Origin of the sequence: Caballeronia sp. LZ034LL, assembly GCF_031451215.1 — a bacterium.
Classification (GTDB): domain Bacteria; phylum Pseudomonadota; class Gammaproteobacteria; order Burkholderiales; family Burkholderiaceae; genus Caballeronia.
The window spans coordinates 675929-906614 of record NZ_JARUXR010000004.1; the positions used below are offsets into that span (position 1 = coordinate 675929).

At 64.6% G+C, this 230686-nt stretch carries 216 protein-coding genes and 1 tRNA gene (1 of these 217 only partly in view); 132 read left to right on the forward strand and 85 right to left on the reverse strand.

From position 1 onward, the window contains the following. The first annotated feature begins 16 nt into the window (after positions 1–16). Positions 17–1078, forward strand: coding sequence for a HoxN/HupN/NixA family nickel/cobalt transporter (locus QCE83_RS30460; protein WP_309819905.1), 1062 nt, complete (start codon positions 17–19; stop codon positions 1076–1078). 82 nt (positions 1079–1160) lie between these two features. Then, positions 1161–2024, forward strand: a complete 864-nt coding sequence (locus QCE83_RS30465) for a formate/nitrite transporter family protein (RefSeq protein WP_309819908.1) — start codon at positions 1161–1163, stop codon at positions 2022–2024. A gap of 5 nt (positions 2025–2029) precedes the next feature. On the opposite strand, the gene QCE83_RS30470 is transcribed toward QCE83_RS30465, so the two are convergent. From QCE83_RS30470 to QCE83_RS30495, 6 genes are all read right to left on the reverse strand, one after another. Beyond that, complete coding sequence (locus tag QCE83_RS30470; protein ID WP_309819910.1) at positions 2030–2338, reverse strand: beta-xylosidase; 309 nt, start codon at positions 2336–2338, stop codon at positions 2030–2032. Between the two features lie 175 nt (positions 2339–2513). Further along, positions 2514–2822 (reverse strand): hypothetical protein, encoded by a 309-nt coding sequence (locus tag QCE83_RS30475; RefSeq protein WP_309819913.1) that lies wholly within the window; start codon positions 2820–2822, stop codon positions 2514–2516. A 268-nt stretch (positions 2823–3090) separates the two neighbouring features. Continuing rightward, entirely contained in the window at positions 3091–3378 is a 288-nt protein-coding gene (locus QCE83_RS30480; protein WP_309819915.1) for a hypothetical protein, read from the reverse strand. A gap of 10 nt (positions 3379–3388) precedes the next feature. Next, a complete protein-coding gene (locus QCE83_RS30485) occupies positions 3389–3754 on the reverse strand; it encodes a hypothetical protein (RefSeq protein ID WP_309819917.1) in 366 nt (121 codons plus the stop codon). A 151-nt stretch (positions 3755–3905) separates the two neighbouring features. Beyond that, entirely contained in the window at positions 3906–5609 is a 1704-nt protein-coding gene (locus QCE83_RS30490) for a penicillin-binding protein 2 (RefSeq protein ID WP_309819920.1), read from the reverse strand. A 62-nt stretch (positions 5610–5671) separates the two neighbouring features. Continuing rightward, positions 5672–6547: an arylamine N-acetyltransferase gene (locus QCE83_RS30495; protein ID WP_309819922.1), complete on the reverse strand. Its 876-nt coding sequence runs from the start codon at positions 6545–6547 to the stop codon at positions 5672–5674. 220 nt (positions 6548–6767) lie between these two features. Between QCE83_RS30495 and zwf the strand changes: the two genes are divergently transcribed. The 3 genes from zwf (at position 6768) to QCE83_RS30510 (ending at position 10076) form a co-directional block, all read left to right on the forward strand. Next, positions 6768–8342, forward strand: a complete 1575-nt coding sequence (gene zwf, locus QCE83_RS30500) for a glucose-6-phosphate dehydrogenase (RefSeq protein ID WP_309819924.1) — start codon at positions 6768–6770, stop codon at positions 8340–8342. 70 nt (positions 8343–8412) lie between these two features. Next, positions 8413–9198 (forward strand): ROK family protein, encoded by a 786-nt coding sequence (locus QCE83_RS30505; protein WP_309819926.1) that lies wholly within the window; start codon positions 8413–8415, stop codon positions 9196–9198. Further along, complete coding sequence (locus tag QCE83_RS30510; protein WP_309819929.1) at positions 9198–10076, forward strand: HAD family hydrolase; 879 nt, start codon at positions 9198–9200, stop codon at positions 10074–10076. The genes QCE83_RS30505 and QCE83_RS30510 overlap by 1 nt, the downstream gene beginning before the upstream one ends. A gap of 179 nt (positions 10077–10255) precedes the next feature. Here the strand turns inward: QCE83_RS30510 and infA are convergent, their stop codons facing one another. Beyond that, on the reverse strand, positions 10256–10522 hold the full coding sequence (infA, locus tag QCE83_RS30515; RefSeq protein WP_006999277.1) for a translation initiation factor IF-1: 267 nt from the start codon (positions 10520–10522) through the stop codon (positions 10256–10258). A 51-nt stretch (positions 10523–10573) separates the two neighbouring features. On the opposite strand from infA, the gene QCE83_RS30520 reads away from it, so the two are divergent. Continuing rightward, positions 10574–10930 (forward strand): hypothetical protein, encoded by a 357-nt coding sequence (locus QCE83_RS30520; protein ID WP_309819931.1) that lies wholly within the window; start codon positions 10574–10576, stop codon positions 10928–10930. 105 nt (positions 10931–11035) lie between these two features. On the opposite strand, the gene corA is transcribed toward QCE83_RS30520, so the two are convergent. Further along, positions 11036–12013: a magnesium/cobalt transporter CorA gene (gene corA, locus QCE83_RS30525; RefSeq protein ID WP_309819933.1), complete on the reverse strand. Its 978-nt coding sequence runs from the start codon at positions 12011–12013 to the stop codon at positions 11036–11038. Between the two features lie 180 nt (positions 12014–12193). Next, positions 12194–13153, reverse strand: coding sequence for a LysR family transcriptional regulator (locus tag QCE83_RS30530; RefSeq protein ID WP_404985914.1), 960 nt, complete (start codon positions 13151–13153; stop codon positions 12194–12196). A 223-nt stretch (positions 13154–13376) separates the two neighbouring features. Here QCE83_RS30530 and QCE83_RS30535 point away from each other — a divergent pair, with 223 nt between their 5' ends. The 3 genes from QCE83_RS30535 to QCE83_RS30545 all read left to right on the forward strand — a co-directional run bounded on the left by QCE83_RS30535 (position 13377) and on the right by QCE83_RS30545 (position 16456). Further along, complete coding sequence (locus tag QCE83_RS30535) at positions 13377–14909, forward strand: CoA-acylating methylmalonate-semialdehyde dehydrogenase (RefSeq protein ID WP_309819937.1); 1533 nt, start codon at positions 13377–13379, stop codon at positions 14907–14909. A 16-nt stretch (positions 14910–14925) separates the two neighbouring features. Continuing rightward, a complete protein-coding gene (gene mmsB, locus QCE83_RS30540) occupies positions 14926–15810 on the forward strand; it encodes a 3-hydroxyisobutyrate dehydrogenase (protein ID WP_309819939.1) in 885 nt (294 codons plus the stop codon). Between the two features lie 289 nt (positions 15811–16099). Beyond that, entirely contained in the window at positions 16100–16456 is a 357-nt protein-coding gene (locus tag QCE83_RS30545; RefSeq protein WP_309819941.1) for a hypothetical protein, read from the forward strand. 83 nt (positions 16457–16539) lie between these two features. Here the strand turns inward: QCE83_RS30545 and QCE83_RS30550 are convergent, their stop codons facing one another. The 4 genes from QCE83_RS30550 to glgC are packed head-to-tail and all read right to left on the reverse strand — an operon-like array spanning position 16540 to position 21635. Beyond that, positions 16540–17976: a dihydrolipoyl dehydrogenase gene (locus QCE83_RS30550; protein ID WP_309819942.1), complete on the reverse strand. Its 1437-nt coding sequence runs from the start codon at positions 17974–17976 to the stop codon at positions 16540–16542. Between the two features lie 26 nt (positions 17977–18002). After that, the gene (locus QCE83_RS30555; RefSeq protein ID WP_309819944.1) at positions 18003–18803 is read right to left on the reverse strand and encodes an SDR family oxidoreductase; all 801 of its coding nucleotides are present in this window, start codon (positions 18801–18803) and stop codon (positions 18003–18005) included. Positions 18804–18858: 55 nt separating this feature from the next. After that, positions 18859–20322 (reverse strand): glycogen synthase GlgA, encoded by a 1464-nt coding sequence (glgA, locus tag QCE83_RS30560; protein WP_309819947.1) that lies wholly within the window; start codon positions 20320–20322, stop codon positions 18859–18861. Between the two features lie 38 nt (positions 20323–20360). Continuing rightward, positions 20361–21635 (reverse strand): glucose-1-phosphate adenylyltransferase, encoded by a 1275-nt coding sequence (gene glgC / locus QCE83_RS30565; protein WP_309819949.1) that lies wholly within the window; start codon positions 21633–21635, stop codon positions 20361–20363. 522 nt (positions 21636–22157) lie between these two features. On the opposite strand from glgC, the gene pdxY reads away from it, so the two are divergent. Further along, positions 22158–23039, forward strand: a complete 882-nt coding sequence (pdxY, locus tag QCE83_RS30570; RefSeq protein WP_309819951.1) for a pyridoxal kinase PdxY — start codon at positions 22158–22160, stop codon at positions 23037–23039. Here pdxY and QCE83_RS30575 read toward each other — a convergent pair whose 3' ends face one another. Both QCE83_RS30575 and QCE83_RS30580 read right to left on the reverse strand, forming a co-directional pair. Continuing rightward, on the reverse strand, positions 23040–23852 hold the full coding sequence (locus QCE83_RS30575) for an IclR family transcriptional regulator C-terminal domain-containing protein (protein WP_309819953.1): 813 nt from the start codon (positions 23850–23852) through the stop codon (positions 23040–23042). It abuts the gene before it with no gap. Next, on the reverse strand, positions 23849–24628 hold the full coding sequence (locus QCE83_RS30580) for a helix-turn-helix domain-containing protein (RefSeq protein WP_309819955.1): 780 nt from the start codon (positions 24626–24628) through the stop codon (positions 23849–23851). The genes QCE83_RS30575 and QCE83_RS30580 overlap by 4 nt, the downstream gene beginning before the upstream one ends. 162 nt (positions 24629–24790) lie before the next feature. On the opposite strand from QCE83_RS30580, the gene QCE83_RS30585 reads away from it, so the two are divergent. Beyond that, a complete protein-coding gene (locus QCE83_RS30585) occupies positions 24791–25750 on the forward strand; it encodes an MBL fold metallo-hydrolase (protein WP_309819956.1) in 960 nt (319 codons plus the stop codon). A gap of 8 nt (positions 25751–25758) precedes the next feature. Here the strand turns inward: QCE83_RS30585 and QCE83_RS30590 are convergent, their stop codons facing one another. The 3 genes from QCE83_RS30590 to QCE83_RS30600 form a co-directional block, all read right to left on the reverse strand. Next, positions 25759–26244, reverse strand: a complete 486-nt coding sequence (locus tag QCE83_RS30590) for a hypothetical protein (protein ID WP_309819958.1) — start codon at positions 26242–26244, stop codon at positions 25759–25761. A gap of 131 nt (positions 26245–26375) precedes the next feature. Continuing rightward, complete coding sequence (locus tag QCE83_RS30595) at positions 26376–27200, reverse strand: shikimate dehydrogenase (protein WP_309819959.1); 825 nt, start codon at positions 27198–27200, stop codon at positions 26376–26378. A 179-nt stretch (positions 27201–27379) separates the two neighbouring features. Further along, positions 27380–29098 carry a SulP family inorganic anion transporter gene (locus QCE83_RS30600; RefSeq protein WP_309819961.1) on the reverse strand — a complete coding sequence of 573 codons (1719 nt, stop codon included), beginning with the start codon at positions 29096–29098 and terminating at the stop codon, positions 27380–27382. A gap of 167 nt (positions 29099–29265) precedes the next feature. Here QCE83_RS30600 and QCE83_RS30605 point away from each other — a divergent pair, with 167 nt between their 5' ends. The 8 genes from QCE83_RS30605 to QCE83_RS30640 all read left to right on the forward strand — a co-directional run bounded on the left by QCE83_RS30605 (position 29266) and on the right by QCE83_RS30640 (position 37373). Then, positions 29266–31065, forward strand: coding sequence for an FAD-dependent oxidoreductase (locus tag QCE83_RS30605; protein WP_309819963.1), 1800 nt, complete (start codon positions 29266–29268; stop codon positions 31063–31065). Then, the gene (locus QCE83_RS30610) at positions 31062–32810 is read left to right on the forward strand and encodes an FAD-dependent oxidoreductase (protein ID WP_309819966.1); all 1749 of its coding nucleotides are present in this window, start codon (positions 31062–31064) and stop codon (positions 32808–32810) included. Before QCE83_RS30605 ends, QCE83_RS30610 begins: the two co-directional genes overlap by 4 nt. Next, positions 32807–33418: an NIPSNAP family protein gene (locus QCE83_RS30615; protein WP_309819968.1), complete on the forward strand. Its 612-nt coding sequence runs from the start codon at positions 32807–32809 to the stop codon at positions 33416–33418. The genes QCE83_RS30610 and QCE83_RS30615 overlap by 4 nt, the downstream gene beginning before the upstream one ends. Positions 33419–33432: 14 nt before the next feature. Beyond that, positions 33433–34257, forward strand: coding sequence for a sugar phosphate isomerase/epimerase (locus QCE83_RS30620; RefSeq protein WP_309819970.1), 825 nt, complete (start codon positions 33433–33435; stop codon positions 34255–34257). A gap of 68 nt (positions 34258–34325) precedes the next feature. After that, entirely contained in the window at positions 34326–35180 is an 855-nt protein-coding gene (locus QCE83_RS30625; RefSeq protein WP_309819973.1) for an IclR family transcriptional regulator, read from the forward strand. Between the two features lie 87 nt (positions 35181–35267). Beyond that, on the forward strand, positions 35268–35465 hold the full coding sequence (locus QCE83_RS30630; protein ID WP_309819975.1) for a stability determinant: 198 nt from the start codon (positions 35268–35270) through the stop codon (positions 35463–35465). Continuing rightward, on the forward strand, positions 35465–35746 hold the full coding sequence (locus QCE83_RS30635) for a type II toxin-antitoxin system RelE/ParE family toxin (protein WP_309819977.1): 282 nt from the start codon (positions 35465–35467) through the stop codon (positions 35744–35746). Before QCE83_RS30630 ends, QCE83_RS30635 begins: the two co-directional genes overlap by 1 nt. A 133-nt stretch (positions 35747–35879) precedes the next feature. After that, positions 35880–37373, forward strand: a complete 1494-nt coding sequence (locus tag QCE83_RS30640; RefSeq protein ID WP_309819979.1) for a cytochrome P450 — start codon at positions 35880–35882, stop codon at positions 37371–37373. On the opposite strand, the gene QCE83_RS30645 is transcribed toward QCE83_RS30640, so the two are convergent. Then, a complete protein-coding gene (locus QCE83_RS30645) occupies positions 37370–37999 on the reverse strand; it encodes an XRE family transcriptional regulator (protein WP_309821184.1) in 630 nt (209 codons plus the stop codon). The genes QCE83_RS30640 and QCE83_RS30645 overlap by 4 nt on opposite strands. 263 nt (positions 38000–38262) lie before the next feature. Here QCE83_RS30645 and QCE83_RS30650 point away from each other — a divergent pair, with 263 nt between their 5' ends. The 8 genes from QCE83_RS30650 (at position 38263) to QCE83_RS30685 (ending at position 46764) form a co-directional block, all read left to right on the forward strand. Then, positions 38263–39762 (forward strand): aldehyde dehydrogenase family protein, encoded by a 1500-nt coding sequence (locus QCE83_RS30650; protein ID WP_309819981.1) that lies wholly within the window; start codon positions 38263–38265, stop codon positions 39760–39762. A 59-nt stretch (positions 39763–39821) separates the two neighbouring features. Beyond that, complete coding sequence (locus QCE83_RS30655; RefSeq protein WP_309819982.1) at positions 39822–40994, forward strand: FAD-binding oxidoreductase; 1173 nt, start codon at positions 39822–39824, stop codon at positions 40992–40994. Positions 40995–41275: 281 nt separating this feature from the next. Next, entirely contained in the window at positions 41276–41473 is a 198-nt protein-coding gene (locus tag QCE83_RS30660) for a hypothetical protein (RefSeq protein ID WP_309819984.1), read from the forward strand. A gap of 316 nt (positions 41474–41789) precedes the next feature. After that, positions 41790–42176 (forward strand): PaaI family thioesterase, encoded by a 387-nt coding sequence (locus QCE83_RS30665; RefSeq protein ID WP_309821185.1) that lies wholly within the window; start codon positions 41790–41792, stop codon positions 42174–42176. 16 nt (positions 42177–42192) lie between these two features. Continuing rightward, a complete protein-coding gene (locus QCE83_RS30670; RefSeq protein ID WP_309819986.1) occupies positions 42193–43122 on the forward strand; it encodes a LysR family transcriptional regulator in 930 nt (309 codons plus the stop codon). 122 nt (positions 43123–43244) lie between these two features. Next, complete coding sequence (locus QCE83_RS30675; RefSeq protein ID WP_309819987.1) at positions 43245–44438, forward strand: CaiB/BaiF CoA-transferase family protein; 1194 nt, start codon at positions 43245–43247, stop codon at positions 44436–44438. After that, a complete protein-coding gene (locus QCE83_RS30680) occupies positions 44435–45382 on the forward strand; it encodes a hydroxymethylglutaryl-CoA lyase (RefSeq protein ID WP_309819989.1) in 948 nt (315 codons plus the stop codon). The genes QCE83_RS30675 and QCE83_RS30680 overlap by 4 nt, the downstream gene beginning before the upstream one ends. 32 nt (positions 45383–45414) lie before the next feature. Continuing rightward, positions 45415–46764: an MFS transporter gene (locus tag QCE83_RS30685; RefSeq protein WP_309819992.1), complete on the forward strand. Its 1350-nt coding sequence runs from the start codon at positions 45415–45417 to the stop codon at positions 46762–46764. 378 nt (positions 46765–47142) lie between these two features. Here QCE83_RS30685 and QCE83_RS30690 read toward each other — a convergent pair whose 3' ends face one another. Then, positions 47143–48252, reverse strand: a complete 1110-nt coding sequence (locus QCE83_RS30690) for an acetate/propionate family kinase (protein WP_309819994.1) — start codon at positions 48250–48252, stop codon at positions 47143–47145. Positions 48253–48256: 4 nt separating this feature from the next. Further along, positions 48257–50653 carry a phosphoketolase family protein gene (locus QCE83_RS30695; RefSeq protein ID WP_309819996.1) on the reverse strand — a complete coding sequence of 799 codons (2397 nt, stop codon included), beginning with the start codon at positions 50651–50653 and terminating at the stop codon, positions 48257–48259. 256 nt (positions 50654–50909) lie between these two features. On the opposite strand from QCE83_RS30695, the gene QCE83_RS30700 reads away from it, so the two are divergent. Continuing rightward, on the forward strand, positions 50910–55295 hold the full coding sequence (locus QCE83_RS30700; protein ID WP_309819998.1) for a DEAD/DEAH box helicase: 4386 nt from the start codon (positions 50910–50912) through the stop codon (positions 55293–55295). Between the two features lie 22 nt (positions 55296–55317). Here the strand turns inward: QCE83_RS30700 and QCE83_RS30705 are convergent, their stop codons facing one another. Beyond that, entirely contained in the window at positions 55318–55548 is a 231-nt protein-coding gene (locus QCE83_RS30705) for a hypothetical protein (protein WP_309820000.1), read from the reverse strand. Positions 55549–56027: 479 nt separating this feature from the next. Here QCE83_RS30705 and QCE83_RS30710 point away from each other — a divergent pair, with 479 nt between their 5' ends. Next, entirely contained in the window at positions 56028–58247 is a 2220-nt protein-coding gene (locus tag QCE83_RS30710; protein WP_309820002.1) for a protein kinase domain-containing protein, read from the forward strand. A 69-nt stretch (positions 58248–58316) separates the two neighbouring features. Here the strand turns inward: QCE83_RS30710 and QCE83_RS30715 are convergent, their stop codons facing one another. After that, on the reverse strand, positions 58317–58742 hold the full coding sequence (locus QCE83_RS30715) for a phasin family protein (RefSeq protein WP_309820004.1): 426 nt from the start codon (positions 58740–58742) through the stop codon (positions 58317–58319). A 321-nt stretch (positions 58743–59063) separates the two neighbouring features. On the opposite strand from QCE83_RS30715, the gene QCE83_RS30720 reads away from it, so the two are divergent. Further along, positions 59064–59255, forward strand: coding sequence for a DUF2964 family protein (locus QCE83_RS30720; protein ID WP_309820007.1), 192 nt, complete (start codon positions 59064–59066; stop codon positions 59253–59255). Between the two features lie 16 nt (positions 59256–59271). On the opposite strand, the gene QCE83_RS30725 is transcribed toward QCE83_RS30720, so the two are convergent. After that, complete coding sequence (locus QCE83_RS30725; protein WP_309820009.1) at positions 59272–59655, reverse strand: DUF3564 family protein; 384 nt, start codon at positions 59653–59655, stop codon at positions 59272–59274. 70 nt (positions 59656–59725) lie between these two features. On the opposite strand from QCE83_RS30725, the gene QCE83_RS30730 reads away from it, so the two are divergent. Next, on the forward strand, positions 59726–59974 hold the full coding sequence (locus QCE83_RS30730) for a hypothetical protein (protein ID WP_309820012.1): 249 nt from the start codon (positions 59726–59728) through the stop codon (positions 59972–59974). Positions 59975–60259: 285 nt separating this feature from the next. On the opposite strand, the gene QCE83_RS30735 is transcribed toward QCE83_RS30730, so the two are convergent. From QCE83_RS30735 to QCE83_RS30750, 4 genes are all read right to left on the reverse strand, one after another. After that, entirely contained in the window at positions 60260–60937 is a 678-nt protein-coding gene (locus tag QCE83_RS30735; protein ID WP_309820015.1) for a helix-turn-helix domain-containing protein, read from the reverse strand. Positions 60938–61012: 75 nt separating this feature from the next. Next, positions 61013–62341, reverse strand: coding sequence for an ATP-binding protein (locus QCE83_RS30740; RefSeq protein WP_309820017.1), 1329 nt, complete (start codon positions 62339–62341; stop codon positions 61013–61015). Further along, positions 62338–63060 (reverse strand): response regulator, encoded by a 723-nt coding sequence (locus tag QCE83_RS30745; protein ID WP_309820018.1) that lies wholly within the window; start codon positions 63058–63060, stop codon positions 62338–62340. Before QCE83_RS30745 ends, QCE83_RS30740 begins: the two co-directional genes overlap by 4 nt. 32 nt (positions 63061–63092) lie before the next feature. After that, entirely contained in the window at positions 63093–63395 is a 303-nt protein-coding gene (locus tag QCE83_RS30750; protein WP_309820019.1) for an EF-hand domain-containing protein, read from the reverse strand. A 256-nt stretch (positions 63396–63651) separates the two neighbouring features. Between QCE83_RS30750 and QCE83_RS30755 the strand changes: the two genes are divergently transcribed. From QCE83_RS30755 to QCE83_RS30795, 9 genes are all read left to right on the forward strand, one after another. Continuing rightward, positions 63652–64008, forward strand: coding sequence for a hypothetical protein (locus tag QCE83_RS30755; protein WP_309820021.1), 357 nt, complete (start codon positions 63652–63654; stop codon positions 64006–64008). A gap of 207 nt (positions 64009–64215) precedes the next feature. Continuing rightward, positions 64216–64497: a DUF3303 family protein gene (locus QCE83_RS30760; protein ID WP_309820023.1), complete on the forward strand. Its 282-nt coding sequence runs from the start codon at positions 64216–64218 to the stop codon at positions 64495–64497. 215 nt (positions 64498–64712) lie between these two features. After that, complete coding sequence (locus QCE83_RS30765; protein ID WP_309820025.1) at positions 64713–65549, forward strand: 3-keto-5-aminohexanoate cleavage protein; 837 nt, start codon at positions 64713–64715, stop codon at positions 65547–65549. Between the two features lie 224 nt (positions 65550–65773). Next, on the forward strand, positions 65774–66466 hold the full coding sequence (locus QCE83_RS30770; RefSeq protein ID WP_309820028.1) for a GntR family transcriptional regulator: 693 nt from the start codon (positions 65774–65776) through the stop codon (positions 66464–66466). Between the two features lie 612 nt (positions 66467–67078). Further along, entirely contained in the window at positions 67079–68182 is a 1104-nt protein-coding gene (locus QCE83_RS30775; RefSeq protein WP_404986155.1) for an ABC transporter substrate-binding protein, read from the forward strand. Positions 68183–68272: 90 nt separating this feature from the next. After that, positions 68273–69349 carry an ABC transporter ATP-binding protein gene (locus QCE83_RS30780; protein ID WP_309820032.1) on the forward strand — a complete coding sequence of 359 codons (1077 nt, stop codon included), beginning with the start codon at positions 68273–68275 and terminating at the stop codon, positions 69347–69349. Further along, positions 69346–70212 (forward strand): sugar ABC transporter permease, encoded by an 867-nt coding sequence (locus tag QCE83_RS30785; protein WP_309820034.1) that lies wholly within the window; start codon positions 69346–69348, stop codon positions 70210–70212. Before QCE83_RS30780 ends, QCE83_RS30785 begins: the two co-directional genes overlap by 4 nt. Positions 70213–70280: 68 nt before the next feature. Further along, the gene (locus tag QCE83_RS30790) at positions 70281–71120 is read left to right on the forward strand and encodes an ABC transporter permease (protein ID WP_309821186.1); all 840 of its coding nucleotides are present in this window, start codon (positions 70281–70283) and stop codon (positions 71118–71120) included. A 58-nt stretch (positions 71121–71178) separates the two neighbouring features. Beyond that, the gene (locus QCE83_RS30795) at positions 71179–72105 is read left to right on the forward strand and encodes an aldose epimerase (RefSeq protein WP_309821187.1); all 927 of its coding nucleotides are present in this window, start codon (positions 71179–71181) and stop codon (positions 72103–72105) included. A 109-nt stretch (positions 72106–72214) separates the two neighbouring features. Here the strand turns inward: QCE83_RS30795 and QCE83_RS30800 are convergent, their stop codons facing one another. After that, a complete protein-coding gene (locus QCE83_RS30800; protein ID WP_309820036.1) occupies positions 72215–72667 on the reverse strand; it encodes a histidine kinase in 453 nt (150 codons plus the stop codon). A gap of 192 nt (positions 72668–72859) precedes the next feature. Here QCE83_RS30800 and QCE83_RS30805 point away from each other — a divergent pair, with 192 nt between their 5' ends. Together QCE83_RS30805 and QCE83_RS30810 are read left to right on the forward strand one after the other, a co-directional pair. After that, positions 72860–73555 carry a response regulator transcription factor gene (locus tag QCE83_RS30805; RefSeq protein WP_309820040.1) on the forward strand — a complete coding sequence of 232 codons (696 nt, stop codon included), beginning with the start codon at positions 72860–72862 and terminating at the stop codon, positions 73553–73555. Positions 73556–73704: 149 nt separating this feature from the next. Continuing rightward, a complete protein-coding gene (locus QCE83_RS30810) occupies positions 73705–74211 on the forward strand; it encodes a hypothetical protein (protein WP_309820041.1) in 507 nt (168 codons plus the stop codon). A 29-nt stretch (positions 74212–74240) separates the two neighbouring features. Here the strand turns inward: QCE83_RS30810 and QCE83_RS30815 are convergent, their stop codons facing one another. Continuing rightward, positions 74241–74597: a hypothetical protein gene (locus QCE83_RS30815; RefSeq protein WP_309820042.1), complete on the reverse strand. Its 357-nt coding sequence runs from the start codon at positions 74595–74597 to the stop codon at positions 74241–74243. A 366-nt stretch (positions 74598–74963) separates the two neighbouring features. Here QCE83_RS30815 and mprF point away from each other — a divergent pair, with 366 nt between their 5' ends. Further along, positions 74964–77558, forward strand: a complete 2595-nt coding sequence (gene mprF / locus QCE83_RS30820; protein WP_309820044.1) for a bifunctional lysylphosphatidylglycerol flippase/synthetase MprF — start codon at positions 74964–74966, stop codon at positions 77556–77558. Next, positions 77555–78850 carry an AcvB/VirJ family lysyl-phosphatidylglycerol hydrolase gene (locus QCE83_RS30825; protein WP_309820046.1) on the forward strand — a complete coding sequence of 432 codons (1296 nt, stop codon included), beginning with the start codon at positions 77555–77557 and terminating at the stop codon, positions 78848–78850. The genes mprF and QCE83_RS30825 overlap by 4 nt, the downstream gene beginning before the upstream one ends. A gap of 33 nt (positions 78851–78883) precedes the next feature. On the opposite strand, the gene QCE83_RS30830 is transcribed toward QCE83_RS30825, so the two are convergent. Both QCE83_RS30830 and QCE83_RS30835 read right to left on the reverse strand, forming a co-directional pair. Further along, on the reverse strand, positions 78884–79393 hold the full coding sequence (locus tag QCE83_RS30830; protein WP_309820048.1) for a DUF1993 domain-containing protein: 510 nt from the start codon (positions 79391–79393) through the stop codon (positions 78884–78886). Positions 79394–79533: 140 nt separating this feature from the next. Further along, on the reverse strand, positions 79534–79713 hold the full coding sequence (locus QCE83_RS30835) for an oxidoreductase-like domain-containing protein (RefSeq protein WP_309820049.1): 180 nt from the start codon (positions 79711–79713) through the stop codon (positions 79534–79536). A gap of 166 nt (positions 79714–79879) precedes the next feature. Between QCE83_RS30835 and QCE83_RS30840 the strand changes: the two genes are divergently transcribed. The 3 genes from QCE83_RS30840 to QCE83_RS30850 all read left to right on the forward strand — a co-directional run bounded on the left by QCE83_RS30840 (position 79880) and on the right by QCE83_RS30850 (position 85236). Next, positions 79880–82333, forward strand: coding sequence for a penicillin acylase family protein (locus QCE83_RS30840; RefSeq protein WP_309820050.1), 2454 nt, complete (start codon positions 79880–79882; stop codon positions 82331–82333). A gap of 130 nt (positions 82334–82463) precedes the next feature. Then, entirely contained in the window at positions 82464–83933 is a 1470-nt protein-coding gene (locus QCE83_RS30845; RefSeq protein WP_309820052.1) for a M20 family metallopeptidase, read from the forward strand. Positions 83934–84126: 193 nt separating this feature from the next. Then, positions 84127–85236 carry a malate/lactate/ureidoglycolate dehydrogenase gene (locus QCE83_RS30850; RefSeq protein ID WP_309820054.1) on the forward strand — a complete coding sequence of 370 codons (1110 nt, stop codon included), beginning with the start codon at positions 84127–84129 and terminating at the stop codon, positions 85234–85236. Between the two features lie 75 nt (positions 85237–85311). On the opposite strand, the gene QCE83_RS30855 is transcribed toward QCE83_RS30850, so the two are convergent. Next, on the reverse strand, positions 85312–86217 hold the full coding sequence (locus tag QCE83_RS30855) for an NAD-dependent epimerase/dehydratase family protein (protein ID WP_309820056.1): 906 nt from the start codon (positions 86215–86217) through the stop codon (positions 85312–85314). Between the two features lie 200 nt (positions 86218–86417). Between QCE83_RS30855 and QCE83_RS30860 the strand changes: the two genes are divergently transcribed. Continuing rightward, the gene (locus QCE83_RS30860; protein WP_309820059.1) at positions 86418–86810 is read left to right on the forward strand and encodes a RidA family protein; all 393 of its coding nucleotides are present in this window, start codon (positions 86418–86420) and stop codon (positions 86808–86810) included. 16 nt (positions 86811–86826) lie between these two features. On the opposite strand, the gene QCE83_RS30865 is transcribed toward QCE83_RS30860, so the two are convergent. Together QCE83_RS30865 and QCE83_RS30870 are read right to left on the reverse strand one after the other, a co-directional pair. Beyond that, on the reverse strand, positions 86827–88548 hold the full coding sequence (locus tag QCE83_RS30865; protein WP_309820061.1) for an acid phosphatase: 1722 nt from the start codon (positions 88546–88548) through the stop codon (positions 86827–86829). A gap of 226 nt (positions 88549–88774) precedes the next feature. Further along, on the reverse strand, positions 88775–89569 hold the full coding sequence (locus tag QCE83_RS30870; protein WP_309820063.1) for a sulfite exporter TauE/SafE family protein: 795 nt from the start codon (positions 89567–89569) through the stop codon (positions 88775–88777). A 179-nt stretch (positions 89570–89748) separates the two neighbouring features. On the opposite strand from QCE83_RS30870, the gene QCE83_RS30875 reads away from it, so the two are divergent. After that, the gene (locus QCE83_RS30875; RefSeq protein ID WP_309820065.1) at positions 89749–92025 is read left to right on the forward strand and encodes a glycogen debranching N-terminal domain-containing protein; all 2277 of its coding nucleotides are present in this window, start codon (positions 89749–89751) and stop codon (positions 92023–92025) included. Between the two features lie 55 nt (positions 92026–92080). Here QCE83_RS30875 and QCE83_RS30880 read toward each other — a convergent pair whose 3' ends face one another. Further along, positions 92081–93262 carry a 4-hydroxybenzoate 3-monooxygenase gene (locus tag QCE83_RS30880; RefSeq protein WP_309820069.1) on the reverse strand — a complete coding sequence of 394 codons (1182 nt, stop codon included), beginning with the start codon at positions 93260–93262 and terminating at the stop codon, positions 92081–92083. 203 nt (positions 93263–93465) lie between these two features. Continuing rightward, complete coding sequence (locus QCE83_RS30885; RefSeq protein ID WP_309820071.1) at positions 93466–94506, reverse strand: aldo/keto reductase; 1041 nt, start codon at positions 94504–94506, stop codon at positions 93466–93468. A gap of 216 nt (positions 94507–94722) precedes the next feature. Between QCE83_RS30885 and QCE83_RS30890 the strand changes: the two genes are divergently transcribed. The 5 genes from QCE83_RS30890 (at position 94723) to QCE83_RS30910 (ending at position 97888) form a co-directional block, all read left to right on the forward strand. Then, positions 94723–95733: an AraC family transcriptional regulator gene (locus QCE83_RS30890; RefSeq protein WP_309820073.1), complete on the forward strand. Its 1011-nt coding sequence runs from the start codon at positions 94723–94725 to the stop codon at positions 95731–95733. A gap of 167 nt (positions 95734–95900) precedes the next feature. Next, positions 95901–96284: a hypothetical protein gene (locus QCE83_RS30895; RefSeq protein WP_309820075.1), complete on the forward strand. Its 384-nt coding sequence runs from the start codon at positions 95901–95903 to the stop codon at positions 96282–96284. Between the two features lie 95 nt (positions 96285–96379). Beyond that, positions 96380–96517 (forward strand): hypothetical protein, encoded by a 138-nt coding sequence (locus tag QCE83_RS30900; protein WP_309820078.1) that lies wholly within the window; start codon positions 96380–96382, stop codon positions 96515–96517. A 55-nt stretch (positions 96518–96572) separates the two neighbouring features. After that, positions 96573–97097: an RNA polymerase sigma factor gene (locus QCE83_RS30905; protein ID WP_309820080.1), complete on the forward strand. Its 525-nt coding sequence runs from the start codon at positions 96573–96575 to the stop codon at positions 97095–97097. Continuing rightward, positions 97094–97888: an anti-sigma factor gene (locus tag QCE83_RS30910; RefSeq protein ID WP_309820082.1), complete on the forward strand. Its 795-nt coding sequence runs from the start codon at positions 97094–97096 to the stop codon at positions 97886–97888. Before QCE83_RS30905 ends, QCE83_RS30910 begins: the two co-directional genes overlap by 4 nt. Before the next feature lie 87 nt (positions 97889–97975). Here the strand turns inward: QCE83_RS30910 and QCE83_RS30915 are convergent, their stop codons facing one another. After that, positions 97976–98197: a hypothetical protein gene (locus QCE83_RS30915; RefSeq protein WP_309820084.1), complete on the reverse strand. Its 222-nt coding sequence runs from the start codon at positions 98195–98197 to the stop codon at positions 97976–97978. Between the two features lie 422 nt (positions 98198–98619). Between QCE83_RS30915 and QCE83_RS30920 the strand changes: the two genes are divergently transcribed. Continuing rightward, positions 98620–99144, forward strand: a complete 525-nt coding sequence (locus tag QCE83_RS30920) for an Rrf2 family transcriptional regulator (RefSeq protein ID WP_309820086.1) — start codon at positions 98620–98622, stop codon at positions 99142–99144. A gap of 15 nt (positions 99145–99159) precedes the next feature. Here QCE83_RS30920 and QCE83_RS30925 read toward each other — a convergent pair whose 3' ends face one another. Continuing rightward, complete coding sequence (locus QCE83_RS30925; protein ID WP_309820088.1) at positions 99160–99582, reverse strand: BspC domain-containing protein; 423 nt, start codon at positions 99580–99582, stop codon at positions 99160–99162. A 232-nt stretch (positions 99583–99814) separates the two neighbouring features. On the opposite strand from QCE83_RS30925, the gene QCE83_RS30930 reads away from it, so the two are divergent. From QCE83_RS30930 to QCE83_RS30940, 3 genes are all read left to right on the forward strand, one after another. After that, positions 99815–100360, forward strand: a complete 546-nt coding sequence (locus tag QCE83_RS30930; RefSeq protein WP_309820091.1) for a putative glycolipid-binding domain-containing protein — start codon at positions 99815–99817, stop codon at positions 100358–100360. Positions 100361–100430: 70 nt separating this feature from the next. Further along, entirely contained in the window at positions 100431–101477 is a 1047-nt protein-coding gene (gene selD / locus QCE83_RS30935) for a selenide, water dikinase SelD (RefSeq protein ID WP_309820093.1), read from the forward strand. Positions 101478–101500: 23 nt separating this feature from the next. Next, positions 101501–102430, forward strand: a complete 930-nt coding sequence (locus tag QCE83_RS30940) for a cation diffusion facilitator family transporter (RefSeq protein ID WP_309820095.1) — start codon at positions 101501–101503, stop codon at positions 102428–102430. A gap of 31 nt (positions 102431–102461) precedes the next feature. Here QCE83_RS30940 and QCE83_RS30945 read toward each other — a convergent pair whose 3' ends face one another. Continuing rightward, positions 102462–102743 (reverse strand): hypothetical protein, encoded by a 282-nt coding sequence (locus QCE83_RS30945; protein WP_309820098.1) that lies wholly within the window; start codon positions 102741–102743, stop codon positions 102462–102464. A 167-nt stretch (positions 102744–102910) separates the two neighbouring features. Between QCE83_RS30945 and QCE83_RS30950 the strand changes: the two genes are divergently transcribed. The 5 genes from QCE83_RS30950 (at position 102911) to QCE83_RS30970 (ending at position 110852) form a co-directional block, all read left to right on the forward strand. Then, positions 102911–105496, forward strand: coding sequence for a mechanosensitive ion channel domain-containing protein (locus QCE83_RS30950; RefSeq protein WP_309820100.1), 2586 nt, complete (start codon positions 102911–102913; stop codon positions 105494–105496). A gap of 77 nt (positions 105497–105573) precedes the next feature. Further along, positions 105574–106779, forward strand: coding sequence for a purine nucleoside permease (locus QCE83_RS30955; protein ID WP_309820103.1), 1206 nt, complete (start codon positions 105574–105576; stop codon positions 106777–106779). 526 nt (positions 106780–107305) lie between these two features. Next, a complete protein-coding gene (gene flhD, locus QCE83_RS30960) occupies positions 107306–107623 on the forward strand; it encodes a flagellar transcriptional regulator FlhD (RefSeq protein WP_014250878.1) in 318 nt (105 codons plus the stop codon). An 18-nt stretch (positions 107624–107641) separates the two neighbouring features. Further along, positions 107642–108301: a flagellar transcriptional regulator FlhC gene (gene flhC, locus QCE83_RS30965; RefSeq protein ID WP_309820112.1), complete on the forward strand. Its 660-nt coding sequence runs from the start codon at positions 107642–107644 to the stop codon at positions 108299–108301. A gap of 163 nt (positions 108302–108464) precedes the next feature. Then, positions 108465–110852 (forward strand): DNA polymerase II, encoded by a 2388-nt coding sequence (locus QCE83_RS30970; protein ID WP_309820114.1) that lies wholly within the window; start codon positions 108465–108467, stop codon positions 110850–110852. Here QCE83_RS30970 and QCE83_RS30975 read toward each other — a convergent pair. The 4 genes from QCE83_RS30975 to QCE83_RS30990 all read right to left on the reverse strand — a co-directional run bounded on the left by QCE83_RS30975 (position 110849) and on the right by QCE83_RS30990 (position 115934). Beyond that, positions 110849–111853, reverse strand: a complete 1005-nt coding sequence (locus tag QCE83_RS30975) for a hypothetical protein (RefSeq protein WP_309820117.1) — start codon at positions 111851–111853, stop codon at positions 110849–110851. The genes QCE83_RS30970 and QCE83_RS30975 overlap by 4 nt on opposite strands. Positions 111854–112002: 149 nt before the next feature. Continuing rightward, a complete protein-coding gene (locus QCE83_RS30980; protein WP_309820119.1) occupies positions 112003–113757 on the reverse strand; it encodes a pyridoxal-dependent decarboxylase in 1755 nt (584 codons plus the stop codon). Further along, positions 113754–114860 carry a cupin domain-containing protein gene (locus QCE83_RS30985; RefSeq protein WP_309820121.1) on the reverse strand — a complete coding sequence of 369 codons (1107 nt, stop codon included), beginning with the start codon at positions 114858–114860 and terminating at the stop codon, positions 113754–113756. Before QCE83_RS30985 ends, QCE83_RS30980 begins: the two co-directional genes overlap by 4 nt. A gap of 9 nt (positions 114861–114869) precedes the next feature. Continuing rightward, entirely contained in the window at positions 114870–115934 is a 1065-nt protein-coding gene (locus QCE83_RS30990) for an aminotransferase class I/II-fold pyridoxal phosphate-dependent enzyme (RefSeq protein WP_309820122.1), read from the reverse strand. Positions 115935–116307: 373 nt separating this feature from the next. Here QCE83_RS30990 and QCE83_RS30995 point away from each other — a divergent pair, with 373 nt between their 5' ends. Then, positions 116308–116550, forward strand: coding sequence for a hypothetical protein (locus QCE83_RS30995; protein ID WP_309820123.1), 243 nt, complete (start codon positions 116308–116310; stop codon positions 116548–116550). 58 nt (positions 116551–116608) lie between these two features. On the opposite strand, the gene QCE83_RS31000 is transcribed toward QCE83_RS30995, so the two are convergent. Further along, positions 116609–117034 (reverse strand): HPF/RaiA family ribosome-associated protein, encoded by a 426-nt coding sequence (locus tag QCE83_RS31000; RefSeq protein WP_309820124.1) that lies wholly within the window; start codon positions 117032–117034, stop codon positions 116609–116611. 95 nt (positions 117035–117129) lie between these two features. After that, positions 117130–118011 carry a LysR family transcriptional regulator gene (locus QCE83_RS31005; RefSeq protein ID WP_309820128.1) on the reverse strand — a complete coding sequence of 294 codons (882 nt, stop codon included), beginning with the start codon at positions 118009–118011 and terminating at the stop codon, positions 117130–117132. Between the two features lie 141 nt (positions 118012–118152). Between QCE83_RS31005 and QCE83_RS31010 the strand changes: the two genes are divergently transcribed. Together QCE83_RS31010 and QCE83_RS31015 are read left to right on the forward strand one after the other, a co-directional pair. Next, positions 118153–118944: a TerC family protein gene (locus QCE83_RS31010; RefSeq protein ID WP_309820130.1), complete on the forward strand. Its 792-nt coding sequence runs from the start codon at positions 118153–118155 to the stop codon at positions 118942–118944. Between the two features lie 390 nt (positions 118945–119334). Further along, a complete protein-coding gene (locus tag QCE83_RS31015) occupies positions 119335–120603 on the forward strand; it encodes a hypothetical protein (RefSeq protein ID WP_309820133.1) in 1269 nt (422 codons plus the stop codon). Here QCE83_RS31015 and QCE83_RS31020 read toward each other — a convergent pair whose 3' ends face one another. Beyond that, positions 120604–122223 carry a Na+/H+ antiporter gene (locus tag QCE83_RS31020; protein ID WP_309820135.1) on the reverse strand — a complete coding sequence of 540 codons (1620 nt, stop codon included), beginning with the start codon at positions 122221–122223 and terminating at the stop codon, positions 120604–120606. A gap of 141 nt (positions 122224–122364) precedes the next feature. Here QCE83_RS31020 and QCE83_RS31025 point away from each other — a divergent pair, with 141 nt between their 5' ends. The 19 genes from QCE83_RS31025 to QCE83_RS31115 all read left to right on the forward strand — a co-directional run bounded on the left by QCE83_RS31025 (position 122365) and on the right by QCE83_RS31115 (position 143331). Next, positions 122365–122589: a hypothetical protein gene (locus tag QCE83_RS31025; RefSeq protein WP_309820137.1), complete on the forward strand. Its 225-nt coding sequence runs from the start codon at positions 122365–122367 to the stop codon at positions 122587–122589. Between the two features lie 106 nt (positions 122590–122695). Then, entirely contained in the window at positions 122696–124534 is a 1839-nt protein-coding gene (locus QCE83_RS31030) for a glycoside hydrolase family 15 protein (RefSeq protein ID WP_309820139.1), read from the forward strand. 82 nt (positions 124535–124616) lie between these two features. After that, a complete protein-coding gene (gene dhaL, locus QCE83_RS31035; protein WP_309820140.1) occupies positions 124617–125252 on the forward strand; it encodes a dihydroxyacetone kinase subunit DhaL in 636 nt (211 codons plus the stop codon). Between the two features lie 21 nt (positions 125253–125273). Continuing rightward, the gene (gene dhaK / locus QCE83_RS31040) at positions 125274–126263 is read left to right on the forward strand and encodes a dihydroxyacetone kinase subunit DhaK (protein WP_309820141.1); all 990 of its coding nucleotides are present in this window, start codon (positions 125274–125276) and stop codon (positions 126261–126263) included. A gap of 356 nt (positions 126264–126619) precedes the next feature. Next, entirely contained in the window at positions 126620–127828 is a 1209-nt protein-coding gene (locus QCE83_RS31045) for an ABC transporter substrate-binding protein (protein WP_404986158.1), read from the forward strand. Positions 127829–127914: 86 nt separating this feature from the next. After that, complete coding sequence (locus QCE83_RS31050) at positions 127915–128787, forward strand: branched-chain amino acid ABC transporter permease (protein WP_309820144.1); 873 nt, start codon at positions 127915–127917, stop codon at positions 128785–128787. 10 nt (positions 128788–128797) lie between these two features. Beyond that, positions 128798–130741 (forward strand): branched-chain amino acid ABC transporter ATP-binding protein/permease, encoded by a 1944-nt coding sequence (locus QCE83_RS31055; protein WP_309820146.1) that lies wholly within the window; start codon positions 128798–128800, stop codon positions 130739–130741. A gap of 136 nt (positions 130742–130877) precedes the next feature. After that, positions 130878–131348 carry a type VI secretion system tube protein Hcp gene (locus QCE83_RS31060; protein ID WP_309820148.1) on the forward strand — a complete coding sequence of 157 codons (471 nt, stop codon included), beginning with the start codon at positions 130878–130880 and terminating at the stop codon, positions 131346–131348. Between the two features lie 12 nt (positions 131349–131360). Then, positions 131361–131843: an STM2901 family protein gene (locus QCE83_RS31065; protein WP_309820150.1), complete on the forward strand. Its 483-nt coding sequence runs from the start codon at positions 131361–131363 to the stop codon at positions 131841–131843. Beyond that, entirely contained in the window at positions 131815–132195 is a 381-nt protein-coding gene (locus QCE83_RS31070; RefSeq protein ID WP_309820152.1) for a DUF1493 family protein, read from the forward strand. The genes QCE83_RS31065 and QCE83_RS31070 overlap by 29 nt, the downstream gene beginning before the upstream one ends. Positions 132196–132224: 29 nt before the next feature. Then, positions 132225–132599, forward strand: a complete 375-nt coding sequence (locus tag QCE83_RS31075) for a DUF1493 family protein (RefSeq protein WP_309820154.1) — start codon at positions 132225–132227, stop codon at positions 132597–132599. A 176-nt stretch (positions 132600–132775) separates the two neighbouring features. Further along, positions 132776–133510 (forward strand): ABC transporter ATP-binding protein, encoded by a 735-nt coding sequence (locus tag QCE83_RS31080; RefSeq protein WP_309820156.1) that lies wholly within the window; start codon positions 132776–132778, stop codon positions 133508–133510. Between the two features lie 72 nt (positions 133511–133582). Beyond that, positions 133583–134419, forward strand: a complete 837-nt coding sequence (locus QCE83_RS31085; protein ID WP_309820158.1) for a ThiF family adenylyltransferase — start codon at positions 133583–133585, stop codon at positions 134417–134419. Between the two features lie 155 nt (positions 134420–134574). Beyond that, positions 134575–136500 (forward strand): potassium transporter Kup, encoded by a 1926-nt coding sequence (locus tag QCE83_RS31090; protein ID WP_404985945.1) that lies wholly within the window; start codon positions 134575–134577, stop codon positions 136498–136500. A 95-nt stretch (positions 136501–136595) separates the two neighbouring features. Further along, the gene (locus QCE83_RS31095; protein ID WP_309820160.1) at positions 136596–138596 is read left to right on the forward strand and encodes an acyl CoA:acetate/3-ketoacid CoA transferase; all 2001 of its coding nucleotides are present in this window, start codon (positions 136596–136598) and stop codon (positions 138594–138596) included. Between the two features lie 439 nt (positions 138597–139035). Beyond that, positions 139036–140154, forward strand: a complete 1119-nt coding sequence (locus tag QCE83_RS31100; protein ID WP_309820162.1) for a hypothetical protein — start codon at positions 139036–139038, stop codon at positions 140152–140154. 33 nt (positions 140155–140187) lie between these two features. Next, on the forward strand, positions 140188–141186 hold the full coding sequence (locus QCE83_RS31105) for an SGNH/GDSL hydrolase family protein (RefSeq protein ID WP_309820164.1): 999 nt from the start codon (positions 140188–140190) through the stop codon (positions 141184–141186). A 17-nt stretch (positions 141187–141203) separates the two neighbouring features. Next, positions 141204–143036, forward strand: a complete 1833-nt coding sequence (locus QCE83_RS31110; protein WP_309820166.1) for a carbamoyltransferase — start codon at positions 141204–141206, stop codon at positions 143034–143036. Next, the gene (locus QCE83_RS31115; protein ID WP_309820167.1) at positions 143023–143331 is read left to right on the forward strand and encodes a hypothetical protein; all 309 of its coding nucleotides are present in this window, start codon (positions 143023–143025) and stop codon (positions 143329–143331) included. Before QCE83_RS31110 ends, QCE83_RS31115 begins: the two co-directional genes overlap by 14 nt. A 55-nt stretch (positions 143332–143386) precedes the next feature. Here the strand turns inward: QCE83_RS31115 and QCE83_RS31120 are convergent, their stop codons facing one another. Beyond that, positions 143387–144886, reverse strand: a complete 1500-nt coding sequence (locus QCE83_RS31120) for an amino acid permease (RefSeq protein WP_309821189.1) — start codon at positions 144884–144886, stop codon at positions 143387–143389. A 421-nt stretch (positions 144887–145307) separates the two neighbouring features. Between QCE83_RS31120 and QCE83_RS31125 the strand changes: the two genes are divergently transcribed. Beyond that, the gene (locus QCE83_RS31125) at positions 145308–145964 is read left to right on the forward strand and encodes a peroxiredoxin (protein WP_309820169.1); all 657 of its coding nucleotides are present in this window, start codon (positions 145308–145310) and stop codon (positions 145962–145964) included. Positions 145965–146055: 91 nt separating this feature from the next. On the opposite strand, the gene QCE83_RS31130 is transcribed toward QCE83_RS31125, so the two are convergent. Together QCE83_RS31130 and QCE83_RS31135 are read right to left on the reverse strand one after the other, a co-directional pair. Continuing rightward, positions 146056–146529, reverse strand: coding sequence for a ferritin-like domain-containing protein (locus QCE83_RS31130; protein ID WP_309820171.1), 474 nt, complete (start codon positions 146527–146529; stop codon positions 146056–146058). 229 nt (positions 146530–146758) lie between these two features. Then, positions 146759–147469, reverse strand: a complete 711-nt coding sequence (locus QCE83_RS31135) for an FCD domain-containing protein (protein ID WP_309820173.1) — start codon at positions 147467–147469, stop codon at positions 146759–146761. Here QCE83_RS31135 and QCE83_RS31140 point away from each other — a divergent pair. The 4 genes from QCE83_RS31140 (at position 147468) to QCE83_RS31155 (ending at position 149808) form a co-directional block, all read left to right on the forward strand. Continuing rightward, positions 147468–147746 (forward strand): hypothetical protein, encoded by a 279-nt coding sequence (locus QCE83_RS31140; protein WP_309820175.1) that lies wholly within the window; start codon positions 147468–147470, stop codon positions 147744–147746. The genes QCE83_RS31135 and QCE83_RS31140 overlap by 2 nt on opposite strands. Positions 147747–147945: 199 nt before the next feature. After that, positions 147946–148839, forward strand: coding sequence for a ketopantoate reductase family protein (locus tag QCE83_RS31145; protein ID WP_309820177.1), 894 nt, complete (start codon positions 147946–147948; stop codon positions 148837–148839). 103 nt (positions 148840–148942) lie between these two features. Further along, positions 148943–149278, forward strand: coding sequence for a DUF4148 domain-containing protein (locus QCE83_RS31150; RefSeq protein WP_309820179.1), 336 nt, complete (start codon positions 148943–148945; stop codon positions 149276–149278). Positions 149279–149430: 152 nt separating this feature from the next. Continuing rightward, a complete protein-coding gene (locus QCE83_RS31155) occupies positions 149431–149808 on the forward strand; it encodes a DUF427 domain-containing protein (RefSeq protein ID WP_309820182.1) in 378 nt (125 codons plus the stop codon). 17 nt (positions 149809–149825) lie between these two features. Here QCE83_RS31155 and QCE83_RS31160 read toward each other — a convergent pair whose 3' ends face one another. Then, positions 149826–150719 (reverse strand): LysR family transcriptional regulator ArgP, encoded by an 894-nt coding sequence (locus QCE83_RS31160; protein WP_309820185.1) that lies wholly within the window; start codon positions 150717–150719, stop codon positions 149826–149828. A gap of 96 nt (positions 150720–150815) precedes the next feature. On the opposite strand from QCE83_RS31160, the gene QCE83_RS31165 reads away from it, so the two are divergent. After that, the gene (locus tag QCE83_RS31165; RefSeq protein WP_309820187.1) at positions 150816–151943 is read left to right on the forward strand and encodes an aminotransferase class I/II-fold pyridoxal phosphate-dependent enzyme; all 1128 of its coding nucleotides are present in this window, start codon (positions 150816–150818) and stop codon (positions 151941–151943) included. On the opposite strand, the gene msrA is transcribed toward QCE83_RS31165, so the two are convergent. Genes msrA through msrB form a run of 3 tightly spaced genes read right to left on the reverse strand, consistent with a single transcriptional unit; the run spans position 151907 to position 155057 of the window. Then, positions 151907–152617 carry a peptide-methionine (S)-S-oxide reductase MsrA gene (msrA, locus tag QCE83_RS31170; protein ID WP_309820189.1) on the reverse strand — a complete coding sequence of 237 codons (711 nt, stop codon included), beginning with the start codon at positions 152615–152617 and terminating at the stop codon, positions 151907–151909. The two genes, QCE83_RS31165 and msrA, sit on opposite strands and share 37 nt — an antisense overlap. A gap of 43 nt (positions 152618–152660) precedes the next feature. Next, the gene (locus QCE83_RS31175; RefSeq protein ID WP_309820191.1) at positions 152661–154496 is read right to left on the reverse strand and encodes a cytochrome c biogenesis protein DipZ; all 1836 of its coding nucleotides are present in this window, start codon (positions 154494–154496) and stop codon (positions 152661–152663) included. 36 nt (positions 154497–154532) lie between these two features. Then, complete coding sequence (msrB, locus tag QCE83_RS31180) at positions 154533–155057, reverse strand: peptide-methionine (R)-S-oxide reductase MsrB (RefSeq protein ID WP_309820192.1); 525 nt, start codon at positions 155055–155057, stop codon at positions 154533–154535. Positions 155058–155217: 160 nt separating this feature from the next. On the opposite strand from msrB, the gene QCE83_RS31185 reads away from it, so the two are divergent. From QCE83_RS31185 to QCE83_RS31210, 6 genes are all read left to right on the forward strand, one after another. Further along, a complete protein-coding gene (locus QCE83_RS31185) occupies positions 155218–155949 on the forward strand; it encodes a response regulator transcription factor (protein WP_309820194.1) in 732 nt (243 codons plus the stop codon). Next, the gene (locus QCE83_RS31190) at positions 155946–157463 is read left to right on the forward strand and encodes a HAMP domain-containing sensor histidine kinase (RefSeq protein WP_309820196.1); all 1518 of its coding nucleotides are present in this window, start codon (positions 155946–155948) and stop codon (positions 157461–157463) included. The genes QCE83_RS31185 and QCE83_RS31190 overlap by 4 nt, the downstream gene beginning before the upstream one ends. A gap of 864 nt (positions 157464–158327) precedes the next feature. Further along, complete coding sequence (locus tag QCE83_RS31195) at positions 158328–158723, forward strand: hypothetical protein (protein WP_309820197.1); 396 nt, start codon at positions 158328–158330, stop codon at positions 158721–158723. Between the two features lie 640 nt (positions 158724–159363). Next, positions 159364–161175 (forward strand): alpha/beta fold hydrolase, encoded by a 1812-nt coding sequence (locus tag QCE83_RS31200; RefSeq protein WP_309820199.1) that lies wholly within the window; start codon positions 159364–159366, stop codon positions 161173–161175. 196 nt (positions 161176–161371) lie between these two features. After that, positions 161372–161797, forward strand: a complete 426-nt coding sequence (locus QCE83_RS31205) for an organic hydroperoxide resistance protein (protein ID WP_309821190.1) — start codon at positions 161372–161374, stop codon at positions 161795–161797. An 86-nt stretch (positions 161798–161883) separates the two neighbouring features. Next, positions 161884–162288 carry a VOC family protein gene (locus QCE83_RS31210; protein WP_309820200.1) on the forward strand — a complete coding sequence of 135 codons (405 nt, stop codon included), beginning with the start codon at positions 161884–161886 and terminating at the stop codon, positions 162286–162288. A gap of 143 nt (positions 162289–162431) precedes the next feature. Here the strand turns inward: QCE83_RS31210 and QCE83_RS31215 are convergent, their stop codons facing one another. After that, entirely contained in the window at positions 162432–162938 is a 507-nt protein-coding gene (locus tag QCE83_RS31215) for an H-NS family nucleoid-associated regulatory protein (RefSeq protein WP_309820203.1), read from the reverse strand. 613 nt (positions 162939–163551) lie between these two features. Beyond that, positions 163552–164091 carry a 4-hydroxyphenylacetate 3-monooxygenase, reductase component gene (gene hpaC, locus QCE83_RS31220; protein WP_309820204.1) on the reverse strand — a complete coding sequence of 180 codons (540 nt, stop codon included), beginning with the start codon at positions 164089–164091 and terminating at the stop codon, positions 163552–163554. Positions 164092–164204: 113 nt separating this feature from the next. Between hpaC and QCE83_RS31225 the strand changes: the two genes are divergently transcribed. Beyond that, a complete protein-coding gene (locus QCE83_RS31225) occupies positions 164205–164927 on the forward strand; it encodes a DUF429 domain-containing protein (RefSeq protein WP_309820206.1) in 723 nt (240 codons plus the stop codon). On the opposite strand, the gene QCE83_RS31230 is transcribed toward QCE83_RS31225, so the two are convergent. Both QCE83_RS31230 and QCE83_RS31235 read right to left on the reverse strand, forming a co-directional pair. Further along, positions 164918–165409, reverse strand: a complete 492-nt coding sequence (locus QCE83_RS31230; protein WP_309820208.1) for a nucleoside deaminase — start codon at positions 165407–165409, stop codon at positions 164918–164920. The two genes, QCE83_RS31225 and QCE83_RS31230, sit on opposite strands and share 10 nt — an antisense overlap. Before the next feature lie 33 nt (positions 165410–165442). Next, complete coding sequence (locus QCE83_RS31235) at positions 165443–166351, reverse strand: LysR family transcriptional regulator (protein WP_309820210.1); 909 nt, start codon at positions 166349–166351, stop codon at positions 165443–165445. A 75-nt stretch (positions 166352–166426) separates the two neighbouring features. On the opposite strand from QCE83_RS31235, the gene QCE83_RS31240 reads away from it, so the two are divergent. From QCE83_RS31240 to QCE83_RS31255, 4 genes are all read left to right on the forward strand, one after another. Beyond that, complete coding sequence (locus QCE83_RS31240) at positions 166427–167404, forward strand: NAD(P)-dependent oxidoreductase (protein WP_309820212.1); 978 nt, start codon at positions 166427–166429, stop codon at positions 167402–167404. Between the two features lie 15 nt (positions 167405–167419). After that, positions 167420–168931, forward strand: a complete 1512-nt coding sequence (locus QCE83_RS31245) for an aldehyde dehydrogenase family protein (RefSeq protein ID WP_309820214.1) — start codon at positions 167420–167422, stop codon at positions 168929–168931. A gap of 68 nt (positions 168932–168999) precedes the next feature. After that, on the forward strand, positions 169000–170340 hold the full coding sequence (locus QCE83_RS31250) for a DUF3100 domain-containing protein (RefSeq protein WP_309820218.1): 1341 nt from the start codon (positions 169000–169002) through the stop codon (positions 170338–170340). An 89-nt stretch (positions 170341–170429) separates the two neighbouring features. Further along, positions 170430–170645 carry a hypothetical protein gene (locus QCE83_RS31255; protein ID WP_309820220.1) on the forward strand — a complete coding sequence of 72 codons (216 nt, stop codon included), beginning with the start codon at positions 170430–170432 and terminating at the stop codon, positions 170643–170645. Positions 170646–170750: 105 nt separating this feature from the next. Here the strand turns inward: QCE83_RS31255 and QCE83_RS31260 are convergent. Next, positions 170751–170827, reverse strand: a tRNA-Val gene (locus QCE83_RS31260). Positions 170828–171062: 235 nt separating this feature from the next. Between QCE83_RS31260 and QCE83_RS31265 the strand changes: the two genes are divergently transcribed. From QCE83_RS31265 to QCE83_RS31315, 11 genes are all read left to right on the forward strand, one after another. Beyond that, entirely contained in the window at positions 171063–172013 is a 951-nt protein-coding gene (locus tag QCE83_RS31265) for a 2-dehydropantoate 2-reductase (protein ID WP_309820222.1), read from the forward strand. After that, positions 172010–172402, forward strand: a complete 393-nt coding sequence (locus QCE83_RS31270) for a VOC family protein (RefSeq protein ID WP_309820224.1) — start codon at positions 172010–172012, stop codon at positions 172400–172402. Before QCE83_RS31265 ends, QCE83_RS31270 begins: the two co-directional genes overlap by 4 nt. Before the next feature lie 2 nt (positions 172403–172404). Then, the gene (locus QCE83_RS31275; RefSeq protein WP_309820226.1) at positions 172405–172869 is read left to right on the forward strand and encodes a MaoC family dehydratase; all 465 of its coding nucleotides are present in this window, start codon (positions 172405–172407) and stop codon (positions 172867–172869) included. After that, the gene (locus QCE83_RS31280) at positions 172869–174089 is read left to right on the forward strand and encodes a CoA transferase (protein ID WP_309820228.1); all 1221 of its coding nucleotides are present in this window, start codon (positions 172869–172871) and stop codon (positions 174087–174089) included. The genes QCE83_RS31275 and QCE83_RS31280 overlap by 1 nt, the downstream gene beginning before the upstream one ends. Further along, positions 174089–174922, forward strand: a complete 834-nt coding sequence (gene aroE, locus QCE83_RS31285; protein ID WP_309820230.1) for a shikimate dehydrogenase — start codon at positions 174089–174091, stop codon at positions 174920–174922. Before QCE83_RS31280 ends, aroE begins: the two co-directional genes overlap by 1 nt. Before the next feature lie 20 nt (positions 174923–174942). Next, positions 174943–175731, forward strand: coding sequence for an enoyl-CoA hydratase-related protein (locus tag QCE83_RS31290; RefSeq protein WP_309820232.1), 789 nt, complete (start codon positions 174943–174945; stop codon positions 175729–175731). A gap of 56 nt (positions 175732–175787) precedes the next feature. Next, positions 175788–177113: an MFS transporter gene (locus QCE83_RS31295; protein ID WP_309820234.1), complete on the forward strand. Its 1326-nt coding sequence runs from the start codon at positions 175788–175790 to the stop codon at positions 177111–177113. Between the two features lie 49 nt (positions 177114–177162). After that, positions 177163–178239 carry a Gfo/Idh/MocA family oxidoreductase gene (locus QCE83_RS31300; RefSeq protein WP_309820237.1) on the forward strand — a complete coding sequence of 359 codons (1077 nt, stop codon included), beginning with the start codon at positions 177163–177165 and terminating at the stop codon, positions 178237–178239. A 4-nt stretch (positions 178240–178243) separates the two neighbouring features. After that, the gene (gene aroQ / locus QCE83_RS31305; RefSeq protein WP_309820238.1) at positions 178244–178681 is read left to right on the forward strand and encodes a type II 3-dehydroquinate dehydratase; all 438 of its coding nucleotides are present in this window, start codon (positions 178244–178246) and stop codon (positions 178679–178681) included. Between the two features lie 136 nt (positions 178682–178817). After that, on the forward strand, positions 178818–179723 hold the full coding sequence (locus QCE83_RS31310) for a LysR family transcriptional regulator (RefSeq protein ID WP_309821191.1): 906 nt from the start codon (positions 178818–178820) through the stop codon (positions 179721–179723). Positions 179724–179765: 42 nt separating this feature from the next. Beyond that, positions 179766–180590 carry an amidohydrolase family protein gene (locus tag QCE83_RS31315; protein ID WP_309820239.1) on the forward strand — a complete coding sequence of 275 codons (825 nt, stop codon included), beginning with the start codon at positions 179766–179768 and terminating at the stop codon, positions 180588–180590. Positions 180591–180933: 343 nt separating this feature from the next. Here QCE83_RS31315 and QCE83_RS31320 read toward each other — a convergent pair whose 3' ends face one another. Together QCE83_RS31320 and QCE83_RS31325 are read right to left on the reverse strand one after the other, a co-directional pair. Next, a complete protein-coding gene (locus QCE83_RS31320; RefSeq protein ID WP_309820241.1) occupies positions 180934–181677 on the reverse strand; it encodes an anti-sigma factor in 744 nt (247 codons plus the stop codon). After that, complete coding sequence (locus QCE83_RS31325; protein WP_309820243.1) at positions 181667–182347, reverse strand: RNA polymerase sigma factor; 681 nt, start codon at positions 182345–182347, stop codon at positions 181667–181669. Before QCE83_RS31325 ends, QCE83_RS31320 begins: the two co-directional genes overlap by 11 nt. Before the next feature lie 319 nt (positions 182348–182666). Here QCE83_RS31325 and QCE83_RS31330 point away from each other — a divergent pair, with 319 nt between their 5' ends. Beyond that, positions 182667–183650 carry a metallophosphoesterase gene (locus tag QCE83_RS31330; RefSeq protein ID WP_309820244.1) on the forward strand — a complete coding sequence of 328 codons (984 nt, stop codon included), beginning with the start codon at positions 182667–182669 and terminating at the stop codon, positions 183648–183650. After that, positions 183647–184093, forward strand: coding sequence for a cupredoxin family copper-binding protein (locus tag QCE83_RS31335; RefSeq protein WP_309820249.1), 447 nt, complete (start codon positions 183647–183649; stop codon positions 184091–184093). Before QCE83_RS31330 ends, QCE83_RS31335 begins: the two co-directional genes overlap by 4 nt. 24 nt (positions 184094–184117) lie before the next feature. Here QCE83_RS31335 and QCE83_RS31340 read toward each other — a convergent pair whose 3' ends face one another. The 3 genes from QCE83_RS31340 to QCE83_RS31350 all read right to left on the reverse strand — a co-directional run bounded on the left by QCE83_RS31340 (position 184118) and on the right by QCE83_RS31350 (position 186206). After that, entirely contained in the window at positions 184118–185212 is a 1095-nt protein-coding gene (locus QCE83_RS31340; RefSeq protein ID WP_309820251.1) for a VOC family protein, read from the reverse strand. Between the two features lie 204 nt (positions 185213–185416). Then, positions 185417–185665, reverse strand: a complete 249-nt coding sequence (locus QCE83_RS31345) for a hypothetical protein (RefSeq protein ID WP_309820253.1) — start codon at positions 185663–185665, stop codon at positions 185417–185419. Between the two features lie 49 nt (positions 185666–185714). Continuing rightward, positions 185715–186206 carry a lecithin retinol acyltransferase family protein gene (locus QCE83_RS31350; RefSeq protein WP_309820255.1) on the reverse strand — a complete coding sequence of 164 codons (492 nt, stop codon included), beginning with the start codon at positions 186204–186206 and terminating at the stop codon, positions 185715–185717. A 461-nt stretch (positions 186207–186667) separates the two neighbouring features. On the opposite strand from QCE83_RS31350, the gene QCE83_RS31355 reads away from it, so the two are divergent. After that, positions 186668–187006, forward strand: coding sequence for a hypothetical protein (locus QCE83_RS31355; RefSeq protein ID WP_309820257.1), 339 nt, complete (start codon positions 186668–186670; stop codon positions 187004–187006). A 105-nt stretch (positions 187007–187111) separates the two neighbouring features. Then, positions 187112–187882 carry a protein phosphatase 2C domain-containing protein gene (locus tag QCE83_RS31360; RefSeq protein WP_309820260.1) on the forward strand — a complete coding sequence of 257 codons (771 nt, stop codon included), beginning with the start codon at positions 187112–187114 and terminating at the stop codon, positions 187880–187882. A gap of 6 nt (positions 187883–187888) precedes the next feature. On the opposite strand, the gene QCE83_RS31365 is transcribed toward QCE83_RS31360, so the two are convergent. The 11 genes from QCE83_RS31365 to QCE83_RS31415 form a co-directional block, all read right to left on the reverse strand. Next, positions 187889–188146: a BrnA antitoxin family protein gene (locus tag QCE83_RS31365; RefSeq protein WP_309820262.1), complete on the reverse strand. Its 258-nt coding sequence runs from the start codon at positions 188144–188146 to the stop codon at positions 187889–187891. Further along, positions 188124–188402 (reverse strand): BrnT family toxin, encoded by a 279-nt coding sequence (locus QCE83_RS31370; RefSeq protein WP_309820265.1) that lies wholly within the window; start codon positions 188400–188402, stop codon positions 188124–188126. Before QCE83_RS31370 ends, QCE83_RS31365 begins: the two co-directional genes overlap by 23 nt. 90 nt (positions 188403–188492) lie before the next feature. Beyond that, the gene (locus QCE83_RS31375) at positions 188493–189803 is read right to left on the reverse strand and encodes a sigma-54 dependent transcriptional regulator (protein WP_309820267.1); all 1311 of its coding nucleotides are present in this window, start codon (positions 189801–189803) and stop codon (positions 188493–188495) included. Further along, positions 189800–192859 carry a peptidase domain-containing ABC transporter gene (locus tag QCE83_RS31380; RefSeq protein ID WP_309820268.1) on the reverse strand — a complete coding sequence of 1020 codons (3060 nt, stop codon included), beginning with the start codon at positions 192857–192859 and terminating at the stop codon, positions 189800–189802. The genes QCE83_RS31375 and QCE83_RS31380 overlap by 4 nt, the downstream gene beginning before the upstream one ends. Before the next feature lie 34 nt (positions 192860–192893). Beyond that, positions 192894–193646 carry a peptidylprolyl isomerase gene (locus QCE83_RS31385; protein ID WP_309820271.1) on the reverse strand — a complete coding sequence of 251 codons (753 nt, stop codon included), beginning with the start codon at positions 193644–193646 and terminating at the stop codon, positions 192894–192896. 52 nt (positions 193647–193698) lie between these two features. Next, entirely contained in the window at positions 193699–195072 is a 1374-nt protein-coding gene (locus QCE83_RS31390; RefSeq protein ID WP_309820273.1) for an HlyD family efflux transporter periplasmic adaptor subunit, read from the reverse strand. After that, complete coding sequence (locus tag QCE83_RS31395) at positions 195050–197611, reverse strand: FHA domain-containing protein (protein WP_309821192.1); 2562 nt, start codon at positions 197609–197611, stop codon at positions 195050–195052. The genes QCE83_RS31390 and QCE83_RS31395 overlap by 23 nt, the downstream gene beginning before the upstream one ends. 229 nt (positions 197612–197840) lie before the next feature. Next, a complete protein-coding gene (locus QCE83_RS31400; protein ID WP_309820276.1) occupies positions 197841–199289 on the reverse strand; it encodes an efflux transporter outer membrane subunit in 1449 nt (482 codons plus the stop codon). A gap of 288 nt (positions 199290–199577) precedes the next feature. Next, a complete protein-coding gene (locus QCE83_RS31405) occupies positions 199578–199880 on the reverse strand; it encodes a hypothetical protein (protein ID WP_309820278.1) in 303 nt (100 codons plus the stop codon). Between the two features lie 311 nt (positions 199881–200191). Next, positions 200192–200647: a DUF4399 domain-containing protein gene (locus tag QCE83_RS31410; protein WP_309820279.1), complete on the reverse strand. Its 456-nt coding sequence runs from the start codon at positions 200645–200647 to the stop codon at positions 200192–200194. Between the two features lie 21 nt (positions 200648–200668). Beyond that, positions 200669–201109: a DUF4399 domain-containing protein gene (locus tag QCE83_RS31415; protein ID WP_309820281.1), complete on the reverse strand. Its 441-nt coding sequence runs from the start codon at positions 201107–201109 to the stop codon at positions 200669–200671. Between the two features lie 372 nt (positions 201110–201481). On the opposite strand from QCE83_RS31415, the gene QCE83_RS31420 reads away from it, so the two are divergent. Continuing rightward, entirely contained in the window at positions 201482–203410 is a 1929-nt protein-coding gene (locus tag QCE83_RS31420) for an SUMF1/EgtB/PvdO family nonheme iron enzyme (protein WP_309820283.1), read from the forward strand. A gap of 9 nt (positions 203411–203419) precedes the next feature. Here QCE83_RS31420 and QCE83_RS31425 read toward each other — a convergent pair whose 3' ends face one another. Beyond that, positions 203420–203656, reverse strand: coding sequence for a hypothetical protein (locus tag QCE83_RS31425; RefSeq protein WP_309820284.1), 237 nt, complete (start codon positions 203654–203656; stop codon positions 203420–203422). Positions 203657–203871: 215 nt separating this feature from the next. On the opposite strand from QCE83_RS31425, the gene QCE83_RS31430 reads away from it, so the two are divergent. The 8 genes from QCE83_RS31430 to QCE83_RS31465 all read left to right on the forward strand — a co-directional run bounded on the left by QCE83_RS31430 (position 203872) and on the right by QCE83_RS31465 (position 210699). Beyond that, entirely contained in the window at positions 203872–205026 is a 1155-nt protein-coding gene (locus QCE83_RS31430) for an HPP family protein (RefSeq protein WP_309820287.1), read from the forward strand. Positions 205027–205053: 27 nt separating this feature from the next. After that, a complete protein-coding gene (locus QCE83_RS31435) occupies positions 205054–205464 on the forward strand; it encodes a MarR family transcriptional regulator (protein WP_309820289.1) in 411 nt (136 codons plus the stop codon). A 27-nt stretch (positions 205465–205491) separates the two neighbouring features. Further along, complete coding sequence (locus tag QCE83_RS31440; protein WP_309820290.1) at positions 205492–207279, forward strand: chloride channel protein; 1788 nt, start codon at positions 205492–205494, stop codon at positions 207277–207279. Positions 207280–207407: 128 nt separating this feature from the next. Then, positions 207408–208319, forward strand: coding sequence for an aldo/keto reductase (locus QCE83_RS31445; RefSeq protein ID WP_309820292.1), 912 nt, complete (start codon positions 207408–207410; stop codon positions 208317–208319). Between the two features lie 10 nt (positions 208320–208329). Next, on the forward strand, positions 208330–208749 hold the full coding sequence (locus QCE83_RS31450) for a DUF1810 domain-containing protein (RefSeq protein WP_309820294.1): 420 nt from the start codon (positions 208330–208332) through the stop codon (positions 208747–208749). A gap of 67 nt (positions 208750–208816) precedes the next feature. Next, positions 208817–209032, forward strand: a complete 216-nt coding sequence (locus tag QCE83_RS31455; protein WP_309820296.1) for a DUF2945 domain-containing protein — start codon at positions 208817–208819, stop codon at positions 209030–209032. A gap of 168 nt (positions 209033–209200) precedes the next feature. After that, a complete protein-coding gene (locus QCE83_RS31460; RefSeq protein WP_309820298.1) occupies positions 209201–209638 on the forward strand; it encodes a PRC-barrel domain-containing protein in 438 nt (145 codons plus the stop codon). A 68-nt stretch (positions 209639–209706) separates the two neighbouring features. Next, positions 209707–210699, forward strand: coding sequence for an MDR family oxidoreductase (locus QCE83_RS31465; protein ID WP_309820300.1), 993 nt, complete (start codon positions 209707–209709; stop codon positions 210697–210699). A gap of 18 nt (positions 210700–210717) precedes the next feature. Here the strand turns inward: QCE83_RS31465 and QCE83_RS31470 are convergent, their stop codons facing one another. Continuing rightward, complete coding sequence (locus QCE83_RS31470; protein WP_309820302.1) at positions 210718–212400, reverse strand: methyl-accepting chemotaxis protein; 1683 nt, start codon at positions 212398–212400, stop codon at positions 210718–210720. 231 nt (positions 212401–212631) lie between these two features. On the opposite strand from QCE83_RS31470, the gene QCE83_RS31475 reads away from it, so the two are divergent. Next, complete coding sequence (locus tag QCE83_RS31475; RefSeq protein ID WP_309820305.1) at positions 212632–213885, forward strand: aminotransferase class V-fold PLP-dependent enzyme; 1254 nt, start codon at positions 212632–212634, stop codon at positions 213883–213885. 11 nt (positions 213886–213896) lie between these two features. On the opposite strand, the gene QCE83_RS31480 is transcribed toward QCE83_RS31475, so the two are convergent. Beyond that, the gene (locus QCE83_RS31480; RefSeq protein WP_404986161.1) at positions 213897–214784 is read right to left on the reverse strand and encodes an NAD-dependent protein deacetylase; all 888 of its coding nucleotides are present in this window, start codon (positions 214782–214784) and stop codon (positions 213897–213899) included. 125 nt (positions 214785–214909) lie between these two features. On the opposite strand from QCE83_RS31480, the gene QCE83_RS31485 reads away from it, so the two are divergent. Next, a complete protein-coding gene (locus QCE83_RS31485; protein ID WP_309820307.1) occupies positions 214910–215920 on the forward strand; it encodes a zinc-binding alcohol dehydrogenase family protein in 1011 nt (336 codons plus the stop codon). A gap of 4 nt (positions 215921–215924) precedes the next feature. Here QCE83_RS31485 and QCE83_RS31490 read toward each other — a convergent pair whose 3' ends face one another. Beyond that, positions 215925–216326 (reverse strand): GFA family protein, encoded by a 402-nt coding sequence (locus tag QCE83_RS31490; protein WP_309820310.1) that lies wholly within the window; start codon positions 216324–216326, stop codon positions 215925–215927. A 330-nt stretch (positions 216327–216656) separates the two neighbouring features. Between QCE83_RS31490 and QCE83_RS31495 the strand changes: the two genes are divergently transcribed. After that, on the forward strand, positions 216657–218438 hold the full coding sequence (locus tag QCE83_RS31495) for a PQQ-binding-like beta-propeller repeat protein (protein ID WP_309821194.1): 1782 nt from the start codon (positions 216657–216659) through the stop codon (positions 218436–218438). A 48-nt stretch (positions 218439–218486) separates the two neighbouring features. On the opposite strand, the gene QCE83_RS31500 is transcribed toward QCE83_RS31495, so the two are convergent. Both QCE83_RS31500 and QCE83_RS31505 read right to left on the reverse strand, forming a co-directional pair. Further along, positions 218487–219029 (reverse strand): hypothetical protein, encoded by a 543-nt coding sequence (locus QCE83_RS31500; RefSeq protein WP_309820313.1) that lies wholly within the window; start codon positions 219027–219029, stop codon positions 218487–218489. 216 nt (positions 219030–219245) lie between these two features. Further along, entirely contained in the window at positions 219246–219839 is a 594-nt protein-coding gene (locus QCE83_RS31505) for an OmpW family outer membrane protein (RefSeq protein WP_309821195.1), read from the reverse strand. Positions 219840–220114: 275 nt separating this feature from the next. Between QCE83_RS31505 and QCE83_RS31510 the strand changes: the two genes are divergently transcribed. Then, positions 220115–220396: a hypothetical protein gene (locus QCE83_RS31510; RefSeq protein WP_309820315.1), complete on the forward strand. Its 282-nt coding sequence runs from the start codon at positions 220115–220117 to the stop codon at positions 220394–220396. A 21-nt stretch (positions 220397–220417) separates the two neighbouring features. On the opposite strand, the gene QCE83_RS31515 is transcribed toward QCE83_RS31510, so the two are convergent. Both QCE83_RS31515 and QCE83_RS31520 read right to left on the reverse strand, forming a co-directional pair. Further along, positions 220418–220894, reverse strand: a complete 477-nt coding sequence (locus tag QCE83_RS31515) for a hypothetical protein (RefSeq protein WP_309820317.1) — start codon at positions 220892–220894, stop codon at positions 220418–220420. A gap of 129 nt (positions 220895–221023) precedes the next feature. Beyond that, positions 221024–221992, reverse strand: a complete 969-nt coding sequence (locus QCE83_RS31520; RefSeq protein WP_309820319.1) for a DJ-1/PfpI family protein — start codon at positions 221990–221992, stop codon at positions 221024–221026. 241 nt (positions 221993–222233) lie between these two features. Here QCE83_RS31520 and QCE83_RS31525 point away from each other — a divergent pair, with 241 nt between their 5' ends. After that, a complete protein-coding gene (locus QCE83_RS31525; RefSeq protein ID WP_309820322.1) occupies positions 222234–222923 on the forward strand; it encodes an HD domain-containing protein in 690 nt (229 codons plus the stop codon). 9 nt (positions 222924–222932) lie between these two features. On the opposite strand, the gene QCE83_RS31530 is transcribed toward QCE83_RS31525, so the two are convergent. After that, positions 222933–223643, reverse strand: a complete 711-nt coding sequence (locus QCE83_RS31530) for an extensin family protein (RefSeq protein ID WP_309820324.1) — start codon at positions 223641–223643, stop codon at positions 222933–222935. Positions 223644–223650: 7 nt separating this feature from the next. After that, positions 223651–224706: an NAD(P)/FAD-dependent oxidoreductase gene (locus tag QCE83_RS31535; protein ID WP_309820326.1), complete on the reverse strand. Its 1056-nt coding sequence runs from the start codon at positions 224704–224706 to the stop codon at positions 223651–223653. Positions 224707–224968: 262 nt separating this feature from the next. Between QCE83_RS31535 and QCE83_RS31540 the strand changes: the two genes are divergently transcribed. Beyond that, positions 224969–230686 carry the 5' portion of a hemagglutinin repeat-containing protein gene (locus QCE83_RS31540; RefSeq protein WP_309820328.1) on the forward strand. Its footprint extends 2190 nt past the window's final position, so only the first 5718 of its 7908 coding nucleotides appear in the window; the start codon lies at positions 224969–224971; the stop codon falls past the right edge of the window.

Below are 230686 nucleotides of genomic sequence, written 5' to 3' on the forward strand. Positions count from 1 at the left end.
GGCCCTTGAATCGTCCATGACCAAACCCACCGCGTCCCGCTCGCTGCAAACCTCGGCTCGCTTGCCGCGCAGGTCCGCCCGCCTCGTCGCCGGGTTGATCGCCTTCAATCTGCTCACCTGGATCTGGGCGCTGGTCGCGTTCCGGCACTATCCGCTGCTGCTCGGCACGTCCTTGCTGGCGTATTCGCTCGGGCTGCGTCACGCCGTCGACGCCGACCACATCGCCGCCATCGACAACGTCACCCGCAAGCTGATGCAGGAAGGCAAGCGGCCGCTGTACGCCGGTTTCTTCTTTTCGCTCGGCCATTCGACCATCGTCGTCCTGGCCACCGCGCTGATCGCTGCGACCGCGCTCGCCGTGCAGGGACGCTTTGCGGACTTCCGGGAGATTGGCGGGCTCATCGGCACGTCGGTGTCGGCGCTGTTCCTGTTTCTGATCGCCGCGATGAACCTGTTGGTGCTGCGCGGCGTGTGGCGCGCGTTCCGGCGCGTGCGGCGCGGCGAGCCGGTGCGCGAACAGGACGCCGATCTGCTCGCCGCCGCCGGCGGGCCGCTCGCGCGTGTCGCGCGGCCGCTGTTCAAGCTGATCGGCAAGAGCTGGCACATGTATCCGCTCGGCTTCCTGTTCGGTCTGGGCTTCGACACAGCCACCGAGATCGGCCTGATGGGCATCGCCGCGGCGGAAGCGGCGCGCGGCCTGCCGGTCTGGTCGATTCTCGTGTTCCCGATGCTGTTCACGGCCGGCATGTCGCTCGTCGATACCGCCGACAGCCTGCTCATGACCGGCGCCTACGGCTGGGCCTTCAGGAAACCGCTTCGCAAGCTCTACTACAACCTCACCGTGACCTGCGTCTCCGTCCTGATCGCCGTGCTGGTCGGCGGCATCGAACTGCTCGGGCTGATTGCCGACCGGCTGCAACTGAGCGGCGGACTGTGGGACGTGGCCGGCGCGCTGTCGGAACATTTCGGGGCGCTCGGCTATGGGATCGTCGCGCTCTTCGTGGCGTGCTGGCTGCTGTCGGCGCTGATCTGGAAGTGGCGCGGCTACGACGACCTCGACCGGAGCGTCACCGGCTGAGTTCACGGGCATTCTTCCTGCTGTAAGGATGGGCCAGCCGCCCATCCAATCCCGCATCGGGCGGCGACCAGGGAGAACCCACATGAACGACCCCCAAGCCGGCGCGGACTCGCCGCACCTCGACAGCGCCGAGCAGGAGCAGGCCGCCGAACATTCGGCGCCGCATCCGCTCGTGATCCACGAGATCGTGCGGGAGGAGGGCGAAGTGGCGATGGAGCGCACCTTCGTCGCGCTGATGTTCTCCGCGCTCGCCGCCGGTCTCTCGATGGGCTTTTCCTTTCTCGTTCAGGGCGTTCTCGACAGCGCACTGCCCAAGCGTCCCTGGAGCGATCTGATATCGAGCTTCGGCTATACGATCGGTTTCGTGTTCGTGATTCTCGGCCGCCAGCAGCTGTTCACTGAAAGCACGCTGACGGCAGTGCTGCCGGTGCTCACGCGCCGCGATCTTGCGACGCTGTTCAAGGCGCTGCGCCTGTGGGCCATCGTGCTGTTCTTCAACATCGTGGGCACAAGCATCTTCGCGGCGATCCTGCAGATCCGCGGCGTGTTCGCGCCCGACGTGAGCGAAGCGCTCGCCGAACTTGCAATGACGCCGCTCTCCGCCGAATTCGGCGTGACCGTCGTACGCGGCGTGTTCTCGGGCTGGCTGATCGCGCTGATGGTCTGGCTGCTGCCGAGCGCGCAATCGGCGCGGCTGCTGACGATCCTGCTCGTCACTTATACCGTCGCAGTCAGCAAGCTGACGCACGTGATCGCCGGGTCGGTCGAAGCGGCGTATGCCGTAATGAGCGGCGCGGCGGGCATCGCCGACTACGTCTTCGTGTTTTTCGTGCCGACCCTGATCGGCAACATCATCGGCGGCGTGTCGATGGTGGCCATCGTCAATCACGCGGCGATCGCGCCGGAGATCGGCGGCGCGTCGCAGCGGAAAGCGGACCCCGACTAACCCGACTATTTGTTGTTGCCTGCGCCGGTGCCGTACAGGCCGTTCTCGAAACCGGTATTGCCCTCGGGTTTCTGATGCTTGCCCGAGGCGGCGCGGCGCCCCTGCGCCGCATCCTTCGACTGCGGCTTGTTCGATTCGATGACAGGCGTTCCCGCAGATTCGGACGCGCCATGCGCGTTCGAATCGGACTGGCGATTCTCCTGGCGACCGGCGCCCGCGCCCTGAGTGATCTGCGCGACGCCATAGGTGCTGAACGCGGCGATCAGGCTCGCCACGACGATACGAGCGAACCGTTCGTGAGAAAGGCTGGACATGGCGGCTCCCGGCATGATCGAAATACGGTCTCTCGAGCAGGTTCGATGCCTGACGCCGCGAATCGTGAGATGCAGAACTGGTTGGGTACGCCCGGCCCTCAACGAAACCAAACCAAACGAGGGGAGGGCGACCACCGGGGGTCGCGCCTGTCGCGCGAATGGCGAAAGCGGCGGTTCAGGCCGCTTTCGCCCAAAGCCTGTTGGTCGGGCTCCTGCCACGCGAACCCGAATGGCGCGGACCGGCATCGATCGTATCGAAGGCGACGCGCAGGGCCTCGACGCGCTGCTTCTGCGCCGGCACCAGCGCATAGCCCTGGACGACCGCCGTCAGCCGCTCGCGCCAGTACTCGACGTTGAGCGTTCCGGATGCATGGTTTTTCATGGTGCGGAGCTGCGCGAGCGCGCGCTCGATATGCTGAAGTTCGACATCGGCCAATGCCGAGGGCAAAAGGCTGCCCTTGGTCTCGCTTTTCTTCTTTTTCATCTGGTCTTCCTCTCGGCCGTGCAGCACCCCATCCGGCTTGCGGATCGCGTGCTGCCCCAGGCACCCCGTTCACCCGCGCATGTTTTTTAAATCTGTCGCGGGCGGCCCTTGCTCTTTTCTTCGGATGACCGATCGATGCCGGTTAACAACTGACTCGATCGTTAGCAAAAATGTACGCAATGACTGGCGGGTGGCTCCGTCTGTCATCGCACACTCGGGCGGGAGGAAGGTGCGGCATGAAACGTTGCCGCGTGAGACGTGAAAAACCTTATTCGCTGCTGTCGGGCGGTTCCGCAGCCTGATTGCCGCTACGGCGGATCTGCTCTTCCATCGCGAGATCGAGTTTGCTGACCTTGCGCGGCCTGGCCGGATCGCGGGCGTTGACGAACGCGACGAAGGCGTCCATGGGCATCGTGTCCGAGAGCCTGGCCGAGCCGGCGGGCGAGCGTTCCACGAGATAGAAGAGGCCGCCGGGCATCGACACCGCCGCGTAGTTCGGATTGCCGCTGCGTGTCTTGAGCCGTTCGACGGCGTTGATGGCTTGGGTGGAGCGCATGATCGCCGGATTATTTCTCGGTGCTGTCGTTGCTGGGCGTGTCGGACGGCGCGCACTTCTTGCCCGCGCCCTCGATCCACAGATTCGACGCGTGGCGTTTGCCCGGATAGAAGCGGTACGTGGTTTCGCCGTTGTCGTAGCGCACCTTGATGACGTTCGAATCGCCGAATTCGAGCATCACGCCTTGCGGGATGGACGTCTGCTGGTACTTGGCGTCGTGCTTCTTCGCTTCCGCGTCAATGCACTGGACGATGCCGTTCACCTTGTCGTTGGTCGACGATTTCTCGATCTCGGGTTGTCCGGCATCTTCGTTATGAAATTGCGCACAGGCGGCGATCAGCAAAGGCAGCGCGAGCGCGGCGGCAAGTTTTTTCATGGTCTTTTCCGTCTGGATCTCCCGGGGATCGCTCCCGGTCGAGGTATCGGGCTGAACCCGGCATTAGAGCACATGCCCTTTACAGTTCGGACAGGTTCGCGAACAGGCATCCCGGACGATGCAGCAAGGGCCGCGCCCGATTCGGGACGGATCAGGCGTCGGGCGGCACGCCGAGCAGCGGCAGCGTCCCGCCGACGATGCCCGAAAACACCGGCCCGGCCACCGTGCCGCCGTAGTAACTGCTGCCGCCGGGTTCGTCGATCATCACGGCGACGATCAGGCGCGGATCGCTCATCGGCGCGATGCCGACGAAGGACGCGCGATACTTGTTCGCCGCATAGGCGCGCCCGATCTGCTTGCGCGCCGTGCCTGTCTTGCCGCCGACGCGATAGCCGTCCACCGCCGCCGCGCGTCCCGTGCCGTGTTCGCCGATGGCCCGCTCCAGCATGTCGCGCACCGCCCGCGCGGTGGCGGGCTGCGTGACCGGCAGCGCGTCGCGGCGCTTGTCGCCGGCGATCAGCGTGGCGGCGTGGAAGCGGCCGTCGCCGGCATAGGCCGTGTAGATCTGCGCAATCTGCACCAGCGAAAGCGACAGACCGTAGCCATAGGCCATGGTGGCCTGCTCGATGGGCTTCCAGCGTTCGGGCGAGCGCAGCCGGCCGGTGGCCGCGCCCGGAAAGGTCAGCTCGGGCGCCCGGCCGATGCCGTATTCGCGATACTTGTCCCAGATCGTTTTCGCGGGCAGTTGCAGCGCGAGCTTCGTCAGCGCGACGTTGCTGGACATCTGCACCGCCTCCGCCACGGTGATGACGCCGTGATTCGACGTGTCGTGAATGACATTCGGCCCGATCTTGATCGTGCCCGGGCCGGTGTCGATGCGCGTGTCGGGCCGCACCTTGCCGAGATCGATGGACAGCGCGGCCACCAGCGGCTTGATGGTCGAGCCGGGCTCGAATGTGTCGGTGAGCGCGCGGTTGCGCAACTGTTCGCCGGTGAGGCGCGTGCGGTCGTTCGGATCGAAGCTCGGGTAGTTGGCGAGCGCGAGCACTTCGCCGTTCTTCGCGTCCAGCACGACGACGCTGCCCGCCCGCGCCTTGTGCTTCAGGATCGCCGCCTTCAGTTGCGTGTGCGCGAGCTGCTGGATGCGCCGATCGATGGTCAGCTGAATGGTTTCGCCGTTCTGCGGCAGGTCGATCTCGCCGATCTGCGAGATCACCCGGCCGAGCCGGTCGCGGATCACTTCGCGCTGACCTGCTTCGCCGGTGAGGCGGGCGTCGGCGGCCAGCTCGACGCCTTCCTGGCCATGGTCCTCGTTGTTCGTGAAGCCGACCACGTGCGCCGCCGATTCCCCTTCGGGATAGAAGCGCTTGGTGTCCGGCACGAGCGTGATGCCCGCGCGTCCGATGGTCGCGATGCGCTCGGCGGCCTCCGCTTCCACCTGCCGCTTGAGCAGGACGAAGGCGCGGTTGCCGTCAATGCGCCGCTGCAATTCCTGCGGCGGCATGTCGAGCAGGCGCGCGATCTCGTTGCCGTGATCGCCGTCGAACAATTTGGGCGAGGCCCAGACTTCGTAAGTCGCCAGACTGACGGCGAGCATCGAACCATTCCGGTCGACGATGCGCCCGCGCGTCGCCGACAGCGACAACGTCCGCTGATAGCGCTTCTGCCCTTCGCCGATATAGAACTTGTGGTCGATCACCTGCACCCACAGCGCGCGCGCACCGAGTGCGAGAAACGCCGCCGTGACGCCGATGACGACCAGCCGCGAACGCCAGGCGGGCAAGGCGGTGGTCAAAACCGAACTGCGGTGATGCGTCTGGAAATCGCTGCCGCCGCGCGTCTTCTTCTTGAACATCGTTGTCTCACAAGTAAGCTAGGGAGTGCCGGCGGCGGGTTCCCAATGATTCAGTGCAGGTTTCAGGGCAGGCAGGACAAGGCCGCATCGAGTGCGGCGGCATCGTCGCCATCCGGCAGACGAATGCCGATCTCACTCGCGAGGATCTGCCGCAGCTCGGACACGCTCTCGGCGACGCGGGATTCGCTCGGCGCGCCGTCGTCGTGCGTGTGATGGATGTGCAGGCGCCCGTTGAACAGGCCGTAGCGCACGCCGGGCGCGAGACGCGCGGCGAGCAGGTTGTGCACGAAGACCGATTGCGGGTAAGTGGACACGAAATGGTTGGCCATCTCGTAGTCCGCGTCATACTGCGGATCGAGGTCGAAGTGATAGACGCTCGCCCAGTTGCCGTCCACCAGCGCCTTCAGGATGAACGCGGGCGGCTGGCCACTCGCGCCGCCGGCGTTCTCCAGCCGGAACGCGCCGTGCGGCGTGATCTGTTCGAGACCGGTTTCGAAGACGAGCGGCGCTGAAAGCACCATGCCGCCGAAACCGACATCGGCGAGATAGGTGCCTTCGTCGAGATCGACCAGCAGCAGCATGTGCGTGCGCGTGGGCAGGTCCGATGCAGCATGATTCGCGTCGCGCCCCCACAGCACGCGGCCCGCGAAGCTGCGTACGCGGAAGCCCAGTGCCCGCAGAACGCTGCGTAGAAGCAGGTTGTGTTCGTAGCAGTAGCCGCCGCGTTCCTGCGTGACGAGCTTGTGCTGGATCGAGGCGAGATCCAGCCGGACCGGGCGGCCGAGCAGGACGTCAAGATTTTCGAAGGGAATGGCTTGGGGATGCAGCAGGTGCAGCGCGCGCAGAGTGTCGAGCGTCGCCGCGGGACGCGCGGCAGCAGAAAAGCCGATGCGCGTGAAGTAGGCGGCGAGGTCGGGTGAAGTGTCGTGTGCGTTCATGTGGAGTCCGGGCAAGGGTCGGCTTCAATGTCTGTCGCCATGTCCGCGAGCGCTGTCGCAAGCGTGCATATCTTACTTCACGAAAGCATCTAAATTACAAAAAGCATACGCTGCTATGCGGCTGTGCTTTCAACTGAGGTTCAGTTGAACTGTGACGCAACGCCGATGGTCTTTCCAAGGTTCAATACGCAACCGTGCAATTGATAAGGGGCGCCACACCATGTCGAAAGATGCAAACGAAGGGACTCAGCCGAATCAGTCGAACCCGCCCGAGAACGGCAAACCGGCGAGCGATACCTGCGCGGGCAAGCATCCCGCGCCGCCGTGCACGCTTGTCATCTTCGGCGCGGGAGGCGATCTCACCAAGCGCCTGCTGATGCCTTCGCTGTACAACCTCGCCTCGGACAAGCTGCTCGACGACGCGCTCGAGATCATCGGCGTGAATCGCGGCGAACGTGAAACCTCCGACTGGCGCGACGAGCTCACGCAATCGCTGCGCAAGTTCGCCTCCGACAAGGCCGCGACCTTCCACACGTCGAAGCTCGACGAGGAAGCCTGGAGCTGGGTCGAGCAGCGGCTCGAATACTTCCCCGGCGAGTTCACCGACGAGGACACCTTCAAGCGCCTCAAGGAACGTCTCTCGAAGGCCAAGTCGGGCAGCGTGATGTTCTACCTCGCGGTGGGCGCGCGCTTCTTCGAGCCGATCGTCGAGCATCTCGGCGCGGCCGGGCTGCTGGAGGAGAAGGACGGCAACTTCAGGCGCATCGTGATCGAGAAGCCGTTCGGCACGGACCTGGCAACGGCGCGCGAGCTGAACGCCTGCATCCTCAAGTATGCGCAGGAAACGCAGGTGTACCGGATCGATCATTTCCTCGGCAAGGACACGGTGCAGAGCATCCTGGCCGTGCGCTTCGCCAATGCGATGTTCGAGCCGGTGTGGCGGCGCGAATACATCGACAACGTGCAGATCACGGCGGCCGAGACCATCGGCGTGGAAGGGCGCGGCGCGTTCTACGAACAGACCGGCGCGTTCCGCGACATGCTGCCGAACCATCTGTTCCAGCTGCTCGGCATGGTGGCGATGGAGCCGCCCAATTCGTTCGACGCCGAATCCGTGCGCGACAAGAAAGCCGAAGTGTTCGACGCGATCCGTCCGCTGACGGCGCAGGATGTCGTGCTCGGCCAGTACGAAGCGGGTCCGGCGGGGCCGGGGTATCGCGAGGAAGAGGGCGTGGCGCCCGACAGCCGCACCGAAACCTACGCCGCGGCGCGCGTGTACGTGGAGAACTGGCGCTGGGCCGGCGTGCCGTTCTATCTGCGCACCGGCAAGCGGCTGACCGAGCGCCGCACGGAGATTTCGATCACGCTCAAGGCGGTGCCATTCCTGCTGTTCCGCGATACGCCCGTCGACGCGCTCACGCCGAATGTCTTCACGCTGCGCATCGATCCCGCGCACGGCACCACCTTCGACTTCAACGTGAAAGTGCCGGGTCCGCTGATGCAGATCGGCAAGGCGCGCTCGGCGTTCAACTACTCGGACTATTTCGCGGAGCGCGCGAACGTCGGCTACGAGACGCTGCTATACGACTGCATGCTCGGCGACGAGACGCTGTTTCAGCGCGCCGACAGCATCGAGACGGCATGGGCCGCCGTCGATCACGTGCTGCATCCGGACAGCCCGTTGCCCGTGCACGGTTATGCGGCGGGCAGCGCGGGACCGGCACAGGCGGACCAGCTGCTGGCCGACGACGGCCGCACGTGGCGCGCGCTGACCGATCCAGTCAGGAAGAACTGAACACCACTCGAACTTCACTACAAGGACAACACACGTGAGCACAGAATCCAGAACCAGACAGAAAACCCACGTGACGACGGACAAACTCGCGATCAAGGCGGAACGCATTCTCGCGATCGACATCGGCGGCACGGGGCTCAAGGCGGCGATCATCTCCGAGGATGGCCAGATGAAGAGCGACCGCCTGCGCGTCGCGACGCCGCAGCCGGCCAAGCCCGACGTGGTCGTTGAGACGCTGATGCAGCTGATCGCGCCGATCGTCGCCACGCCGCCGACGCATATCTCCATCGGCTTTCCGGGCGTGGTGCGCGACAACATCGTGCTGACCGCGCCGAATCTCGGCACGCCGGCCTGGCGCGGCGTGCCGCTCGCGCAGTTGCTGTCGGAGCGGCTCGGCGACATCCCCGCGCGCATGATCAACGACGCCGAGATGCAGGGGCTCGCGGCCATTGAAGGACGCGGCATCGAGATGGTGCTGACGCTCGGCACCGGCGCGGGCACCGCGCTGTTCCGTGACGGCGAGCTGATGCCGCATCTGGAACTCGCCCATCATCCGATCGCGAAGGACAAGACCTACGACGAGTACATCGGTAACGCGGCGCGCGAGAAGGCCGGCAAGAAGCGCTGGAGCCGGCGGGTGGAGAAGACGATCGAGATCCTGGCGACGCTCGTGAACTACGACAAGCTGTGGATCGGCGGCGGCAATGCCGCGCACATCAAGTTCAAGCTGCCGGAAAACGTGGCGACGGTGTCGAATGCGGCGGGCATCGAGGGCGGCGCGCGGCTGTGGCATCCGCGCTCGGTGCGTGAGACGCGGCAGCTGCCGCATTTCAACCAGCGTGAAGGGGCGCACTGATGGCCGGCGACAACAAGTACGGACTGACGAGCACGGGCGGAGCGGACGTGTTCGAGGCACTGGCGAACATCGAACTGGTCGTCACCGATTGCGACGGCACGCTGCTCTATACCGACAAGGCGCTTGGCCAGCCCGCGATCGACGCCGTGCGCCGCCTGCAAGCCGCGGGCGTGCGCTTCACGGCGGCGAGCAGCCGGCCGGGCAAGGGCATGCGGCATATCGTCGAGGCGCTGGGCATCGACATGCCGTATGCGTCGTACAACGGCGGCAGTCTGGTCGAGCCGGGCACGTGGAAGGTGCTGTCGTCGCACAAGCTGCCGCGCGACGTCGTGCAGACCTCGCTCGAGACGCTCGCGGCGGCGGGCGTCGATGCGTGGGTGTTCATCGACGATGCGTGGTACCTGACCAACCCCGACGCGACCTATGTGCCGCTCGAAACCCGCACGGTGGGTTACGAGGGCGTGCGGGTCGCGCGTTTCGACGATCTGGATCTGGCTGCGGTCGACAAGATCGTCGGCTCCACGGCCGACACGGCGCTGCTCGCGCGCGTCGAGACCGGCTTGCAGCAGCAATTGCACGAACGCGGCCACGCCGCCCGCTCGCAGACCTACTATCTCGACGTGACCAGTATCGACGCCAACAAGGGCACCGCCGTGCGCGAGCTGGCGCGGCTGGCCAATGTGCCGATCGAACGGGTGGCCGTGCTCGGCGACATGGGCAACGACGTGCCGATGTTCGAGATCGCGGGCGTGTCGATCGTGATGGGACAGGCGTCGGACGCCGTGCGGCGTCAGGCGAGCCTTGTCTCGAAAAGCAATGACGAAGATGGCTTTGCGACGGGCATCGAGGCGATCGTGGCGGCGCGCGCAGGCGGCTGAGCCAGGAAGCGACGAAGGGCGTTGACATCGACGCGAGGCGCTGCCGCTGCGAATGTGGCTGGCGCGAGGCAGGCGGCTGCGTCGAAGGTCAGGAAATCCGCGGTAGGGCGTCTCAGGCGTTCGCCGCGGATCAGGCGGACGCTCGGTGTGGCTGAAGCTGTGGCAGGAAGCCGGTGCGCTTAACGACGGCGCATCGGTGCGCGCGGGGCACCGCCGCCGGCACGCTCGTCCTTGTGACGGAAATTGATACGGCCTTTGGTCAGGTCGTAGACCGACAGTTCCAGCGTCACGCGGTCGCCGGCGAGAATCCGGATGTGGTTCTTGCGCATGCGGCCCGAGGCGTACGCGCCGACCACGACGCCGTTGTCCAGCGTCACGCGATAGCGGCTGTCGGGAAGGACTTCGTCAACGATACCGTCGAGTTCGATGAGTTCTTCTTTCGCCATATGAGGCTCCTGTGTAATGAATGATGGGGTGCTGCCGCGCGTCCTGCGCCCGTGTTCGACCCTGCTTCCGGCGCCGCGCCCGTTCCCGATAAGCAGCCGTGCGGCATTTCACTGGACGGCGTCGCAGCGGACTCGAAGGGCAATGCGATACGTGGCGCAACGGAAGCGCACCGCGTCTCTCTTCAGGCTCGTCGTGAGCTTGACGGCATAGGCCGGATGGACGAGCGGGCCGCGCAGGCGGCGCGCCGCGACCGGCATGACCGGGACGGCGACATCGGCGGACTGCAGTGCCGACGTGCGGTTAAAAAGCGGGTTGATGCGAAAAGCGACGTGTCGCGCAATGAAGCTTGCAAAAAACTTTCAAATTTTGTCTTCAGGCCGCGGGGCATATATCGAACGCCTGACTGATATGCGGCCAAAGGGTCAAACTTGCAAGCCCTGGCGTTATTTTCGCCTAAAACGCTTGATTAGACAATGAAATTCGCCGGAAGGTTTCCGCAAGGGCGCTTTTTGCTACAACCACCCGGCCTTCTTGAAACGCCAGTACAGCACGACATCCACTACCAGCATGACCGCGAGGCAGGCCGGATAGCCATACACCCAGTCGAGTTCGGGGATCGACTTGAAGTTCATGCCGTAGATGCCGGCGATCATCGTCGGCACGGCGAACAGCGCGGCGAAGGAACCCAGCCGTTTGGTCACCTCGCTTTCGGCCAGCGCAATCAGGCCCAGATTCACCTGGATCGCCGTGACGATCATTTCGCGCCGTCCCTCGATGGTCTTCACGATGCGCAGCAAGTGGTCGTACACGTCGCGGAAGTATTCCTGCATGCCCGAGCACACGCCGGGCGACCTGCCGCCATACAGCTTGCTGACGGCTTCGAGCAAAGGCGCCGTGTGATGCTGGAGAATCGTCATGCGGCGCTTGAGCGAGTACAGGTCCTCGATGATCTCGCGCGACTCCACCGAACCCTTCTGCTCGAAGATGCGCTCTTCGACTTCGTCGAGCTCGGCGCCGAGCGTTTCCAGCACGGGGAAGTAACGGTCCACGACGGCATCGAGCAGCGCATACATCACGAAGGCGGGACCGTGCTTGAGCAGATGCGGTTCGCGCTCGCAGCGCTTGCGCACTTCCTGGAAGCCCTGCGTGGTCCGGTTGCGCACGGAGAGCACATAGTTCTTGCCGACGAATACGTTCATCTCGCCGACCAGCACGTCGCCTTCTTCGTCGAATTCGACGGTATGAAAGACCGCGAACAGCGAGTCGCCGTACTCTTCGATCTTCGGCCGCTGATGACCGTGCTGCGCGTCCTCGACTGCCAATTCATGCAGCCCGAACTGCTGCGTCATGTAGGCGAGTTCGCCGGGACCGGGTTCCTTTAATGCAACCCAAATGAAAGAGTCGGGACGATCGCGATAAGCATTGATGTCGTCGATGGGCACATCGGCGAGCTTTCGGCCGTTCTCATAAACCGCGCAGTTGACCAGCATGGGGCGCCCTTCTTTATATCGGTTTCTTGTTATCGATGTGACGCTATCGATATGACCCGGCCACGCGTCGATGGGCGCTCGGGGGGCGCGAGCGCGTGGCCTCCATCCGTTGAATCTTAGCCCAAACGGCTGATTCCGACCGGCGCCGCAGCGCACGTTCTGGCCAGGAAACAGAAGCAATCAGGATGCCTTGACATCCACCCACGCCATCGTGGCCTCGTCGCCCATGAGGAATGCGCGGTTCGCTTCGGCTGCCGCGCGCAGATGATCCCAGACCGTCGTGATGCGCTTCAGCTTGCGCAGATCCTCGCGGCAGGAGAGATAGAACGCGCGCGTCACGATGATCTCGTCGGGCAGCACCGGCACGAAGCGCGGGTCCGACGACGCCATGAAGCACGGCAGGATGGCCAGCGCGCGTCCCTGCAGCGCCGCGAAGTATTGCGCGATCACGCTCGTGCTGCGCCAGCGCGAGATCGCGCCCGGCACCGCGCGTTCGAGATACAGCAGTTCATAGCTGAAGGCGAGGTCGTCGATATAGCTGGCGAAGCGATGCTGGCGCAGGTCGTCGGTAGTGTGGATCGGCGCATGAGCCGCGAGATAGTCGGCGGTGGCGTACAGCCTCAGGCGGTACTCACAGAGCTTCGTATAAACATACTGGCCTTGTTCGGGACGTTCGAGCGTCACCGCGATATCGGCCTCGCGTTTTGACAAGCTCACGAAATGCGGCACCGGCAACAGGTCGATGGTGATGTTCGGGTGCGCGTCCTGAAACCGCGCGAGTTGCGGGGCGAGAAAGAAGCAGCCGAAACCTTCGGTCGAGCCGACCCGCACGTGGCCCGAGAGCGCATGCCCCGTGTTCGCGATCTGCTCGGTGGCGGACTGCACGGTGGTCTCGATGGAATCGACATAGGCCAGCAGGCGTTGTCCTTCCGCGGTCAGGATGAAGCCGCTGCTGCGCGATTTGTCGAACAGCAGGGTGCCGAGCGCGTCTTCCAGCGCCCGCACGCGCCGCGCGACGGTCGTGTAGTCCACGCCGAGCCGCTTCGCCGCGCCGCTGGCACGCTGCGTCCGGGCAACTTCCAGGAAGTAGCGCAGGTCGTCCCAGTTGAGCCGGGCGAGATCGAGCGGGGCGGATGGCATGGGGTTTTTTTGCATATCGATCGGGTGTTTTTATCGCGCCATGATGGACTTTTGCATAACTATACTCAGGAAACGAGCCTGCCTTATTGCGGGCCGCATACCAACAAGACGGAGACACGATGCTTTTTCTTCCAGCGCCCGCGCGGCGCGTCTCTTCGCCTGTCCTCGCTGTTTCCTTCCGCCTTTTCCGCACGTCGGCAATTTCCCACGCAAGGAGTGACTCGTGAATATCGCTGCTGAACATCCGGCGCAGAATGCGTCTGTCCGCACGGCCAAGCTGCTGATCGACGGCCAGTTCGTCGAATCGAAGAGCGCGGAATGGCGCGACATCGTCAATCCGGCCACGCAGGAAGTGGTCGGCCGCGTGCCGTTCGCGACGATGGACGAAGTGGATGCCGCCGTCGCCGCGGCGCACAAGGCGTTTCAGGCCTGGCGCACGACGCCGCTCGGCGCCCGCATGCGGCTGATGCTGCGCTTCCAGGACCTGGTGCGGCAGAACCAGAAGCGCATCGCGCAGACGCTCACCGCGGAGCAGGGCAAGACGCTCGCCGACGCCGAAGGCGACATCTTCCGCGGCCTCGAAGTCGTCGAGCATGCGTGTTCGATCAGCACGTTGCAGCAGGGCGAATTCGCCGAGAACGTCGCGGGTGGCGTGGATACGTACACGTTGCGCCAGCCTATCGGCGTCTGTGCGGGCATCACGCCGTTCAACTTCCCCGCGATGATCCCGCTGTGGATGTTCCCGATGGCCATCGTGTGCGGCAACACCTTCGTGCTGAAGCCCTCGGAGCAGGATCCGCTCTCGACCATGGAGCTGGTCGAACTGGCGCTCGAAGCCGGCGTGCCGCCCGGCGTGCTGAACGTCGTGCATGGCGGCAAGGACGTGGTCGATGCGATCTGTACGCATCCCGAGATCGAGGCGATTTCCTTCGTCGGCTCGACGGCCGTCGGCACGCATGTCTACAACCTCGCGAGCCAGCACGGCAAGCGCGTGCAGTCGATGATGGGCGCGAAGAACCACGCCGTCGTCCTGCCCGACGCCAACAAGGAGCAGACCCTCAACGCGCTCGTCGGCGCCGGCTTCGGCGCGGCGGGACAGCGCTGCATGGCGACTTCGGTGGCGGTGTTCGTCGGGGCGTCGAAGGAATGGGTGCCGGAACTGGTCGCGAAGGCGAAGACGCTCAAGGTCAACGGCGGCGCGGAGCCGGGCACGGATGTCGGCCCGGTGGTCTCGAAGGCGGCGAAGGAACGCATTCTCGGGCTGATCGGCCAGGGCGTGGAAGAAGGCGCGACGCTCGCGCTCGACGGCCGGAACATCGGCGTGAAGGGCTACGAGCAGGGCAACTTCATTGGGCCGACCATCTTTACGGGCGTCGACACCGAGATGACGATCTATACGAAGGAGATCTTCGGTCCGGTGCTGTGCGTGCTCGAAGCCGAGACGCTGGATGATGCCATCGCGCTCGTCAACCGCAATCCGATGGGCAACGGCGTCGGCCTGTTCACGCAAAGCGGTGCAGCGGCGCGCAAGTTCCAGAGCGAGATCGACATCGGCCAGGTGGGCATCAACATTCCGATTCCGGTGCCGGTACCGTCGTTCAGTTTCACGGGTTCGCGCGGCTCCAAGCTCGGCGATCTGGGACCGTACGGCAAGCAGGTCGTGCAGTTCTACACGCAGACGAAAACGGTTACGGCACGCTGGTTCGACGACGCCACCGTGAACGACGGCGTGAACACCACCATCGCACTGAAATAACAACGAGGAGGCAGCGATGAAGATTGGTTTCATTGGTCTCGGACACATGGGCGGCCCGATGGCCGCAAACCTGCTGAAGGCGGGGCACGCGCTCACGGCATTCGATCTCGTGCCGGCCGCGCTGGACGCGGCGCGCTCGGCGGGCGCGACGCTCGCGGACTCGCCGCGCGCGGCGGCGGAGGGCGCGGAAGTCGTCATCACGATGCTGCCCGCGGCGCAGCATGTGAAGGCCGTCTATCTGAACGACGACGGCGTGCTCGCGGGCGTCGCGAAGGGCGTGCCGCTGGTGGACAGCAGCACGATCGACCCGGCTACGGCGAAGCTGATCGGCGAGGCATCGGCACAGCACGGCAATCCGTTTGCGGATGCGCCGGTGTCGGGCGGTGTGGTCGGGGCGCAAGCGGGCACGCTGACCTTCATGGTCGGCGCGGACGAAGCGTTGTTCGACACGCTGCGTCCGGTGCTGAGCGGCATGGGCAAGAACATGGTGCGCTGCGGCGAAACTGGCACCGGTCAGATTGCGAAGATCTGCAACAACCTGCTGCTGGCCATCTCGATGATTGGCGTGGCGGAAGCCATGAAGCTGGGGGAAACGCTAGGTATCGATCCGTCGAAACTGGCGAGCATCGTGAATACCTCGACGGGACGCTGCTGGAGTTCGGATACGTGTAATCCCTATCCGGGGATCGTCGAGACGGCGCCGGCTTCACGCGGCTATGCGGGTGGCTTCGGCGCCGATCTGATGCTGAAGGATCTGGGCCTTGCCGTCGATGCGGCGCGCGGTGCAAAACAGCCTGTTTTCATGGGTGCGATGGCGCAGCAGCTTTATCAATCGATGAGCCAGCAAGGCCTTGGCGGACTCGATTTCTCGGGCATCATCAAGTTGTACGGGAAGAACTGATAGCGGCTTAAGGTATCAAAAGAAGGTATCAAACGAAGGAGGGTGGCGGTACGACCGTGCGTGCCGATCCCGCCCTCTGGTTATAACTGGTTTGTTCAGTTGCACTGCACAACGCGTCGCGCAATCCGTTACTGGGAAAGACCATCGGGAATACGATGATTCGCTTTCCAGAAAATTGTCCTATTCTGAAAGCACGACGCCCGTCTGCCGTTCAGTACGAACGCTCCGGTAGCGCCACGGTGCTGGTAGAACGCCCGTCGTTTTCGGGCAATCAGATGAGGAGTACGCGATGCAAGTTACACGTCACTTGAACATGGAATTGCGGCACGCCACGGTGCCGACTTATGTCGCCAGCTATTTCTTTCCGTTGCTGCTTTTGGCATACGAAGTATGGCGAGTGGGATCCTGGGTTGCAGTGAACGGCTTCAACTTCATGAACTTCAACGCGATGGGTTATGAATTCGCGCTGATGGTCGCCGTGTTCTGCATGCAAGTCATCGTGGAAATCGCGTTCCTCGCAGGCGCTGTGCTGACCCGACACAAGGATGTCGGTCATCGACTGGCCAATCTCTCCCTGGGTCTGTTCTGCTCGATGGTCGTCCTCGGATTCGATCTTGCACTGCAATATGGTTTGAGCGGCAATTAAGTCTCACGCCGTATTTCGAAGGCCAAAACCAAACGCCGGTTGCGCATGCGCAACCGGCGTTTTTTTGTGCACTGCTGCAAGCATCATCCGCCGGCTGCGCTGGCCAATGCTGGCGGCGTCTGCGAGCGTTGTTCATAGCACTTCGTGTCCGCATCCTTGAGCGCGCTGCGCAAGCCTTCTTCGACGACTGGATGATAGAACGGCAACTTGAGCGTCTCATCGAGCGTCAGGTCGAGTTGCAGCGCCCACGCAAGCAGATGCCCGAGATGTTCCATCGCCGGACCGCAGCCTTGAGCACCGCGCAGCTTGCCGGTCTTCGCGTCGGCGTAGACGTGCAGCAGTCCGCGGTTCTGCCGCATCACGCGACTGCGGCCCTGATCCTCGAACGACGCTTCCCCCGTTACCGTCATCTGTTTCTCGAGATCGTCATAGGATGCGCCGACGATCACCACCTGCGGCTCGCAGAAGACCAGTGAGAACGGCACTTTGCGCTTGATCGCCTGCACGTCGGGGAAGCGCGCGGCGTTGTCGCCAGCGAGCTTGCCTTCTTCTGCGGCGTCGTGAAGCCAGGGTCGCGTGCCGTCGCAATCGCATGCGATGAAGATCGTGCTGTCGCCGCATTGCATCGTGGTTTCATCGAATAGCGGCACGCCCTTGTCGTTCAGCGCGATGCCCGTCTTGTCCAGCGCCAGCGCTTTCAGGTTGGGCGCGCGGCCCGTGGCGGCCAGAACGAGATCGAAACGTTCGGTTCGCGGCTCGCCTCCCGGTGACGTGAAGCGCAAGGTCGGTTGGTCGTCTTCCAACCACATTCCGTCAAACTTCGCGTCCGGATCGAAGTAGAACTCGTCGGCGAGCGTTTCTCTCAGCGCGTCGCGTACCGGCGCATCCGTGAGCGCGGCCACGCTGCCGCCCTTGCCGAACACGTAGACGTCGACATCGAGTCGGGCCAGCGCCTGGCCCAGTTCCAGCGCGATCGGTCCCGCGCCGAACACCGCGATCTTCGCAGGCAGCGCGTGCAGTTCGAACAGGTCGTCGCTGGTGATGAGCTTGTCGCCGAAGACCTTGAGTTCGTCCGGCACGCTCGGCGCCGCGCCCGTCGCGATGACCACGCGCGCCGCCTCAATACGCGTGTCGTCGCGGACCATCAACCGCGTCGGCGACTCGAAGCGCGCCTGGCCGCGCACGATGCAGTCATCGGGAAACGACTCCACTTCGTCCAGCACGCTTTTGACGAAGTGATCGCGCTCGCGCCGCACATAATCGAGCGCGTGTTCGCGGTTCACTTGCAGCGCATGCGTGCCCTCGACGCCGCGCGCCGCCAGCGACCGCGCATCGTGCAAACCGTTGGCCGCCGCGAGCAGCAGCTTGGACGGCATGCAGCCGACCCGCGCGCACGTCGTGCCGAACTCGCCGCTCTCGATCAGCACCACGCGCGCGCCCGCGAGCCGCGCCGCGCGAAACGCCGCCATGCCGGCCGTCCCCGCGCCGATCACCGCCACATCCACCTTCATGTCCTTCATAGGCTTCCCCGAGTTGCTGTCATCGTTCAGCCATTGTCCGCGAAGCCCGGATAGAGCGTCATGCCGCCATCGACGAACAGCGTTGTGCCGACGACATAATCACTGTCGTCGGAGGCGAGCCAGACGACCGCCCGGCCTATGTCGTCGACTTCGCCGATGCGTCCGTACGGAATCAGTGTCAGCAGCTTGTCGAGCTGCTCCGGCTGGTCCCAGGCGTCGCGGTTGATCGGCGTGCGAATGGCGCCGGGCGCGATGCCGTTCACGCGGATCCGCTGCGGCGCGACTTCCTGGGCGAGCGATTTCATCATCATCTGGATGCCGCCCTTCGACGCCGCATAGTTCACGTGCCCCGCCCACGGAATGACTTCGTGCACGGAGCTCATGCAGATGATCTTGCCCAGCGCCTTCGACACGTCGCGCATGCCGCGCCGCTCGAATTCGCGCACGGCGCGCTGGGCGGTCAGGAATTGGCCGGTGAGATTGGTGTCGATGACCTTCCGCCAGTCGGCGAGCGTCAGTTCGGTGAATTTCGCGTCCTGCTGCAAGCCCGAATTCGCGATCACGATATCGAGCGTGCCCCAACGCTGCACGACGGCGTCGAACATGGCGTCCACTTGCGCTTCATCGGCGACGTCCGCGCCGACCGCGAACGCTTCGCCGCCTTTCGCGCTGATCGCGGCGGCGAGCTTTTCGGCTGGTTCGGCATGCGAGTGATAGTTGATGGCGACGTGCGCGCCCGCGTCGGCGAGCGCGTGCGCCACGCCTTCTCCGATGCCCGAGCTTGCGCCCGTCACCAGCGCGATCTGACCTGCGAGGGGTTTGTGCATATGCTCCGTCCGTGTCTGAGGGTGACAGATCGGGAGCAAGGCATGCGCCCGCGCTTCAGCCGCCGGTCAGCCCCTGATACACCTCCGCATATTTGAGCGCGGCCGCTTCCCAGCTGAAGCGCTGGTCCATGCCGCGCCTGACCACCGTCTTCCAGTCGGCGCGCCGCTGTTTCAGCGCGAAGGCACGGCGGATCGAGGCGACCATGGTGGCGCGATCGAACGTGTCGAAGACGAAGCCGGTGGCGAGATCGTCGGCGAGATTTTCGAGCGAGCAATCCGTCACGGTGTCCGCCAGCCCGCCCACGCGATGCACGAGCGGCAGCGAGCCATAGGCCAGCGCATACAGCTGCGTGAGCCCGCACGGCTCGAAGCGCGACGGCACCATCACCACGTCGCTGCCGGCGATGATCGAATGCGACAGCGTCTCGTCGAAGCCGAGTTCCACCGCCACCGCGCCCGGATGCGCCGCCGCCGCGTTCTTCATGCCGGTTTCGAGCGCCGGATCGCCGGTGCCGAGCACGACCAGTTGACCGCCGCGCTGCACGATGTCCGGCACCACCGACAGCAGCAGATCCAGTCCCTTCTGTTCCGTCAGCCGGCTGACGACGCCGAACAAAAGCGCGTTGTCGTCGCGTTCCAGGCCCATGCGTTCCTGCAATGCCGACTTGCACTTCGACTTCCCGGAGACGCGCGTGGGCGTGTATTTCGTTGCGATGGATTCGTCCACGGCGGGGCTCCAGATGGCGTAATCGACGCCGTTCAGGATGCCGGTGATGTCGTGCGTGCGCGTCTGCAGCAGGCCGTGCAAACCCGCGCCGTGAGCCTGCGTCTGGATCTCGCGCGCGTAGGTGGGGCTGACCGTGGTGATGCGATCGGCGTAATACAGCCCGGCCTTCAGGAACGACACGAGGCCGTAGAACTCGACGCCATCCACCGCAAAAAAATCGCCGGGCAGTTGCAGCGCGCCGAATTCCGACGCCGGAAACGTGCCCTGGTAGGCGAGGTTGTGGACCGTCATCACGCTGGCGGTCTTCGCGGCGCCCGCGCGTTCGAACGCGCGCAGATAGGCGGGCGCCAGTCCCGCATGCCAGTCGTGCGCATGGACGATGTGCGGCTTCCAGGCGGGATCGGCGCCCGTCGCGATGCGTGCGGCCGCCCAGCCAAGCAGCGCGAAGCGGCGGTCGTTGTCGGCGTAGGGACGATGCGCGGCGTCGAGATAGGGATTGCCCGGGCGGTCGTAGAACGGGTCCGCCCGCACCACGTACACGACCACCCCGTGCGGCGGCAACACGCCGCGTTCGAGCCGGATCTGGCCGACACCGAACGCCGCGCCCAGCTCGGCGACCGGCTCCAGGTCCTCGAGCCCCGCGAGCACGGCCGGAAAGCCCGGCAGCACGACGCGCGCGTGCGTGCCCAGTTGCGACTGCGCGGGCGGCAGGGCGCCGACCACGTCGGCGAGGCCGCCGGTTTTCAGCAGCGGAAACATTTCTGCTGCGGCATGCAGCACGCGTACGGTCATCGGCGCTCCCGTCGATTGATGGTCATGTGAGCCCGCGTCTACCCCTGCGGCAGCCGCGCGAGCGCATCCCGCGTGATGAGCGTGACGCCCGACTCCGTGCGGAAGAAGCGCGCGGCGTCGTCTTCCGGATCCTCGCCCACCACGAGTCCCTCGGGCACCGTGCAGCCGCGGTCGATCACGACGCGTTGCAGCCGGCAACTCGGCCCGACGGTTACCTGCGGCAACAAGACTGCCTCATTGATGTTACAGAACGAGTGCACCCGCACCGCCGACGAAAACACCGACTTCGACACCTGCGAGCCCGAGATCACGCAGCCACCGCAGACCAGCAGGTTGGTGATGGCGCCTTGCTGGCCGTTCAGGTCGCGCACGAACTTGCCGGGCGGAAGCTGTTCCTGATTGGTCCAGATGGGCCACTTGCGGTCGTAGAGATCGAGTTCGGGAATGGTGGAGGCGAGGTCGAGGTTCGCCGCCCAGTAGGCATCGACGGTACCGACATCGCGCCAGTACGCCGGCGCTTCCGGGTCGCTCGACGACGTCACGCACGACATGCTGAACGGATGCGCGATGGCCTTGCCGGTCGTCACGACGCGCGGAATGATGTCCTTGCCGAAGTCGTGATCGGTGTTTGAGGTCTCGATATTGTCCTGGAGCATCTCGTACAGGTACTTCGCGCTGAACACATAGATGCCCATGCTCGCGAGCGCGACGTCGGGCTTGCCGGGCATCGCGGGGGGATCGGCGGGCTTCTCCAGGAAATCGGTCACGCGACGGTTCTCGTCGACGTGCATCACGCCGAACGCCACCGCGTCCATGCGCGGCACCTCGATGCAGCCCACCGTGCAGTCCGCGCCGCTCTCGACGTGGTCCAGCACCATGCGCGTGTAGTCCATCTTGTAGATGTGATCGCCCGCCAGCACGATGACGAATTCCGGGCCGATCGAACGGATGATGTCCATGTTCTGGTACACGGCGTCGGCGGTGCCGCGATACCAGCTCGAATCGACGCGCTGCTGCGCCGGCCAGATATCGATGAACTCGTTGAACTCGCCGCGCAGGAAACCCCAGCCGCGCTGCATGTGGCGGATCAGCGAGTGAGCCTTGTATTGGGTGACGACGGCGATGCGGCGAATGCCGGAGTTGAGACAGTTGGACAGCGCGAAATCGACGATGCGGTATTTGCCGCCGAAGTGGACGGCGGGCTTCACGCGCTTGTCGGTGAGTGGTCCGAGGCGGGTGCCGCGCCCGCCGGCGAGGACGATTGCGAGGGTCGACTTCTGCAAATCGGTGCGATTCTTGATCAGCGTCTCCATTCCTGCCTCCTGATTTGACCTGCGACTATGGATGTCCTGCCGTGAGTTCGTCCTCGTGTTCGTGTGTCAGATTGCCAAGCCGGGGAGTGCGTGCGTTGCGCGGCGTGTCGCGCTGTCGTTCACGCATTATCAGGCGGCGTGGCGCTTCCTGTGCGGAAGTCGGCTGTTTTTTGCCGGACGTTCGTCCTTGCCGTGGACCTGTGCCGTCCGTCGAATGATCTATACCATGCCGCCGACGTTCCGGCCGAGCAAGGCGCATGCCGAATTGCGTAAAGCAGTCTTGCCATGCCCGATATGAGCGGCGTCGATGTTCGCGACGCTCGACAAGCAAGGTTCGCCGATTTATAACGACGAGGCCGTGCCGCAGTGCGTCGAGGCACGGCACAATACAAGACACGCGATGCCGGCGGGCGTCCTGAAGGGGCCGTCCAGGGCAGTCCTTCCGCGCGCACCCGCGATCGCTGCACTGCAAGGCGACGTTTCGTCGGACCGAACAACTGGAACCAAGCGGGAAATCAGAATATGAACAACGTCCTGAGCGTTCAATCGCATGTGGTGTTCGGCCATGCGGGCAACAGCGCGGCGGTCTTTCCCATGCGGCGGCTGGGCGTCAACGTCTGGCCGCTCAACACCGTGCAGTTCTCCAATCACACGCAGTACGGCCGCTGGACCGGCAGCGCCTTCGACGCCGACGAGTTGCAGAGCGTGATCGAAGGCATTGGCGCGATCGGCGTGCTGGGGCGCTGCAATGCGGTGCTCTCGGGTTATCTCGGCGCGCCCGAGCAGGGCCGCGCGGTGGTCGAGATCGTGAAGATGGTCAAGGCGGTGAATCCGCACGCGCTCTTCTTCTGCGATCCGGTCATGGGCCAGACGGGCGGCTGCACGGTCGCGCCCGGCATCGAGGACTTCCTCGTCACCACGATGCCCGGCATCGCCGATGCGCTGATGCCCAATCACGTCGAACTGGAAAAGCTCGTCGGACGCAGTATCGAAACCGTGGAAGAAGCGGTGGACGCCTGTCGCGAGGTCATCGCGCGCGGGCCGCGCATCGTACTCGTCAAGCATCTGCTCGACCGCAACAGCCGCGCCGATACCTTCAACATGCTTGCAGTCGGCCCGACCGAGGCGTGGTTCGCGCAACGTCCGCTGTATCCGTTCGCGCGCCAGCCGGTCGGCGTCGGCGATCTGACGAGCGGCGTGTTCGTCGCGCGCACGCTGCTCGGCGATTCACTCCGCAACGCGCTGGAACACACGCTCGCGGCCGTCAACGCAGTGGTCAAGGCCACCTACGAGGCGGGGCGGTATGAGCTGGAGATCGTCGCGTCGCAGGACGAGATCGCCAAGCCTACCGACCGCTTTCCCGCCATCCGCGTGATGGGCTCCGAAACCGTCAAGCGGGCCTGACTAGCTCGCCTCGCTCGCTTCAAGCAAGCCGAAACGCCAGGACAGCCTGCGCGTCGCGGCCAGCAACGTGCGTGCGAGCGGACCGTCGGCGGCGCTGTCGAAACCGCCCGCCGAACCAATCAGCGCCAGCACCAGGCACACGCTGCCGGTGTGATCGAAGACCGGCGCGGCCAGCGAGTGAATGCCGGGGACCGGTGCATCGAGCGCCGTATCGAAACCCTGCTCGCGGATGCGTGACAACGTTGCGCGATAGTTCTCGCCATCACTCGTGGCGAACGATGCCGGCGCCACGCCCGCGAGGCGGATGCCGTCCTGCTGCAGCAGGCTCGTCCGTACTTCATCCCCGACATGCGCCGCGAAGACCCGGCCAATGGCCGTGTTCACGAGCGACATCGCCGTGCCGATGCGCAGGCTCACGTGCTGCGGCCGCGCCGATTCCTCCAGCCGGATGACCGTCGGTCCGAGCGGGCCGAGCGTGGCGGCGGCGACGGTCAGCGACGTAGCCGCCGCGAGCGCGACGATCTCCGCTTCGGCATCGCGGACCGGCGAGAGCCGTTGCAGCGCGATCAAGCCCAGCTCGCGGCTCAACGGCCCCGCGTGGAAGCGCCCGGCGTCGTCGCGCGACAGCAGGCCGACCTTCACGAGGCTCACCAGATGCGCGAACGCCTTGGCCGGCGGCATGCCGGCCGCCGCCGCGAGGTCGCGCAGCAGCAGCGGACCATCTGCCGCCACCAGCGCGTGCAGCAGGTCACCGGTCGCATCGAGGGCGTTGATGCCGCGCTGCGGACGGACGTCGGGAGCGGGCATCGTCATGACAGGACGCCGGTGAGGTCGCGTGCCGCTTGCTGCAGCGCCTGCGCCAGCGCACCGTTCCAGGCGACGTCGCACAGGCCGCTCGGGCCGATCGCGGTCAGCGCCAGCTGCATCCGTTGCGCGGCGTCGAACACCGGCACGCTCATGCTGCTGACGCCCGGACTCGGCGCATCGATGCCGCGTTCGATGCCACGCGCCCGGATTTCGTCGAGCCGCGCGCCGATGCCGGGCACGTCGGCTTCCGCCTGATGCGCCTGCATGGCCGCGACGCTGGCGGGGGTGTCGAAGGCGAGGAAGATCCGGCCGGTCGCCGTAGCCGACAGCGACATCACCGTGCCGACATGCAAATTGACATGCAAGGGTTGTCCGCCGCGTTCGTAGCGCACGATCGTCGGCCCCTGCGGCCCGGCTACGCTGACGGCCACGCTCATGCCGGTTTCCAGCGCCAATGCCGCGACGCGCGGCGCCGCTGCCCGGTAAGCCGGCTGCTGCTCCAGGTTCATGACGCCCAGGCGCAACGCGAGCGGGCCGGGTTCGTAATTGCCGGTCAATGCATCGCGCTTCACGAGTCCGAGCCGCGTCAGGCTGACGAGATAGGTATGCGCCTGCGCCGTGGACATCGCGGCGGCGTCGGCGAGCGCACTTAGCGCGAGCGGTTCGCGCCGCTTCGCGAGGACGTCGAGCAAACGCGCGCCGACTTCGACGCTCTGGATGCCGCGCTGCTGTTTCGTTTCGACAGGTGCTGCGTGCTGCGCGGCGGAGAGGAGACGGGCCAAAGTGCGTTCCGTGATGGGAAGTGACTGGGCGGTTCGACCGAACGGCCAATGTCCTTCAGTATTTACCCGAAATTTGTCTATGGCAAGTGTATTTGCTGTTGACAAAGTTTTGGCTCGCATCGATCATCGGTTCATCCTCACGAGACTGGACGAGACACGATCATGGCAAAGGCTTTCGCATCGCAGGCGGATCTGCAGGAGAAGAAGATCACCTTCACGCAGCTCTCCGAGAACGCGTACGCCTATACGGCGGAAGGCGATCCGAACTCAGGCGTGATCGTTGGCGACGACGGCGTGCTGATCGTCGATACCACCGCGACGCCCGCCATGGCCCAGGACCTGATCGAAAAGATTCGCGGCGTCACCGACAAACCCATCAAGTACGTCGTGCTGTCGCATTACCACGCGGTGCGCGTGCTGGGGGCATCGGCGTATTTCAAGGAAGGCGCGCAGGAAGTGATCGCGAGCCGCGGCACTTACGAAATGATCGTCGAGCGCGGCGAGCAGGACATGAAGTCGGAGATCGAGCGCTTCCCGCGTCTGTTCGCGGGCGTCGAGACGGTGCCGGGTCTCACCTGGCCGACGCTGGTCTTCGAGCGGGAGATCACGCTCTTCCTCGGCAAGCTCGAGGTGCGGATCGCGCATCTCGGCTCGGGCCACACGAAGGGCGACACCGTGGTGTGGCTGCCGTCGCAGAAGGTGCTGTTTTCAGGCGATCTGGTGGAGTACGACGCAGCCTGCTATTGCGGCGACGCGCAGCTCGAGGACTGGCCCGCGACGCTCGAAGCGTTGCGCACGCTCAATGCGGACAAGCTCGTGCCGGGACGCGGCCCGGCGTTGCTGTCGCCGGCGGATGTGCACAAGGGACTCGACTATACGAAGGACTTCGTCACGACGCTGCTTCAGGCGGGCCGCGAGGCCGTTGCGCAGAAGCTCGACCTGAAGGGCGCGATGGCGCACGCGCGCAAGTCGATGGACGCGAAGTTCGGCCACGTCTTCATCTATGAGCACTGTCTGCCGTTCGACGTGTCGCGCGCTTATGACGAAGCCAGCGGCATCCGCCATCCGCGCATCTGGACCGCCCAGCGCGACCAGGAGATGTGGGCCGCGCTGCAGGACTGACGAGGCGCTTACGCCTGATAAGGGTTGGCCGCCGCCATCGCCTTGAAGTTCTCGGGCGTCGAGAAAGCCAGATATTCAGCCTGCATGTCGGGCGCGAGGAATTCGAGCATCGTCGAGTTCTCGATCCACAGTTCGATCACGTGGAAGAAGTTGTTGCCGCGCGTGCAATGCACCGCGCGCCAGCCTTCGCGCTCGCCAATCGCGATGATTTCCGCGCTCGTGCGGGGCGTCGCAATCGCCATATGGAAGGCGCTGTAGCGCGGCCGCGCTGCGGTGTCCGCGCCGTAGCCCACGCTTTCTTCCTCGCCGCCGCCCGGCGTAATCACGCGATCGCCTGGATACACCTCGATGATGCTGCCGCGCTCGTCGCCTGCCACGGCCATCCAGGCGTCGGGGAACGGCGAGAACGGCGCGGCGAAGCCATCCCAGAGTTCGGCCAGCACATGCGCGACGTGTTTCGGATCGTTGGCGGGAATGGAGGCATGGAAGATCATCGCGAGAACTCCTCTCGGTGACGAAGGAACGGCGGTGTGGATTGTTCCAGAGTCCTTTGTTATGAGTGTTTTCGCATGCGTCGTGCGTGAGCGCTTTTCCGACCGATGGATCGCTCCTTCAGGCAACCCTTTCAGGCAACCAGAAACGCGACGATCGCATCGCATACGCGGCCGAACATCTGCGTGCCGGTCACGGTCACGCAGCCGCGCGCACGGGCCGCTTCGATGAACGGCGTCAGCGGCGGCTTGGTCACGACATCGCCGACGAACGTCGTGGGCGCAAGGCGCGAGACGTCGATCGGCAGCGGATCGCCCGCGCGCATGCCCGCCGGCGACGCATTCACGATCAGATCATAGGTTTCCGCACCGGCGTCGTCCGCGACCTGCACCGCGCCGCGTTTCAATGCGGCGAGTCGCGTGGCGAGGGCATCGGTGCGCGCGGCGTCGGAATCGCGGATCGCGAGCGTCGCCACGCCGGCATCCACCAGTGCATGCCCGATTGCCGAACCCGCGCCGCCCGCGCCGATCAGCAACGCGCGTTTGCCCGCGGGTTCGCAACCGGCGTCGCGCAGCGCCGCGACCATGCCGATGCCGTCCGACGCGCCACCGTGCCAGCTGCCGTCCGCATTGCGCCTCAGCATGTTGACCGCGCCGAGGAAACGGCCTTCGTCAGTCAGGGTGCTGCAGAAGGATGTCGCGCTGAACTTGTGCGGAACGGTGACGATCACGCCGTCGCAGTTCTGCAAGGGCGCGAGACCGGCGAAGAACGTGTCGAGATCGGCGGGCGCGACGTGCGCGGGAATCACGATCGCATCCTGGCCTTGTGCGCGTAGTGCCGCGGTCACGCCGGCCGGGGAGCGCACCTGCGCGATCGGATCGCCGACGATGAAATACACGCGTGTCGCGCCGCTGAGGCCTTCGTCGAGCGAAGCCGAGAAAGAGGGGTCCTGCGCCATGGTTGTCTCCGGGTTGGAATTCGAGGCGAGCGGAATCGGTTCGCCCGTTCACAGCGAACTCTAATCTAAAGTGGAATTCTGTTCAACATTTAAGACATCAGGCCGCAACTAATCGTCTTCGTTTGAACCGACCGTGAAGTCAGGTGCGTGATCGCGTGGTAAATGCCGTCAAAGGCTGCTTACAGCGAATCGGGTCCGTGCATCGGCGTGGGAACGCCTACCGCCGCCAGCGCTTCATGCAAGGTCCCGAACACGTTCGACGCCCCCAGCACGCGCGTCAGCCCATGCCGGTCCATGTCGCCGCGCAGGAAGCGATTCACCCGCCCGAAACTCACCGCGATGCCGCGCGCCTGCAGGGTTTCGATGAGATCGCCGATGGTCCGCGCCGCCGAATAATCGAGGTCGGTGATCGCTCCGGCATCGACGACGAGATGGCGCAGACCGCCCGGCGCCGCATCGACGAGCTCTGTCACTTCCACCGTGAAGAAGTGATCGTTCGCATAGAACAGATCCGCGCCGAAGCGATACACGATGAGTTCCGATGTGGTCATCGCGCCCGGCGCCGTGGGCACGAACTGCCAGCGCCCGTCGGGCGGAACGGGCGTCAGCACCATCGTGTGCGGACGGTAGCTGTGGCGCACGTGCCGCATCAGCGACAACGCCACGGCGAGCAGGATGCCGTGCTCGACGCCGATCATCACCACAGCCGCCGCCGTCACCAGCGCGAGCGTGAACTCGCCCGGACTTTCGGCGCGGATGTCCCGCAGGCTCCGCACGTTGACCAGTCCGATGGCGATGGTGAACACGATCGCCGCCAGCACGCAATGCGGCAGGTAGCGCAGATAGCCGCTCAGGAACAGCAGCACGACGGCGACCACCGCCGCGAATGCGACCTGTCCGAACTGGCTGCGGGTGCCGGCGCGCTCGGCCATCGCGGTCTGCGTAGGGCTGCCGTTGACGACGAAGGTGCCGCTGAACGCCGCCGCCGTGTTGGCTGCGGCGAGACCGAGGATGTCGGCGTTGGTGTCGACGTCCTCGCGATACTGCTGCGCATAGACGCGCGCCGCCGCCGCGCTCTGCGCGATGATCATCACGAAGCACGAGGCCGCGACGGGCATCAGGTCGAGGAACTGCTGCCAGGTGACGGCGGGAAAGCGCAGCGCGGGCAGGCCGCCGTCGATGGCTCCGAGCACCGCGATGCCATGCGCCGAAAATTCGAACATCTTGCTGGCAACGATGCTGCCGATCACCCCGATGAGCGGCATCGGCACGCGCGGCGCGGCGCGCTTGCAGAGCAGGATCGGGACGATCACGAGCAGCGCCAGCCCGAAGGTCGGCGCATGGAATTGCAGCGCATGACCGGCGACATAGGCCAGTTGCGCCAGACTGCGCGATGAAGGCTCCGGCACCGTCATGCCGAGCAGATCGCCGAGCATCGCGATGGAAACCTGCACGCCGACACCCGCCAGAAAGCCGACCAGCACCGTGCGCGACAGGAAATCGGCGAGAAAGCCCAGCTTGAAGAGCCGCGCGAGCAACAGCAGCGCGGCGGTCTGCAATGCAACCATGCCGGCGAGCGCGATGTATTCGGCGCTGCCCATGGCGGCCATCGTCGAGACGCGGCTGGAGAGGATGGTCGCCGTCGCCGAGTCCGCCGCGACCACCAGATGCCGCGACGCGCCGAACAAAGCGAACGCGAACAGCGGCAGGAAAGCCGTGTACAGGCCGGTGATCGGCGGCATCCCCGCGATGCGCGCGTAGCCGAGCACCTGCGGAATATCCATCGAGGCAAGCGAGACGCCCGCCAGCGCATCGCGCAGCGCGGCGGCGCGGTTCAGCGGGAGCATGCCTTTCAACAGCCAGGCATGGAGGGCGGGCCGGCGAGGGGATGGCTGCATGGGCGGACGCGTGTCATCGAAGAAGCGAATCGTGCCCCAATAACGAATGGCTGCCAAGCCGTGCGAGGGTCCGTCGACTGAAAATGGCTTTGCGTGATTCGCTAAAGTGGAATAGGATTCTGAAATAGAAGAAAGTTCAGCGAACGAGCGGGGATCGGAGCATATCGATGGCGGAGACACTGGAGCAGTTGGGATCGGACGAGCAATTCGATGTGGTTGTGGTGGGCGCGGGCGGCGCGGGCATGTCGGCGGCGCTGGTGGCGGCCATCGACGGCGCGCGCGTGCTGCTCGTGGAGAGCACGGAATACGTCGGCGGCACGACGGCTTACTCGGCGGGCACCACCTGGATACCCGGTTCGATGCACGGGCCGGGCGTCAATCCCGAAGACACCGTGGCGAATGCCGAAGCATTTCTGGATCGTGCGGTCGGCGCACACAGCCAGGCGGCGATGCGCCGGGCGTTTCTGGACGCAGGTCCGAAGGCGGTAGCGCAACTGGAGGCCCATAGCGAAGTGAAGTACCGCGCGCGCCCGTTCCATCCGGATTACCTGTCGGAAGTCGAAGGCTCGACGCTGCGCGGCCGCGCGCTGGAGCCGCTGCCCTTTGACGGCCGCACGCTCGGCCCCGACTTCGCGCTGATTCGTCCGCCACTTCCCGAGTTCACCGTGCTGGGCGGCATGATGGTCGATCGCGACGACGTCGCGCATTTGCTCGGCATGACGAAATCACTGAAGTCGTTGCGGCACGCCGCGGCGCTGCTCACGCGGCACGCGCGCGACCGCCTGAGTTCGCCGCGCGGCACGCGGCTCGTGATGGGCAATGCGCTGATCGGACGGCTGCTTCTGTCGCTGCGCCAGCGCGGCGTGACGATCCTGACCAAGACCCGGATTGACGCGCTGCACAGCGGCGCACATGGCATCGAAGCGGTGTCGCTGAGCCAGGTCAATAAACGTCGGCGTATCCGCGTGACAGGCGGCGTGATCCTGGCGAGCGGCGGCTTCAACCGGCACGCGAAGCGCCGCGCCGAACTGCTGCCGGGCGCCGATCCCTCGTGGTGCGCGGGCGCGCCCGGACATACCGGCGGCGCGCAGGATCTGGCGCTCGCAGCCGGCGCGCGGTTTGGCGAGGGCGCGCGGTCGAACGCGTTCTGGGCGCCGGTGTCGACCCGCAAACGCGCGGACGGCAGCACCGCCGTGTTCCCGCACTTCCTGATGGATCGCGGCAAGCCGGGAATGATCGTCGTCGATCGCAACGGCCGGCGCTTCCTCAACGAAAACACGTCGTATCACCTGTTCGGCATCGCGATGCAGGAAGCGCACCGTGCGCAGCCGTCGATCCCCGCGTGCCTCGTCACGGATGCGGATGGCTTGCGCAAGTACGGGCTCGGCATGGTGCGTCCGGGCGGCAAGGGACTCGCGCCGTTTCTCGCCGATGGCTATCTCGTCGAAGGCAGCACGCTCGACCAACTGGCGGACCGGCTCGGCATCGACCGGACGGGGCTCGCGGACAGCGTCGCGCGCAATAACCGTTATGCGCAGACGGGCGTCGATGCCGATTTCCAGCGCGGCACGACCGCGTATCAAAACGCCAACGGCGATGCGAACCGGAGCGGACCGAACAAGTGCCTCGGGCCGATTGCGAGGGCGCCGTTCTATGCGGTGCGGCTCTATCCGGGCGATATCGGCGCGGCGACCGGCCTCGTCACCGATACCGACGCGCGCGTGCTCGATCGTGACGATCAGCCGATCGCCGGACTCTATGCCTGCGGCAACGACATGCAGTCGGTGATGGGCGGCGTTTATCCCGGCCCGGGCATCACGCTTGGCCCGGGGCTCGCATTCGGCTATCTGGCGGCACGGCATGCGGCGGCGCGGGCGCAAAACGCGCTGACAGATGCACGCGGTGAAGCGCTCGTGCTGCCTATGGAAATCGGGTCGAGCCTGCACGCGCATGCGGTGTCCAAATGAGCCAGATCCCGGTGATCCATTGCGATGTCCTGGTCCTCGGCTCCGGCGCCGGCGGTCTGTCCACGGCGGTCACGGCGGCGCAGCAGGGCTTGTCCGTGCTGGTCTGCGAGAAGGAAGACGTATTTGGCGGCACGACCGCGTGGTCGGGCGGCTGGATGTGGATTCCGTGCAATCCGCTCGCGCAGCGCGCGGGGATCGTCGAACCGGCGGATGCGCCGCGCACCTACCTCGCGGGCGAACTCGGCGCACACGTCGACGCCGCCAAGATCGATGCGCTGATCGAACACGGTCCGCGCATGATCGAGTTCTTCGAGCGGAATACGGCGGTGCGCTTCATCGACGGCAACCGCATTCCCGATTTCCACACGACGCAAGGCTCAGGGACCGGCGGCCGCTCGGTAGGCGCGATGCCGTTCGACGGCCGCGCGCTCGGCCCGCTGCTCGACCGTCTGCGGCCGCCGCTCGCCGAAACCACGGTGGCCGGCATGGCGATCGCATCGGGCGCGGACCTGACGCATTTTCTGAACGCGACGCGCAGTGCCACGTCGGCCTGGCATGTGGCGCGGCGCTTCGCAGTGTTCGCGTGGCAGAAGCTGCGCTACGGCCGCTCGATGCATCTTGTGAACGGCAATGCGCTGGTCGCGCGGCTGTTGAAATCGGCGGCGGATAGAGGTGTCGATCTGCGCACGCGCGCAAAGGCCGTGACGCTTCTGCATGGCGGGGCGCGTGTGACGGGCGCGCGCGTGGAGATCGACGGCGTGCCGCATGACGTGCTGGCAAGACGCGGCGTGGTGCTCGCCTGCGGCGGCTATCCGCACGATGCGGCGCGTCAGGCGCGCACGTTTCCGTGCATGCCGCACTGGTCCGCCGCGCCCACGAGCAATACCGGCGATGGCATTCGCGCGGGCATCGACGCCGGCGCGCATTTCGACGACGCGCTGGACGCGCCCGCCGCGTGGGCGCCGGTTTCGCTGGTGCCGCGCGCGCATGGCGCGGTGGCGGCGTTTCCGCACCTGATCGAGCGCGCGAAGCCGGGCGTGATCGCCGTGACGCGCGCGGGGCGGCGCTTCACGAACGAGGCGTCGTCGTATCACGATTTCGTCTCGGCGCTCATCGGCACGGTGCCGCCCGGCGAGGAAGTCTGCGCGTGGCTCGTGTGCGATCACCGGTTCCAGCGCCGCTATGGCCTGGGTGCGGCGAAGCCGTTTCCGTTTCCGCTCGGGCCGCTGCAGCGCGCCGGCTATCTCAAGTCCGCGCCGACGCTCGAGGCGCTCGCGCAGCAATGCGGCATCGACGCGCGCGGTCTCGCCGATACCGTCGCCACCTATAACGCGTACGCCAAGGACGGCTTCGATCCTCAGTTCCACAAGGGCTCGACGCCGTACAACCGCTTCCAGGGCGACGCGCTGCATCAGCCGAACCCCTGCGTCGCGCCGCTCGCGGACGCCCCGTTCCATGCGGTGAAGATCGTGCCCGGCAGTCTCGGCACCTTTGCAGGACTTTCCACCGATGCCCGCGCGCGCGTGCTCGATGCCTCCGCCGTGCCCGTCGCCGGGCTGTATGCGGTCGGCAACGACGCCGCGAGCATGATGGGCGGCCACTATCCGGCCGGCGGCATCACGCTCGGTCCGGCGATGACCTTCGGCTATCTGGCCGGCCTCGAACTGGCGCAGGCGCTGCCGCATGACGACAGCGGCGCCTGCGCGCAAGACTCTCATTCCACACAGGCAAGGACTTTTCAATGACTCTCTACGACACAGTCACGTTGACGGTGAAGCTCGGCGCGAACGCGCGGGTCTTCGAGCATATCGAGGCGAGCGGCGCCGCGCCGGGCGTGCAGCTGCTCGGCTGCTGGTATTCCGACATCGGCGCACTGGGCCGCGTGATGGTGCTGCGCGGCTTCGATTCCGAAGCGGCGCTCGTGCGCGAACGGCAGCGGCTGTTGCTCGAAGGCAATCCGTTCGGCTGCGGCGAGTTCGTCACCGACGTCGACGTGAGCAGCTACGCGCTGTTTGCGTTCCTTCCGCCGATCGAGCCCGCCGTGCACGGCGGCATCTACGAGATGCGCGTGTACGGCACGAAGCTCGCGAGCCTGCAACACACGATCGACGCGTGGCAGGGCGCGTTGCCGGAGCGCACAAAGCGTTCGCCCCTGATCGGCGCGATGTATGCGCTCGACGGCACGGTGCCGCGCTTTCTCAACATCTGGCCGTATGCGAGCGTGGACGAGCGTTCGCGCATCCGCGCCGAAGCGGTGGCGGACGGCATCTGGCCGCCGAAGGGCGGACCGGCCCATCTGACGACGATGGAATCGACCATCTACATGCCGGCGCCGTTCTCGCCGCTGCGCTGAAGGGAGACGCCGTTATGTCACGACGCAAGTTGTCCCTGTCGGCCCTGACGGTGCTGGAGCTGACGCCGCCGCAGATGGTCGAGTGCGCGGCGCGCGCCGGTTACGATTTTGTCGGCCTGCGGCTCTTGCCGGCGACGGACACGGAGGTGCGCCACAAAATCGTCGGTGCGACGCAGCTCAAGCGCGAGACGCTGGCGGCGTTGCGCGATACGGGCATCGGCGTGCTCGATGCCGAGATCCTGCGTTTGAAACCGGAGACGGACGTCGCCGCGTACGAGCCGATGCTCGCGACCGCGGCCGAGCTCGGCGCGCGCTACGTGCTCGTCGCGGGCAACGATCCCGACGAGGCGCGCACCGCCGCGCGTCTCGCGGCGCTGTGCGATCTTGCGCAGCCGTATGGCCTGTCGCCCTCGCTTGAACCGATGCCGTGGACGGATGCGAAAGACATCGTGCAGGGCGCGCGGATCGTACGGGCGGCGGGGCGCGCGAATACGGGCCTGATCGTCGATCCGATTCATTTCGACCGTGCCGGTTCGTCGACCGCCGTGCTCGCCGACCTGCCGCGCGAATGGTTCGGCTATCTGCAATTCTGCGATGCGCCCGCCGAGCGTCCGACGGACCTCGACACGCTGCTGTGTCAGGCGCGCGCCGAACGCATGATTCCGGGCGAGGGCGGCCTCGATCTGACGGGCATCCTGCGGGCGCTGCCGGAGGATCTGCCGCTGTCGATCGAAACGCCGATGAACCAGTGGGCCCGCAGCGCCGATGCGTTCACACGCGCCACCCGTCTGCGTGAGGCGACGCTGTCCGTGCTCGAGGAGGCGTACGCCAAAGAATGACATCCGGCGGTTGAATTCCGAGGTGGAATCGTGTTCTCATTTCGAACCGGAACTTCGAGAGGCTGAAGATGGCAGGAAACCTGGAGCGGGCGTTGTCGATCATCGAGTTGCTGGCGAAAAACGGCGGGCGCATGCCGCTCGCCACCATCGCCGACACGCTCAACATTCCCCGCAGCGGCACGCACCGGCTGCTCGCGATGCTGATCGACGAAGGCTACGTCCGTCAGGACGAGGATCACGGCGAGTACATGCTGGCGTTGAAGCTCGTGTCGCTGGCGCTCATCTATCTGTCGACCGGCGGCGTCCTCGACGTTTCCCAGCCGGTACTGGACCGGCTCGCGGCGCAGTCGGGCGAACTGGCGCGGCTGGGCGTCGTGGAGGACGACCACATTACGTTCGTCGGCAAGGCGCAGGGCGCGAAATCCGGCCTGCGCTACGACCCCGACATGGGCAGCCAGCCGCCGCTGCATTGCACGGCGAGCGGACAGGCGTGGCTGTCGTCGCTGACCGACGAAGCCGCGCTGGAACTCGTCGCGCGCCAGGGCGGGCTCGGCAAGCCGGGCTCGGGCGGGCCCAGGGCGCCGAAGGGCATTCAGGAATTCCTCGCCGGCTTGCAGGCGGCGCGCGAACGCGGCTATGGCATCGCGAGCGAGACCTACGAGGCCGGCATGACGTCGATGGCTGCGCCGATCCACCATCCGGTGACGGGCGTGGTGGTGGGCGTCGTGAGTCTGGCCGGGCCGACCAGCCGACTGCCCGATGCCCGCCTGGAGGCGCTCGCGCCCGCGTTGCTTGAGGCAGCATCGGACATGGGCGCGGCGACTCTGAGTTCGCCTTATTTCAAGCGGTCGGCGGGCAAGGTGGACGGGGATGTGGTTTTGCCGTCGGGCGGCAAGGGCAGCCCTAAGTCGAAGGCCGGGTAAGCGGCGGGGCGCGCTGGCCGAATGGCCAAGGTGACGCCCCGCGCAGCCCTGCGATATCATGAATTCATCATGAAACGAGAACCGCAAATGACTACTCCGCTCGATCCCATCGTGTCCGAGTTCGCTACCGTCGAAGAAGCCGAAGCCTATGACAAGTGGTTTCGGGAGAAGGTGAGACGGTCCATGGCGGATACTCGGCCGCGTATTCCGCATGACGAAGCCATGGCGCGCATTCGTGCGAAGCTGGACGCGAAAATCAGAGAGAAGGAAAGGTCTGGATCCTGATGCTGCCAATTCGCTGGACGCTTCAAGCATTGGATGACCTCGATCAAATCACGGACTACATTGCTGAATACAACCCCGGGGCAGCGAAGACGATATTCGAGGTCATCGAAAGCGCTGTGATTCCTGCTTCAGTAACTCCTTATCTGTTTCGAACCGGCCGCGAGCCGGGTACGCGCGAGATCGTTGCGCATCCGAATTATCTTGTTGTTTATCGTGTCATGGACGGGTTGATCGAAGTCGTCAACGTGATCCACGCGCGACAACGCTATCCGCGTGAGTGAAGCGAATCGCGGGTCGGCTTGTGAGCGTTTTCAGACCCAGGCGAAGCGCCACATGAGCTGGCGCCTCGCATGATGGTGTTCTGAGATTGCTCCCGCACCCTCCTGCCCGGATCAAGCCTTCGCGAGGCCGATCATGCATGCAGCGCCCGTTACGCCGTCCTTGCGTGAAGTCGATGATCTGCCGTCGCCGCGCGGCCTTCCACTGCTGGGCAATCTGCATCAGCTGCCGCCCGCCACGCATCACCTGACGCTCGAACGCTGGGCCACGGAACTGGGCACGCCCTACGTGTTCCGCTTCGGCACCACGCGCGTCACGGTCTGGGACGACATCGAGCTGTCTCATGCGGTGCTGCGTGAACGTCCGTATCGCTACCGCCGCTATGCGCCCATCGAGAGAATCCTGAAGGAGTTCGGCTGCAACGGGCTGTTTTCGATCGAAGGCGATGCATGGGAACCGCAACGCCGCCTCGTCATGCAGGCGCTGTCCATTCCGCACATCAAGGCGTTCTATCCGACGCTCGCCGCGATCACCGAGCGTTTGCGGCGCCGCTGGGAAGCCGCCGCGCGCGCGGGCGTGGTGGTCGACATGCTCGACGACCTGAAGCGTTTCACCGTCGATGTCACGAGCGCGCTCGCCCTCGGCGACGACCCGAACACGCTGGAGAACGAGCGCGAGTTGATCCAGCAACAACTGGCCATGCTGCTGCCGACGCTGATGGCCCGCGTCAATTCGCCGTTCGCGTGGTGGCATTACGTGAAGCTCCCGCGCGACCGCCAGTTCGACGCCGCGATGATCGACGTGCATCGCCATATCCGCTCGCTGATGGCGCGCACGCGTGCCCGCATGCGCGAGGAAGCGCGGGCGGAAGCCTGCGAGACGCCGTTCATGGATCTCGACGTCGAACCGCGCAATCTGCTCGAAGCGATGCTCGCGCTGCGCGACGTGCCCGGCTCCGGCATCACCGACGACGAAGTCGCCGCCAACGTGCTCACCATGCTCGTGGCCGGCGAGGAGACGACCGCGACGAGCATCGCGTGGGCGTTGCTGTTCCTGGGCGCGGACGAAGCCTTGCAGGAACGCGTCGCGGCGCACGCCCGCTCGGTCCTCGGTGATGCCGCCGTGTGCCCGAGCTACGCCGCGATGCGCACGCTCGACCTGTGCGAGGCGCTCTGTACGGAAGCGAGCCGTCTGCATCCGGTCGCGCCATATCTTTCGCTCGAACCGGTCGAGGACGTGCGGCTGCGCGGCGTGCGTCTGCCGGCCGGCACCAAGATCTTCCTGCTGCATCGTCCCGCCATGCTCGATCCGCGCAACTTCGCCGCGCCCGAACGCTACGATCCGGACCGCTGGCTGCATGAGCACCGGGCGCAGCAGGGCGCGCCGGCCGGCTGTCCGGCACAGCGCGGCGCGCATGAGCCGCATGCCTATCTGCAATTCGGCGCGGGGCCGCGGGTGTGTCCGGGACGCCATCTGGCGGCGGTCGAGATGCGGCTCGTGATCTCGATGCTGACGGCAAACTTCACCGCGCGCCTGGCCATCGATCCGTCGCGGATCCACGAGACCTGCGCGTTCACCGTGGGGCCGAGCGCCATGCCGATGCGGCTCGCGTTGCGCGCGGGCGGCTAGGCGGTGTTCGCGGACGGATCGGCGGAAGGCACGCTGCCGCCCGTCGCCATCCACAGCACTTCGGCGTCTTCCTCGCTCGTCGAGATGGCCGCGTGGCCGGTGCGCGAATCGAAGTACATGCTGTCGCCGGCGTTCAGCTGCGTGGGCGCATACAGCTCGGAATACAGGCACACGCTGCCGCTGATCACGTACAGGAATTCTTCGCCTTCGTGGCGGCCCCAGTCGTCGAAGGCGTCGAGGGTATGCGCCGAGATCCGGATGCGGAACGGCAGCATCGCCTTGTGCGCGAGTTCGGTGGCGAGCAGTTCCATCTGATAGCCGCGATACGCGTGACGCTGCCCGGCGTCGCGGCGGGTGAGCGCCCGGCGCCCGCTTGCGCTGGGCGCCGGCGCAGTGCCGAACAGTTCGCCGAGGTCGATGCGCAGGCCGCGGACGATTTTCTGCAACACGTCGAAGGTCGGCGACATCAGCCCGTTCTCGATCTTCGACAGCGCCGAACGCGACACGCCGCACACGCGGCTCGCGGTGTCGAGCGTCAGGTCCAGCGCGAGCCGCGCCTGCCTGACCCGCCGTCCGAGATCGGCCGGGGAAGTGTCCGGCGGGTTTTTCGTGCTGAGGCTGGCCATGGGAAGATGGGTGTCGTGGGTCACAAAGGACATCGTTTTGTTTCCGATCATAACATCGCGATTACACCTGACGGGGCCGCGAGCAAATGCCGGGAAGGTCCGGCAAGCCTACGTGACAACCCTTATATTGAGCGCGGTTGTGGCACGGAGCCGCAGCGCGTATAGTTTCCGAAATTCACTCAAGTTTCTGATAAGAAACAGCGCCCGTCCGTCATGTCGCGCGGCAGGTGCGAGCCGGACTTACTTTCGAAAGGACTCTCATCGTGAACGCACAATCGATCCTCGCCGACCTCGGCATCGCGCATCTCGTTGCCGACGGCGACCTCGCCGTCACTTCGCCGATCACGGGTGAAGTCATCGGCCGCGTGAAGCAGCACACCGCCGCCGACGTCGACACCGCGCTGGCCGCCGCCCGCGACGCCTTCGCCACCTGGCGCAACGTGCCCGCGCCGCGCCGCGGCGAACTGGTGCGACTGCTCGGCAACCGCTTGCGCGAGAAGAAGGAAGCGCTTGGCAAGCTGGTGTCGCTCGAAGCGGGCAAGATTCTTCAGGAAGGGCTGGGCGAGGTGCAGGAGATGATCGACATCTGCGACTTCGCGGTCGGCCTGTCGCGTCAGCTCTACGGCCTGACGATCGCCTCGGAGCGTCCGGGTCACCGGATGGCCGAAACCTGGCATCCGATGGGCGTTTGTTCGATCATCTCCGCCTTCAATTTCCCGGTGGCCGTGTGGTCGTGGAACGCGGCGCTCGCGCTCGTGTGCGGCAACGCCGTCGTGTGGAAGCCGTCGGAAAAGACGCCGCTCACGGCGCTCGCCGTCGATCGCATCCTGCGCGACGCCCTCGACGAATTCGGCTCGGCGCCGGAAGGACTGGCGGCGCTGCTCATCGGCGGACGCGAGGTTGGCACGGCGCTCGTCGCGGACAAGCGTTCCGATATCGTCAGCGCAACCGGCAGCACGGAAATGGGCCGCAAGGTCGGCGTCGCGGTTGCGCAGCGTTTCGGCCGTTCGATCCTCGAACTCGGCGGCAACAACGCGGGCATCGTCTCGCACACGGCGAATCGCGTTCTGGCGTTGCGCGGCATCCTGTTCTCGGCAGTCGGCACGGCGGGACAGCGCTGCACGTCGCTGCGCCGGCTGTTCGTGCACGACAGCATCTATGACGAAACCGTCACGCGTCTGAAAGAGCTGTACGGCAAGGTGCCGGTCGGCAATCCGCTGGAGACGGGCGTGCTGATGGGACCGCTGATCGACGTGCAGGCGTTCGCGCGCATGCAGGACGCGCTCGAACAGGCCAAGGGCGAGGGCGGCACCGTGCATGGCGGCGAGCGCGTCGCCGTGAAGGGGCACGAGAACGGTTACTACGTGCGTCCGGCGCTGGTCGAAATGCCGTCGCAGACCGACGTCGTGCTGAAGGAAACCTTCGCGCCGATCCTCTATGTGATGCGCTACAGCGATTTCGACGACGCCATCGCCGCCAACAACGCGGCCGTGCACGGCCTGTCGTCGTGCACGTTCACGACCGACCTGCGCGAAGCCGAACGCTTCCTGTCGGCCTCGGGCAGCGATTGCGGCATCGCCAACGTGAACATCGGGCCGAGCGGCGCGGAAATCGGCGGCGCATTCGGCGGCGAAAAGGAAACCGGCGGCGGACGCGAATCCGGCTCCGATGCCTGGAAGGGCTACATGCGCCGCGCGACCAACACGATCAACTACTCGTCGGAATTGCCGCTGGCGCAGGGCATCGACTTCAACCTGGGCTGAGCGCGCGGCGGCATCGGCATCGGCATCGACATCGTCAGCGGCATTCGCACGGAGGCGGCGTGGCTTCTCAAGTGGTGATCGTGGGTGGCGGCGTGATCGGCAGTTCGGTCGCGTATTTTCTGCGGGCTGCGGATCCGACCGTGCAGGTCACGGTGATCGAGCGCGATCCGACTTACGCGCGCTCGTCGTCGGCGCTGTCGGCGGCGTCGATCCGTCAGCAGTTCTCGACGCCGCTCTCGGTGCGCATGTCGCTCTACGGCATCGAGTTCCTGCGCTCGATCGGCGAGCGGCTGGAGGTGAATGGCGAACGCCCGTCGATCGATCTGTATGAAGGCGGCTATTTGTTTCTGGCGACCGCTCCCGGGGCCGCGACGCTGCGCGAGAACCACGCGCTGCAACGCGAGCTCGGCGCGGACATCAGTCTGCTCGATGCCGCGCAGCTCGCCGCGCGCTTTCCCTGGCTGCATACCGACGATCTGGCGGCGGGCGCCTACGGCGAAAGCGGCGAAGGCTGGTTCGATGGCTACGGCCTCGTGCAGGCCCTGCGGCGCAAGGCTCAGGCGCTTGGCGCGCGTTACGTGGCGAGCGAGGTGACGGGCATCCGGCGCGACGGCCGGCGCGCGACGGCGGTGCAAGCGGCGAACGGCGAAACCTATGCCTGCGACGTGCTGGTGAACGCCGCGGGCGCATGGGCGCGGCCGGTGGCGAAGCTGCTGGGCATCGACCTGCCGGTGCATGCGCGCCGCCGCAGCATCTTCAATGTGTCGTCGCCGGCGAAGCTCGAAGGCGCGCCGTTGCTGATCGATCCGAGCGGGGTCTACTTCCGGCCTGAAGGGCAGACCTATATTTGCGGGACCTCACCTTCCGCTGAGCACGATCCCGACGACCTGCCGCTCGACGAAGTCGATCACGCGCTGTTCGACGACGTGATCTGGCCGACGCTCGCCCATCGCGTGCCGGGCTTCGAGGCGCTGCGGGTCGAGCGTTGCTGGTCCGGTTACTACGAGTACAACGTGCTCGACCAGAACGCGATCATCGGCGCGCATCCGGAGGTCGAAAACTGCTTTTTCGCCAACGGCTTCAGCGGCCATGGATTGCAGCAAGGTCCGGCGACGGGCCGCGGCGTCAGCGAAATGATCCTGCACGGGCGCTATGAAACGCTGGATCTCTCGCCGCTCGACTGGACGCGCGTGCTGGAAGGCAGGCCGATCGTGGAAAAGAATGTGGTGTAACTAATAGAAGAGTGCAGTGCGGAATGGGGAGTGCGTTAAAGCACGGCTTCGCATTGATTTGATTCAAGAATGCCCGGCTTCGACCGGGCATTTTTTTCGCTAGTTAAAACGGTACGCGGATTGAAACGATTCCGCATGCGCTACATGCAGACATTCTCTTGAGTCTTGCTTCGTTTTTCGGCGGCGTCCATTAATGAAATCCACTAGGGCCAGCCGCTTCAAGGAGGCGCATTCTGGAACCATCAATCTTGTCGAGTGCATCGAACGAAAGGAGACTAAAGATGGATGCCAATACAAACGCGCACTACTACGCCTGGATCGAAGACGGCGAACTGCCCCCGGATACGAGCGTGTCCGTGTCGCATCGCTCCAGCCAGGTAGCGGCGGAACCGGATTATGTCGCAGAAATCTGCGGACGTTTCGCCAGTGAGAAATCGGAAGAGGAACAAAAGTCCTGTGTCATTCGCGGATATAACTGATCGCCACATCGCAATGTGTTGCGCGCGTGGCACGCTTTGTCACGAGGCATTTTAAGTGTAACAAATTTTGTCATTTCGATTGATGATCTGATTGCATCAGTCATGTGAAATCGGCAAATGATGGGCGGAGACAGATAAGTCTCCGCTTCCGAATTGCTGGCTTTTGAGCATGTAGATCTTGCTAATGGGCAGTGTTTTACACGTTGAACAATCGGCGACTGCATCCAACCCGCTCCTGGCGGGTTTTTTTGTGCTGTGCGGCAGTGCGAGGCTACCGATGGCACAATCGCACGCAACCAAGCGAGAAGGAGCAATGGTGGCGCACTTGGACTTGGACAATCCGTTTCTCGAAGCGCTGGGCGCGACGTTCAGCGAATGGCGCGCGGGTTACGCCGAGTTCCTGATGCCGATACACGCCGGACATCTGAACCGGCAACGCATTCTGCAGGGCGGCGCGATCGCTACGCTGCTCGATGCCGCATGCGGATATGCCGGCCTCTTCACGACCGGCGCCGAACCCGTGCATGGCTTCACGCTTTCGCTGACGGTGAACTATCTGGACCGGGGCGTCGGCGACAAGGTGGTGGCCAAGGGTTTTCTGGAACGTCAGGGACGCTCGGTGTATTTCGCCCGCGGCGAGGCGTGGGTCGACGGTCGCGTGATGATCGCGAGCGCGCAAGGCACCTTCAAATACGCCCGCTAGGCGCACCCATCCGGCGATGGCCCTCAAGAATCTCCTCCGACGCCTCGATCTCACGACCTTGCAACTCTTCCTCGCGGTCCATGAGGAAGGCACCCTCACGCGCGCGGCCGAACGCGAGGCGATTGCGGTGTCGGCGGCCAGCAAGCGGCTGCTCGAACTGGAACAAGCCGTCGGCGCCGTGCTGTTCGAGCGCAAGGCGCGCGGCATGGCGCTCACGCCCGCCGGCGAGACGCTGCTGCATCACGCGCGCCGCGTGTTGCGCGATGTCGAGAACATCGGCATCGAACTGGCGGAACATGCGAGCGGCGTGCGCGGCTACGTGCGCATGATGGCCAATCTCTCGGCGATCGTGGAGTTCCTGCCGGAAGACCTGCGCGCGTTTCTCTCGATGCACGACCAGATCAAGATCGATCTGGAAGAGCGGCCGAGCGGCGGCATCATCGAGGGCGTGGCGGACAGTCTCGTCGATCTCGGTATCTGTTCCGGCGACGCCGATACCCGCGGCCTCGACACCGTGCATTACCGGCACGACCGGCTCGTCATCGTGACGCCGCTGACGCATCCGTTGACGAAAAGCGAACGCGTGAGCTTCGCCGATACCCTCGACTTCGATCACATCGGCCTCCATTCAGCGAGTTCGATCAACATGCGCACGCATCTGGCCGCGCGCCAGGCGGGCCGCGCGTTGCGGCTGCGCATCCACGTGCCGGGCTTCGACGCTGTGTGCCGCATGGTGCAGGCCGGCATGGGCGTGGGCGTGCTGCCCTTGCACGTGTTCGAGGCGATCGGGCGGCAACTCGGCCTTGCCGCCGTCGCGCTCGATGAGGAATGGGCCGCGCGCAGTCTCGTGATCGTCGTGCGCGATGCAGACGCGCTGTCGCCCGTCAGCCGTCTTCTGTTCGATCACTTGCGTACGGTCGAAGCGTCTTCCGGCTCGCCCGTCTAGCTTTCAAGAAGCCCCCGAGCGTTCGCGTTTCGCGAACGATCCTTGCCGAAATGCGGTTGGACGCCCCTGAGCGTTCGCCAATAAGCTTGTCTCTATCAAATGAAAATCAGGAGACGAGCAGCATGAGCGGACCTCTTCAAGGCATCCGGGTCATCGAAATCGGCACGTTGATCGCCGCGCCCTTCGCGGCGCGCATGCTGGCCGAATTCGGTGCGGAAGTCATCAAGATCGAGACGCCCAATGGCGGCGACCCGCTGCGCAAATGGCGCAAGCTTCACGAGGGCACGTCGCTCTGGTGGTATCTGCAATCGCGCAACAAGAAGTCGGTCTGCGTGAACCTCAAGTCGCCGGACGGCGCGGAAGTCATCAAGCGTCTCGCGAAGGACGCGGACATCGTCATCGAAAACATGCGCCCCGGCGCGCTCGAAAAGCTCGGCCTCGGCTGGGACGTGCTGCACGCAATCAATCCGAAGCTGACGATGGTGCGCATCTCCGGCTATGGCCAGACGGGTCCATATCGGGACCGCCCGGGGTTCGGGGCGATTGGCGAGGCGATGGGCGGCATCCGCTACACGACCGGCGATGCGGAAGGACTGCCGGCGCGTGTCGGCGTGAGCCTCGGCGATTCGCTGGCTTCGCTGCATGGCGTGATCGGCGCCCTGATGTCGGTGTTGCGCGTCAAGACCGGACAGGGCGACGGACAGGTGGTCGATGTATCGCTCGTCGAAAGCGTCTTCAACCTGATGGAAAGCCTGGTGCCGGAATACGACCTGCTCGGCCATGTGCGCGAACGCAGCGGCGGCGCACTGCCGGGCATCGCGCCGTCGAATACGTATCGGACGGAAGAGGGCGGCTTCGTCGTGATCGCGGGCAATAGCGATCCGATCTACAAGCGCCTGATGCATGTGATCGGCCGGCCTGATCTCGCCGACGACCCCGCGCTCGCCCGCAACGACGGCCGCGTTCGTCACAGCGCGATGCTCGACGAAGCCATCACGGCGTGGACCACGCATCACTCGATGGACGACGTGCTCGCCACGCTCGAGCGGGAAGAAGTGCCCGCAGGCCGCATCTATTCGGTCGCGGACATCGTCAACGATGCGCACTACCAAGCCCGCGACATGCTGCTGAACGCGAACCTGCCGGGCGGGGCGTCGGTGAAGATGCCCGGAATCGTGCCGAAGCTCTCCGAAACCCCGGGCGAAATACGCTGGCAAGGTCCGGCGCTGGGTGAACACACGCAAGCGGTGCTGGAGTCGCTCGGCTTCGATGCCGGCGAGGTCGAACATCTGCGCGCGGAAGGAGCGGTTCAATGAATTTTGCATACAAGGAACCACTGATCGTCCAGGAAGTGGCGCCGCGCGACGGCTTGCAGATCGAGAAACAATGGGTCGACACGGCGGACAAGATCGCGCTGATCGATGCGCTTGCCGCGTGCGGCTTCACGCGGATCGAGGCGGGCTCGTTCGTGTCGCCGAAGGCGATTCCGGCGTTGCGCGACGGCGAAGCGGTGTTCAACGGCATCGCCCGCAAGGAGGGGGTGATCTACGTCGCGCTGGTGCCCAACGTGAAGGGCGCGGAGCGCGCGCTCGCGGCCCGGGCGAACGAACTCAATCTCGTGATGTCGGCGAGCCAGACGCACAACCGCGCCAACATGCGCATGAGCTGCGAAGACTCGCTCGCGGGCTTCGGCGATATCGTGCGGCTCGTGCAGGGCGCGTCGGCGCCGGTCTCGCTGAACGCGACGGTTGCGACGGCGTTCGGCTGTCCGTTCGAAGGCCGGGTGGATGAAGACCGCGTGGTGTCGATTGCGCGGACCTATCGTGAGATGGGCATCGCCGGCATCACGCTCGCCGACACCACCGGCATGGCGAATCCGCGTCAGGTTGCGAGGCTCGTCGAACGCGTGCTTGCCGACGTGCCCGCCGCCGACCTCACGCTGCATTTCCACAATACGCGCGGACTCGGGCTCGCCAATGTGCTTGCTGCTTACCACGCTGGCGCCCGCCGTTTCGATGCGGCGCTGGGCGGTCTTGGCGGCTGTCCGTTCGCGCCTGGTGCGTCCGGAAACATCTGCACAGAAGACCTCGTGAACCTGTGCGATGAGACGGGCATTCCCGCGGGGATCGATCTTGCGCAACTGATTCGCTTGTCGCGCACGCTGCCTGGGCTGGTCGGTCACGAGGTGCCGGGGCAGGTCGCGAAGGCGGGACGCAACTGCGATCTGCATCCGGTACCCGAATACGTGCGGGCCATCTGAAACACCCCATCACAACAAGACTGGAGACAATCATGAGCGACCTGAGCGTCAACGCGGCCGACGAGCCGCATTCCCTCGCCAATACATCGGACATCATTCGCAAGGTGGCATGGCGGCTGATGCCGCTCATCATGCTGTGCTATTTCTTCGCGTTCTTCGATCGCATCAATATCAGCTTCGCGAAGTTCCAGATGCAGAGTTCGCTGGGCCTGTCCGATACCGCTTATGGTCTCGGCGCCAGCCTTTTCGTGATTGGCTACGTGCTGTTCGAAGTGCCCAGCAACATGCTGCTCTACAAGGTGGGCGCGCGCCGCTGGATCGCGCGCATCATGATTTCGTGGGGTATCGCGACGGCGCTCATGGTCTTCGTGCAGACGGAATGGCAGTTCTACGGACTGCGCTTCATCATCGGCGCGATGGAAGCGGGCTTCGCGCCCGGCGTGCTGTACTACCTGACGCTATGGTTCCCGGCGAGCTATCGCGGCCGCATTACTTCGATGCTGTTTCTCGCGTCGGCATTTTCGGGCTTGTTCGGCGCGCCGCTCTCGGGACTCGTGCTTGGGCATTTGAACGGGGTGGCTGGCATTGCGGGCTGGCACTGGCTGTTTTTGCTTGGCGGCATGCCGTGCGTCCTGCTGGGCATTCTCGTGCTGAAGGTGCTGAAGGATCGTGTCGATGATGCAGCATGGCTCAGCAGCGCCGAGAAGACCTGTCTGAAGAGCCAGATCTCGACACAGAGCCAGCACACGGATACGGGTCATTCGCTGTTCGGCGCGATCAGGACGCCCGGTTTTCTGATGCTCGGCCTGATCTACTTCCTGATTCAGATCGCTTCATACGGGCTCAACTTCTGGGCGCCGCACCTGATTCGCGCGGCGGGCACGCAGAACCCGACGATCATCGGTTTGCTCACGGCAGTGCCGTACATCTGCGGCGCGATCTGCATGGTGGTGGTCGGCCGCATGTCGGATCGCTCGGGCGAACGCCGCAAGTTCGTCGCGATCCTGCTGGTCATGGCGGCCGTGGGGTTCTTCGCTGCGGGCATCTTTGACAAGCAGACGGGTTTGCTGATCGCCGCGCTGGGCGTGATGGGCGCAGGCGTGATCGCGTCGATCCCGGCGTTCTGGGCGCTGCCGCCGAAGCTTCTGACCGGCGCAGGCGCGGCCGGCGGTATCGCGTTGATCAATACGCTGGGGCAAGTTGGCGGTATCGTGAGCCCGGTGATGGTCGGCCGCATTCGCGACACGATGGGCAGCACGACGCCCGCGCTATATGCGATCGGTGCGATGAGTGTGCTGTGCGCGCTGTTGTTGCTGTTCGGATTGCCGCAGTCGCTGCGGCAGCGGGATCATGCGGAAGAGGGTGGAGGTGTTCGGGGGTAAGGTCTAGCCGTTGCTGCGTGAGGCGGGCAGCGGAGATTCGATGCGGCGGGTGATATGCCTGCCGCTTTGGGCTTTTGATAGTGCATTTGGCGTTTTGAATGCGTTCGACCAGATGGCATTTCGCATGCCGCATGCAGAATGTCGCGAGATGAGCCAAGAGCGGCGCGCGGCGAATAGGTGATCCGTCTTGCCGGAATACCGAGAATGAAGGGCACATTGCGCGTTGCTCGGCAAACCGGTTGAAGGTTCATACATTTTGCGTTTTGCATGCATTAGGCCAAATGGCATTACACATGCCGCATGCAAAATGCCACAGAACACGGCGAACCGAACGCGATAGGCGGATCCAAACCTGCAAGACGCAACACAAGCGCCACCTCATTCTTCCCCCACCAACCTCCTGCAATGCCGCGCGATCTGCCGTTCCTCCTGAGTCGCGACCACGCGATGCGCCGCCCCCAGAAACCCGAGCCCTTCAAGCACCTGCGAACGCACCGCGTCGCTGTGCTCCCCGATCCCCCCGCTGAACACAATCAGATCGACGCCGCCCAGCAACGCCGCATACGCGCCGATGGTCTTGCGCACTGCCGTGCAAAACACATCGACGGCCAGCGACGCATCCGCATCACCCTGCGCGCGGCGTGCCAGCAACCCTTGCATGTCGTCGTCCGATTCCGACAACGCCTTCATTCCGCCGCGCCGGTTCACCAGCGTTTCGATGCCGTCGGCATCGAGGGAGGCATGGCGCAGCAGATGAATCAGCACGCCGGGATCAAGATCGCCGCTGCGCGTGGCCATCGGAATCCCGCCGGCCGGCGTCATGCCCATCGACGTATCGACGGAGCGCCCGTCCTTCAGCGCACACAGACTCGCGCCGCTGCCGAGATGGGCGATGACCGTGCGCGCCGGCAGGTCCGCGCCCAGCTCGCCGACGATGGACTCGTAAGACAGCCCATGAAACCCATACCGCACGACACCCCGCTCCGCATACTCGCGCGGCAGCGCAAAGCGCGTCGCCCGCTCGGGCAGCGTGCGGTGAAACGCGGTATCGAAGCAGGCGAAGTGAGGCACATCGGCGAAGATGCGCTGCGCCTCGTCGATCAGCGCCAGCGCCGGCGGCAGGTGCAGCGGCGCGAACGGCACCGCGTCTTGCAGCGTGTGCTTCACGTCATCGGTGATGCGGCAATGATCGCGCAGCCGCGGTCCGCCATGCACGACACGATGTCCGACGCCCACGAGCGGCGCATCCAGATGCTCGGCGAGTGCGTCGGCAACGCGTTTCAGCGCATCGTGCTGCGACTCCATCACATGATCCTGCGCGACATCGATTTGGCCGTCCGACGACTTGATCGACCATGAACCGTTGTCCCGCCCGATGCCTTTCGCGCTGCCCGAGAGCCATGCGTGCTCGTCGCCGTCGCGTGGGGTGAACACGCCGAACTTGAGCGACGACGAGCCGCTGTTGAGCACCAGAATGCCTTCGTTCATGGCATCAGCCCTTCCAGGTCCAGTCGCGGATCTCGTCGCGATCGATGCCTTCCTCATGCGCATACCGCACGCTCTCGATGATCTCGTTCCTCAGCCACTCCTTCGTATGCGCGCTGCTTTCGGCGATGCGCGGCACGCGGTCGATCACATCGATGGCAAGCGTGAAGCGGTCCACGCCGTTGATGATCGCCAGCTCGAACGGCGTGTTGATGTTGCCGCGCTCGCGATAGCCATGCACATGCATGTTCTCGTGATTGGTGCGGTTGTAGGTGAGCTTGTGCACCAGCGTCGGATAGGAATGGAAGTTGAAGATGACCGGCTTGTCGCGCGTGAAGAGGGAGTCGAAATCACGATCGGAGAGACCATGCGGATGATCGGTATCCGGCATGAGCCTGAACAGATCGACCACGTTGACGAAACGAATCTTCAGATCGGGGCAGTTGGCTTTCAGGATCTCCACCGCGGCGAGCGCTTCCATGGTCGCGATATCGCCCGCGCACGCAACCACCACATCGGGCTCCGCACCCTGATCGGTCGAGGCCCAGTCCCAGATGCCGATGCCCTTCGCGCAGTGCACGATCGCATCCTGCATGTTCAAGTATTGCAGATGCGGCTGCTTGTCCGCGACGATCACGTTCACATAATCATGCGTACGCAGGCAATGATCCGCGACGCTCAAAAGACAATTGGCGTCAGGCGGCAGATAGATGCGGACCACGCCCGGGCTCTTGTTGGTGACGACATCGAGAAAGCCCGGGTCCTGATGCGTGAAGCCGTTGTGATCCTGTCGCCATACGAGCGACGTGATGAGCAGGTTGATCGACGGTATGGGCTTGCGCCAGTCGAGCTCGTTCTTGGCCTTCTCCAGCCACTTCGCGTGCTGGTTGAACATCGAATCGATCACGTGCACGAACGCTTCATACGTCGCGAACAGGCCGTGTCTCCCGGTCAGCACATAGCCTTCGAACCAGCCTTCCAGCGTGTGTTCCGAGAGCATCTCCATCACGCGTCCGTCGATGGACAGCGCGCCGCCATCGGCATCCTCCGGCAGCGTTTCGGCGAGCCAGCGCTTGCCCGAGACTTCATACACGCCGTCGAGCTTGTTGCTCGCCGTTTCATCCGGACCGAACAGACGGAAGCTCGTCATGTTGCGGCGAATCACGTCGCGCAGGAAGGTGGCGAGCACCATCGTCGGCGATTGATACGTGTTTGCTGCCCGCTTGAATTGGAACGCGTACTCGCGAATGTCGGGCAGATCCAGCGACTGGCGCTGCAAGCCGCCGTTCGCGTGCGGATTCGCGCTGATGCGCCGCATGCCTTCGGGCGCCAGCGCGCGCAGTGATTCGATCAGCCGGCCATCTTCATCGAAGAGTTCTTCCGGCTTGTAACTGCGCAGCCATTCTTCCAGCAATGCAAGGTTACGGTGATTGCTTGCCGGATCGGCGATCGGCACCTGATGCGAGCGCCAGAAGTCCTCGACCTTGTGCCCGTTGACCTCCTTCGGCCCGGTCCAGCCTTTTGGCGTGCGCAGGACGATCATCGGCCAGCGCGGCCGCGTCACATTGCCGGGATTCGCGCGCGCGTTCGCCTGGATGGCGCGGATATCGGCGATGCAGCGTTCCAGCGTCGCCGCCATGCGCTGATGCATCTGCTCAGGCTCGTGTCCTTCGACGAAATGCGGCTCGTAACCATAGCCCTTGAACAGCGCGGCGAGTTCGTCGTGCGGAATGCGCGCGAGGATGGTCGGATTGGCAATCTTGTAGCCGTTGAGATGCAGGATCGGCAGCACGGCGCCGTCCGTGGCCGGATTGAGGAACTTGTTCGAATGCCAGGACGTGGCGAGCGGGCCGGTCTCCGCCTCGCCGTCACCGACCACGGTGGCGACGATCAGATCCGGATTGTCGAACGCCGCGCCGAACGAATGCGACAGGCTGTAGCCCAGCTCGCCGCCTTCGTGAATCGATCCAGGCGTCTCCGGCGTGCAATGGGAGCCAATGCCGCCCGGCGAAGAAAACGCGCGAAACAATTTCAGCATGCCGCGTTCGTCGGTGCTGCGATCGGGATAGATTTCCGAGTAATGGCCTTCGAGGTAGGAATTGGACAGCGTCGCGGGCGCGCCATGGCCTGGGCCCGACACGAACAGGATGTTGAGGTCGTCGCGTTTGATCAGGCGATTCAGATGCACCCACACGAACGATTGTCCCGGATCGGAGCCCCAGTGCCCGAGCAGACGCCGCTTGATGTGCTCCGGTTGCAGGCGTTCGCGCAGCAGCGGATTGGCGCGCAGATAGATCATGCCGACCGAAAGATAGTTGCACGCCCGCCAGTACGCATCGATGCGTGCGAGGAGATCAGGGGCAAGAGGCGTCTCGAGGGCGGTCGGGGTGACGTCGTCGTTCAATGGCTTCTCCTTGCAGGTGGGATGAGGGGTCGAACGTCGTGCGTTCGGTTTGGCGCAAGATCGGGTCCCGCGCGTGTCTCCATGCTCAGGCGCGTTCGTGGCGCTGGTTTGACGATCAGGTATCGGAAGACATCATAGAGCGGTCGGCGCGATCGGGCAGCGGAGGCGACAATCCACCGCGGGGCTTGTCTTCCGCCTGCGCGCACGCATATTCAGGGCTCCCGCGCCGTTTCGAAAGCGCCCCTAGAATAGCCGGATGCCCCGACAATCCCCTCCCGCGAGCGACGCCCTGCAAGGCTTTCATCCGGCCGTCGCCGGCTGGTTCCGCGCACGCTTCGCCTCGCCGACGCCCGCCCAGGCGCGCGCCTGGCCGCTGGTGCAGGCGCGCCGCTCGACACTCGTTGCCGCGCCCACGGGCTCGGGCAAGACGCTCACCGCGTTCCTGGCCGCACTCGATGAACTCGTCCGCGACGGCATCGCCGCCGGTGGCGTGTTGCCGGACGAGACGCGGGTCGTCTATGTGTCGCCGCTGAAGGCGCTGTCCAATGACATTCGCGTGAATCTGGAAGAGCCGCTCGCGGGCATCGCGCAGGCCTTGCGTGAATCGGGCACGGCGGCGCCGGAGATTCGCGCCGCCGTGCGCACCGGCGACACCACCCAGCAGGAGCGCAATGCGGTCAGGAAGCGTCCGCCGCACATCCTCGTCACCACGCCGGAATCGCTTTACGTACTGCTTTCGTCGGATTCGGGACGCGCGATGCTGTCCACCACGCGCACCGTGATCGTCGATGAAATTCACGCTGTGGCGGGCAGCAAGCGCGGCTCGCACCTGAGCCTGTCGCTTGCGCGGCTCGACGCGCTGTGCGAGGAAGCAGGCCATCAGCGTCCGGTGCGCATCGGTCTCTCAGCCACGCAGAAGCCCATCGAGCGCGTGGCGCGGTTTCTCGTCGGTGGAAACGAGCCGTGCGAGATCGTCGATGTCGGGCATGTCCGCGCGCGCGACCTTGCGCTCGATTTGCCGCCGATCCCGCTTGAAGCCGTCATGTCCAACGATACGTGGGAGCGCGTCTACGACCGTCTCGCGGATCTCTCGGCGCAACAACGCACGACGCTCGTCTTCGTCAACACGCGCCGCATGGCCGAGCGCGCGGCGCGCCATCTCACCGACCGTCTCGGCAAGGACGCTGTCGCGGCGCATCACGGCAGCCTCGCGCGCGAGCAGCGGCTGGTCGCCGAACAACGCCTCAAGCGCGGCGAGTTGCGTGTGCTGATCGCAACGGCGTCGCTGGAACTGGGCATCGATATCGGCGATGTCGATCTCGTCTGCCAGCTCGGCTCACCGGGTTCGATCGGTGCGTTCCTGCAGCGCGTCGGGCGCTCGGGGCATCACGTGGGCGGCATGCCGAAAGGGCGGCTGTTCCCGACTTCGCGCGACGACCTGATCGAATGCGCGGCCTTGCTCGATTGCGTGCGACGCGGCGAACTCGATGCGCTGAAGATCCCGCGCGCGCCCCTCGACGTGCTCGCGCAGCAGATCACCGCCGAAGTCTCGTGCCGCGAATGGAGCGAGGACGCGCTGTACGAGCGCATCACGCAGGCGTTTCCGTACGCGGACCTGGCGCGCAGCCGCTACGACGCCGTGCTGCGCACGCTCGCGGAAGGCTATACGGGACGACAGGGCGTGCGTGCGGCCTATGTGCATCGCGACTCGGTAAGCCGGACGCTGCGCGGACGGCGCGGCGGCAAGCTGACTGCCGTGACCTCGGGCGGCGCGATCCCCGATAACGCCGATTTCGCGGTGCTGCTGGAGCCGCAAGGCTTGCAGATCGGCACCGTGAATGAAGACTTCGCCGTTGAAAGTCTCGCGGGCGATGTCTTCCAGCTCGGCAACACGTCGTACCGGATCGTGCGCGTGGAGGGCGGGCGTGTGCGCGTGGAGAACGCCAACGGGCAGCCTCCGAACATTCCGTTCTGGCTCGGCGAAGCGCCTGGGCGCAGCGACGAGCTGTCGCATGCGATCGCGCGCATGCGTGCGGGCATCGATACGCAACTGGCGCAGGACGGCGGCATCGAAGCGGTCATCGCGTGGCTGGCGGAGGAGAGCGGTATCGGCGGCGAGGCGGCGCGGCAGATCGTCGACTACCTGGCGCGTGCCCGCGCCGCGCTCACCGTGTTGCCGACGCAGGAGACGCTCGTCATGGAGCGCTTCTTCGACGAATCCGGCGGCACGCAGCTCGTGATCCACGCGCCGTTCGGCAGCCGCGTAAATCGCGCGTGGGGCCTCGCGCTGCGCAAGCGCTTCTGCCGCACCTTCAACTTCGAATTGCAGGCTGCGGCGACCGAGGACGCCATCGTGCTCTCGCTGACGGGCAGCCATAGCTTCACGCTCGACGAAGTGTGGCGCTATCTGAAGTCCAGCACAGCCGAGCACGTGCTGATCCAGGCGCTCCTCGATGCGCCGCTGTTCGGCGTGCGCTGGCGCTGGAACGCGACCAATGCGCTCGCGCTGCCGCGCTATGCGGGCGGCCGCAAGGTGGCGCCGCAATTGCAGCGGATGAAGAGCGAGGACCTGCTCGCGGCGGTGTTCCCGGATCAGGTGGCGTGCGCAGAGAACCTGGCGGGCGAACGCGAGGTGCCCGCGCATCCGCTGGTCGAGCAGACGCTCGACGACTGCCTGCACGACGCCATGGACAGCGACGCGTGGCTCGCGTTGCTCGGGCGCATCGAAAGCGGCGCGGTGCGGCTGGTGACGCGCGAATTGCCGGCGCCGTCGCCGCTCGCGGCCGAGATCCTGTCGGCCAAGCCCTATGCATTTCTCGACGACGCCCCGCTCGAAGAGCGCCGCACGCAGGCGGTGCTGGCGCGCCGCTGGACCGATCCGCAATCGGTGGACGATCTGGGTGCGCTCGATCCCGAGGCCATCGAGAGCGTCCGTGCAGAAGCATGGCCCGATGTCACCAGCGCCGACGAAATGCACGAGGCGCTGACGACGCTTGCCTGCATCGCCGAGCGCGAAGCGCAGCGCCATCCGCAATGGCTCGCGTGGCTGGAGACGCTCGCGCGCGGCGGCCGGGCGACGCGGCTGCAGGTCGCGGAACACGACGCGCTGTGGACGCCGGTCGAGCGGCTGGCGTGCCTGCGCGCGGTCTATGAGCACGCGCCGATGCAGCCGTCGTTGCAGCCGCCCGCCGGCTTCGACGAGCCTTGGACCCCCGATGACGCACTCGTCGAGATCGTGCGGGCGCGCCTGTCCGGTTGCGGGCCGCTGACGGTGCCCGACATTGCCCGGCCGCTTGCATTGCCGGCCTCGGCTATCGCGCTGGCACTGACACGGCTGGAGGCTCAGGGCTATGTGATGCGCGGACGCTTCACACCGGGCGCGCAGACCGAGGAATGGTGCGAGCGGCATCTGCTCGCGCGGATTCATCGCTATACGGTGCGGCGGCTGCGGCGCGAGATCGAGCCGGTCGAGCGGCAGGACTTCATGCGCTTCCTGTTCGAATGGCAGCGCGTCGGGGCGGATGCGCGCGGTGCGGGCCGCGACGCGCTCGGCGCCGTGCTGGAGCAACTGGAAGGATTCGAGGCGCCGGCCGTCGCGTGGGAAGACGAGATCCTGCCGGCCCGCATCGGCGATTATTCGGGGCTCTGGCTCGACGAACTCTGCCGCGCCGGCAAGCTCGTCTGGACGCGGCCGGCGGGACGGACGCGCGCGACGGGCGGCCCGGTGCGCGGCACGCCCATCGTGCTGTTGCCGCGGCGCCATCTCGACGCATGGAACGCGCTCCTGTCCGCCGATGAAGCGCCGCAGATGTCGTCGCGCGCGCAGCGCGTGTTCGATGCGTTGAGCACTCACGGCGCCATGTTCTTCGACGAACTCCTCGCCGACGCGCGTCTCCTTCGCACCGAACTCGAGGATGCGCTCGGTGAACTCGTGTCGCTCGGGCTCATAAACGCGGACAGCTTTGCCGGTCTGCGCGCGCTGCTCGCGCCTGCGGCGAAGCGCAACGCCTTCGCACGGCGTCCGCGGCGCGGCGGACTGTTCATCGGCGGAATGGACGACGCCGGGCGCTGGGCGCTGCTGCGTCGCGCCCGCGAAGAAGGCGAGCGCGACGACGCTGCACTCGAACACGTCGCGCTGACTTTGTTGCGTCGCTATGGCGTCGTGTTCTGGCGCCTGCTCGAACGCGAAGCCGGATGGCTGCCGCCCTGGCGCGATCTGCTGCGCGTCTATCACCGGCTGGAAGCGCGCGGCGAGATTCGCGGCGGACGCTTCGTCGCCGGTCTGGCGGGCGAGCAGTTCGCGCTGCCGGAGGCGGTGCCCTTGCTGCGCGACATGCGCCGCCGCGCGCGGGAGGGGGCGTTGGTCGCCCTGTCGGGGGTGGATCCGCTCAATCTGGTCGGTACGCTGCTGCCGGGCGACAAGGTGCCGGCGCTCGCGGGCAATCGGGTGCTGTACCTCGATGGCGTGCCGGCGGGCGCGGTGATCGCGGGCAAGACCCGCTATTTCGGCGAGTTCGACGCCGCGACGCGCGAGCAGGTGCGTCTCGCGCTGGTGAAGCGCACGGCGCGTTCGCTCGCACTGTCGGCGAGCGCGCCGGGCGGCGGTCTGGCGGGCGGGGCCGTGCCGGCGCGTCAGGGATGACGCGCTCGCGCCCGCTGCGGCGTCACTCTTCTTCTTTCTTCCTGACGATCTTCGTCTTGAACGGGCCGGGCGGCTGCATCGGCACGTCTCTCACTGGCACGCCCGGATAGTCGACGACGCGATTCGGGTTCGCCGCGGTCCGGATACGGAACGATGGCTTGAGCCCTTCTCGCGCACCGCCGACGATGGTATGCATCGCCTGCCGGTCGAGTTCGACGCTGTCGGCGAGATCCTTGATTTTGATGACGGCCATGATGCGTTCCTCCGTGGGTTCGTGAGCCGGTGTGCCGCGCTTCAGGCGGGTCGGCTTCAAGGCATGGCACTGCCTGGCTCTTTGCATGCAAAAGACAAAAAACCGCGCCAACGCCTGCGGGGCAGAAGGTCTGAACCTTCCGCCCTGACTGACGGCGCCTGATCGCTCGCGCCGAGTGATGCGAAAGGCGTGCCAGAAACTGAGTGATCGGTGCATCGGAGGGTCCGAGGTCCGTGCAGCGGGCGTTGCACGCAATATTGAAGGCGCCAAAATCCTACCGCGCCACAGCGCTCGTCGTGCGTCAGCCAACACTTGAGCGAAATGTGTCGGTATCCGAACGACATGTGCGCGATGCCGCGCAGAATCGAAAACGTCATTTGCTTAAGGCGCATGCGAAGTCTAGTATCGAACCAGCATGAAGTATTTGTTACGACAAGTGGACTTGGTCGATCGAACAGGAGCCGCGTCGCGTCGCACAGATGACAAGTTTTGCGCAAGCGATACGTACTTTTCAGAGCAACAGCGCGTCGCGCGACGAGTTCTTTGCCCGGGTTGACGGCGCCCTTGCGACCGAGCAATCCGCGCCAAAGCAACTCATGGAGATCCTCGACGAGGAGCACGCGGTCAAGCCTCTGCCCCCGGATGTCTACGCGGCCATCCGGCGCCGTGTCGACCATGCGGCGCGCATTCGTCCCGAGCTCGACTCGGACACCGGCCCCGTCGGCAGCGACGAGACGCGTCTGCAGACCACCACGAGCTTCGCTCCACCACCCATGCCGCCGTCGCTGCCCGAGCGTGATCCGAGCAGCAGCTCAGGCGGAACGGGCGCGACGAGTGGAACGAGCGGGACCAGCGGCACTGGGGGTACCTTCGGCCAGGCGACGCAGATAAGAACCGACCACGACCAGCGCATGAAAGGCGTCGGCGACACGCTCAACAGCCGCTTCGTGCTGGAGGAGTGCCTCGGCATCGGCGGCATGGGCACCGTCTACAAGGCGCTGGATCTGCGCAAGCTCGAAGCATCGGATCGTCGCCCGTACGTCGCGATCAAGGTGCTCAACCTGCAGTTCCGCGGCAATCCGAAGTCGCTGATTGCCCTGCAGCGCGAAGCCCGCAAGGCGCAACAACTGGCGCATCGCAACATCGTCACCGTGTATGACTTCGACCGCGACGGCCCGGTCGTCTATCTGACGATGGAATATCTCTCCGGACAGCCCCTCTCGCGCCTGCTGCGGAATCCGAACTTCAAGGGCATGCCGTTCGCCGAGGTGTTTCCCATCTTCAAGGGCATGGCCAACGCGCTCGCTTATGCGCATGAGCGCGGCTTCGTTCATTGCGATTTCAAGCCGGCCAACGTGTTCCTGCTGGATACCTCGGAAGTGAAGGTCATCGACTTCGGCATTTCGCGCGTGATCCAGCGGCCCGAGGAAGAGAGCGAGGCAACCGTCTTCGATCCGGGCAGCCTCGGCGCGCTGACGCCGGCATACGCGAGTCCGGAAATGCTGGAACATCGCGAGCCGGACCCGCGCGACGATGTCTATGCGCTCGGCTGCATCACCTATGAGCTGCTGACAGGAAAGCATCCGTTCGACCGCGTGCCCGCGCAACAGGCCAAAGCCGCCGGCATGAAGCCGCAGCGTCCGGAGCATCTCGGCAACAAGCAATGGAAAGCGTTGAAGGCGGCGCTGGCTTTTGAACGCGAAGCGCGCACGCCGAGCGTCGCGCAGTTGCTGGAGGACATCAGCGATCCGCAGCCTGCCACTGCGGCAGCGCGCAAGAACAAGCAGGGCGGTGCGCCGAAACTGGCGATCGGCGCGGCGGCAGTGGCCGCGCTGTTGATTGCCGGCGGCGGGTCTTACTACTACGAGCGCAGCAAGGGCGTGACGGAAGCGCCTCAGGAAGCGCCTCACGAAGCAGCTCGCGATGCACCGCCGCCGCCCGTCGCGCGCACTGCACCCGCTGCGCCGCCGTCAGGCGGTTCGCAGGTGGCGATCACGCCCGTCCTGCCGGCGCCGCCAGCGCCGGTGCTCACGATGGCAGCGGTCACTCCCGTGCTGGCAAGCGTGCCGTGCTCGGCGCTGGTGGCCTCGGTGCATGACCAGACCGTCGACGTGCAGGGCTTCGTTTCGCAGCGTTACGGCCTCGCGCGGCTCAAGGACACGCTCGGACGCGTGCCCGGTGTGAAGACCACCAATTTCGGCGTGCAGCAGGTTGCGGATGACAAGTGCGATCTGCTCAAGGTATTCGCGCCGTACTGGTCGGCGAATCGTCAGTCGGGACGGCCGGCCTCGGTGCATACGCGTTCGCAGGCGACCCGGCTCACCGAAGGGCAGCCGCTGATCGTCGATCTGATGACGCCCGGCTTCGATTCGAGCGTCAACGTCGATTACTTCACGCTCGACGGCAGCGTCGTGCATCTGCTGCCGAACAAGCGCTCGCCCGACAAACAGGCGCCGACGAACTACACGGCGACGATCGGCTCGATGGGCGACTGGATCGTCGGCAAGCCGTTCGGTTCAGAGATGATCGTGTTGATGCTCGCGCCCGCGCCGCTCTTCGATGCACCGCGTCCCGACAGCGAAGCGAAGACCGACTATCTGCGTGCAGTCGAGAAACGCCTGGCGGCGCTGGCGAGCAAGTATGGACGCGACAAGGTGGCCGTCGACATGTTCCAGATCACGACGCAGGCGAAGCAGTAACGGGATGTCGAAGCGGGTTCCGTCCGCGTGGACTCGAAGACAAGATGAACGGAACCGCGGGGGAGCGCCTTAGCTTTGAGGCTTCTCCATCGATGACTTCAATTCCTTCAGCGCATCTTCCATCCGCTTGCTGACGAGCGCGTAGGCTTCGGCCTGGGTCTGCTGAGTCGTGCGCGCGATGTCCTGCATGTCGGCGAGTGCGTTGTGCAAGGCGCGCTGGACGACCTCGTTGGCGTTGAAGGGCGGTTGCGCCGAGGTATGAGCGAACTGCTTGGCGATGCCTTCCAGATCGCTCAAGGTGCGGCGCAGGATTTCAAGCTGCTTGTCGCGCAACGCTTCGATGCCGCCGAATGCAACGCGGTTCGTTGCCGCGAGTGCCTCGACGTCCTTGCGGCGCGATTCCATGATCGCGGCGACATCGAATCCCGGCAACTGGTATTGCTGGAACATGGCGGCAAACTGGCTGAACGGATCGCTGAAATTTTGATTCATCATGTCTCCCAGATTCGTTCGGTCGAGCGCGGATTCCGCTGTCCGACTGCATGAAGAGCGCGGATGACCGGGCTGTCTCACCTTGCGTGCGTCCCCAGGCCGAGGCGCCGCCGGCACCTGATACTACCAATTTAAAGGCCGATCTTGGGGCAAGGGAAAACGCCATGTGGGCGACGAGGACGGCCGCATTCGCTTCGATGTCCGCTTGATGCAGGTCAACCTGCGCCGCTCGGCCTCAACGACCATGAAAACAGGGTGGCCGGCGGTCGCGAGCGCTTCACAGGCAGATGACGCTCCCACCGCGCGGGCATGCGGGAGCGCATCATGATCAAGGGCGAAGGACGAATCGTTGCAGCGCTGGGGGCGGTGTTCGTGACCTTGGGCGGGATCCATGCAGCGTTGCGCGGGCTGCTGTTCGACGAGACCGCCGTGACCTGGTACGGCGTGCTCGCGATTCTGCTCGGGGCGGCGTCGTTTGTCGTGATGCTGACGCCTTTGCCGGGCGACGATCCCTGACCCTTCCGCGCGGGGACTAGCGGTCTTCGCCTCCCGCGAACACGCCATGCTCGGCCTGGATCTGTTCGCGGTCGATGCACTGCACATGCCAGCGCCCGGTGCTTTGAGGGTTGGAGCCATCGGCGCCATCGGCATACCACAGCACGCGTCCGGCGAGGCCTTCACACGGGCCGCCGGGCGCATCGAAATCAAGACGTTCCAGCACGCAGATCGGCTGCTCGATGTGCTGGCCGCAGATCATCGTTCCGTTCGTCCCCGCGCGCAGTCCGCCCCAGTCAGGGACCTCGACCGACTGATGACCCTCGCGTGACCAGCGGCGTGTCTCCTTGTCGAGCCACAGAATGGCGTACGCCGCGGATTGAGCGCCTTCGAAACCATCCAGCTTCACGGTGATACGCATGTCATCCTCCATGATACGAATCGATGGACCGGACGCTCGGCGCACCTACGCCGGACATGAGCGTCGTCGAATGAAAGGCGGCGTTTCGAAGCAGCTTGCTTCAGGCGTTGCGCCGCGCGTATTGGTTCGGGCCTTGCGAGCCGAGTGCAGCAATGTCGGTTTCGAACGGCATAAGGCCAATAAGTTTAATGGCGCCGCATGGACAAGTTTCATCGGCGCGACGTTCGGAAAGGGAGCCTCTATCGACAGCGTTTGCGCATTGCAGCAGAGCAAAGCGATGATGGCTCAAGCAAGTCCGATGCCGATTTGCTTCGGATAACGTCACGAGAGTATCGGCCCATCAATTTCAGTCTAGCTCGCCAATATGACGGCATTCGGTAGGCATTTCGCCGCAGGCACCCGAGGCGCAACCCCGTCATGCACGCAGCAAGGGCGCCAGCGGTTGTGCGCGAATCCGCCCGCCGGGTGTGCGTGTTGCACCAGTCCGGACGATGAACGCCCCAGCGGGTTGCGACACACGACCCAGGATGCGCATGGCAGCGCCCGTGTCGTGTGCGGTGCAACAATGAATTCAAAATGCATCATGCAAAGAACCGAGCGTCGGTCAAAGACGTTCCAGCCTCATGCGATCGACAATATGCAACTGCCTGCCGTTGAGCCCGATCACGCCTTCACGCTGCAGCTTCGACAGCGTTCGGCTCACCGTTTCCAGTTCAAGACCGAGATAGCTGCCGATATCGCCGCGTGTCATCGGCAGCAGCAGATCGGCCGGCGGAGCGGGGGCGTCGAGCCGCTCCGACAGGTCCAGCAGGAACGCCGCCACGCGCTCGCGCGCGGGCATCGTGCCCAGCATCAGCGCGAGGCGCGAGGCGCGCACGATCTCGGCGCTCATGATCGCGAGCAGCTCGTGCTGCATGGCCGCATATTCCCGGCACAGCGGTTCGAGGATGCCCACCGGCATGATGCGCACCACGCTGTTCTCGAGTGCGATGGCGTCGCTTTCATGTCGTCCCGTGCAGATGCCGTCGAGGCCGAGCGTTTCGTCCGGCAGATGGAAGCCGGTGACCTGGGTATGAGGCGCGCTGGCCAGATCGTTCGCCGGAAAGGTTGCGACGCTCTTGAAGCAGCCGCGCTGCACGGTATAGAGCGAGCGCAGCTGCTCGCCCGTGGTGTAGAGCGCGGCGCCTCGTTCGAGGCTGCGGGTGGGAAATGGAATGGCATCCGCGTCGGCGAAGCGGACGTGAAGCGTCACTGCTGCGTTGCGGTGAAGCGAGGGTTCCATGGCGCGATCCTCCTGCTGATTGCAGTATGGTTCACGGATCGCGGAAAGGACAACCCGCCGCTGATGACGTACGCGTCAAAGCGGCAGCACGATGCGTACTTCGGCGCCGCCACCCTCGCGCGGGCGTAGTTCGAGCGTGCCGCCATGCAGCCTGGCAATGCGCTCGACGATCGCGAGGCCGAGCCCCGTGCCTTTCGGCTGGCCTTCGCCGCCGCCGCGCCTGAACGGCTGCTTGAGCGCGTCGGGATCCTGCCCGGCCAGTCCCTTGCCGCGATCGGCAATCACGACGCACACGCTCCGTGTCCGCGTGTCGGTCCAGGTGCGAGCCTCCAGTCCCACTACGCCGTAAAGGACCGCATTCTGCATGACGTTCATCAACATGCGCATCATGCTGATGGGACGGAACGCGAAGGGCTGCACGTCGCCTAGCTCCAGCGTGAACTCGTGACCAAGGCCTGCAAAATCGGCGGCGAGATTCGCGATCAGCGCATTGAGATCGCCAACGACCGGCGCTTCCTTCGCGCCGCTTCCGGCATAGTCCATGAACTGCTGCAGGATCGTGTCGATGGTCTCGAGATAGCCTTCCGCCGATGCCGCGAACGACGCGTCCGTCGAAGGCACCGACGACATGGCCATCGCGAGACGCAGCTTCGTCATCGGCGTGCGGATGTCATGTGAAATGCCGGCGAGCATCAGCGCGCGCGTCGCATCGGCATCCCGTAACGCAGCCGTCATGCGATTGAAGGCGTCGCTGACTTCCGCGATTTCGGTCGGGCCATCGTTCGGCAGGACGCCCGGATCGCCGCCCGCGGAGACGCGGCGCGCTGCATCGGCGAGATGCGCGAGCGGGCGATTCAGGTGCCGCTGGATCACATACGCCGTGCCGGTGGCGAGCGCGCCCAGTCCGAGCGAGAGCAGCAGGGCCGTGGCGATGCCGTCGCCATGGGCTGCTTCGGGAACCGGCAACGCAATCCAGCGCGGCTCGTTCGACAGATGCGCGCGGATCCACAGGCGCTGCTGACCGTCATCGCTCGTATCGCCGCTTTGCCAGCGCACCAGCAGATCGGCGGGCAGATGATGCCGCAGGCTCTCGACAAAGGTCCGTCGCTGATAGGTTTCATAGAAATGCAGGCGCGACTCAGGCGTGAAGGGCGCAGCGCCCGCGGGCAATTCGGCGCGCATGTCGAGATGCGACGTGACGGTTCGCGCGGCATCGGGTGGGGTGCTCTTGAGCAGCGTATCGAGGGTGACGATGTAACTCGCGAATGCAGAGGCCGCCCGCTCGATGCGCGGCGTCTGGATGAAGTGCAGCAGCACGGCGATGGCGCAGACCTGGCTCACCGCGACCAGCGCGACGAGCAACAGCACGTTGCGCGCGAAGAGCGAGCGCGGCGCGAGCTTCACGGCGCATCCGCCTCGACTTCGGCGAGCAGCATGTAGCCGACGCCCCACACGGTCTTGATGAAGCGCGGCTTGCCCGGATCTTCCTCGACGAGTTGCCGCAGCCGCAACACCTGCACGTCGATGCTGCGATCGAGCGCATCGTGATCGCGGCCTCGCGTGCGCGCGATGAGATTGTCGCGGCTCACCCCGCGATTCGGCGACGAACCGAGCGCGTTCAGCAACTGCATCTGTGCGGAATGGATCTCGAACGGCTCGCCATTCCTGAAGAGCATCTGGCGCGCGAGATCGAGGCGAAATTCACCGAAGCGGATGACTTGCCGCGTGTGCGTCGGATCGCCGGCGGCGATCTTCTGGCGGCGCAGCAGCGCGCGCACTCGTGCGACGAGTTCCTGCGGCAGGAACGGCTTGGCGAGATAGTCGTCCGCACCGGTCTCGAGGCCGACGACCTTGTCGACGGGATCGCCCTTGGCCGTGAGCATGAGGATCGGCAGCGTCTGGCCTTCGGCACGCAGACGCTTGCACACGGAGAGTCCGTCTTCCGGCTCCATCATCCAGTCGAGCACGAGCAGGTCGTAGGGCTCGCGCTGGAGATAGCGGTCGAGCCGCTTGCCGTTCTCGACGACCCGCACTTCGAATCCCTGCGAGCTCAAAAAGCGCTGCAGCATGTTGCGTAACTCGGCTTCGTCGTCGAGCACGATGATCTTCGGCAGGGCGTCCATGGGCGGGCTCCGGGGCGTTCAGTCTTCAGCGGTCAGCGTTGCGCGGCATGGGCGCGCATGAACGCCTCGATCTGCGGCAGGGTGACGAAACCGTTCTTCTGCGTATCGATCTCGTCGAAATGCTTCGCCACCATCGGCATGCCGCTGGCGGCCTGTTCGCGGGTGAGTTTGCCATCGCGCGTGGTGTTGGCGTTCGAGAAGCGGGTCTGCAACTGGCCAAGCGCACGTTCGACGTGCGGGCTTGCGCCCATCGGCTGCGTGGCGGTCTGCGCGAAGGCCGGGGCCGAAGCGACGCACACGAGGCAGGCAGCAACGGCGGCAAGGATCTTTCGCATGTGTCTCTCCTTGATTCGGATGCGAATGAGCAAGACAGGTGAGGCTCATTCTATTGAGCCGCGTTGCAAGCGCAATCCCGAGCGCGCCTTGAATCATGTCGCCGAATGTCATGTGCGCGGCATGGCAGACGATGACACGCGCTGACACAAGTCATCGCTCACGCTTCACGCGACGCTTCGCTATCGTTCTCATCGCCGGCCGACGCTTCCCTTGCTCGGCTGTTCCCAACGTCTGACGTGCATGAGGACCATCATCATGAACTTTCGCTTGCTGAGTGTTTCCGCCGTGGCTGCCATCACCCTGACTTGCGCCAGGACCGCAATGGCCGGTACGAGCGTACAGGTTTCCTATGTGGCGCCCGCGGTCGTCATCGCAGCGCCGCGACCGGTGTACTACTACGCACCGCCGCCGCGGCCCCCGTACTACTACGTGCCCGCGCGCACCGTGATGGTTGCGCCGGTAACTGTTCCGGTCGCGGTCGTTGCGCCGCCGCCCCCGCGACCGCCGGTCGTCGTCGCTCCGCTCCCGGTGCCGGTCTACGCGGTGACGCCCGCGGTCCGGGTGACTTACGCTCAGCCCGTGGTAAGGGTGCCCGTTGTCGTGCTGCCCTGAGCGCTTCTTCTCTTCGACGCAACAGGTGGCAAGAGCATAGTGCATCCGAGGCGTGCTGAATGCGTAATGCAATACGCAAAATGCGTTTCACGCTTTTCTTGTCGGCCGCCTCCTATACTGGATTGAGCGCATCGTGCGCGCGCCGATGCAGCCGCGTGGACGGCGCCCTGCATTCGCGTTGCGGTGTTCCACCAGGAGGATCGAGCCATGCTATTCATCGTCAACTGGACGGCGCAGCCCGAAGTGGAAAGACAGGCGGCCGAGCGATTCCTGCAGACGCGCGGGGCGCCGCCGGACGGCATCCATCTGATTGGACGATGGCATGCAATCGGTTCGATCTGGGGTATCGCCGTATGCGAATGCGACGACGTCGAACCGCTGGCCCGCTGGGCGCTCGAATGGGCCGACATCTTCATGTTCGACATTAAGCCGGCAATCACCGACGAGCAGGTCGGCAGGATGCTCGCCGAACACGCCCAGAAACAATAACGAGGCCGCGCGTGTGGGCGTACGTGCGGGCGTGATTCGGACCGGACAACGAACGGTCGTTTGCAAGCGGCGGCAGTGGGCGATCTAAGGGTTTTTGTGGCTTGCAGCGCGGCAAGCCATGCCTCAGCATTCACAAACGTACTAGATAGTTAATTTGGGATGGCGCTGCGCCACTGCATGCTCCGTCTGACGATACTGCCGCATAGGAGCGAAGCGTGACTGAAGCAAAGACCCAGGAACCTTGCGTGATTTCCGTCGCGATTACCGGATCGGTGCCGCGCAAGAAAGACAATCCCGCCGTGCCCATCACGATTGCCGAGCAGATCGAAAGCACGCACGAAGCCTACGATGCGGGTGCGACGCTCGTGCATCTGCATGTGCGCGACGAGGACGAACGCTCCAGTTCGGACCGGCACCGCTTTGCGGAATTGCAGGAGGGCATCCGCAAGCACTGTCCGGACATCATCATCCAGTTCTCGACGGGCGGACGCGGCCGTTCGTTCGAGCAGCGGGGCGCGATGCTGGATCTGAAGCCCGACATGGCGTCGCTCGCCACGGGTTCAGTGAATTTTCCGACTATCGTCTACGAGAATCCGCCGGACTTCGTGCGCTCGCTTGCGCAAACCATGCTCGACCATCACGTGAAGCCCGAGATCGAGATCTTCGATCTGGCGATGCTGTATAGCACCGTCGACCTGGTGAACCAGGGCCTGCTGAAGTCGCCGGTGCATGTGCAGTTCGTACTTGGCGTAAAGAATGCATTGCCCGCGCGGCGCGAGATCCTGGAGTTCGAAGTCGAGCAGTTGCGCAAAAATCTCCCCGATGCCACCTGGACTGCGGCAGGTATCGGGCGTCATCAACTCGAAGTGAACCACTGGACGCTCGAAATGGGCGGCCACTGCCGTACGGGCCTCGAAGACAACGTGCGCTGGGACAAGGACACGCTCGCCAAGAGCAATGCGCAACTGGTCAGCCGGGTGGCTTCGCTATGCGCGGAGTATGGCCGGCCGGTAGCGACCGCGAAGGAAGCGCGCAGACTGCTGTCGCTCTAGACAAGGAAAACCGCAAGTCACGAAGGGCGCGCCGCCGGGCAATCGGGGCGCGCCCTTTCTGTTTTGACGTAACGCCGACGCCCGTTTGCATCAGGCATTTTGCATTCTTGATTCAAAACCCAACCGCCGCTCAGCCGCCGCTCAGCCGCCACTCAGCCGCCGATTCGGAAAAAATCTGCCTTACAATCGGTGCTCCTCCCTGACAAGCGGGCCCTCGCGAGAACATGAACGAGCGCAAGGCAGCCGGTCTCGCCGACCGGATCTACAGCGACATTCTCAACCGCATCGTCGAAGGCGAATTCAAGGAAGGCGACCGGCTGCTGACCGAGCACGCGCTCGCGGAACGTTTCGCCACCTCGCGCCCCACGGTGCGCGAGGCGCTTGCCCGCCTGCGCGCCGACGGCATCATCGTGACGCGGCGCGGTTCGGGCACCGTGGTCGGGCGTCGGCCTGATCCGGACGCACGGCGCTTTGCACCGGTAGAAACGTTGTCCGACATCCGACGCTGCTACGAATTTCGTCTCGTGATGGAGACCGGCGCAGCCGAACTGGCCGCGGACAAGGCCGAGGACTCGGATTTGCTCGCGCTCAGGCTCGCCTGGGACCGCATGGCTACTACCGTCGAGGCGCAAGAGGGCATCGATGCCCAAGATGATTTTGCATTCCGTCTCGCCGTGGCGCGGACATCGAGAAACCCGTTCTTCGTCACGATGCTGTCCTTGATCGAAGAGCAGATTGTCTTTACTTCGAACCTGTCGCAGACGCTGTCGCCGCTCCATGCGCTGGTACGTCAGCGGCTAGCGCAGCAGGAACTCCTGGAGGTGCTCGAGGCGATCGAAGGCCATGAAGGCGCTAAAGCGGCAGCTGCCATGGACGCTCATCTCCGGAAGTCGATGGAGCGCATGTTCGGCGCTTGACGAACGTTGTCATACAACCTTATAGACTCGCCTAAGCCGCTAAAGTTGCCTGACAACTTATCGCTAAAAACGAAAGGTATCCGCTTCCTGGCTAAAGCAGCCGCCAGCCCGCATTGAGGAGTCCCGCTCCCGGCACCGGAGGCGCAACAGACGGCTTGCAGCGCTGAAGGAAACTCGCGGAAACGCTCAAGGAAACATCCTTGGCAAGCGGTTAAACCGTCGAGAAAACGCCGGCTTCGGGTATCTCCCAAGATACGGCCGCAAGCCGCTATCAGCTTAAGAAAACGATACCTCTCAAGGTTTAGGTAACACGCCAGCGCAAGCCAATTTGCTTGACATCCTATAACCCCGTTAGCTATTTTTCAGCTTCCAGAGGCAATCAGGATGCGCGCAGAAACAAACAACCAGACAAGCCCGACTTAAAAAACACGCAGCACAGAGAAAGAGTCACAAACGGGGCGGCGCTCGCGCGGCAAGCGATGTCGATGACGCGACCGACCCCTTCCCGACCCGTGGTTGCGAGCGAAGTGAGGAGACGACAACATGGTTTTCAAGGCAGGACTGTCAGTGAAGCTGGCGGCGGTGTGCATCGCCGTCGGCGCGGCCTTCGGCATGAGTGCGGCGCAGGCGGCCGATCCCGTGTCGATCAACATCGTGGACGTCGCAGGCAATCTGCAACTGACGCAAAAGGGCTTCGAGGCTTTCAAGGCCAAGTATCCCGACCTGGTTTCCAGCATCACCTTCACCAATGCCCCGGCGCCGCAGCTGCCCGGCAAGATCAAGGCGATGCAGGCGGCAGGGCGCTCGGACATCGACCTCGTCGTGACCGGCACTGACGCGCTCGCGGCCGGCATCCAGCAGGGCCTGTGGGAGAAGCTCCTGCCGGATCAATCGAAGGCATTCCCCGGCGTGCTCGACAAGTACGCGCCCGGTCCGCGCAAGATGCAGGACATCGCGCAAGGCTACGGCCTCGAAGTGACCTACATGCCCGCGGGTCCGCTGCTCGAATATAACCCGGCCAAGGTTACCGACGTCCCCAAGACCCCGGATCAGTTGCTCGCGTGGTGCAAGGCGCATCCGAACAAGCTCATCTATGCGCGTCCGGCCAACTCTGGCCCGGGCCGCACCTTCCTGATGGGCCTGCCGTACGTGCTCGGGGACAAGGACCCGATGGACCCGATCAACGGCTGGGACAAGACCTGGGCGTTCCTCAAGCAGCTCAACGACTGCGTGCCTTACTATCCGGGCGGCACGTCGGCCGTGATGAAGGAACTCGGCGAAGGCACGCGCGACATGACGGTGACCGTGACGGGCTGGGACATCAACCCGCGCGCGCTCGGCATCGTGCCCGCGGAATTCAAGGTCGGCGCATTCGACAACATGACCTGGGTCAACGACGCCCACTACATGGTCATTCCGAAGGGCGTGCCGAAGGAAAAGCTCGACGTGCTCTACAAGCTGATGAACTTCATGCTGGAGCCCGCGCAGCAGGCCCTGACCTACGACGATGGCTACTTCTATCCGGGCCCGGCGGTGAAGGACGTGCCGCTCTCGATGGCCCCGGCGAAGAGCCAGGAAGTGATCCAGAAGTTCGGCCGTCCCGAGTACGCGAAGCTGCTTGCGGACCGTCCGCACGTCGTGCCGCTGAATGCCCAGGCGATGGTCGCCGCCTTCCAGAAATGGGATCGCGAGATCGGCGCGGCGAAGACGAAGTAAGCCCACGGCGGCCCCGATGCGGCGACGTTCCTCGCAAGGAGCGTCGCCGCCTGCACAAGACACGCGCTCATCCGCGCGCAGGAATTCGTCATGAAGCACACCTTTGAGCAACTGCGCCTCGACTCGGTCTCGCGCAGCTTCACCAACGCGGAAGGGCAACAGCTCGCCGCACTGAAAGGCCTCGATCTGAACATTCAGCGCGGAGAGTTCATCGCGCTGCTGGGGCCATCGGGTTGCGGCAAGTCGACCGCGCTCAACTGCATCGCCGGCCTGCAGCCGCTGACGGGCGGCGGCATCTGGCTCGATGACAAACGTATCGACGTGCTGCCGCCCGAGAAGCGCGGCTTCGGCATGGTCTTCCAGAACTACGCGCTGTTCCCGCATATGTCGGTGCTCGACAACGTCGGCTTCGGCCTCAAGATGCGCGGCGTGCCGAAAGCGGAAGCAACCAAGCGCGCAAAAGCCGCGCTGCAACTCGTGCAGCTGACCGGCCACGACGCCAAGCTGCCCGGCCAGCTCTCCGGCGGCCAGCAGCAGCGCGTGGCCATTGCCCGCGCGATCGTCATCGAGCCGCCGCTCGTGCTGATGGACGAGCCGCTCTCGAACCTCGACACCAAGCTGCGCATCGAGATGCGTGCGGAAATCCGCCGCATTCACGGCAAGCTGGAGCGCGCCACGCTCTACGTGACGCACGATCAGGACGAGGCGCTGTCGATGGCGGATCGCATCGTCGTGATGAGGGAGGGCGTAGTGCAGCAGGTGGCGTCGCCGAAGGAAGTCTATTCGCGACCGAAGAACCTGCATGTCGCCCGCTTCATGGGCTTCCGCAATGTCGTCGCGGCCACGCTCGAAGGCACGCAGGGCGAAGCGGTCGCCGTGAACGCAAACGGCGTGAAGCTGCTCGGCACGCCGATGGAAGGCTTCGACAGCAAGCAGGTGTCGGTGGCGCTGCGTCCCGAAGACATGGAGCGTGCGGCGCCCGGCACTGAAAACGCGTTCGAAGCGCACGTGGAAGTGGTCGAGTATGGCGGCCGCGATTCGCTCATCATCGTGAAGACGGCGTTCGGCAAGCTGTGGGCGCGCATCGCGGGCGAATGCTCGGAAGGCGAGCGCATCGCGCTGCGCGTGGCGCCATCGAAGATCCTCGTGTACGGAGCAGAGCAATGATCGCGCTGCCCGCCCAGCCGCGCGATCCGAAGGGCTGGCTGGTTGCGCCGGCGCTGCTCTTCATCGTCGCGCTGTTCATCTATCCGTTCGCCTACGGCCTGATGCTGTCGTTCCAGCCGATGAACGGCGGCAGCATCTGGGCCAACTACATCACGTTCTTCACCGACACGTCGATGTGGCCGACCATCATCGTCACGCTGAAGCTCGCCGTGCCCGCGACCCTCATCAACGTCGGCGTCTCGGTGCCGGTGGCGTTCGCGTTGCGCCGCACGTCGCCGTGGCAGAAGTTCGTGACCACGCTGCTGGTCGTGCCGGTGACGCTCGGCACGGTGCTGATCGCCGACGGCATGCTCACCTATTTCAGCCCCAATGGCTGGTTTCCGCAGGCCTTGCAGGCGCTGCACCTGTACGGCGATGAAGTGCGCCTCACGCATAACTACTGGGGCGTGCTGATCTCGCTGATCGTGTCGGGCTTTCCGTTCGCGTTCCTGCTGACCTTGTCCTACGTGACCGGCATCGACCCGACGCTCGCGCGCGCCGCCGCCACACTCGGCGCGAGTCCCTGGCAGCAGTTTCGCCAGGTCTACCTGCCGTTGCTGCTGCCCGGCCTGACGATGACCGCGTGCCTCTCCTTCGTGCAGGCGTTCTCGGTGTTTCCGTCGGCGGTGTTGCTCGGCGCGCCGGCCGGGCCGACGCGCGTCATTTCCATCGCCGCGTCGGAAGCCGCGTTCGAAAGCTATGACTATGCGCTGGCATCGACCATCGCGATCGTCATGGGTTTCGTGCAGTTGCTCGTGGTGGGCGGCATGCTCGGCGCGCGCCGTTTCTTCTATACGGGTCCGGTGACCGGAGGCAAGGGCTGATGACAACCGATAACCACGCGGCGTCCGGCTGGCAAGCCGGCGCCCCGACCCAGGGCACCACCCGTGCGATGAAACAGCAAACGAGCCTCCGCGACCGACTGTGGAAGGGCATCGTCTGGGCGACGATGGCCTTCTTCCTCCTCAATGTGCTGTTGCTGATCGCGACCGTCGCCGTGAACTCGGTGGCGACACGCTGGTTCGGCACGCTGCTGCCGCAGGGCTTCACGTTGCACTGGTATGCGCAGGCATGGAGCGATTTCCAGCTCTCGAGCGTGCTGCTCGTGACGCTCGAAGTGGTGGGCGCGGTGGTGCTGCTGTCCATCGTGCTCGGCGTGCCGGCGGCGTACGCGCTGGCGCGCGTGCAGTTCCCAGGCAAGCGCTTCGCAATGCTCGTGTTCCTGCTGCCGCTGATGGTGCCGCCCGTGACCTATGGCATTCCGATGGCCACGGTCATGTACAAGTTCCATCTCGCGGGCACGTTGACCGGCGTGATTCTCGCGAACCTGGTGCCCGCGCTTCCGTTCGTGATTCTGGTGATGACGCCGTTTATCGAGCAGATCGATCCGAATCTGGAATCGGCCGCACGCATTTTTGGTGCGAACACGTTCCGTTATTTTCGTTACGTGCTGCTGCCGCTGCTCGTGCCGGGCATGCTTGCGGCGGGGCTGCTGGTGCTGGTGCGCACCATCGGCATGTTCGAGCTCACCTTCTTCACCGCCGGACCGACCACGCAGACGCTGGTGGTCGCGCTGTACTACGCGGTGTTCTCGACGGGCGTGCGCGCGCCGCAATCCATCGACGCCATGGCGATGATCTACATGGCGATCACGATGGTCTGGGTGCTGATCGCGCTGCAGTTCGTGAGCCCGACGCAGCTCGTGTCGCGCGTGAAGGAACAGAAACAGTGACCGCGACCGATACCCACGCGCGCCGTTCTCTTCCTGACGAAGCAGCAACGTGACGACCATGCGTGAAGTCGTGACACTCGAGGCCGAGCCGAAGCTCGTCATCTCCAGCGGGCCGCATACGCTGGAGATCGCGCCGCAGGCCGGCGGGCGCATCACGCGCTTCGCCACCGTCGATGCAGACGGCGTTCAGGAATGGCTCGCGCCGGTGACGGCGGCGAGCTGGCCCTGCGACGCGTGGCCGAAAGGCGGCAGCTATCCGCTCGTGCCGTTCTCCAACCGGGTGCGCGATGCGCGCTTCGCGGGGCCGGACGGTTCGCTCGTCGAACTGGCGACGTTCCCCGGCATGCCGCACGCGCTGCATGGCTTCGGCCAGTTCGCGGCGTGGCAGGTGGAACTGCACGAGCCGGATTGCGCCGTGCTGCGCTTCGTGCATCGCGCGGGCGAGCATGGCTGGCCGTGGGCGTTCGAAGCGGTGCAGCTGATCGAGGCGACGTCCGAAGGCGCGCGTCTGTCGATGCGCGTATTGAACCGCTCGTCGCAGCCGATGCCGGTCGGTCTGGGTTTCCATCCTTATTTCGCCGCGACGGAGGCGGAAGTCGACGCGGCCACGTTGTGGCGCCATGAGGAAGAGATCGCGGTCGGAGTAGCCGACGAGGCGCCGCCCCGCCAGCACGCGCGCGAGAAGCAGGGCTACACGCGCTATCTCAGCGGCTGGGACGGCCGCGCGACGCTGCATTACGCGCATGGCCGCACGCTTGCCCTCATGGCCGGCGATGCATTGAGCCACGTCGTCGTGCATTGTCCGGCGGGGGCGGGCTATCTGTGCGTCGAGCCGGTTTCGCACGTCAGCGACGGCTTCAATCTCGCGGCGCGCGGCGTGGACGGAACGGGTGTGGCGGTCATCGAGCCAGGTAGTGAAATACGGGCGTCGCTCGCGATGGCAACCGGCGCGACCCCGGCCCCATGCGACGGCGACGGCGCCTGACGCGCGCTTCCACCGAGGTCCGCACGCGCGAGGCATTCGCGGGCAACAGGCCTCGAGCCACAAGACAAGCAAGCGGGTTCATGCGACACCTCCTGCAAACATCGAAACATCAGCGCCTGAGCGGCGCTGAAAAGAACGCTTCGACCATATCGACGATCCGCCAGGTCGCGCACGGCCGGCGGCAATGCGCGTCGAACCCGGCGTCCTTGAGCATCTGCACGGGATCGGCGGGCCAGACGTTGCTCATCGCGACGAGCAGACGGCCCGTCATCTCCGAATCCATCTGGAGCGTGCGCAGGAAGACGTAGCCGGAGTCGCTGTCGAGGCTCGTGTCGAGCAGCAGCGCGTGCGGCTGCCAGCTGCCGACCAGCGCGCGGACGGATTTGAGATCCTGCGAATGGATGACCTGCAAGCCTTTGAGCCGAAGTTGCACGGCGAGCGAATCGCCGATCGACTTGTCCTTGTGGGCGATCAGCACGCGGCGTGAAGCGTCGCTGGTGCGGGCCCGCTTGATTCGCCACAACGCGAACTCGCTCTCGTTGTGGGCTAGACGGCTTGACATCTCATCCTCCTGGTCGTTATTTGATATGGCTGATTCGATGCCGCCAGTTTCGACCGGCCGTGCTTATCGCTCAACCCGGCACGGGAAGGGGAGTTCAGAGATTTTGGGGGACTGCCGGATGGATCCCTGCGAAAGGGGGGTAGAAGTCGTCCAAGGCCCGCGTAAGATCGGAACCGTTCTCGGAGCGTCGCAATGGAAAATGGCTATTTCAAAACAGTTTTGCTAGTTGAGGACGAAGGGCTCACCAGGAGCGCGATGAAAAGTCTCATCCTGGCCAATGAGCCTTTGCTCGAAATCGACGAGGCCGACGGTTTCGAACAGGCGAAAGCCAAGCTTTCCGCCAATACCTACGACCTCATCTTCCTCGACTACCATCTGCGTGGCCAGGACACCGGCATGGACCTGCTGAACTGGATCCGCGAGGAAGAGCGCGAAGTCCAGACCATCATGCTGTCCGCCCAGGACGACCGCGACACCGTGCTTGAATGCATCAAGAACGGCGCGTGCGGATTCATTTCCAAGGGCAGCGAGCAGGGCGCCGGGGTGTTCCGCGAGGCGCTCAAGACCATCCTGAACGGCCGCGTGTACCTGCCGAACACCGTGCTCGGCAAGGGCGGTCACAGCCCGAGGCCGGTTACGCCGCATCCGAGCGTGACGGTCGAGTCGCTCGACCTGCCGCCGCGCCTGACCGAAACACTGCGCTATCTGCTGCAGGGGCTGTCGAACAAGGCGATCGCGCGCAAGATGAACATCAGCGAAAACACCGCGAAGGAATATTCGAGCGATCTGCTCGCGCGCTTCCACGTGACGCGGCGAACCTTCCTGATTGTCGAGATGGCGCGGCGCGGCATCGAAATGCCGATGAGCAATACGTCGTCGGCCTCCTGATCCGGACGCAGCCGCGCAGGGCCGCCTCGGAGGCGGCCCATCGTCGTTTAGGAACGTTCCGAGGAATTCATCGCGAGATGGTAAGGTAGAGCCCGGACTAATTCGAGACGGGTTCAGCGCAGGTGATTCGCAGGCTATCGTTCAAGACAATGCAAGGTGCCGGCGCGGCGGTTGCCGCGAGCGCGGTGCTGATTCTCGGCGCATGTGCGCCCCTTCCACAGCAGGACGGCACGGATGCCGCCGCGCCCGCGTCGGGCACGGCGCCGGTCCAGGCAGCGCGCACGCCCGTCCGGCCGCCCGCGCCGGCCCTGCCTCCGGGCGAGCGCCGCATCATGGTCGGCAGCCCGGACGGCTACCACCTGATGGTCAAGACGAAGACCCCCAGCCAGGTGTGCGACGACGATGCCTTCGCCGACGGCGTCCGCTACGGTTACGCACTCACCTGGAACCGGATGGTCGGCGAGGACGCCCGCAACGGCGGCAAGCCGAAGCGCAAGTTCGATCCCTCCGCGATCCACTCGCAGGACGATCAATACAAGATCCAGTGGGATGGCAAGGAGCGCGTCAACGCGTGCGCGTCGGACGGCTATCTGATCGGACGGGTGGTCGGCACCCATCTGGCGGGCGTCGACATGCGCGACGGCAAGCCTTCCTGAGCCGCCGCGCCTGAGCACTTACTCGCGGCTCAGTCGCAAGTATGGGTGGCCGCGACATAGCGGCCCGCCACGCCGATATCGCCATAGATCGTGTAGCCGGTGTTGTTCGCCGATGCCTGCGCGATCAACAACACCACGGATTGACTCGTCGGACCGCCGCTCGGAATCGAGATGGCCTGCGTGTCGGGGCCCGGCGAGTATTCCCGCACGCGCCCGCCGATCGACGTCCAACCCGACTTCACGCAGCGGGTGAACTCGTAAGGCTTGCTTTGTGACGTGCCGGAGCCGATCGGCACGGTCCTGAGCAGGCTGTCGTCCGTCGCGACGCACGCGCTCAGCAGGGAAGCGCTCAGGGCCGCGCACAGGAGGGCTGCTTTTCTCTTCATATGATTCGATACCTTTTCTAGTCATTTCCGCGTTGCCGCGTGGCCGGTCCGATCTTAGCGGCTTTTTTGCATTCCGACCGGCAGCCGTTATTACAATCGGTAATAACAGAAGCGCCGCCGCAGCGGCTGCTAACCTTACAGTCCGTACTTTTCCCAATATGCGTCAAGTCGGGTCAACCGTCGCCGTTATATAGGCGTTTCATTCCCTGAAGCCATTTGTATGGCGCGAGCGCGGGCGACCCGAGCCGAAAGCGCGTTTCTTGAGCGCGTGTGGCGCGTACGGTGCGCGAGCCCGATAACCCCGATGTACCGTTGCCCCCGGCGATTCCTCGCCGGCCGGCATCGTGAGCCAGTCTGATAGAACGCATGTCCCGCACAAAGTTGCTCGCCCGGCTTCGCGCCATCGCCCCGTCCGGCCCCTTGGCCGGCGGCTTCCAGCTTCAGCGGCTCGCCGCGCCCGTCCTGACGGTCGTGATCTGCGTGCTGCTCCTGATCGTCTTCCAGCATCTTTCGCGCGCGGTCGACTACAAGTCGGTCGTGCATTCGCTGCGCGTGATGACGCCGCAAGCCTGGCTCGCCGCGCTGTTCGCCACTGCGCTGTCCTTCGCCGCACTCGTCGGGCGCGATGCGGTCGGGTTGCGGCACATCGGCGTGACGCTGCCGCGCTCGCTGCTGTGGGTCGGCGCGACGGTCGGCTCGGCGCTCGGCAACGTCACCGGCTTCGGCGCGCTGACGGGCGGCGCGGTGCGCTGCCGCGTCTATGGCGCCTCCGGCGTGACGCCCGCGCAAGTCGGCCGGCTCACCCTGTTCACGAGCATCACGCTGGCGCTCTCGCTGGCCTTCATGGCTGCGGCGTGCATGCTGTTCGACGCGCACACGCTCTCGGGCCTGCTGCATCTGCCGCCCGCCGCACTGCGCGTGACCGGCGCGGCGCTGCTGGCCGTGTTCGCTGCGATGGTCCTGCTGTGCGGCCGCGCGCCGCGCACGCTGCAGTCGCGCTGGAAGTGGCTGTCGTTCACCGTGCCGGCGCGGCGCGATTTCGTCGCGCAGGCGGCGCTGGCCGTCGTCGATGTCTTCGGCGCGGGCCTCGCGCTCTGGGCGCTGCTGCCGAATCCGCAAGTCGGCTTCATCGACTTCATGACGGTCTTCTCGGCCGCGATGCTGCTCGGCATGATCGGTCATACGCCGGGCGGCGTCGGCGTGTTCGAGGCAGCGATGGTCTTCGCGCTCGGCGGCAGCGCGCAGACGCCCGACGTGGTCGCGGCGCTGCTCGCGTATCGCGCCATCTATTTCGGCCTGCCGCTGATCCTCTCGGCCGGCGTGATGGCCGCCTTCGAAGGCCGCGCGCTGAAAGGCCGCTTCGGCTTCCTGAGCCCGCATCACGTGTCGCAGCTCGCGCCGGTGTTCCTGTCGATCGTCACGTTCGCGGCCGGCACCATGCTCGTCATCTCCGGCGCGACGCCGGCCTTCAAGATGCGCATCGCGCTGCTGCGAACCATCGTGCCGCTGTGGGTGCTGGAAAGCTCGCAACTGCTCGGCTCCGTGCTCGGCGTGCTGCTGCTGTTCGTCGCGCGCGGCCTGCTGCGCCGGCTCGATGCCGCCTGGTGGCTCGCGCTGGGCCTGGCGGTCGCCAACCTGGCGCTGTCGCTGGCGAAGGGCCTGGCGTTCGTCGAAGTCGGCGTGCTGGCGTTCCTGATCGTGCTGCTGGTGCTAACGCGCGAGCGCTTCAACCGCCGTTCGTCGCTGTTTGCCGAGCGTTTCACGGCGACCTGGCTGATCTCGATCGGCGTCGTGATGGCGTTCGCCTTCTGGATCATGTTCTTTGCATTCCGCGACGTGCCGTACAGCGGCGATCTCTGGTGGCAGTTCGCGTTCGACGAGCGCGCTCCGCGTGCGCTGCGCGCGACGCTCGCCGCGGCCGTGTTCGGCACGGTGTTCGCCGTGTGGCAACTGCTGCGTCCGGCGGCGGGCCGTTTCGTGAAGCCCGCGCCGCAGGATCTCGCCGATGCCGCGCGCATCTTCCGCGCGCAGGAGCGCAGCGACGCCGGCCTCGCGATGATGGGCGACAAGAGTTTCCTGTTTTCGGAGTCGCGCGAAGCTTTCCTGATGTACGCCAAGCACGGCCGCACGTGGGCCGCCTTGCATGATCCGGTGGGTCCGCGCCGCGAGTGGGCGGAGCTGATCCGCAAGTTCGTGGAACTGGCGCATGCGCACAACGGCCGCGCCGCGTTCTATCAGGTGCGCGCTGACGCCTTGCCGCTGTATCTCGACGCCGGCCTGACGCTGATGAAGCTCGGCGAGGAAGCGCACGTGGCCCTGGCCGACTTCGACCTGAAGGGATCGCACCGCTCGCATCTGCGCTATGCGCTCAAGCGCGGCGAACGCGATGGCTTCGACACCGAGGTCATCGGGCCGGACCGCATCGTCGCCAGCCTGCCGATGCTGCGCGCCATCTCTGACGACTGGCTCGACAGCCGTTCCGCGCGCGAGAAGAGCTTCTCAGTGGCGGCGTTCACGGAAGACTATCTGTCGGCGCAGTCGGTGCTGCTGGTCCGGCAACAGGGCGTGCCGGTGGCGTTCGTCACCTTCATGACCACCGACATGAACACCGAAGCGACTGTCGGCGTGATGCGCCATGTCGAAGCGGCGTCGTCGTACGCGATGGAGTATCTCTTCACGAAGCTCGCGCTGCATCTAAAGGAAACGGGCTTCAAGTCGCTGTCGCTGGGCATCGCGCCGTTGTCGGGCATGGAGCCGACGCCGCTCGCGTCGCACTGGCACCGCTTCGCCGGCCTCGTCTGGCGCTTCGGCGGACGCTTCTATAACTTCCGCGGCCTGCGCGGATTCAAGAGCAAGTTCCAGCCGCGCTGGGAGCCGCGTTATCTGGCGGCATCCGGTTCGGTCGGCGTATTTTTCACTTTGGCGGATCTCTCGCTTCTCGCGGGCGGCTGGCGTTCATGACATTCCTTTGCAAGAAGGCAGCGGCGTTCGTAGCCGCCGCCGTGTGTGCTGTTTCCTGGCTGGGCGCGGCCCATGCCGCCGAATCGATTCCCGGCGGCCGCTACGGCCAGGTGATGCTGACGAAACCCGCCGGCGACATGACCGGCTTCGTCGTGCTGTTTTCGGAGAAGAGCGGCTGGAGTCCGTCCGACCAGCAGGCCGCCGATGCCCTCGCCGCGAAAGGCGCAATGGTGATCGGCGTCGATACGCTGAAATACGCGGCGCAGGTGAAGGCGGACAAGAGCGAGAAGGAGTGTCACAACCTCGTCGGCGATGCGGAAAACATGAGCCATCAGCTCGAGCGCACCGTACAGACGAACCACTACTATTCGCCGATTCTCGCCGGCACGGGCCAGGGCGCGGCGCTCGCGGAGAGCTCGCTGCGTCAGGCGCCGGACAACACAGTGGCGGGCGCAGTGTCGCTTAACGCCGATGCCCAGCTCGACGCCCGTTTCGATCCGTGTCCGCCGGACCCCACCATCATCCACGCCAAGGGTTTGCCGGGCTTCCTGGAGCGCGCGACGGCGCCGCAGCCGGGGCACTCGAAGGCCGACGCGCTGGTCGCGCTGACCGCGCCGCACCTGAAGAAGGCCGAGCCGGTGGCCGAGGGCGATGTTTCGGATCTGCCGCTGATCGAACTGCGCGCCGACAAGCCGACCGATCTGCTGGCCATCGTGATTTCCGGCGACGGCGGCTGGCGCGATCTCGACAAGACCATGGCGCTTGCGTTGCAGCGTGACGGGGTGTCGGTGATCGGCATCGATTCGCTGCGCTACTTCTGGAGCGAGAAGACGCCGCAACAGACGGCCAACGACCTCGCCCGCGTGATCCGCTTCTACAACGCGCGCTGGCATACGAGCCACGTGGCGCTGCTGGGCTATTCGTTCGGCGCCGATGTCATGCCGTTCGCCTACAACCGTCTGCCGGACGCGGTGCGCGAACAGGTGTCGTACATCTCGCTGATGGGCTTCTCGCCCGCCGCCGATTTCCAGATCCGCGTGACGGGCTGGCTCGGCATGCCGGCGAGCGACAAGGCGCTGAAGGTGCGGCCGGAACTGAACAAGGTGCCCCCGGCGATGGTGCAATGCATCTACGGCGAGAAGGAAGAAGACACGCTGTGCCCGGACCTGACGAAGACGGGTATCGAAGTGGTGAAGCTGCCGGGCGACCACCACTTCGGCGGCGACTACGACGCGCTCGCGCGCCGGATTCTCGCCGGCTGGCGCAAGCAGATCGCGGCGCGGCAGGGGTGAGCGGGACGGTTCGTCCCGCGTCGCCCTTGAGTCTTACTTGAGCGGGCCGAGGAAATCCCGTTTGCCGATCGGCGCGCCGAGATGGCGCAGGATGTCGTGCGTCGTGACGACGTGGAAATAGAAATTCGGCAGCCCGAAGCCGAGCAGATAATCGACGCCGGAAAACGACGGCGAAAAGTCCGGAAACTTAAGCGTGACCGTGCGCGCTTCGCTGTCGACGAGCGTGGACTTGTCGATGCCCTTCAGAAACGCAATCGTCATCTCGATGCGCGCCTGCAGCGACGCGAAGCTGTCCTCGTCGTCCTCGAAACGCGGCGCCTCGACGCCTGACAGGCGCGCCGCCGACAGCTTGGCGGTGTCGCTGGCGCGCTGGATCTGGGCGACGAGCGGCAGCATGTCGGGCGCGAGCCGGGCGTTGAGGACATCGGCGTGGGCGAGGCCTTTCTGGTCCGCGAAGGCGGCGCCTTTGGCGAGCAGATCCGCGCACACTTCGAGGCCGCGGATGAAGACGGGAATCGATGCGCGATACATCGTGAGAGACATGGGGCGCTGCTCCTTGAGAGTGGTTTTTGCCTGCTTTTTACCCGCTACCAGGCAGCCGGAACCGGCTCCGGCCGACAGGGGGACACCAGCATAGCGCCGTGCGCGCGGAACTGCTCGGATCGCCGGGTGAAAGCCGTCCGTCAATCGTCCCGGGCTGCTTGCAGACGATGACGCGCTTCCCACGCCGCCAGTTCCGTCCGATAGCGCGCCAACGCTTCGTCATAAAGATCGAACACGCAGGGGTCGCAGCCGCTTTGGCAGCAATCGCCGGGCAGCGGGCATTCGGGCGGGGTGGGGCGGGGATCGTCGGAATCGGTCATCTTCGGGGTGAATGGTCAGGGGCGGCACCGGTTCGCGATACCACCGCGAGCGGCTAGACTTTGGCGGTGCATGCTTCGCACCCGATGCGATACTGCGCGCGGGCGGTGGTTCGCCCATCGTCACGGCTTCATGGTGTCACGCTGACTGGACCGAGGGACTCGCGCGATGAATCAGACCATCAGCCTCGTCATCTCCGGTGTGCTCGCGAGCGTTTTGCTGGCCGGTTGCGCCTATCCTCCGTCATCCTCCGATGCCGGTCCGCCTTCTGCACAGATCACACAGAGCACACAGAGCACGAGCACCTGGAGCGCCGAAATCCGCCGCACTCGCGACGGTATTCCGCACATCCGCGCCGCCGACTGGGGCAGTCTGGGTTTCGGTTTCGGCTATGCACAGGCGGAGGATAACCTCTGCACGCTCGCCGATGCCTTCGTCACCTATCGGGGCGAGCGCTCTGCCTTCTTCGGCGCGGATGCCCGTCCTTCCGCTCCCGCGACCTTCGGTCAGCCGCGCAACATCGACTCGGACTTCTTCTTCAGGCTGATCGGCGAGCAGGCGAATCTCGACCGTTATCGCGCGGCGCAGCCGGCCGACCTGCGCAGTCTGATCGATGGTTTCGCCAGCGGCTACAACCGTTATCTCACGGAAATCGATGCAGGCCGTTCGCCGGGCGCGCATGCGGCATGCCGGGGCAAGCCGTGGCTCACGAAGATCAGCACCGACGATATCTACCGGCGTCTGATCGCGGCCAATCTGGCGGGCGGCTCGGTACGCTTCATCACGCCGATCGCGACGGCCCATCCGCCGACCGCGGCCACCGCGCCGCGCGGCTCACTCGACGCGCCGCAGCAGACCGCGGACACGCTGCGGTTTGCGATCGGCGACACGCCCGGCATCGGCAGCAATGCGCTTGCGTTCGGCGCACCGGTGACGCACGACGGACGCAGCATCCTGTTCGGCAATCCGCACTGGTTCTGGCGCGGTCCGGACCGTTTCTACCAGGCGCAGCTGACCATTCCGGGCAAGGTGAATGTCGCGGGCGTGTCGTTTCTCGGCGTGCCGCTGATCGTGCTCGGCTTCAACGAGAACGTCGCATGGACGCATACGGTGTCGAGCGCGCGGCGCTTCGGCATTTTCCAGCTCGCGCTGGATCCGGCCGATCCGACGCGCTATCTCGTCGACGGCCAGAGCGAGGCCATGACGCCCGTGCCGCTCACGGTGCGCGCGCGGCGCGCCGATGGATCCTACGAGACGGTCGCCCGTACGCTCTACAAGACGCGCTATGGTCCGGTCGTCGATCTGTCGGCGCAGGCGGCGGGTCTCGGCTGGAATGCGCAACGCGCCTACGCGCTCGCCGACGTCAACGCCGACAATCTGCGCGCCTTCCAGAACTTCTTCGCGTGGAACCAGGCGCGTTCGCTGAACGACTTCATCGCGATCCAGAAACGCTACGCCGGGATGCCGTGGGTCAACACGTTTGCCATCGGTCGCGGCGATGCGCGCGTGTGGTTCGGGGACATCGGCCCGATTCCCGATGTCCCCGACGATCTCCTGGACACCTGCACGACGCCCGCCGGCCGTGCGTTCGCGGGGCGCGTGCCGGGCGTGCCGTTCCTCGACGGCGCCAGGAGCGCCTGCGCGTGGCGCGTCGATCCGGCCAGCGCGCAAGCGGGTGCGCTGGCCGTCGGGCAGATGGCGAACACCGTGCGCGGCGACTATGTCGGCAACTTCAACGACAGCTACTGGCTCACCAATGCCAACGCGCCGATGACGGGCTATCCGCGCATCGCCGGGGCCACGCGCGTCGAGCAATCGCTGCGCACGCGCTATGGCCATCTGCTCGCCGCGCGCCTGCAACGCGAGCGCGGCGGGGTGACGCGCGATGCGCTGGAAACGGCCGTGCTCGAGACTCACTCGATGTCCGAACGGCTGTTCCGCAAGCCGCTGCTCGACGCCGTCTGCACCGTCAACGATGCGCTCTCCAACCTGCACGACGCCTGCGAGGTGCTGCGGCAGTGGAACGGGACGGCGGACATCGACGCGCGCGGCGCCAACCTGTGGGACGAGTTCTGGATGCGCATCACGCGCATCGCGCCCGAGCGGCTCTACGCATCGGGTTTCGATCCGGACAAGCCGCTTGCGACGCCGGCCGACTTCAACGTCGACAATCCGGCTGTGCTGCAGGACTTGCGTCAGGCGCTGGGCGGCGCGGCGCTGGCGCTCAGGCTGAACGGCTTCGCGCTGGATTCGCGGCGCGGCGACATTCTCTACACCACGCGCCAGGGCGCGCGCGTGCCGCTCTACGGCGGGTGTGACGAGGCGGGCTACTTCACGGTTGTGTGCGCGCGGCGGCCGCTGGACGCGAAAGGCTATCCGATGGATCCGAACGGGCAGGGCGACAGCTATGTCCAGGTCGTGACGTTCGGCGCAGACGGCGGAGATAGCGTGGAGGCGGACACGATGCTGTCGCACTCCGAATCGGACGATCCGGCTTCGCCTCACTCCGCCGACGCGACCCGCGCATTCGCGGCGAAACGCTGGGCGCGCTTTCCATTCACCGAGCAGGCAATTGACGCCGATCCGGCCGTGACGCGCGAGGTGGTATCGGCTGCGCCGTGACGATGTGGCAAGAACGCAGTTGCCAGTCGATTGAGCGCAGTCAAACTAATTGTATGAGCAATGAGTCGCAATTCGAATCTGGCGTGAATCCCGTCTATCATGAGATTTTTGCTTCAATGGACACACGCTCATGACTACCGGCGGCAGCATTCAACACGACGAGGCGGTGCAACTGGACTCCGCTGCGCTGCGCGATTTTGTGGAACGCAAGTGGAACGACGAAATCGTTCCGGCGCTGACTGATTACATCGCAATTCCCGCAAAAAGCCCGATGTTCGATCACGACTGGGCGCGCCATGGCTTCATCGAGCGCGTCGTCACGGACGCGGTGGACTGGGTGAAGACGCAGCCGGTCAAGGGCCTCAAGGTGGAGATCGTGCGCCTGACCGGGCGCACGCCGGTGATCTTCTTCGAAGCGCCCGCGACTCGTTCGGGCAGCACGGAAACCGTGGTGCTGTACGGCCATCTCGACAAGCAGCCGGAATTCGAAGGCTGGCGCAACGACCTCGGCCCTTGGACACCGAAGCTCGAGAACGACAAGCTCTATGGCCGCGGCGGCGCCGACGACGGCTACGCCACCTACGCCAGCATCACGGCGCTCGCGGCGCTGGACGCACAAGGCGTGGAACGGCCGCGCTGCGTGGGCATCATCGAGACTTGCGAAGAGTCGGGCAGCTATGACCTGCTGCCCTACATCGACGCGTTGCGCGACAGGCTCGGCGAGGTCGGTCTGGTGATCTGCCTGGATTCGGGCGCGGGCAACTACGATCAGCTGTGGCTGACCACGTCGCTGCGTGGTCTGGTCGGCGGCGACCTCGAGGTTCAGGTGCTCGACGAGGGCATTCATTCGGGCGGCTACGGCGGCATTGCACCGTCGACGTTCCGCATCATGCGGCAGCTGCTCGAGCGCCTAGAGGACGCGAGCACCGGCGACCTGCTGCCGAAGAATTTCCATTGCGAGATCCCGTTGCTGCGGCAGCGCGAAGCCGCGGTCACCGCCAATATTCTGGGCGACGACGTCTGGAAGAAACTGCCGTGGAGCTGCGGTCAGGACGGCGGCAGTGTCCTGCCGACCACTACGGACCCGCACGAGGCGTTGCTCAATTCCACCTGGCGTCCCTCGCTGACCGTAACAGGCGCGGCCGGACTGCCGGCGCTCGCCGACGCCGGCAACGTGCTGGCGCCGCGTACGGCGTTCAAGCTGTCGTTGCGCCTGCCGCCGCTCGTCGAGGCCACGACGGCGGTTGCGCAGCTGAAGTCCTTGCTCGAACTCGATCCGCCCTATAACGCCCGGGTGACGTTCAAGCCGGAAGCGGGAGCGGCGACAGGCTGGAATGCGCCCGACCTGGCACCCTGGCTCGCCAGTTCGCTGAGCGAGGCATCGCGGCGGCACTTCGGCGCGGATGTGGCCTTCATGGGGCAGGGCGGCACGATTCCGTTGATGAACACGCTGAAAGAAGGCTTCCCGCGCTCGCAGTTCATGGTGTGCGGCGTGCTCGGACCGAAGTCGAACGCACATGGGCCGAACGAATTCCTTCATGTGCCTTACGCGAAGAAGCTGACGGCGTCGGTGGCGGAGGTGATTGCGCTGGCGCCTTGACGGCAAGTTTTTGCAGGACGCAGGTTTGACGCAGGTTTGACTCAGACCCGGCTTGTCCGGGCTTTTTTTCGACCGTTCGCGGAAAACTGCGAATTCAAACTGGTAAGGCCAGTTGATCGTCGGTAAAGTGATGGGCCCGCACGCGTCCCGACGCTGGACGCGCAAGCCCATCATCATGGAGACAAGTTTCGCAATGAACGCATCTTCCACGCCCAGCACGAACGCCCCGGAACGGCGCATTGCCGCCGACACGCTGCACGCCTATGTCAGCGCCATCTGGACGCACGCGGGCAGTGCGCCGCGCGAGGCCGAACTGATCGCGGACCACCTCGTGATGTCGAACCTGTCGGGGCACGATTCGCATGGCATCGGCATGATTCCGCGCTATGTCGCTTCGCTCGGCGAAGGGCAACTGCAACTCAACACGCATGCCGAAATCGTCCGCGATGCCGGCGCGGTGCTGAGCATCGACGGCCGCAAGGGCTTTGGCCAGGTCGTCGCCTACGAGGCGATGGAACATGGCATCGAGCGCGCGAAGAAACTGGGTGTATGCGCGGTCGGCCTGCGCAACGCGCATCACATCGGCCGGATCGGTCACTGGGCGGAACAGTGCGCGAAGGCCGGTCTCGTGTCCTTCCATTTCGTGAATGTCGCGGGCGATCCGCTGGTGGCGCCGTTCGGCGGCATCGACCGCCGTTTCGGCACGAATCCGTTCTGCGCGGCTTATCCGCGCGACGGCAAACCGCCGCTGGTGCTTGACTTCGCGACGGCCGGCATCGCGTACGGCAAGACGCGCGTCGCGTACAACAAGGGCGTGAAGGTTGCGCCGGGCATGCTGCTCGATCACGAAGGGCATCCGACCATCGAGCCGAAGGTCATGCACGAGGAGCCGTTCGGTACGCTGACGGCCTTCGGTCTGCACAAGGGCTCGGGGCTCGCGGCGTTGTGCGAGATTTTCGGCGGAGCGCTGTCGGGGGGCTATACGACGCATGAAAGCACGCTGGAGAAGACGAGCGCGATCATGAACTGCATGACCTCGGTCATTCTCGACCCGAACGCGTTCGACGCACCCGCCGCGCAGCAGGAAGCGGAAGCGTTTCTTGCCTGGATGAAGGCGTCGCCGCGTGCCGAGGGCGTGGATGAGATCCTGGCTCCGGGCGATGTGGAAGAAGCGCGCCGTGCGGAATATGGCGCGAAGGGCATTGCCGTCGATCCGACCACGTGGCAACAGATTCGTGAATCGGCGGAGAAATCCGGCATGCCTGAGGCGGATATCGAGCGTTATTCGAGCGCGCTGAAATAAATCGACGTCTTCGGCCTGCGCGGCAAATTGGTCAAGCCAGTTTGCCGCGCGGTGCGGTGCTGAAGTTGTCCGTGCTTACGCCGCTTTGGTGACGAGTTCGTTTTCGATCCACTCGATCACGGACGTCCGCGCCGGCTGCCAGCCGAGCGTTGCACGGATGCGCTGACTGCGCACGCGGCTGTTCGAGCCGAGGCCGTACGAGGCCATTTCATAGCCCCATTCCTTGATCGCTTCCTCCAGCGGCCAGTCTTCCGGTCCGCGCAGTCCGAGCGCGCGCGCCATTGCCATGGTCATGTCGCGGAACTGCGCTTCGCCGCTTTCGACGAAATAAAACGTGCCGGCGGGCGACTTCTGGAGCGCGAGCCGGTAGGCTTCCACGACATCGTCGATATGCACGTTCGACCAGATATTTAAACCGTGGCCGACATGACGCACGACGCCGCTCTTCCGCGCTTGTCTTTCCAGGCGCGGCAACTGTACGCTGCACGCGCCGGGCACCACGCCATGACCGTAGATCAGGGTGTTGCACAGCACCGCCGAGCGCACGCCGCGGCTGGCGGCGTCGAGTACGAGACGGTCGATGGCGACGCGCGGCGCCTTGTCGGCGGTCGGTTCGGGCAGATCGTCTTCGGTGTAGATGCGCTCCGATGCCTCGCCGCCCGACGCGTCCCCGACGATGCTCGACCCGCTCGTATGCAGGAACGGCTTGTTCGAGCCTTCGAGCGCGCCGAGCAAAGCTTCGACCGCGCCGCGATGATCGCTGCTGGCGGCGTTGATGACGGCGTCCGCGGTTTGAGCTTCGGCGGCGAGCAGCGCGACGTCGTCCAGGCTGCCGATGACCGGCTCGATGCCGAGTTGCTTCAGGTCGCCGGCCTGTTCGGCGCGACGGATGAGTCCGCGGACGCGATGTCCGTCACGCGCGAGCCCGGCGGCGATTGAACCGCCAATGAACCCGCCCGCACCCGTGATGAAAATGTTCATGTTCTTGCTCCAGTTGGATGATTCAGAATCGATGAAGCGAGTATGAACCGCTTCGACTTTCGCAAAAACAGTGATAGTTTCAAATCAAACTTGACTGCAGATCAAGAATCCCGAAGCGCCTGGAGTGCTCTTTGATCCCCGTAATGGGTTTGCGCGGGCCGGTGCTTTCCTTCTCATCAACGTCTTTCGACACAACAGCCATGCCACCGATCGAACTCATCAACGCCCCTGGCCTGCCCATTCCTGCTGGCCACTACAGCCACGCGACGCGGGCGGGCAATCTCGTTTGCGTGTCGGGCCAGTTGCCCGTGCGTCCGGACGGCACGCATACCGGCGATCGCCCGTTCGAGGAGCAGGCCGAGCAGACGCTTGCCAATCTGCGCACCGTGCTGGAGGCGGCGGGCGCGAGCCTCGGCGATTGCGTCGAGGTGACGGTGTACCTTGCCGGTGTCGAGCACTGGAAGGCGTTCAACGAGATCTACGCGCGCCACTTCGGCGCGTGGAAGCCGGCGCGCGCCGTGGTGCCGGTGAACGCGCTGCACTACGGCTATCTGATCGAGATAGCCGCGCGCGCGTGGATCGAGCGCGACTAGCGCCGCATGGCCGACGCTAGGCCAGGTCGAGCGCGGTGGTCAGGTCGCCGAGCGGCGCCTGGCCGCGTTCGGCCATCGCCCGGTCTCGTCTGATGACGCCATCGAGCGGTTCGAGATCATGCACTCGCGAGATGAAGCGCAGGATCGAGTTGGTGTCGTGCACCGTGTGATCCACGTAGCCCTTTCTCGCAAGCGGCGAAATCACCAGCGCGGGAATGCGCGAGCCCGGCCCCCAGCGGTCGCCTTTCGGCGGAGACACGTGATCCCACCAGCCGCCGTTTTCGTCCACGGTGACGATGATGACGGTGTTCTGCCACTGCGGCCCGCGCTGGATATGCTCGATGACATTCGAAATGTGGCGGTCGCCCGATGCGACGTCCGCATAGCCCGCATGCATGTTGAGATTGCCTTGCGGCTTGTAGAACGTGACGGAGGGCAGGCGGCCGGCGTCGATGTCGGCGAGCAGCCTGTTCGTGGACGGGTCATCGCCAAGGCCGGCGTCGCGCAGATGTTGAGCGCGCGCTGCCGTGCCGGGTGCGTAGTTGGCGAAGTAGTTGAAAGGCTGATGGTGATACTGGAAATCCGGCACGGCGCCGGTGTCGCGATGTTCCAGCGCGTACTGCCATGCACCGCTATACCACGCCCAGTCGACGTTCTTCGCGGACAGCCGGTCGCCGATGTTCGCGTACGTCTGAGGCGGCAGCACGAGCGCGTTGGCCCGGTCCGCCAGACGCGGATCGCCGCCGGGCGGAGGGGGCACATTGCTCGGCTGGAACGGCGGGAACATGGTGTTGACCGCGTAGCCGTCGGCGGTCAGGGCGCCGTCGCGGACGAACTTCGGCGGGCCTTCGAGTGCCGACGCCGGAGAATTCGGCGCGAGTTTCAGGCGCGAGCCGGCGGGATCGTCGCCTTCGACCACGGCCAGCAGCTTGGCCGCCGGACCGGTGCTGGCGTCCGCGTAAAAGGGCGGCTGAGCCGAGATCAGGAAGATGTGATTCAGCCATGACCCGCCGAAGGCCGACATGAAGAAGTTGTCGCACAACGTGTATTGCTGCGCGAGGCCCCAAAGCTTCAGGGTGTCCGGCGAGTTCTGGTAATGACCCATGACGAGGCCGCCCGAGTCGCCCCACGCCGCGAACTGGTTGTTGCGTCCGGCGTTGATCTGCATCTGGTTCTGATAGAACCGGTGCACGAGATCCCGCGTGATGACGGAATTGGGCAGCGGCGCGCCGTTTGCATCGGGAATCTGGAACGGCCCGTTGCGCAAGCCGGTGATCTGCTGCTCGGAAATGGCGTAACGCACGCCGTTCACTTCCTGCGCCTGCGGGACGAGGCCGCCCCAGATCTTCGGCAGCGAGCGCATGGGCGTGACGCCGTCGCGGTCCAGCTGGGTGTAGTGCGACGCAGGCACGGCCGAGAGCGGATATTGAACGCCCGGAAAATTGCCGTAGAGATTGGTGAAGCTGCGGTTTTCCGCGTAGATCACGACGATGTTCCTAACCTGCGCCGCAAGCGTGCGGTCGAGCGCGAGGTCTGCCGCTGTCTTCGGTGTGGACGGTTTCTGCTCGAACAGGTTGCAACCGCTGAGCGTCAGCCCCGCGAAACCCACGCCCGCGACGCCGGCCGCCAGCAGCCTTCGCCGCGCGGGATCCGCGGGAGCGTCGCTGGCCGAGCCTTCGTTTCTCGATGATGCGTGCTCGTCCGAAAGCTCGTTCTGCGGATGGTCGTTCTGATTCATCGCCTGACTCCTCGTGAAGACACGGCACACGCCCGATGACGCACGCCAGACGCCCGTATTACCCGGCGGTCGATGGAGCGGCCATGATGCCGCATTGGCCGCTCGTGTGAAAGCTGGCCGAATGGCCTAGGACGAATACGGAGTCAAACGGCGTCGGGATGCGGCAGGGTCAGAATCGGCTTATATCTTTTGGCCGACTGGAAACCATCATGCGACGTGACTAACATCAACTGAAAACGAGCTTGACTCCCACGAGCACCAGCGTGGCGGCGAGCACGTGTCGCAACAAGGCCTCGGGCGCCTTTGAGGAGAGCATGCTGCCCACGGCAATACCTGGAATGGAGCCCACGAGCAGCGAGGCGAGCAGGGCCCAGTCCACTGAACCGAGCATCCAGTGGCCCGCGCCGGCAATCAGCGTCAGAGGCACGGCATGGGCCACGTCCGAGCCCACAATGCGCACGGTCGCGAGCCGCGGATACAGCAGCAGGAGCACGGTCACGCCAATCGCGCCCGCGCCCACCGAGGTGATCGAAACCAGCACGCCGAGCACGGCGCCGGTGAAGACGGTCCAGGCAACCGTGCGCGCCGGCCGCTCGGGACGGTTGCGGCCCTTCTGGTAGGCGAGGCGCGCGAGTTGCGGGCGGAAAATGAGTGAAACGGCGGTGATCAGCAGTGCGCTGCCGAGAATCACCTGAATGAGACGGGCGGTATCCGGCGAGCCTATGCCGTGCGCGTGCAGGAAATAGAGCGTGATGGCGGCTGCCGGCACGCTGCCTGCCGCGAGCCGGCCGGTGATGCGCCAGTCCACGGAGCCCTTGAGGCCGTGTACCAGCGTGCCGGCGGTCTTGGTTGCGGCTGCGTAGAGCAGGTCGGTGCCCACGGCCGTCGCGGGGTGAATGCCGAACAGAAGGACGAGGAGCGGCGTCATCAGCGAACCGCCGCCCACGCCCGTCAGTCCGACCAGGAAGCCCACCGCGAGGCCCGAGGCGGAATAGAGTAGATCAATATGCGGAAATGACATTGCGCGCGGAGAACCCGTCAGGCCTGGTTGAGTCGAAAAACCGTCGATGATAGCGGGTAAGCGCTTTACCGGGTGCATGCAGGTGCCGTCCGCACGGGCGTTCGGCGCATGTTGCACCACTCCGGGTGCATTCAATCGTAGTTCACGAACACCCTTCAGATCACTTTCAGGAAGGTGCAATGACTAATCAGGAACAGAAGCAGGACCCCGGCCAACAGCAGCAGCAACAGCAACAACAGCAGCAATCGGAGGCGCAATTGAAGCCTGCCGGCACGGACGAGGCATTCATCCCGACCGAGCATTCCAACATGCCCAGCGAGCGTCAGTTCGTGCTCAAGTCGGGCAACACGTTCGCTGTGTACGACGCCAATGGCGACATTCGCGGCGGCGACGACGGTCTGTTCGTCAACGACACGCGGGTGCTGTCCGAACTCGTCCTGACCTTCGGCGGCCGCGCTCCTTCACTGCTTTCAGGCAGCGTGTCGAGCGACAACGCCGTTTTCACCGCGCACCTGACGAACCGCCCGTTGCCGCCCATCGGCGGGGCGCGCACGCCTGAAGGCGTGATTCACGTCGAACGCAAGCGCGTGTTGTCCGGGCACGTGCTGCACGAAAGCATCGTCCTCACGAACTACGGCACGGAGCCGTCGACGGTGCCCTTGTCCATTTCCTTCAAGGCGGATTTCCTCGACATGTTCGAGGTGCGCGGCGCGAAACGCGGCAAGCGCGGCAGCCTGCGCGCGCCAGTGGTGGAAAACGGCGAGGTCGTGCTGCGCTACGTCGGTCTCGATGAAGTGGAGCGCACCGCGCGCATCCAGTTCACGCCGGCGCCGGACGTGCTGTCGCCCTCGCGCGCCGACTACGCGCTGCATATCCAGTCGGAGACGGCCATCTCGGTCTATCTGTCCGTCACCGCTGTCACCCGCGCGTTGAGCGACGCCAGCGAGGAGAGCAAGCGCAATGCGGCCGAAGCCGCGGAGTGCGAGCCCGAATCAGGCCGGCCGGCCATCCGCGAAGCGCTCGTCGAGGCGCACCGGCGCATGCGGGACCGGCGCCGGGCCAGTGCCCGCGTGCGTTCGAGCAATCCGCTCTTCAGCGAATGGATCGACCGTTCCCTGGCGGATCTCGGCTTGCTGACCACGGATCTCGACACCGGTCCGTATCCGTACGCCGGCATTCCGTGGTTTTCCACGGCCTTCGGGCGCGACGCCATCATCACGTCGCTGCAGATGCTCTGGCTGCATCCCACGCTCGCGCGCGGCGTCCTGCGCTTCCTGGCCGCCCATCAGGCCCGCGAGGATTCGGCGTTCCGCGACGCCGAAATCGGCAAGATCATGCACGAGACGCGCAAGAGCGAGATGGCCGCCACCGGTGAAGTTCCGTTCGCGCTCTACTACGGCGGCGTGGACAGCACGCCGCTGTTCATCGTGCTGGCGGGTGCCTACGCCGAGCGTACCGGCGACCGCGCATTGCTCGACGAAATCTGGCCCGCGCTGCAACTCGCGGCCGACTGGGTGGCGCGCCACTGCGACAAGAATCCGTGGGGCCTGCTCGACTATCAGCGCGCCTCCGAACACGGTCTGGCCAATCAAGGCTGGAAGGACAGCCAGGATTCCGTGTTCCACGCAGACGGCAAGTTTCCCATCGGTCCAATCGCGCTGGTCGAGGTGCAGGGTTACGCATCGACGGCCTTTTCCACGATGGCGCGTCTTGCGCGCGAACGAGGCGAAGAAGAGCGCGCCCGCGAGTTCGAGCGGCGCGCGCGTCACATCCGCGAGCGGGTGGAGGAAATGTTCTGGATGCCGGAGATGGAGTTCTATGGCATCGCGCTGGATGGCAAGGGCGACCTGTGCCGCGTGCTGTCATCGAACGCGGGACATTTGCTGGCCTTCGATCTCGTCGACCGGACACGCGGCGAAGCGGTTGCCCGTCAGCTCGAATCCACGCTGTTTCACACCGGCTGGGGCGTGCGCACGCTGGCGGCGGGACAGCCGCGCTTCAATCCGATGTCGTACCACAACGGCTCGGTCTGGCCGCATGACACGGCCCTGTGCGCGCGCGGCCTGGCCCGCTATGGCGACCGCGGCGCGGCGGTCGGCCTGTTGCAGGCGCTGTTCGAGGCGGCGGTCACCTTCGACATGCGCCTGCCCGAGCTGTTCTGCGGCTTCACGCGGCAGCGCGGCGAACGGCCGATCGCGTATCCCGTCGCGTGTCTGCCGCAGGCCTGGGCCGCCGGTACGCCGTTCATGATTCTGGAAGCGTGCCTGGGGGTATCGGTGGATGCGGTGAAGGACGAAGTGCGCATCGACCGTCCGCAATTGCCCGAGGGCATCGACTGGCTGGAAATCGGGGACCTGCGGCTCGGCGACAAGAACGTGACGATCACGTTCCGGCGCGTAGGCGGGCAGGTGATTCCGTCGGTCGAGGGCGATGTCCGGGTAGTGGCGGTGCTGTGAGGTGCTACCGCATGGCGCCGTCAGGCGCCATGCGAGTGCTCAGCCTCAAACCGCTTCAAACCGCTACGCTACCCACGTAGTTCTCGGCAAGCGCGATGGCGGCGGCGCGCGAGGTCGTCACATGCTCCAGTTCCGCCACCTGGAGACGCTGCTCAAACGGCGAAGTGTCTTCGAGCTTGTGCAGCATGCGCGTCATCCACCAGGAGAAGTGCTCGGCGCGCCAGACCCGCTTGAGCGCGGTTTCCGTGTAACGCGCCAGCTTCTCGCCGCTGCCTTCTTTGTAGAAGTCGATGAGCGCGGCGTTCAGCACACGCACGTCCGACACCGCCAGGTTCAGGCCCTTGGCGCCAGTCGGCGGCACGATGTGAGCGGCATCGCCGGCGAGGAACAGCTTGCCGGACTGCATCGGCGTGGACACGAAACTCCGCATGCCGACAATGTTCTTCTGGAAGATCCGGCCTTCGGTGATCTGCCAGCCATCGGCGGTGTCGACGCGTGCGTGCAGTTCGGACCAGATCCGATCGTCGGACCAGGCATCGACGGTATCTTTCGGGTCGCACTGGAAGTACATGCGCTGCACGCCCGGCGATCGCGTGCTGATGAGCGCGAAGCCACGGTCGTGACGCGCGTAGATGAGTTCGTCCGAGGAGGGCGGCGCTTCCACCAGAATGCCGAACCAGCCGAACGGGTAAATGCGCTGATAGTCCTGCCGCACCGTTTCGGGAATCGACTGACGCGAGACGCCTTGCGAGCCGTCACAGCCGACAATGAAATCGCACTCGAGCGTTTCATTGCGGCCCTCGTGCCGGTAGGTGATACGCGGCTTCCGACCGCTGCCTTCGTGGAAGTCGTGCAGCGAGACGTCCGACACATTGAACTTGAGCGCGCCATTCGCGGCCAGCCGCGCCGCGACCAGGTCCTTGATGACTTCGTGCTGCGCGTAGACCGTGATCGAATGGCCAGTCAGCTCGGTCAGCGCGATGCGGCGGCGCTGTCCCTCGAATGCCAGTTCGAAGCCGTGATGCAGCGCGCCTTCGGCCTGCATCCGCGCGCCCAGACCGGCCTGATTGAGGGTGTCCATCGTGCCCTGTTCGAGCACGCCAGCACGGATCGTCGATTCGATCTCGTTCTGGCTGCGCGCCTCGAGCACAACCGATTCGATACCCCGCAGATGCAGCAGGTGAGAAAGAAGAAGCCCGGCCGGGCCCGCGCCGACGATGCCGACTTGAGTACGCATGGTTGTCTCCGAGAGGCAATGTGATGTTGTGCGTACAGTGTCGACAGACTGCTTCTATGCAGCAATGCGATAGCCGGGATAAGACATATCTTATTTTTAGATAAAGGGCGTAAAAGGCGGCAAATCGCCGTGAATCGAGGGTAATTCCCTAGGCCTGACGGGCAGCGGAAGACGCCGCCCGTCGTCCCGCTTCCGGCCGAAGACTATTCCTTCATCTGCTTCAGACGCGCTTCTCCCTGGCGCGTGAGCATCCAGCCCGGATATTCGGCGGGCAACTGGCTGACTTCGTCCAGTGCCGCCAGCTCGTCTTCGTTGAGCTTCACCTGGGTGGCCGCGATGTTGTCGTCGAGTTGCTCGATCCGCTTCGCTCCGATGATCACGCTCGTCACGACTTTCTGATGCAGCAGCCAGGCCAAAGCAATCTGCGCGACCGTCACGCCCTTCGACTCGGCCATGCGCCGCATCACATCGACGCAGTCGTAAGCGCGGTCCACGTTGACCGGGGGGAAATCGAACTTGCTGCGACGGCTGCCTTCTTCCTTGCCGCCGTCGCGCGTGAACTTGCCCGAAAGCAGGCCGCCCGCGAGCGGACTCCACACCATCAGGCCGACATTTTCGCTTTGCAGGAGCGGCACGAGTTCGCGCTCCAGGTCGCGTCCGGCGATCGTGTAATACGCCTGGAGCGATTCGAAGCGCGCCAGTCCGAGCCGCTCCGAAATCCCGAGCGCCTTCATGATCTGCCACGCAGCCCAGTTCGACACGCCGATGTAACGCACATGTCCGTGCTGCACCAGCGTGTCGAGCGCGCGCAGCGTTTCCTCGATCGGCGTGGCGGGATCGAAACCGTGAATCTGATAGAGGTCGACGTGATCCAGTTGCAGGCGTTGCAGGCTCGCCTTGACGCCGTCGATGATGTGATAGCGCGACGCACCGCGCGAATTGGTGCCCTTGGTGCCGGTTTCGCCAAGAATCTTCGTCGCGACGACCACGTTTTCGCGCGGCACCTTGAGATTCTTCAGCGCCTGACCAGTGATGATTTCCGAGCGGCCGTCGGAATAGACGTCGGCGGTGTCGATGAAGTTGATCCCCGCATCGAGCGAGCGGCCCACCAGCGTGTCGGCTTCCGCTTGCTGCAACTGGCCGATGTTGTCCCAGATTCCGCCGGTCCCGCCGCCGAACGTCATCGTGCCGAGGCACAGTTCTGAGACAAAAAGACCGGTATTGCCGAATTTTCTGTAGCGCATGGTTGCTCCCGAATGGCTGAACGGGCGCGGCATCGCCACCGACTAGCGACGAACCGCCCCGGCAGTGCAGTATCGTCCCGCCGCGCCGCGCGGTCATAGCCTGATCCTGCTCGATCCTTGCCTGTTCCTGCAAACGCATCGGGTGTCCCCGAGCAATCTCCCCCTCGCGCGAGTATGCTGAACGCACTCTCCCATCTCGAAAATGGTCCGGAAATCATGGCTTTGAACGACACACCCGAATTCGCCGGTAAAGAGGAGCACGAGCAGCCGCGGGACGCACGCAACGGCGGCCATGGCAGCCACGCCCCCGATCCCGCGCTGGATCAGGCCCGCCTCGATCTCGTCACGCTGCTGGACCGCTTCACCGCCGGCTGCGAAGGGTCGATCGAAACGCCGGTGCCCGGGCTGTTCCTGCATCGCATCATGAATCCCGGCGGGCCGAAGCACGGCATCCAGACGCCCGCGCTCGCGCTGATCGCGCAGGGCAGCAAGCGGCTGATGGTCGGCGACGAGGTTTACGTGTACGACCCGATGCATTACCTGGTGTCGTCGGTGGATCTGCCGGTGTGCGGGCAGGTGTCGGTGGCGAGCGAATCGGAGCCTTATCTCGGCATGCGGCTGGAACTCGACGTCGAGCAAATCACGTCATTGATCCAGGACGAAAAGCTGCCGCCCGCGACCCAGGCCGAAGCCTCCCGCGGCCTCTATGTGAACCGTCTGGGCAACTCGATGCTCGACGCGGTCCTGCGCCTGCTGCGGCTCGTCGACACGCCCGAAGACGTGCCGATCCTCGCGCCGCTGGTGACGCGCGAGATTCTCTATCGGCTGCTGATGAACGGCTCCGGCGCGCGCCTGCGGCAGATCGCGCTGCAGGATAGCCAGACGCAGCGCATCGCCAAGGCCATTCAGCTGCTGCGCCAGTATTTCGATCAGCCGCTGCGCGTGGAAGACATTGCGCGCGACGTGCATATGAGCGTGTCGTCGCTGCATCATCACTTCAAGGCCGTGACCGCGATGAGCCCGCTCCAGTATCAGAAGCAGTTGCGCTTGCAGGAGGCGCGCCGCCTGATGCTGCTCGATATCGCCGATGCCGCGACCGCCGCGCATCGCGTCGGCTACGAGAGCGCTTCGCAGTTCAGCCGGGAGTACAGCCGCCTGTTCGGTGCGCCGCCCCTGCGCGACACGCGCCGCTGGCGCGACGCCACGGCAGCTGCGGCCGGCGTCTGAGCGCGTGAGTGACATCACGAAACACTGGCCGAGCGCGCCCGAATGGTCTTGAATGGATGCCGTCTGGCGATGCGAGGGCGCTGCCGCATCGATTAATTTCATCGTCCGCGGAATAGTGCAGCGCTGACGAACGTTCTACGGATACTTCTACAACAAGGAAAGATGAAATGAAGAAGCGCATCCTGATGTCCGTCGCCGCGTTTGCCGCTCAGGCCGTGTTCACGGCTGGTTTTGCTTCGTCCGCCCATGCAGCGGCGCCCAAGGAAGCCAACGGCATGGCCGTCGATGAAAACGGCATGACCCTCTATACCTTCGACAAGGATTCGAAGGGCAGCCCCAGCGCCTGCACGGGCGGCTGCGCGCAGGCGTGGCCCGCTGCGATGGCCGCCGACTCCGACAAGCCGTCGGGGAAATGGACCATGGAAGCCGCCGACGGGGGCAAGCAGTGGGCCTATGACGGCAAGCGCGTGTACCGTTTCGCGAAGGACACGAAGCCGGGCGACAAGAACGGCGACAACTTCCGCGACGTGTGGCATGTCGTGAAGCCTTGAGTAACGCGGCACGACGCGGCACGACGCGACACAAGGACGGGCTCGCGGAATAAAGCGGCTCGTCCGCCAGTCAATACACTGAAAGGAACACGATCATGAAACGATCGATCGGAGTGACGGCGCTCCTGGTCGCCCTCGCCCTCGGGGCGGGGCTGGCCGGCTGTGCAAGCGGACCGCAGACGGCGCCTTCATCGGGCGCGCCGAGCGGACCGGCCGGCGGAGGGAGCTACTGATGGCCGATCGGGGGCAGCCGGCGCGATCGCGGGCCCGACGAAGGAAATGCAGAACGTGAGCTTCGAAGGCGATCTCCTCGCGCACCTGCCGCAGCTGCGCCGCTATGCACGCGCGCTGACGGGCGACCGCGCCTGGGCCGACGATCTCGTGCAGGACGCGACCGAACGCGCGCTGAATCGCGCGGGATCGTTTCATGCAGGCACGAATCTGCGGGCATGGTTGTTCACCATCATGCGCAACCTGTATATCGATCAGCTGCGTGGCCGGCGCGATATCGCAGTGGACGACGAAACCGCGCCCTGGCGGCAGATGGCCGCGCCGCGCGGAGAAGTCGACGGACTGGTGTTGCGGGACGTGCAGCGCGCGCTCTACTGCCTGCCGGTGGAACAGCGCGAAGTGATGTTGCTCGTGTGCGTCGAGGAAATGAGTTATCAGGAGGCATCCGTGGTGTTGAACGTGCCGACCGGAACCGTGATGTCGCGTCTGTCGAGAGCGCGCGAACACATGCGGGTTCTGCTCGGTGAGGAACCGAACCGCAAGGCTTCGGCGTCGTCGTTGAAAGTGGTGAGCCGCTCATGACAGATCAAGACCGTTCACCCGGAAACGGCGCGCACTCCGGGCAGCCCGTGCCGGATCGCGACCTGCAGGCGCTGTCGGCCTTCGTCGACGGCGAACTGAACGGCGACGAGCGCGAGGCCGCAGCCCAGCGCGTCGCCTGCGATCCACAGAGCGAGGCGACCGTGGCCGCCTACCGCGCACAGGACAACGCATTGCGCGCGCTGTTCGCCGATCAGGGCGAGCCGCAGGTCATCCGCCTGAAGCCGCGCCCGCGCGAGCGCTATCTGCTGGCCGCATGCTTCATGGTGGTCGGCGGGGCGTGCGGCTTCCTGCTGCACATGCTGCTGCCCGCGCTCGGCGAGTCGAGTCCGCCTTTCGCCGAACGCGCCGATATCGCCTACGCGGTGTATGCGCCCGAGCAACGGCACGCGGTGGAAGTGGCGGCGTCGCAGCAGGATCACCTCGTCACGTGGCTGTCCAAGCGCCTGAACCGTTCGGTGACGATTCCTTCGCTGGCGGAATACGGCTTCCAGCTGGTCGGTGGACGGCTGCTGCCGGACGAGGAAGGGCCCGCCGCGCAGTTCATGTACCAAAACGCAGCGGGCGAACGGCTGACGCTTTACATGACCACGGCAACCATCCGGCGCAACGACACGAAGATCCGCGTGCTGCGCGATGGGCAGCGCACCACCTTCTACTGGGCGTGGAATCGGGTGGGGTATGCGTTGTCGGGGCAGATCGGCGAGGCGAAGCTGCAGGCGATCGCCTACGACACCTGCAAGGAACTCGGCGGCGATCCGAAGCGCTGGTGACGCGCACCGTCCGCCCATGCAAAAAGGCCGCAGCGAGATGAAATCGCTGCGGCCTTTTTGCATGCACTCGGGCGCATGCCCGATGCATCAATAGCGATGCGGGGGCGGCGGCGCTACGTGATGATGATGGCTTTCCCATTCACGCCGTTGCCAATAGCGGTGCCCGTCCCAGTACCGTTCGCCATGCCAGCCCACGCTGACGTGATGCGGCGCGTAGTGATGCGTGTCCGCCGAGGCGGCGTTTGCGAGGCCCAAGCCCAAGGCCGCGGCAAGGGTGGCGATCAACACACTCTTCTTCGTCTTGTTCATGATGTTTGCTCCTGTTTCGTGTCTGGGCGCTGCGAGTTCGCGCGATCAGCTACAACACAAACTGCGACATGCTGAATCCAGGTTGACTGGGTGCGGCACGGGTAAGGTCAGCGATAGTAGTCGCCGTGATGGTGGTGATAACCGCCGCCATCCGGAACGACGATGCAGCCGGATAGCGCACCGCTCAACAACACGCCCAACGCTGCAAGGATCGCTAGTCTTTTCATTGGTTTCTCCCTGTGAATCCATGGAGACCAATGTAGCGGTTAGCAAAATGACAAGCCGTGTTCCTTTGTAAGCAAACGTGTAACCTGAAATATTCGCGACGGCCGCCTGTAAAGGCAGGCCGGTGCCTATCAGTGGATTGCACGGGTGCTTGAGCAGGGCTATCCTGAACTCCGACACAACGCGTCGGAGTGGACATGGCTCATATCAGCACTGGAGTGGAGTATGCGTTGCACTGCATGCTGTATCTCGCGGAGCCGCCACACGGCGTGCGCGAGGCCGGCGTGCGCGATCTCGCTGAATTGCAGGGCGTGCCGGCGGACTATGTCGCCAAGCTGTTCACGAAGCTGCACAAGGCGGGACTCGTGGTGGCGACGGAAGGCGCGCGCGGCGGCTTTGCGCTTGCGCGGCCATCGAACGAGATCAGCGTGCTGGATGTCGTCGATGCCATCGATGGCGACAAGCCGCTGTTCGAATGCCGGGAAATTCGCGCGCGCTGTGCAGTGTTCGGCGAGGACGCGCCGCCCTGGTCGACCAGCGGCGTATGTGCCGTGCACGCGGTGATGAAGAATGCCGAGAAGCGCATGCGCGAGGCGCTGGCGGCGGACCGTCTGGCGGACCTGGCGGGCCGCGTTCACGCGAAGGCGCCGCGCGCTTATGGCCGGCAGGTCGTCAAGTGGCTGGACGGCCGCACCCTGCAGCGGCGTCCCCATCAGAAGTAGCTTGAAGCAGGAAGATCAGCGGACGATCTTCGGCTTCATGTTGGGCGTGAGCGAAACGCCCACGACTTGTCCGTCACGCACGCCGCAGCGGCTGTCCATGCGCGTCCATTGTTCCTTGCCGCGCGACTTGGCGAACGCGCGCATCACGATGACCTTGTCCACCGGAATCGGATTGCCGAGGCTCAGGATCGGCGTTTCGCTGTCGATCTTCGCGGCCAGCACACGGCGGTCGGGCACGATCAGCGTGTCGTACTTCGGCGCGTGTTCCACCCAGCGGTCGAATGCCGCGACGCATTGCACGACGGAGTCAGGCACGCGCAGCTTGGTCAGATACGAGTAGTCCTCGGGCCGGTCCGGCGTTTCCTGGGCCTGGACGACCTGAAACATCGAAGCCGACAGCGCGAGCGCCAGCAAGGCGGGAGCAAGAGTGTTCTTCATGCGGTGGGCGATCCAAAGAAGCGGGGACGTTCGACAGGCGCGGATCGCCGGGACACGGATCGCGTGAATGGCGCTGTGGCTACGATGCGCGCGCCTGCGCAGGGATGGCGCGGAGTATACCGTGTGAGGTTTCGTGTCGTCGAGCGAAACGCGCCTCCCGAAGGCATATCGAAAGGCTTTGTGACGCGTTGTATCCTTGGGCCGATCCGCATCACGCCGGGGAGGACACGCAATGAAGATCGCGCGCTGGTCGCAGGAAGATGGCACGGGACTGGAGCATCTCGTGTTGGAGGAGTCCGGGAAGGGCGTCTTGATCGAGAGCGCCGTGGTCGGCGAAAGCGATGCGCAGTCGTTCGGTCTCGTGTACCGCATCGAATGCGACGCGCACTGGCAGGTCACGCGCCTTGCGTTAAAGCTCGCGGGCGGCGCGGCGCTGGACTTGCATCGCGACGATCACGCCGCATGGCGCGATGCGAACGGCACGCCGCTCGATGTGCTGCGCGGCTGCATCGACGTCGATCTCACCGCGACCCCTTTCACCAACACGCTGCCGATCCGCCGGCTCGCGCTCGTACGCGGCGAGCGGCGCGTGATCCGGGTGGCCTATGTGCGCGTGCCCGAGCTGGCCATGAGCGCGGCGGAGCAGGCGTACACGTGCATCGAACCGGGGCGGCGCTATCGCTACGAAGGGCTCGATACGGGCTTCACGGCAGAGATCACCGTCGATGCGGACGGCATCGTGCTCGACTATCCCGATTTGTTCAAACGGATCGTGTAGAACGTACTACGGCGCGAGCGGCGATAATGCCCGTTCAGGCAAGCGCCGACCCACATTTCATTCCCCGACCATGAACGATATGACTTCCCCACGTCTCACGAGCTTGTCCCACGGCGGCGGCTGCGGCTGCAAGATCGCCCCCGGCGTGCTGGCGGACCTGCTGAAGCGCGCGACGCCGCTGCCCGTGTTCCCGGACCTGCTGGTCGGCAACGACACCGCCGACGACGCCGCCGTCTACCGGCTCAACGACGAACAGGCGATCGTCGCCACGACCGACTTCTTCATGCCGATCGTCGACGACCCGTTCGACTTCGGCCGCATCGCCGCGACCAACGCGCTGTCCGATGTCTACGCGATGGGCGGCAAGCCGATCCTCGCGCTCGCCTTGGTGGGCATGCCGATCAACGTGCTGCCGCACGAGGTCATCGCGCAAGTGCTGAAGGGCGGCGAAGCGGTGTGCGCCGAGGCGGGGATTCCCGTCGCGGGCGGCCATTCCATCGATTCAGTCGAGCCGATCTACGGTCTCGCGGCGATCGGCGTCGTGCATCCGTCGCGCGTGAAGCGCAACGCCGCCGCGCGTCCCGGCGACGTGCTGGTGCTCGGCAAGCCGCTCGGCGTCGGCGTGCTGTCGGCGGCGCTGAAGAAGGACCGGCTCGACGCCGCCGGCTATGCCGCGATGATCGCCGCGACGACCAAGCTGAATCGCCCGGGCGCGGAACTCGCGCAACTCGACGGCGTGCACGCGCTCACCGACGTCACCGGCTTCGGCCTGCTCGGCCATACGCTCGAACTGGCGCGCGGCGCGCAGCTGACGGCACGCATCCGCTACGCAGACCTGCCGTGGCTGCCTCAGGTTCAGGATTTCGTGCGTGAAGGCATCTACACCGGCGCGTCCGGGCGCAACTGGAACGCCTATGGCGCCGACATCGCGCTGCAGGTCCAGGGCGACGAGGCGCGCGCCTTGCTGACCGATCCGCAGACCTCGGGCGGGCTGCTGGTTTCGTGTGCGCCGGACGCCGTGAACGACGTGCTCGCCATCTTCCGCGCCGATGGTTTCGACGCAGCCGCCGTCATCGGCGAGATGGTCGATGGCGCGGGGCGCGTCGAGGTTTCCTGACCACCACCTAACCACACAACCGCATGAAGGAAGAATCACCCAAAGCCATTTTCTACGCGCTGGCCGCGAACTTCGGCATCGCCGTGTGCAAGTTCGGGGCGGCGGCGTTCACCGGCTCGGGCTCGATGTTCGCCGAAGCCATCCATTCCACCGCCGACTGCGGCAACCAGTTGCTGCTGCTGTTCGGGCTGAAGCGCGCGCAGGCTCCCGCCAATGCGCTGCATCCGCTGGGCTCGGGCCGCGAGATCTACTTCTATGCGCTGATCGTCGCGTTGCTGCTGTTCTTCGTCGGCGGCGCCTTCTCGGTCTATGAAGGCGCGCACCGGCTCATGCATCGCGAGCCGCTGTCGAACCCGGTCGTGGCGCTGGTCATCCTCGGCATTTCCGTCGTGCTGGAAGGGTTCTCGCTGGCGGGCGCGATCCGCGAGATCCGCAAGAGCACGCCCAACAAGTCCCTGTGGCGCTGGTTCCGCGAAACACGCGAATCGGAATTGCTGGTGGTCGCGGGCGAGGATGTCGCTGCGTTGCTGGGGCTCGCGATCGCGTTCGCTGCCGTGCTGATGACGATGCTCACCGGCAATCCCGCGTTCGACGCGGCGGGTTCCATCGGCGTGGGCGTGCTGCTCATGATCATCGCGTACCTGGTGGCGCGCGAAGTGAAGTCGATGATCGTCGGCGAGTCCGCGAGCCCTGAAGTGCGCAAGGCCGTCGACGCGCATTTGCGGGCGCGTCCCGAGATCACGCGCATCATCAGCCTTATCACGCTGCAATGGGGCAAGCACGTGGTCGTGGCGGTGCAGGCGGAAATGATCGACTACCCGAGCGGCCGCGCGATGATCGACGCGATCAACGTGATCGAGGACGACTTGCAGCGCGCGTTTCCGCAAGTGCGGTGGGTGTTCTTCGAGCCGGACGTCGCACGCAACCGCGACGAGCCCGCCGCTGCGGGGTGAGGCGTGAGACGTGAGAGGTGAGGTGCGCGCGTTAGCGTAGACTTCTTGCGGAGGCGCCCGGATGCGGCCGCGGTGTCACGGGCGTCGCGGGCACCTGTGTCTGTCCGCGTGACGGAACCTGGGTGACGCCCATCTCGGGCAAGGGCGCGGCGTCGTATCGCGAGGGTGCGGCCGTCGCCGATGCCGCCATGCCCTGGCTGCCGCTCGCCGTCTGCGCGGCGGCGGGCGCGCCAAGTGCTACCCCGATCAGGGCGATCAGCAGCGTATGGCGTGTCGTGGTGCTGCGCCACGTTCGTTCCGTTCTCTTTTGCATCGATGCAAGCGTCCGTTGTCATTCCTTGCTGCATCGCAAGCAGAGTTTGTTCCGCAGCAGTCAAGCGCCCAGGAAACCTGTCTGCCGCGCAGCGTTGTTCGCATCACCTCAGGTCGTGCGCGTTGCCCGCATCGAGTCCCCGAAATTTCGTAATCTTCATCCGACCCATGCGCAAAGTTCTTCTTGCCGTCTTGTTCGTCACCGTGTCGAGTCTGCTCTCGACGTTCCCGCGATCCACCTTTGCCGCAGCCAGCGGCGCGACGCATGCGTCGCAGCCGGCGGTCGCGCTGACCCCGCAGCAGGCGCGCGACGCGCTCTCGGTGCTCAACGATCCCGCGCGCCGTTCGCAGGTCGAGGACACGCTGCGCGCGGTCGCTGCCGCGGGCGCGCTGGCTACGCCCCAGCCCGCGAGCGCGCCGCAGGACGCGTCGGCGGCGGCGCCTGCATCCGGCGCATCCGGCGTGCTGGCGCATTCGCTGACCGCGAATGGCCTGGCCTCGCAGTTGTCGCGTCAGGCCGGTCACTGGCTCGTGCAGATCGGCTCGGGCACGCGTCACTCGATCTCCACGCTGCTCGACTTCGGTTCAGTCGCCGCATGGTGGCGCGGCAGCACCGCGACCGATCAGGGGCGCACGCTGTTGGGCCGCGTCGCGTGGACGGTGCTGGCGTCGCTGCTGCCCGCGGTGCTGCTCGAACTGCTGTGCTCGCGCCTCCTGAGGAAGCCGCGCGCGCGGCTCGCGGCGCGCGGCGTGGCGGATGCCGAGGTGCAGGAACCCGAACTCGTGCAGGAGCAGCGGGCGGCCGAGCATGCGGAAGACGCCGCGGCGCGCACCGGCGACGAAACCGCGATGCATCTCGCCGAACGCAAGGCCGACAGCGCCCGCGGCCAGCGTCACGCCGCGCGGCACTGGACCTTGCTGCAACGGCTGCCGAGCGCGCTGCTGAATGGCCTGCTGATGCTGGCGCCGCTGGTCGTGTTCATCGGCGCGGTGACTTTGCTGATGTCGCTCTTCATCGATGACAACACGCCCCAGGCGCGCGTCGCGGGCGCGCTCATCGATGTCTATCTCGTGTGCCGGGCCATCGTGATCGTCAGCGCGTTCTTTCTTGCGCCGCGCGCCAGCGGCCTGCGCCTGCTGCAGATGCGCGATATCTATGCGGTGTACACGCACCGCTGCGTGAGGCGGATCGCGACCGTGGCGGGCGTGGGCATCGCGCTCGCCAATGCGGGCGAGGAAATCGGCCTGTCCGGCGACGCGCGCATTGCCGTCCTCAAGATCACGCTGCTGATCGTGCATCTGATGATTGCGTATGTCATTTTCGAGTCGCGCAACTCGGTCGCGCAAGGCATCCGCGAGCGCGCACGCGCGAACCGCTCGGTGCGGCTGTTCGGCAACTGGGTCGCCGACGTCTGGGCCGGCGTCGCGATCTTCTTCGTGATCGCGCTGTGGTTCGTGTGGGCGCTCGACGTAAAGAACGGCTATCGCACGCTGTTCCATCTCGGCGGCTTGTCGCTGCTGGTGCTGATCGGGGCGCGCGTGCTGGCGATCGTCGTGTTCGGTGCGCTCGGCCGTGTCTTCCGTGAGAACGACGAAGACGATACTGCGCAGCAATCCATCGTGCGCCGTCGCGCGTATCGCTATTACCCCGGCTTGCGGCGCTTCGTGCAGGTGCTCATCGGGGTCGTCACGCTGATCGCGCTGCTCGAAGTGTGGGGCATCGACATCATCCATTTCTTCACGGCGGGCGGCATCGGCAACCGGCTGGCCTCGGCGATCGTGACCATCGCGGTCGCGGCGCTGTTCGCGTTGCTGGTGTGGGAAGGGGCGAATGCGATCGTCGAGCAGCGCCTCGAACAGTGGACCGCGAGCGGCGAACGCCTGCGCGCTGCACGTCTGCGCACGCTGCTGCCGATGATGCGCAGCGGCCTGTTCATCGTCATCGCGATGGTCGTCGTGCTGACGGGGCTGTCGGAGATCGGCGTGAACACGGCGCCGCTGCTGGCGAGCGCGAGCATCTTTGGCGTGGCGCTGGGCTTCGGTTCGCAGAAGCTGGTGCAGGACCTGATCACCGGCATCTTCCTGCTGATGGAAAACGCGATGCAGGTCGGCGACTGGGTCACGCTCGCGGGGGTCTCAGGCACGGTTGAGTATCTGTCGATTCGCACGGTGCGCCTGCGCGGCGGCGACGGCTCGCTCTATACCGTGCCGTTCAGTTCGGTATCGACGGTGAACAACACGAACCGGGGCATCGGCAACGCGGCGGTGCGCGTGTCGATTGCACTTGGCCAGGACGTCGATCTGGCGATCTCCACGTTGAAGGAGATCGGCACGGCGTTGCGCGACGATGCGGCGTTCCGCGACGGCATCCTGTCCGACTTCAGTTTCTGGGGCGTCGATGCCGTCGACGGTTCGACGGTCACGCTGGCAGGCCAGATCCAGTGTCGCGACAGCTCGCGCTGGCCGGTGCAGCGCGAATTCAACCGGCGCATTCTCAACGAATTCACGGCGCGCGGCATCGAGATCGCGAATCCGCAGCGCAATTTCGTCATCGTCAACGGCGGGAATGCGGAGAGCGCTCAGGATTCAGCTCAGGATCCTGCCGATGGCGGCACTCAGGACGCCGATAAGGCGGGCGCGGAGCAGCGCGGCGAGCCGTCGCGTGCGGCCCAGCATCCGACCAGCGAGGCGGCCGGTTCCGCAGGCGTGGCCTCCAGCGCGCCGCCGCCGCGTGCGACGCAAGGCGGCTCGTAACGGGACGCCGCTCGACACGATTTGCAACATGAAGCGCTTATTGGCTCTCCTATAATTGCGCGGGCTGGCCGTGCCCGGTGAGCGGGCGCGGTCTTCTTTCGAAGGTCGAACCTTTACGAGGATCCGCCCGCATGAAAATCGCTCCCGCGTCACGTCCGAAATATCAATCAAGCGCGCTCCAAACCACTTCCCCCGCTGCAAAACTTAAGAGATCGATCTGCGCGACAGCGCTTGCGGTGGGTATCGCGAGCCTGGCCAGCGTCACCGGCTGCGCCTTCGCCCAGCAGCGCGACGACAATTTCAGCAACGATCACGACCGGCACGGCAACGGCGGCCGTCCGGTCAAGGTCATGATCATCAGCATGTTCGGGCCCGAGGGCCAGGTCTGGCTCGACAAGCTCGGTCCATGGGACACGGTGCAGGTGCCGGGGCTGTCGCCGGACTATCCCGCGGTGCACTGCAATCGCGACGAAGTCTGCGTCATCACGACGGGCATGGGCCACACGAATGCGGCGGCCTCAATCATGGCGCTGACCTTCTCCGACCGGTTCGACCTGCGGCGCACGTATTTCCTGATCGCGGGGATCGCGGGCATCGATCCGGCGCGCGGTACGGTGGGCTCGGCGGCCTGGGCGAAATATCTCGTCGACTTCGGCATCCAGTGGGAACTGGACGCGCGCGAGAAACCGGCCGACTGGCCGAGCGGATTCCTGGGCATCAACACGAAGGGACCGAAGGAGAAACCGCCGCTCGACTATCGGACCGAAGTATTCGCGCTGAATCCGGCACTCGCCGATGCGGCCTACGCCATGTCGCGCAACGTAACCCTTTCGGACAGCGACGAGGCGAAGGTGGCGCGCGCGAAATTCGGCTACGCACCGGCGAACCAGCCGCCGCGCGTCATCCAGTGCGACACGCTGGCAGGCGACACGTGGTGGTCGGGGAAATACATCGGCGAGCGGGCACGGGAGTGGACGCGTCTGCTGACGGACGGCAAGGGGGTCTACTGCACCACGCAGCAAGAAGACAACGCGACCTTCGAGGCGCTCAAGCGGGCCGCGAGCGTGAATCGAGTCGATCTGTCCAGGCTGGCGGTGCTACGAGCCGGCTCGGACTTCGATCGTCCCTACGAGGGGCAGACCGCTGAGGACAATCTTCTGAACTATTCGTTGCAGGGCGGATTCACGCCGGCACTCCAAAATCTGTATCAAGCGGGCAATCCTTTCGTGCAGGAGGTTGTTACACATTGGGGCGCGTGGCGAAAGGGTGTGCCTCAGCATTGACGAGTCTGTAACAAAGAGGCTGTGGATGGCAGTAACAACCCGGTAACACCTGACAGGTATTTATTACTTGGCAAGCCGCATATCTGCAATACAGCAGATATGCGGCTTTTTAATGTCTATTTCCTCTGACGAAAATCAGAAAAATTCCCCGAAACGCTGTCAACGGACAGGCGAAAGCCCCCGTTATGGCTGACGTTGCGCGAATACTCTGAAGAAAAAGATGCTGGTTTGCTCAACGCGGCTAAAACATCAGAAGAATAACCGTCGCGGTCTGCACAGGTAACTTTGAATCGATCGAAAAAATTACCGATACAAAGTGTTGTTTGCAACAAAATATTATTGAGATGACCTTGCTTTCGCTTCAGCCCGTACTTAGAATCCGTTTCACAGTGTTGTTACAAGATGTAACGCACTGAAACAAAGATTACGCAGTACGTAGCCGGGCGGAACGAGCCTGGTGAGGCCACAAAAAAGATATCGGCAAAAAGCCGGCGGGAAATTCGGGGTTTTACTGGAAGTTGCAACCATGAACGGTCGCGAAACGCTGGAATCGATCCGGGAAATCAACTTGTCGTACATCATGCTCGCGCAGCGTCTGCTGCGCGAAGACCGCGCCATCGGCATGTTCCGGCTCGGTCTGTCGGCGGAGCTGGCCGACTTGCTGTCGGGCCTCACGCTCGCTCAGGTCGTCAAGCTTGCTTCGTCGGACAACCTGCTTTGCGCTTTCCGTTTCAACGATCACACAATGCTGTCGGCTTTGACGCAACCCGCCAAGAACGCGGATATTGCGCCGACGCACGCAGCAATCCTGCTGGCTGGCCAGCCGGCTGAACAGTTCGCTTAAGTGACGACGGAGCGAGCCATGCTGAAGAAGAGCCTCACTGAAGACGCCCAGGAAGTGTTCCGCGCCATCGCGCTGATTGAACTCGGTGCGCGCATGCAAGTGCTCGAAAGCGAACTGACGCTTTCGCGGGACCGCATGATTCGTCTCTATCGCGAAGTGAAGGGCGCATCGCCGCCCAAGGGCATGCTGCCGTTCTCGGCAGACTGGTACATGACGTGGCTGGCCAATATCCACGCATCGCTGTTCTACAACACCTATACGTTCCTGAAGAACGAAGCGGGATGCTCGCATCTCGATGCGTTGACCAAAGGGTATCGGCTGTATCTCGAGCACTGCAATCATAGCGGCGCCGAGGCGGTACTCGATCTCACGCGGGCCTGGACTCTTGTGCGCTTCTTCGACGCGGGCATGCTGCAGATGACCTCATGCTGCCGCTGCACCGGGAAGTTCGTCGCACACAAACATGATTTGCAGAACAACGTGGTGTGCGGGGCCTGCCAGCCGCCGTCACGCGCGGGGAAGACCAAGAAAGCGGCGGCCGCGAAACAGGCCAGTCAAGAAGCCGCGCTGGAGGTAATCTCGAAGAACGAAGTGCCGGAGCATGCGGAGCACACGGTACTCGATCACGTAGCGGCGTTACAGTCGCAACGGGCAAGCCTGGTCGCACAGGCTGCTTGAGCGGTGGCGGCACCGGGCGCCTGCGGGGGACCGCCCGCCAGGACGGTAGACGACCGGACCGCCGCCACCGCACTTATCTTTTCACCGCAACGCATTTGAATGTTCCAGCCCGGCGCGATGTCTGCGCCGGGCTGTTTGTTTTTACGCCAAGTAAAATGCTTCGATGGCACGCGCTCTCGAAGGTAACGATCTGGCTCCCGCACGACACGGTTTTCTGCTGACTCGTCACTGGCGCGACACACCGGCCGGCGCCGAAGTCGATTTCTGGCTCGCTACCGATGACGGGCCGCAGAAAATCCGCATCGGCGTGCAGACGAGCGTCGCGTTCATTCGCGAGGAAGAGCGCACGAAGGCCGAGCCGCTGATCGGCGCCGTACGCGATGCCTTCCTGCGCGAATTGCCGCTGCGGGACTTCCAGCAAAAGCCGGTGCTCGGACTGTACTGCGCGCAATATCGCCAGTTGCTCGCGCTCGAGAAGACGCTGCGCAATGCGGGCGTCAATGTCTATGAAGCCGATCTCCGCCCGCCCGAGCGCTATCTGATGGAGCGCTTCATCACGGCGCCGGTGTCGTTCGAAGGCGTCGCGCGCGACGGTTTCATCGCAAGCGAGCTCAAGCCGGCGCCGGATTACCGGCCGGCGCTGAAACTGGTTTCGCTGGATATCGAAACGAGCGCGCGCGGCGAACTCTATTCCATTGCCCTCGAAGGCTGCGGCGCCCGTCAGGTCTACATGCTCGGTGCGTCGGACGAGATACCCGGCGACATCGACTTCGCGCTCGAATACTGCGCCACGCGTGCCGACATGCTGCGCCGCTTCAACGCCTGGATCGCGCATCACGATCCGGATGCGATCATCGGCTGGAACGTGGTGCAGTTCGATCTGCGCGTGCTGCAGCGCCATGCCGACGACTTCGGCGTGCCGCTCACGCTCGGCCGCGACGGCAGTCCGGTGGAGTGGCGCGAACACGGCATCAACCGCAATCACTTCTTCATCTCGATCGCGGGACGGCTCGTGATCGACGGCATCGAGGCGCTGCGCTCGGCCACCTGGAGTTTCCCGTCGTTCAGCCTGGAACATGTCGCGCAGTCGCTGCTGGGCGAAGGCAAGGCCATCGACACGCCCTACGCGCGCATGGACGAAATCGAGCGGCGCTTCCAGCACGACAAACTGGCGCTCGCACGTTACAACCTCGTCGACTGCGAACTCGTCACGCGCATCTTCGATAAAACCCAGCTGCTGTCGTTCCTGCTCGAACGCGCCACCGTCACCGGCCTGCAGGCCGATCGCAGCGGCGGTTCGGTCGCGGCCTTCACGCACCTGTACATGCCGCGCATGCATCGGCTCGGTTATGTCGCGCCGAATCTCGGCGACGTGCCCGAGGAAGCCAGTCCCGGCGGCTTCGTCATGGACTCGCGCCCCGGTCTGTACGATTCGGTGCTCGTGCTCGACTACAAGAGCCTGTATCCGTCGATCATCCGCACGTTCCTGATCGACCCGGCCGGGCTCGCACAAGGCATGAGCCTGCCCGATGACGCCGATACCGTACCCGGTTTTCGCGGCGCACGTTTCGCGCGCGATCTGCATTGCCTGCCCGCGATCGTCGCGCAAGTCTGGCAAGGACGCGAAGCGGCCAAGCGCCAGCACAACAAGCCGTTGTCGCAGGCGCTCAAGATCATCATGAATTCGTTCTACGGCGTGCTCGGGTCGAGCGGCTGCCGGTTCTTCGATCCGCGCCTGGCCTCGTCGATCACCATGCGCGGCCACGAAATCATGCATCGCACGCGCGAGCTGATCGAAGCGCGCGGCTACACGGTGATCTACGGCGATACCGATTCGACCTTCGTCTGGCTGCGGCGCGCGCGCAGCGAGGACGACGCCGCGCGCATCGGACAGGCGCTCGTCGCACATGTGAACGAGTACTGGCGCGAGCATCTGCGCGAAACCTTCAGGCTGGAGAGTGCGCTCGAACTCCAGTTCGAAACGCATTTCAGGCGCTTCCTGATGCCGACCATCCGCGGCGCGGAAGAGGGCAGCAAGAAGCGCTACGCGGGCATGACGACGCGCGCGGACGGCAGCGACGACATCATCTACAAGGGCCTGGAAACCGTGCGTTCCGACTGGACGCCGCTCGCGCAGCGCTTCCAGCAGGAACTCTATACGCGCATCTTCAAGGGCCAGCCTTATGACGAATACGTGCGCGATTACGTCGGCCGCACGCGGCGCGGCGAACTCGACGAACTGCTCGTGTATCGCAAGCGCCTGCGCCGCACGCTCGGTGACTATCACCGCAACGTGCCGCCGCAGGTGCGCGCGGCACGCATCGCGGATGAGTACAACCGGCAACAGGGCCGTCCGCTGCAATACCAGAACGGCGGCTGGATCAGCTACGTCATGACGACGGCCGGCCCCGAGCCGGTGGAGGCGCGTCACGCGCCGATCGACTATGAGCACTACGTCAGCAAGCAGCTCCAGCCCGTCGCCGACGGCATCCTGCCCTTCATGCGCGACGACTTCGCCGGACTGATGTCGGGCCAGCAGGAGTTGTTCTAGAAGCGCATCCCGACGCCCGCCTCGATGATGTCCGCGTCGCGATCATAGCGAGTGACGACCCGGTTCCACGTGACGCGCGCGAGCCAGCGCTGATCGAACCGGTAACTCGCCGACAGCGACACGAGCCCGGAGAAACGGCCATCGCCGGTGCGGTTCTGCGGCAGGTCGTCGTTCTGCGTGACCGCCAGATAAGGACCGGCGCCGACGCCCAGCGTCAGCCGGTCGTCGAAGAACGCGCGCGTGGCCCAGATCTGCGCGGCAATGCCGTCGCGACGCGACTGCACGTGGCCGCCTTCGTGCAGATAGGTCGCCGTGACATCGACGTAATGCCACAGCCCGCGCCGGTACTCGACGCTCTCCGCGAGATTCGACTCCGAGTCGAGACTGTTGAGGATGGTCGTCCCGAGCATGACGGTGACTTCGTTGTTCGTCACGTTGGTCGAGCGCGAGACCGGACGCGCGCGCGGTCCGCGGCCTTCCGGTGCATCGAGCTGATAGCCGATGCCGAACAGCAGCGCGGTCGTGTCCGGTCCGCCGGAGGCCTGCACGCGGTTGAGCTTCACTTCGGCGATCCAGCGGTTGTCGAAGTAATACGCGGCGCGCAGCGAGAACAGGCCGCCCCAGCCGTGCGTATTGGAATAGCCGCCGCCCAGTTGCGCCTGCTTGGTGTCGAACCAGCGATACGGCCCCGCGCCCGCCGACAATTCCAGCCGATCATTCCAGAGCGGCAAACGGCCCCAGAATTGCAGCGACTGGCCGTCGCGATGGTGATCCGGGATATGGCCTTCGTTGACCCAGGAGAAACTCCACGCGGCGTAACGGCCAATGCCCTCGCGATAACTCGCCTCCCACGAATAGGTATGCTGGCTGCTGCTCTTGAGCGGACCGGCCAGGACGCTGAATTCCTGTGCATGGGCGGCCTTGCTCGCGACGCCGAGCGCCGCACAGGCAATCAGGCACGCTGCGGTTTTGCGATGTCGGTCTTCTTTGGGCTTTGTCATGAAGCGATTGGGTGCGCAACTGTCCGGCGCACGGTCAGACCGTCGGATTCGCAAACTGTCGGAACCAACGGCTGGCCCGGACAGACGGACAGCAGATGCGGTCCGTCTGTCCGCCACCCCTTACGCATGGGGCGCGTTGTCGGACCGCTTCAGGTTTCTCTTCCCTCGATCCGCGCGAACAGGCGCTCGAGGCTATTGCGCAGAAAGGCAGCGAACGCGTCGTGCGCGACAGGTTTCATGACGCAGCAACGCACCACGGTCGTTTCATCGTTGTCATCGGCGTCCGGGCGAACGGCGTCCGGCATGATGTCCCGCAACGACACCCGGTTACGCGAAAACCATGGCAGCTTTTCATCTCCGCTACCGGGCAACTGTGCGTTGCCGATCATTCGCTCACTGAGCAGTTCAATTCTGCGCGCGCTTAATACTACCCGTTCCGCTGGATGGATGCAGAAGTTGAGGATGCAGAGATCCGGCGCGAAGATGCTCTTGAAGCGGTGAGCGACACCGTCGAGCAGGAAGGACGGCTGCGCGTTCAGTGCGTGATGGAGCCGTGTCGCGGTGAGTGCGTTGCCCGCCAGCAAGGCGCCCAGGCCGCTCCGGTCAAGGCCGAGCAGCCGATGCGCCGTCCATACGGCCGCTGCGGCAGCGCCCGGCCGCGCGCCCTCGAGCGTGTGAGGGCCAGGCTCCATATGGCGCGAAGATGACGGCCTGAAATAGCGGGTCTGGCTCGCAATCACCCATGAGTAGCGGCGGTCGCGAATCGCCAGGCAGCCGGCGGGATAGGGCACGCCGGCGCATTTGTGCGGATCGACCGTGATGGTGTCGGCGTGACAGAGCGCTTGCAAAGCTTCCGCGACCTCCGGCTTGAGCACTTCGGAGACGGGTGGAACTGCGCATGCGTCTTCATCGATCGAAGGCTGAAGCAGCGTGCGGTAATAACCGCCGAACGCGGCATCGACGTGCAGGAAGAAGGAGGCGCCAAAGCGTTCCTCGCACGTCTGCCGCAGCGCCACGATGCGGTGAATCTCATCGACGCTGCCTTCGCCGCTGCTGCCCGCCGTGGCGATCACGGCAACGACCGGACGCCCGGCCTCGAAGTGGGCGTACAGGCGCTCGCGCAGCGCCGCGATGTCGATGCGCATCGACGCGTCCATCTCCACGGGTTCGAGCACCAGTCCGAGCAGGTCGGCGCACTTGTCCCACGCGTAATGGCGGCCGCTCGCCACGAGAATCCGGCCGTCACGCAGTGCGGGATGATCGTGGATGGCGTCGATCCGCGCCCGCAAACGTTCCGGTGAGTCGTTTTCGAGCGCGTGCGAGAGCCGCGCGACGATCTCGCGAGGCGGCAGGTTGCAGAGGCGGGCGTCATCCTGCGGGTCATTCCGGTCGACGAGCGCAAACGGCACGCGCCGCAGATTCCGGGCGATCCACATGGCCTCGTAATTGGCGGCATGTCCGCCCGACGTGAGATGTGCCCAGCCTTGTTGCGGATCGAAGCCGAAGAGGCGGCAGAAGTCGTCGCTCAGTTCGTGTTCCAGCGTCGTGGTAACTGGCGATGCTTCCGGCGTGACGTTGTTCGGGTTGTAGAGCATCGCGGCGAAGTACGCGAGTCCCGCCGGAAGCAGCGGGTCCGGATTCATGTGCGCGAGATACTGCGGCGCGGGCCACGGCGTGGAATCCGCTTGCAGCCGCCGCGACAGATCGTCCAGCAACTCGATCGCGCGCAGCAGCGGTCGGTTGTCGGCCGGCGGCCGTTCGGACAGCGGCCCTTGCCAGTGCCGATGCCACTCGCAATAGTCGTCGAAGAGACGCCCGAGCGTTGCGCGGAAGACCGTCTGGTTATCCGGATGCGGCCATAAATCCCGCCAGCGCGCGAGCGGATCGTGAGGCTCCGGATTCACGCGGCGAGGCCGGTCGATCCGGACTCCTCGGTCAGCGCGGCGATGCGCGCGTGGACCTCGTCCATCTGGTCCCAAGCCTGCCTGCACGTCACGATCAGACCGGCGAATCGCTCGGCAGGAAGGTTCTGCAGCCAGGCTCGGCCGATGTCGCGATGATCGTCGTCCGCCTCGGCGTGCAGGTCGAAGTAGCACGCGTCCCGCATGCGCTGCGGGGAAAAGAGCGGGCGGCTCGCCTGACCGAACAAGAATCCGCTCGCTTCCACCACCTGATGAACAATCACGAGTTTTTCTGCTTCATCGGCATCCAGCATCCTGTCGACGAACCACTGCGCCGCCTTTTCGAGCAGCGGGTCGCGAGTATTGCCTTCGAGACCATGCTGGTCCTGCAACATGGTGTCGTGCCCGAGTTCGTCGCGCAGATGACGGGTGTAAAGCGGCAGCAGCGCCGGTTCCGTGCAGAACGCCTGCCGCGCATGAATCATTCTTTGAAAGTAACGCGACCAGACGAGCAGCGCCTCCAGGAAACGCTTGCGTCGCGCCGTGTCCGAGCGTAACCGGCTGCCGCGCATGAGCTGGAACAGCGGATTGCGTCCATGCCGCTCGAGCAGCAGCGCGTTGATTCTTTCGAGGCTCTCGAACGAATGCGTCGTGTCATTGCTGAACGCGACTCTTGGTGCGCTTTCGACTTCATATAATCCGTTGCCGTCGAACTGAATGGAAAGACCGTGGAATTGCTGTCCTTCACAGGTGCGAAAACCATGCAGTCTCCCCGCCGGCACGCAGGCGGCGTCTCCTTCGTTCAGCAGCTGATCGGTTTCTCCCGTCAGATAGACCGAACCGCTGCAGATCAGAATCATCGATTGCACTGGGTGAACGTGATTGTCCAGTATTTCACCGTCTTTCAGCGTGACCCAGCTGAATGAACTGCGTCCTTGCTTTGGAATGAAATCGCGAAAGAAGGCGTGCCGGCGAAAATCGCGATGTTCGCCGAGTGAGTGGATTTCGTCATCGACTTGAATGGAGGTAATGGCCGGAATTTCGCAGCGCCTGATTACCTGAACTTTCGAGAGGTGATGTGATGCGAGATGTTCTGGGTGGGTCATGTTGATCGACTAGTTGATTGATTCCAATACGCGAATGACGCGTTCGTTCTCACTGGCCGTACCGATGGAAAAGCGAATGCAGTCGTGCAGTCCTTCAGGGTTGAAAAGCGGTTCGATCCGGCAAACGCGCAGTGCATGGACCATCTTGTTGAAAGCGCGCGTGCGAATGCTGATGAAACCGCAGTCGTCGCCCCAGATGGCGGAGACGCAGGGGAGAGCGGCGAGGGCTTGATAGAGCGTGTCGCGTTCACGGCGAAATTGCTCGATGCCGCGCATGATCGAGGCCGGGTCTGCAAGGACTGCGTGTGCGGCGTTCGCCGCCACGGACGAAATCGCAAAGGGGAGTTGAACCCGTCGCAATGGTTCGATGAGTCCTTCCGCGCCGATCGCCGCGCCAATTCGAAGTCCCGCCATGCCGAGGGCCTTGGACATCGTACGGAGAATCAGAAGCCGGGGAAACGCTTCCAGACGACGGAGATTCGAGGGTTTACGGCTGTACTCGACATAAGCTTCGTCGATGATGACCAAGCCTCGAAAGCGCATCAGCAGCAATTCGATATCCGCTTGATTCAGGCGGCTTCCAACCGGATTATTCGGATCGCACAGTATGACGCCCTTGACCTGGCTTTCGCATAATGCGTCGACATCGAGGCGGTCATATGCCGGACCCAGCAGTGGAACCTGCACGACTTCGATGCGATGAATCGCTGCCAATCGGGAGAACACGCCGAAACACGGCGGCGTCAGGGCTATGCGGTCCACTCCGGGTTCGAAAAACGCCTTGCAAACCTGTTCGAGCGCACCGGCAGCGCCCGTGGTCAAAACGATGTTCGAAGCATTGAGCGCAAGCGACGCTGCGTGGTGCGTTTGCTCGGCTAACCGCAGCCAGTCCAGATAGCTTTCGGGCAGCTTGAGGATTGCATCGTCGCCGAAACCCGGATAACGACAATGCTCGGTGCCAAAAGGATTTTCGTTGTTTCTGAGAAGCAGGGTAGTGGGCTTGTCGGGATCGGGCGGCTTGGGAACCAGAGGCCCGAGCTCATCAACGACACTGCGTGCGAACGGGGATATCAAAACTTTGCTCCATCATTACATTCGAAATCATTTTTGCGATCTGGTAAGAATCGAATGTTAGCCAGGCCCAACATTAAAAAATTGAGGCGTTATTCGTCATGCGGCGTCATGCCGTTTCAAGAAATAGAATAAATCAGGTTATCGGCTTAACCAGCGGGAGAATTCTTAAAACAAAATGGGAGAAGCGGGTAGAAAGCCGAAGGGCGCTTGCCGAATGGAGATCGGTGAATCGTTTGCGTGAAGGGAAGGCGTCGGACAAACGAAAGAATCGCTCGGCCTGCGTTCGCAGGCACTCACAAGCGGGGTTACGTGTTTTTTGACACTTGAGTAGATTGACTCATGCCCCTGTCCATTCAAGCGAGCGAGGTGAGCGATGGACTCCACCCCAGTCGAGTATCGAGGTTGTGAGCTTTCCGCGATCGTGCGGCATTTGTCCGGCGAATTCGTCGCGACGCTGCTGATCGAGCGTCCTGGCGGCACGCGCCGGGCGATCGGCCCGTTCCGTTCGTTCCCGACAGCGCAGGCTGCCGAGAACTACGCCATCCAATACGGCAAGGCCGAACTCGACGGGCGGCTGGCGGAGCGCGGGCCACGCGTCGCAATGGCGGAGCGCTAGCGCCGGACGGATGAACGCCCGGCTCGTATCTACTGCGCGCAAGCCCGCAGGGGCTTCATCACACGTTACTCGCCGCCAGCCTGCGCAGCATGCGTACCCGCGGCGCCACGGCGGCCTGCAGGGCCGGCTCCGGTTCCGGCGTCAGGTTCCACGCAATGCTGCCGGCGCGTACCCGCCGCGTCTTCGGCTTGTTCTGCTGGCGGCGGCGCACCAGTGAGCGCACCGCGCGAGCGAGCGCGAGATCGATCGCACCGCGCCAGTCCCGGGCGATCGAGGTCGCCACGACCTTGTTCTCCTTGCTGACCTGCACTTCCACCTGACAGCGCTTGTCGAGGCCGCCGCGCGGCCCGTTGATGTCCGACAGGCTGACCGTCGCTTTCGAAATGAGCCACGCCAGACGCCGGAAAACGAATTCGCTACGGGTTTTCGCCAGTTCGTGCATCGCGATGGCTTCGGGGTCGCGGGACTTGAACAGGACTTTCATGAACGCCTCCTTGGTGAACGTGAGGCTCAGGTTAAGAGGCGGCCGCGCATCGAAAAAGCAGAATCAATGGAACAAAGACTTCGAAAAAGCCGAAGTTAGCCAAGTGCGCTGGCGAGCACCTGCTGCGTCAACGGATGATGTCGTCCGCGTCGCGAGACAATGGCATGCACCTCTTCCTTCACGTCCGGCGAGCGGCCGAGCCAACGCAGGCCGCGCAGCAGCGGGGCGTCGCCGGCGCCGAATTCGGCGAGTGGAAACACACCGAGCCCGCGCGCGCCGAATACCGCCATCAGCGCGCTGTCCTCGAATTCGCCGACGATACGCGGTGCAATCGCCTGCGTTTCCAGCCATCGATCCAGCCGCGCCCGCAGCGACGAGTGACCGGTAGGCAGAAGCATGGGCAGGGTGGCGAGACTCTCCGGAAAGCGGTCGATGGCGCTCTTGCGTACGATCGACGCGGGCCCGTACCAATCCACCGGCGACGCGATGAGCCGCTCGCTCGTCAGCCGCAGGTTCTGGTTGTGCGGCGCGGGATGGCTCGACAGCACGAGATCGAGCCGGTGCAGCGCCAGTTCGCCGAGCAGTTCGTCGGTCTCGCCTTCATGGCACAGCAGCCGCAGCGACGGATTGCCGAGCACCGGCGCAAGCAACGCGTGCGCGGCGAGCTTCGAAATGCCGTCGGACAAGCCGACCGCGAGCCGTGCCAGCGTGCCGCTCGCGGCTTCCCGCACCTCGTCCTGAATCAGCTGACCCAGCTGGAAGATTTCCTCGGCCCGGGCGAACGCAGCCTGCCCCGCTTCGGTCATGGTGACGCCGCGTCCGGCGGGCTTCAGCAACTGATGCCCGAGCGACTTTTCCAGTTCGCGCACTTGCGCACTGATGGTCTGCACGGCCATGTCGAGCCGCTCGGCGGCCCGCGCGAAACCGCCTTCCTTGACGACGACCCAGTAGTAATGCAAGTGACGATAGTTGAGCATGCGGATATTCCCCGGCGGTTAGGGCATGAGGCCTGACTTCGGAAAAACCGAAGTACCGTTCCGATTGTCGCTGATTTTTCCGTCGGGACGGACTGTGGATGATTGCACCATTCCTCAGCTGACCAACCTTCATAAAAATTCATGGAATATCTTCTTGCGCTCGCTACCGATCCCGCCGTCTGGGCTGCACTCGTCACGTTGATCGTGATGGAAGTGGTGCTCGGCATCGACAATCTCGTGTTCATTTCGATACTGAGCAACAAGCTTCCCGTGGAGCAACGCGCGCGCACGCAGCGGATCGGCATCATGCTCGCCCTCGTGATGCGTCTTGCGCTGCTGGGCACGGTCGCGTGGATCGCGCGTCTTACCGCACCGGTGTTTTCGCTTTTCGATCACGCGTTCTCCTGGCGCGACCTGATCCTGCTGGCGGGCGGCCTGTTCCTTGTGTGGAAGGCCACCAAGGAGATGCATCATCACGTGGGGAAGGGAGCGCACGATGCGCCGGGCGTCGCGTCGAGTATCGGCACGATGACCGCGTGGTCCGCGATCGGCCAGATCCTGCTGCTCGACCTCGTTTTCTCCGTCGACAGCATCATCACCGCGGTCGGCATGACCGAGCATCTGCCGATCATGTTCATCGCCGTCATCTTCGCGGTCGCGACGATGTTGTTTGCCGCGCAGCCGCTGTCGCGCTTCATCGAACGCAATCCGACGGTCGTGACGCTGGCGCTGTCGTTCCTGCTCGTGATCGCGATGACGCTGATTGCCGAAGGGTTCGGCACGCATGTGCCCAAGGGTTACATCTACGCCGCGATGGGCTTCGCGGGCTTCGTCGAAGGCCTGAACCTGCTGGCGCGCAAAAAGAAGACTTCGCGCGACGGGCGGAAGACGTCGTCCGTGTTTCCCGAAGCGGAGTCGCGCGCGGTCGAATGAAGCACTTGCCCCATAACATTCGGCACATGGGAATCGCGTGCCGAATGTTGGACGGGACCACGCGGTGTTCGAAAGGCAAGGGCAATCCCGCTTGCCAAGCGCGCGCCGTGTGACTACGGTAGCCCTGATCGGGTTCCACCTGGAATTTCGGTACCCGAAATAATCAGATGAGTCGTGTCGAACAACGCCCGAAGTCAGACGCGTTCGAGGCACGACGACACCGATAGAGAGGGCACAGGCATGGCGCCGCATTGGGAGAGGGCCGTTCCCCGCGATGTATTTGGCGAAGCGGCCTGCCAGCTCCTCGCATCCGGAATCCGGCTCGACCCTTACCTCGTGTGGGCAAACCTGGACCGGCGCGCAGATTCCGCTGGCGGAGCGGGCGCGCGCATGCCGGTGGCCTTCGAACTGAAGCGGGGCGGTTTCACCGCACGGCAGCTCGCGCAGGAGATCGATCGCCATGGCTGGCAGGAGTGGATCTGGATGTCCGCGCTGTATCGGGATCCACCGGACAGACTCGAAGGCACGCGCTTCTGCACGGCTCACGTCACGCGCGAGTTCTTCACACGGCTCGGAACCGATCTTTCCGGAAAAATCGAACGGCTGACGGGAATGACGACACTCGCCTCGGCGCACGCTGTGCGTCCGCACGGCCGGGCGGCGCTCAGCCCCGTACCGGCCTGCGCCTTTCCGGCGCGCATGATCGTGGGTGTGTGCGAGGAAGAGCTGTCATTTTTCCATCGGCGTCACGCACAGCATTCGTTCGGCACGGACACGCGCTTTCATTGTTTCTGGAACCAGAACGATGCGGCCAACAGCGCGCGCGGCCTCGGATACGGCGGCGAACTGCTCAAGAACCGGATGAACGCGCTGTTGAGCGACGCATCCGCCACGTCGAACCCGACGCACTTGCATCGTCCGGGGCCGCCCGCCGGCCCAGAAGAACGCCCGCCGATGATCGGCGTACAGCTCCAGCGCCGCAGCCGCACGATACGCGGCGGCGTCGGGCCGAGCCCGGACGCCAGCCTGCTCGACGCCGTCCGCTATGTGGCGCAGCGGGCGCACGATATCGGCGGGCCGCGCAGCCATCCGCTCGTCAGCATGAACGCCGGCGATGTCGCCTGGCAGCAGGACGGCAGCTCGCTGATCGAGGGCGCGCTCGACGAGCTGATGGACATCGGCGCGTGCTCCATCATCCTTCCGTCCGGCACCGATAACTGGGCGCAGTGCCGCGACACCCGCACCCTCATCACGCACGCTGCGTTGCCGTGGCCAGTGCCCGCCGCTTGCGCGTCGCCGAGTTTCGCGGAGATCTGGCTCGACGGCGCAGGCGCGGACCCGGACATCGACATTCAGGTGGTGACGCCGGACGGCGTCGGCAGTGCGTGGCTGACGCGTGGCGAGATCGGCGTCTACAGACAGGGCGCGGATACGCTGTGCAGCGTCGTGCATCTCGGCCGGGGCGCGCGGGGCGCCCGGCCGATGATCCTCATCGCCGTTCAGCCCACGGCGCATAGTGCGCCGTCAGGCCGGTGGCTGATCTGCCTGCGCAACAACGCGCGCACGGCGGTCACGGCATTCGCCTGGATGTCGGGCGATGAAGCGTCGGAAGACCTGCCGCTCGCCGCACCCGCTCATTCTCGCGACGGCGGCGACTGATCACGTGCCGCGCGAATGCAGCGCGATGATCTCCTGCAGATCGAGGTCGTGTTCGAGCGAATGCAGCAGCTCGTCGTGAATCTGCCCGCCGCGATGCATCTTCAGCAACTCGGCGCGCCCCGCGGCGATGGCCGCGAGCACGACATCGTAGTGCGCATGACGCGCCTCGGTCGGGAAGTCCTCTTCGTTCTGGAAGCGCGACGACAAATCCGCGCGATAGGTGTACTGCTCCAGCAGCCGCGGGTGAATGACCTCGCCGTTCGCGTCCCGGACGAGCGGCTGGATGGCGGCCAGTTGCGCGATTTCCATGCGCGCCCACGCCTGCGGCTCGCTCAGATGCCGCGCCGAGCGTTCATGCCCGGCCGCGAGCGCGAGCCACTTGATCAGCGGACCGATCGTCGCACCTTGCAGCAGCACCGTGACGAGGATCACCGCGAAGCCCGCGAACAGAATGAGATCGCGGCCCGGCATTTCCTCAGGTAGCGAGAGCGCGACCGCAAGCGTCACGACGCCGCGCATGCCCGCCCAGCTGACGACCGTGGCCGCGCGCCAGTCGGGCCGCAGGGCGCGTGCACCCTCGGCATCCGCGCCCTCGAGCTTGCGGCCCTTGAGCGACCACACGATGCCTTTCAGCCCCTCGACCCCGAACACCCACACGAAGCGCGACACGATCACGACGCCGATCACCGCGGCAGTGGCGGGCCCGAGCAGCGAGAAGGCATCGCCGACGCCGCCCAGACGCACGGCGATGCCGCGCAGCGACAGCCCGATCAGCACGAACACCAGCGCCTCCAGCACGAACACGACGACCTGCCAGAAGGCCGTGCCGCGCATGCGCTGCGCCGCCGAAAACACTTCGTGCTGATGCCAGCCGACCATCATGCCGCAAGTGACGGTGGCGATGACGCTGGACACGCCGAGCATTTCGCCCGCCATATAGCTGACCCACGCGGTGAGCATGGAGGTGGTGATGACGAGATAGTCGTCGGCGAGCGCGCGCATCAGCTTCACGGCGATGTACCCCGCCACGATGCCGACCACCACGCCGCCGATCGCGAGGCCCGCGAAGCTGGCGACGGCACGCGGCGCGCTGAACACGCCGCTCATCGCCGCGACGAGCGCGAAGCGGAACAGCACGAGGCCGGCAGCGTCGTTGAGCAGGCTTTCGCCTTCGAGCAGCACCATCAGGCGCCGCGGCAACGCGACCCGTTCGAGCACGGCCTTGGCGGCGACGGCATCGGGCGGGGAGACGACCGCGCCCAGCGCGAAGCAGGCGGCCCATGGCAGCGCAGGCACGACGAGATGCACGGCCACGCCGACCACGAATGTGGTAAAGGCCACCGCGCCGATGGCGAGCAGCAGGATGCCGCTCAGGTTGCGCTTAAAGTCGTCCCATACGAAGAAATAGGCGCCGTACATGAGCAGCGGCGGCAGGAACACGACAAGCACGAGTTCGGGATCGAGTTCGAACTTCGGCAATCCCGGCACGAAGGCCATGGCGACGCCGCCGATCAGCAGCGCGGCGGCGGGCGGCAGACGCAGCCTGCGCGCGAGGACTTCGAGCGCGATGATGGCGATCAGCGAGATGAGCACCAGATTGAAGGCCGTGACGGCGTGCATGAATATCCCTCGGGTCGGTTTTTTTTGATCGATCGGTGCTGCAATGCGCGGCGGGCCACGCGGTCTTGACGGCTCGCGCTGCTAACATCGGCGCGGGGCCGGCCCGCGAGCCGGGGACATCGTATCCGATCAGGAGGAACAATGAGGCGAAAGTCGTCAGGCTTCGCGGTGGCGGCGGTGCTGATAGGCGTTGCCGTGGCGGCGGTGGTGTATATCGCGAGCATCGGCCGGTCACGTCACGCGGAGGCGCCGGTGCCGGCTGCCACGTCGCTGGCGGTGCAGGACGGCGCGTCGAGCGCCCCGGTGTTCGGCAGCGCGCCGGCGGAACCCGCCACAGGGACGTCCGAGCAAGCGGCCGCGCGCTGAGCTGTCCAGTATTTGTTGCGCCGAACGCGGTTCTGGCGCGTGCGACAGGAATATGACTTGCTCTCCTCCGACGACGCCAACCACGGCTCGCCGGGAGCACAACGTCATGGGACACCATCCCCAGCAGGTTCCACCGGTCGCGTTGCCTGTCGATGGGCGCGGCATGATCGGCAACATGAAGACGGCCGCGCTGGTCTCGCTGCGCGGCGCGCTCGACTTCATGTGCTTTCCCCGTATCGACTCACCCACGCTGTTCGCCGCGCTGCTCGACGGCGAGCGCGGCGGCTCGTTCGCCATCACGCCGCGCGTGCCGCACGCCAACGTCAAGCAGATGTATCTGCCCGAGACCAACGTGCTGCTCACGCGCTTCATGACCGGCGACGGCGTCTGCGAACTGCTCGACCTGATGCCGGTGGCCGCCGATGCCCCGCGCGCCGATCAGGCGCCGAACTGCGTGCTGCGCATCGTGCGGCTGGTGTATGGGCGCATGACGCTGGACGTGAACTGCGATCCGCGTTTCGACTACGCGCGCGCGGAGCATGAGGCGCGGGCGGTGGAGGGGGGCGTCGAATTCATTCCCGCCGATGGCTCGCCGCCCGTGCAACTGCTCGCCAACGTGCCGCTGTCGCTCGACGGCGCGCGCGCCTGTGCGACGCTCGAACTCGAGGAAGGCGACTGTGCGTGCTTTGCCCTCGGCTTGCCGGAAGGCCTCGCGGACATCGCGGCGGAACACGACGCGGTGCTGGCGGCGACGATCGACTACTGGAAGGACTGGTCGGCGCGGTCGACGTATCGCGGACGCTATCGCGAAGTGGTGCTGCGGTCGGCGCTCACGCTCAAGATGCTGAGTTCGGAGGAGTTCGGCGCGATCGTCGCGGCGCCGACCTTCGGGCTGCCCGAGGCGCAGGATGGTTCGCGCCGCTGGGATTACCGCTTCACCTGGATTCGCGACGCCGCCTTCAGCGTGTACGCGCTGTTGCGGCTCGGCTATACCGGCGAGGCCGAGGGCTTCATGAAGTGGATCGCCGGACGCAGCCGCGATTGCAGTTCGCATGGGCAGTTGCGTGTGATGTATTCCGTCGACGGTGAGGATGCGCTCGCGGAGGTGAAACTCGACAGCCTCGTCGGCGATGGGAAGGGGCAGCTTCTGATCGGCAATGAGGCGCGCGCGCAGATCCAGCTGGACGTCTATGGCGCGTTGCTCGACTCGCTCTACCTGTACAACAAGTATGGCGCGGCAATCTCGTACGAAGGCTGGCGGCACGTCACGCGCACCGTCGATTACGTGGTCGAGCACTGGCGCGATGCCGACAACGGCATCTGGGAGTTCCGCAACGGCACGCGTCCGCTGCTGCATTCGCGCCTGATGTGCTGGGTCACGGTGGACCGCGCGCTGCGTCTTGCGGAAAAGCGCTCGCTGCCCGCGCCGCTCGCCAGCTGGTTCAGCACCCGCGACGAGATTCATCGCGACATCCACGAGCACTTCTGGAACGATGAACTGCAAAGCTTCGTGCAGACCCCGGATTCCAAGACGCTCGATGCCTCCACGCTGATGATGCCGCTGGTGCGTTTCATCGGGCCGAAGGATCCGCGCTGGATCGGCACGCTGGATGCCATCGGACGCGAACTGCGCGTCGATCCGCTGATCTTCCGTTATACGCGCGGCCCGACGCTTGATGGTCTGCCCGGCACCGAAGGCGGTTTCTCCGCGTGCTCGTTCTGGTACGCGGAAGCGCTGGCGCGCGCGGGGCGCGTCGACGAGGGCCGGCTGGTGTTCGAGAAGATGCTCGCGTACGCGAACCATGTCGGCCTGTTCTCCGAGGAAGTCGCGACCAGCGGCGAGGCGCTCGGCAACTTTCCGCAGGCACTCACGCATCTCGCGCTCATCAGCGCCGCGTATCAGCTCGACCGGGATCTCGACCGCGTGCATGTTCCGTGGACCTGAAGCGCCCGCTCGACAAACGACGTGATCCCGCACGACGCGGTATCCTTTCCGCTCACTCTGCCCGTGAACGGAGGATCGGCGCATGGACGGCAAGACGGTCATGGCGTGCATCGACGCGGCGCACGCGTCGCTCAAGGAACATGCCGACGAAATCGCGTCGCTGGATCAGGCTATCGGCGACGGCGATCACATCATCAACCTGCTGCGCGGCATGGATGCCCTCGTGGCGCTGCGCACGCAGATCGAAGCCGAAGCGTTCGCGCCCGCGCTGAAACTCGCCGCGGCCAAGACGCTCTCCACGGTAGGCGGTTCGTCCGGACCGCTGTTCTTCTCGATGCTGACCGGCATGGCAAAGACGCCAATCGATGACGGCTCTGATAGCGTCGCCGCATTTGCGCGCGCATTCGCAGCGGGCGTCGAGGCAGTCGGCCAACGCGGCAAGACCTCGACCGGCAGCAAGACCATGATGGACGTCCTGATCCCGGTGGCGCAGCGGTTCACCGCGCTGGCCGAAGCGGGCGCATCGAGCGCGGAGGCACTGGATGCGCTGCCGCGCGTCGCCGAAGAGAACATGCTCGCCACGCGCGACATGCTCGCCACCAAGGGCCGCGCTTCGTTTCTCGGCGAACGCTCGCGCGGTCACATCGATCCGGGCGCGCGTTCCAGTCAGCTCATGATCGCGGCCGTCTGCGCGCGTCTCGCGCAAGACGCGGCCTGAACCTCACAAGGAGACGGAGACATGAAGAAGTTCATCAATCGCGTGGATGACTTCCTGAACGAAAGTCTCGCGGGCTTCGGCGCCGCGCATGCGGATCTCGTCACGGTGAATCTCGAACCGGCGTTCATCGTGCGCAAGGAGCTCAAGCCGGGCAAGGTGGCCATCATCTCGGGCGGCGGTTCGGGACATGAGCCGCTGCATGGCGGCTTCGTCGGCTACGGCATGCTCGATGCCGCCTGTCCCGGCCAGGTGTTCACATCGCCGACACCGGACCAGATGCTGGCCGCCGCGCAGGCCGCCGACACCGGCGCGGGCGTGCTGTTCATCGTGAAGAACTATTCGGGCGACGTGATGAACTTCGAGATGGCGTCCGAGCTCTGCGAGATGCCCAATGCCACGGTGCTCGTCAACGACGATGTCGCCGTCGAGAACTCGAGCTTCACGACGGGCCGGCGCGGCGTCGCGGGCACGGTCATCGTCGAGAAGCTGGTGGGCAGCTTCGCCGAGACTGGCGCGGACCTGGAAGCGTGCCGCACCTTCGGCGAGCGCGTGGCGGGACGGATCGCGTCGATGGGCGTCGCGTTTTCGAGCTGCACGGTGCCCGCCGCCGGCAAGCCGACCTTCTCGCTCGGCGACGACGAGATCGAGATCGGCGTCGGCATTCATGGCGAGCCGGGGCGCAGGCGCGCGAAGTTCGCCACCGCCGATGCGATCGCCGACGAGCTGCTGACCGCGATCGTCGAAGACCTGAAACCCGCCGCCGATGCGCGCCTGCTCGTGCTCGTCAACGGACTGGGCGGCACGGCGCTGGGCGAGCTGTATCTGCTGTACGACGCGGTGCGCCGCTGGCTCGATGGCCGCGGTCTCGGCATCGCACGCTCGCAGGTCGGCGCGCTGACCACGTCGCTCGAAATGGCGGGCGCGTCGATCACGCTGTGTACGCTCGACGACGAGATGACCCGTCACTGGGACAGCCCGGTGCACACGGCGGGTTTGCGCTGGGGCATGTAGCACAGCGGCTACGCGTATACCCGCGAAACGGCGCCTTTCGTTACGCCGTCAAGAAGCTTTGGGATGCTGTGCAAGCGCATCCCTCATCTGACTCGCTCCGCCTTTATTCCAGGCCATGCACCCTTGCGATGCATCCGGTGTGCGCCAGCGCGCGTGCTCCTCGGGTATGTACGAATATGGCCATATCCTTACATTTTTCTAATATCGGTCACCGCCGATGTAATCGATAACGCAGATTTCATTTAAGAGCGTTGCATGCGCCGGCGGGCAGAAACCTGCGGGACCGGGCACGCGCGCCGAGGGTTCGTCGCGCCGACCTTTTTATAACGATCGAGGCGACGGAGACACACATGGGTATGCAGATGAAGCTCATCGCGGGCGTGCTCGCATTCGGCGCATTTTCGTTGGCGCACGCGGCCGACCCGATCAAGATCGGCGTCGATGGGCCGTTCACCGGTGGTTCGTCGTCGATGGGTGTGAGCATGCGCGACGGCGTACGTCTCGCGACCGCCGAGATCAACAAGTCGGGCGGCGTGCTCGGGCGTCAGATCGTGCTGGTGGAGCGCGATGACGAAGCGAAGAACGAGCGCGGCGTGCAGATCGCGCAGGAGCTCATCAACAAGGAAAAGGTGGTCGCGGTGGTGGGCTACATCAACACCGGCGTGGCGCTCGCTTCGCAGCGCTTCTTCCAGGAAGCGAAGATCCCGGTGTTCAACAACGTCGCGACCGGCACGGTGGTGACGAAGCAGTTCGACGACCAGCCCGACAACTACGTATTCCGCAACGCCGCGGCCGATCGCATCCAGGCGCCGATGATCGTCGAGGAAGCGGTCACGAAGCGCGGCTTCAAGAAGGTCGCGATCCTCGCCGATTCGACCAACTACGGCCAGCTCGGCCGCGAGGACCTGGAGAAGGCGCTGGCCGCGAAGGGCGTGAAACCGGTGGCGGTCGAGAAGTTCAACATCAAGGACGTCGACATGACGGCCCAGTTGCTGAAAGCGAAGGAAGCAGGCGCGGAGGCCGTGCTGACGTATGGCATCGGGCCTGAACTCGCGCAGATCGCGAACGGCATGGCGAAGCTCGGCTGGAAGGTGCCGCTGATCGGCAGCTGGACGCTTTCGATGGCGAACTACATCGACAATGCCGGCAGCAACGGCGAAGGCGCGCGCATGCCGCAGACCTTCATCCAGGAAGCCAACACGCCAAAGCGCAAGGCGTTCATCGAGGCGTATCTGAAGGAGTTCAAGCCGAAGAACGAACGCATCGATTCGCCGGTGTCGGCGGCGCAGGGCTATGACTCGGTGTATCTGCTCGCGGCGGCGATCAAGCAGGCCAACAGCACCGATGGCCCGAAGGTCAAGGAAGCGCTGGAGAACCTGAACACGAAGGTGGAAGGCGTGGTGATGGTCTATGACAAGCCGTTCACGAAGACCGATCACGAGGCGATCAGCCCGAACGTGCCGGTGGTCGGCGAGGTGAAGGGCGGCCGCGTGGTCTATGCCTACGACGCCGACAAGAAGGGCGGCAGCACGCTGCGCACCAAGCAGACGACGGCGACGAACTAAGGCCGGCCGTCCCGACATGCCGATCGAAGCCGCGCTCGCCGGGGAGGCGAGGGCGGCTTTTTCATGCTCTATCCTGGTGCCCGACGATGATCCTCCTGCAACTCGTCTATAGCGGTATCGCGCTCGGCATGATCTACGCCGTGATCGCATTCGGCTATCAACTCACGTTCGCCACCTCGGGCACCCTGAACTTCGGCCAGGGCGACGCGCTGATGCTCGGCGCGCTCGTCGGCTTGACGCTGGTGTCGGCGGGCGTCAACTACTGGCTGATGATTCCGCTGGTCTGCCTGTTCGGGCTCGTGCAGGGTTCGTTCGTCGAGCGCATCGGCGTGCGGCCCGCCATTCGCATCAAGTCCGAGTTCGGCTGGATCATGTCGACCATCGCGCTCGGCATCATCTTCAAGAACGTCGCGGAGAACGTGTGGGGCCGCGACGACCTGCGCTTTCCTTCGCCGCTGCCGGAAGCGCCGCTCAAGGTCTTCGGCGCGAACGTGCTGCCGATGGAACTGCTCGTGGTCGGCGGCGCGCTCGTCATGATGCTCGCGGTGGAGTTCTTCAATCGCAAGACGATCTTCGGCAAGGCCGTGGTCGCGACCGCCAACGACCGCGACGCCGCCGCGCTGATGGGCATCAACACCGGGCTGGTCATCACGTTCTCGTATGCGCTGTCCTCGCTGACGGCCGCGTTCGCCGGCGTGCTGATCGCGCCGCTCACGCTGACGGGCGCGACGATGGGTGCCGTGCTCGGCCTCAAGGCGTTCGCGGTGGCGATCATCGGCGGGCTGTCGAGCGGCATGGGGATCATCGTCGGCGGGATGATCCTGGGCATCGCGGAGACGACGACCGGCTTCTATATCTCCACCGGCTACAAGGACGTGCCGGGACTCGTGCTGCTGCTGATCGTGCTGGCCGTGAAGCCCGCCGGCCTGTTCGGCAAGACGGCGATCAAGAAAGTCTGAGGCGGCCACGATGAAAGCAAAGAACTGGATCGCAGCGCTCTTCGGCCTGGCCGCGCTGGTGGTGTTTCCGCTGGCGTCGGGCAATCCGTATTACATCCATCTCGTCGAAACCATCATGATCTACGCGATCCTGCTGTTCGGGCTCGATATCGTGGTGGGTTATACCGGACAGGTCTCGCTGGGTCATGCAGGGCTGTTCGGCGTGGGCGCGTACACGGCGGGCGTGCTGTTCATCAAGCTCGGCATGCCGTTCTACGTGACCGCGCCGCTTTCGATCCTCGTCACGGCCGGCTTCGGCGCGATCCTTGCGTTGCCCGCGCTGCGCGTGTCCGGTCCCTATCTCGCGATGGTGACGCTCGCGTTCGGCACGATCATCCAGATCCTCATCAACGAGATGGATTTCCTCACCAACGGCCCGATGGGACTCAAGATCCCGAAGCCGTCGTTCGCCGGACATCGGCTCGACGAGGTGCAGTACTACTGGCTCGTCGCGGCGCTGCTGGTGGTGTCGCTGATCGTCGTGCATCGGGTGCTGAAGTCGCATCTGGGGCGCGCGTTCGAAGCCTTGCGCGACAGCCCGATCGCGTCCGATTGCATGGGCGTGTCGGTGTATCGCTACAAGGTCTATGCGTTCGTGATCAGCGCGGGTTTCGCGGGGCTCGCCGGTTGTCTGTATTCGTATTCGGAGCAGTACATCTCGCCGAATACCTATAACTTCGAACTGACCATCCTGTTCCTGCTCGCCATCATCATGGGCGGACGCAAGACGCGGACGGGCGCGATCATCGGCTCGACGGTGATCGTCCTGCTGCCGAAACTGCTCGACGATATCTCGAACTTCCGCGTGGTTGCCACGGCGCTGGCGGTTATCGTCGTGCTGGGCGCCGCGTTGGCGCTGGCCCGCAAGACCACGACCGTGCAGCGAGTGGCGGTGCCGGTGATCGGCACGGCGGGGCTCGCCGTGTTCTCGTTCTGGATCGAGGCGCTCACCGACTGGCGTCTGACCATCTTCGGGCTGATGATCCTGCTCGTCGTGTATTACCTGCAGGACGGCATTGTCGGCTTCGTGCGCAAGACGCTGAATCTCGGCCGCGTGCGCGTGACCAAGGTGGATACCGAAGAACTCGCGAACCAGACGCGCGAGGACGATGCGGTATCGGCGGTCGAGGCTGCGGGCACGGATGCGATCCTCGACGTGCGCGGCGTGCTGATGCAGTTCAGCGGACTGAAGGCCCTGAACGATGTGAACCTGACGGTGAAGCGCGGCACGATCCACGGGCTGATCGGACCGAACGGCTCGGGCAAGAGCACGATGATGAACGTGCTGACAGGAATCTATGTGCCGACGGCGGGCGCCATCGACTATGAAGGGCAGTCGCTCGCGGGACGCACGTCGTCGAGCATCGCGCTTTCGGGCATTGCGCGGACGTTCCAGAACGTGCAGTTGTTCGGGGAGATGACGGCGCTGGAGAACGTGCTCGTCGGATTGCATCACACGTTCAAATCGAACCTGGCGGATGTCGGCGTGATGAGTCCGCGTTACCGGCGCGAAGAACTCGCGGCACGGGAGCGGGCGTTCAACATGCTGCGCTTCGTGGGACTGGAACATGTGGCCGGCGAGGAGGCGCGCAATCTTCCTTATGGCAAGCAGCGTCTGCTTGAAATCGCCCGGGCGCTGGCGCTCGATCCGCAACTGCTCCTGCTCGATGAACCGGCGGCGGGGCTGACTGCGCCGGATATCCGCGAGCTGGTGGCAATCATTCGCAAGGTGCGGCATCACGGGATCACGGTAGTGCTGATCGAGCATCACATGGACGTGGTGATGAGCGTGTGCGATACCGTTTCCGTGCTGGATTTCGGGCAGAAGATTGCGGAAGGTAAGCCGGCGGAGATTCAGGCCAATGAGAAGGTTATCGAGGCTTATCTCGGTGGGCAGGCGGCTGAGGCGGTTTGAGGGCGATTTCGGATCTTTCGGGGTTATCAGGTTTTCGCGCAAGCGATAAGCTGCCGTCACCTCGACTTATCCCGACTTCAGCGGTCAGGATATTCCGCCGCTGAGGAGCGGCTTCCTCGGCCGAGCGTGGAGACCCATGTCTGGCGATATTTTTGTAGACATCGACGGTATCGACGGTGAGTCTCCGGACGCAATGCACCCTCGTGCCATTCAGGCTAGTTCATGGAACTGGGACATCCGGCAAAACACCGCCAACATGTCAGGCTCGGGTGGCGGGGCATCCAAAGCCAGCGTAGGCGACCTGACGTTCATACACCAGATTGACCGCGCCTCGCCTAACCTCGCGGTGTACTGCTTCAATGGGACACGCATCAGGCAGGTCAAGCTCACCTTGCGAAAAGCGGGTGGGGTGCCGTTCGAATACTTTCGAATAACGCTCGGCGATGTAGTCATCACGCACGTGTCTCCGGCCGGTGGAGGCAGCATGGCAGTCGAGACGGTCAGTCTCTCCTTCGCTACCATGAAGCAGGAGTACTTCCCGCAAAGCATCACCGGCGGCACGATGGGCGCGGTGACGGCAGTGATCGATCTGCGGCAGTTTCGATAACGGCGGCGGGACGTGAGCTACGAAGCGCTTGTCAGCGATGGGGATTTGTCGCACACCCTCTATAGCTATGGTGACCTCCATGATCTCACCAAAGAGGAGGTTTATCTCTGCGTGCTGGTGGAGGTCATCTGCGAGCACTTCGACGTTGTTGAGGTTGCTGCTGTGTTTGCGGTTGTGTTGGGCGCGCCGATGCTGGGCACGCGCGGGAAGGTGAACATGGCGATGCCAGGCACCTCCCTCGCATCCGTGATTTGCCGCGAATTGCTGGATATTAAAATCAAGAAACGCCTTCCCACGCTTATCGGCTATCTACCACCACGTGTGAGCAAGACAAAGCATCTGGGCGCTTTTGTCGGTCGGTGGGTGCCATGGCTTTCAGTACCGGTCGCCGCTTACGATCTAGTCGCAATTCATGTGAAGACGATGCTGCGGTATAACGCGCTTGTTCAACCGAGGGATAGGATCAATGACGCAACCACCGGCACTCTCGGCTGAACTTGAGGCTGTTGTTCTCAACCACGGCTACAAAGCAGGGCATCAACCACTCCTGCCCAGCGACCGCCTGGACGAAGAACTTGAGATGGCGCCCGAGTCGATAGAGGACCTGCTCGCGGAATATTTCGAACGGTTTCCCATCGATCTGGGCGATTTCGCTTACAACCGATACTATCCATTTCTCGGAATCCGCATTCCATTTCTGACGAAGTGGCTTTTCAAGAGGCGGGGGCTGATTGATTACCGCGTTGCAGAACCCCTGACCCTCGGCATGCTTCAGCACGCCATCGACATGGGCCGATGGGACACTGACGAGCTGCGGCGCGTGGGCGAACAAGGCAAGGGCCCGTGAAGTCTTGGCGATCACCACAGGTCGATCAAATGACAGAACCCTTGGCACTCTTGGCTGAGTTGGAGGCTGTCGTATTGAACCACGGATACAAGGCCGGGCATCAGCCCCTTGTCCTTAGTGACCGTCTGGACGAAGACCTTGAAATGCTGCCAGAGTCGGCGGCGGATTTGCTCGAAGAGTATTTCGAACGCTTCACCGTCGATCTGGGCGACTACGACTTCAATCGATACTTCCCGTACCGCGGAATCAGAATTCCTTTTCTAACGAAGTGGCTGCTCAAAAGATGGGGAGTTGTCGATTATGGAGAGGCGGAGCCTTTGACCCTCGCAATGCTTCAGCACGCAATCGACATGGGCAGATGGGACACCGCCGCGCTGCGCCACATCCACGACCAAAGCACCTGATCCTGCATCCACGAAATCCCGTCCCAAGCGAGGGCCGTTGCTAATAGACCCGCGCACACCACAGGTATCTAATCGGAAAAAGCACCCCGGAAAAAGCACCCCGGAAAAAGCACCCCGGAAAAAGCACCCACCGCACAACCCGCGCCGAAGACGAAGACGAAGAGAGCCCGCTCACGATGCTGACCATCAACAACCTCCACGCCGGCTACGGCAAAGTCAAGGTCCTGCACGGCATCTCGCTTCACGTGCCGAAGGCCAAAGTCGTCACCCTGATCGGCTCGAACGGCGCGGGCAAGACCACCACCATGCGCGCCATCTCCGGCATGATCAAGGCCACCGAAGGCGAAATCACCATGGGCGTCGGCAGCAACACCCGGCGTATCGACTCGCTGGACTCGCACCGTATCGCGCGCCTGGGTCTTGCGCATTCTCCCGAAGGCCGCCGCGTCTTCGCGACGATGTCCGTCACCGACAACCTCCTGCTCGGCGCGTTCCCGCGCCTCACCTGGGCGCGTCCGAAGGGCGACGTGGACGCCGATCTCGAACGCGCGATCGAACTGTTTCCGCGCCTGAAGGAACGCCGTTATCAACTGGCCGGCACGCTCTCCGGCGGCGAACAGCAGATGCTCGCCATGGCGCGCGCGATCATGCTGAACCCGGATCTCGTGCTGCTCGACGAACCGTCGATGGGCCTGGCACCCATTCTCGTCGACGAAGTGTTCCGCATCATCGAGCGCCTGAAGGCGGACGGCGTCACGATGCTGCTGGTCGAACAGTTCGCGGCGGCCGCCCTCAACGTCGCCGACTACGGCTACGTGCTGGAGAACGGCCGGGTCGCCACGCATGGCCCGGCGGAGCAGTTGCGCAACGATCCCTCGGTCAAGGCGGCCTACCTGGGCGCGAGCCACTGATCGCGGCGAACCGCACTATCATGGATGAGGCACGCGCTTTCCGCGCGGCCTGACCTTGCACAAGGAGCGGCCATGATCAGCGGCAAGACCACCCTCATCGCCCATCTCGGCTACCCGACCGAAGCCTTCATGGCGCCGATGATCTACAACCCGTGGTTCGACCAGCAAGGCATCGATGCCGTCGTCGTGCCGATGGGCGTCAAACCGGACGATTTCGTCGCCTTCCTGCCGCAGTTGTTCAATCTCACCAATATCCGCGGCGCGCTCGTCACGATGCCGCACAAGATCACGACTCTCGGCCTGATGGATGAAGTCAGTCCGACCGCGCGCATCGCCGGCGCGTGCAATGCCATCCTGAAGCGCCCGGACGGCACGCTGCTGGGCGATCAGTTCGACGGCGCAGGCTTCGTGCGCGGCGTCGAGCGTAAGGGTTGCAAGCTCGACGGGGCACGCGTGCTGGTGCTGGGCAGCGGCGGCGTCGGTTCGCCGATTGCCGCGTCGCTCGCCGCCGCCGGTGTCGCCGAACTGGCGATCTTCGACATGAACACGGCGTCGGTGGAAGGACTTGCAGCACGTCTGCGCGAGCACTATCCGCAACTGACCGTGCGCACCGACACGAAAGATCCCGACGGTTTCGACGTCATCGTCAACGCGACGCCGCTCGGCATGAAAGAGGGCGATCCTTTGCCGTTCGATATCGACCGCATCGCGCCTTCCACTTTCGTCGGCGAAGTGGTGATGAAGTCGGAATACACGCCGTTGCTGCGCGCGGCGATGGACAAAGGCTGCAAGGTGCAAGTAGGCACCGACATGCTGTTCGAAATGATTCCCGCCTATCTCGAGTTCTTCGGCTACGGCACGGCAAGCGCCGACGACCTGCGCGCCGTCGCGCAGATCCGCTACGCGTGAGTCGCGCTGCACGAACACGAACCTGAACCCGAGCACGAACCCGAACACAAGCCCGCAACCGTTCCTATACTGCTATCGAGACAATCAGGCAGACGCTCATCCTCTGACAAATCGGCCGCGGCATACGCAGCGGCTCCAGAACGCAGGGAGGAATCATGGGATCGACTGCACCCGGCATGCCGGCCGGCGACCAGCACGCGCCCGGTCCGCACGGCCGCACGGCGTGGGCGGGGCTCTCGCTGGCGGCGCTCGGCGTCGTGTACGGCGACATCGGCACGAGCCCGCTTTACACTTTGAAAACCGTGTTCGATCCCGCCGGCGGTCTCGCGCTGCAACCGGCGAATGTGATCGGCATCGTCTCGCTGATCTTCTGGTCGCTCACGCTGATCGTTTCGCTCAAGTACGTCACGCTGATCCTGCGCGCCAATAACCACGGCGAAGGCGGCATCATGGCGCTGCTCGCGCTCGCGGCGTCCTCGGTCGAATCGAAGAAGCGCCTCAAGCAGACGCTGTTGCTGATCGGCGTGATGGGCGCCGCGCTGTTCTATGGCGACGGCGTCATCACGCCGGCGATCTCGGTGCTCAGCGCAGTGGAAGGGCTCGACGTCGCCGCGCCCGGCCTGCAGCCCTATGTCGTGCCCGTGACGCTCGTCGCGCTGGTGGCGCTGTTCCTGATGCAGAAGCACGGCACGTCGGGCATCGGCGCGGTCTTCGGGCCGGTCATGGTGGTGTGGTTCGTGATCCTGGCCGTATCGGGCGTCATGAACATCGTGGCCATGCCGAAGATTCTCGCCGCGCTCGATCCGCTCGAAGGACTCGCGTTCTGCGTGCATCATCGCTGGCTTGCGTTCGTCGCGCTCGGCGCCGTGGTGCTGTCGCTGACCGGCGCCGAAGCGCTCTATGCCGACATGGGTCACTTCGGCGCGCTGCCGATCCGCCTCACCTGGTTCGCGGTGGTCTTTCCGGCGCTCGCGCTCAATTATCTCGGGCAGGGCGCGCTGCTGATCGCGGATCCCGCCGCGCTGCAGAATCCGTTCTACCGGCTGTTCCCGTCGTGGCTGCTGTATCCGATGGTGGTGCTGTCGACCATCGCGACGGTCATCGCCTCGCAAGCGGTCATCTCCGGCACATATTCGATGACCAAGCAGGCCATGCAGCTCGGCTTTCTGCCGCGCATGAGCGTCGTGTACACCTCGGCGCGGGAGATCGGGCAGATCTACGTGCCGGGCATCAACTGGACCTTGCTGCTGGCGGTGGTCGCCGCCGTGCTGGGCTTCGGCTCGTCGACGGCGCTCGGCTCCGCATACGGCATCGCCGTGACGGGCACGATGCTCATCACCACCGTGCTGACCTTCTTCGTGTTCCGCTATGCATGGCATCTGAACTGGGCCCTGTGCCTGTTCGCGACTGCGTTCTTCTTCGTGATCGACGCGATGTTCTTCTCGGCGAACCTGCTCAAGATAAGGGAAGGCGGCTGGTTTCCGCTGGCGATCGGCCTGCTGATGTTCACCATCATGGCCACCTGGGGACGCGGCGCACAACTGATGGTGCAGGAAGCGCGCGTGCGCGCGGGCACGATGCCGCTGCGGCAGTTCCTGTCGAACCTGCATGCCAAGGCGCCGGCGCGGGTGGAGGGCACGGCAATCTTCATGTCGAACGATCCGAACGCCGTGCCGCATTCGCTGATCAACAATCTGATGCACAACCGCGTGCTGCACGAACACACGGTCTTCCTGACCGTCGCGACCGAGCCGGTGCCCTGGGTCGAGGAAGGGCGCCGCGTCTCGTTGCAGCAACTCGGCGACGGCTGTTTCCAGCTGACCGTGAACTATGGCTTCAAGGACGAAGTGGACCTGCCCGCCGCGCTGGAGACGTGTCGTTCGTCGGGGCTCAAGTTCGATCGCGCGACGATCTCCTATTTCCTGTCCCGCGCCTCGGTGGTGCCGACTCCGGGCCACGGCATGGCGTTATGGCGCGAGCGGCTCTTCGCGATCATGCTGCACAACGTCGGCAATGTGGCGGCGTACCTGCGCCTGCCCGCCGATCGCGTGATCGAACTGGGCGCGCGCGTCGAGATATGACGGCGGAAATCGGCTGATCAGACTTCACGAGACCTGCACCCGGTGCAAATCGATGCAAGCCGGTGCAAGCAAGATCACATCTTCCAGGAGACGCCATGACCGCCAGCAGTCCGCCGACCCGCCAGCCGTTTCCGTCCACCGCCCGGCTCGTCGAGCGCGGCAAGATCGTGTCGGCGCACGAGGCCGTGCGGCTGATCCGTTCCGGCGATACGCTCGCGACGAGCGGCTTCGTCGGCATCGGCTTTGCCGAGGAAGTGGCGATGGCGCTGGAAGAACGCTTTCGCGAAGGCGCCGAGCCCGTCGCGGACCTGACGCTCGTGTACGCGGCAGGCCAGGGCGACGGGCGGAGCAAGGGCCTCAATCATCTGGCGCACGAAGGACTGGTGAAACGCGTGATCGGCGGGCACTGGGGGCTTGTGCCGGGATTGCAGAAGCTCGCGATCGACAACCGGATCGAAGCGTACAACCTGCCGCAAGGCGTGATTTCGCAGCTGTTCCGCGACATCGCCGCGCATCGTCCAGGTCAATTGTCGCGCGTGGGTCTCGGCACCTTCGTCGATCCGCGTCACGGCGGCGGCAAGCTGAACGCGCGCACCACCGAGGATATCGTGCGGCTCATGCCGATCGACGGCACCGAGTATCTGTACTACCAGACCTTCCCGATCGATGTCGCCATCGTGCGCGGCACCACCGCCGACCTCAACGGCAACGTAACGATGGAAAAGGAAGCGCTGACGCTGGAAGCGCTGTCCATCGCGATGGCCGCGCGCAATTCGGGCGGTATCGTGATCGCGCAGGTCGAGCGGCTCGCGGAATCCAACACGCTCAACTCGCGTCAGGTGAAAATCCCGGGCGTGATGGTGGATTGCGTCGTGCTCGCGCGGCCGGACAATCACTGGCAGATCTTCGGCGAGCCCTACAGCGCGGCATTCTCCAGCGAACTGCGCGTGGCCGCGAGTTCGGTGCCGCCGATGCCGCTCACCGAACGCAAGATCATCGCCCGCCGTGCGGCCTTCGAGCTGATGGCCAACAGCGTCGTCAATCTCGGCATCGGCATGCCGGAGGGCATCGCGAGCGTTGCGAACGAGGAGCAGGTCATCGACCTCTTCACGATGACCACGGAGCCGGGCGTCATCGGCGGCATTCCGGCGGGCGGCCTCAACTTCGGCGCGGCCACCAACACGCAGGCGATCATCGACCAGCCGTATCAGTTCGATTTCTACGACGGCGGCGGTCTCGACATCGCGTTCCTCGGTCTGGCGCAGGCCGACCGCGAAGGCAATCTGAACGTCAGCAAGTTCGGCCCGAAGCTGGCGGGCGCGGGCGGCTTCATCAACATCAGCCAGGCCGCGAAGAAAGTGGTGTTCGTCGGCACCTTCAATGCGGGCAAGCTGGACCTCGCGATAGAAGACGGCCAGTTGCGCATCCGTCGTGACGGCGATTGCGTCAAGTTCGTGGACGCGGTCGAGCATCGGACCTTCAGTGGCCGGTACGCGGCCGAGCGTGGCCAGACCGTGCTCTATATCACCGAACGCTGCGTGTTCGAGCTCACGCAGCACGGGCTGCGGCTGACGGAGGTGGCGCCAGGCGTGGACATCGAGCGGGACATCGTCGCCAGGATGGGCTTCGCGCCGCTGATGGAGCCGCCGCCGCGCCTGATGGACGAACGCATCTTCCGCGATGCGCCCATGGGCTTGCGCACGCTGCTGCTGCGGCTGGATCTGTCGGAGCGCTTCAGTTACGACGCGGAGAAGAATCTGTTCTTCATCAATTTCGAAGGACACGAGGTTCAGAATGCGAGCGACGTCGAGGCGATCCAGCGTGAAGTCGAAAAGCAACTGAGCGGGGCGAGGACGCGTCCGCATGCCATCGTGAACTACGACAACTTCTCGATCCGTCCCGACATGCTCGACGCCTATTCGGAGATGGTCACGCGCCTGGTCAATACGCTGTACGAGCGCGTGACGCGCTACACCACCAGCAGTTTCCTGCGCCTCAAGCTGGGCGATGCGCTGAAGCGCCGCGGCGTTGCGCCGTATATCTACGAAAGCCCCGAAGAGGCGCGAGAACACGAGTCGAGGCGCGCCGCAGAGTGAAGCGGCCGATTACGCGGTGCGCATAGCGGCCATTGCATAGCGCCTATCGGCCATGGCCGGCGGGCGCAATGCACAAAAACGGCGCTAAAAAGGCACCATAAAAGCACTCGAAAGCCCCGCCGACAGGCGCTCCGCACGATCATGGCGCATCGCACCGAACGAAGCCGCACGCATCGGCCCGCTCGCGGCTCTGTGGCTTTCCGCACATCGGCCGGTCAACGCGCTGAAGAAAATGTTTTCACTCCGGAAAGCTGCGCGGGTTCGCAAACGCAAAACCCGTCGCAGTACGCGAGGAAAGCGCTGCGCAAGACCCGCGGCGCACGCCGGATAGCACTTCTATTCTGAACCGAAGCCATTGCGGTCAGGCGCATCTGCGCCGCGCGAGGACAGTCGTCGTGCGTGCCGATTCATGCCTGGACAGTCGCATCCGGGGCTCGGCATGACGCACACGGGGGCCGAGATGAATGCGCTGGATCAGCTTGCGTGTCATGCGAATCAGTGGGTGCTGTCCGATGCATGGTATTTCGATTCGCTCACACATCGTTTCGTGCGCGGCGATCTGGAAATAGACGGCGATCGCATCGCACGCATTCTGGCTCCGCGCGAATCCGTGCGCACGGATCGCCTCGATGCCGCCGATCTCGTTTGCGTCCCCGGCCTCATCGATGCGGACGCCGGCATCGCGCCCGACGCATGGCGCGAACACTCGAATCTGCTGCTCACTCATGGCGTCACCACCGCCGGCTCGTTCCAGCGCGGCTTTCCCGATGCCTGCGCATTTGCGGGCAGCGGCGGCGTGCGCCGGTTGCTCTACATCGAACTCGACGAACCGCCGGAAGCCGACCTGCACGCGTTGTTCGACACACCCGATCCGCGCTGCATGCTTCTTCCCGCCGTGGTGCCCGCGCGGATCTGGTCGGCTGCGTCGCTGCTTGCGGTGGCATCGGCGGCGGAACGTCTGCGCAAGCGCCTGTGCGTCAAGCTGTGCCCTTCGCATGACGACGAGCGCGAGTATCGGCAGACGCGCTACTTCACCGAGGTCGGACTGCTGTCCTACCTGTCGATCCTGAGCCGCGAGACCACGCTATTCGGTCCCGCCGACATTTCGCGTCAGGACGCGGCGTTCATCGCGGAAACGGATGTGAATCTCGTGTGCGGCGCGCCGCTCGTGCGGGCGTCGCTGATCGAGCATCGGCTCTGGGCGCACTGGCTCAACGCACGGGCGCTGGCTTGCTCATTCGATGCCGGCGCGTTGCAACGGCTCGCGCAGGGCGCGGCGGAGATGGGCGCCTGTCCGGACGCCGCGTGCGACGCTTGGATCGATTCGCTGACGCACGGCGCGGCGCGCGCACTCGGACTGCGCGATCTGGGTTCGCTCGCCGTGGGCATGCGTGCCGATCTGTGCCTGTATGACCGGCCGCATGCATGGCAAGGCGGCGAGGGCAGTGCGGGCTTCGCGCATCTGCTTGCGACATCGAGTCCGCGTCACGTTTATGTCGACGGCGTGGCGGAAGTGACCAACGGCGCGCGCGCGGGCGAGCTTGCCGTCGCGGGATAAGCAACGACGCCCACGGGCGAACGGGAGAGACCGATGAATGCACGCGCAGAAGCGCCGCCCTTGCACCGGCAGCTGATGCAGTACGACGAGATGCTGGGTTATCGCTTCGTGCCGGGTCTGAAGCTGCGGATACCGCATGAGGGCGGCGGCTATCTCGTCAAGACGAACGGCGCGGGCTTTCGCTGCAATCACGAAGCGACACCGCAGAAGAATCGCGCGCGCCGTGTGCTGGTGTTCGGCGATTCCTTCACTGCCGGCGACGGCGTCAGCAACGGCAAGCGCTATTCCGACGTGCTGGAAGACAACCTGCCCGACACGGAAGTGCTCAACTTCGGCCTGTCCGGCAGCGGCACGGACCAGCAATACCTGGTGTATCGCGAGTTCGCGAAGAAGATCGACTTCGATGCCGTGGTCATCAGCGTGCTGGTGGAGAACATCCAGCGCAACGTGATGAAGCATCGCGAATGGTCGGATCGCGAGGGCGCGCCGCTCTATGTGCCGAAGCCGTGGTTCGAGTTGTCGGAGTGCGGCGCGATCGACCTGCAGGGCGTGCCCGTGCCGCAGCCGTTTCATCGCGAGGCCGATCAGTCGCCCGCGCCGGGCGGCGGCCTGTTCTCCAAGGCGCGCCAGATGGTGAACGGCATGGGACCGGAGTTCAAGGACAAGGTGCAGAAGCTCACGCGCTTCCAGCCCTTGCCGGAATACGACTCGGCCGACAGTCACGCGTGGAAGCTGCTGCGCGCGATCCTGCTGCACTGGAGCGCCGAAGTGAAGGTGCCGGTGCTGATCGCCGTGCTGCCGGTGTATCAGTACGTCGAGAAGACCGCGAGTTATGCGGGCGTGCGCAAGCGCTTCGACGAACTGGCGGCCGAGTGCGGCGTGCCGGTGCATCACGTCGTGGACGACCTGTGGAAGTTCGACGACGAGACGCGCCGCGGCTTCCGTTTTCGCGGCGACGTGCATATGACACCGCCCGCGCACCGGGCGGTCGGCGAAGCGCTGGCCAACCAGCTTCGGCCGATCATTGAATAACCCATCGGATAACGACAATGGCACGCTACGTACTCGGCATTTCGGCCTTCTATCACGACTCGGCGGCGGCGATCCTCAAGGATGGCGAGATCGTCGCGGCGGCGCAGGAAGAGCGCTTCACGCGCAAGCGCCACGACCCGGGCTTTCCGGCGGGCGCGATCAACTACTGTCTCGAAGAGGCGGAGATCGACGGCACGGATCTCTCGGCCATCGCGTTCTATGACGATCCGGCATTGACCGCCGACCGCATCATCCGCTCATCGATAGCCTTCGCGCCCGAGTCGCAGGCGTTCTTCACGAAGGCGGTCAAATCGTTCTTCGGCGTCAAGCCGTACTTCAAGGAACAGATCCGCGCAATGCTCGCGTGCGACGACGTGCCGATCTATTTCTCGCGGCACCATTACTCGCATGCAGCCTCGGCATTCTTTCCGTCGCCATTCAAGGACGCGGCGGTGCTGTGCGTGGACGGAGTCGGCGAATGGTCCACGACCAGCTTGGGCTTCGGCAGCGGTTCGAAGCTCGATATCCTCAAGGAAATCCGCTATCCGCATTCGCTCGGCCTGCTGTACAGCGCCTTCACGTTCTATTGCGGCTTCAAGGTCAATAGCGGCGAATACAAGCTGATGGGCCTCGCGCCTTATGGCAAGCCGGTCTATGCCGACAAGATCCGCCAGCATCTGATCGATATCAAGGCGGACGGCTCATTCCGTCTCGACCTCGATTACTTCGACTACCATCGCGGCCTCGCGCTAACCAATGCACGCTTTCATGAACTGTTCGGCGGTCCGCCGCGCACGCCCGAATCACGCATCACGCGACGCGAGATGGATCTCGCGGCATCGATCCAGGCCGTCACCGAGGAAGTCATGGTGAAGCTGTGCTACGGGCTCAGGCAACTCACCGGCGCGAACAAGCTGTGCCTCGCGGGCGGTGTGGCGCTCAATTGCGTCGCCAACGGCAAGATCCTGCGCGAAGGCATATTCGACGAGATCTGGATCCAGCCCGCCGCGGGGGACGCGGGCGGCGCCATCGGCGCGGCGTATCTTGCGGACTTCAACGTGCTCGGCGGGACGCGTCCTGATGTCACGCCGCAGAGCGATGCGCAAAGCGGGAGTTTCATCGGCCCGGCGTATCGCGACGATGAAGTCCTCTCCTTCATGCAGCGTCAAGGCGCGGTGTTCCATGCGCTGCCGGACGGCGAAGAGGGCGCGCGGCAGGTGGCTTCGTTGCTGGCGCAGGAGAAGATCGTCGGCATGTTCTCGGGGCGCATGGAATTCGGCCCGCGTTCGCTGGGCGCGCGTTCCATCCTCGGCGATCCGCGCGCCGCCGATACCCAGTCGCGCATGAACCTGAAGATCAAGTTCCGCGAGTCGTTCCGCCCGTTCGCGCCCATCGTGCTGAAGGAGCGCGCGTCTGACTACTTCGACATCGACGCGGACAGTCCCTACATGCTGCTGGTCGCGCCGGTGAAGGAATCGCACCGTGTCACGCCGAAGGACGCCGCGGATCCGGAGGACATGCTGGAGATCGTCAACGCGGTGCGCAGCGACGTGCCCGCGATCACGCACGTCGATTACAGCGCGCGTATCCAAACGGTGACGCAGGATGTCAATCCGCGCATGTTCTCGGTGCTGCGCGCATTCGATGAACTCACCGGCTGTCCGGTGCTCGTGAACACGTCGTTCAACGTGCGCGGCGAGCCCATCGTCTGCACGCCCGAGGACGCCTACCGCTGTTTCATGCGCACCGAGATCGACGCGCTCGTGCTGGGCAATTACATCCTCTATCGCAACGAGCAGGCTGCCGTCGAGATGGATGAATCCTGGAAGAAGGAGTATGAACTTGACTGATGCCGACCTGAACCAGTTCTTCGCCGAACGGCTCGCGGCCTTGAAGCCGGAAGTAGAAGCCTTCATTCCCACGGCCTTCGATGCCGAGTGCGCGTCCTATCTGCAGGATGTCTTCGAGCCCGAGCCCATTGTGAGCGAGGACGACATGATCGGCTCGCTCGTGGACATCTGGAGGCGCCAGGGACTCGAGTCGCTTGCGGCGCTCGAACCCGAATGGCGCAGCATGGCCGCCGAACTGCACGCCACCGATGAGGCGACGCAACAGGTGTCGAACTTCATTTACGCCATGTATTGAACGCTTTCGATGCACGAAAAAATTGAGCCGCCTGCAAGGGCGGCTCTTTGTTGTCTCAGTGACGCGCCGGCTGCGCACCGCGCTGATCGCGCAGTCTGCTGTGACGGATGCCGTACACGAAGTAGATGACGACGCCGATCGCCATCCACACCACGAGCCGTATCCACGTATCGGCCGGCAGCCCCGCCATCAGGAACAGCGATGACAGCGCGCCCAGCGGCGCGACCACATATACCGCCGGCGTCTTGAACGAGCGTTTCAGCTCGGGCTGCGTGATGCGCAGCACCAGCACGCCGATGCAGACCACCATGAAGGCGAACAGCGTACCGATGCTCACGAGTTCGCCGACCAGCCCGATGGGCAGCAGCCCCGCGAGCACCATCACGATGAGGCCGGTGATGATCGTCGTGATGTAGGGCGTGTGGAAGCGCGAATGAATCTTCGACGCGAACGGCGGCAGCAAGCCGTCTCTCGCCATCGAATAGAAGATGCGCGGCTGCGACAGCAGCAGCACGAGGATCACCGAGGTCAGGCCGAAGATCGCCCCGAGCTTGACGATGGGCGAGAGCCAGCGCATGCCGATGGCATCGACGCCCACCGCGATCGGGTCCGACACGTTGAGCTTGTCGTAGGGCACGATGCCCGTGAGCACGTAGGACACGAGCACATAGAGAATCGTGCAGATGGTAAGCGAGCCGAGCAGGCCGATCGGCATGTCGCGTTTCGGGTTCTTGGTTTCCTGCGCGACGCACGACACCGAATCGAAGCCGATATACGCAAAGAACACCACCGCCGCGCCGCGCAGCACGCCGCTCATGCCGAACACGCCGGATTCGCCGGTGTTGGGCGGAATGAACGCGCCGGTGGGGTTTTTCGCGGTGACCCAGTGGCCCGTGTCGACATAGGCGATGCCCGCGCCGATGAAGGCCAGCACGATCAGCACCTTGATGATGACGATGAAGCTGTTCACGCGCGCCGATTCGCGGATGCCGACCACGAGCAGGATCGTAATCAGTCCGACGATCACCATCGCGGGGATGTTGAGCACCGCGCCGGCATGACTCCAGCCGTGTCCGGGTTCGTATGAGAAGGGCGCACCCGCGAACTGCGCGGGTATGTCGATGCCGAGCGAATGCAGGAAGCTCACGACATAACCCGACCAGCCGATCGCAACGGTCGTCGCGCCGACCGCATATTCGAGTATCAGATCCCAGCCGATGAGCCACGCGATGAGTTCGCCCATCGTCGCGTAGGCATACGTGTAGGCGCTGCCCGATACCGGCACCGTGGAAGCCATCTCGGCATAACAGAGTCCCGCCAGCGCGCAGACAATCGCCCCGAGCACGAAGGACAGAATGATCGCCGGGCCGGCATTGGTCGCAGCAGCATGGCCCGTCAGCACGAAAATGCCCGCGCCGATGATGCAGCCTATGCCCAGCATCACGACGTCCAGCGAGCTGAGCGAACGTTTCAGCGCATGGCCGCCGTGTTCCTGCATGGCGTCGTCGGTCGCGTCGGCTTCGTCCTGAAGCGTAGCGATGGATTTTCTTTGCATGACGGTCACGATCGCCTCCTGTGCGGCGGCAGGGCGGCCGCGCCCGTTGGCACGGCGAAGGCTGTCCGCCTGTTCGAATGCGGGTCTTGCGCGGTCCTGCCACTTCTCGCCAACTCATGTTTCAACGGCTGGCGTCGTTCCGTAATAGCAGATTTCACCGGCGAATTCGAGCAACGCCGTCGGAAGGTCTGCAAAACAGCACGAGGGCAGCAGGAAACGTGCCGCAGTGAAACGGGCGTTCACCTCGCACTGTAGCGACATAAGGCCACACGGCGCGCAAGGACTTTGGAAGCCGGAAGCGCGGGCCCGGCGTCGCGCACTATAATCGGCGTGACTGTTGCACTTTCAGTGTTTCAACCCGGAAACCATTGCTGCCGAATGCAGAATGTTCACCGGTTCTTTCTATATGTGGAGATTTGATATGGCTATTCGCATTGGTGATGAAGCGCCCGATTTCACGGCGGAAACGACCGAAGGCACGATTCGCTTTCACGAGTGGATTGGCGACCACTGGGCGATCCTGTTCTCGCATCCGAAGGACTTCACACCGGTCTGCACCACCGAGCTTGGCTACATGGCGAAGCTCAAGCCCGAATTCGACAAGCGCAATACCAAGGTCATCGGTCTTTCCATCGACCCCGTGACGAATCACGCGCAATGGGCGAAGGATATCGAGGAAACGCAGGGCAGCGCGGTCAACTATCCGATGATCGGCGACTCGGATCTGAATGTGGCGAAGCTCTACGACATGATCCATCCGAACGCGAGCGGCGGCAGCCCGCGCACCGCCAACGACAATGCAACGATTCGCGCTGTATTCCTGATCGGTCCGGACAAGAAGGTGAAGGCCACCTTCACGTATCCGATGAGCGCGGGCCGCAACTTCGACGAAGTGCTGCGTCTGCTCGATGCATTGCAACTCAACGCCAAGCATACGGTGGCCACGCCGGTGAACTGGAAGCCGGGCGATGACGTGATCATCCCCACATCGGTGTCCGACGACGATGCGAAGAAGAAGTATCCGGACGGCTTCAAGACGCTGAAGCCTTATCTGCGCACGGTCGCTCAGCCGAAGTAAGCGCCGTTCACCTGGCATCCTGAAAGCGCCGGACCGCCGCGAGCGGCGCCGGCGCTTGTTTTTTCAGCTTGTTGTTTCGGAAAGGCATAGCTCAGTGGTGGCCCGTGCGGCGCTCGGGCGCGGTATCCACTTCGCCGGGACGGCGCAGCATCTTGTCGACTTCGCCCGCATGCAGCTCTTCGACCTGGATCATCTGCCGCGCATACTCCTCCAGCGCGACCGAGCGGTCCTCCACGATCCGCAGCAATTCGCGATAGTGACCCAGCGCAACCTGCTCGGACTGGAGCGATTCGCGCAGGATGGTGGAGATGTCGAACGTGTGGGTATCGAGCAGCGGTCCGATGGTCAGCGACGGATACGCGCCGAGCGTGGTGATCCATTCGCCGGCCTGATGCGCATGCATCAGCGACTCGTCGGCTTGCGCGCGCAACCACGACACAATCGGAATACGGCCGAAGCCGAACACCAGAAACGAGTAGTGGGTGTAGCGCACGACGCCTGCGAGTTCGGATTCGAGAATCCGGTTCAGGACGCCGACGACCTGTTCCTTGTCGATTTCTGCCATGCCTGCCTCCGTGTCTTGAACGTATGTCAACGCACGAGCGCGCCGCAGGGCGAATGCGCATGCGCACTCGCACGCGGGACTTCACCTGGGGCTTCACTCATTGTAGTCACGCGAACGGCGCATGCGAGTCGAAAGCGCTGCCCCAGGGCTCAAGGAGGCGCGCAAGATGCGCTCCCGGCTTGCAGGAGCGGCTTTGCGGCAGTGCGGGAAAACAGCTTGAAAGAGGGTGTCAGACGAGCTCTTCGGTCCACAGCGCGGCACTGCGCGCGAGCACTTGCGTCATGGCCTCGCGTGCGGCATCGCTGTCATTGAGTTCGATCGCGCGCACGAGCCGGCCGTATTCGCCAAGCTGGCTCTCCGGCACGCGCGGTAGTGCATGCGGTTGCAAACGCAAGGCCGCCTTCATCGTCTTGATGCCGATGCGCACGACGCAACCCATCTGCCGCAGCAACTCGTCGCCGCTCGCATCGACGATGGCGGCCTGCAACGCATCCTCCGCCGTGGATTGCAGCGCTTCGGTCGGGCTCGTGTGCAGCAGCTTCTGGAACGCCGCGTTGATGGCAATGCGTTGATGGCGGTTCGCGCGGGTCGCAGCCAGCGCGGCGGCGGGCGGATCGACCAGTGTGCGAAAGTCCATGAGGCGGCGCACGAAGTCCGGATCAGGCTGGACACGCAGACGCCACTCTGCCACTTCGGCATCCATTACGAGCCATTCGCTGACCGGCTTGATGCGCGTGCCGGTCTTGGGCCGCACGTCGAGCATGCGTCGCGAGATCAGCACGCTCAGCGCTTCGCGCATGATGGTGCGGCTCACGCCGTGCTTCTTCGAAAGCAGCACTTGCGGCGGCAGGACATGGTCCTGGTATTCACCGTTCACGATGCTTGCGACGAGTTGATTCACCACGCGCTTGACGAGCGATGCTTCATAACCATGATTCATGTTTTTTGTTCTCGTGAAATCGCCCACGCTTCAAGGCTTCCGGCCGCTCATCCCCGAACGGTTGATCCGCGCCTTTTCGAATTCCGGCAGCGTGCACCCCGCGCCTTTCATGCGCTTCCATGCGCCCGCGACGTGCCTGCCCTGCGGCCTGCCGTGTATTGATCCCCGGGATCACTGTCGACGATGCGCTTCCGAATGCAGCCAGATTCTGGCGCTCGGTTCCCCTGCGGATGGCATCGTCAATCCACTGAAAGAAGCGTATATCCGTATGGCCTGATTTAACAATATGGTTCACCGCGAATTCGACTGACTATGGTGCGTCCGCACACAAACTTGCGGCGATACCCAACATGACGCGATTTGCTTCGACAGGCGCAAGCGTTTGCGCATCTTCGCTAGCGTTGCGTGTGGCTTAGCCGCTTCGCTGTGTTACCGTGGCGAGCCAATGCAACGCCAAGCAATGAGGAGAAGGCGAGATGAAAGTCGCGGTGATGGGCGCGGGCGCGGTGGGTTGTTATTACGGCGGCATGCTGGCGCGCGCGGGTCACGAGGTCGTGCTGATCGCACGGCCGCAGCATGTGGAAGCGATCGAACGTGAAGGACTGCGGCTCGACACCCAGCAATTCGATGAGCGCGTAGCCGTTGCGGCCAGCACGCAGGCGAGCGCGGTGAAGGGCGCGCAACTCGTGCTCTTCTGCGTGAAGTCCACCGATACCGAAAGCGCCGCTCGCGCACTCGAGCCGCATCTCGAACGCGATGCGTTGTTGCTCTCGCTACAGAACGGCGTCGAGAATGCGGCGCGTCTGCGTGAGATGCTGCCGCAGGAAGCGGCGGCCGCCGTGGTGTACGTCGCGTCCGAAATGGCCGCTCCCGGACATATCCGGCATCACGGCCGTGGCGAACTCGTGATCGAGCCATCGACACGAAGCGAGGACGTGGCACGCGCGTTCATCGAGGCGGGTGTGCCCACCGAGATCTCCGACAACGTACGCGGTGCGCTCTGGGCCAAGCTCGTGCTGAACTGCGCTTATAACGCACTCTCGGCCATCACGCAGTTGCCGTATGGCAAGCTGGTTCAGGGCGAGGGCGTCACGCGCACGATGCGCGACGTGGTGGATGAATGTCTGGCCGTCGCGAAGGCCGAAGGCGTGACCATCCCCGGCAACGTGGATGTCGCGGTGAGCCGCATCGCGGAAACCATGCCGAACCAGTACTCGTCCACGGCGCAGGATCTCGCGCGCGGCAAGCTGAGTGAAATCGATCACCTCAATGGTCTGATCTTAAGGCGCGGCGAAGCGCTGGGTGTGCCGACCCCGGCCAATCGCGTATTGCATACGCTCGTCAGGCTGATTGAAAGCAAGGCCTCCTAGGGTGTGAATGCGGGAATTCCCTGACCCTCTGGCACGCCCGATGCTGAGTATGAAGTACGCGCAGAAAAATCGCTGCGCGAACTGTACATACCGGAGGATCACCATGAAATCCTTGCTCAAGGCCGTGGCCGTTGCCGCCGTTGTGGTGGCGCCGGCCCTCTCATTCGCACAATCCGATTCGAGCGTGACGCGCGCCCAGGTGAAGCAGGATCTGCGGCAAGTCGAGGCAGCAGGCTATGACCCGTCGCAGTCGGATCAGACCTCGTACCCGCAGGATATTCAGGCCGCAGAGGGCCGCGTTCAACGCCAGAACGGCAATGGCTATAACGCCGATATGAATTCCTACGGCGGTACGCGGGCGGGCACATCGGCGGCCGGCATGCGTTCGATGCGCCCGATGGATAACGACGGCACCAAGCCAGTCTACTTCGGCCACTGATCCGGCCGTATCTTCCCTTAAGTGCGGGATTGGCAAGCGAAGCGCAGTCGCGGAAACGCGGCTGCGCTTTTGTCGTTGGTGCAAGCCGCGCGCGAGGGCGCTACCATCGCTTCGTCTGCGTGCATTGGGCGCGCTTCACGAGGCTGAGACTCATGGACAAAGCCGTAAAGATTCCTGGACCGGATCATCCGATCACCATCGAACGTAGTCCCTTGCGCGTGATCGTCAAGGTTGGCGACCGCGTCATCGCGGATACGACGGAAGCGCTCGGACTTCGCGAGAGCACGTATCCGGAAGTGCTGTATGTGCCGCGCAAGGATGTGGACATGGCGCAGCTAGAACGCACGACACACAGCACCTATTGCCCTTACAAAGGCGAGTGCAGCTATTACAGCATTCCTGCGGGTGGACAGAAGTCGGTCAATGCGGTGTGGACCTACGAGACACCGTATGAAGCGGTCGCGGCGATCAAGGAACATCTGGCGTTCTATAGAGACCGCGTCGACTCGTTCGAAACGCTCGAGCGCTGAGACTCACTCAAGGCGCATCAGTCGAGCAACAGCTTGGCATGGCGCTTCAGCATCGCGCTGAAGTCGTCCAGCCAGCCGACAGCCAGGCGCCAGCTTTGCCAGTGCAGATCGACATCGAAGCGCACGCCCGGCGACATCTCCACGAGCTCGCCGCTTTCCAGTTCGCGCGCGATGAGGCGCCGCGGGCACATGCCCCAGGCCATTCCCGTGGTACACGCACTCACGAAGCCCGCGCCATGCGGCACCACGTGAGCGGGCGGATGGATGTCCGCGCGCGTCACGCGCCGGATGAAGCGCCGCTGTAATTCATCCTTGTCGTTGAAGTTCACGCACGGGGCCTGACGCAAGGCCTCGCGTGTCAGACCGTGTGCAAAATGCCGCGCGAAATACGCGGGTGCGCACACCGCGCTATAGCGCATGCGTCCGAGCTTCATCGAACGCCAGCCGGGCACGGGCTCGGCCAGCGTGGTAACCGCGCCTTGTACATCGCCGTCGCGGATGCGCTGCGCCGTGTGATCCTGATCATCGACGACGAGATCCAGCAGCACCTCCCGCTCGACACAAAACTCCGCCGCCGCCGCGAGAAACCAGGTGCTCATGCTGTCGTCGTTCACGGCGATGCGCAGCCGCGCGCGCCGTTCGCCCGATGCACCGGGCAGCGCCGGCATGCGCCCGCCGAGTTCCGCTTCGAGCAACTGGACGCGTTCCGTGTGACGGCAAAGCAGCGCACCGGACGCCGTGGCTTCGCAGGGCTGTCCGCGCCGCACGAGCAGACTGCCTACGCGCTCTTCCAGAAGCTTCACCCGCTGCGAGACCGCCGAAGGCGTGATGCTGAGCTCGCGCGCGGCACGTTCGAACGAACCCGTGCGGACCACGGCCAGCAGCGCGTTCAGAAGGGCATAGTCCAGCATTAGCGTTCCTTGATCGGGATTAGGAAAATGAGCTTTGTTAAAGCGCCTCGAACGCGCAGACTACGGCTTTCTTCGCTCCCGATCAAGCCACGCATCATGCAACCGACGCCATTCAAGCTGGAACGCTACTTCGCGCAACACGAGTTCACCGCGCGCCATCTGCTGTGCAGTTCAGATCCAGAATCGATGTCGGTGGGCGAACTGCTGGACTTCGAGCCGAACGCGCTCGACGGACTCCGAGACACCTGGCTCGGCTATACTGAGTATCCCGGCGCGCCTGCATTGCGCCGTGAACTGGCGACGCTGTATGACAGCGTGAGTGCGGACCAGATCATCGTGCATACCGGCGCGCAGGAAGCCATCTATTCGTTCATGAAGTCGATGCTCGCGCCGGGCGATCACGTGATCGTCCAGATGCCGGGCTATCAGTCGCACTATTCGGTGGCGGAGGCATCGGGCGTGCGGGTGTCGGCGTGGATGGCGCGCGAAACGCATGGCTGGGCGCCCGATATCGACGCACTGGAAACACTTGTCATGCCCGTCACGCGTGCGCTCGTGATCTGCGCGCCGCACAATCCGACCGGATATCTGCCGCCGCGCGAAGCGTTCGAACAGATCGTTGATTTCGCCCGGCGGCATCAGCTATGGCTGTTCAGCGACGAGGTGTATCGCGGGCTGGAGCACGATCCCGCCGATCGCCTGCCGGCCGCCTGCGACGTCTATGAACGCGCCGTATCGCTCGGTGCGCTTTCGAAGACGCACGGACTGGCAGGCCTGCGGCTCGGCTGGGTGGCGACGCACAGCGCCGAGGTGCTCGAACGCATGAGCGCGTTCAAGGACTATCTCACCATCAGCAACAGCGCCCCGAGCGAATATCTGGCTACACTTGCCGTGCGGCACAGCGACGCGCTGCTGGCGCGCAACCTGGAGATCGTGCGCGCCAATCTCCGGCTGCTCGATGACCTCTTCCTGCGTCATGCGCGTCATGTCGAATGGCATCGCCCGCGCGCGGGGACGATCGGCTTCGTGCGTCTGAAGCAGGTCCATGCCGCGCGCTTCTGTTCCGAACTGCTCGAACGGACCGGCGTGCTGCTGTTGCCGTCCACGCTGATCGATCATGGCGATGCGCACGTGCGTCTCGGCTTCGGCCGCCGCAACTTGCCCGAGGCGCTCGCCATCCTCGACGCCTACTTGGACGCGACCGTCACCAGCACCGCATCCTGACGCCAGACACCCGGAAACATCTGCTTGAGGTTTCCTACCTTGGGCAGATCGTTGATGGCGATATACGGGCTTTCCGGGTGCTCCGTCAGATAGTTCTGGTGATAGCCTTCGGCCGGATAGAAGCCCTTGTAGTCCTCGACCCGCGTGACGATCTTGCCGCCATAAGCATGCGCGCGGTCGAGCTGAGCGATATACGCGGTGGCAATCTCGCGCTGCGCCGCATTCGTCGGGAACACGGCCGAGCGATATTGCGTGCCGTGGTCGGGGCCTTGATAGTCGAGTTCGGTCGGATTGTGCGCGACCGAAAAGAAGATCTGCAGCAGCTTGCCGTAGCTGACCTGCGCCGGGTCGTAGGTGATGCGCACGGATTCCGCATGACCCGTATCGCCTTCGCTGACACGCTCGTACTGAGCCGTGTTCGCCGCGCCGCCCGCATAACCGGACATCACTTCCTTGACGCCGCGGACGTGCTGGAACACGCCCTGAACGCCCCAGAAACAACCGCCGGCGAACACGGCGGTTTCGCTATGCACCGAGCCGGCGGTTTCGTCGTGGGCGGGCGGCGGAATCTTTACCGCTTCCTCGCTCGAATGCGCGACACGCTGCAACGCGAAGGCGCCCGCGAACAGCACCGCCACGCTCGCGACCTTGAAAGACTTGCTGGTTTTCAACATGGATTGCTCCTGGTGACACACGCTGTATCCGCTGATGCGGGATTCAACCGAACGTGAATGCGTAGGCTTCGACGCCGGGATCGAGAAATTCGATGGTGAACGTGCGATCCGCAAACGGACCGGTCTGCCGCACGAGCTGGTACAGGCGTTGTTCCTTCACGGTACCACTGCCGTCGGCCTGGATGTCGCTGCCGTGCGATGCGCCCGGCGCCGCGCCGTCGATGCTCACGCGAAACCGCACCGGCTTGCCGTCCTTCGACGGACCGAGCACCAGATGCAGGTCACGCGCATGAAAGCGGTAGACGATGCGCCCCGACGCGCCTTCCAGCGTCGCATGCTCCGCGCCCACCCTCCAGGCGCCGGTGAGGCCCCAGTCGTTGGTGTCGAGTGCCTTGGGCGCGGCGTAATCGTGCAGGCGGTCCGGCGTCTGTCCGCCGGGCGACATGAACTGCGATGCCCGTTCGTAACCGATATAGGTTTCCGGCGAGCGCATGTCCGCGTTGTCGGCCTGCATCATCGCGCCCTGGCCGATGGCGGCGTCGTGCTGCGGCGAGGCCGTCATGGCAGCGGACGGCGGCGCGCCATGTCCCGCTTCGGCAAGCAGCTCCTGAATGACGCGCTCGGACTCCGCATATTCGCCTTCGCCGAAATGGTGATAGCGGATGTTGCCGTTGGCATCGACGAAGTAATGGGCCGGCCAGTACTGATTGTCGAGCGCACGCCAGATCGCGTAGTTATTGTCGATGGCCACCGGATAGTCGATGCCGAGATCGTGTGTCGCCTTCTTCACGTTGTCGATATTGCGCTCGAAGGCGAACTCCGGTGCATGCACGCCGATCACCACCAGTCCCTGATCGCGATATTTCTGCGCCCACGTCTTCAGATACGGAAGCGTGCGCAGGCAGTTGATGCACGAATACGTCCAGACATCGACCAGCACCACCTTGCCCCGCAGCGCTTCACGGGTGAGCGGCGGCGAATTGAGCCACTGCACCGCGCCATCCAGCGGCGGCAGCACGCCTTCCACAGGCAGGCCCGACGCCGCGGTTTTTTGCATGCCAGTGCTGGCGCGCATCATCGCTTGCGGTGCTTCGCCGGCGTCCTGCTTCTGCACAGGCGCAGGCTTCTGCGCCGACATCATCATCGCGCCATTGCCCTTCGAGAACTTGTCGACGAGCTGCTGTTCGATGCCCGCGGTGGCCACCGTCGAGACGCGGGCGAGCACGCCCGTGTCGAGGCCGAAGCCGATCGCGACGACGCCGAGCAGCATGGCCGCGCCAAGTCCGCGTCGCACCCATTCGCCGGCGCCGAGCGAGCGCTTCATCGCCGCGAACACCCGTCCGCCGATCAGCAGCGCCACCGCCAGCGAGGTCGCCGCACCGGCCGCATAGGCGAGCAGCAGCAGGGTCGTGCCGACGCTCGCGCCATGCAGCGCCGCACCGGTCAGCACGAGGCCGAGGATCGGGCCGGCGCAGGGCGCCCACAGCAGGCCCGTCGCGATGCCGAGCACCACCGAGCCGCCGATGCCAGGCTTGCCGTCGCCCTTCTGCGCGTAGGCCGTCAGACGGTTGCCCAGCGTGACCAGCGGATGCATCACGCGGTCGGCGAAGCGGGGGAGCAGCAGCGTCAGGCCGAACACGGCGAGCAGCGCGATGGCGGCCCAGCGGCCATACTGGTTCGCCTGCGTGACCCAGCCACCGCCCACGGCGGCGAGCGTCGCGACGCCGGCATACGTCAGGCCCATGCCGGCGAGCAGGGGCAGGCCGCTACGCACGAAGGACTGATCCGCGCGCGCAAACACGAAAGGAAGAACTGGCAGGATGCACGGGCTGAGGATCGTCAGCGCGCCGCCGAGATAGGCCAACACGATCAGCAACATGATGAGCTCGCTTCTAAGGGTTGTCGTAGCGGCGCGTCAGGCCGCGCCGGGATTGAAGGTCATCGCCACGCCGTTCATGCAGTAGCGCAGACCGGTAGGCTTCGGGCCGTCGTCGAATACGTGGCCGAGATGGCCGCCACAGCGCCGGCAATGGACTTCGGTACGCAATACGCCGAACGAGCCGTCCTGACGCGTCGCGACCGCGTGATCGAGCGGCGCCCAGAAGCTCGGCCAGCCGGTGTGACTCTCGAACTTGGTCTGCGACGAAAACACCGCGAGCCGGCATCCCGCGCAACTGAAGGTGCCGGCGCGATGTTCGTCGTTCAGCGGGCTGGTGTAGGGGCGCTCGGTGCCCTCGCGGCGCAACACGTCGAATTGCACGGGGCTCAGCAGGCGGCGCCATTCGTCGTCGCTATGGACGATCTCGAAGCGCTCCGGCGCGGCGGCCTGCATCGCACCCTGCGGCGGCGTGCCGGCGAGGGCGCGGAAGCGGCCCGACAGCGCGAGAACTGAGGCGGCGGCCGCGGTGCCGGTCAGGAGAAAGCGGCGGCGACTTGGCATGGCGTGATCCTGGTCGTGGACTGGAATGGCCTCATGCTAATCGCGCGTGCATCTCCGAGTCCTCACCGAAAGTTAAATTAAATGTGATACTTGGCCGCGCGCTTTTCTGCACAATGACGGCAGGGCGCGCCTCTTCGCGATCCGCCACGCACCTTTGCCCATGGACCAACCGAAACGCATTCTGATCGTCGAAGACGACATGCATATCGCCGACGTGCTGAGTCTCAACCTGCGCGACGAACGCTATGAAGTCGTGCATTCCGCCGACGGCGCCGAAGGTTTGCGGCTGCTCGAACAGGGCGGCTGGGACGCGCTGATCCTCGACCTGATGCTGCCGGGCGTCGACGGCCTCGAAATCTGCCGGCGCGCACGCGCCATGACGCGCTATACGCCGATCATCATCACGAGCGCGCGGTCAAGCGAAGTGCATCGCATCCTGGGCCTCGAACTCGGCGCGGACGACTATCTCGCCAAGCCTTTTTCCGTGCTGGAACTCGTGGCGCGCGTGAAGGCGCTGCTGCGCCGCGTCGATGCCGTTGCGAAGGATTCACGGCTCGAAGCAGGACGTATCGAGGCCGCCGGCATCGCGATGGATCCGCTCGCGCGCGAAGCCTGGGTCGATGGCGCGCGCATTGAACTCACGCCGCGCGAATTCGATCTGCTGCACCATTTCGTGCGCCATCCGGGCAAGGTGTTTTCGCGCATGGACCTGCTCAATGCCGTGTGGGGTTATCGGCATGAAGGTTATGAGCATACCGTCAACACGCATATCAACCGGCTGCGCGCGAAAGTCGAACGCGATGCCGCCGATCCCCAGCGCATCCTCACCGTGTGGGGACATGGTTACAAGCTTGCGGCACAGAGCGCCGGCGAGCCGGGAGCCGCATCGTGAAGCTGACGTTGTCGCAACGGCTCTTCGCCGTGTTCTGCGGGCTGCTGCTGGCGTGCTGCGGCGCATCGGCGTGGCTGCAAATCCGGGCAAGCGATCTGCGCGAGAAGGAAGTCATCCAGAGCCTGTCGCGCAGTCTCGCCACCCACGTTGCACACGACGGCGCGCTGGCGGACGCGAAGGATATCGACGCGCCCGCGGTGCGCCGTCTCTTCAGCCAGTTGATGGTGGTGAATCCGAGCGTCGAAGTCTATCTGCTGGACAACACGGGCCGTATCCGCGCCGACGACGCGCCGCCGGGCCATCTGAAACGCGAACGTGTCGATCTCGCGCCCATCGAACGTTTCCTGAAGGGCGACGCGTTGCCCATTCTCGGCGACGATCCGCGCAGCGACGACAAGCGCAAGGTTTTCAGTGCGGCGCCGCTGGGCGTGGCGGGTCAGCCGCCGTTCGGTTATGTGTATGTGGTGCTGCTCGGCGAACAGCACGATGCGCTGGCGGCGAAGGCGTCGGCGAGTGCGGTGCTGCGTACCACGCTTGCGTCGATGGGACTCGTCACGCTGCTCGGACTGGTGGCGGGCGTGGTGGCGTTCGGGCTCGTGACCCGGCCGTTGCGGCGCCTGACCGAAGCGATGCGCCGCTTCGATGCGAGCGCCGCGCCCGGCGAGCCGCCGCTTGCCGCATTGCCGGCGGCTGTAGTGGCAGACGAACGCGACGAGATCGTCGTGCTGGAAAGTGCGTTCGCGCAAATGGCGGCGCGCATCGGCGAGCAATGGCGCGAGTTGGGAAGGCAGGATCGCGAACGCCGCGAGATGGTCGCGAATATCTCGCACGACCTGCGTACGCCGCTCGCATCGCTGCATGGTTATCTGGAAACGCTGACGCTCAAGTCGGAGTCGCTTGCCGCCGCCGAGCGCCGCCGCTATTTGTCCATCGCGCTGGCGCAAAGCACGAAGGTCGGTCATCTCGCGCAGTCGCTGTTCGAACTGGCGCGGCTCGAACATGGCATGGTCGCGCTCGAACGTGAAGCCTTTTCACTGCCGGATCTCCTGCAGGACGTGTTCGAAAAGTTCGAGTTGCCCGCTCAGTCGCGCGGCGTACAGCTGAATGCGCACCTCGCGCCGCGCCTTCCCAGCGTGCTGGGCGATCTCGGCATGATCGAGCGGGTGCTCACCAATCTGCTCGACAACGCCATCCGTCATACGCCGCCGCAAGGCGCCGTGAACGTCACGCTCGGCAACCTGGAAGAAGAGGGCGGTCGCGTCTGCATCACGGTCAGCGACACCGGACCCGGCATTCCGCCCGACATGCGGGATGCGCTGTTCCAGCGGCCTTTCACGTCTGGCGGAACGCATCGGGGCGGTCTGGGCCTGCTCATCGTGCAGCGCATGCTGCAACTCAATGACAGCCAGATCAGGCTGATGGACACCGGCCCGCAAGGCACCACGTTTCGCTTCGATCTGCCGGCGGCCAGCGCACGCATGCGGGAAGACGCGGCGCCGGCCCGGCCTGCATAAAAAAAACCCGGCATGTGACTGCCGGGCTGAATGGGATGGTCATCACCTCGCCTGTAGCGCCGTTGGGATGCGCATGAAGCGGTGCCCGGTCAGACCATCCGCGTGGACGTGCGGATCTGAAGCGTCGCGCGGCTCGCTCCTCCCGATGCATTGAGACGATTGCTTGCTCGCGCCACAAGAGACGTTTTAGTCTCTTCGCCTTAAACCAGTCTTAAGGAATGCATGGACGGCGCATTGCATTTTTTCCCTACGCCTTTAATGCTGGTGTTGTACTGGACGATCCTGAATGGCAAGTGCCGTGGCATCGCAGCCTTCACGCGGAAAACAATAAGGCCGGAATACTTCCCATATGGAAAACTCTCCTTGGTTTCCCCCTGTATGTTTGCTAGCATGTAAGCGAGTTGCAGGTCTCGGACCGCGGCCTTGAATGTCAAATAACAGCGGTCAAACAACAGCGTCCCTAGACGTTCTCCATGCCAGGCTGGGCTTCAGCGCGCAGGGCTCTTTCGCGTAAAGCTGTTTCGCATCGTCGATCACTTGCTTGAACTGTTGCTTGCATTGTTCCAGCTCGGGAAACCGGTGGTTATCTTATCGGTGCATCACAAGCCGCACGAGTCGCGAAAGTCACGAAGTCACAATAGGGCGACGCTTACGTTCAAACATCGCCGGCATTACATAACACGCTTCAGATCAGCACGGCTTCTTGGCGATATGCGCAAAGCAGGGCTCGCTTGGATGTCGAATGTCGCGCGTATCTCCTGACGTTGCAGGTGAATTCCAAGGCAATCGGTCATCGTCATTGCAGACCCGGATGAAGGTGAAGTTGTCGCACGCATACGATCCGCTCAATCAGCGGGAGGAAACGTGGAAACGGAACTCAGTCAACGGCTCGCGAAAGCGTTATGGCGTTGTGCATCGCACGGACACGTGCTGCCCTATCAGCGCTTTCATGCGCTCTGCGAACGAAGCATTCCACTGGCACAACGCTATGCCGCGCTCGAATCGGCCATCAAGACCTTGGGCGATGTGCGCGAGATCGACTATGGCGTTTTGATGGCGCTCGACAGCGGCCTGCCTGGCGCGGAGTTCTTCCAGCGCTACTTGCGCCATCGTCACAGCGAATATGTGCAGTTGATGGGCGACCCGAAATATCATCGGCAGACACTCGCGCACAAACGCACGCTCGTGGCCGGTGAACGAGACCGGGTGTACGCGCATGCACGCCTCATCGGCGAAGAGCGGGGCCGGCAAGCGGCTTGAATCCGATGTGACCTTCGCGCAAGGCCATGCGTCACAGCGCATTACTCCGCTCGAGCGAACGGAGTGGCCAAGCGTTCCTTTCCTCCTTTGCAAAGGCCCGCATTTCGCGGCACTTGCACCATGCCCTTACCGGACCGTCAGTCCGGTTCAGTGTTTACCATGATTTCAAGCGCGTGATCACATCGCGCCGCTTGCAGGTTTCCCATGCCTTCCGCCATGAATTCCCTGACGATGAAACCCATTCGAAAGCCAGGCATCGAAAGGCTTACTGTTCCTCATGCGTGAATGAGCGCTGCCAAACACAAGCCCCCGCGTTAAGCGCCATTTGATAGCTTCTTTGGGCACAATTTGCGGACCGAATGTCGTGATAGCGGGAGCGATTCATATAATCGCCTCAATACCTCGCGAACCCGCGACGAGTAGAGCCGGTTGGAATCCATGAGATGGCACTCCTGGATTAGCGGTGAACCGGTTTGACATGCAGCGGGCCATTTTCGCATCCGGGAACGTTGATTGCGCACTCGCACCTCCACGGTTGTGTGCGCAGAGACGTTGACGGCCTGACATGTCAAGGCGAGACTTGCCGGCAGGGGACATGACTCGCCGAATTGCGCGCCACCAGAGACGAGGAAAAGATCTAATGAGACCGGTTGTATTCGGGAATCGCTTCGGATGGCTGCATGCAGGGACAGGCACGCGCGGCGTGCTGCTCTGCAATACATACGGCCACGAATACGTATGGACATACAGCGGCATGCGGCATCTCGCCGATGCCTTGTCCGCGCGCGGCTTGTGGGTGCTGCGCTTCGACTATCGGGGAACGGGCGACTCGGCAGGCGCCGATGGCGCGCCCGACCAGTTCGCTTCGTCTGTCGACGACGTCGAAGCGGCCATCGACTGGTTCAAGGAGACCACGGGTATCGACCACCTGACCTTGTGCGGCTTTCGCGTCGGCGCGGCATTTGCGCTCGAGGCGGCCTTGCGCAAGCCGGTGGACGATCTGGTGTTGCTCGCCCCGGTGTCGAGCGGGCGCACCTACATGCGCGAGCTGAACATCGTACGCAAGACCTGGCTGGATCAGCTCGCGCCGCCGTTGCGCGAGATGCAGCAGTCCGCCGAGCCGCTCAACGTGCTGGGTCAGATCTATAGCGACGAATTCAAGCGCTCGCTCGAACAAATCGATCTCGTCGCCAGCGTGAAGCGCGCCGCTGCCGTACCCGCGCGCCGCGCGCTCATCATGAATGTGCGGGCGGGCGGCAAGGATCCGTTGCGCGATGCCCTCGTGGAACGCGGCGTCGAAGCAGATGTGACGCCGTTCGAAGATCTGCTCGGCTTCATCCAGGAAACGGCCTTCAATGCGCTGCCACGCGCGGCCTTCGAAGAAGCGGTGCAATGGATGACGCGCGACGCCGCTCAGGAGCAGGGCACGCCGCCTGAAGCAGTGATCTCACAAGAAGCGTGGCCCGACCTGACGATAGAAACATCGGAAGCGATCGAGCGGCCGGTCAGCATCGGCGAAGAAGGGCTCTTCGGGGTGCTGTGCGAACCGCGCACGGGCCTCTCGCGCGGCTCGGTGTTCCTGATCGCCAATACGTCGGCCAGCTCGCGGGTGGGCGACAGCAGGCTTTCCGTACGCATTGCACGCGAACTCGCGCGCCGCGGCGTCGCCTCGTTGCGCTTCGACGCACGCGGCCGCGGCGATAGTCCGGCAGTCTCGGGGATCGTGCAATCGGATACGGCATTCGGCCGCATCTATAACTCGGTTGCGACCGACGACACCGCCACCGCCGCGCGCTGGCTTTCGCGCCAGGGATACAAGTCGATCTTCTCGTTCGGCGTGTGCTCGGGCGCTTATCACGCGTTGAAGGCCGCGTTGATCGAGGACTCGATCACCGGCGTGGTCACGGTGAATCTGCCGACCTTCAAGAAGCCCGCCGATATCGCGCCCGATGCCTTGCGCCAGTCCACGCGCAACTCGATGGCAGGTTATGCGTTCTCGATGCTCGATCCGCAGAAATGGAAAGCGATCCTGCGCGGTGAAAAAGATCTGAAGCGGGTACTGCGTTTCGTGTCGGGCTACATGATGACGCGCGTCCGCTCGCGGGTCGTCGATGTATTGCGCCTCGACCGTCTGACGCAAACGCCGCCCGAACTCGCGACCGAGCCTGGCCCGATGATCCGGGCGCTGGATGCCCGCCATGTCAAGACGGTGCTCATCTACGGCGCCTACGATGCGGGCATGGACCTGATCGCCGCGAACTTTGGCAAGGGCGGGGCGCGCCTGTCGCGCTTTCCGTCGGTGCGCATGGCGGTGTTCTCCGACGCGGATCACTCGCTCTTCATGCCGAGCGGTTCAAGCCAGGTGGTGACGCTGTGCGAGAGCGTCGTCAAGGAAACGAGGGCGACCGTCGCGGATGCGATGTTTCCCGGGCGAGAGCCCGTCGTGCTCTGATTCCTGACTGTTCTCCCTCGGTAATTCCCTTCTCCGCGCGAAGCTCCAGCGAGCTTCGCGCGTCTTGCGTATCCTTCCATAGCAGAACCCGCCGCATGCGGCGGTGTTCCTGTTCCAGCGAAATTCCTCTTGGCGAAGCCCGCGTGTTTGCATCATGCGCGAGGCTCGCTTTGCTTCCCAACCCAGGAGTCTGATGATGTCGATCGAAAAGGTTCTATACCGCGCCCATGCCCATGTCACCGGCGGCCGCGATGGACGCGCCAACATCCCTGACAGCAATCTGGATCTGCGCCTGACCACGCCGAAGGAACTCGGCGGAGGCGGCGGAGACGGCACCAATCCCGAACAGTTGTTTGCCGCCGGCTACAGCGCATGCTTCATCGGCGCGATGAAGTTCGTCGCCGCGCGCGACAAGATTGATTTGCCGAAAGACCTGGCTGTCGACGGCAACGTCGGCATCGGTCAGATTCCAAATGGCTTCGGCATTGAAGTGGAACTGAAGATCTCGCTGCCCGGCATGGATCGCGCCGCCGCTCAGGCGCTGATCGACAAGGCGCATATCGTGTGTCCTTATTCCAATGCGACGCGCAATAACATCGACGTCACATTGACGCTCGCCTGAGATTGACTCATAGGTCCTTTCGGGGCATCGAGGCATGGCACTCATGAGCGGGACGCCGGCCTCACCCCGATCATCCGGAGGAAGCGATGACGCTGACAATCGGAATTGATCACATCGGGCTGACCGCGCGCCATCTCGAGGCGACGCGCGATTTCTTCGTTGAATGTCTTGGCTGGAAGGTGGTGGGCGAGAAGCCGGATTACCCGGCGGTATTCGTCTCGGATGGCAACGCGCTGCTGACGTTATGGCAAGCCAAGGAAGAACCGCCGACGGCCTTTGACCGCCGCAAGAATGTCGGCCTTCACCATATTGCCTTGCGCGCCGCAAATGAAGCGGCATTCAACGCGATTCTCGAACGCGTCTCGGCGTGGCCGGGTGTCATCGTGGAGTTTCCGCCTGAACTGCTCGGCGCCGGACCGAAACGGCACATGATGATTTATGAGCCGGGCGGCATACGGGTGGAATTCGACTTCGATCCGCGCGTTCAATGAACGTTGAAGCAGTCACGTAACGACTGATCTCTTGAAAGCGGGCCACGTGGAAAAAGAGACGGCCGAACAATCGAGTAAACTCCACGATTGAACTCAGCCGTCTCCCAAACCATGCCGCTGCAAATCCGCTTCAGTGAATAAAGTCAGCCGATAAGAAACGGCGTACGGTCTTCGGCGGATGCCAGCCATGCCGGCGCACGGCCGCGGCCGCTCCAGGTGGCGCCGCTTTGCGGATCCCGATAAAGGGCAGGTTGCGGACCGCGCGGCTGTCCCTTGCCATTGGCTTTGGCTTTCGTCTTCGTGGCCGCGCGCTTCTTGCTCTTGCTCGCGCCCGACGCAGCGCCTGTTACCGCGAACTTGCTGCGGTCCCGCGCCTTGGCAATCCATGCCGGCGCGCGGCCCCGCCCACTCCATGTGGCACCCGTCTTCGGGTCCTGATAAGCAACGACGGAGGCTTTGCTGGACGAAGCCGCGCGTCCTGATCTCTTTCGTGAACCGGTGAATTTCTCGATGTCCGAAATTGTCAGATTATGGCGCGCCATCAGATCGTGAATCTTTTGCAGCGCGCTTTGCGATTGCGTGGCAAGTAGCGATTCGGCTTTCGCCTGCAGTGCCTCGATACGTGCCTGAATGTTCTCGAGCGTTGGCATGGACTTTCCTCTATCGATTTGTATTTTCGAACTATGCCATGCGCATGCGTCATACGCTAGAGGCAATAGACTTCGATCGCATGAAAAGAATCATTTAAAGATATAAGAAGCGGACTTGTTAAACCTTTTGGCAGGCCAACTCGCTGCATCTTTTTTGCATTCCGTACTTCGCGGCTATCCGGTCCTCGACGGGTCAAAGGCGCGTGAAGCAAACATAAGAAGCGACAGGGCGCTAGTCGCCGGCTTTCAACGAGCAAGCGCGTGCTTGACGAAAGCTTGGCAGCTCAGGGCTCCGCATGCGGGTCCGGCGCCTCAGAAGTTATCGGAACCCGGTGCCGGCGCCGTGTTGCCAAGGCCTCGCCATGGCTAACAGGACAGACTGCGCTTTGTTTCTCTTTGCGGAATTCAGAAACAATCCAGACCCGATTATGCTTGCATGCTTATTGGCGACCCACGCCCCGGCAGTGCTGCAACGCTTCATCCAAAACATCCCGAATACCTCACAATTCATTACGCATCATTACGGTGTTTAACACCTAAGGAAGCAGGCTACGGGAAGAACGCAAAGCAAATACGGTAATCATTTAATTGGCAAGCGCATGACGGCAGCGGATTACAGTGCAGTGCAGCCACGCGGTACGCGATGAAAATTGCGGTCGAAATAAATCAGGCTATCGCCGTCGCCGCGCACGCGTATCGTCGTCGTTTCGACGAACATCACCGAATGGGAGCCCACTTCCTTGGCCTCGACAATCGTGCCTTGCAGGCTCGCAAGCGCATCGCGCAATACGGGGACACCGTGCGCGCCTTCATCCCACACCGGCAACGAGAAGAGCTCTTCCATCGAGAGTCTTGTAAGGCCGGCAAAGTGCCGGGCCATTTCTTCGAAGTGACCGGGCAATACATTCACGCACACGTGCCGATTGCCTGCAAACGCCGCGTGCATCGAACTCGACCGGTTGATGCAGACCAGCAGGGTAGGCGGCGCATCGGTGACGGAACACACCGCGCTTGCCGTGATGCCGCAGCGTCCATGGGCGCCGGCCGTGGTAATGACGTTCACGGCGGCGCCGAGATGCGCCATGGCCTGGCGGAATTGCTTGCGGACCGGTTCGATTTCCTCGCTTGCTGCTCGGCCGGGCTGAGCGGACATGACGCCTCTCCTGTTCGTTTCGTCTTTCCTGTCTGTATAGCAAGCGGCGTCCGGTCAGTCCGCGCTGAGCCGCACAGATACGCATGAAGATCCGCGCTTGCTACGATTACGGCATGAATATCGATCTCTTTGGCATCGACGGCTGCAAGGGCGGATGGTTCGTCGTCCGGCAGCACGCGAGCACCGGCGACATCTCGACCCATGTAATCGATCGCCTCGACCTGCTGCTCGACTGGGAACGGGAGCACGCGATCGTCGCGATGGATATCCCCATCGGTTTGTCGGCGAACGGCGTGCGTGCCTGCGACAAGCAAGCGCGCGCGCTGCTCGGACGTCCGCGTGCGAGCTCGGTCTTCGCGCCGCCGACGCGCGCCGCGCTATCGGCACGCAGCTACGAGGATGCCTGTGCGATCAACCAGGCCGCGTGCGGCAAGCGCATTTCCATTCAAGCCTTTCATATCGGCAAGAAGATCGGCGAAGTCGATGCGCTCCTGCACCGCCATGCCGCCGCGCGCTCGCGCATCTTCGAAGTTCATCCCGAGCTGAGTTTCATGCATCTGGCGATGGAGCATGGGGGCCCGCGGCATGGCTTGCGCGAAAGCAAGGCGCATGCGGCGGGATTCGCGCTGCGTCATGCGTTGCTGGTCAAATGCTTCGGCAGCGCCATTGATACCGCATTGTCCGAGCGTCGTCCCGCGCAGGCCTCGCGGGACGACGTGCTCGACGCCTTCGCGGTCTTGTGGAGCGCGCGCCGTATCGCGGCGGGAACGGCGCTGCGCTTGTCCGATCCGCCTGACGCCGATGCCTCCGGCATCCCGATGGCCATCTACTGCTGACCCGTGCTTCTCCGATAGCTCGCCACATGCAATGCCTTTACGCGCTCGGCGAAAGCTTCCACGGGTCCATCGACGGCGATGTCGTCGACCACATCCTGGATAGCCAACGGACGCACGCGGCCAGGCGTCGCACCGAGTTCGGCGCGCCAGCGCGTGAACTGTTCCGCCGATGCCGCATAGACGATGCGCCCCAGGCCGACCCACGCGTGCGCGGCCGAACACATCGGGCAATGTTCGCCGGAGGTGTACACCACCGCGTCGCGTCGCTGCGCTTCCGGCAGGTTCTCCGCAGCCCAGCGTGCAATGGCGAACTCGGGATGACGCGTGTGATCGCCGCCGCTCACACGATTGCGATCCTCGAACAGCACGCGGCCATCGGCGGCCACGAGCATAGAGCCGAACGGTTCGTCGCCGGCATCGAGCGCTTCCTGCGCGAGGTCGATGCAGCGAAGCAAATGGCGCTTGTCGGTATCGTCGATCATGCGAGGTTCTCCTTGAATTGAAGTGTCTGAAGCCTAGCGAAACGCGCGCATATGGGCGGTCATGAGTTGCAGCATCTTGTTCGACGCCACCGAAAGCCTTCTGCCGGTACGCGTGACGAGATGCGCTTCCGCATCGGCGAGAATGGGGTGAGGAATGTCGATGGCGAACAGTTCGCCCGCTTCCATCTCGCTCGTCACGGCAAAGGCGGGCAACACGGTAATGCCCAGTCCCGACTTCACGAACTGCTTGAGAATGGCGATGGAGTTCGTCGTCACCACCGGATCGAGGCGAAGCTTCTCCGCGTATTCGACTGCCTGCAACATCTGCCGCGTGCCGTACGACGCATGCGTGACGGCCAGCGGAAATTGCGCGAGTTCCTGCACGCTCAGCCACTTGCGTTCGCGTCGTGGAAAACGGGCGCCGACGATCGCCATCATCGGCTGGCGCTTGATCGCACGCGACACCAGCTTCGGTTCCTGCGGCGGATTGTAGACGAGCCCGATCTCGCCCTCGTCCTCGGAGATCTTGCGGATCACGTCGTTGGTGCCGCCGAGATCGAGATTCACGTTGATGCCGGGATGCTGCTTGCAAAAGCGCGGCATCGGCCCCGACAGCAAGTCCGAGACGAAGCCCTCGCCGAGCACGATGTTCACATGCCCCGTGCGCAGGCCGCGCAATTCCTGGAGACGCGACAGCAAATCGTCGCGGTGCGCGAGTTGTTCCCGGAAATATTCGATCACGCACTGGCCGGCCTCGGTCGGCTTCACGCCGCGTGCATGGCGTTCGACCAGCGCGGCGTCCAGCTCCTTCTCAAGCAGGCCGATCTGGCGGCTGACCGCCGATGGCGCGACGTTGAGGAAATCGGCGGCCGCGCGGACCGTGCCGCAGCGGACTGCTTCGAAGAAATAGACGATGCGGCTGTCGGTGAGATTGTCGGTCATGGCATCTAGGGCTTCAGCGTTGTTCCGCGGCACGTGCCGTTCTAAAAATTAGAACACATCCAATATTGGCGCTGATTGGTTATACGGCTTGCCGGGCGGATCATGGCATCCATGCACAACGCGCGGAGCGGCGGGCAGAGGGCTGCCTCGCCAAGCGCCGCGCATCGGACGGAGGTTTCGCGGATGAAGACGGTAGGTGTGATCGGACTCGGCAACATGGGGCGCGGCATGGCGCGCTCGGCGGCGCGCGGCGGGTATCGCGTGCTCGGTTTCGATGCGGCGCCCGGCGTGGCCGCGGCGCTCGCGGCGGATGGCGTGGAGGTGCGCGACTCGATTGCGGCCATCGCGAACGAGGCCGACGTGCTGATCCTGTCGCTGCCGACCTCCGCGATCGTCGAGGAGGTCGTGCTCGGGAAAGGCGGCGTGGCGTCGGGCGGCAAGGCCGGCCTGATCGTCGTCGATACAACCACCGCCGATCCCGACAGCACCCGCAAGGTGGCGGCGGCGCTCGCGGAATGCCGGATCGGCTTCGTCGATGCGCCCGTGAGCGGCGGCCCGAAAGGCGCCGCGACGGCAACGATGACCATGGTGCTTGGCGGCTCGGACGCGGACGTCGCGGCCGTCGAGCCGATTCTCGCCGTCATCAGCGCGAAGCGCGTGCATGTCGGCCCGGTGGGCGCGGGACATGTGACCAAGATCATCAACAACATGCTGACGGGCGTGCATCTGCTCGCCGCCAGCGAAGCCGTGCGTGCGGCACAGGGCGCGGGCGTCGATCCGGAGAAACTCGTGGAGGCGCTCAACGGCGGCTCGGGACGCAACAGCGCGACGCTCACCAACTATCCCACCTGGATCTTCAACGACAAGTTCGACTCCGGCTTCACGATGAAGCTCATGCGCAAGGACGTGCGCCTCGCCATGGCGCTGCTCGACAACGTTCATCAGGACGCGCCCATCGCGAAGGAAGCAGGGCGGCTGTGGGCGGCCAGTGAGGCGAGCATCGGCGACGCCGAGGACTTCAACCGCATCGTGCAGTTCATCGAATCGAAGTAAGGGGACTTGACGGACATGGAACACAACGCAGCAGAACACCTTCTCGCGGCCTTCGCGCATTTCTTCCCGAACGCGAAGACCATCGGCTCTTATGTGGGCGGCGAACTGATCGAAGGCGCGGGCGAGCTCATCCAGCTTCACGACGCGGCCACCGGCAAGCCGAGCCTCGCTTATCGCGATGGCGGCACGGCCGTCGTCGAACAGGCCGCCAAGGCCGCCGCGCGTGCGCAAAAGCAATGGTGGGCGCTCACGCACGCCGCGCGCGGCCGGGTGATGTTCGAGATCGCGCGCGAAGTCAGGAAGGAAGCGGAGGCCATCGCGCGGCTGGAATCGCTGGGCTCGGGCAAGCCGATCCGCGATTGCCGCGGCGAAGTGGCGAAGGTCGCCGAGATGTTCGAGTACTACGGCGGCTGGGCCGACAAGTTCTATGGCGACGTCATTCCGGTGCCGACCTCGCATCTCAACTACACGCGTCGCGAGCCGGCCGGCACGGTGCTGCAGATCACGCCCTGGAACGCGCCGGTGTTCACCTGCGGCTGGCAGGTTGCGCCCGCCATCTCGATGGGCAATGCCGTGCTGCTGAAGCCTTCCGAACTCACGCCGTTCACCTCGCTCGTGGTGGGCCTGCTGGCCGAGCGCGGCGGCGCGCCGAAGGGGCTCATCAACGTGCTCGCGGGGCTCGGTCACACGGTGGCGCAGGCGGCGGTCGCCCACAAGGTGGTGAAGAAGGTGGTGTTCGTCGGTTCGCCGGCGACGGGCGCGCGCATCGCGGAAGCCGCGGCGAAGCGAGTGCTGCCGTGCGTGCTGGAACTGGGCGGCAAATCGGCCAACATCATTTTCGCGGACGCCGATCTCAAGCGCGCCGCGCTGACCGCACAGGCCGCGATCTTCGCGGGCGCGGGACAAAGCTGCGTGGCGGGCTCGCGGCTGCTGGTGCAGCGCGCCGTGTATGACGAGTTCGTCGCGATGGTCGCGGCGGGCGCGAAGAAGATCAAGGTAGGCGCACCGCTCGACGACGCCACCGAAGTCGGCCCCATCAACAACCTCAAGCAGTACGAGCACGTGATGTCGATGATCGGCAAGGGCGTCAGCGCGGGCGCGACGCTCGCGGCGGGCACGGTCGAACGTTCGGAGACGGGCTACTTCGTGCCGCCGACGGTGCTGGCCGGCGTCACGAACGACATGGAAGTCGCGCGCATGGAGATCTTCGGACCCGTGGTCGCGGCCATTCCGTTCGATACGGAAGAGGAAGCCGTCGCGATCGCCAACGACACCGAGTTCGGCCTGGCCGGCGCGGTATGGACCCGCGATGTCGGGCGCGCGCATCGCGTGGCGGGACAGGTCGATGCCGGCACCTTTTGGGTCAACGGCTACAAGACCATCAACGTGGCGTCGCCGTTCGGCGGCTACGGGCTCTCGGGGTATGGGCGGTCGAGCGGCGTCGAGGCGCTCTACGAATACACGCAGACCAAGAGCGTATGGGTGGAAACTGCCAGGGACCCGGCCACAACCTTCGGCTATCTGTGACCTTGCCGCCCGCGCCGTGCAAAACGGCACGGGCCAATACGAACGAACGACGTACACGGGAGAAGCGCATGCAAAGCACAATGAGCGCGGACAGCGCACAAGGCAGTGGCCTGAGAACCGCGAAGCTGTTTTTCTATGCGGCGGTGATTCTGCTGATCGCCGAGTTCATTGGTTCGTTCACGTTCAAGATCGGTCCGGGCAAGGTCATCCTGCTGCCGATGATCTGGGCGCTGCTCCTCGGCGCCGCGCTCGGACTCGTCTCCGAACGCTGGAACAGCGAGGCGCGTCTCGACGTGCGCAGCCAGTTCTACGCGGCAGCGATTCTGCAGCCCGCGCTGTTGTTGTTCGTCGCGAAGCTCGGTCTCATGGTAGGCAGCGCGTTGCCGAAGCTCGCGGCGGCCGGCTGGGCGCTGGCGTTTCAGGAACTCGGGCATTTCGTCGGCACGATCCTGCTGGGCCTGCCGCTCGCGCTGCTGCTCGGCATCAAGCGCGAGGCAATCGGCGCGACATTCTCCGTGGGACGTGAGCCGAGCCTGGCCATCATCGGCGAAAAATACGGCATGGATTCCGCCGAAGGGCGCGGCGTGCTCGCCGAATATCTGACGGGCACGGTGTTCGGCGCGGTGTTCATCGCGATCTTCGCGGGCTTCGTCGCCAGCTTGCATATCTTTCATCCGCTCGCGCTCGCCATGGGATCGGGCGTCGGGTCAGGCAGCATGATGGCGGCCGCGTCGGGCGCGATCGCCGCGCAACACGACCCGGAAACGGCCAAGTCGGTGCTGACCTTCGCGGCGGCCAGCAATCTGATTACGACGACCATCGGCACCTATTTCACGCTCTTCATCTCTCTGCCGATGGCGGTCTTCGGCTATCACCTGCTCGAACCGCTGATCGGCCGCAAGACCCGCGCCTCCGACGCAAGTGAGGCCGTCACGGCGGCGCCGCAACTGGGCGACGTGAAGACCGCCGCGCCCGAACTCGGGTATGGCGGCAAGCTGCTCGCGTGGGGCGTGACTGCGGCGATGGCGCTCGTCGCCGACTGGATCACGCACGGCACGACACCGCTGCAAGCCCTGCCGGGCATGGCGATCATGGTGCTGGCGACGATCGTCGGCGACGCCGTCGCGCAGGCCACGGGCCGCAAGATTCCGGCGGTGTGCTGGGTGTCGATCGTCGCGATGTTCCTGACCTCGCCGTGGTGTCCGTGGGGCGCGCAGATCGCGACGCTCAGCGCGCAGAACGACTTCCTCGGCGTGACCACGCCCATGCTGACTTTCGCGGGCCTGTCGATCGCCAAGGACATTCCGGCGTTCAGAAGGCTTGGCTGGCGCATCGTGCTGGTGTCGTTCGTGGCGAACGCGGGAACGTTTCTCGGTGCGGCGCTCGTGGCCCAACTCTTTCATATCTGAGCAGGAAGCCGGGCAGCAACGGATACGGCAGCGGGCAGGGCGGTATAAAATTGAGACGTCTCTTACCGCGCCTCAATGCGCCTGCTGCCATGGACACTCACTCGGGCAAGGAAAGCTCCCGCAAGATCTCGCATCGCATGCTCAACGTGCTCACGGCGCTCGTCGGCCTGGCCACGCTTGCGCTCGGCGTCGCGTGGCTGATCTACACATGGATCGTTCATCTCGAAGTACCGTACTTCGCCATTCCGCTGGTGCTCACCGTGCCGGTCATTGCCGCGGTCGCGTTCCGGAATTGCTGGGAGTAACAAGCGCTGGATCTCGCGTGCACGGTGAGTGCCTGACGCGCGTGCCAACGAAAAAAGCACCGCCACGATGAAGATCGCGGCGGTGCTTTTTTTCGGGAATGTCGTTGGTAGGCTCGATTGGATTCGAACCAACGACCCCCACCATGTCAAGGTGGTGCTCTAACCAACTGAGCTACGAGCCTACAGAAGGCGCGAATTATAGAGGAAGCTTTCGCGTTGTGGGAAGAGTCGCGCAAAAATATTTTCCAGAAACGCGCGGCAGGGAAGCGGACTAACGCGCTTGACCCCGTTCTTTGATCGAGCGCGGCGGCTCGACCCTCCAGCCCATTATTGCGTCATGCAATGTCGCTATTAAATCCATTGCATTGTCAGTATGTGTGCAGGACCGTATCTTCGTCTCCATTCAAGGAGACATTCATGAAGATTGCATTTCTCGGAGCCGGCGCACTGGGTTGCGCGATCGGCTCGGCGCTGACGGAAGGCGGTCACGAGACCTGGCTGGTGGACCGGTTTGCCGCGCACGTCGAGGCCATGTCGCGCGACGGCCTGCAAGTGGACGACGAGCGCGGCACGCGCCGCGTCAAGGTGCGCGCCACGATGAATCCGGCGGAAGTCGGCACGGTCGATGTCGTGATCGTGCTGGTCAAGTCCTTTCACACCGACGCGGCAATGCGCGGCGCGCTCGACCTCGTGGGACCGGAAACGGTCGTGCTGTCCTTGCAGAACGGCCTGGGTCACGAAGACGTGCTCAGCGAGATCGTCGGCCGTGAGCGTGTGCTTGGCGGTAAGACTTATGTCGGCGGCGTGTTGCGGGGGCCGGGCCATATCCAGTCGGGCGTGACCGGGAAGCTCACGATCATCGGCGAACTCGATGGCCAGATCACGAGCCGCGCGCAGGCGATTGCAGAAGCGTTCAGCAGCGCGGGTCTGACGACCTCGGTCAGCGACAACATTTTCGGCACGATGTGGGACAAGCTGCTGATCAACGTGGCGACCGGCGCGATCACGGGCATCACCCGTCTCACGTACGGGCAGCTCTATGACGAGCCCGTTCTGAAAGCGACCTCGCTCGCCGCCATCGAGGAAGCGATGGCCGCCGCCAAGGCCGCCAGCGTCAGGCTCTCCATTGCCAATGCCGAAGACGCCTGGAACATGGCCGCCGAAGGCCTCTCTCCGGCATTCAAGACCTCGATGCTGCAAAGCCTCGAAAAGTCCTCGGTCACCGAAATCGACTTCATCAACGGCGCGGTGGTGCGTTGGGGCGAACGCCTCGGCGTGCCGACGCCGGTGAACTCAACGCTCGTCGCCTGCATCAAGGGCATCGAGCGCGCGATGACGGATGGTCAGAAACAAGGAGCCGCGGAATGAGCGTTCCGAAAGCTTATCTGGAGCACGTCGCCATCTGGGTGAAGGACATTCACTGGCATATCCGCTTCTTCGAGGAAGTCCTCGGTATGACGATGCGCGAAGTCGATGGCACGCGCGAAGCACCACGTCAGTACTGGACCCTGGGCGGTTTGCAGTTCATCAACGAGCCGCGCTTCGAAGGACCTGAAGGCCGCCTCGGTCATCTCGGCGTGATGTGCGAAGACCTCGAAGCGGCGCTTGCTGCAGCACAGGCGTTCGGCGTCACGGAAATGCCGCAAGGACGCAACTGGCTGCGTCTGCCCGACGGACTCGCCGTCGAACTCATTCAGGCGAAACCTGCCGCGTGCGTCGCTCAGGCGCTGGCAATCAATCCCCGCGCGGAGGCGTGAGCATGAGCAAACCGATCATCGAAAAGTACTGGGACGACGCGCAAGAAGGCGACGAATGCGTGAGCCCGACCTACACCGTTACCAAGGCCCGCATCCTGGCCTATGCCGACCTCACGGGCGATCACACGCCGGTGCATGTGGACGAGGACTACGCCAACGCAAGCCATTTCGGTTCGATCGTGGCGCACGGCCTGTTCGGATTGTCGATTGCCGATGGCCTCAAGACGCAGAGCGACTATCGCTTCCTGCCCGGCATGTCGCTCGGCTGGACCTGGGACTTCCTGCTGCCGATCAAGGTCAACGACGTACTGCATGTGAAATTCCGCGTCGGCTCCATGCGGGCGAGCAAGAGCAAGCCGGAGTGGGGCATCGTGGTCCTGCCGTCCGAGCTGATCAATCAGAACGGCGATGTCGTTCAACGCGGCGAGCATCGCCTGATGATTCCGCGTCGTCCGGGAGCGAACTGATGCAAGCCCGTCCTCTCGAAGGTATGCGCGTCGTCGATTACAGCCACTTTCTTGCGGGTCCGTATGTGGGCCGCTGTCTCGCGGCACTCGGTGCAGAAGTCATCAAGGTCGAACGTCCGGGCAGCGGCGATGCAGGACGTCAGCACGCCACCATTCTCGACGACCAGCAAAGCGCCTATTTCCTGCAACTCAACATGGGCAAGCGCGGCGTGAGCGTCAACATGAAGGATCCGCGCGGCAAGGCGTTCATGGAGCGTCTGTGCGATTCGGCGGATGTGTTCATCGAGAACTATCGGCCCGGCGCGCTGGACAAGCTGGGTCTGGGTTATGCCGCGTTGTCCGGGCGCAATCCGGGACTCGTGTATTGCTCGATCTCGGCATACGGACACACCGGGCCGGACGCACATCGTGCGGGCTTTGGCCTGATCGCGGAAGCGAAGAGCGGCATCATGCAGATGATCGGCAATCCTGGTGAGCCGCCGCCGCTCATGCGCATTTCGCTCGGCGACATGTACACCGGCATTCACGCGGTTGCCGCGATCAACGCCGCGCTGCTGGGCCGCGTGAAGAGCGGGCGCGGTCAGCATATCGACATGGCGCTGTACGACACGCTGTTCTCGATGCATGAATACGCGGTCCAGTGCTACACCATGCAGGGCGTGGTGCCGGAGCAGACCGGCCACGACATGCCGACATCGACGCTATACGGCGTGTTCCGCGCCGCTGATGGCGATCTCGTCATTGCCGCCCAGGTCGACGATTCATGGAAACGCTTTGCGGCGATCGTCGAGCAGCACGGCGGCCCCGCGGGCTTTGCGGCCGATACCCGCTTTCACAGCCTGAACGGACGCAACGCGAACCGTGAAGCGGTGCTTGCCGTCGTGAAGCAGTGGGTTGCCGCACGCTCCGTCGCGGAGGTGCTGGCGCTGCTTGACAGCGTGGACGTGCCGTGCGCGAAGGTGCAGCGCATCGACGAAGTCGTGGCCGATCCGCAGATCGTCGCGCGCGGCATGGTGATCGAGCAGGAGCATCCGCGCCTGGGCAAGCTGCGTCTGCCGAACCTGCCGTTCCGCTTCTCCGATTGCGATACCTCCATTCGCGAAGTCGGCCCCGATCTCGGACAGCACAATGCGGAAGTCGCGCAGTCGCTGGGCTTCAGCGCCGCCGAGATCGACGCGATGCAGACCGATGGCGTGCTGTTCTCAAGAGGAGCCGCGTGATGAGCGACTCCTACGCGGTCATCGGCAATCCGATCGGGCATACGAAGAGCCCGCTGATCCACGGGCTCTTCGCGCAAGAGACCAGGCAGGACATGACCTACGTTGCGATCGAAGGTCCGCTTGAACCGAAGCAGGCCTTTGCCGAAACGGTCAGGAACTTCATGGCGTCAGGCGGCAAAGGCATGAACGTCACCGCGCCCTTCAAGCTGCAGGCATTCGCCATGGCCGACGAACGCAGCGAACGGGCGGCGCTCGCAGGCGCAGTGAACGCGATGAAGTTCGAGGACGGGCGGATCATCGCCGAGAACTTCGACGGCGTCGGCCTCGTGCGTGACATCGAAGTCAATCTGCATCAGCCGATGGCAGGCAAGCGCGTGCTGTTGCTCGGCGCAGGCGGAGCAGTGCGCGGCGCGTTGCTGCCGTTCATGGCAGCGCGGCCGGCGCAACTCGTTATTGCCAACCGGCATGTGGAGAAGGCAACGTCACTCGTCGAACAGCTTTCATCAGGCGATTCGTTGACAGCATGCGGCTATGCGGAACTTGAGTCGATGGGTCCGTTCGATCTCGTCGTCAATGCCACGTCCGCAAGCCTGACCGGACAGTTGCCGCCCGTTCCTCCTTCTGTCTTCAGCCCGCACGGCACAGCCTATGAACTCGCCTACGGCAAAGGCCTCACGCCTTTCCTGAAGCTTGCACGCGATGCCGGCGTGCAAGGCATCGCGGATGGCGTCGGCATGCTGGTCGAGCAGGCGGCCGAAGCGTTCGCGTGGTGGCGCGGGGTTCGGCCACAGACGCGCGCGCTCATCGACCGGCTCACGGTCCCGCTCAACTGACGCCTGCGAGGCAGCTTCGAATGCAACCTGAAACGTATCGCTATTGCCGTTACGAAGTGGAAGGGCCGTTGCTCACGCTGACGCTCGATCGGCCCGAAGTGCTCAACGCGCTGCATCCCGATGCTCACCGCGAACTGGCCGATGCCTTCGACCGTTACGCCGCCGATCCCGCCTTGCGCGTGGCGATCGTGACCGGCGCGGGCGAGCGGGCGTTTTGTGTCGGTACGGATCTGAAAGCGCTCGATGCCACCGGAGACCACACGAAGCCGTCGACGGGATTCGCGGGCATCACGCATCGCTTCGACTTGTGGAAGCCGCTGATTGCCGCGGTAAATGGCCTGTGCCTCGGCGGCGGCATGGAAATTCTCGCGGCATGCGACATCGCGGTCGCGTCCGATCATGCGCAATTCGGCTTGCCGGAGCCGCGCGTCGGACTCGCGGCGCTGGGCGGCGGCTTGCTCCAGCGCTTGCCGCGGCAGATCGGCATGAAGGACGCCATGGCGCTGGTGCTGACCGGCAAACGCATTTCCGCCGATGAGGCGAGACGCGTCGGGCTGATCAACGAAGTTGTGCCCGCAGCGCAGTTGATGGCCCGGGCGCGTGCGTTTGCCGACGACATTCTCGCGTGCGCGCCGCTCGCTATCCAGGCATCGAAGCAGGTCATGTTGATGAGCCTCGCACAGGCCAGTCTCGCCTCGACGATGCACGAGGACTATCCGCTCGCGCAACGCATGCTCGCAAGCGATGACGCGCGTGAAGGCCCGAAGGCGTTCGCGGAGAAACGTCCGCCGGACTGGACCGGGCACTGATTCTTCCATCGAACCGCTCGGAGAAGCGGGCCGATACCACTTTCCAGGAGATGCAATTGACACCGCAAGAACACGCAATGAACGGCGACCGCGCCGTTCGCATGGAGCACGCCGACGAAAAGCGGATGGCGAACCGGGCGGCACTCAGCAGCATCGCCGGGTCTGCGCTGGAATGGCTGGATTTTGCGGCTTACGGGGCCATTGCCGCCACCGTGTTGCCGCAACTATTCTTCTCGAAGACCGATCCGACGACCGCAACCCTCGCGGCTTTCGCGACCTTCTCCGTGGGCTTCATCGCCCGTCCGCTCGGAGGGCTGGTCTGCGGTTACTTCGGCGATCGCGTCGGCCGCAGGAACATGCTGGTCTTCACGTTTCTGCTGATGGGTATTTGCTCGTTCCTGATCGGCATACTGCCCACTTATGCATCCATTGGCGTGCTCGCGCCGGTCGCGCTGGTCACGCTGCGCTTCATGCAGGGCTTCGCGCTCGGCGGCGAGGTGACGGGCAGCCAGTTGCTCACGATGGAGCATGCACCGAAGGACCGGCGCGGCTTCTACAGTTCGTTCATCGCCATGGGATCGCCGCTTGCACAGGTGCTGGCCAATGCCGTGCTGTTTGGTGTCGCCGCGCTCGTCACGAATGATCAGTTCCTGCGCTTCGGCTGGCGCATTCCGTTCCTGTTCAGCTTCCTGCTGGTGGCGATCGGCTTGTTCATCCGGATGCGCATCTCCGAGACGCCCGCGTTCGAAGCGGAGATGAAGAAGAAACGGTCGGGCCACGCTCAACCGGCAAGCGGCTTCCTGAAGCACGGCGGGACGATCCTGCGGCTCACCTTCGTCTGGGCGGCCGTCTCCATTGCCTACTTCATTGCAACGGTGTTCATCCTTTCGTATGCCACGACGAAGCTCGGCGTATCGAAGCAAACCGCTTTTGCCATTCTGATCGTCGCGCATCTCTGCTCGATGTTCGCGATGGGCCTCGGCGGCGTCCTGTGCGATCGACTCGGACGCCGTCGCGCCATGCTGGCCGGATCGCGTTCGATGCTGGCTGCGTTCATCGTCTTCTTCCCGCTGATCCTGAGCGGACACATCCTCCTGATGGGCCTGGCCATCGTGTTTCTTCTGTGCGCGGCGCAGTTCCACGCCGGCGTCCAGCCCGCCTATTTCGCCGAGGCCTTTCCGACCGAGTTCCGCTACCGCGGTTCGGCTGTGGCCTACAACCTCGCCGTCGTGATCGGCAGCAGCGCTCCATTCGCCGCGACCCTGATCCAGGCCGAGACCGGCGGCGCGACCTGGCCCATCGTCGCGGTGGGCATCGTGTTCAACCTGATTTCGATGTGGGCGATTCACGCCGGCCCGGAAGGCTGGCAGAAGCGTGCCTGACGCGTCCTGTCCATCGACGCCTTGACCATTCGTTTCAATGGAGAGTGACATGGAAAGAACGCGCATCGCCGTAGCCGGCGCCGGGTATATTGGGCTCGAACATATCCGCGTGTTGCAGGAAAGCGCGGCTTGCATGCTGTCGGCGGTTGTCGATCCGTCCGACGCGGCCCTCGACGTTGCCGTGAAGGCAGGTGTGCCGCGCTATACATCGCTCGACGAGCTCTTCGAGAGGGATCGCCCTGACGGCGTGGTCCTCGCCACGCCAAACAGGCTGCATGCGGAGCATGCACTGACATGCATGCGGGCAGGCGTGCCGATGTTGCTGGAGAAGCCCATCGCGTCCACCGTCGAGGAAGCCGAAGCCCTCGTCGCCGATGCGGACCGCTTCAACGCGACAGTATTGATTGGCCATCATCGCGCGCATAGCCCGATCATGGCGCGCGCGAAGGAAATCATCGACGAAGGACGGCTGGGTGCGCTCGTTACCGTGATGGGCAGCGCGCTGTTTTTCAAGCCGGATCACTATTTCGACGATGCGCCGTGGCGCAAGGAACCGGGTGCAGGCCCGATCCTGCTGAACATGATCCACGAAGTTCATAACCTGCGGATGCTGTGCGGCGACATCGTCGCGGTGCAGGCGTTTTCGTCGAACGCGACGCGCGGCTTCCAGGTCGAGGATACCGTCGCCGTGAACCTGCGTTTCGCGAGCGGCGCGCTGGGCACGTTCCTGCTCTCCGACACGGCTGCCAGCGCGCGCAGCTGGGAACAGACGTCGGAAGAGAACAAGGCCTACCCGTCCTATGCCGATGAAGACTGCTATGTCATTGCCGGCACGTTCGGTTCGTTGTCGATCCCGACGATGCGCCTCAAGACCTATGGCAAAGCGGAAGACCGGTCGTGGTGGAAGCCGTTCGACGTCAGCGTGGCCGCCATGACCCGGGACGATCCGCTCAGGCATCAGATGGAGCACTTCGGGCGCGTCATACGCGGTGAAGCAAAACCGATCGTCACCGCGCGCGACGGCTTGCAAAACCTTCGCGTCACCGATGCGATCGTGAAGGCCGCACAAAGCGGATCCGTCATCGATATCGCGAACACGAACCCACATCAACACCAGGCTGGATGAAACGATGAAAACCTTTCTCATGCTGCATGGCATCAACCACAACATGTTCGGCAAGCGGGATCCCGTTCAATACGGAACGGCGACGCTCGCGGATATCGATGCGCAACTGCACGCGCTCGGCCGAGAGCTGGGCGTTACGGTCGAGAGTTATCAGACGAACAGCGAAGGCGACATGTGTCAGCGGATCCATCGGGCTTTCGTCGATAACGTCGATGGCGTGCTCATCAACGCCGGCGCGTGGACGCACTACAGCTATGGCATCCGCGACGCGCTTGCCATTCTGACCGTGCCCGTGATCGAGATTCACATGTCGAATATCCACGCGCGCGAAGCATTCAGGCACAAGTCGGTGTTTGCCGAAGTGGTGAAAGGGCAGATTTGCGGTTTTGGTATCGAAAGCTATTCGCTTGGACTTCGTGCCGCCGTGTCGGCGGCTGGCTGACACGCCACGGGGTCGCCCTTAATGCCGCAGAGCAGATGAGAAGAAGATGGGGAACGCGTGCATTCACGATAAGAACTCGGAGCCACACGCGCAATGCAATGGTTACAATGAGGGCATTGCGACAGGCAATAGAGCGATGAGCCTTTCCGAACTCCCTGATCTGAAACTGCTGCAATTGTTCGACCTGCTGTATGACGTGCGCAGCGTCACACGGGCGGCGGAACAACTCGGCCAGAGTCAGCCCACGGTGAGCATCTGGCTGGGGCGTCTGCGTGAGCATTTGCAGGACCCGCTGTTCGTCCGCACGCCGGGCGGCATGACGCCGACGCCTCAGGCGGATGCGTTGATCGGACCCTGCAGGGAAATCCTCGAGTCGCTGCGCCGTTTTGCGGCCTGGGAGATTTCCTTCGATCCCGCCACGGCCAAGCGGCGCTTCCGGATCTGCATGACCGACGCCAGTCACATCACGCTGCTTCCGCGTCTGCTGGCACACGTACGTGTCCAGGCCCCGGACATCCGGCTGGAAGCGGCAAGGATCGATGGGAATACGGAACGGGCGCTCGAATCCGGCGAAGCCGATCTCGCAATCGGGCACGTTCCATGGCTAGGCGGCGGCATGTACCAGCAACAGCTGTACATGCAGGACTGGGTATGCCTTGCGAATCCGGACCATCCTCGCGTGCGCGCCCGACTGACGCTCAAGCAATATTGCAACGAAGGGCATGTGATCATCGCGGCCGGCACGGGCGCGCAATTGCTGGAACAAGCGTTGTTGCGCGAAGCGATCGAGCGCGACGTCGTGCTGGAACTGCCGGGCATGCTTGGACTGGGATCGATCGTCAAGTCGACGGATCTTATCGCTACGTTGCCGCGAAATATCGGCGAGACACTGGCGAGAGTGAATGACGTCGCGGTTCATGCGTGTCCCTTTCCGGTGGACAAGTTCGCGGTACGACAACATTGGCACGCGAAATATCATCATGAAGCGGGCAACCGTTGGCTTCGCTCGGTCGTGGCCGAGTTGTTCCTGAGCAGAAGTTAGCCTAAAGCCGGCTATCGACGACCATCCATGGAGAGCATCTGCATGAGCGTTTTCGAAGACGACAAGATCGATTGTCATTGCCACATATTCGATCCGCTGCGCTTTCCCTATCGCGAGGACACGCTTTATCGGCCGGAAGGTCAGGAGATCGGCACGGCAGCGCAGTTCGTGCAGGTGCTCGATGCCTATGGCGTCGGACATGCATTGCTGGTGGGACCGACCAGCGGATATCGCACGGACAACCGCTGTCTTCTCGATGCAATCGCGCGCCATGAAGGACGCTTTCGCGGCATCGCGGTCGTCGAAAACGACATTACGCGGGAGACGCTCGTTTCGCTGAATCGCGCGGGTGTGGCGGGAGTCGCGTTCAATTCGGCGATGGAAGGCGTCGATGCGGTGCTGGGTGCCGGCGCGTTGTTCGGCATGCTCGCGGATCTCGGCATGGTGGCTCAGGTCCAGGTCGTCGAGGATCAAATGGTCGCGCTTCAGCCGTGGCTCGACAAGCAGGGAACCACGCTCGCGATCGATCACTGCGGACGACCCCGCGCAGAAGCGGGAGTCGATCAGCCTGGATTCGACGCGCTGCTTCGTCTTGCCGACAACGGGCGCACGACCGTCAAGCTTTCCGGCTGGCAGAAGTTTTCTCGCGATGCCTATCCCTACGAGGACGCCTGGCGATACGCGCACACATTGCTTCGGGTCTTCGGGCCGCAGCAGTGTGTGTGGGGATCGGACTGGCCATTTCTGAGGGCGCCCGAGCGGCTTGATTACGGGCCGTTGTTGACGCTGTTTGAGAAGATGATTCCGGATGCGCGGATCCGGCGACAGGTTCAGTGGGAAACGCCTCGGCGGCTTTTCGGGTTCTGAGGCTTGGCGGGGGGAAGGTTGCAGCAGCTGAACTCAACCGCGCTTCCTTTAGTTTACATAACACAAATTAGAGGAAATTTTGATGCCGCAGCAAAGTAGAAATGTCGTCGTCTCTTGATTCTGAAACAGCGAACCGACGGCATCGCTGCCGATTCGCTGTCGACTATGCGCTCCTCACTGCCCAGTCAATTGCCACTTGAGGACCGGATGCGTAGCGCCAACCGGCAACGCCCACGCGCCGCCCGAACGCGGTCCCGCAGTCACCCGCGCCCATAAAAAAACGCGCGGCATCCCGAAGAACACCGCGCGCAACCTTGCACCCTTGTGAAACCGCCGCCTTCCCTCAGCGCGGCGCGCCCGTCTCGATCGCGTGGACAAACTGCCTCAACACCCCGCCCGATGCATCCGTCACCGCCCAGAACGTCATCCCGTCGTGATTCCAGCGTGCGAGCGCATAACCATCGTCGGATTGCGTGACGACCGGCGTGAAGTCCTTGTCGGCCGTCTTGCTCTTGCCATCGCCCTTGTGCTCGGGAAACACATATACGTCGATCGGATGCTTCAGATACCGGTACACCACCACCGCCACCGGACGATGATCGATGTAATCCAGCCTGCCGCCGACCAGCGCGAATCCCGGCCCGGCCGGATCGATCACCGGCGGCGCATAGTCGATGCGGCCGTTGAACCATGGCTTCACCGTGTGCTTGTCGCTGGACAGCACGTCGATAGGACGATCCGACATCAGCGCGCGCACGTGGCTCGACACGATCTCCTGCGCCATCGGCGATCCGGTCGCAACGCCTGTCATCAGCGGCAGCGCCTGGAACCACAGCATCGCGCCGAGCACGAGCGCGGAGAGCGTCGCGCCGGCGAACGCGCCGCCGAAGAACGGCCAGGGCGCGGCGAACGCATTGCCGAACCAGCCCCGGCTCGCCCGATGCACGGGCGCACGCTCGTGCTCTGCCTCGAAAGCCTCTTCCCGCACCCGCGCCAGCACCTGCGTGCGCAAATGCACCGGTGCGCGCTGGTACAGCGAACCGTCGGCGAGCCTCGTATCCAGCGAGGCGGTGTCGTTATTTTCCATTTCCCGACTCCTCTGATTGACCTGGTCCGGCACGGCGCACGAGCCGCACGCTCGGCCGGTCTTGCCCACCCTGGGCCGCGCGTACCGCCCCCGCCAGCATCTTGCGGCCGCGCGCGAGCCGCGACATGACCGTGCCGATCGGCACGCCCGTCACGGATGCGACTTCCTTGTAACTCATGTCTTCCAGTTCCCGTAACACCAGCACCTCGCGAAAGGCCACCGGCAGCGCCTCCAGCGCGCGGTGGACCAGGTGGATCTCGTCGCGGCGCACGGCCAGCGTCTCGGGATCGGCGCCCCCTTCCTCCGACCAGCCCGGCAACGCCTCGTCGCCGCCCAGTTCTTCGTCGTAAGGCGTCGCGTCGGCTGTCTGCACCCGTCGACGCCACTCCGTGAACCAGGTATTGCGCACGATCGCCAGCAGCCACGCACGCGCGTTCGCCTCGGCGCCGCCATCGAATCCGCCGAAGAAACGGAAGGCGCGGAGATACGCTTCCTGCACCACGTCGTCGGCATCGCTCGCATTGCCGGACAACCAGCGCGCGAGGTTATAGGCCGCATCCAGATGCGGCATCACGGTCGCCTCGAAACGCGCCCGCATGGCCATCGCCGCCTGCGGGTCCGCGTGCTCGCCGCGTCCGGCCTTGTCCTGTCTCGACCTGCCTTGCCACATCGCGCGGTCTCCTTTCGCTGCCACGTTCGGGAAACTGCCCCAGGCGGCGCGGCCAAATCGCTTCCCGCGCCCTCCCTCACCGTTACGCACGTCGTCCGGGTTTTATTCCCGTCTTCAACCCGCTTCCCCGAAAAATAAAGCGGGAATAACAGCGCATCCACGCCGGTTCGATGGACGGATGCCGCAGCAACGTCCGCTCACCGGGCGCCACGCTCAGGCCTCGTCCCCTGCACCGGGCCGCCAGGGGCACGCGTTTCCCCCAAAGGAAGCGCACCCGACCCCAGGAACCACGACCCACATCGACACCAAGGAACCCGCCATGAAAACGGATACCACTCAGGAACAGCACCAACACGAAGAACTCGACGATCACGGCAAGCGCCGCCGCACCGCTCTGTCGTGCATGGCATGGGCGGGCGCCGGCGTGATCTGGACCGTGAGCGGCGGCGTGCCCGTCTCGCGCCTGATCTCGTCGGCGCAAGCCGCCGAGACGACCAGCGGCTTCAGTTTCGTGCAGATCAGCGACAGCCATATCGGCTTCAACAAGGATCCGAACACCGAGCCGACCAGCACGCTCGATGAAGCCGTGAAACGCGTGAGCGCGATGAAGAAGCGCCCCGCCTTCATGATCCATACCGGCGACATCACGCATCTGTCGAAGCCCGCGCAATTCGATACGGCGACGCAGATCATCGGCGCCGCCGGCATGGACGTGCACTACGTACCCGGCGAGCACGACGTCTTGGTCGAAGACGGCAACCCGTTCTTCGACCGCTTCTCGGCCCAATACGGCCGCGGCAGCAACCGCCACTGGTACAGCTTCGACCAGGGCGGCGTGCATTTCATCGGCTTGACCAACGTGATCGATCTGAAGGGCGGCGGCCTCGGCTTTCTCGGCGATGCGCAACTCACCTGGCTCAAGGCGGATCTGCAGGGCAAGTCGAGCAGCACGCCGATCGTCGTGTTCGCGCACATCCCGCTGTGGGCGCTCTATCCGGAGTGGGGCTGGGGCACCGACGACAGCGCGCAGGCGCTCGCGCTGCTCAAGCGCTTCGGCTCGGTGACCGTGCTGAACGGCCACGTGCATCAGGTCGCACAGAAGGTGGAGGGAGAGATGCGTTTCTATTCGGCGATGTCGACCGCCTTTCCGCAACCCGCGCCCGGCGCGCCGTCGGGACCGGGACCGATGAAGGTGCCGTCGGATCAGTTGCGCAGCATGCTCGGGCTGCGTGAAGTCACCCACGTCGCCGGACGAACCCAGCTCGCGGTCACGGATACGTCGCTCGCGGGGGTGCAGTCATGATCTCCACGACGCTTGCGAACTATGTGTCGCCCTATGTTTCGCCGGCCACGCTCCGGCCGCTCGCCGGCAAGTTCCTGCGCAAGGCGGCCTTCGCGCTGGTCGTAAAGGGCGTGATCGGCATGGTGCCTACAGCCTGTGCAGCGGAACCGGCACAGACGCCGATGCCCGCGCCCGCGCAACAGGTAGCGATAGCCGCCGCGCCGACCATTTCCATCGACAACTTCGCGTTCAGTCAGCCGAGCATCACGGTGCCGGTCGGGACCACGGTCACCTGGGTGAATCACGACGACATGCTGCATACCGTCGCGGACGAGGGCAAGACCTTCAAGTCGGATCCGCTCGACAGCGGTGAGCACTTCTCGCACGTGTTCGACAAGCCCGGCATCTACAAGTACTTCTGCTCGCTGCATCCGCACATGACCGGGACGGTCGTCGTGCAATGAGCGCCGATGCGAAGGCGTGCCTGTTCAGCCGCGCGCCTTCGCGATCGCGCTCAGGTTGCCCTCGCCGAAACCGTGATGGCCGCGCCGCTCGACGATCTCGAAGAACATGTCGCCGGGCCGGCGCTCGGCGAAGGTCTGCAGGAACAGCTGCGGCGTGCCGTCGGCGAGGATCTCGCCATCGACGAGAATGCCGCGCGAACGCAACGCCTCGATGTCGAGGCCATGGCCGGGCAGACGTTCGTCGATCTCGTCGTAATAGCGCGGCGGCGGCTGGAGGAAACGTACGCCGCGAGCGAGCAGGCTGTCGACGGAAGCGAAGATGTCCGCCGATGCCAGCGCGATATGCTGCACGCCCTCGCCTTCGTGGTCCGGCAGGTACTGCTGCATCAGGTCCGTGCGATACGTGCCTTCCTCATACACCGGAATGCGGATCGAACCGCACGGCGACACGATCACGGCCGAGTCCTGCGAGACGTGCCAGTCCGGATGCACCTGATGGATCTCCGCGAAGTGCAGCACTTCGCGATAGAAGTCGAGCCATTCCTGAATGCGCCCCGCGCCGACCGTCTGGGTGAAGTGATCGACGTCGAGCAGGCCGGTGTTGTCCGCGGCGGGGCTTGCATCGGGAATGGGCCGGAAGTCGATGTCGTAGATGGAACTCTCGCCGCTGTTCTTGCCCGGCCAGTGGTCCACGAAGTAGATATGTGAGTCGCCGATCCCCTGGATGGCCGGAATGGCCAGTTCGTTCGGGCCGATCTTCTCGCCCTCGAAGTCCCACGCGCCGTATTCCAGCGCGCGCTCGTGCGCGACCTGCGCATCCAGCACGCGAATACCGATGGCGGCAATGCCCACGCCGTGCGATTCCGCGAAGCGCGAGGCGAACGAATCCGGTTCGGCGTTCAGCAGGAAGTTCATGCTGCCCTGGCGAAACAGCGTCACCGCCTTGCTGACATGCCGCGCCACGGGCACGAAGCCGAGCCGGCCGAACAGCGCGGCGAGCCCTTCCGGATCAGGGCTCGAGAACTCGACGAACTCCAGCCCCGCAATGCCGAGCGGATTGTCGTCCGGACGGGATTCGGACGTCGCGCGGGCGGGATAGACGGAGTCGGGCTGTGTCATCGGCATTACCTCAAAATTGTACGATCTGGTTCACGGACGCAAAGCTACCACGACCGGCCGCCTCCGCGCGACCCGGCAATGTCGCCGCCGGGCCGGAATGCTTGCGCCTAGAGTAGCGGCAGCGGGTTCGCCGTGTCAAAGCCGGAGCCGCCCGACGCGCTCCGGCCCTGCCCGGCTGTCAGCCGTCCTTGCTGTCCGTCGTCTTCAGGCGGCGAGACGCTGTGCGCTCATCGACGGGCGCCGTGTTTGCGGCGGGAACACGTTCCAGGTGCCGTCGTCGTGACGGAAGAAGATGATCGCGAGCGGGCCGCCCGGATGCTGCGCCTCGATGCACACGTAGCGCGCGCCGGTCGCCTGCGAACGGCACAGGCGCACGACCCGTGCCGGATGCGCGGAAGTCGGTGCGAGCCACTTGTCGACGGCCCAGTGCAGCGAGTTGGCGGCGGTTTGCATGACGGTCTCCTCGGGTTCAAGGTTCAGCATTCGGCGCGTCGAGCGCCAATCAGGCGGCGAGCGCCCCATTCATGCGGCGGATGCGGCGGGCGGCGATATAGGCACGGCACAGTCCGCTCACGGCGCGGACCGCAGCACGCGGATGCGCAAGGCAGGCCTGCACCTGGCGGCTGCGCGCGCGGCCGTCGAGGCACCACGTGACGAAGTGCTCGCAGTTGTTGGTCAGCAGTTGATAGCGGTCTTCGCCGATGCGGCTGCGCGCGCGGCGCACCGCCTCCATGCCGACGAAGGTGGCGGCCGGGTTCTGACGGACCGTGACTTCGTGACCGGCTGCGAACTGTTCGATGGTCACTTCCTCGACCGGCCCGCGATGCAGCGACTTGGCGAAGCCTGCGTAGTGAATGACCATGCCGTTGCCGACATAGATGCCGTGGTGGTCGTAGCCGGAACGGCGTGTGACGAGTTCGGTGCCCAGAGCGGGTTCGTCTGCCGGCGCGAAGGCTTGCGCCTGATTCACTTCGATTTGTTCTTGGGTTGACATGGCTGGCTCCGAGGCTGTTCGGCTTGGCGTCATGTGTTTGTGTGGCGCCGGGTTGCCAGCTCTTTTGCATCTTCCTTGCCAGTGTTTCTATGTCATTGATTTTTATATTTTTACGCTAGTTTTACTCCACGTGACGGTCAGCGGCTGTAGGATCGAGACCAACAGTTCTCGGGCGTGTCTGTCGGGTCTGTCGCGTCATTTGCTCGCCTGCTTCGTAACGCGCTCTGGAGCGTATCGAGCGTGCGTCAGACAAGGTGTTGGCGAGATACAGTCGAGTCCGCGCACGGTGTCGGCGCCGTGCCGACTGTTCGCCTGAGTTTGCGAAGCAGAAGTTATCAGGGACCCAGCCGCTCACGCCCGCCCGTTATGGCGACCCATTTTTTGACCGGGTTGAGCGCGCATTCCGGCACGGCCTTTGCATTGATCTCGCGCGTCCCTTCAGGCCATTCCGGAGAACTGCCATGGGCATCCTCACCATCACCGATCTCGCCTACGACAAGGAACTCGATCAGGCGGCGATGTCGGCCATCAGCGGCGGCGGCGGTGCTCCCTGGGTCTACGGCTGGATCACGCCGTTTGTGGATCGGGGATCGGGCGGCGGCGGCGGAGTGGGTGGCGCGACCGTGAATGTCTTCGATGTCACGAACAACATCTACGAGGTGACGAACAACGTCACCAACAACACCACCAACGTCGGCCAGATGGTCAACCAGTTCCAGAGCACCACCGTCAGCAACACGGGCAACGGGGCCACGCTGACGGTCAATCCCGACTCGGTCGCCGGGAATCGCGCGGGCTGAGCGGTGCACATCCGCCGTTCGCTGCGGCGCATGTTGGGAGACAATGACCGCGATCGTCCGCAGTCCCCGCCCGCCGCCGCGCCACCCGGAATCCCGGAGGTTGCCATGACCTTCCCCAGCGAGTTTCGATGGACTTCCGCCGCCCGCAGCGACACCGGCTGCGTGCGGCAGATCAACGAGGACGCCCTGCTCGATGCCCCCGCGCGCGGCGTGTGGGCCGTCGCCGACGGCATGGGCGGCCATGCGGTCGGCGATCTCGCGAGCCGCATGGTCATCGAGAGCCTGACGAAGGTAAAAGGCGCAAGCGGCCTGACGGGCGTCCTGGCCGATGCACGCGCGAGGCTTCTGCGCGTGAACGAACAACTGCGTGCGGAGGCGGCACGCCGACAGGTCTCGCGCATCGGCAGTACGGTGGTCTTGCTGATCGCACGCGAGCGCGCCTGCGGCTACCTGTGGGCCGGCGACAGCCGGATCTATCTGCTGCGGCGGGGCAATCTCGTGCAGCTGACGCGCGACCACAGCCATGTGGAGGAACTGAAGGCACGCGGGCAGCTGACGGCCGAGGAAGCGCTGCACCATCCGGCGCAGCATCTGATCACGCGCGCGGTGGGCGCGCTGGACGTGCTGGAGCCCGACGAGAACACACTCGAACTGCGCGACGGCGACACCTTCCTGCTATGCAGCGATGGTCTGTCGAACGAAGTGAGCGAAGCGGAGATGGCGAGCGAGCTCGCTCCCGGCGATTGCGATATGGCGGCGCAAAGGCTGCTCGAGATTGCGTTGTCACGCGGCGGGCGCGACAACATCTCCGTGGTGGTCGCGCATGCCGAGGATCTGATGGCGTCGGACAAGACGCAGGTGAATCCGGGGGTGTGACGAGGGTCAGGTATGGCGATTCTGCTGGGTCAGCATGTAGGCGCGCAGCAGCCGATTGATGCGTGTCTGATAACCCTTTCCCTGCTGACGAAACCATTCGAGCACATCCGCATCGAGCCTCATCGTGACCGCCTGCTTGGGTGGAACGTGCAGTTCCGCCTGCTCGAAGAACGCATCGTCAAGTTTCGGGATGTCCGAATAATCGATGTCGGCATCGGTCATCCGGGCCAGGCGCTTCCAGTCAGTTCCCGACTTCTTGCTCATATCGTTTTGCCTCGTGTTTATCTGCCCGGCGCGCCGAGATGATGCGGATCACATCCGCGTATCTCTCGACATACACCACAACGCCCACCAATTGCTTGATCCAGCCCACCGCGATCCAGCGCTCCTCTCCGTATGCTTCCCGTTTGTCGAGCCTGGTCAGGACCGGGTGATTGAATACATCAACGGCATCTCGAAAATCGATTCCATGCTTCCGAATGTTGATTTGATTTTTTGCGTTATCCCATTCGAAATGCACACGCCACCTGTACTTACGTTTGTATGTACATTTTGCCCGGCTGTGGGGACGAAGTCAACACGCAAGCTGAGAGCACGTCATGCGCGTCCTTCACCCCTCCGCCTCCCGGCTCTTCTGCGCCGCCAGCCGGAACTCCTTCGAATGCAGCCCGTGCTTCTTCAACAGCATCTGCAGATGCGACCGGTTCATCTCATAGCGCCGCGCCAGTTCCGCCACGGTCCCACCGGTCTCCTTCAGACCGCGTTCGAGAAACGCGCGTTCGGCTTCATCGCTCGCCACGCGTTTCGCTTCCGCGAGCGAGCTCGCCGTCACGATGCCGTTGCCGTTCGCCGAGGCATCGTTCATAGCCAGCGAGAGCGACGACTTCGGCCGGATATCCACCGGCAGATGCTCGAGGTCCGCCATGTCGGTGGCGAGGCACGTCAGCCGGTACACCACGTTGCGCAGCTCGCGGATGTTGCCGGGGTAATCGTAGTTGCGCAGGAAATCGCGCAACCGTGGCGACATGCGCACTGGCCGGCGCTTGAGCGTGGCCGCCGCTTCATCGCCGAAGTACTGCAACAGCAACGCAATCTCGTCGCGCCGTTCGCGCAACGCGGGCAGAGTCAGGTGAATCACGCTCAGACGGTAGAACAGGTCTTCGCGAAAACGCCCTTCGTCGCAGAACTGGCGCAGGTTGCGGTTGGTCGCCGCGACGATGCGCGTATCCACCGCAATGGGTTCGTCCGACCCCACGCGCTGAATCTCATGCGCCTCCAGCACGCGCAGCAGCTTGACCTGGCCCGTGAGCGGCAACTCGCCGATCTCATCGAGAAAGATGGTGCCGGTATGCGCGCTCTCGAACTTGCCCTTGCGATCGTTGGTCGCGCCGGTAAACGCGCCCTTGCGATGCCCGAACAGTTCCGACTCCAGCAGATTGTCCGGAATCGCGCCGCAGTTGACTGAGATATACGGCTTATCGGCGCGCCCGCCATTCGCGTGAATGACCTTCGCCATCAGTTCCTTGCCGGTGCCGCTCTCGCCGTCGATCAGGACCGGCAGATCCGTGGGCGCAGCCTTTTCGGCAATCTCCAGCGCTTCGAGCAGCTTGGGATTGTCACCGAACGTCCCTTCGAAGATGAAGCTGCGTTCCAGCAAGGCCCGCCGCCGCGCACCCGGCGATAAGTCCCGCTTTGGCTCCGCTGCCGCTGCCTGCACGAAACGCTCCTTGTGCGACATCTGCATGACTTCGTCGCGCAGGGCGCTCGCCTGACGCAGCAGCTTTTCGATTTCAGGGCGTTCGAGACGCGAGGTCCAGCGCAGTGTCGAGCGCAGGATCTCGATCTTCTCGATGAGTCCCGCATACGAGATCGCCGAGGTCGGCGCGCTGGCTTCGCTTTCCGGTTGGTCGAGTATTTTCATGCTGCGCTCAGTTGCTTCTGCACGAGTTGGTAGTACATGCCTTTTCTCGCGACGAGTTCGTCGTGCCTGCCCTGCTCGACGATGCCGCCTTCGTACAGCACGAGAATCTTGTCGGCACGCATGATGGTGGACAGCCGGTGCGCGATGATGACCGCCGTGCGCCCCTTCAATATCTCCTGCATGTTGCCGAGGATGTTGCTCTCCGATTGCGTATCGAGCGCGGACGTGGCTTCATCGAACACCAGCAGGCGCGGGTCGTGATACAGCGCCCGCGCGATGCACAACCGCTGAATCTGTCCGCCCGAGAGTCCCACGCCGCGCTCGCCCACTACCTGCTCGTAGCCGAGCGGCATCTTCACGATGAACGCGTGGGCATCGGCCATCTTCGCGACTTCCTCGATGCGCCTGCGGTCCGGCGCTTCATCGCCGCTCGCGATGTTGTCGGCAATCGTTCCCGAGAACAGCAGGTTGCTCTGCATCACATAGCCGATCTGCGCGCGATAGAAACCCTTGTCGACCACAGTGATGTCGTAACCGTCCACCGTCATTTTGCCTTCGCTCGGCCCGTAGAAACCGACCAGCAGTTTCGCGAGCGTCGTCTTGCCCGAGCCGCTGCGCCCGACCACCGCAATCAGCTCGCCCGGCTTGATGTCGAAGCTGATGTTCTCGAGCACGTAGGGCGTCTCGCCGTCGCCATAACGGAAGTACACGTCCTTGAAGCTGATGTCGCCCTGCAGGTCGGGCAGCATCACGCGCTGCTGCATGTCCTCGGGCTTCTGCTCCGGTTCGATGTCGAGCACATCGCCCAGCCGCTCCATGGCGACGCCTGCATCGTTGAGCAGGCTCCAGAGGTTGATGAGCCCCATCAGCGGCGCGAGCACGCTGCCCATGAACGCGTTGAACGCAATCAGCTGGCCGATGGTCAACTCGCGCGCCAGCACCAGGTTCGCGCCCACCCACAGTACGCCGATGGTCGTCGCCGCGTTCAGCAACTGGCTGCACAGTCCCACCGCGATATTGAAGCGCTGCGAGCGGTATTGCGTCTCCAGCGACTTCGCGTACTTCTTCTCCCACTTGAGCCGCACGGCACGCTCGATGCCCATGCCCTTCACGGTCTCGACGCCGCCGAGCGCTTCCATCAGATAGGAACGCGCGTCGGTGCCCGCCGAAAAGGTCTCACGCGCGTTCTGCTTGATGCGCGGCGTGGCGAGCACCGTGAGCGCTGTCATCGGGATCACGAATGCGATCAGCAACAAGGTCAGCTTCACGTTGTAGAGGAACATGATCGTGAAGTAGATGAAGATCATCAGCAGGTTCAGCACGGTGGTGACCGTCGATTCCGTGAGGAACGCGCGGATGGTCAGGTTCTCCTGGAAGCGCGCGAACACGTCGCCGGTCTTGCGCTTGGCGAAGAAGCCGAAGGGCAGCGAAAACGTATGCTTGAAGAACTGCGACATCATCGCGAAGTCCATGTTGCGCACCATGAAGTTCGCGAGATAGGCGCGGATGGTGGACATCAGCTGCGTGAACAGACTGGAGATGATGAGCCCGGCAATCAGCACATGCAGCAGCCCGACGTTCTGATGCACGATCACGCCATCCAGGATGTTCTGGATGATGAGCGGCGGAATAACGCCCAGCACCTGGATGACGAAGGTGGCGAGAAACAGGTGCAGCAGGATCTTCTTGTAGGGCTTCAGATAGCCGACGAAGCGCAGCCACGGCGAACGCGACACCGCCTTCTGCGCGAGATCCTGTCCCGGCGTGAAGAGCAGGCAGGTGCCGCTCCAGCCGCGCTCGAACTCGCCGACGGTCATCTTCCTGAAGCCGAGCGCCGGGTCCGCGACCCACACGTTGTCCTTCGAGACACCGTAGATGATGATGTAGTGATAGCCCTCCCAATGCGCGATGAACGGCATCTCGAAGCCGCGCAGCGATTCGAACGTGCATTGCACGCCGCGCGCCGTGAAGCCAAGCGATTCCCCGGCGCGCGCGAGTGAATCGAGCGTCGCGCCGGAGGTCGTCACGTTGGCGAGTTCACGCAGCTTGCCGAGCGTCATGTTGATGCCGTAGTGCCGGCAGATCATCGCGAGGCACGCCGCGCCGCAATCCATCTCCTCCGCCTGTTCCACCCAGGCGAAGCGCTTCAGGATGCGTTCGCCCATTTCGGGGCGCGTGTGCAGGTCGAGCATCGCGGGCAGGCGGCGGCGCTCGGCCATCTTCTTCTGCCGTTGCATCTCGCGCTCGGTGAAGCGGATACGTTCCTCCAGCACCTCGCGCAGCTTCACATTGCGCTCGATGATGAAATGCACCGTCTTCTCGGGAATCACGAGCAGGCGCGTATCGGTGCTTGCAATGGCCGAGGCCATCTGCTCCTGGCGCATCACGCAGGCCTTCTCGCCGAAGATCTCGCCGGGACCGAGCGTCGCGAGCACATGCTGCTGGCCGCCTTCCTCGCGCACGATGCGCACTTCGCCCTGCCGCACGACATAGAGCCGCCGGTCGTCGCGCGAATCCTGCTTGAGGATTTCCTTGCCCTCGGCCACACGCTTGACGCCCACGCTGCGCACGCACTCTTCCAGTTCGGCCTTGTTGAGCTTGGTGCGCAAGTCGAAAAGCTTGGCGACGAAGCCGCCCGCCGAATTGATCGCGACATAACTCGTCACGAAGGCGAGCGCGGCGGGATTCTTCGCGATGACCACTTCGATCGCGGCGCGCGGAATGAACAGCAACTCGGTCTTGCCTGACGAGCGCACCGACGATTCATGGCGGTAGTCGCGCAGCATGGCGATATCGGCGAAGGTCTCGCGTTCCTTCCGGACCCCCATGCTGATTTCCTTGCCGTGCTCCTCGGTGAAGATGCGTACCGAGCCCGCCTTGACGATATAGAGACCATTGGCGGCGTCGCCGGCATTGCACACGGTCTCGCCGAAACCGAAACGGCGCGAGCTCGCCTGAGCGGCGAGTTCGTCGATTTCTTCGCGCGAAAACGGCGAGAGTATCTCCACCGACGAGAGGAACTCGGCGGGTGAATCGAGGCTCGATGGCGCGTCCATGTCGTGTCGCTTGCTCGGTGGGCTTCAGAGGTCTTCAGCGTGCTTCGATCACATGTTCCTGCGCCCGCAGCGACATCCATTCCTCGCGCAGCAGGCGGCGGATTTCGGCAGTCACGTCGTCGTCGAGCTGCGCGGAATACTTGGCCGTCACCGCGAAGATTTCATATGACGTCCCGTCGGCGGAGACGAACGGTCCCAACAGATCGCCGACTTCGGCGTTGAACACCTTCGCCTCGATCTCCGGCTTCAACTGTCCGCGCATCACCCGGCCAACCCGCCCGCCTTCGTCGCGCGTATCGGCCAGCGAATGCTCGCGCGCCATCTCGGCGAAGCTGTCGGGATCATCGTTGAGATAGGAGATCATCTCCTTCGCGCTGCCTTCGGTATCGAGCAGGATATGACTCACCTCGATGCTGTCGAAGCGCGGCGAATTCAGCTGGAAGTACTCCTCGACCTCGCGCGCGGTGCCCACGCGGTCCAGCATCTTTTCCTGATAGAGCGAGTCCGTGATGAACACCTCGAACTCGTCGAGGCTCACGTGCAGCGCATCGAGATAATTGTTCATGTCCGCCGCGCGATGCAGTCCGCGAATGCGGCGGAACTGGTCGGCGCGATTCTGGATTTCTTCGTCGCTGACTTCCACGCCGGTCTTGCGCGCCGCGCGCACCGTCAGCTTGTCGCGCACCAGTTGCTCGATGAGGCCGTCGAACTGGCCGCTCAGCTTCAATGACCTGAGAAACTCGCCGACGTCGACCACTTCGTCGTCGATACGCACAATCGCCGTCATGTTCTTCTCCGTCTGGATGTGTGTCGATCTGGTGATGAGCCTGCCCCTGCACCTACCCCGCCACGTTGCGGAACGGATCGAGCCCGAGGTCGATCAAGCGCCGCTCGCGCACGACAATCTCCGCGTTCGCCGTCATCCCGTAGCGCAGCGGATAACGCGTATCGGCAACCTGGTAATAGTCGCGATCGAGCGTCACGCGTCCTTCATACACCGGCTGCTTGGTAGTCGGACTCGGTTTCGTCGCGGGCGAGATGAACGCGAGCGTGCCGTCGATCACCCCGTAACGCTGATACGGAAACGCATTGAACTTGAGCTTCACGCGCTGTCCTTCGCGCAGGAACGCGCGGTCGTGTTCCGCGATCTCGATCTTCAGCACCGGCTTGGCATTCGCCGGCGCAATGCCGCCTATCGGCGTGTTCGCCTGGATCTTGTCGCCGGGCTGGGTGGACGTGACATCGGTGATGACGCCCGACACCGGCGCGAGAATCAGCAGGAAATTGTCCTTGTCGATGTTCTCGAACTTGATGCGCGCGGCGGCGTCCGCCACCAGCCGCGCGGTCTGTAGTTGCAGACGCAACTTGTCTTCGGTGCTCGCAACCTCGCGCATCGCCGCCTCATACTGGAGCCGCAGGCTGGTCGCTTCCTGGCCGCTGGTTTCCAGTTGCCGCTTCGCCTGCGTGAAGTCGTGGCTCAGGCGAAAGTCGAGTTCCGCGAGCCGCGATTGCTCGACGCGATACGCGCCGTCCGCTTCGAGATAGGCATTGCGCTTCTGGTCCACCTGCGTCTGCGCGATGCCGCCGCCGCCCGGCAACGCGAACAGGCGCTGGAAGCGGTCGAGTTCGACCTTGGCGGCATCGCGGGCGCGACGGGCGTTCTCCAGTGTGCTGCGCGCTTCCTGCAACTGCGCCTTCTGGCCTTCCGCGAGCTTGCTCGTGCCTTCGGACACGCGCTGCTGGTGCTGGTGCTCCTCGACATCCATCTGATCCTTGAGCGCCGCGATGCGCCGCTCCATCAGCAGTTTCTTTTCCGGGAACTGCTTCCATTCGCGCTCGGCGTCATCGAGCTTCAGTTGCGCTTCAAGCGCGTTGGAGGCTGCCTCGATCGCGCCGCGGGCATTGAGACGCGCGATCACGTCGTCCTTGCGCACCGGCTGGCCTTCCGCGATGTACAGATCGGCGAGTTCCCCGTCGATGGGCGCATAGAAGCGCCGCACCTCCGATTCCGGCGCGAGCGTGCCCTGCGCCGACACCATGACGTCCGCATGGCCGACGAACGACCAGATCAGCCCGGAGCCGATCAGCGCGACCATCGCGAAGACCAGCGCCTGCGTGAACCTCAGCGGCTCCGCGGTGAGGATCGAGATGCCTTCCACGCCGTGATCCCCAAGCGCTTCGGACAAGGGCTTAAGGTGTGCGTCTCGCTTCACTGGTCGCGCCTCCGCCGGGGTTCGTCATGGCGCCTTGCGCGCCGCCGATCAGTCCAAGCTTCGTATTCAGCAATCCGGGTTCGAGCACCATGCGCAGATCCTGCAGCGAGCGGCGCTGCAAGTCCGCTTCGGTGTCGATCTCCCGCGCCAGCGCGCTCCACTTCGCGCTCGCGGCATCGGCCTTCACCTGCCTGAAGATGCGCATGCCGCGCGTGGCGGCGTCTTCCGCGTCGGACAGCAGCTTCGCCTGTGCGCGGAAGGTGTCGGACACGTTGGCCTCCAGCCGCTGCGATCCGCCAATGCCGCCGTTCGTCCGATACTGCTGCCACGACGTCTGCGCCTGCGCCATGAGCGACTGCGCGCGGGCCGTCGCGCGGTCCTTCAGCGAAGCCACTTCCGGCGCGACGGTCTTTACGTAGTACGCGTCACTGTCGAAGTCGAGCGTCTCGTAGAACGAGAGCAGCGTTTCTTCATAGTTCTTCGTGCCACGTGCCTTCTGCACATCGGCGAACTGCGCGGCCACGGCCTTCTTGTGCGCCAGTTCCTTCTGCACCGTTGCAGACCATGCGCCCTGCGGCAACTGCTGCAGCGCGTCGATCGCCCGGGCGCTCTTGCCCTCGTTCCATGCGTCCGCCACGGCGGCATACTGCGTCAGCACCGGCTGCGGCGGCAACTGACCCGCGCTCATCTGGCGCAGCTTGTCCTGGAACGGCGGCGTCGAGAAATTGGCCTTCTTCAACGCAGCCGCGAGCGGCGCAAGGCTCGCGCCATTCAGGCTGCGACGCACGGCGCCGAAGGCATCGAGATCGGCGCGCACGCGATCGAGGCCCGCGAGGCGCGGATACTTGTCCGCATAGTCCTTGAGCGTCGCGTCGATGGCATCGAGATCGTCCTGTCCGAGACTCTTCACGATGCTCGCATCCAGCCGGTCGATGGCCGAGAGGTACACGGAATCGTCGCTTTGCAGCTTGCGCAGGTGACTGAGCGCCAGTCCATACGGCTCGCGAAACTCCGGCACATAGCCCGCGATGCGGTCAAGGTCGCGCTGATGCCCGCTTGCATCGGCGTCCCAGTGCTTGAGGATCGCATCGATGCGCGGCTCGTCGGCATAGATGCGGATGGGCGCATCGGCGCCGCCGCGGCCCATCACGAACGCTTCCAGCTTGCCGATCCAGGTCAGTTCGTCGAGCAGCGAACGCACGTCCGCGTTGTGTTCGCCGAGCGCCCTCATCTGCGCGATGATCGCGTCCGCGCCTTTGAAATCGCCTTTCTTCAGTGCAGCGAGCCAGTGCGGCACGTTCGACTTGAGCACCGCCTCGGTGTTGATCGCCGTGTAATGCAGGTCCTGCGGATGATTCTTCAGATACGTGTCCGTGGCGCCGGCCGCCGCGCTGTAGTCGCCCTCCGCCATCAGCGACTTGACGTGCCGCTCGGACGAGCCGCTATAAAACAATGCCGTGCCAGCCGCCACGAACACCGCCAGCACACCTGCCACCACCATGCGCGTGCGCCGCGACGCGGAACGGTCATCGCTCGCCAGCGCCCGGCGCAATTCCCCGACGAACAGCGCAGCCTTGCTCCGTTTCGCCTGCTGCGTGTCCGGGCGTTTCTCTTCGGCGACGCCGGGCTGCGCATCCACGTTGATCTCGTCTTCACGGGCGGCCGCCTGATCCACGCAGAAGATGTCGAGAAACGAATGCGCCGACCCGACGAAGGTCGTCTTGTCGCTGTCGAACGCTTCTTCGGGCGCGACCTGTGCCTGCGGGCTCTTCGGCTGGGCCATTTCGGTGAGCGTCGATTCGCCTTCGTCGCCGTGCAACCGCACCGTGTACGCAAAGTGCGTCCCGCCGAACGCGACACGGTCGCCGTCCTTCAGTTCGAGCGCCGACGCGCCGAGCCGCTCGTCATTGACGAAGGTGCCGTTGGTGCTGCCGAGATCCTCGACGAACGGCGCGCCGCCCTTGATGAACACATGCGCGTGTCGCCGCGACACATAGTTCACCTGATGCGGATAGCGCTCGCGAAAGCGCGCGAAGTGATCGTCCGTCTTGCTGACGAGAAACGGAAACTGCACCAGTTCGATGATCTGCAAGCCGAGATCGTCGCGTTGCGGCACGAAGGTGACGCCGACCGGCTTTGACTGGCCCGCGCCGCGTGCGCGCGGGGCGAACTGCACGCGATACGACAGCCGGCTGCCGAACGAAACGATGTCGCCGCTGTGGACGCGCGCGGGTGTTTCGCGCACGGGCGTGCCGTTGACGGCGGTGCCGTTCTTGCTGCCGAGATCGGCGATATAGACGAAGCCGTGTTCGATGAAGATCCGTGCATGCCGGCGTGACAGCTGCGCCACGGCTTCGGGCGGGCTCGCGTCGAACGGCGCTTCGGCGCGGCCGATCGGGAACAGGTTTTCGTCGATGCGGATTTCCGTCAGATGCTCGGCGTCGCTGCCGAGCTCCGGGTTCGGCAGCGGCTTCAGGATGACATCGAACGCCTCGCCGACACTCGGCGGCGGTTCCGCGACGGGATAGCCTTGAGCCATGTCCATGTCACACGCTGCGTCCAGCCGCTGCGGCCGACGCGTTATGGGAACGCCCGTCGACGCCGGGTACATGGACAAGTTGAGCCGCACCGGAGGCTGCAGCAACGGGTTCCGGCGGCTGTTGAAAGTTTAAGTCACGCATCGTCGTAGTCAATCGTGCGGTCGTGAGCAATCCTGCATGGATTACTTCATATGAAACATCGCCGCGGCGCATGGGCCGAAGCGCTGCTTACTTCATCGCGTCCTTGCTCGCGCTCTGCACGTCGACCGTCGGCCAGCCGCCGCCCAGCGCCTTGTAGAGCGTCACCGTATCGGAGAGGATCTGCTGATGATTCGCCAGCAAGGCCAGTTGCGCGGCCAGCAACGTACGTTCGGTCTCGAATACCTGCAACTGCGAGATCACGCCTTCCTTCAGCTGCGCGTCGATCTGCGCGGCCACGACCGACAGCTGATCCACTTCCTGCTGGAGCTCGCCACGCTGCTTCATGTGCGAGTCGAGATTGACGAGCGCGTTCTCCACTTCTTCGAATGCGCCCATCACCGTGCTTCGATACTGCTGTTCGAATACCGTGGTCTGTGCTTCGGTGGTCTTCACGTGGGCACGCACGCTCGGGTCCAGCAGCGGAATGTTGATGCTGGGCAAAAAGCTGAACGTGAAGGTCTTGAGCAGATCCGTGAGCGCGAAGCTTGCCGTGCCGCCGCGTCCCGTCAGGCTGATGGTCGGCAGTTGCGCGAGCTTTGCCTGGCCGACGAGGTCGTACGCTTCGAGCACGCGGTATTCGGCCGCGATCAGATCGGGCCGGCGCGACAACAGTTGCGACGGCAGACCCGACGGCACCGGCGGCGCCTGCACGCGCTTCTGGAGCTGGCCTTCGGGCACCTTGAAATTGCCGGCCGGCACGCCGATCAGCGTCGCGAGCGCGTTGTCGCCGAGATCGCGCGAGCGTTCGATCTCGAGCAGATCGCGTGTCAGACGGTTGAGTTCGGCGCGCTGCGTCAACACCTGGGTATGCGGCACGAGACCGTTCTTCTCCATGCCTTCGAAGATCGTCAGGATCTGCTGATTGGTCGCGATGGTTTTCTTCTGCTGATCGATCTGGTCGTCGAACTGGAGGATCTGGAAGTAAGTGGTCGAAACCGACGAGACGAGTTCGAGATAGCCCGCGCGCCAGTCGGCCTCGGTGGCGCGGAACTCCGCCTTCTGGGCCTGCACGCCCTTCTCCACCGCGCCCCAGATGTCGATGTCCCAGTTCACCTGCGTGGCGACGTTATAGGTCTTCGAGAACTTCTGGCCGGTGGTCTTTTCGAAGGCCGCGCCCGCACCGAGGTCCATCGAAGGCAAGGCGCCCGCGCGCGCTTCGCCGATCTGCGCGCCCGCTACCTGGATGCGCGCCGCGAGCACCTTGATGTCGATGTTGCCCTTGATGGCCTGCTCCACCAGCGAATCCAGATACGGATCCTTGAACTGCTTCCACCAGTCGGGCTGGATGGTGTCGGATGCGGCGACGGCGGGTGCGTCTATTTTGGTGAATGCGGTTTTCTCGGGCGTGTCGGGGCGCTGGTAGGTGGGCACTTTCACGTCGATGCAACCGGACAGCAGCGCGGCGGCGCATAGCCCGGCGGCCGTAGACCAGCGACGACCCGATCGCACGCGCAACGATGGCAACAAGGCTTGCACGATCTCACTCCCGGTGAACGCGCACCGACGGTCGGATGAACAGGTGAGAAGCGCGGCGCCGACCGCGATTGACGTCATTCAGTCAATCAAGTAAATCACACGGCGCACCGCGACTCCATACGGGTTATGTCACATGGCGCGCGCGTGTTCTGCGACACGACGCGCGGCCATGAAGCCCGCGTGCGGGCGGTGTTACGGCAGAGCTCCCCGTGCCCCGCCCTTCCTCGACTGCTGCATTGATGCATTGATGCGTTACTGCTGCGACGGCTGTTTCATTCCCGGCAACGTTCAGGCGACATCGCCCGGCACGCCGAAATTGAAGTTGGTGATGTTCTTCGCATCCTGTTTGGGCGCGACGTTCGATCGTGCGGCGAGGCCTTCGGCGAAGGCGATGTTGCTGCCGTTTTCGTTCAGCGTCGTCTGTGTCTGATTGATGAACTGCTGCGGCGTGAGCGACATCGCGAACGCCGAAAGGTCCAGGCCCGGGAAAAAGCTTGAAGCAAGCGAAGCGTTGCCGCCGCGCACGGCATTCATCGCACGGCGATCCAGTTCCTCGCTGACGGGAAGATCCTTGATGGTGAGCTTCGTCATGTCGGTTCCCCTTGGGTGGGTGGCAGGTTCGAGCGTGGTGTCGGCTCGTACCGCTTAAATGCATGGGTCATGCCAGTCGCTTCGCTGCATCGTCTTTTCTTCGCTATGCCTTGTCCGGCATGGCTTGCATCGATACGGCCGGTGCTGCGCTTCAACAGCTTGTGATCGTCCTGGACCAACACTTCGTACTGCGGCTGTTGGCCCCTCAGCAACATGCTTAGTTATCTACAGGGCGAACGCTCCCGCCGCACCAGAAGGTGCGCCGCTTCATCTGCTGGGAAGGAAAAGCGCCGCGCGCGGCGGCGCCCGATTCACCTGACGTAGATCGTGATCTTCTTGGAATAAACCGGCGGGTTATGCGGTATGTGCTTGTCGTCGCCCATCAGGAGCTGCAGCGTGTGCTTGCCCGGCGGAAGCTCGATCAAGGTTTCCGTTTCGCCGGCGCCGTAGTGCAGGTGATTGCGGTCCGATGGAATCTCCTGATCCATCGGCGGCAAATCCACGTCGATCAACAAATGATGATGTCCCGTGTTCGGAAACTTGACGCCCCGCGGCGCGACGCCCATGAAGCGCAAGCCGAACCAGACCTTGAACGGCTTGCCCGCCGGCAGGGTCTGGCCGTCGTTCGGATAGCCGATGTACGCGTAGGCATTGGCCGGCGCGGGCGTCGGGCCGGCCAGCGTGTCCGTGGACGCAATGAGCGCAGTCGCGGTGACGAGCGTGGCCGCCAGCAGGAGAGCGGGCGCGCGAGCGGATCGATTCTTCATGTCGTATGCCCTCGGCAAGTGTCACGCCTTCACGGTGATGGTGATCTTCTTCGAGTACACGGGCGGGTCGTGCGGAACGTGGTTGTAGTCGCCCATCAGAAGTTGCAGCGTGTGCTTGCCGGGCGGAAGCTCGAGACGCGCATCGGTTTCGCCGGCACCGTAGTGCAGATGATTGCGATCCGATGGAATCTCCTGATCGAGCGGCGGAAGGTCGGTATCGACCAGCAAGTGATGATGGCCGACGTTCGGCATGTCGATGCCCTTCGGACACACGCCCATGTTGCGCAAGCCCATCCGCACCCACAGCTTGCCGCCGCTGATCACCGCGCCGTCGGGCGGCCAGATGATGTAGGCCTCGGCGTTCGGCGGCGCGGGCGTGCGGGCACGCGCGGCGGGAAACGACGAATCGGCGACGAGTGCGGCAAGGGAAGCCAGCGCGCCCAGCACAGTTCTTCTCAGCATGTTATGCACGCCTCTCGGTTGAAAGGGCATGGCGGTCAGCCAGGGAATCGCTTCCTGCACGAGCGTACGCACCGGTACGGCCATGCCTGAAGCGCTCGACATCGTCTGCGGTTTTTTTAGATTAGGCCGTAACGTTTAAAAAAGATACGTACGCACGCAGGGCCCCGAATGCCTGATTGCGGAGCCCTCCTTCAAGGGGATGAAGCATCGTATGACTAAGTGCTATCGTTGTTGTTGCTGCACTGGCACGGAAACGCGCTTCGCTTCACGTGACCGGCCCCGGGCGCGGACCTCGCCCGTGCAGTCTTTGCGCAGAAGCGCGCAAGCGGCGCTGCGCCCTACAACTCGAAGCCGGACGCACAGGGTGTGAATATGTGGCGAACTCTTTTCATCGCAAGCATGTTCGTAACGATCGGCGCCGCGCTCGCGCCCGACCACGCGGCGGCGTCGAGCGCATCCGCAGAACCGCTCGCCCCGCATCGCGCCGCGCTCGTCATCGGCAATGCGGACTATGAAGGGCATCCGCTGCCAGGCGCCGCGCACGATGCGGACGATATCGGCACGGCACTCGCCTCGCTCGGCTTCGAGGTCACGCGAGGCATCGATCTGGACGCCGGCGCGCTGCGTCGCTCCATCGACGATTTCGCCAGCCGGCTCGGTCCGCGCGACACGGCGCTCGTGTACTTCGCCGGTCACGGCGTGCAAGTGGGCGGCGATGCGCTGCTCCTGCCGCTCGATGCGCGTGCGGCCGCGCCCGCGCAGCTCGTCGAAAAGGGCGTGGCGGCGCGGGAGATCGTCGAGCGCATGGCGCGCGCGCGACCCGACGGCGCGAATCTCGTCGTGCTGGACATGTGTCTTTCGGAGCCGTTCGAAAAGACAGCGCCGGCAGTCTGGCGCTTGCCTCCGCACACGCTCGTTACTTATGGGGCCGCGCCGGGCGAAGAGGCTGGCGAGGGTCCGCGCAATGGCCGGTATACGATGGCGTTGCTGCATGCCTTGGGCGAGCGCGATGGTTTGTCCGCCGCGACGTTCAGCGTGGCGGCCGTGCGGGTCGCGCAGCAATCGCATGAATCGCAGCGGCCATGGCTTGCGTCTTCTCTGGAACAGGGCTTTGTGATTGGAGAAGCATCGGACAGCATGCGTGTGACTGCCTCAACCGCCACGCATGCCGCCGAATCCGCCATCGACGAACCCATCCGCACGCGCGGCATTCTTCCCAAGGACAGCAACGAGCAATATGAACTGGCGTTCTGGGACTCGATCAAGGACAGCACCTTCCCGAGCGACTATGAGGCCTACCTGAAGGCCTATCCGAACGGCCGCTTCGCGGCGCTCGCGAAGGCGCGCATCGAACGGCTGCACGCGGCCGGCAACGCGAAGCCAAGCGCGTCTGCGCCTGCTGCACAGCCCACGGCTCCGTCCGCCGCCACTGCCACGCCCGCCGCGCCTGCGCCCAAGCCGGCGCCTGCCGTCGCCGCGGCTCCTGAGAAACCGCGTTCGCCTCCCCCTGCCCCCACGCCCGCGGCGCCCGCTGCGACAGCCGCCGCTGCCGCCGCGTCAGCCAAACCCGCCGCGAAGACTGCGGGCGGAGAGATCAAGGACTGTCCGGCCTGCCCGGCCCTGATCGCGATCACGCCCGGCAGCTTCACGATGGGCAGCAACAACGACGATCCCGCCGAGAAGCCGCCGCACAAGGTATCGATCGGGCACGCGTACGCCATCGGCAAGAACGAAGTGACGGTCGAGCAATGGAACGCCTGTGCCGATGCCGGCGCTTGCACGCGCATCGCACCGGATGGCGAGACGGGCGCCAATGCACCGATGCGCAACGTCAGCTGGGACGACGCGCAGGTGTATGTCAAATGGCTGAGCAAGACAGGCGGCAAGCCGTATCGCCTGCCGACCGAAGCCGAATGGGAATACGCCGCGCGCGGCGGCACGCAGACGGTCTACTGGTGGGGCGACCAGATGAAGAAAGGCAACGCCGACTGCAAGGACTGCGGCGAGCCGTATCGTACGGATGCGCCGACTCCGGTCGGATCGTTCGCGGCGAATCCCTACGGCCTGCACGACATGAACGGCAGCGTCTGGGAATGGGTAGCCGATTGCTGGCACAGCTCGTACAAGAACGCGCCCGCCGATGGCCGCGCGTGGGACGAACCTTCCTGCTCGGTGCGCGTGATCCGCGGCGGATCATGGCGTGAAGGCGCGAGCTACATGCAGTCCGCGACGCGCTTCAAATACAGTGCGAGCGTGCGGCAGTCGCAGAACGGCTTTCGCGTCGTGCGCGAGATGGAATGAGGTGCGCGCTCAGCTTGTCATCCTGACGATGATCTGCTGCCGCGTGTCCCGCTCCATCTTGCGCAGCGCCGTCTGAGAGTCGCCGGGCGAGCAGGCCTGCTTGCCGAAGTCGGCGCCGAGCGTCCGCGTGATCCTGATCGTGTGGGTTGCGGGATCGAGCGAATAATGCGCGTGGTAATTGAGTTGCTGCTTGACGACCGCCCGCTGCGCGCAAACCGGGAAGTCAATGAACCGGCCGGGTATCAACGCTCAGTCCGGGCCTCTGATGGTGCAAAGCACCGACAGTACAGGACAAGGCCGCGCCCGAACGCTTCCCTCTGCCGAATCCCCTCTTCGCCAGAACCAGCCGTTTTATATCACGTTGAGATATACTTTCGCATTCGACGCACGCTCGCTCTCGCACCTTCCGCCGGCCAGACAGTGTGTAACCCGCTGACTGACTTCCCCGGAATGCCCGACACGTGTCGCGACTCGCCTTACTCCGCTGGCTGCATGGTTTCCTTCCCGCTCCCGTCACGCTGCGCTGGAGCGAGCGCCTGCGCGGCGGTCTGGGCGCGCTGATCGGCATTGCGCTGACGGGCGGCATCGGCCATCTGCTGACGGGCGGCGCCGCCGCCATTCCGTATCTGATCGCGCCGATGGGCGCCTCCGCCGTGCTGCTGTTTGCGGTGCCGGCCAGCCCGCTGGCGCAGCCGTGGTCGATCATCGGCGGCAATCTGGTGTCGGCGACGGTCGGCGTGACGTGTGCGCTGCTGATCCACGATCCCGTCGAGGCCGCCGCCCTCGCCGTCGCGCTCGCCATCTGCGCGATGTTCGCGCTGCGCTGCGTGCATCCGCCATCCGGCGCGGTCGCGCTGACGGCCGTGCTCGGCGGGCCGTCCGTTCACGCGCTCGGCTACGGCTTCGTGCTCGCACCGGTGGCCATCCAGTCGGCGGCGCTGCTGGGCGCGGCCATCGTGTTCCATGCGCTGACGGGTCATCGCTATCCGCACGGCCATGCGACGCCGGCACCCGCCGCCGCGCCGCAGGACGCCGCATCGTTCACGCGCGCGGATCTGGAAGCCGTGCTCGCGCGCCGCAGCGAACTGCTCGACGTCGATCCGGACGATCTGGAAACCCTGCTGCGCGAAACCCAGCTGCAGGCCTATGCGCGCCGCTTCACCGAGTTCCGGTGCGCGGACATCATGTCGCGCACGGTCGTTTCGGTGACGCCGCAGACGAGCGCAGAAGAGGCGCTCGCGCTGCTCGGGCGCCATCGCGTGAAGGCGCTGCCGGTGATCGACGCAGCACGCCGCGTCTGCGGCATCGTCACCCGTGCGGATCTTGCGCCCGTGCGGCGCGACGGAACCCTGCACGACCTGCGCAGCGCGCTCGCGCGAGCCGTGCGCGGACCCTCGGCGGAGGCGCCGCGCGTCGCCACCCTGATGACGACCGAAGTCCGCACCGTGACCTCGAACACCGCCATCGCCGAACTGGTGCCGATGTTCGCGCACTTCGGCCATCACCATATTCCGGTCGTCGGTGCGCACGGCCGGCTCGCCGGCATGATCACCGAAGCCGACCTGATCGCCGGTCTCTACCAGCAGTCATTCGCAGCCGAGCGCAAGCAGGCCTGACCCACCTCGTTTTCACAGACCGTTTCCATGACTCGACCCCGCACGCTCGCCAAACCGGACTTCGAACAGCTGTCCGAATTCCGTTATCAGATGCGGCGCTTCGAACGCTTCTCCGAACACGCCGCGCAGGACGAAGGCATCACGCCGTTGCAGTACCTGCTGCTGCTCCACATCAAGGGCTATCCGGGCCGCGCCTGGGCGACGGTCGGCGAACTGGCCGAACGGCTGCAGTCGCACCATCACGGCGTCGTCGCGCTGGTCACGCGCTGCGAGACGGCCGGGCTCGTGCGGCGCGCGCCGAGCGCGACGGACCGCCGCCAGGTGCAGGTGCATCTGGAAGCGCGCGGTGAAGAAGTGCTGACGCGCCTCGCCGCGCTGCACCGTGCGGAGCTCAAGTCGCTGCAGGGCGCGTTCCGCGTGCCGCAAATCGATCTTTGATTCATCAGGACATCGGGAGCCCATCTCATGGACCAGCATAAGCATAAACGCGACTTTTCCGTCAACGACCGCCTGCTGACGATCTGCGGACTGGCCGCTGTCATCGGCGGGATCAGCACGCTCGCGGCAGTCGTGCTGCTCGGGCTGATTCATCTGTTCACCAACCTGTTCTTCTTCGGCACGTTCTCGGTCCAGGAACACTCTCCGGCGCTCAACATGCTCGGCCCCTGGGTCATCGCGATTCCGGTGATCGGCGGGCTGATCGTCGGGCTGATGGCGCGTTTCGGCTCGGAAAAGATTCGCGGCCACGGCATTCCCGAAGCCATCGAGGCCATCCTGTTCGGCAAGAGCCGCATGTCGCCCAAAGTCGCGATCCTCAAGCCGCTGTCGTCGGGCATCGTGATCGGCAGCGGCGGACCGTTCGGCGCCGAAGGTCCGATCATCATGACCGGCGGCGCGCTCGGCTCGCTGATCGCGCAGTGCATCAACGTGACCGCCGCCGAACGCAAGACGCTGCTGGTCGCGGGCGCGGCCGCGGGCATGACCGCCGTGTTCGGCACGCCGGTCGCGGCCGTGCTGCTGGCCGTCGAACTGCTGCTGTTCGAATGGCGCCCGCGCAGTTTCCTGCCGGTGGCGCTCGCGTGCGCTGTCGCGGGATTCGCGCGCGCCGCGGTGTTCGGCACCGGCGCACTGTTTCCGCTCGAGACTGCGCCGCCGCACATGCTGTCGCTGTTGTCCTGCCTCGTCGCGGGCCTGCTCTCGGGCGCGCTGGCGTCGGGCTTGTCGGCGTCGCTGTACAAGCTCGAAGACCTGTTCCACAAGCTGCCCATCCACTGGATGTGGTGGCCCGCGCTGGGCGCGGTGTTCGTCGGCATCGGCGGCTATATCGAGCCGCGCGCGCTCGGCGTCGGCTATGACGTGATCGGCGACCTGCTGCACCAGCACCTTGCCATCCAGGTGGCGCTTTCGATCCTCGCGGTGAAGGCGATCATCTGGGTCATCGCGCTCGCGTCGGGCACCTCGGGCGGCGTGCTCGCCCCGCTGCTGATGCTCGGCGCCGGCCTCGGCACCGCGCTCGGCGCGATCCTGCCCGGACACGACGCGGCGCTCTGGCCGCTGGTGTGCATGGCCGCGACGCTCGGCGCCACGCTGGGCGCGCCGCTGACCGCCATCGTGTTCGCCTTCGGCCTCACGCACGATGCCAACGCGCTGCTGCCGCTGCTCGCGGCGACCTTGGTTGCACACGGCTTCGCCACCGTCGTCATGAAGCGCTCGATCATGACCGAGAAGATTGCCCGGCGCGGCTATCACATCTATCGCGAATACGGCGTGGACCCGCTGGAGCGGCATCACGTCGATGAGGTGATGACGCGCGATGCCCAGACCATCGACGCCGGCACACCGCTCGCCGACGTCCTCGCGAAGCACTTCGGCCCGCAGCAGATGCACCGCGCGTATCCGGTGCTGCGTGACGGCGCCCTCGCCGGCATGCTTGACCGGGCGTTGCTGGGCACGCTGATCGGCGCTTCGTCGGTGCAGGACGCGGGCATCAGCGTCGGCGATGCGCTGCGCCACGCCGGTTTTGCCACGCCGGTCTTCGCGCTGCCCGGCGAACCGTGCCGTCTGGCGGCCACGCGTCTTGCCGTACACGAACTGGAACGCCTGCCGGTGGTCGCGGACGCGGCTTCGCTGCGGCTGGTGGGCATCGTCGCGCGCAGCGATCTCGTGAAACCGGCGCGCGCGCACTTCGACGAAGAACATCGGCGGGAGCGGTTCAGGGGATTCCGACGCGCGCCCGCGTTGCGCAAACACTGAGGCGGCGCGGAACTTTCTGGCGGGATCGCGTTTCCGAAAGCAGTCGTCCATGCTTTCGCAGGAGCCAAAAAGATGGCCGCTTTCCCGCTTGCTTTCCCATGCGACATCCCGGCGCGCGTACAGCCGTCATGACCACGCGCCGCGCCTTTCTTCACTGGACGGCCGCCGCGGCGCTCACGGCGCAAGCCGGACGCGCCACCCGAGCCGCCGACACGCCGCCCATGCTCAAGCGCCCGATTCCCTCGTCGGGCGAGCCGCTGCCGATCGTCGGCTGCGGCACCTGGCGCACCTTCGACGCCGGCACGGACGCCGCCCGCCGCCGCGAACTCGCTGACGTGCTGAGTGCGTTGTTCGCGGCGGGCGGTTCGGTGATCGATTCCTCGCCGATGTACGGCTCCTCTGAAGAAGTCGCGGGCGCGTTGCTGGCCGACGCGCACACGCGCGGGCGCGCCTTCATCGCGACCAAGGTCTGGACCGAAGGCCGCGCGGCGGGCATCGCGCAGATGGAGCAGTCGCTGCGCTACTGGCAGACGGATCACATCGATCTGATGCAGATCCACAATCTGCTCGACTGGCGCACCCAGCTCGCGACGCTGCGCGAATGGAAGGCGGCCGGCAAGGTGCGCTACGTGGGCGTCACGCACTACACCTCCAGCGCGTTTCCGCAGGTGGAAGCGGTGCTGCGCTCGGAGCGTGTGGACTTCTTGCAGATCAACTACGCCGCCAACGATCGCGACGCCGAAGCGCGCCTGCTGCCGCTCGCGGCGGAACGCGGGGTCGCGGTGATCGTCAATCAGCCGTTCGGCGGCGGCTCGCTGCTGGCCAGTCTGCGCGGCCGGCCGCTGCCGGACTTTGCGCGCGAACTCGGCTGCGGCTCATGGGCACAGCTTCTGCTGAAGTTCGTGCTGGGCAACCCCGCCGTGACCTGCGTGATTCCCGGCACGGGCAAGCGCGACTACATGATCGACAACGCGCGCGCGGGCAGCGGCGACTTTCCGGACGCGGCGATGAGACAGCGCATTGCCGCGGCCGTCGCATGAGGAGCCGATCATGAACGATCCGTATGACCTGCAGCGCTTCGTCGATGCTCAAGCGAGCGTCATCGAAGACGTCCGCGCCGAGCTTGCCGCCGGCCGCAAGCGCACGCACTGGATGTGGTTCGTCTTTCCGCAGATAGAAGGGCTGGGACACAGCGCGATGGCGCAGCGCTACGCCATCGCGTCGCGTGACGAAGCCCGCGCGTATCTGGCGCATCCGGTGCTCGGCGCGCGACTGGTCGAGCTCACGCGGCTCGTTAACGGCGTGCAGGGACGCGGCGTGGACGCCATCTTCGGCTATCCGGACGACCTGAAATTCCATTCGTCGATGACGCTGTTCGCCCGCACCGCCGACGATCCCACCGTCTTCGACGAAGCGCTGCGCCGCTATTTTGAAGGCCGCGCCGACGAAGCGACGCTCGCGCGCCTCTAGCCTTCCCGTCGACGGGCACAGCCGTTGCGCGAGAGTGGGCATCCTCATCCGAACGGAGCCTCATCTCATGAGCCATGCCTTCAAGGTCAAGGACCACGTCAGCTGGAACACCCCGCAGGGCGAAACGACGGGGCACGTCGTGCGCGTCATCACCGAGCGGACCCATCTCGACGGCCACACCGTCAACGCCTCGTCCGACGATCCGCATTTCGAGGTCGAAAGCGACAAGAGCGGCAAGCGCGCCGTCCACAAGGGCGATGCGCTCAAGCGCATCTCGCGCTGAATCCCTCTTTCCGACAACCGCACGCTCGCACTAATGCAGTGCGCGCGGCGCGGGCTGACACCGTTTCTGCAAAAGTCACGAGAAACGTTCAAACTTCCATCGCGCTGCAAGCTTGAATCGCGCATTTCCCATTGAACCGGTTGGCCCAACCCTTTGAGGAACAGAAGAATGAAAGCGAAACTCGTGGCACTGCTCGTTGCATCGTCGGCACTTGGCCTGACTTCCACGGCATCGTTTGCCCAGGTCGCCGGCGCCCAGCCGCTCGGCGTATCGGTCGAGGTCTCGACTGCCATCATCAACGGCTGGAGCGTCAAGAAGTCCATCCTCAACAAGCCGGTCGTCAACGACCAGGGACAGCGCGTCGGCGTGATCCACGACATCATCGTCGCGCCGGACAAGTCGGTGTCGTTCGTCATCATCGCGGCGAACCAGTTCCTCGGCGTGTCGCATCACGATGTCGCCATTCCGGTCGATCAACTCGACGTGAAGGACGGCAAGCTGGTGCTCGCGGGCGCGACCAAGGACGCCATCAAGGCGCTTCCTGAGTTCCAGTACAACAAGGTCAAGGCCACGCCCCAGCCGCGCGCCGAATACGAGCATCACTGATCCAGCCTCTGCGTCATGAACGGGGCGGCCTCGCGCCGCCCTTTTTTCCAGCCAACGGAGCCCCGCCGATGTTCAACGCCCTCATGCTCCAGAAGCACGACGAGCGCACGCTTGCCGCCATCGAATCCATCGACGAATCCCGGCTTGCCACATCGAGCGACGGCGACGTGCTGGTGCGTATCGATTACTCCACGCTCAATTACAAGGACGCGCTCGCGATCACGGGCCGCGGCCCGGTCGTGCGCACCTGGCCGATGGTGCCGGGCATCGACTTCGCGGGCGTCGTCGAGACGAGTTCGCATCCGGACTATCAGCCCGGCGACGCGGTCGTCATGAACGGCTGGGGCGCGGGTGAAACCCACTGGGGCGGACTCGCGCAAAAGGCGCGCGTGCCGGGCGCGCATCTGATCAACCTGCCCACGGGCATCACGACGCGCCAGGCGATGGCCGTCGGCACCGCGGGTTACACGGCCATGCTGTGCGTGCAGGCGCTGGAGCGGCACGGCGTAAGCGCCGCCGACGGCGACATCCTGGTGACGGGCGCGAACGGCGGCGTCGGCAGCTTCGCGGTCGCGATTTTGGCGCGGCGCGGCTATCGCGTGATTGCATCGACGGGACGGCCCGAAGAAGCCGCGCGGCTGCGCGAACTGGGCGCGGCGGATATCGTCGAACGCACGACGCTGTCCGCGCCGGGCAAGCCCTTGCAGAAGGAACGCTGGGCGGCGGCGGTGGATTGCGTCGGCAGCCATACGCTCGCCAATGTCTGCGCGAGCCTGCGCTATGGCGGCGCGGTGGCGGCGTGCGGCCTCGCGCAAGGCATGGATCTGCCGGCAACGGTTGCACCGTTCATCCTGCGCGGCGTGGCGCTGCTGGGCGTGGACAGTGTGTATGTGCCGCGCGAGCGACGGGTCGCTGCGTGGCGGGCGATCGAGGAAGACGTGCCGGTGGCGACCATGGACAGCGTCGCGGCCACGATCGCACTCGCCGATGCACCCGACTACGCGGCCCGGCTGCTGCGCGGTGAAGTGGCCGGGCGCGTGATCGTCGACGTCAACGCCTGAGCGGCGTCCGAAGGTGCGTCAGAAAGTGCTCCAGCCGTCGGCGCTGACTGTTGCCGGGCGCGTGATCGCTACCGGCGCGGCGTGTCGGGCGGGCTTGACTGCCGGGGCTTGCACCGCCTGAACGAAGCGGGACGGCGCGCCGCCTTCCACCACGAAAAACGCCACGGCTTCATTGAGCCGGCGGCCCTGCTCCTCGAGCGAAGTCGCGGCGGCGGCGGCTTCCTCCACCAGCGCGGCGTTCTGCTGCGTGACTTCATCCATCTGGGTGATGGCCTGATTGACCTGCTCGATGCCGCGCCCCTGTTCCGCCGAAGCCGCCGCGATCTCCTGCATGATGTCCGTCACCCGCGCGACGGCCTGCGTGACTTCGGCCATCGTCGTGCCGGCTTCACCCGCGAGTTCGGAGCCGTTGCGCACCTTGTCGACGGAAGCGGCGATCAGTTCCTTGATTTCCTTCGCCGCGCTGGACGAGCGCTGCGCGAGGCTGCGCACTTCGCTCGCCACGACCGCGAAGCCGCGGCCCTGCTCGCCGGCGCGCGCCGCTTCGACCGCCGCGTTGAGCGCGAGAATATTGGTCTGGAACGCGATCCCTTCGATGATCCCGGTGATCTCCGCAATCTTGTCCGAGCTGTCGCTGATGCCGTTCATCGTCGCGACAACGCGGCCCACCACGTCGCTGCCCTTCCTGGCGATCTGCGATGCGTTGGACGCCAGCGAGCTGGCTTGCTGGGCGTTGTCGGCGTTCTGGCGGACCGTCGAGGTGAGCTGTTCCATGCTGGCCGCGGTTTCCTGCAGCGACGCGGCCTGTTCCTCGGTGCGCTGGCTCAAATCGGTATTGCCGGTCGCGAGTTCCTTGGCCGCGCCGCCCACGGCGCCGCTGCTTTCGCGCACCCGGCTGACGGTCTCGGTCAGACGCGCATTCATCTCCGCGAGCGCGCGCAGCAGGTCGCCGGTTTCGTCCTTACCGTCGGCGACGATGCGGCTCGTCAGATCGCCGCGCGCCACCGTCTGCGCAATGTCGACCGCCGCGCCGATCGGCCGCGTGATCGAACGGATGATGGCGATGCCCGCGATCACCGCGAACAGCGACGCCGCCACGCACAGCGCAATCAGCACATTGCGCTGGAACACGTAGCTGGCGTCGTAGTCGCGCACGATCTCTTCGCGGCGCGCGATGGTGTAGCTCGCGTAGTCGTCGGTGGCCTTGACGAGCTGGGCGAGCAGCGGACGGCACTGGTCGTCCATCTTGACGATCGCGTCCTCATGCTTGCCCGCCAGCGCCAGAGCGACGATATCGGTCGCCACCGGCCCGTACAGCGTCTCCACGCGCGCCATCTCGGCGACCAGGCTGCGGGCCTTCTCGCTGGTATCGGTGGCGCTCGCGATCATGTCGCGCAATTGCTTGAGCCGCGCCTGCACGTCCTCGTGCGCGCGCGTGACGGCTTCCTTTTCGATCTCGACGTCGGCGGGCTTCGTGACCAGCACCAGGTTGCGGGCGGCGATGGCGCGGCGGTCGACGGCGGTGCGGATCTGTGCGGCGACATCGGCGCGGGCGTTGATGCCGTTCACGTAGTGCGAGAAGCCGTCGGTGGCCACCGACAGCGCCCGCAGCGACATGCCGGCCACCAGCACGACCAGCACGGCCAGGATGCCGAATCCAGCGATCAGCTTGTTTTTGATCGTGATGTTCTTGAGGTTCATGGTTTGGGTTCTCTCAGGGTCCGTTGTGGGACTGTCGGCGCCGTAGGGGTTCGATTGAACGTTTGCCCTCATGCGGGGCGCGGCGCTCTAGGTACTGATTACGGCCTGCGGCCATCGCTCTTAAGATCAGACAAGTAAATAAGTCTGAACTTTGTCCAACCTTTGCGGCCTGTGCAAATCGGGGATACTGAACGGCCGTGTTGTTCCGTCGCTCACTCCTGATATCAATCCATGTCCGATTTACTCGACTTCCGTACGACCGAATTCGAAGCGGCGCTTGCCGCGCTTCCGCCGACGCCCACCGCCAGCGTTGCCACCGACGAGTCCTGGTGGAACGCGGTGCGCGGCCTGTATCGTCAATCGGATGAACTGATCAACCTGGAGAACGGCTTCTGGGGCGCCATGGCCGAGCCGGTCAGGCAGATGTTCGAGTACTGGACCGATCGCGTGAACCGCGAGACGACCCTGCTGATCCGGCGGCACTACGCGCCGCTGCTCGACGGCCTGCGTACGCGGGCCGCGGCCGCGATGGGCTGCGCGCCCGAGGAGATCGAGCTGACGCGCAACGCCACCGAGGCGCTGCTGGCGCTCATCAGCGGCTACAACCGCCTCGCGCCCGGCGACACGGTGTTGTACAGCGACCTCGATTACCCCTGCGGCAAGGACGCGATGGAATGGCTGCGCGAACGGCGCGGCGTGACGCCGGTGCGTCTCGTGATCCCCGAGCCCGCCACCCGCGAAGCGGTTCTGGACGCGTATGCGCAAGCGCTGCGCGCGCATCCGCGCACGCGTCTCGTGCTGCTGTCGCATGTGTGCTTCGCTACGGGACTGGTCATGCCGGTGGCCGAACTATCGGCGATGGCGGAACGGGCGGGCGCGGATGTCATCGTCGATGCCGCGCATTCCTGGGGCCAGCTGGACTTCGACGTGCCCGCGCTCGACGCGCCCTTCGCCGCGCTGAACCTGCACAAGTGGATCGGCGCACCGCTCGGCTGCGGGGCCATTTACGTGCGGCGCGGCCATGTCGCTTCGATCGATCCGTATCTCGGCGATCGCAGCTGGCCTGCCGACGACATCCGCGCGCGCGTCCACACCGGCTCGCCCAACTTCGCCGCGTGGTTCACGGTGCCGGCGGCGCTGGAGCTGCACCAGCGCATCGGCGCGCACGCGAAGGAAGCGCGGGTGCGCGCGCTGCGCGACGCCTGGGCGGAACCGGCCCGCGAGATCGACGGCGTGCAGATCCTGACGCCGCCCGATCCCGCGATGACCGCGGGCATCACCGCATTCCGGCTACGCGGCCATGCCGGCAAGGCGGGCTGCGATGCGCTAGTGGCCGCGCTGAGCGAGCGCTTCGGGGTGTTCACGGTGACGCGTCCGGGGCCCGAAGCGGGCGAAGTGGTGCGGGTGACGCCGGCGGTGTCTTCGCGCATGGAGGATGCGCAGCGCCTGCTCGACGGCATCAGGACGCTCGCGCGCGGGGCTTGAGGCTCGCGCTTTCAGCCCGCGACCGGCCGCGCGTCCAGCCGTTCGATCAACGCTTCGAGCGCCTCCGAGCACGGCGCTTCCACTTTCAGCGCGAGCAGCGCGTCGGCGCGTGTCTTGCCGAGATTGATCGCCGCGATCGGCTTGCCGCTCTTCGCCGCCCATTCGCAGAAGCGGTAGCCGGAATAGACCATCAGCGACGAGCCGACGACCAGCATCGCATCGGCGCCTTCGAGCGAGCGCGCCGCGTCCTCGACGAGCGGACGCGGCACGCTTTCGCCGAAGAACACCACATCCGGTTTCAGCAGGCCGCCGCAGCGCGTGCAGCCGGGCACCTCGAAGGCGGCGAAGTCGAGATCCTCGATCTGCGCATCGCCATCGGGCACGGCGGGCGCCGTGTGGCCCACGAAGTCCGGGTTCAGCGTCTCGAGCAGGCGCTGCACGGCGGAGCGCGTGTGCGGCTCGCCGCAGGCCAGGCAGCGCACCCGCCCGATGTTGCCATGCAGCTCGATCACGTCCGGATTGCCGGCGCGCGTATGCAGGCCATCGACGTTCTGCGTCACCAGCCGATGCACGCGCGAACGCGCGGCCAGCGCCCGCACCGCGTGATGCGCGGCATTGGGGCGGGCCTGCTCGACCATCGGCCAGCCGATCAGACTGCGCGCCCAGTAGCGGCGGCGCGCATGATCGGAATCGAGAAAGTCCTTGAGCAGGATGGGCGAGCGGCCGGTGCGCTGGCCTTCGCGGTCGCGATAACAGGGAATGCCGGACTCGGTGCTGATGCCCGCGCCCGACAGCACGAACAGCCGCGGATGCCGTTCGACGAATTCATGAAGCTGCTGCACGTGTCGTCCTTCGACGCGCGTGGGGGACGCGTCCGTATCGATCGATAGAGTCAAAATATACGGGCAAACCGGCCGCGCCGCTGGCCTTACCAATTTTACGATTGGTAAATTGGCTTGACCAAATGAGTGACCCTCGCTAGATTGTCGGCACCCCACTCCAACGACACATCGAGACAATCCGCATGCTGACCGTCATCTGCGAAACGCCCGGAACCCTCAAGGCCGAACAGCGCGACAAGCCGCAACGCGGCGCCGACGAAGTCCTGCTGCGCGTGAAGCGCGTCGGCGTGTGCGGCACCGACCTGCACATCTTCACCGGCAATCAGCCGTATCTCTCCTATCCGCGCGTGATGGGCCACGAACTGTCGGGCGTGATCGAGGAAGCGGATCCGGCGAGCGGCCTCGCCGCCGGCGACACCGTCTACGTGATGCCCTATCTCTCCTGCGGCACATGCATTGCCTGCCGTCAGGGCAAGACCAATTGCTGCGTGAACATCCAGGTGCTCGGCGTGCATCGCGACGGCGCCTTCACCGAATACCTGAACCTGCCCGCGCAATTCGTCCACAAGGCCGAAGGCGTCACGCTCGATCAGGCCGCGATGGTCGAATTCCTCGCGATCGGCGCGCATGCCGTGCGCCGCGCCGACGTCCAGCCGGGCCAGCGCGTGCTGGTGGTCGGCACGGGGCCGATCGGCATGGCTGCGCTCACCTTCGCACGGCTGCGCGGCGCCCATGTCACCGCGCTCGACACGCGCGCGGACCGCCTTGCGTTCTGCCAGCGCGAGCTCAAGGTGGATGCCACCGTGCAGATCGGCGCGAACGACAAGGACGAGTTGTCGACGCTCACGAACGGCGAATTCTTCGATGTCGTGTTCGACGCCACCGGCAACCCGCGCGCGATGGAACGCGGCTTCGAATTCATCGCGCATGGCGGCAAGTACGTGCTGGTGTCGATCGTGCCGGACCGGCTCTCGTTCGCCGATCCCGAGTTTCACAAGCGCGAGGCGACGCTGCTGTCGAGCCGCAACGCGACTCCGGAAGACTTCGAAACCGTGCTCGCCGCGATGCGCCGCGGCGACGTGCCCACCGACGCGCTCAACACGCACCGCCTCGCGCTGCACGACGTGCCCGAACGCTTCTCTTCGCTGCTCGATCCGCAGGCGGGCGTGGTGAAGGCGATCGTCGAGTGCTGAGGCCTCAAGCCGGCGCGCCGCGTGCAAAGCGCGGCCGTCCGTGCGCGTCGTGCCATGGCTCGGCGCTCTTGCACCAGATCTCGTAGTGCGGCGGGAACAGGCCGGTTTCATCGAAGAGACCGGTCGGCACTTCCACTTCATCCACGCCGTCGAACGCGAGATAGACCGGCGACCCGCATGACGGGCAATGATGCCGCCGGCCCGTCGCGGAACTCGACCACGCACGCGTGTCGCCCGACACCTGCACTGCGTGGCGCGCGAAGATCGCGTAAACGCCGAACGGCGCGCCGTGAATGCGCCGGCAGGTCATGCAATGGCACAGGTTCACTTCCTTCGGCTGGCCGGTGACGCGGATCCGCACCGCGCCGCATGCGCATTGTCCTTCGTGGACCGGTTGAGGATTCATGGCCTGTCTCCGTCTGGGTTCGCCGTCTGCAATTCGCCCTATGAACCGAGCAATCGACGCCGCGTGACGCTGGCGCTTTGGGCGTTGAAAGTGTCTTTCGACTCGCCTGCACGTTCGATACCATGACTTCAGCGGCGCTTGCAAACCTCACGCGGACCTTCCCACGAGGCGGCGCTCGACGGCAAGCAGCAGGCCGTCATCGCGCTGGCCCGGCGCGCGAGATGCACGATCAGAACGATCACCCGGGACCGTCCACGTGAGGTTCGTATGCGCGCGCAGCAGCCGAATGACGAGTCCCGTTCGCCCGATCACGATTCATCCCCGGCGCGCATGCGCCGCGCCCGCTGGCTCAGACGGTCGCTGCACGTGATCGTCGCGGTGGCCATCGCTGCATGCGGCGGAGGCGGAGGCAGTTCGGGCGACTCATCGAGCGCGTCCAGCGGGTCGGGGTCGGCGTCCGGAAGCGGCAGCGCTGGCAGTTCCGGGAGCGGGACGTCATCGGGAACCTCATCGGGCAGCGGGACCGGGACCGGAAGCGGCATGGCTTCAGGCGGCAACACCGGAACCGGCAGCGGAACCGGCAGCGGCTCCACCACCGCTCGCTCGTCCCCCACCGATGTCCTGATGCATCACAACGACCTCTCCCGCAGCGGCCAGATGCTCGCGGAAACGAAGCTCACCCTCGCGAACGTCAACGCCTCGACCTTCGGCAAGCTGCGCATGCTGGCCACCGACGGCCGCGTCGATGCCCAGCCGCTGCACGTGACGGGCCTGTCGATCGGCGGCGTGGCGCACAACGTGGTCTACGTCGCAACGGAGCACGGCAGCCTGTACGCGTTCGACGCCGACACCGGCGCGCAGCTCTGGCAGATCTCCCTCCTGGCCGCAGGCGAAACGCCGACGACGACCGCCTGCCAGGACTTGTCGCCGGAGATCGGCATCACGTCGACACCCGTGATCGACCGCTCGCGCGGAACGAATGGCGTGCTCTATGCCGTCGCGATGAGTTCCGACGCCAATGGCCGCGCGCATCATCGAATGCATGCAATCGACCTTGCGACCGGCGCCGAACTGTCCGGCGGCCCGCGCGAGATCGCGGCGACCTATCCCGGCACCGGCAGCAACAGCGTGAACGGCGTGATCACCTTCGATCCCGCGCTGCACACCGAACGGGTCGCGCTCACGCTCGTGAACGGCAATCTCTACATGGGCTGGACCGCGCACTGCATGTCCGGTCCGTACACCGGCTGGGTCATGGCCTACAGCGCCGATACGCTCGCACAAACGGGCGTCATCAACATCACCGCGAACGGCGCACAGGGTTCCATCTGGATGGCGGGCTCGGGCATGGCTTCCGACGGCAGCCACGTGTACCTCATCGCCGGCAACGGCTCGTTCACGCCGACGCTCAATGCGCAAGGCTTTCCCGTCGACGGCAATCTGGCCAACACGTTCATGAAGATATCGCTGGCGCCGGACCTGAAGATCGTCGATTACTTCGCGACGATGAACAACGTGCAGCAGGCAGGAAACGACGAGGACTTCGGTTCCGGCGGACCGCTGCTGCTGCCCGACCAGACGATGAGCGACGGCACCGTGAAGCGCCTCGCGGTCGGCGCGGGCAAGGACAACAAGATCTATGTCGTGGACCGCGATGCCATGGGCAAGTACAACCCCAATGCGAACGACAACTGGCAGACGCTCGTCGGCACGCTGGCGGGGGGCATCTGGGGATCGTCGGCGTACTACAACGGCGTGGTCTACTACGGCGGCCTCAACGACAGCCTGAAGGCGCTGCCCATCAGCAACGCGATGCTCGCGACCACCGCCGCCTCGCGCAGCGCAACAGCCTTTCCCTACCCCGGCACGACGCCCGCGATCTCGGCGAACGGCGCGGCCAACGGCATCGTGTGGGCGCTCGAGAACGGCGCGGTGGGTGCGCTGCATGCCTATGACGCGGCCAATCTCGGGCGCGAACTGTACAACAGCAATCAGGCGGGCACGCGCGATCAATGGGGCGCGGGCAACAAGTTCATCACGCCGATGATCGCGAACGGCAAGGTCTTCGTGGGCACGACGACGGGTGTCGCGGTGTTCGGGCTGCTGCAGTAATTGCAGCGCATGCGCGCGTCCGATGCAACGGACGCGCGAATCTCAGCTTCAGCGCACGAAATAGCCGCGGTTCTGCATGCAGTCGCTGTAGGCGCGCCAGTAGCGCACCATCGGCGGCTCGGGCGGAGGAAGGGGCGGCATCTTCATGTCGCCGCTGAGGATGGCGTCGGATGCACCAGATGCGGCCGCGATGCCCGATGCCGGCAGCGCCGCCGATGCCCCCTGCGGCGCTGAAGCGGCGTGTGCGCCTGAAGCGCCCGCCACGGTGGCGGCGGACGCCCCCGAAGCCGCCACCGCCGACGACGCTGCGGAAGCCGCCAGTGCCCCCGATGCGACCGGCGGCAACGGCGGCTCGACGGCACGCGGCGGCGAGAGCGGACGCGGTTCGCGAGGCGCATCGCGCGGCGGCGTCTGCGCTTCGCGCGCCATGTTCACTTTGGTGTTCTGGTTGGCGTAGGCGTAGCAGGCGGCGGTATCGACCGATTGCTGCCACGAACTCTGACTGCGGCCGGGCAAGGCCAGCGGCTGTTGCGCGGCAGCGGCGCCTGACGCTGCGAGCAAGGCGATTCCCGCGTAAGTGGAAAGTCTCATTTGGCTTGCTGTTCCCCGATGCGGTGTTATTAGTCGTTGCAGACGGCTTCCCGCCGGCCGGTCCGGGCGCGCACGCACGCACCGGAATCCGGACGGCGCGCGTCTGCGCCGGGCCTGCTGTCAAGGATACCGCGCAAGCAAAACCGTCCACGCCAGAAGCACCGGCTTCTTCCGCCATTTTTCAGACAAGGCGCGGGGTGCTGAACGGCGTCGGCCTCAGAACTTCATGCCGATGCCCACGCCGAGCACCCATGGATCGATCTTCAGCGAACCAAGGTCCGCGCCGTCCGCCGACGCGCTCGTGCGCATCCAGATCTTCTTCAGATCCGCGTTGACGAAGAGATTCTTCGCGACCTGCACGTCGACGCCCACCTGCAAAGCCGGACCGAAGCTGCTGTGATTGATCGACACGGGCGTCGCGCCCGCCTTCAGCTTGTCGTTGTAGAAGACCGTGTAGTTCACGCCCGCGCCCACATACGGACGCACGCGGCCCGCATGATTGAAGTGATACTGCAGGAGCAAGGTGGGCGGCAGCACGCCGACGCCGCCCAGCCCGCCCACGTTCGACGTCACCTGATGCCGCGACGTCGCCAGGATCAGTTCCACGCCGATCTGGTCGCGGATCATGTAGGTGAAGTCGAGTTCGGGAACGATCGCGTTGTTCACGCCGGCGTCGAGCGTGCCCAGCGCGCCGCCCGCCTTCACCTCCGGCTGAATGCTGATCGCACGTAGCCGCACGAGTATGTCGCCCGCATGAAGCCCGCCGCCTGGCACGTTCGCCGGTGTGTCATCGCCGGCGCGTGCTGGCATTGAAAACAGCGTGACGCATGACAGCGCGATCACGCCTGCAACCACCCCTGGTGTCTTTCTCATTTCCGTTTTCCCGCGTTGAAAATGAGGATTTTCCCGAGGGATGACGCCCGCGCCCTTGATGGCCATCAAGCCGGCGGCACGTCCCGAGGCTTAGGCACGCGAGGCTTGCGCATCGACAAGCAATCGACAAGTGATCGACGCAATCATTGTTGCGCGGGCGGGTCCGCGTCTTGCTGACTTCTAAGCAAAGTGCAGAACAAAGGGAGGCGCAAATGAAACCCACACTCAACGCACTCGGACGCATGGCGGGGGTTCTGCTGGGCGGCACCCTGGCGATGGTCGCGAACGCGCAGCAGCCGAACAAGCTTCAATACGACAGCACGCCTGCTTACCAGGAGCACAACACGACGCCGCCCGCGGCCGCAGCCGCGAACGCCAGCGATGCGTTGAAGACGCGGCCCGGCAAGGAATCGGCGGGCAAGGCTGAAGCGGCAAAACGGCCCAACGGACTCGGCTTCGATGCCGGCTCCAGCACCATGGGCAAGAAGCAGTAAAGCAGCTGCGTCGCTGGAACGTCAGGACTCGTTGGGCCAGGGCCACGTGGCATAGCGCGACGGCTCCGGCGTCGAGGCTTCGTGCGCCGGCGCCGCGCTGTGCGCCTCATCCGGAAGATTTTCGCCGAACCATGCGACGTCCTTGCGACGCTCCTGCACATAGGCATTCCAGCCTTCCGCGCGGCCGTCGAACAGATCGTGCTTCACCGTGTTCGCGAGCATCGGCCGATTGAGCGTTTCATCGAGCAATGCCTTTGGCCAGACGAAGAATGCACCGGACGCGCGGCGCATGAAATCGCGCGGCGCCATGTCGGGGTCGATGAAGCCGAGCAGCGTGAAGCCCGCCAGCGCGTCGTTGCTCTTCAGCGCGTCGCCGATGCTTGCATATTCGTCGGCGCATTGGCTCACGCAGAACACCGCCTCCAGGACGTCGCCCAGATGCAGCAGCAACGCGCGGCGGTCGTAGGGATCCTGCGTGGCGGTTTCGTGTTTCGTCATTCGCTGTTCCGATATGTCGAGAGTGGATGGCGCGGCATGCGATGCACGTCCTGTGCCCGCCTTTTTACACGCGCCGCGATCACCTGAATTCTAGCGAACGCTTCGTGACGCGTCGGCGAGCCGCGCGGATCATTTCGCGAAGCGTGCTCGAAAGCTCGCCCGATAATCGTTCGGCGACACACCCAGCCGCCGCGCAAACACGAGCCGCATGCGATCCGCCGTGCCGAAGCCGCATTCATACGCGACCGTCTTGAGCGGCGTGTCGCTGCTTTCGAGCGCATTGCGCGCGGCATCTACCCGCGCGCGCTCGACGAACTCATGCGGCGTCATCCGCGCGAGCTGCACGAAGGCGCGCGCGAAGTTGCGCTCGCTCATGCCGGCCACGCTCGCGAGCTGCGCCACCGAAAGCCGCGCGCCAATGTGCTCCATCACATAGGCCTGCACCTTCGCGACGGGCGAGGTGTCGTCGGCGGGTGCGCTGAGATACGGGCTGAACTGCGACTGCCCGCCGCGTCGCTGCGCAAACACCACGAGGCGTTTGGCCACCGCGAGCGCCACCTGCGGGCCGTGATCTTCCGCGACCAGCGCAAGCGCCACGTCGATGCCCGCCGTCACGCCCGCCGACGTGACGAGACGGCCATCGCGCATGTAGATGCGATCCAGCTCGACCCGCGCACGCGGAAACGCATCCGCCAGCCGGCGTGCGTCCTGCCAGTGCGTGGTGACGTCGCGTTCGTCGAGCAGGCCCGCATGGCCCAGCGCGAACGCGCCGGTGCAGATGGAGCCATAGCGTTCGCAGTGCGCGGCGACATCGGTCAGCCAGCGGGTCAGCGCGGGAATCGGCGGCTGCGTCGGCAATGCGGGGCCGCCCGCGACGAGCGCCGTGCCGTAGCGCTGGCCTGGGGCACCGAAGGCGACATCGGCCAGCAGACGCGTACCGTTCGATGCCCGTACGACGCCCTCCTCCGGACCGACGAGCGTGATCGCGTAGCCGCCCGTGGCGGGCACGAAGCCGTTCGCTTCGGCGAAGACATCGAGGGGACCGGCTACATCGAGCGCCTGCACTCCAGGGAAGATGGCTATCGCAACGGTATGCATTGAGCAAGAGTCCGTGAAACGCGTGTGGCAGAAGACGGCGTGCGCTTGGCAGGCTTCGGCGCATCGTTTCGATTGAGGCCGACGCGCGTTTTGCCGAGACTGATCACTGTCGCAACGCACTGATCCAGCCCGGCGGCGACTGCTGCGATTCTAGCAATGCAAGGCTTCATGTTCCTCACGTTTCGCCTGTTTCGAACGTGTTTCAACGCGCCGCCGGGTCCACTCTCAAGGAGTCTCTGTCATGAACGAAATCATCGCAGGCATCAAGATCCCGGATAGCCGTCTCGCACGCGAAGCCACGCAACTCGTGCGCGACACCGAGCCCGACCTGCTCTATCACCACTCGCGCCGCGTGTTCCTGTTCGGCGCATTGACCGGCGAACGCAAGCAGCTCAAGTACGACGCGGAGTTGCTCTACATCGGCGCGATGTTCCACGACATGGGCCTCACGCCGGCCTACAGCAGCCCGCATGACCGCTTCGAAGTCGATGGCGCGAACGCGGCGCGCACGTTCCTGCATCAGCATGGCATCGGCGAGAGCGATATCGAGCAGGTGTGGGACGCGATCGCGCTGCACACCACGCCGGGCATTCCGCAGCACAAGAAGCCGGTGGTGGCGCTGGTCACGGCGGGCGTCGAAATGGACGTGCTCGGACTCGCCTACGACCAGTTCACCGACGATCAGCGGCGTCTCGTGGTGGCCGCCCATCCGCGCGAGCCGAACTTCAAGGAAGGCATCATCGATGCCTTCACGCAAGGCACGATCAACAAGCCGGAATCGACCTTCGGCAACGTCAAGGCTGACGTGCTCGCGCTCAAGGACCCGAACTACCGGCGCCTGAACTTCTGCAGCATCATTCTCGGCTCCGCCTGGAACGACCAGCCGCACGATCACGCGAACTGCCGCAACCCGGCGCACGCGCACGGCTGAGCGGGAGGTTCATCGGCAGATGTTGTACGGCCCCATGTCCACGTGGAAGTGGGTCTTGTGCAGCGCGTTGTAGTCGGGGCCGAGCGTCGTGTCGAAGGAACGGCACGCGCCCGCGTGGACCCGGCGCAGGAAGAGCGCGTCGGGTGACGCGTCATCGTCCCAGCGGGCGAGCGTGACGCGGCGGCCATCGTCGAGCACGAAACCCGTCAGGTCGATGGCGTTCGCGCTCGCATGCTGGCTCAGCGCCGTGTCCTGCTGATGATTGACGTTGCGGCACGCATAGCTGCCTACATGCTCGATACGCGTCACGCCTTCGCCGAAGGTTTCGCGCGCGGCGGGTTGCAGGTATTGATGCTCGAAATACGCGAGGCCGAGCGCGAGCGGACATGTGGCAAGAAACGGCGCGCTGAAGCGCACGTCTTCTGTCTGCGTGACGCGCACCACGTCTTTCAGCAGACAGCCGCCCTGGCCCGTTGCGTCCGCCATGCGGCGATAGACCAGCCCGGAGCGCGCGAGCGCGGCGTCGCAACGCTGCGGGTCGTGCATCGCGCGCCACAGCTTGAACTGCGTGAACGTGTCGGGCGGCGCACGCACGTCGAGCGGCGCGAACGGATCGTAGCGTTCGGGCAGCGCGATGCGCCGCGAATACACGCCATAGCCGAAGGCCAGCGCGCCGGCCAGCATGGCCAGCAGCAGCCAGCCGATGATCCGTCCCGCCATGCGTCGCTCAGGAATGATCGGCGGCGTGCGCGGAATTCACGCGTTCCGCGAGTTTCGCATCGTAGCTCGAATGCACGTGCATGTGTTTCTTGTCGGGATAGGCGTACGCATAGGCCTTGCGCAACGCGAGCGAGGCCTCGTGAAAACCCGACAGAATGAGCTTCTGCTTGTTCGGATAGTTGGCGATATCGCCCACCGCGAAAATGCCCGGCCGCGATGACTCATAGTTCGACGTATCCACTTCGATGCGGCCGCCGCGCACGTCGAGATTCCAGGTCGCGATAGGACCGAGCTCCGAGACGAGGCCATACAGCGCCACGAGCTTGTCCGCCGCGAGTTCGGTCGCGCCTTCGATCTGCTTCACGCGCACGTGTTCGAGCCGGCCTTCCGGGGCATCGAGCGAGTCGATCATGCCGACCACGAACTTCATCTCGCCCGCGTCGACGGCGCGCTTCATCGCCGCGACCGAATTCGCCGCCGCCGAGAAGCCATTGCGCCGATGCACCAGCGTCAGCGACCGAGCGATGTCTTTCAATGCGAGCGCCCAGTCGAGCGCCGAATCCCCGCCGCCGGCGATCACTACGTTCTTGTCCGCAAAGTCCGCCGCGCGCGACACGCTGTAATGCACGTCCGTGCCTTCGAGCGCCGCCGCTTCGGGCACCTGGAGGCGCTGCGGGACGAAGGCGCCGTTGCCCGCGGCGATCAGGATCGCGGCGCAATCGAAGCGCATGCCGTTCTCGGTGGTCACGGTCCAGCGATGATCGGCCTCGCGCTGGGTCACGGACTGCACGCGCTGGTCGAGATGGATGGGCACGTCGAACGGGCGGATCTGCTCGAGCAGGCGGTCCACGAGTTCGCGCGCGGTGCAGGACGGGATGGCGGGAATGTCGTAGATCGGCTTGTCGGGATACAGCTCGATGCATTGCCCGCCGATGCGGCCGAGCGTATCGACCATCTGGCATGTCAGGCCGATCACCCCGGCCTCGAAGGCGGCGAACAGGCCGACGGGGCCGGCGCCGATGATCAATACGTCGGTGGTGATGGTGTCGCTGCTGGGGGTCATGTCGTGGGATTCCTGTAGCGGCTGCGTGTTCCGTGCAGCACGGTTCAGGCCACGATACAGAAAGCACGGTGATGGAGCAATGAAGGCCCTTGTCGCGGAGCGGCGATTGGACGGGGTGCCGGATCGGCAGGGCTCGGGACATGCTCGCTTTTCGGACCTTTCTCCTTACGCGGCGCTGAGCGAGCGCTGACAATCTTTCCTGAGTTGCTTGCCTTCGCGACGCCTCGCGGGACAATCAAGCCGCCTCGTTCCCGATGAGAGCATGAACAAGCGTCTTTACAAGTCAAGGTTCAAACGCGTCTGGCATCCGCTCGTCGGTGCAGCGAAGCTGTGCGTCGGCACGCTTGCCGGGACCGAACCGACGAGTGCGCAGATCGTCGCCCTCCCGGGTGCTGGCGCGCAAGTCGTGCAGACGCAAAACGGCGTCGCACAAGTGAATATCGCGAAGCCTTCGGGTGCGGGTGTGTCGCTCAATCATTACTCGCAATTCGACGTTCAGCGACAAGGCGCGATTCTCAACAACTCGCCCGCCATCACGCAGACGCAGCAGGCCGGATGGATCAACAGCAACGCCAACCTCGCGTCAGGCGGCTCCGCGCGCGTGATCGTCAATCAGGTGATGAGCCCTTCACCCTCCGCCATTCGAGGGTATGTTGAAGTCGCCGGGCCGCGCGCCGAGGTCGTTGTTGCCAATCCAAACGGATTGATAGTCGACGGGGGCGGCTTCATCAACACAAGCCGCGCCATTTTGACCACCGGCACGCCGAACTTCGGGCCGAACGGGTCGCTCTCTGGCTTCACCGTCAACGGCGGCAGCATCGTTGTGCAAGGCGCCGGAATGAACGCCGCCAACATCGACCAGGTCGACCTCCTCGCCCGCGCAATCCAGGTGAACGCGGCCATTTACGCGAACCGGCTCAACGCGATTACCGGCGCGAACGGCATCGAGCACGATACGCTCGCTGCGACGACGGTCGTGGCGAACGGCCCGGCACCCGCCGTCGCGCTCGACGTGAGCGCGCTCGGCGGCATGTATGCGAATCGCATCTTTCTCGCGTCGAACGAGTATGGCGTCGGCGTCTCGACGCGGGGCGTGCTCGCCGCTCAGGCGGGCGACTTGACGCTCACGTCGAACGGCAAGCTCGTGCTCGCGGGGCAGACCAACGCAAGCGGCACGCTAAGCGTTGCCGCGCGAGACGGCATCGACAATCGCGGCACGACGTACGCGCAAGGCGATCTCGTCGCCACGACGGGCGGAGTGCTGGCGAACAGTGGACTGCTCGCAGCGCAGCGTCAGACAACGCTTCGCGCGAATAGCATCGCCTCGACGGGCACGCTTGCGGCTGGCGTGAACGGTGACGGGTCGTTGGCGCAGTCGGGCGACCTCGACGTGAGCGCGTCGGGCGCCGTGACGGCGACCGGCCGCAATGTTGCCGGCGGCAATGCGGCCCTGAGCGGCAGCGCGCTCGATCTCGGCGGCAGCATCACGTCTGCGCGCGGCGCGCTCGTGCTCGCGGCGCGCGCCGCCGATGCGAAGCTTTCGGGCGCGACGACTACGGCAGGCGGCGGCCTCGAGGTCAGCGCCGCAAATGCGCTGGTCAACGACCAAGGCATGCTCAGCGCGACAGATATCCGGTTGAACGCGGCGTCGCTCTCGAACCGCGGCGGGACGATCGCCAGTAACGGACGTGTGGCTGTCGTGGCCGGCGCAGTCGTGAACGCGTCAGGCTCCATGACGGCCCGTAACGGCCTTGCGGTGACGGCGGACGGCATGCTCGATAACGCCGACGGCAAACTGCTGTCGAACACGGACGTGAATCTCGTGAGCGTTGCGCTGAACAACGATCGCGGACAGATCGGCGCAGGCGCGATCGAGACGATCCGGACCGGGCGGCTGACCAATAACGGCGGTTCGATCGTCGCGCCGAATCTCACGGTCACGAGTGCCGGCACAATCGACAACACCGGCGGCGCGATCGAGGCGAACGCGCTCAATGTGAACGCGACGACACTCATTAATCACGCAGGCCGGATCCCGCAATACGGCGCAACGTCGACGGAATTCCATGTCAGCGGCACCTTCGACAATTCCAACGGCGGCACCTTTCAGACCAACAGCGCGAACCTGACGCTTGCGCCCGGCGCGTTCATCAACGACGGCGGCTCGATCATCGACGCTGGTACGGGCACGCTGACGATCGCGCCCGGCAACGGCGCCGGCTATTTCTCGAACGTCGGCGGCCGGATCATTACAGCGGGCACGCTCACCGCGCAGGCTTCCGGGCTGAACAACGCGAACGGCGTGCTGGCCGCACAAGGGGCGATTTCGGCGCGCTCCGCCGGCGACGTCGACAACACACGGGGCGCGATTCGCGCGCTCGGATCACTGTCGCTCGCCAGCGGCGGCCGCCTGACGAACACGAACGGGCAGATTCAAGCGGGCACAGGCGCAGGCGTTGATCTGAGCACGCTTGACCTTCAGGCAGCAAGCATCGACAACACGGGCGGCCTCGTGAGCAATCTTGGCCAAGGCGATACAGCCGTGCGAGGCGGCAACGGCATCGTCAACCGCGGCGGCATGATGACCGCCAACGGCCGCATTTCGGTCGACAGCGCCGCGCTCGTCAACACGCAAGGCGCGCAGTTGAGCGGCGCGAACGTTACGGTGCGAGCCGACGCGGTCGACAACAGCGGCGGCGGAATCGGCAGCGTGGCGGGCTCGAATGGCGACGTGACAATCACGACCTCCGGCGCGGTCACGAACACGAGCGGCCAGATCGGTGCGACCCGTGACCTGACGATCAACGCGGCGACGCTGACTGGCGGCGGCGCCTACAGCGCGGCGCATGATGTGGCCGTGATCGTCCAGGGCGACTTTGCGCCAACCGCTGATTTGCAGTTCAGCACGGGTCACGACCTGGCCTTTACGCTGCCCGGCACGTTCAACAACGGCATGCTGCTCCAGGCCGCAAACAGCCTCGACGTCAATGCCGCCGATGTCCGCAACAGCGGCACGCTGATGGCGGGCGGCACGCTCACCACGCGATCGAACACCCTGACGAACACCGGGGCGATCGTCGGCGGAAGTGTTTCGCTCAATGCGAGCGGCGCGCTTCTCAATCTCGGACCGACGGCACTCATCGGCGCGACCGATGACAAAGGCACGCTCGAACTACTCGCCTCCGACATCGAAAATCGCGACGACATCAGCGCGACCGATACGCAGGCGAGCACCGCAATCTATGGCCTCGGCAAGATCGTGCTTGCGGGCGGCAGGGACGCCAACGGCAACTATACGAACGCGAACCTGATCCGCAATCAGTCGGCGCTGATCGAGTCGGCGGGCGACATGGCGCTCTATGCCGCTCAGGTGACGAACACGCGCACCACGATGACGACGACCGGCCTCAATCAGCCGCTCAACCCCGCGTTGATGGAGCAGCTCGGCATCAGCATGTCGGGCTGCACCGCCTATTACGCCGCCGCTTGCTCCGGTCAAAACGTGCCGTGGGGCGCGCCGCCCGATCCGAAGGCCATCGGCGGCGCTTATGTTGAACCGCCGCACGGCGGCCAGTGGAACAGCGGCTATCAGTACACGACCTATACGGGCGTCGCGCTCGCCAACCTGATCGCGTCGATCAGCCCGCAGGCGCAGATCATCGCCGGCGGCAGTCTCGACGCGTCGCATGTGGGCCTGTTGCAGAACTTCTGGAGCGCGGTCGCGGCGGCCGGCGACATCGCCGCGCCGACAACGCTCGATCAGAACAGCTGGCGCGGACAAAGCGCGCCCGTCGTTCAGGTGACGTACTCGGGCTATTACCACTACAACAACTACGACGACTCGGAACACAACTGGACGCTACCGTTCGGCGATGCGCCGTTTGTCGGCGGTCGTCCGGGTGGTTATGCTCAGATCGCGCCCGCCGATATCCGCACCTATGCCCTGCCCGCCTACGAATCGAGTTTTGTCGCAGGCCGCACATTCTCCGGCTCGGGCGTGAGCATCGACAACACCGCCGCCAACGCGGGCTTGCCGTCCATCGGGCTCGCTCCGGCTCAGGCGGGTTCAGGCGTCGTGATCGGCGACCCCGGCACGCGACCCGGCTTGCCAGTGATCGATCCTGTGATCGCGGGCGCGACGGCGCAGAGTGTGTTGCAGAACCTCTCGATTCCGCAGGGCGGTCTGTTCAGCCGCACGAGCGCGCCGGACGCGACGTATCTCATCGCGACCAATCCGGCTTTCACGAACCAGCGGAGCTTCATTTCGAGCGACTACTTTCTGCGGCAGCTCGACCTCGATCCGCAGAAGGTACAGAAACGCCTGGGCGATGGCATGTACGAGCAGCAGCTTGTGCGCAATCAGGTCACGACGTTGACCGGCCGCGCCGTGCTCGGTCCGTACACCGACACGCAAGCCATGTATGAGGCGCTATTGGCCGCGGGCGCGTCGCTCGCGAAGTCGCTCGATCTGCCGCTCGGCATGAGTCTGTCGCCGGAACAGGTCGCGGCGCTGACGAGCAACGTCGTCATCATGCAGACGGTCATCGTCGACGGCCAGGCCGTGCTCGTGCCCGTCGTGTACCTTGCGAAGGCAAGCCGGCAGAACACGAACGGGCCGCTGATCGCCGCGACCGACATCGATCTGAAGGACGCACAGACGTTCACGAACAGCGGCACGATACAGGCGGGCAACACGCTCTCCATTCAGGGCAAGCAGATCGACAACGCTTTCGGCGCGCTGCGCAGCGGCGGCCTGATGTCCCTCACCACGCAAGGCGACGTCGATCTGACATCCGCCACCGTCAACGCAGGCAGCCTGGCATTGAACGCCGGCGGCAATCTTCTCCTCAATACCGCCGTCAATACAATCCACCAGGTCAGCGCGACAGGAGCAACGCGCACCGTGAGCACGCTCGGGCCGCTCGCGACCGTGAACATCGCAGGCGACGCGGCGATCGTGACCGGCGGCGACCTTCAGCAGAACGCCGGCACGCTGGATGTCGGCGGCAATCTCGCCATGCTCGTTGGCGGAAACTATGAGCTCGGCTCAGTGCAGACGGGCGAGAACAAGGTCGTCGAGCGCGCCAACGGTGTGTCCAATACCAATCTCAACCAGACCACTGGGAGCGCGGTCAAGGTGGGCGGCGTGACGCAGATCGGCGTCGGCGGCGATCTCACCGCGACCGGCGCGAGCCTCGACCTGAGCGGCGGCGGCGTGCTCGCGGCGAATGGCAATGTCACCCTGCAGGCCGCGCGCGCGACCTCAACGGTCGACAGCAACAGCGCAGGCGCCGACGGTCACGGCACTTACTCGGAGTCGTTGCACCGCTCCGACGACACGCTCACGAGCACCGTACTCAACGCAGGCGATTCGCTTGTCGTGGCGTCGGGCAAGGATATCAACGTCACAGGCAGCACGATCAACCTCGACCACGGCACGGCCACGCTTGCGGCGACCGGCAACGTCAACCTTGCCGCCGCGACCGAGACGCACGTCGAGAACACGCAGGAGCAGCACAGCCACAGCAATGCGATCAGCGGGAAGGAGGTCACGAGTTCGCGCGCGAGCACGGCGACGCTTTCACAAGGCAGCATGGTTTCCGCGGACGCGGTGACCATCGTCAGCGGACGCGACATCAACGTCCAAGGTAGTACGATCGTCGGCACCAACGATGTGGCATTGAGCGCGGCGCATGACGTCAAGATCGGCACCTCGCAGGACACCATGACGTCGTCGAGCAGCTATCAGGAAAAGCGCTCCGGTTTGGGCACCAGCGGCCTGACCGTGACCTATGGCAGCAACAATCACGCGACGACCGAACAGGCTTCGAGTGTGACGAACAACGCGAGCACGGTCGGCTCGCTCGCGGGCAATCTCTCGATTCAGGCCGGCAATACACTCCATGTGAGCGGCAGTGATCTCATTGCGGCGAAAGACCTTGTCGGCCTGGGGGCGAACGTCACCATCGACGCGGCCAAG

Coding starts and splice junctions, on each gene's coding strand:
- QCE83_RS31055 (WP_309820146.1), top strand. CDS start 128,798: ATGAAAGCAAAGAACTGGATCGCAGCGCTCTTCGGCCTGGCCGCGCTG.
- QCE83_RS30645 (WP_309821184.1), bottom strand. CDS start 37,999: ATGGCCAGCCTCAGCACGAAAAACCCGCCGGACACTTCCCCGGCCGAT.
- QCE83_RS31475 (WP_309820305.1), top strand. CDS start 212,632: ATGTCCGATTTACTCGACTTCCGTACGACCGAATTCGAAGCGGCGCTT.
- QCE83_RS31335 (WP_309820249.1), top strand. CDS start 183,647: ATGATCTCCACGACGCTTGCGAACTATGTGTCGCCCTATGTTTCGCCG.
- QCE83_RS31255 (WP_309820220.1), top strand. CDS start 170,430: ATGGACACTCACTCGGGCAAGGAAAGCTCCCGCAAGATCTCGCATCGC.
- hpaC (WP_309820204.1), bottom strand. CDS start 164,091: ATGTCCGCTCAGCCCGGCCGAGCAGCAAGCGAGGAAATCGAACCGGTC.
- QCE83_RS31075 (WP_309820154.1), top strand. CDS start 132,225: ATGACAGAACCCTTGGCACTCTTGGCTGAGTTGGAGGCTGTCGTATTG.
- QCE83_RS31235 (WP_309820210.1), bottom strand. CDS start 166,351: ATGACCGACAATCTCACCGACAGCCGCATCGTCTATTTCTTCGAAGCA.
- QCE83_RS30700 (WP_309819998.1), top strand. CDS start 50,910: ATGCCCCGACAATCCCCTCCCGCGAGCGACGCCCTGCAAGGCTTTCAT.
- QCE83_RS30550 (WP_309819942.1), bottom strand. CDS start 17,976: ATGAAGGACATGAAGGTGGATGTGGCGGTGATCGGCGCGGGGACGGCC.
- QCE83_RS30495 (WP_309819922.1), bottom strand. CDS start 6,547: ATGAACGCACACGACACTTCACCCGACCTCGCCGCCTACTTCACGCGC.
- QCE83_RS31350 (WP_309820255.1), bottom strand. CDS start 186,206: ATGTCAACCCAAGAACAAATCGAAGTGAATCAGGCGCAAGCCTTCGCG.
- QCE83_RS31060 (WP_309820148.1), top strand. CDS start 130,878: ATGTCTGGCGATATTTTTGTAGACATCGACGGTATCGACGGTGAGTCT.
- QCE83_RS31505 (WP_309821195.1), bottom strand. CDS start 219,839: ATGCCAGCACGCGCCGGCGATGACACACCGGCGAACGTGCCAGGCGGC.
- QCE83_RS31490 (WP_309820310.1), bottom strand. CDS start 216,326: ATGAATCCTCAACCGGTCCACGAAGGACAATGCGCATGCGGCGCGGTG.
- QCE83_RS30705 (WP_309820000.1), bottom strand. CDS start 55,548: ATGGCCGTCATCAAAATCAAGGATCTCGCCGACAGCGTCGAACTCGAC.
- QCE83_RS31245 (WP_309820214.1), top strand. CDS start 167,420: ATGGAACACAACGCAGCAGAACACCTTCTCGCGGCCTTCGCGCATTTC.
- QCE83_RS31100 (WP_309820162.1), top strand. CDS start 139,036: ATGACGCACACGGGGGCCGAGATGAATGCGCTGGATCAGCTTGCGTGT.
- QCE83_RS31355 (WP_309820257.1), top strand. CDS start 186,668: ATGGGCATCCTCACCATCACCGATCTCGCCTACGACAAGGAACTCGAT.
- QCE83_RS30730 (WP_309820012.1), top strand. CDS start 59,726: ATGAAAGGCGGCGTTTCGAAGCAGCTTGCTTCAGGCGTTGCGCCGCGC.
- QCE83_RS30460 (WP_309819905.1), top strand. CDS start 17: ATGACCAAACCCACCGCGTCCCGCTCGCTGCAAACCTCGGCTCGCTTG.
- QCE83_RS30735 (WP_309820015.1), bottom strand. CDS start 60,937: ATGGAACCCTCGCTTCACCGCAACGCAGCAGTGACGCTTCACGTCCGC.
- QCE83_RS30630 (WP_309819975.1), top strand. CDS start 35,268: ATGACTACTCCGCTCGATCCCATCGTGTCCGAGTTCGCTACCGTCGAA.
- QCE83_RS31045 (WP_404986158.1), top strand. CDS start 126,620: ATGCAGATGAAGCTCATCGCGGGCGTGCTCGCATTCGGCGCATTTTCG.
- QCE83_RS31115 (WP_309820167.1), top strand. CDS start 143,023: ATGAACTTGACTGATGCCGACCTGAACCAGTTCTTCGCCGAACGGCTC.
- QCE83_RS30910 (WP_309820082.1), top strand. CDS start 97,094: ATGACAGATCAAGACCGTTCACCCGGAAACGGCGCGCACTCCGGGCAG.
- QCE83_RS31140 (WP_309820175.1), top strand. CDS start 147,468: ATGTTTTTTGTTCTCGTGAAATCGCCCACGCTTCAAGGCTTCCGGCCG.
- QCE83_RS30605 (WP_309819963.1), top strand. CDS start 29,266: ATGGCGGAGACACTGGAGCAGTTGGGATCGGACGAGCAATTCGATGTG.
- QCE83_RS30975 (WP_309820117.1), bottom strand. CDS start 111,853: ATGACAAAGCCCAAAGAAGACCGACATCGCAAAACCGCAGCGTGCCTG.
- QCE83_RS30555 (WP_309819944.1), bottom strand. CDS start 18,803: ATGCACAAACCCCTCGCAGGTCAGATCGCGCTGGTGACGGGCGCAAGC.
- zwf (WP_309819924.1), top strand. CDS start 6,768: ATGTCGAAAGATGCAAACGAAGGGACTCAGCCGAATCAGTCGAACCCG.
- QCE83_RS31150 (WP_309820179.1), top strand. CDS start 148,943: ATGAAATCCTTGCTCAAGGCCGTGGCCGTTGCCGCCGTTGTGGTGGCG.
- aroE (WP_309820230.1), top strand. CDS start 174,089: ATGAGCGACTCCTACGCGGTCATCGGCAATCCGATCGGGCATACGAAG.
- QCE83_RS31410 (WP_309820279.1), bottom strand. CDS start 200,647: ATGAAGAATCGATCCGCTCGCGCGCCCGCTCTCCTGCTGGCGGCCACG.
- QCE83_RS31250 (WP_309820218.1), top strand. CDS start 169,000: ATGCAAAGCACAATGAGCGCGGACAGCGCACAAGGCAGTGGCCTGAGA.
- QCE83_RS30615 (WP_309819968.1), top strand. CDS start 32,807: ATGACTCTCTACGACACAGTCACGTTGACGGTGAAGCTCGGCGCGAAC.
- QCE83_RS31125 (WP_309820169.1), top strand. CDS start 145,308: ATGGCTATTCGCATTGGTGATGAAGCGCCCGATTTCACGGCGGAAACG.
- QCE83_RS31380 (WP_309820268.1), bottom strand. CDS start 192,859: ATGGACGCGCCATCGAGCCTCGATTCACCCGCCGAGTTCCTCTCGTCG.
- QCE83_RS31275 (WP_309820226.1), top strand. CDS start 172,405: ATGAGCAAACCGATCATCGAAAAGTACTGGGACGACGCGCAAGAAGGC.
- QCE83_RS31090 (WP_404985945.1), top strand. CDS start 134,575: ATGGGATCGACTGCACCCGGCATGCCGGCCGGCGACCAGCACGCGCCC.
- QCE83_RS30745 (WP_309820018.1), bottom strand. CDS start 63,060: ATGGACGCCCTGCCGAAGATCATCGTGCTCGACGACGAAGCCGAGTTA.
- QCE83_RS30855 (WP_309820056.1), bottom strand. CDS start 86,217: ATGAACATTTTCATCACGGGTGCGGGCGGGTTCATTGGCGGTTCAATC.
- QCE83_RS31460 (WP_309820298.1), top strand. CDS start 209,201: ATGAAAGCGAAACTCGTGGCACTGCTCGTTGCATCGTCGGCACTTGGC.
- QCE83_RS30850 (WP_309820054.1), top strand. CDS start 84,127: ATGAACGCATCTTCCACGCCCAGCACGAACGCCCCGGAACGGCGCATT.
- QCE83_RS30485 (WP_309819917.1), bottom strand. CDS start 3,754: ATGAAAAAACTTGCCGCCGCGCTCGCGCTGCCTTTGCTGATCGCCGCC.
- QCE83_RS31160 (WP_309820185.1), bottom strand. CDS start 150,719: ATGCTGGACTATGCCCTTCTGAACGCGCTGCTGGCCGTGGTCCGCACG.
- QCE83_RS30530 (WP_404985914.1), bottom strand. CDS start 13,153: ATGCCATCCGCCCCGCTCGATCTCGCCCGGCTCAACTGGGACGACCTG.
- QCE83_RS30685 (WP_309819992.1), top strand. CDS start 45,415: ATGAGCGACCTGAGCGTCAACGCGGCCGACGAGCCGCATTCCCTCGCC.
- QCE83_RS31345 (WP_309820253.1), bottom strand. CDS start 185,665: ATGCAAACCGCCGCCAACTCGCTGCACTGGGCCGTCGACAAGTGGCTC.
- QCE83_RS31290 (WP_309820232.1), top strand. CDS start 174,943: ATGCAACCTGAAACGTATCGCTATTGCCGTTACGAAGTGGAAGGGCCG.
- QCE83_RS31320 (WP_309820241.1), bottom strand. CDS start 181,677: ATGGAAAATAACGACACCGCCTCGCTGGATACGAGGCTCGCCGACGGT.
- QCE83_RS30985 (WP_309820121.1), bottom strand. CDS start 114,860: ATGACCCACCCAGAACATCTCGCATCACATCACCTCTCGAAAGTTCAG.
- QCE83_RS30810 (WP_309820041.1), top strand. CDS start 73,705: ATGCAAGGTGCCGGCGCGGCGGTTGCCGCGAGCGCGGTGCTGATTCTC.
- QCE83_RS31205 (WP_309821190.1), top strand. CDS start 161,372: ATGTCGATCGAAAAGGTTCTATACCGCGCCCATGCCCATGTCACCGGC.
- QCE83_RS30620 (WP_309819970.1), top strand. CDS start 33,433: ATGTCACGACGCAAGTTGTCCCTGTCGGCCCTGACGGTGCTGGAGCTG.
- QCE83_RS31155 (WP_309820182.1), top strand. CDS start 149,431: ATGGACAAAGCCGTAAAGATTCCTGGACCGGATCATCCGATCACCATC.
- dhaL (WP_309820140.1), top strand. CDS start 124,617: ATGGACGGCAAGACGGTCATGGCGTGCATCGACGCGGCGCACGCGTCG.
- QCE83_RS30585 (WP_309819956.1), top strand. CDS start 24,791: ATGGCAAAGGCTTTCGCATCGCAGGCGGATCTGCAGGAGAAGAAGATC.
- QCE83_RS31465 (WP_309820300.1), top strand. CDS start 209,707: ATGTTCAACGCCCTCATGCTCCAGAAGCACGACGAGCGCACGCTTGCC.
- QCE83_RS30790 (WP_309821186.1), top strand. CDS start 70,281: ATGAAACAGCAAACGAGCCTCCGCGACCGACTGTGGAAGGGCATCGTC.
- QCE83_RS30925 (WP_309820088.1), bottom strand. CDS start 99,582: ATGAAGAACACTCTTGCTCCCGCCTTGCTGGCGCTCGCGCTGTCGGCT.
- QCE83_RS30575 (WP_309819953.1), bottom strand. CDS start 23,852: ATGACGATGCCCGCTCCCGACGTCCGTCCGCAGCGCGGCATCAACGCC.
- QCE83_RS30815 (WP_309820042.1), bottom strand. CDS start 74,597: ATGAAGAGAAAAGCAGCCCTCCTGTGCGCGGCCCTGAGCGCTTCCCTG.
- QCE83_RS31455 (WP_309820296.1), top strand. CDS start 208,817: ATGAGCCATGCCTTCAAGGTCAAGGACCACGTCAGCTGGAACACCCCG.
- QCE83_RS30720 (WP_309820007.1), top strand. CDS start 59,064: ATGATCAAGGGCGAAGGACGAATCGTTGCAGCGCTGGGGGCGGTGTTC.
- QCE83_RS30880 (WP_309820069.1), bottom strand. CDS start 93,262: ATGCGTACTCAAGTCGGCATCGTCGGCGCGGGCCCGGCCGGGCTTCTT.
- QCE83_RS30775 (WP_404986155.1), top strand. CDS start 67,079: ATGAGTGCGGCGCAGGCGGCCGATCCCGTGTCGATCAACATCGTGGAC.
- QCE83_RS31300 (WP_309820237.1), top strand. CDS start 177,163: ATGGAAAGAACGCGCATCGCCGTAGCCGGCGCCGGGTATATTGGGCTC.
- QCE83_RS30830 (WP_309820048.1), bottom strand. CDS start 79,393: ATGTCTCTCACGATGTATCGCGCATCGATTCCCGTCTTCATCCGCGGC.
- QCE83_RS31175 (WP_309820191.1), bottom strand. CDS start 154,496: ATGTTGCTGATCGTGTTGGCCTATCTCGGCGGCGCGCTGACGATCCTC.
- QCE83_RS30675 (WP_309819987.1), top strand. CDS start 43,245: ATGAGCGGACCTCTTCAAGGCATCCGGGTCATCGAAATCGGCACGTTG.
- infA (WP_006999277.1), bottom strand. CDS start 10,522: ATGGCGAAAGAAGAACTCATCGAACTCGACGGTATCGTTGACGAAGTC.
- QCE83_RS30640 (WP_309819979.1), top strand. CDS start 35,880: ATGCATGCAGCGCCCGTTACGCCGTCCTTGCGTGAAGTCGATGATCTG.
- QCE83_RS30840 (WP_309820050.1), top strand. CDS start 79,880: ATGAATCAGACCATCAGCCTCGTCATCTCCGGTGTGCTCGCGAGCGTT.
- QCE83_RS30760 (WP_309820023.1), top strand. CDS start 64,216: ATGCTATTCATCGTCAACTGGACGGCGCAGCCCGAAGTGGAAAGACAG.
- QCE83_RS31500 (WP_309820313.1), bottom strand. CDS start 219,029: ATGAGACTTTCCACTTACGCGGGAATCGCCTTGCTCGCAGCGTCAGGC.
- QCE83_RS30970 (WP_309820114.1), top strand. CDS start 108,465: ATGGCACGCGCTCTCGAAGGTAACGATCTGGCTCCCGCACGACACGGT.
- QCE83_RS30900 (WP_309820078.1), top strand. CDS start 96,380: ATGAAACGATCGATCGGAGTGACGGCGCTCCTGGTCGCCCTCGCCCTC.
- QCE83_RS31005 (WP_309820128.1), bottom strand. CDS start 118,011: ATGCTCAACTATCGTCACTTGCATTACTACTGGGTCGTCGTCAAGGAA.
- QCE83_RS30715 (WP_309820004.1), bottom strand. CDS start 58,742: ATGATGAATCAAAATTTCAGCGATCCGTTCAGCCAGTTTGCCGCCATG.
- QCE83_RS30895 (WP_309820075.1), top strand. CDS start 95,901: ATGAAGAAGCGCATCCTGATGTCCGTCGCCGCGTTTGCCGCTCAGGCC.
- QCE83_RS31525 (WP_309820322.1), top strand. CDS start 222,234: ATGAACGAAATCATCGCAGGCATCAAGATCCCGGATAGCCGTCTCGCA.
- QCE83_RS30770 (WP_309820028.1), top strand. CDS start 65,774: ATGAACGAGCGCAAGGCAGCCGGTCTCGCCGACCGGATCTACAGCGAC.
- QCE83_RS31470 (WP_309820302.1), bottom strand. CDS start 212,400: ATGAACCTCAAGAACATCACGATCAAAAACAAGCTGATCGCTGGATTC.
- QCE83_RS30710 (WP_309820002.1), top strand. CDS start 56,028: ATGACAAGTTTTGCGCAAGCGATACGTACTTTTCAGAGCAACAGCGCG.
- QCE83_RS31025 (WP_309820137.1), top strand. CDS start 122,365: ATGAGGCGAAAGTCGTCAGGCTTCGCGGTGGCGGCGGTGCTGATAGGC.
- QCE83_RS31280 (WP_309820228.1), top strand. CDS start 172,869: ATGCAAGCCCGTCCTCTCGAAGGTATGCGCGTCGTCGATTACAGCCAC.
- mprF (WP_309820044.1), top strand. CDS start 74,964: ATGTCCCGCACAAAGTTGCTCGCCCGGCTTCGCGCCATCGCCCCGTCC.
- dhaK (WP_309820141.1), top strand. CDS start 125,274: ATGAAGAAGTTCATCAATCGCGTGGATGACTTCCTGAACGAAAGTCTC.
- QCE83_RS31200 (WP_309820199.1), top strand. CDS start 159,364: ATGAGACCGGTTGTATTCGGGAATCGCTTCGGATGGCTGCATGCAGGG.
- flhC (WP_309820112.1), top strand. CDS start 107,642: ATGCTGAAGAAGAGCCTCACTGAAGACGCCCAGGAAGTGTTCCGCGCC.
- QCE83_RS31165 (WP_309820187.1), top strand. CDS start 150,816: ATGCAACCGACGCCATTCAAGCTGGAACGCTACTTCGCGCAACACGAG.
- QCE83_RS30755 (WP_309820021.1), top strand. CDS start 63,652: ATGAACTTTCGCTTGCTGAGTGTTTCCGCCGTGGCTGCCATCACCCTG.
- QCE83_RS30860 (WP_309820059.1), top strand. CDS start 86,418: ATGCCACCGATCGAACTCATCAACGCCCCTGGCCTGCCCATTCCTGCT.
- QCE83_RS31450 (WP_309820294.1), top strand. CDS start 208,330: ATGAACGATCCGTATGACCTGCAGCGCTTCGTCGATGCTCAAGCGAGC.
- QCE83_RS31445 (WP_309820292.1), top strand. CDS start 207,408: ATGACCACGCGCCGCGCCTTTCTTCACTGGACGGCCGCCGCGGCGCTC.
- QCE83_RS31395 (WP_309821192.1), bottom strand. CDS start 197,611: ATGGCTCAAGGCTATCCCGTCGCGGAACCGCCGCCGAGTGTCGGCGAG.
- QCE83_RS30470 (WP_309819910.1), bottom strand. CDS start 2,338: ATGTCCAGCCTTTCTCACGAACGGTTCGCTCGTATCGTCGTGGCGAGC.
- corA (WP_309819933.1), bottom strand. CDS start 12,013: ATGCTGGTCAACTGCGCGGTTTATGAGAACGGCCGAAAGCTCGCCGAT.
- QCE83_RS31070 (WP_309820152.1), top strand. CDS start 131,815: ATGACGCAACCACCGGCACTCTCGGCTGAACTTGAGGCTGTTGTTCTC.
- QCE83_RS31270 (WP_309820224.1), top strand. CDS start 172,010: ATGAGCGTTCCGAAAGCTTATCTGGAGCACGTCGCCATCTGGGTGAAG.
- QCE83_RS31485 (WP_309820307.1), top strand. CDS start 214,910: ATGCTGACCGTCATCTGCGAAACGCCCGGAACCCTCAAGGCCGAACAG.
- QCE83_RS31310 (WP_309821191.1), top strand. CDS start 178,818: ATGAGCCTTTCCGAACTCCCTGATCTGAAACTGCTGCAATTGTTCGAC.
- QCE83_RS30475 (WP_309819913.1), bottom strand. CDS start 2,822: ATGAAAAAGAAGAAAAGCGAGACCAAGGGCAGCCTTTTGCCCTCGGCA.
- QCE83_RS31385 (WP_309820271.1), bottom strand. CDS start 193,646: ATGACGGCGATTGTGCGTATCGACGACGAAGTGGTCGACGTCGGCGAG.
- QCE83_RS30465 (WP_309819908.1), top strand. CDS start 1,161: ATGAACGACCCCCAAGCCGGCGCGGACTCGCCGCACCTCGACAGCGCC.
- QCE83_RS31510 (WP_309820315.1), top strand. CDS start 220,115: ATGAAACCCACACTCAACGCACTCGGACGCATGGCGGGGGTTCTGCTG.
- QCE83_RS30870 (WP_309820063.1), bottom strand. CDS start 89,569: ATGTCATTTCCGCATATTGATCTACTCTATTCCGCCTCGGGCCTCGCG.
- QCE83_RS31080 (WP_309820156.1), top strand. CDS start 132,776: ATGCTGACCATCAACAACCTCCACGCCGGCTACGGCAAAGTCAAGGTC.
- QCE83_RS31230 (WP_309820208.1), bottom strand. CDS start 165,409: ATGATCGACGATACCGACAAGCGCCATTTGCTTCGCTGCATCGACCTC.
- QCE83_RS31110 (WP_309820166.1), top strand. CDS start 141,204: ATGGCACGCTACGTACTCGGCATTTCGGCCTTCTATCACGACTCGGCG.
- QCE83_RS30795 (WP_309821187.1), top strand. CDS start 71,179: ATGCGTGAAGTCGTGACACTCGAGGCCGAGCCGAAGCTCGTCATCTCC.
- QCE83_RS30600 (WP_309819961.1), bottom strand. CDS start 29,098: ATGCAGCCATCCCCTCGCCGGCCCGCCCTCCATGCCTGGCTGTTGAAA.
- QCE83_RS30545 (WP_309819941.1), top strand. CDS start 16,100: ATGCAAGTTACACGTCACTTGAACATGGAATTGCGGCACGCCACGGTG.
- QCE83_RS30940 (WP_309820095.1), top strand. CDS start 101,501: ATGAAGGAAGAATCACCCAAAGCCATTTTCTACGCGCTGGCCGCGAAC.
- QCE83_RS31435 (WP_309820289.1), top strand. CDS start 205,054: ATGACTCGACCCCGCACGCTCGCCAAACCGGACTTCGAACAGCTGTCC.
- glgA (WP_309819947.1), bottom strand. CDS start 20,322: ATGACCGTACGCGTGCTGCATGCCGCAGCAGAAATGTTTCCGCTGCTG.
- QCE83_RS30875 (WP_309820065.1), top strand. CDS start 89,749: ATGACTAATCAGGAACAGAAGCAGGACCCCGGCCAACAGCAGCAGCAA.
- QCE83_RS30610 (WP_309819966.1), top strand. CDS start 31,062: ATGAGCCAGATCCCGGTGATCCATTGCGATGTCCTGGTCCTCGGCTCC.
- QCE83_RS31315 (WP_309820239.1), top strand. CDS start 179,766: ATGAGCGTTTTCGAAGACGACAAGATCGATTGTCATTGCCACATATTC.
- flhD (WP_014250878.1), top strand. CDS start 107,306: ATGAACGGTCGCGAAACGCTGGAATCGATCCGGGAAATCAACTTGTCG.
- QCE83_RS31210 (WP_309820200.1), top strand. CDS start 161,884: ATGACGCTGACAATCGGAATTGATCACATCGGGCTGACCGCGCGCCAT.
- QCE83_RS30490 (WP_309819920.1), bottom strand. CDS start 5,609: ATGTTCAAGAAGAAGACGCGCGGCGGCAGCGATTTCCAGACGCATCAC.
- QCE83_RS31365 (WP_309820262.1), bottom strand. CDS start 188,146: ATGAGCAAGAAGTCGGGAACTGACTGGAAGCGCCTGGCCCGGATGACC.
- QCE83_RS31185 (WP_309820194.1), top strand. CDS start 155,218: ATGGACCAACCGAAACGCATTCTGATCGTCGAAGACGACATGCATATC.
- aroQ (WP_309820238.1), top strand. CDS start 178,244: ATGAAAACCTTTCTCATGCTGCATGGCATCAACCACAACATGTTCGGC.
- QCE83_RS30805 (WP_309820040.1), top strand. CDS start 72,860: ATGGAAAATGGCTATTTCAAAACAGTTTTGCTAGTTGAGGACGAAGGG.
- QCE83_RS30885 (WP_309820071.1), bottom strand. CDS start 94,506: ATGCGCTACAGAAAATTCGGCAATACCGGTCTTTTTGTCTCAGAACTG.
- QCE83_RS30995 (WP_309820123.1), top strand. CDS start 116,308: ATGGACTCCACCCCAGTCGAGTATCGAGGTTGTGAGCTTTCCGCGATC.
- QCE83_RS31330 (WP_309820244.1), top strand. CDS start 182,667: ATGAAAACGGATACCACTCAGGAACAGCACCAACACGAAGAACTCGAC.
- QCE83_RS31420 (WP_309820283.1), top strand. CDS start 201,482: ATGTGGCGAACTCTTTTCATCGCAAGCATGTTCGTAACGATCGGCGCC.
- QCE83_RS30690 (WP_309819994.1), bottom strand. CDS start 48,252: ATGAACGAAGGCATTCTGGTGCTCAACAGCGGCTCGTCGTCGCTCAAG.
- QCE83_RS30660 (WP_309819984.1), top strand. CDS start 41,276: ATGGATGCCAATACAAACGCGCACTACTACGCCTGGATCGAAGACGGC.
- pdxY (WP_309819951.1), top strand. CDS start 22,158: ATGAACAACGTCCTGAGCGTTCAATCGCATGTGGTGTTCGGCCATGCG.
- QCE83_RS31120 (WP_309821189.1), bottom strand. CDS start 144,886: ATGCAAAGAAAATCCATCGCTACGCTTCAGGACGAAGCCGACGCGACC.
- QCE83_RS30800 (WP_309820036.1), bottom strand. CDS start 72,667: ATGTCAAGCCGTCTAGCCCACAACGAGAGCGAGTTCGCGTTGTGGCGA.
- QCE83_RS31265 (WP_309820222.1), top strand. CDS start 171,063: ATGAAGATTGCATTTCTCGGAGCCGGCGCACTGGGTTGCGCGATCGGC.
- QCE83_RS31215 (WP_309820203.1), bottom strand. CDS start 162,938: ATGCCAACGCTCGAGAACATTCAGGCACGTATCGAGGCACTGCAGGCG.
- QCE83_RS30670 (WP_309819986.1), top strand. CDS start 42,193: ATGGCCCTCAAGAATCTCCTCCGACGCCTCGATCTCACGACCTTGCAA.
- QCE83_RS31520 (WP_309820319.1), bottom strand. CDS start 221,992: ATGCATACCGTTGCGATAGCCATCTTCCCTGGAGTGCAGGCGCTCGAT.
- QCE83_RS31030 (WP_309820139.1), top strand. CDS start 122,696: ATGGGACACCATCCCCAGCAGGTTCCACCGGTCGCGTTGCCTGTCGAT.
- QCE83_RS31405 (WP_309820278.1), bottom strand. CDS start 199,880: ATGACGAAGCTCACCATCAAGGATCTTCCCGTCAGCGAGGAACTGGAT.
- QCE83_RS31340 (WP_309820251.1), bottom strand. CDS start 185,212: ATGACACAGCCCGACTCCGTCTATCCCGCCCGCGCGACGTCCGAATCC.
- QCE83_RS30825 (WP_309820046.1), top strand. CDS start 77,555: ATGACATTCCTTTGCAAGAAGGCAGCGGCGTTCGTAGCCGCCGCCGTG.
- QCE83_RS31015 (WP_309820133.1), top strand. CDS start 119,335: ATGCCGGTGGCCTTCGAACTGAAGCGGGGCGGTTTCACCGCACGGCAG.
- QCE83_RS30930 (WP_309820091.1), top strand. CDS start 99,815: ATGAAGATCGCGCGCTGGTCGCAGGAAGATGGCACGGGACTGGAGCAT.
- QCE83_RS31010 (WP_309820130.1), top strand. CDS start 118,153: ATGGAATATCTTCTTGCGCTCGCTACCGATCCCGCCGTCTGGGCTGCA.
- QCE83_RS31145 (WP_309820177.1), top strand. CDS start 147,946: ATGAAAGTCGCGGTGATGGGCGCGGGCGCGGTGGGTTGTTATTACGGC.
- QCE83_RS30950 (WP_309820100.1), top strand. CDS start 102,911: ATGCGCAAAGTTCTTCTTGCCGTCTTGTTCGTCACCGTGTCGAGTCTG.
- QCE83_RS30920 (WP_309820086.1), top strand. CDS start 98,620: ATGGCTCATATCAGCACTGGAGTGGAGTATGCGTTGCACTGCATGCTG.
- QCE83_RS30750 (WP_309820019.1), bottom strand. CDS start 63,395: ATGCGAAAGATCCTTGCCGCCGTTGCTGCCTGCCTCGTGTGCGTCGCT.
- QCE83_RS30835 (WP_309820049.1), bottom strand. CDS start 79,713: ATGACCGATTCCGACGATCCCCGCCCCACCCCGCCCGAATGCCCGCTG.
- QCE83_RS30945 (WP_309820098.1), bottom strand. CDS start 102,743: ATGCAAAAGAGAACGGAACGAACGTGGCGCAGCACCACGACACGCCAT.
- QCE83_RS30725 (WP_309820009.1), bottom strand. CDS start 59,655: ATGCGTATCACCGTGAAGCTGGATGGTTTCGAAGGCGCTCAATCCGCG.
- QCE83_RS31325 (WP_309820243.1), bottom strand. CDS start 182,347: ATGTGGCAAGGCAGGTCGAGACAGGACAAGGCCGGACGCGGCGAGCAC.
- QCE83_RS31530 (WP_309820324.1), bottom strand. CDS start 223,643: ATGGCGGGACGGATCATCGGCTGGCTGCTGCTGGCCATGCTGGCCGGC.
- QCE83_RS30780 (WP_309820032.1), top strand. CDS start 68,273: ATGAAGCACACCTTTGAGCAACTGCGCCTCGACTCGGTCTCGCGCAGC.
- QCE83_RS31000 (WP_309820124.1), bottom strand. CDS start 117,034: ATGAAAGTCCTGTTCAAGTCCCGCGACCCCGAAGCCATCGCGATGCAC.
- QCE83_RS30625 (WP_309819973.1), top strand. CDS start 34,326: ATGGCAGGAAACCTGGAGCGGGCGTTGTCGATCATCGAGTTGCTGGCG.
- QCE83_RS31105 (WP_309820164.1), top strand. CDS start 140,188: ATGAATGCACGCGCAGAAGCGCCGCCCTTGCACCGGCAGCTGATGCAG.
- QCE83_RS30915 (WP_309820084.1), bottom strand. CDS start 98,197: ATGAACAAGACGAAGAAGAGTGTGTTGATCGCCACCCTTGCCGCGGCC.
- glgC (WP_309819949.1), bottom strand. CDS start 21,635: ATGGAGACGCTGATCAAGAATCGCACCGATTTGCAGAAGTCGACCCTC.
- QCE83_RS30890 (WP_309820073.1), top strand. CDS start 94,723: ATGGCTTTGAACGACACACCCGAATTCGCCGGTAAAGAGGAGCACGAG.
- QCE83_RS30785 (WP_309820034.1), top strand. CDS start 69,346: ATGATCGCGCTGCCCGCCCAGCCGCGCGATCCGAAGGGCTGGCTGGTT.
- QCE83_RS31360 (WP_309820260.1), top strand. CDS start 187,112: ATGACCTTCCCCAGCGAGTTTCGATGGACTTCCGCCGCCCGCAGCGAC.
- QCE83_RS31225 (WP_309820206.1), top strand. CDS start 164,205: ATGAATATCGATCTCTTTGGCATCGACGGCTGCAAGGGCGGATGGTTC.
- QCE83_RS31375 (WP_309820267.1), bottom strand. CDS start 189,803: ATGAAAATACTCGACCAACCGGAAAGCGAAGCCAGCGCGCCGACCTCG.
- QCE83_RS31020 (WP_309820135.1), bottom strand. CDS start 122,223: ATGCACGCCGTCACGGCCTTCAATCTGGTGCTCATCTCGCTGATCGCC.
- msrB (WP_309820192.1), bottom strand. CDS start 155,057: ATGCCAAGTCGCCGCCGCTTTCTCCTGACCGGCACCGCGGCCGCCGCC.
- QCE83_RS30635 (WP_309819977.1), top strand. CDS start 35,465: ATGCTGCCAATTCGCTGGACGCTTCAAGCATTGGATGACCTCGATCAA.
- QCE83_RS31095 (WP_309820160.1), top strand. CDS start 136,596: ATGACCGCCAGCAGTCCGCCGACCCGCCAGCCGTTTCCGTCCACCGCC.
- QCE83_RS30510 (WP_309819929.1), top strand. CDS start 9,198: ATGGCCGGCGACAACAAGTACGGACTGACGAGCACGGGCGGAGCGGAC.
- QCE83_RS30590 (WP_309819958.1), bottom strand. CDS start 26,244: ATGATCTTCCATGCCTCCATTCCCGCCAACGATCCGAAACACGTCGCG.
- QCE83_RS31495 (WP_309821194.1), top strand. CDS start 216,657: ATGCGCCGCGCCCGCTGGCTCAGACGGTCGCTGCACGTGATCGTCGCG.
- QCE83_RS31130 (WP_309820171.1), bottom strand. CDS start 146,529: ATGGCAGAAATCGACAAGGAACAGGTCGTCGGCGTCCTGAACCGGATT.
- selD (WP_309820093.1), top strand. CDS start 100,431: ATGAACGATATGACTTCCCCACGTCTCACGAGCTTGTCCCACGGCGGC.
- msrA (WP_309820189.1), bottom strand. CDS start 152,617: ATGTTGAAAACCAGCAAGTCTTTCAAGGTCGCGAGCGTGGCGGTGCTG.
- QCE83_RS31085 (WP_309820158.1), top strand. CDS start 133,583: ATGATCAGCGGCAAGACCACCCTCATCGCCCATCTCGGCTACCCGACC.
- QCE83_RS31050 (WP_309820144.1), top strand. CDS start 127,915: ATGATCCTCCTGCAACTCGTCTATAGCGGTATCGCGCTCGGCATGATC.
- QCE83_RS31415 (WP_309820281.1), bottom strand. CDS start 201,109: ATGCTGAGAAGAACTGTGCTGGGCGCGCTGGCTTCCCTTGCCGCACTC.
- QCE83_RS30865 (WP_309820061.1), bottom strand. CDS start 88,548: ATGAATCAGAACGACCATCCGCAGAACGAGCTTTCGGACGAGCACGCA.
- QCE83_RS30480 (WP_309819915.1), bottom strand. CDS start 3,378: ATGCGCTCCACCCAAGCCATCAACGCCGTCGAACGGCTCAAGACACGC.
- QCE83_RS31440 (WP_309820290.1), top strand. CDS start 205,492: ATGGACCAGCATAAGCATAAACGCGACTTTTCCGTCAACGACCGCCTG.
- QCE83_RS30680 (WP_309819989.1), top strand. CDS start 44,435: ATGAATTTTGCATACAAGGAACCACTGATCGTCCAGGAAGTGGCGCCG.
- QCE83_RS30595 (WP_309819959.1), bottom strand. CDS start 27,200: ATGGCGCAGGACCCCTCTTTCTCGGCTTCGCTCGACGAAGGCCTCAGC.
- QCE83_RS31515 (WP_309820317.1), bottom strand. CDS start 220,894: ATGACGAAACACGAAACCGCCACGCAGGATCCCTACGACCGCCGCGCG.
- QCE83_RS30845 (WP_309820052.1), top strand. CDS start 82,464: ATGACTACCGGCGGCAGCATTCAACACGACGAGGCGGTGCAACTGGAC.
- QCE83_RS31135 (WP_309820173.1), bottom strand. CDS start 147,469: ATGAATCATGGTTATGAAGCATCGCTCGTCAAGCGCGTGGTGAATCAA.
- QCE83_RS31535 (WP_309820326.1), bottom strand. CDS start 224,706: ATGACCCCCAGCAGCGACACCATCACCACCGACGTATTGATCATCGGC.
- mmsB (WP_309819939.1), top strand. CDS start 14,926: ATGAAGATTGGTTTCATTGGTCTCGGACACATGGGCGGCCCGATGGCC.